The sequence below is a fragment of the Micromonospora pisi genome (assembly GCF_003633685.1).
GTDB classification, from domain to species: Bacteria; Actinomycetota; Actinomycetes; order Mycobacteriales; family Micromonosporaceae; genus Micromonospora_G; species Micromonospora_G pisi.
Map to the genome: position 1 here is coordinate 6554238 of NZ_RBKT01000001.1, position 224066 is coordinate 6778303.

Below are 224066 nucleotides of genomic sequence, written 5' to 3' on the forward strand. Positions count from 1 at the left end.
GCGACGACGACGCCCGTCTCCGGACCGGCCAGTTCGGCGAGGTCGGCCCAGGCCCGTTCGTCGGTCCAGTCCTCGACCGCCGAGAACGGTGACACCTCAGGCTGGAACCGGACGGCGCGACCGTGCGACTCGGCGAACCGGGCGTGCCGACCGGTCAGTGACTGCCATACCGGGTTGTCCGAGATCTCGTCTTCACCCGGCATCAGGGTCATCGTCGTCACTTCTCCCGATCGGGGCCGGTCCTCGCCGGGGCAAGGTTATCCGAGGCCCGTGACCTGGGCGTACGAGATTCCGGAGAGCTGGACCACAGCCGGGCACTCGTGACCGCCGGGACCGGGCCGCCCGCTCCGCCCGCTCCGCCCGCCTCCGCCCGCCTCCGGGCGCCGAGGCTGTCGACGGGCAGGCTCAAGTATTTATCAAGATCCGCGTCGAATGGTCGGCCGAGGCGGGTTTGGATCTAGGGTTTCCTAGGTTCGTACGGGAGCACCGCTCCACCGGCACAGGGAGGACAACGATGTCCACTAAGGATGGAGCGTCGACGGCGGGGTCGACGTCCGCGGAGCCGGACGCCGAGGTCGAGGTCGAGCAGGCGAGACCCGAGACCTCCCCGGCCTCCGGGCGCGCCCCGTCGATGCTCAGCGCCGGCAGGGGTGCGGGGCCGCACCAGAACTTCGCGATCGGGGTGTCCGGCCGGACCCGGCGCAGGCCGAGGGCCTGACCACCGCGTACCCGTTTCCGCCGTCAGCCCAGCCGTCTGACTCACTCCCGGATGGTCGATTTCAAAACCGACCACCGGCGGGCGTAACCGCTGCGCTCAGTGGGGGTTTCCACAGCAGAGTGTCACTAGACCCTCCGGCTTCCCCGCCCAGCATCGGGGTGGCCCCCGCCGACGACCAGAGGGAGAGCGCGATGGCCAACCGCGAACGCGAACCGGAGACGACGACGGATTCGGATACGCTGGCGACCGCACCTCGCGGGCTGACGCCTGACCTGCCCGTCGGGCCCGACGATCGCCATCGGGTCCGCAACCGTGGCCGGTTCGACACCCCGACGCCCCCCGAACCGCTTGAATTCTTCTCGATCGGGGTGTCCGGCCGGATCCGCCGCAACCCGACCGCCTGATGGACGAGCTGCCGATCGGGCGCCGGGTCGCCTACTGGCGCGGGCAGCGGAAGATGTCGCAGCAGGTCTTCGCCGACCGGATCGGCAGGTCGAAGAGCTGGGTCGACAAGATCGAGCGGGGCGACCGGCGGCTGGACAAGTTCTCGCTGCTCTACCAGATCGCCGTGGTGCTCCAGATCGACGTGGCGATGCTGCTCAACCATGACCCCGAGCGCCGGTCCAGCCCGACCGGCAGTTACGACCAGCGTGAGCTGGACGATCTCCGCGCGGCCCTGGACCGGTGCGCTCCCGCCGCCTACCTCGGCCGGGTCACCGGCCCTGCTCCGTCGCTGCCCGAGCTGGCCCGGTCGGTCAACCATGCCTGGCTGACCTACCAGTACGCGCGCTACGGCGTCCTCACCCGCGCGTTGCCGGGACTGCTGCGGGACACCCAGGCTGCGGACGCGTGCCACAGCGGGGACGCCGGTCGGCAGGCGGCGAGCCTGCTCGGGCAGGTGCTCCAGATCGCCTCGTCGGCGCTGCGCAAACTCGGCGACCACGAGTCGGCCCGGCTCGCCGCCGACCGGTCGATCGCGGTCGCACTGCGGGCCGAGGACGAACTCCTCGCCGGGGTGGCGACGAGCAGGATGGCGAACGCCCTGCTCGCCACCGGACGGGCGCGGGCGGCCTTCGAGGCGAACATGATCATGGCGCAGCGACTCGCCCCGCACGATCCGAGCGCCACCGACCCGGCCCGACTCTCCGTGTACGGGTCGACGCTGTTGCAGGCGGCGATGGCGGCGGCCCGGCTCGGGGACCACGACGGCGTACGTGAGCTGCTGCGCTCCGCCGAGGAGGCGGCGACCCACCTCGGCGCGGACCGCAACGAGTACTGGACCAGCTTCGGTCCGACCAACGTGGAGCTGCACCGGGCGGCGGCCGCGATCGAGTTGGGGGAGGGGCGGGAGGCGGTCGACATCCACGAGAACCGGCTCCACCACCGGCGCCTCGCCGGCCTGCTGCCGGAGCGCCGGGCACACCATCTGCTCGACATCGCCCGGGGATACCTCCTGGTCGGGGAGACCGGCTGTGCCGGTGACGCGCTGGTCGAGGCGGACCGGGTCGCACCCTGGGAGATCCGGGGCCGACCGGTGGCGCACGAGCTGATGGCGGACATCCTGCGGCGTACGAAGGGCACCGCCCCGGCGCTGGTCGCGGACCTCGCGACGCAGATGGGGGCCCGGGTGTGACCGGTACGGACGTGGGGGAGCGGAGAGCGGAACCTCCCGGGTAAGCCGCCGATTCCGCCTAATTGCCGCATACCATGACTCACAGATGTAGTCGGCTACCGGAGAACGATCACCCCAGGGCAGGCGGAACGGAGCGACGGAGGGGTGGACGATGCGTAGGCGCTCCCGGCTGATCCGCGACCTGCGGCGACCGAAGCAGATGACGTTCATCGAGCTCTTCTTCGACCTGGTCTACGTGTTCGTGCTGTTCCGGCTGAGCGAGTCGCTGGACGAACGGTTGACCTGGGTCGGCGCGTTCGAACAGTTGATCATGCTCATGGCGGCCTGGTGGCTCTGGGCGTACACCAATCTGTTGACCGACAGCCTGGACTCCCGGACGATCTGGCTCCAGTTGCTGGTCCTCGGATCCATGTACGGCGCCCTGCTGTTCTCGACCGCCATACCGGAGGCGTTCGAACAGCGCGGGCTGCTCTTCGCGCTCTCCTACATCTCGATCAACTTGGCTCGGAGCTGCTCGCTCGCGATCGCCCTACGGCACGACGAACTCGGCGTCAGGCCGTTGCGGGCCGCCTTCTGGTTCGCCGTCTCGGCGGGGCCCTGGTTGGCCGGCGCACTGTTCGAGGGAGACGCACGTCTGGTGCTCTGGGGGGTGGCCATCATGATCGACTATGTGTCCGCGCTCTCCGGCTGGCCCACTCCCGGACTCGGTCGGACCAAGCCACACGAGTTGAACCTCGCCAGCGGGCACTTCGCCGAACGCTACCGTCAATTCGTCATCATCGCGCTCGGTGCGACGGTGGCCCTCACCGGCAGCACCCTGCACGACAGCGACTTCAGTCCCCATCGGGGCGCCGCGTTCACGTTCTCGTTCCTGATCTCAGCAGGGCTCTTCTGGGTCTACTTCCATCGCGTTCGGGAGAAGCTGGGCCCGCTCTTCTCCGGTGCGCCAGATCCGCAGATTCGGACCCGGGAGGCGGGCCTGGCCCATCTGGTCATGGTGGCCGGCATCGTCGCCGCCAGCGCGTCCGTGCAGTTGGTGATCGCCGAGCCACGCGAACCGTGCCCAGCCCCCTGGGTCGCGCTATTTGTCGCCGGGCCGGCACTCTTCCTCACCGGACACGCGCTGCTCGCCCGTCAGCTCAGAGGGGTCGCCATCCCCCGGCTCATCGGCGCGGCGGTGCTCATCGCCGTCGCCCCGGCACTGGTCGGACAGTCCGCGTTGTTTGTCAACGGGATCACCCTCCTCGTGCTGGCCTGCGTCGTGGGCTGGGACCTCAGGTACGCGGGTATCAGGCCGGGAGAGCAGGCCCTGCCGCTCCGGTTCTGAACGCGGGCGCGGGCGTTCGACCGGACGTGGCCGGAAACCGGGGCGGCTCGTGTCGTGGAACCAGCCCCGGTCGGCCCGGGTCAGTGCTGCGCCGTGGAGTGGGTGAGCCACTCCTCGAAGTGGGTCGGGCCGAGGCGCGGGTGCTCGCCGGCCGGGGTGAGGGACCCGTCCTCGATCAGCGTGCCGAAGTAACGGGCATTGGGGTCGGTGGTGACCCGGCGGTTGTCGCCCTTGGCGGCCAGCACCTGGCGGGCGATGGCGTCGAGGTGCAGTGGTTCGGGCCCGGCGATCTCCACGGTCCCGTTCACCGGTGCGGCGACGGCGACGTCGGTGAGTGCGGCCGAAACGTCGGCGGCGGCGATCGGCTGCACCAGGGCGGAGGTGAGCCGGATCGTGTCGCCGTCGACGCTCGACTCGGCGATGGCACCGATGAATTCGAAGAACTGGGTCGCCCGCACGATCGTGTACGGGACCGTACCGGCCTTGATCAGTTCCTCCTGGGCGACCTTCGCCCGCAGGTAGCCGCTGTCGGGCAGGCCGTCGGCGCCGACGATCGAGAGCGCGACGTGGTGGCCCACCCCGGCGGCGGCTCCGGCGGCGAGCAGGTTGCGGGTCGAGGTCCGGAAGAACTCCAGCACCGCCGTGTCCTCGAACGAGGGGGAGTTCGCCACGTCGACCACCACCTCGGCGCCGTCGAAGGCTTCGGCGAGCCCTTCGCCGGTCAGGCTGTTGACGCCGGAGGAGGGGGACGCGGGTACCGCTTCGTGCCCCTGGGCCCGGAGGTTGCTCACGAGTCTGGTGCCGATGAGCCCGCTGCCGCCGATGACCACGATCTTCATGGTTGGCCTCTCTGGTTTGTCGTTTTCGTCGTCCGTCGTTCCTGGTGGGGTTCACCCGAGAAACTCGGACATCTCTTGTCCGAGATGTTACTCGGACAAAGCCTGTCCGAGTCAAGTAGGCTGGTGTGATGAAGATGTCCGGCGGTGTCGAGTGGGCGTTGCACTGCTGCGTGGTCCTGACCGCGGCCCGGCAACCCGTTCCGGCCGTACGCCTGGCCGAACTGCACGACGTCTCCGCCAGCTACCTGGCCAAGCAGCTACAGGGGCTTTCCCGCGCCGGACTGGTGCAATCCGTCCAGGGACAGTCCGGCGGATACCTGCTCACCCGCGCGCCCGAACTGATCACCGTGCTCGACGTGGTCGAAGCCGTTGACGGCCCCCGACCGGCGTTCGTCTGCACCGAGATCCGGCAACGCGGCCCGTTGGCGACCCCGGCCGAGTCCTGTCTCGTACCCTGTGCGATCTCCCGCGCGATGACCGCCGCCGACGCCGCCTGGCGGGCGGCGCTGCGGGCGGTCACCATCGCCGACCTCGCCCGCGACGTCACCTCGGACTACGGCCCCGACACCTTCGCCGGCATCCGTGGCTGGCTCGCGGCGGCGGACGGCCACGCCTGAGCGCGGACCCAGACCTGCGCCGGTTAGGAGGGGGCCCTTCCTATACCGAATGCGATAACAAGGGGCCCTTCCTTACTCGTGGGCGGAACGGGGGATGAGGAGGGCGGGCGAGGAGGTGAAGGTGGCGGGCTGGTCGCAGAGCCAGGCCAGTCGTTCGATCACCTTGGCCGGGTCGTCGAACGGGTCCAGTGCGCTGGCCTCGATCGGGTCCAACGGCGGCACGGTCACGTGCGAGATCAGCGGGTGCAGCGGGCGGAGATCCTCCTCGCCGGTGCCGATCAGGTCCTCGTGCAGCTTCTCGCCCGGTCGCAGTCCGGTGTAGACGATCTGGTGGGTTCCGGGGGCCTGCGCGGCGAGCTGCCGGGCGATGTCGTCGATGCGTACGGGGTTGCCCATGTCGAGCACCAACGCCTCCCCGTCCCGGCCGATCGCCGCCGCCTGGAGCACCAGATGCACCGCCTCCTGCACGGTCATCAGATAGCGGGTCACCTCCGGATGGGTGACGGTGATCGGCAGGCCGGCGTCGATCTGGGCCTGGAACGCGGTCACCACCGATCCCCGGCTGCTCAGTACGTTGCCGAAGCGCACGCTGAGGAAGGTGCCGTCGGTGGCGGCGGCGGTGTGCGCGGTCAGCCTTTCGGTGATCCGCTTCGAGTAACCGAGCACGCTGACCGGGTTCGCCGCCTTGTCGGTGGAGATGTTCACGAACTGGGCCACGTCCCGGCACGCGCTGAGGACCGCGAGGGTGCCCCAGACGTTGGTCTTGATCGCCTCGCCGGGGTGCCGTTGCAGCAGGGTGAGGTGCTTGAGCGCGGCGGCGTGGAAGACGATGTCCGGCTTCCGCTCGGCGACCACCCGGGCGATGCCCTCGGCGTCGCGCACGTCGGCGAGGATGAGTTCCGGCCCGTCGAGCAGGGCACGGCCGGTCAGTGACAGCTGGAGCGCGTGCAGGGCCGACTCGTCCCGGTCGAGCATCATCAGCTCGCCGGGGTTGGCCCGCATGATCTGCCGGCAGAGTTCGGAGCCGATCGAGCCGCCGGCCCCGGTGACCAGGACCCGCCGACCGGTCACCTCGGCGCCCCGGGTGCCGAGGTTCGCTACCGCGTGTGGGCGTCCCAACAGGTCGGTGATCTTCAGGTCGCGTACGTCGGCGACGCTGATCCGGTGGTCGACCAGCTCCCGTACCGGGGGGAGCACCTTGAACCCGGCACCTGCCTCCAGGGTGGCGGTGCGGACCTGCCGGATCAGCTCGGGTTCGGCGCTGGCGATGGCGAGGATCAGGGTGCTCGCCCCGGTCTGGTTGATCGCCGTCGCGATCTGCGGGCGTCCACCGAGCACCGGTACGCCGTCCAGGCGCAGGTGCCGCTTCTCCGGATCGTCGTCGAGGAGTCCGACCGGCAGGTATTTGCCGCGTGGGTCGCTGACCATGGCCTTGAGCAGGGACTGGCCGGCAGAGCCGAGCCCGAACAGCAGCACCGGCAGGGCGGAGCCGGTGCTCGGTCGCAGCGAGCGGCTGCGCCGGTGCCGGTGCACCGAACGGACGGCGAGCATCAGCAGCAGTGCGATCGCCCCGCCGACCGGCGGCGTACTGGCCGGGATGGGGTGGGTGGCCAGTGGCAGCACCCCGATCACGAGCAGCAGGGCGGTCCCCGCCATCGCGGCGGTCAGCGCCCGTGCCTCATGCAGGCTGCCCAGCGGATGCCGTCCCTGGTAGCGGCGGTGCACGATGGTCAACGCGGTGAAGACGGCGCTGGCGATCAGGCCGGCGACCAGCACCCGGGTCACCATCTGGGCGCTCATGGCGAACTCGAACCGGGTCCATGCGGCGGTGAGGAAGCCTCCGATCCAGGCGGCGGTGTCGACGGCGAGCAGGGCTGCCGTACGGCGGCGGGCGCCCGGTAGTCGGTGCACGGGTTGGGCGTGCGGCGTCGCGGGGAGTGCGGCGTTTGGCATGGGATGGCTCCCTGATCGGGTTTCTCGTCGGCGTGCCCCGGGGCTCCGGGCGGGCGTGGCTGCTGTCAGGTAAACAACACTTAGTCGCTCTTATCGCCTCAGGAGGGCTGTTTCACTTAATTTGCCCGCCCAGCCTTTTTGCGTGACCCCCCGCTGGCGCCGTCGTTGACGACAGAGGACCTGTTCCGGGATGGTGGCGAAGGGACGGCACGGACACGATGCACGTGGTGATCATGGCCGGTGGTAAAGGGGTCCGCCTGCGTCCGTTCACCACCTCGCTGCCGAAACCACTGGTGCCGATCGGGGACAGCCACGCGATTCTGGAGATCGTCCTGCACCAGTTGGCGAGCTGCGGCTTCCGTCACGTCACGCTCGCGATCAATCACCTGGGCGCGTTGATCCGGGCCTTCGTCGGTGACGGTTCCCGCTACGGCCTCGAGGTGGACTACGTGGAGGAACGGGTGCCACTCTCCACGGTCGGTCCCCTCTTCGGCCTTCGTGACCGGTTGCCCGAGCACTTCCTGGTGATGAACGGCGACATCCTCACCGACCTGAACTACGCCGACCTGCTGCTGGCGCACTGCGAGTCGGGTGCGCCGCTCACCGTGGCGACCTTCCGCCGGAACGTCAAAATCGACTTCGGGGTGCTGGTCACCCGAGGTGAACGGGTGGTCGCGTTCACCGAGAAACCCACCCTCGACTACGAGGTCAGCATGGGCGTCTACGGGCTCTCCAGGGACACCATCGCGCCGTACCCGGCCGGGCTCCCGTTCGGCTTCGACCAGCTCATGATCGATCTGCTCCGCCAGGGACGGCAGCCGGCCAACTACCCGTTCGACGGCTACTGGCTCGACATCGGCCGGCCCGAGGACTACGACGAGGCGAACCGGACCTTCGACCAACTCCGGCGGACCCTGCTCCCCACCGGGGTACGGGAGGCCGTGTGAGCCGGGTGCTGCTCTTCGGCGCGACCGGCTTCGTCGGCTCGCGGGTACGTGCCGTACTCGAACCGGACACCGAACTGGTCTGCCCACGGCGGGCCGCGTGCGACCTGCTCGACATCGGAGTGGCCGAACTGACCGAGCTGGTCCACGCGGCCCGGCCGGACGCGGTGGTCAACTGCACCGGTCAGCTCACCGGTGGCGGGTACGCGTTGGTCCGCGCGCACACCCTCGTCACCGCCAAACTGATCGAGGCGGTAACGGTCGGCGCGCCCGGGGCCCGGCTGGTCCGGCTCGGTTCGGCCGGCGAGTACGGTCCGGTCCCGTTCGGCACGCGGGTCGCCGAGGACGCACCCGCCGCCCCGGTCAGCGAGTACGGTCTCAGCCACCTCGCCGCCACCCGACTGGTGGAGCTGGCCCACTCGGCCGGGCGGCTCGACGCGGTGGTGCTGCGGGTGTTCAACCCGATCGGTCCCGGCCTCTCCGCGGAGAACGTCCTCGGCCGGACGGCGGCGCTGCTGCTCGCGGCGCGCGGCGGCGTACCCGAGATCGGGCTGGGGCCGCTGGGCGCGTACCGGGATTTCGTCGACGTCCGGGACGTGGCGCTCGCGGTCCGGGCCGTTCTGCGTGCGCCCGCCTCGCCGCACCTGGTCTTCAACATCTCCAGCGGCCACGCGGTCGCCACCCGGCACGCGGTACGGATGCTCGCCCGTACCGCCGGATTCACCGGCACCATCCGTGAGCAGGACCCCGACCCGGCGGCCGCCCGGACCGCCTCCGTGCCGTGGATGTGCGGGGACAACAGCCTGGCGCTGCGGGTCCTCGGCTGGAAGCCCGTGCACGACCTGCCCGACTCGATCCGGGGACTGTGGGAGGCGGCGGTCGAAGCCGGCCACGACCGGGCGGCGCTGCCGGTCGGGGCGACCGCCTGACCGGATCAGCAGCCGGGCCCACCTCGTTCCCGCCCTGTCCCCACGTCCTATCAAGGAGACCGGAGTTGTACCGGAAGATCGGAATCATCGGACTCGGCTACGTGGGCCTGACCCTGGCCGCCGCGCTCGCGCGCAAGGGGTACGAGGTGCACGGCGTGGACAGCTCCCCGGCCGTCCGGGACGCGTTGAACCAGGGGCGGGTACACCTCTTCGAACCCGGCATCGCGGAGGTCTTCGCCGAGAGCGTGGGCAGGTCGGTCTTTGTCGGCACCGAACTCCCGGCCGATGTGGAGGTGGCGGTCATCGCGGTCTCCACCCCGGTGGACGGCCGGACCCGGCAGCCGGACCTGACCAGTGTCGCCGCCGCAGCCGACCAGGTCGCGCAGTGGTGCGGCCCGGAGACGCTGGTGGTGGTCCGCAGTACGGTGCCGGTCGGCACCAGTCGTCGGGTGGTGTTGCCGTCGTTGGTCGCCGCGTGGGGTCGGGCCCGGCTGGTGATGGCACCGGAGCGGACCATCCAGGGGCAGGCGCTGCGCGAGCTGGTCGAGCTGCCGCAGGTGGTCGGCGGGCTGGACGCGGACAGCCGGCGGGCCGGGATCGAGTTCTTCGGCGGACTCGCCACCCAGGTCGTGCCGGTCTCCAGTTTGGAGGCGGCCGAGCTGGTGAAGCTCTCCAACAACTGCCACACCGACCTGATCTACTCGTTCGGCAACGAGGTGGCACTGATCGCCGAGCGGCACGGGCTGGACCCGTTGGAGGTGATCGGGGCGGCCAACCTCGACTACCCCCGGCCCGACCTGAGCCGCCCCGGCTACGTCGGCGGCGGGTGTCTCTCCAAGGACCCGTACCTCATGATCAACAGTGCCGGTGGCGAACCCGGACCGTTCCTGGTCGGCGCCGCCCGGCGGCTCAACGAGTACCTGCCCGTACACGTCGCCAACCGGGTGGTCGAGCTGCTCCGCCAGATCCGTGGCGGGACCGTCGGCCGCCGGCTCGCGGTGCTCGGCTGGGCGTACAAGGGCTGGCCGCCCACCGACGACATGCGTGGCACGCCGATCGCCACCATGATGCCGACCTTCCGGGCGGCCGGGCTGACCGTGGCCGGGCACGACCCGATGGTCTCCGACGAGGTGATCCACCGCTACGGCGGCGAACCGACCAGCGTCGACAAGGCGTTCGGTGATGCCGACGCGGTCCTGGTGATCAACGACCACCCGGACTACCGGTCCATCCAGCTCGACACCCTGCTCGCTGGCGGCGGCCCGAAACCGGCCCTGGTCTACGACTCGTGGCGGATTCTCGACGAGGCGACGATCACCGCCGCCGGCATCCGCTACGCCGGCCTCGGCTACCTGCCGATGCCCCGCGTCGACCAGGCCGCACCAGCGCAGCGCCGCGCGGCGGACGTGAACGGCTGATGCACGCACTGATCCTCGGCGGCGCCGGCTTCGTCGGTCTGCACCTGGCCGACCGGCTGGTCGCCGACGGGCATGCGGTGACCATCGTGGACGACTTCTCCCGGGGCCGCGACGACGAGCGGATCGCCGCACTGCGCGCCCACCCCGCCGTCGAGGTCCGTTCCGCCGACCTCACCAGCGCCGCGGCGTGGGCCGGGATACCCCGGGGGTACGACCAGATCTACCTGCTCGCCGCCGTCGTCGGCGTACGTAACGTCGAAGCCGACCCGACCCGGGTGCTCCGGGTCAACACGCTCACCGCCCTGCACCTGCTGGACTGGCTCATCCCCGGTGAGCGGATCTTCTTCAGTTCCACCAGCGAGGTGTACGCGGGCGGCGTCGACGCCGGCATCGTGTCCGTACCCACCGTCGAGGACGTGCCGGTGATGGTGGCCGACGTGACCGCACCCCGGTTCGCGTACGCGATCAGCAAACTGCTCGGTGAGGCGGCCCTTGTCCATGGCGCCCGGGCAAAGGAGTGCGGCGCCGTCGTCGGCCGCCTCCACAACGTCTACGGCGCCCGGATGGGCATCGACCACGTCATCCCGGAGATGATCCTGCGGGCGCTGCGCGGCGAGGACCCGTTCCGGGTCTGGGGCGCCGACCAGTACCGCGCCTTCTGCCACGTCGATGACGCGGTGGAGGCGATGCTGCGGCTGATGGCCTGCCCCGAGGCGGAAGGGGAGATCGTGCACATCGGCAACGACAGCGTCGAGACCAACATCGGTGACCTGGCCGGGCTCGTCCTCGGCCTGGCCGGGACGAAGCCGACCATCGAACGGCTCCCCGCTCCGCCCGGCTCGGTCACCCGACGCTGCCCCGACCTGGGCAAACTGCGTCGGCTGACCGGATTCGAGCCGACCGTCGCGCTTGCTGACGGCGTCCGCCGCACCTTCGACTGGTACCGAGGGTGGTGGGAGCGCGCCGGCAGCGGTGCCCAGAGCGTGCCCCGACAGCCGGCGCCCCAGGGCAGCCCGACCCACGCAACGAGAGATCGGACCAGACCACGATGGCGACCAGCCTGAAGAAGCGCCTCCTCGACACCCTGGACGAGCGGGTCGACCGGCGGGTCGTCGCCGGACTCGGTTCGCTCTTCCTCTCCGCCCGCTCCCAGTCACGCTGCCGGGTCCGTTACGCGCAGGGCCAGTGGGTGCACCGGTATCCGACCGGGATCGTGGTCAACACCACCCTCGGCGGGCTCTCCGCCCGTGCCCAGGACCAGGCGGCCCAGGATGTCTTCCTCTTCGGCTACCAGCCCCAACCCGGCGACACCATTTTCGACGTAGGAGCCGGCGTCGGCAGCGAGGTGCGGCTCTTCTCCCGCCTGGTCGGCGCCGCCGGGCGGGTGGTGAGCATCGAGGCGCACCCGCGTACGTTCGCCTGCCTGCGGCGTACGGTCGAACTGAACCGGCTGCCGAACGTGACCACTCTCGAGTGCGCGGTGGTCGGCGACCCCGGGCCGGTCTACCTCTCCGACGATCAGGTCGAGCACATCCGCAACGGTCTGACCACGGACGGGACCGAGGGTGTCGAGGTGCCCGGGCGCACCCTCGGCGAGATCATCTGGTCGCTCGGGGTGGACCGGATCGACCTGCTCAAGATGAACATCGAGGGCGCCGAGCTGCCGGTGCTGGAGAAGTCCTTCGACCAGCTCGCCATGGTGGAGAACCTTGTCGTCTCCTGCCACGACTTCCGCTCCGAGGGTCCGTACGCCGACGGCACTGACCGCCGGTGGCAACGGACCTTCGCCCCGGTCGCCGGCCTGCTCCGGGCCGCCGGTTACACCATCCGCACCCGCCCGGACGATCCGCGCCCCTGGGTCCGCTACCACCTCTACGCCTCCCGGCCGTAGCCCCGCCCCCACGGCTGGTCGGATCGCGGCTCTCAACGCACGGATCTGCCGATGAGAATGCGCCAGGGGATCGGCATTCCTGTCTACGAGTGTCCATTCCCGGGGCAGTCGGGTGGGGACGTTGTGTAGAGGCGCTTGATACTGGCAGGCGTGTGTATTCCTCTAGAAGTTGAGTGCATCGGCGATGACTGTGGCGGGTGCTCGTAAGAGAGTTGGCGCGACGCAGAGATGGGAGCACTGATGGGCAAGACGCCCGGTCGGTCAGTCCGAAGAACGACCATGTCTGCCGTACGATTCGTAGCCGTGTGCCTGCTGGAACGAGGATGAGTGATGCAGCGTGTGTTGTTGGTGCTGACCTCGCACGGTCAGCTCGGATCGACCGGTATCGCGACGGGGGTGGGTCTGCAAACGTTCGCCTCGCCGTACTACCTTCTGACTGAGGCTGGGATCGAAGTCCAGGTCGCGTCGCCGATGGGCGGGCAACCACCGGTCGATCCGTTGAGCTTCGGAGATGGTGTCGAGACCGCTGCGTTGCGCCGCCTGTCTGCTGACAGAGAGGCTCAGGGCCTTTTGGAACACACGATGGCGCTCGCCGCCGTCGATGGCGAGCGCTACGATGGCCTGTTCTTCGCGGGAGGCCATGGCGGGATGTGGGATCTTCCGGAGGACGAGAGTGCGGGACGCCTTATCGGCATCGCGCTAAGCGCCAATAAGCCCGTCGTCGCTGTATGCCATGGCGTCGCGGCTCTGTGTTCACCTGATCCAGTCACCGGACACACTTCATTGAAAGGCCGTCGAGTGACAGGACTGTCGAACCGCGAAGAAGTCTTGCTCGGCAGACATCAATCGGTCCCGTTCCTCTTGCAGGACCGATTGACATCTCTCGGAGCGGCTTTCGAGGAGGCTGCGGAATTTTCCTCTCATGTGGTCGTCGATAACCAATTGATCACTGGACAGAACATGAGATCGGCCGACCAGGCTTCACGCACGTTAATCGCGGCGCTGAGCCGTTCCTGATGATGTAGCGCGTAGCACCCGATTCGCGCGGGACTCGCAAGCAAGGGCCTGTCGGGTGCACGCTAATGCCGCCGACCGGGCGCCAACGCGACTCGGCGAGGCGCGGTGTGTTGAACGCTCGGTCGCGTAGACAAGCGTGCGCGATGACGGGTCGGCACCGTTCCTAGGTGGCCAGCCATTGAGCAGCGAGTTCGGTGATGATTGCGCCGCCTCGGTCGTTGAGGTGGATGTGGTCGACGAGCAGTTCGCGTCCGCCGTTGCGGGCGACCTCGTCCCAGCTTTGACCGAACAGGTAGTGCTGGGTCGCCGCGCCGAAGGCCAGCAGGAAGCTGAAGTCGTATGGTGCGGGGTCGCCGCCGCGTTGCCGGAGGAGGTCGGTTAGCTGCTCGTGTACGGGCAGGTAATCGACCTGGGCGCGGGTCGCGGTCTCTTTGATCACGGTGTTGTATGCGGTGGTTTTCTGATTGAGCTCGGCGTCCAGGTCCTCGCCTAGCGGCGGCAGGGACAGCAGCGCGATCCGGGCGGTGGTGCGGGACTTGACACGGTCGACGATCGCGCCGAGGTTGTCCCGGTACTGATCCAGCGGTACACCATCGCGCACGTCGTTGCCGCCGATCAGGATCGTGACCGCGGTGGGGCGGCACGCGACGATGTCGGTGTCGACCCGCTGGCGCAGGTCAGCACTGGTGTTGCCGTTTATGCCGGCGTTGACGAACTCGTACTCGCGGTATTCGGGCCGTTCGTGAAGTGCGCCCACCCAGTCGGCGCCGAGCGTGCCCTGGGTCGAGCTGGAGCCGGCCGCGACGACGGTGGGACGAGCGTCTGGCTTGCGGCCGTCGGCGCACGCTTCGGCTGGTGGATTGGCAGGCGGCCGGCCGAAGGTGAGGTATCCGACGGTGCCTGCGGCGCCGAGTACGCCGACGAGCAGCAGGCACGCGGCGATGATGATTCGTTTCTTCATGGTCAGTACCCCAGCGAGATGGTGTGGCCGGCGGTGGTCGGGTTGTCCAGTGCGGCGAGGACGGCGTGGGCGAGATCGACGCGGGCGATGGTGATGCCGCCGCGGACGTTGCGGTCGATGGCGGTGCGATAGGGGCGGTGCATGCCGTCGGTGAGGCGCGGCGGTCGCATGATCGTCCAGTCCAGGTCGCTGTCGCGGACGGCCTGCTCGGTGCGGGCGAAGTCGGCGAATCCCTCCCGGAGGTAGCGCCGCAGCATTGGCTTGACCACGGTGCGGGTGAACGGGCCGTCGCCGGCGTCGACGATGTGTCCGCTCGCGGTGACGACGATCAGGCGCCGGGTGCCCTCGGCGCGCATCGCGGTGATGATCGCGGAGGCGCCGTCGGTGCACACCGAGGCGTCCGTTCTGGTGCGCGGGCCCAGTGCTGACACCACCGCGTCCTGGCCGGTCACGACTGGCCGGATCGCGTCGGGGTTCATGGCGTCGGCGATCACCGGTTCGAGTTGTGGGTGGTCGATCTGCGGCAGGCGGGCCGGGTCGCGCACGACAGCGGTGACGTGATGGCCGGCGGCGAGCGCCTGGAGTACGACGTGTTGTCCGGTGCCGCCGGTGGCGCCAAAGACGGTGAGGCGCATGCATGCCCTCCAGGAGGTTAGTGATTACTAACCCCCATACTGGGCTAGTAATCACTAACCTGTCAACCGGTGAGACGAGGGGCGACATGAGCACCCGGGAACGGATCCTCGACGCGGCCGAGCAGATTCTGCGGACACGCGGAGTTGCGCTGGCCACGACAAAGGAGATCGCGCAGGCGTCGAAGGTCTCGGAGCCGACGCTCTACAAGTACTTCGACGACAAGGAGCGACTGCTGCTCGCCGTCCTCCGGGAGAGACTGCCCGGCCTGTCCCGGATCTCGGTCCGGCCAGGCGAGGGCGACGTCGAGGACAATCTCGCCGAACTCGCGCACGCAGTCTTGGACTTCTACCAGCAATCGATTCCCATGCTGGGCGCGCTCCTCGCCGACCAGCAGCGCATGGCAGCACACCGGGTGGCGATGAACCGGCACGGCGGTGGCCCAGACAAGGCCGTCGCCATCTTCGCCAACTACCTCCGGGCCGAGCAGGCCATCGAACGCATCAACCCCGACGCAGACCCCGACGCAACCGCGTCCTTACTGATCGGCGCATGCTTCCACGAGGCATTCCTGCGCTACTACTCCCACGGACCGGCCGCAGCCGCCGCCCCGCGCGCAGCCGCCGAGGCGTTGGCCCGGGCCGCTGTCCGCCCACTGCTGTAACCCCGCAAGCTCGGCTGCCGAGACGGGCGGGGCAGCGGCAGCAGTGCCACCAGCATCATCGGCCCAGCGAGCGGCATCAGATTTGGGCACACGGTACGGGGCGGGCCCGGCCGGGACGGCACGCGGCGGTGCCGGCCACGACCGGGACACGAGCGAGAAGACCCGTCGTGAGCCCTAGTAATAGCTGTCGATCGGCTGGCGCGCCTCGTCGAACAGCGCCGGCCCCTCGTACCGTACCGGGGGAAGCGGCGGGGTGGCCGGCTTGACCTCCTCGAACTGTTCGGCTGACAGGGCGTACACCACCCGGCCGAGGCCGGACCGGGCGATCGCGGTCGCACACATCAGGCAGGGCTGGCAACTGGTGAACATGGTGGTGGTGGCTGCCACGTCAGGGGCGAGTTCCCGAGCGGCCCATCGGGCTAGCTTCAGCTCCGGGTGGGCGGAGATGTCCGAGTCGGAGACCACCGTGTTGTGGTCCTCGATCAGGACGGCACCGTCCGCGTCGACCAGCAACGAGGCGAACGGCCGTTCGCCGGACGCCCCGGCCCGGTTCGCGAGTTCCACGGCACGGCGGAGGAACTTCTCGTCGTCGGGAGTCATCGGTCCTCCTGAGATTTGTGGTGTTCGGCGAGGGCCGCAAGAGTCTGCCAGGTGCGTTCGGGCTGGCGGATCTCGGTCGGGTCGCCGTTGAACGGGTCGAGCACCACCGTTTCGGCACCGAGCAGCCGGATCCGCTCGATGTCGGCGATGATCTGGTTGATGGTGCCGACACCGGCGAGCCGCTCTGGGTCGGTGACCGCCTCTAGGGTCTCCCGGAGCGCGATGCGCGGCATCAACGCGGGCACCGGACGGCCCAGTTCGTCGGCGGTGGCCTTCAGCCGCCCGACCGCCTTGGTCAGCCATCCGGGCGTGAACCGTAGCGGGTGCCAGGCGTCACCGTGCAGCACGGCGCGACGGATGCCGGCGTCGCTGTTGCCGCCGACCCAGATCGGGATCGCCGCCGTGTCGTAGTCGTCGGTGTTCCGCCAGGCGTCGCGTATCGCGTGGAGGTACTCATCGGTCAGCGCGCCGCGCCGCCGGAACGGCACGCCGAGCGCCTCGAACTCCTGCCGGGCCCAGCCGACACCGACGCCGAGGACGAGCCGGCCGCCGCTGAGCCGGTTGAGGTTCGCCGCCATCCGGGCGGTGAGCAGCGGGTGCCGGTACGGGACGATGAGCACTGTGGTGCCCAGCCGGACCCGGCGGGTCACCCCGGCCAGCCAGGACAGCGTGGTGAACGGCTCGTAGAACGGCGCCGGATACTGCTCGGCCACGTCCGGGGTCACCGCGATGTGGTCGGAGACCATCAGCAGGTCGAAGCCGAGACCCTCGATTGTCTGCGCCCACCGTCGCAGCATCTCCGGGTCGGTGCCCGGAGCGAAGTTCGGTACGTTCACGCCAAGCTGCACGGGTCCCAGGCTAGCCAGCGTGGGTCCGGCTTGTGAATGCCTCGTCGCATAGGACCCCACCGCCGCAATGCCAAGTGGGTCCAGCGCACCTAGCCGTTGTGGCGCAGCACGGCGAGGTACTCGTGGTGTTCGTGCAGCAGTTCGGCCAGCCCCGGCTGCGGCGTCGGTGTGAACGTACGGTCGCCGACCGTGATCGCGGTGAGCTGGAGTCCGGTGCCGGCGAGCAGCAGCATCAGGTCCGCCGGGGTGTAACAGCGCAGGAACTGGCTGATCGACTGGTGTGGGCTCGACGCCTCCCACCAGGTGTCGACCGCCACGCAGCTCACCGGGTCGAAGGTGGTCCGTTCGTGCAGCTCGTGGTCGTAGCCCCGCTCCGGGGCCGGCATCAGGTGCTCCTCGCCACCGTTCCAGCGGGCCCAGACGAAGGGGTTGCTGACGTCGATCAGGGCGGCGCCGCCCGGTCGCAGCCACTCGGTGGCGATCCGTTCCAGCAGGCGCCGCTGGTCGGCGTCCGAACCCACCCCGAACCCGTTCCAGTAGCAGACCACGTCGAACGGCCGGTCCAGTCGTACCGTGTAGAAGTCGTCCTTGATCACGCCCAACGCCCCCGGCGAGACGTCCCGGGCCAGCCCGTCGACAAAGTCGATCCGGTCACTGATCTCGATCGCGGTGACCATGTGTCCGGCCTGTGCCGTCGCGACCGCCGTCGCGCCGTAACCCGCGCCCAGCTCCAGCACCCGTTTCGGTGCCCCGCCGCAGTGGTCGTGCAGCAGCGACACCCGGTGGTGGTCGCGGTCGGTGAGCCGGGCCTCGGCCCGGCCCCACCACTGACCGGTACGGGAGTAGAAGTCCTCGACCCAGTACATCTCAGGCTCCCGTTCGGGTGGGGCGGCGCACCGCGCCGAGGGTGTCCAGATCGAGGAGGGCGTTCGAGGTGCGTTCGAGCATGCCGAAGTTGGTCGAGTCCGACTGGAATCTGGGCTGGATCGCGCTCCGCCCGGTCGAGAGCAACCAGCCGAAGTACGGCCAGAGCATCTGCTGCCGGTACGCCAACCAGGCGTCGTCGAAGTCCGGTGCGCTGCCGCCGGCCTCGGCCAACCGGCCCAGGTAGAAGCCGAGCAGGTCCCGTTCCCAGTCGCGCCGGTCGTCGACGGTCAGCCCGGTCGCGATCGTGTACGCGACGTCGTACGCCCAGTTGCCGCGCATGACGACCTGCCAGTCACCGAACCCCATCCGCCCCGCACCGGTCCGGTACGCGTTGCTGATGTGCGAGTCGCCGTGCAGCAACGTCAGCGGGCCCTCGGCGGCCAGCTCCAGGGATCGCCACAGCGCTTGGTACAGGTCGTCGTACAGCGGCACGACCCGATCGGGGATGACCGTCCTGGCCCTGAGCACGCCCACCCGGCCGCGCTTGCGGAGCTGGGCGAACCGGGCCAGGTTGCCGACGAACGTCTGCGGTGTCTTGTGCAGGAACGCGTGCCGGTCCAGCTCGGGGTCGGCCCAGTACCGTCCGTGCCAGGTCGCCATGCTGGCGAGCAGGTCCTCCATGTCGGCGCGGGAGATCGGTGTCTGCGGCGTACAGAAGGTCACCTGTCGGGTGGCGACGATGTCCTCCATCAGCGCGATCGAGCGGCCCGATCCGGCGTCGGCCGCGCCGTGGTAACCCTGCGGGGCCTCGATTTCCAGGTGTGGCCGCAGGTGCCGGTAGAAGCCCGGCTCGCCGGTGAGGACGTCGGCCATGCCGAGCAGCAGCCGCTGGGTCCAGCCGAGTGTGGTCTTGGCGAAGAGCGCCGTCGGCAGCCCCGCCTCCTGCCCGGCCCGGTTGTACGTCACCGTGGCCCGCCACCGGGTCGACGTGCCGCTGCTGACGTCGTGCAGCTCGTACGACTCGACCGCCGCGTCCGGGTGGGCGGTGCAGAGTACGGAGGTCAGCCACTCCCCGGTGACCTCGCTCGGCCGTACCGGTATGTCTGCCGGGGTGGTCGCCGGTCGGGGGGTGAGCCGTTCCCGGAGGACGTGTCCGCCGTACCGCGCCATCGTGCCCGCCACCGTCAGTCCCGGATTACCGGTACGCGTGCCACTGTCCAAATGACCGGTCTCCTCGATCGTGACCCCGTTCGGTAATCGATTATGTTCTATGCGCAGTATGCCCGATCGGACGGCCGTCGGAAATCAGGTTGTTCCGTCACCCTCGGGTTCGGCGGAACTGGGTCGTAGCCGGGCCTCGTCCGCGGCCTCTTCGAGACGTGCGGTGGCGTCGCTGTCGAGACCTCGCTCCGCCGCGGTCCAGGCGATCCAGGCGTCGGCCACCTCCGGGAGGATCTTCCCGACGTCCGGGTCGTCGATCTGGTCGGGGGAGAGGGTCGGCAGGCCGAGAACGGCTTCGATCCGGCGTGGGCCGAGGTGGAGGGGGTGGCAGGCCGCGTCTTCGATGAAGTGTGTGACGAGCAGGTCGACGGCCCGGCTCGTGGCGGGGTTCGCGGGGAGCCCGGACGCGGCCCCGGAGGCGAGGAAGTTCTGTTTCAGAAGCTCGATTTCCACAGTGGTGGGGAAAGGCTCCGGTGGCGCGGCGACATCGCTCAACGCGCGCGCCCGGGCCAGGGTCAGTGCGCGCATCTTCCGGTACGCCGCCGGCATTCCCCTGAGCCTGAACTGCCGGTCTTCGAGCAACTCGTCCGAGGTGGCGATGGCGTCCTCGATCAGCCGTCGGGCGTACGCCGGGTCGAGCGGTTCGTTGACGAAGTCCTCCCCGTCCTCGTGGGCGTCGCGCAGGAAGTCCAGCAGCATGTCCACGTCCATGTTGAGGGTGATCTCCCGGACCAGCCCGCCGCCGAGGGTGCGGTCGATCAGGGCCAGGATGGCGTGTGCGTCGTCTCCGTCGTAGGAGAAGGCGCAGAGCACGAGCGCGGTCTCGTTGAACTGGTCGTGCGCCCACCAGCAACCGTCGACCCGCACCCGGCCGATCGTGGACGCCCAGGGCGGGTCGGGTTGTCCTTCCTGCACGAGCAGGTCGGCGTTCGCCTGCGCGAGTTCGCGTTGGGTGTCGATCGTGCTCATCGCCTGGAAGCCCCGTAACGCCGCGAGGGCCGTGGGTGTCCGCCGTTTGCCCAGTTCGTGAATGACCTGGGCGTCGGCCTGCACCGCCTGGGCCAGGGGCCGCGCGAACCCCTCCGCGCTCTCGTGGGCGAGCAGTTGCGTCATTCCCTCCTCCACCGACCACGGCGAACTGTTCGCCTTGATGGAGAAGTTCCATTCGAAGAAGTTCGCGTCCGAGAAGACGCGATCGGCGCCTTGATCGCTGTCAGCCATTCGCTGATTGTCGCAGTCGGTCCGCCACGGTCAACATCTGTTTCCGTTCAGATTGATCGGCGGCGGTGTGTGCGTGTCGGCACCCAGCCGAGGAAGCGGGTGTGCAGGGCCTGGGGCTCGGGTGGGGGGTCCATGGCGTAGAGGTCGTCCAGGGCCTGGACGAACTGGGCGCCGAGATAGAGGTAGAGCGCGACCCGGCGGTGGCGGAATCCGTTCAGCATGTCGATCCGCGCCTGCCCGCAGGGCCACGGGTGCGCGTCGACCCGGCAGATCCAGAGGGGCCGCAGGGGCACGTGCGGGGGCATCTCGGGATGGGCGGCGGCGTCCTCCATCACTGGGCCCCGTCCCATTCGACCAGGCCGGGCACCTCCGGCAACTGGCGGGGCTGGTAGCCGGGCAGGGCGCGACGGTGTACGACGAACGGCATCTCGTCACCCTCGCGCTCGCCCGGCCGTAACTCGACGCCGCGCAGGGCGATCCAGTCACCGGCCCGGGTGTCGGCGTCGTCCGGCAGGTGTGTCACGCGCAGGTGAAGGTCACCCCGGCCGCCGGTGAGTTCGCCGCTGACGACACGGTGGTAGTCGAAGAATTCGGCGTTGACGATGTCGCCGACCTGGACCAGCGGCCTGGCGGGCATCACACCTCCTCAGTAGACGGACAGCGGGACAACTCCGAGCGGTTCCACTAATGACAGCTTGCAAGCACCCCACTAATCTGCGTAAGGCATCGATGTCGACCTGGGTAAAGACCGATCAAGTGGATCATTGCAGTGTCCATTCCCTGGAATTGCCGGGGAATTTGTGGCGAACCTCGGGAAGCTGTGGAGGAACTGTGGAAAACGAATCGACCGCCGATCTGATCCGGGCTCAGCTACGCCGGTTCCGGACCGCCGCCGGCCTGAGCCAGGAGGAGTTCGGCCGGCTGGTCCACTACTCGGGGTCGCAGGTTTCGGCCGTCGAGTTGGGGCAGCGCCCGCTCGACCGGCTCTTCCTCAGTCGGGCCGACGAGGTGCTGGGCACGGGTGGCCTGCTGATTGCCCTGCTCAAGCTGGCCGAGCGGGACGGGCTCCCGTCCTGGTTCCTGCCCTGGCTGGACGCCGAACGCAACGCGCGGCAGCTCCGGTGCTACCAGCCGAGTCTCGTGCCGGGCCTGCTCCAGACCGAGAACTACGCCCGTGTGGTGATCCGCTGCGACGACACGCTCAGCGACGAGCAGGTGGAGAAGCGCCTGGCCAATCGGATGGATCGACAGGCGATCTTCACCAAGCCCGACCCGCCGCACTTCCTGGCGGTCATCGACGAGATCGTCCTCCGCCGCGCCGACGAGGGTTTCCGGGGCATCATGACCGAGCAGATCGCCCGCCTGATCGAGTGCGCCGAGCGGCCGAACGTGAGCATCCACATCGTCCCGACCGAGGTCAGCATGCACGTCGGACTGACGGGTGCGTTCGTCCTCGCCCGTTCGGCGGACGGCGGCTGGGTCGGAAACCTGGAGAACCAGCTCGGCGGCACGGTGATCGAGAAGGATGACGACGTTGCTACGCTCCTGTCGAGGTGGGAGACCGTCCGGAACGAGGCGTTGTCCCGCCGGCAGTCAACCGATCTGATGAAGGAAGTTGTGACCTCATGGACCTGATCGGCGCCAAGTGGCGTAAGTCCACCCGCAGCGGTTCCGGCGGGGGCGACTGCGTGGAGGTGGCCGACAACCTCCCCGGCCGCGTCCTCGTTCGGGACACCAAGGACCGCGACGGCGGCACCCTGACCTTCGAGCCGGCCGCCTGGTCGGCGTTTGTCGGCTACGCGAAAAGCGTCGGCTGACCCCTCACCCCGATCGAGCACGTTCCTGGTCGACCGTCCGCCTGCGCGACGGTCCGCACCCCGCGTGACGCGCGGCGTGGTGTGAGCCCCACCGGCTCGCCCACGCCGCGCGGTTCATCCGGCAGTGGTGCCGGACGCGGCGGCGTACTGGTGCACGTACTCCCGGACCGGCGGCGAGAGGTCCTCGTCGGCGCGTTTCTGCCACACGACCTCGTACCAGGCGAGGTTTTCGATCCAGAACCGGGCGATGAACTCGTCGAAGCTCGCGGCGACCCGGATCAGGTCACCGGCGGCATCCTCCGGGGAGACCTCGTACGCGTCGTACTCCCCCGCGCCGCACAGGATCTCGTGGTCGCCGTCCGGCAACAGGTGCAGGTACCAGAACAGAACCCCCTGCTGGTCGTTGAGGAATCGCACCAGGTGCGCGCCCTCCCGGACCGGGCTCGGCACCCGTGGGAGTGTCGCTTCCCAGTAGCACGAGGTACAGCTCGGCACCGAGTCGCGCAGCACCGGATCGGACATGAAGGTGACGAACTGTTCCGGCAGCGCCGCGTCGGGGTCCGCCCGGAACGCCCCACCGTCCACCATCGTGATGTCGCCGTCCTTTCCCGGCGCCGCCGCCGCTTGTTTGACGAAGGGCACCAGCTCCCGCATCCAGCCGTGCAGGCCGCCGGGATGCGTCCGAGCCGAAGTGGACGGCGCCTCGTAGCCGCTGTCGCCGTCGAACTGGTACGTCGCCAAGGGGGCTTTCGGCAAACTGAACCTGCCCAGCCCGGTCGTCACCCATCCGCTTGTGATCATCATGGCGGGCACCCTATGGGCGTACTCCGACATTTCCGTCGGCATGCTTCTGACCTGCGGACCCCGCGCCCTTCGACGCGGCCGACTTCCTCCGAGCGCTCAGTCGAGCGGGCGGTTGTATTCGTGGAAGCCGACCACCTTGCCTACGTCTGCTACGGCCCACGCCGCACCCGGCTGGTCGACCTCGCCCGGGTCGCCGGGTCCCGGACCTCCTCTGCCGGGCGAAACGGTGTTGTCCAGCCGATTCGAGATTTCCTCAAGGTTCCCGACATTCGGGCCGTGTTCGATCGGGTCGCGTTCATCCGAGCATATGGACTCGGACATGAGCGTGTCACGAGCCGTTCACCGGGAGGACACCACCCATGACACAAGACCATCCCCCACGCCGTTGGCTACGGCGTACCGCCGTCTCGATGGCGACACTTCTCGTCGCGACCCTCGGGGTCACCGTCTCGGCGCCGGCCGCGCACGCAGCCACGATCGATGACTTCACCCTGTCCTGGACGTCCTACCCCGCAGCCGACGCGATTCCGATGGTCAAGGCGACCATGACCGCGGTCCTCCAGGACGGCAACCACACCGCGGCCTACCGGGGAAGCAGCTGCAGCAACGCATTGGGTCAGTCCACACCGATCGCCTGGTACTGCTTCGCGTCAACCGACAGCAGCAGCCTCCGTCCCGGCCCCGACCTGGACCCCACCGCATGGATCCCACAGGCGATCACCACCGTCTCCGACGCCCTCGGCGACGAGGAATGGAACGGACAACAGGGGCTGATCGTCGGCTGGTACCACGAGGGCTCCAGCGGGGCTCGGATATCAGTGATGAACACCGCCACGGACGCGTACCGGCACGTGCTGCTGGCAAATCCCTACTGGGACAGCGCGCTCGGCCGGTACAACTTCAGGGCACTCAACAACCTGCATGTCGGCGGCATGGTCTGGTACGGGGACTATCTCTACGTGGTGGACACGAACTGGGGAATCCGCGTCTTTGGCATGAAACACATCTACGACCTCGGTGCCTCGACCAACGGCACGACGACGTGCAGTGGCATCGGCTGGGTCGACACAGCCGACGCCGACGCCGCCCCAGACAGCTACTGCGCCTCCACCTACAAGTACGCGATGATGCAGATCGGATTCTGGCAGCGGCCGACGGCTAGCAACTCGGCGAACTTCTGCCTCAGCTCCGGAGCCGACCCTCGGTTCTCCTACATCAGCCTCGACCGGATGGCGGTCCCGGACCGGTTGATCGTGGGCGAGTACTGCCCCGCTGACGCGGCGGTCAACGGCCGGCTGGTGGCATACAACATGACCGACCACGTACCCACCAACGGCGTACCCGACGCGGCCTGGAACCTTCCAGTAAGCAACATCCAGGGCGCCGCCACCAACGGCATCAACTTCTACTTCAACCAGAGCGACGGCACTACCAGAAACGGCAACCTGTACAAGGCACTGCCCTCCGGTAGCACCCTCAATCTCAACGGCAGCCCGCGCAAAACCCCGATCGGCCCGGAGGACCTCTCCATCTGGCAGTCCAGCGGGCACCTCTGGTCGGTGACCGAGCACATCACCAGTGGATCGTCCCCCGGCCGAATGATCTACCTGATGCCGTCGATCTTCTGAAACAGGTACGGCCGGTGCCCCGTTCGGGGCACCGGCCGTACCTGGTGCCCGCGACTCTGGATACGGTGTTCGATCCCTGGCGATCTCGGCCCCGGTCGTCGCGTCGAACAGGCCTGACCGCAGGTACGACTTGCCACTGCGACGAACTGCGAGACTGCCGGCGGTCGTTCAGCCCCGGCACTTGCCGGATTTGACCTTGCGCCACTGGGCACGTTCGTTCGGTGGTGCCTACCTGAGCACGTTCACCCGTACGCCGACGCAGCTGCGGCGACGGCGTAAAAGGCCCGCGCCTGTACGACGGGACTCATCCCTCTTACCCTCGGCGAGGTCCGACGTCTCCTGGCACACCTGATCACCCGGGTTCGACTACTGGACCACACCTATCGATGGTCATCGTGGCGTTGTTGCCACCAATACCGAGCCAAAGTGAGCCGCTACCAGCGAAGACTCAAAATTCAGCAGGTACGGCTGGAGTACTAGCCGTCAAGAGATCACCGACCCGCGACCCTAGAGCGTCTTGTGGAAGATGACGAAGTCGCACGGCGTGGCGAGATACGGCACATGCGCCGGGTACGCCTCGTCGAGCTGGCCGACGCGGACCTCGCGATAGCCGATCCGGGTGTACCAGTGGCGCAGGAAGTCCTTCACCGGATCGGTCCAGGCCCGGGGCACGAGTAGTTCGAGTTGCATCCGGTCCAGTCCCCGGTCCCGCGCCCAGGCTTCGGCGAAGGTGACGAGGGCCCGGCCAATGCCCAGACCGCGGTGTTGCGGGCTGGCGACGAGCATGCCGAACTCGGCCTCCCCGCTGTGCAGGCGCTGAACCCGGACGGTGCCGACCAGTCGGCCGTCCAGTCGGGCCACGGCGAGCTGCCCGGCCCGGATCACGGCCGCTACTTCGTCGGCGCTGGTCCGTCTGGTGCCGTCGCGCCAGAGCCCCTTCTCGGCGTCGGCGTACGCCTTATTGACCAGGTCGGCGATCCGCGTCACGAACTCGGCGTTGTCGGCTTGGTCCAGGGGAACCAGGGATATCTCCACCGGTTGCCCCGGCTCGGCTTCCTGCATTGCTGCCTCCTTCGTCCGCAGGTGAACGATGTGCTCCGCCCCTGATCATGATCTGTCGGGCGGCGCCGGTACGCGAAGATGATCTAGGGGTTCGGTGCGAGCATCCGCTTGTTCGGACGTCGAACGAGCAGGATCGACAATCCGGTGACGACGAGCATCAACACCAGGTGGATGACAGTGACCGTGGTGAGCGCATTGGAGATTTCCGGGTGGCCTTGGTGACTTCCGAACGTCGCGAAGAACACCGAGCCGATGACGGCCACACCAGCCGCACTGGCGAACTGTTGCGCGGTGGACAGACTTCCGGCAGCGGCCCCGGCCGCCCGCCGGGGAACCTCGGCGAGCACTGATCCGACGAGGGCGGGAAACGCGAGCCCGGTACCGAGGCCAAGCATGACCATCTCGGGTATCAGTGCCCAGATCCCGATCGTGTTTCCCTCGACCCGGACAACGACGATGGTGGCCAGCAGTGCGAGTGCGGAGATGGCCGCACCGAGGGTAATCATGCGCGCGCCGTAGCGGGCGACCAGCGGTCGGGCCAGGATCGAGGTCACGCCGAACACGACGCCCATCGGCATGAACGCCATTCCGGCCGCCAACGCGGTGAGGCCCAGGCCGGACTGGACCACCAGGGTCAGCACGAAGAAGTAGCTGCCCCAGAAGCCGAGGAAGGCGACGTTGGTGAGCAGCCCGATCACGAATGGTCTGGTCCGGAACAGGGTCACGTCGAGCACCGGCTCCTCCCCACGGTCACCCAGCTTGCGCTCCCACGCGATGACCGCGGTCAGGGTGGGAACACTCGCCGCCATGGAGATCCAGGTCCAGGTCGGCCAACCCTGGGTGCGGCCGAGAACCAGTGGCACCAGCAGGAGCGCGAGGCCGACCGGAATGCCGAGGGCGCCGACCGGATCGAGACGCCGGGCCGCCAGTGGGGTGCGCGGCAGTGTACGCAGGGCGAAGGTGAGCGCGAGCAGACCGACCGGGACGTTGACCAGGAAGATGTTTCGCCAGCCCCAACCGAACAGGTTGGCATTGATCAGCACTCCACCCAGGACCTGGCCCGCGACACTGCCGATACCCATCGTCATGCCGAACCAGCCGAGCGCTCGGGTACGTTCCGCCGGCGGGAACGCCGCCGTGATCAGCGCCAGCACCTGCGGGACCATGATCGCGGCCGTGGCCCCCTGTAGTAGCCGTGCGCCGACTAATTGCATCGGACTCTGTGCCACCCCGCAGAGCAACGACGCGATGGTGAAGGCGACCATGCCGACCAGGAACAGTCGCCGGTATCCGAAGAGATCCCCCAGCCGGCCGCCGGTGACCATGCCGCTGGCGTAGGTGAACGCGTAACCGGCGACGATGAGTTCCAGCGCCGACTCGGTGGTGTGCAATTCGTGCTGCAACGGCGGGGCCGCTATGTTGACCGCAGAGAAGTCGAACAACCCCATAAAGATTGCGATGAGAATCACCGGCAGCATCCGCCACCGTTCCGGGTGGGCCGACAGCTCCGCCGGTACGGATGTTGGTACGGCCTGCCGGGCGCGCACATTGTTCGGCATTAGTTCTGTTGGGTCCGTTTCTCGGGCGAGGATGCCCGGACACCTCCGGTCGCGCTTTCTTCGCGGGAATCCCGCTCGGCACTGCGGGCAGCGCGCAGTGAGGAATCGGTGAGAATCGCGTTTGCGCAGTGGGATTCGGTCAGGGCGCTTCCGTGGCTTGTCGGGCAGCCCAAAGTTAGCGACTTCGTGGGTAGCCAGCCTGGCCCAGTCGTGGCTAGGACGGCGATCACACGGCCGGCGACGTACCTGGCGACGATGGCGGCTATCGGGCCGCGTGCGGGTCTCGCGCCATCACCGCTCGCCACGAGCGTTCAGAGGGTGAACCCGGCGGTGGCATGAGGACGACCACGGTCTGATCTTCGGCGTGCTTGACGGTCAGGCTCTCGACGATCAGCTCGATTGCGCCGGCCTCCGGATGTTGGAAATGCTTTATCGCCCGACTGCCGGTTGAGACCGTTTGTTCGGCCCATACCTTCCGGAAGAAGGCGCTGCTCGCGCCAAGTTCCTGGACGAGGCGCCGCACGTCCGGGTGGGCGAGCGCTCGACCGGCCCGGAGCCGCAACATGCCGATCATCTCCGCCGCGACCTCGGCCCACTCGTCGCCGTGCAGCCGCTCAGCATCCGGGTGGAACAGCATCCAGTGGATCGCGTTGCGTTCTGCCGCCGCGAGCGCGTCGAGATCCCCATACAGGCGACGGGCGGCGGCGTTGGTCGCCAGGACATCCAGGTTCGGTCCGAGTACGACGCCGGGCGTCGTACCGAGTGCATTGAGCAAGGCGATTGTCTCCGGTCGGACCCGCATATTTTGCGGAGCCGGGGACCGAATAGTGCCGGGGACCTTGGCCAGACGGTGAAGATATGCGCGTTCGGCGGGCGTCAGCAGCAGTGCGGTCGCGATCGACTCGAGTACGGCGTACGAGGCGGTGGCATGCCGCCCCTGCTCGAGCCGGGTGTAGTAGTCGACGCTGACACCGGCCAACCGGGCAAGTTCCTCACGCCGCAGCCCGCTGACCCGGCGCCGTCGGATGCTGGTGACGCCGACCTCTTCGGGGCCGACCGAAGCGCGGCGAGAACGGAGAAACTCACCCAACGGGCTGTTCTTCCGGTCCGGAGGACGCCCGTGCGAGTCCATGATCACCAGGCTAGCACCGAGATCTGCCGCCTCCGTCAACTCCGAGGGGCGCGGGCGGGCGGTGAGCGAATTCATCGAGCATAGGTTGGGGAATGCGCCGACAGTGCTATTCCGCCCTCGCGGGTGGAATTATGGCAGGCTGCTCCATGTTCGCCCGGCAGCGAATCATCGAACCGATGGTGACCAACAGTCCGTATGCGTGACCGGCAGGTGGCCCGCGCGCCCGCGTTGGCAACCGGTGGAATGAACGCGTGTGTCGAGCAGGGCACACGCCCAGTCCAGGGAGACCCTTATGGCTGATCAGTCGCCGCTTTCGGCAGACGAGTTACTGGACGTCGTGGACGAGAACGACACCGTGGTGGGACAGGCGACACGCAGTGAGGCGTACGCCCACAGACTGCGGCACCGCTGCGTGTTCGTGTTGGTGCGGGACGGTGCGGGACGGATCTTCGTGCACCGCCGTACCGCTCGGAAGCTCCTCTTCCCGTCGCTGTACGACATGTTCGTCGGTGGCGTGGTCGGCGCGGGCGAGTCGTACGACGAAGCGGCGTTACGCGAGGCCAAGGAGGAGTTGGGGGTGTCGGAACTGCCCATGCCCACGTCGCTGTTCACGTTTCTCTACGAGACACCGGACCACACCTGGTGGTCCTCCGTTTACGAAGTACGGTGCGAACTGCCGGTCGATCCACAGGCCGAGGAGATCGCCTGGCACACGTTCCTCGCCGAGGATGACCTCAAGCGGCGGCTCGTCGAGTGGACGTGGATGCCGGACAGCTTGGAGGCGTTTCACCGGCTACTCGGGTGAACATATCTCGTCAGAACAACCTCCAACCGGCGGTGGTGCCGGTGCCGAGAATGTGGCAGATGTCCTAGACGCAGGTCGAAGCTGAACTGGTGCCATCCGTCCGACGTCAGTCACGACATGATGCGACCACTTTCCAGCAGCGAACATGACGCCGCGCTCTCGTCCGGGATCGCCGTACTGGTCTTCCGGTGGAGCGAGAGCCCGGCTTGTCAGCAGTTTCAGCCGGAACTCGACAAGTTTGTAGCCCAGCACCCGGAGTGCCCGGTCTGGACGGTCGAAGCGGTGGAGCAGAAAGACCTGTCCGAACTGCATCACCTGCGGGCGCTGCCCAGCATCGTCGTCTACCGCGACGGCCTACCGGCCCGGCGCTTCGCGGGGTCGATGTCGGCCGACGACCTGGCGGCGTCGGTGGACGAGGTGTCTCAGGCCGACATGCAGGAGGAGTACAACGATTGGGTGCTCGAGATGATCGAGATGTTGGATACCGGTGAGGCCGGATCTCCGTTCGTGACAGCTCCCCAGCCCTGAGCCGGTCTTCGCCCCGGTCAACCGCGCTGGTCCGGGATTCCCCGGCCAGGCGGAGTGCCAGCGGAGGAGGCCCCCGGCATCGCGCGCCGGGGGCCTCTCTTGTGTGCGTGCGCCCTAAAAGGGTGTGGCGGGGGTCGGGCTGGCCACCTGAAGCGGGTCAGCAGCACCGAGTCCTCCATCGACCAGATCCCGGTTGCCGTGTTCGGCCCCATGATCGTGATCTCCGGCATGGCTCCCGAGTGGGCCGACGGTGCGGCGCCGGTGAGGTCGCGAATCGTGTACGCGAACTCCTTCGGCGACTTCCAGGTGATCCCGTCGGTCGTGAGCTTGGCATTGGGAGTGAAGATCGCAGCCAGCTCATCGTGCTTCTTCTCGTCCACCAGGCGGAAGTAGCGGGCCTTGAGCTGGTGGATCTCCTCAATGTCCTCCAAGCGCCCAGTCGGTCGAGTTCGCAACCCGTCGCCCTGCCACGGGTGGGCACTCATTCGGCATGAATGGTTCCTCCCGTGATACCTGGGCACATTGAAGTGCTCTCTTGTCGCCCGGGTCGGCTTTCCACACACTCAGTAGAGCAGTACGGAATTGATACCAGGTACGTGATGAGGACCACGAGAGGAACACGATCGTGCGAGCTGTTGGTCTGCGCGAGTTCGGCGGGCCGGAGGTGCTGCAGGTTATCGAACTGCCGGAACCGCATGCCGGTCCCGGCGAGGTTCGGGTACGCGTACACGCGGCCTCGGTGAATCCGTCGGACACCCTGTTGCGTGCCGGTGTCCACGCCGAGGCGCTGTCCGGGGTGCCGGGGCCCTACGTGCCCGGAATGGACGTCGCGGGTGTGGTCGACGAGATCGGCCCTGGGACGGTCACGGATCTGTCGGTCGGTGACCCGGTCATGGCGATGATCCTGCCGGTGACTCCGAAGCCCGACGGCTCGCTTGAGAACAGCGGTGGCGGTTACGTGGAGTACGTCGCGCTTCCCGTGAACTGGGTCGTCCGTGCGCCGGCCGGCGTGAGCCACGAGGCCGCGGCGACCCTGCCGATGAACGCGTTGACCGCACTGTTGGCTCTGGATCAGTTGGCTCTCGCGTCAGGTTCGACCCTGGCCGTGGTCGGGGCCGCCGGGACACTCGGTAGCTACCTGGTGCAGATGGCCAGTCACGCCGGACTGACCGTGGTTGCCGATGCCGCCCCGGCCGACGAGGCCCTGGTCCGCGAGTCCGGCGCGACCGACGTTGTGGCCCGGGGCTCCGATGTGGCGCAGCGTATCCGGGCCCGCTGGCCCGAGGGTGTGGACGCGGTCGCGGACGTGGCGCTGGTCGGGTCGCGGCTGCTCGACGCCATTAGGGACGGTGGCACGCTGGTCCCGTTCCGGCAGAGCGCCGAACCCGGCGGATATGAGGTCGGGAGCACCCGCGGGATCACGGTACGGATTCCGTTCGTGCCGGACTACGCCGGCCGGGCGGACAAGCTGGACGAGGTCCGCCGCCTGGCCGAGTCAGGTGTGCTCATCCCGAGGGTCGCGAAGGTCCTGCCCGCCGCCGAGGCGCCCGACGCGCATCGCCGCTTCGCGGCCGGCGGCGTACGCGGCCGGCTCGTGCTCACCTTCTGAACCAATCAGCAGAGAAATCAGAGATAAGGATTAATTGTGTCCCTGCGTTTCGCGGACAAGGTCATTATGGTCACCGGTGCCACCTCCGGCATGGGGCGGGCCGTCGCCGAGCGGGTCGCCGCCGAGGGCGCGAAGGTCGTCCTGGCGGCACGCGGTAAGGAAGCCGGCGACGCGTTTGTCGCCGAGTTGCGCTCCGCCGGCCGGGACGCGATTTTCGTGCCGACCGATGTGACGGTCGGGGCCGAGGTGGAGCAGTTGGTCCGGCAAGCGGTCGACCACTACGGCCGGCTCGACGGCGCGTTCAACAACGTGGGTGCGGCCACCGCGATCGGCCCGGTCGCCGAGATCGGCGAGGACGCGTGGGCTGCTGAGATGGCGCTCAACCTGAACAGTGTCTTCTTCGGGCTGAAGTACCAGATTCCCGCGCTTCAGGCGTCCGGCGGCGGCGCGATCGTGAACAACGCCTCCAACGTCGGTGTCACCGGTGCGGCCGGCATGGCCGCCTACAGCGCCGCCAAGCACGGCGTCATCGGGCTCACCCGGTCGGCGGCACTGGACGTGGCCGCGACGGGTGTGCGGATCAACGCGCTTGTCACCGGCGGCGTCGACACCCCGCTCCTGCGCGGCGCCATGGGCCCGAACCCGGAGGAGGCCATCCGTGTTGCCGGCGCCATGCACCCGGTGGGTCGGATCGGGCGCCCCGAAGAGGTCGCCGCGTTCGCGGCCTTCCTGTTGAGCGACGAAGCCCCGTTCATCATCGGAGCCGCACTCGCGATCGACGGTGGCCTGACCACCGCCTGACGACCCGGTCTCGGGCCTTCGGCGCATGCGACTTCCTGACCGCCGATGCCAGGCGCCGCACGCGCCGAAGGCTCTCCGACCCCGACCCCGACCCCGACCGCCAAGCCGCGCTGGCGGCTCGGTACGAGCCGGCCGTCACCTCGTCAGACCCGGATCGGTGGTGAGGTCGTCCCGTGTCGACGGGGAGCGATGTTGCCGACGAGTCGTGGGCGGAGTAGCCGCCAGGAGACGACCGAGAGCCCGGCGTACGTGAGCACGTAGGCGATCGCGGTGCCGTACCCGCCCCAGAGGGGGATCGCGGTGGCGAAGAGGACCAGCGCCATGACACCGCCCGCCGCGCCGAGCAGTCCGGCGGTGGTTGTCCAGCCGCCGCCGAGCAGGCCCTGGCTGGCGACCGCGAACGGGGCGAAGGTGATCTCGGCGAGGAGCAGGACCAGCAGCAGTGGGCGGGCGTCGGCGAACTCCGTACCGAAGATCGGGATGATCAGGAACCAGCCGCCGACCCCCACCAGCAGGCTCACCGCCGCCGCCGCGAGCAGTGCCGTGCGCCGGGTCCGGACCACCCTGGACACCCCGGCGCCGAGCGCGACGTCACGGTTGACGATCCAGCCCAGCGCGGCGGGCACCACTCGCGGACCCTCGCTCAGCGTGGCGGCGACCGAGTAGATGCCGACCGTGGCGGCGCCGGCCACCGCACCCAGCACGTACCGGTCGGCGCGCAGGGCCAGGGCCAGCCCCATCGTGAGACCGAGGGCGCGGCAGCCGTGGCGGAGCAGTTCGGCGAGTTCCCGACCGGCGGGCGAGGCGAGCGGGACCAGCCCGACCACGCGCAGCCGGGCGGCCTGTAGGGCGGCGATCGCGACCATGCCGGTGCCCTGGGCGAGCAGCAACGCCCACGCCGAGCGGTCGAGTGTGGCTCCGATGAGCACGCCGACCAGGCCACCGGCGGCGACCAGTGCGGCCCAGACACTGCCCGCACGGGAGCGGCCGGTCGCGCACCAGACGTCGGGGAGCTGGGTCAGGGCCACGTACCCGGTGGTGACCACCAGGACCGCGGCCAGGAACGGAGGCTCGCCCAGTCCGGTGTCGACCAGCGGGGCGGCGAGCCGGGAGAGCAGGATGGCGAGTCCGCCCCCGGTCACCACGGAGAGCATCGACCACCAGGTGTACGACGCGAGCAGGCGTGCCCCGGTCGCCGTGCCGCTGACGGCGGGCAGGCGCGAGCGGAGAGCGGAACCGGTGCCCAGACCGGCGAGGAGTCCGGCGATGCTGCCGGTGGTGATGCCGAGCAGCATCAATCCGCGTTGATGTGGCCCGAGGAGTGCGCTGGCCAGTAGGGCGCTGAGTCCGTAGCTGGCCGACTGGGCGAGGCTGGACCCGGTCAGGAAGGCCACCGGAGATCGCCGGCGAGCAGCCGCGACCTGCGTGCCCGTTCCCGCGTTCTCCATGCTGTACCGCCTTGTTCGGGCAGATTATTGAATCTGACCAGAATAGCCAAATCGCCCTCAACGCGCCGCTTCAACTGATACAAACCCTTTGGATACTTTCGGAGTGTTTGGGTCGGAGGCAGTGCCTGTGAACCGGATCTACCTTTCGCCGCCGGACGTCGGGCGGCTGGAAGAGACGTACCTGGTCCGGGCGCTCCGCTCCGGCTGGGTCGCGCCGCTCGGCCCCGAGGTGGACGCGTTCGAGCGCGAGGTGGCCGAACGGGTGGGCGTGGCCCACGCGGTCGCGGTCAGCTCCGGAACCGCCGCCCTGCACCTCGCGCTGCTCGCCCTCGGCGCCGGCCCCGGACAGGTCGTCGTCGTGCCGACCCTGACCTTCGTGGCCACCGCCAACGCGGTCGTCTACACCGGCGCCGAACCGGTCTTCGTCGACTGTGACCCGGCCACCGGCAACATCGACGTCGCTCTCCTGGCCGACCTGCTGCACCGGCTGCGGGTCGCCGGCCAGCGGGTCGCCGCGGTGGTGCCGGTGGACATGTTCGGCGCCTGCGCCGACTACGACGAGATCCTGCCGATCTGCGCCGCCGCCCGGGTGCCGGTGCTGGCCGACGCGGCCGAGTCACTCGGTTCGACCTACCGGGGGCGGCAGGCCGGGTCGTTCGGCCGGATCGCGGCACTGTCGTTCAACGGCAACAAGATCATCACCACCTCCGGCGGCGGCATGATCGTCTCCGACGACGCCGGGCTGATCGCCCACAGCCGCTACCTCGCCACCCAGGCCCGGCAACCCGTGCCGCACTACGAACACCTCGACGTCGGCTACAACTACCGCCTCAGCAACCTGCTCGCCGCCCTCGGCCGGGCCCAGCTCAGCCGCCTGGACGAGATGCTCGCCCGCCGCCGGGAACTGCGCGAACGCTACGCCAAACTCTTCGCCGCCGTGCCCGGCGTACGGCTGCTCGGAGACCCGGAGGAAGGCGGACCCGGCGGCGGACCCGACGTCGACGGTCTCTCCGCCGGGGTCCGGATCGCGCCCGACACCGCCGGAGCCCGAGGCTCCAACTGCTGGCTCACCACGATCGTCGTCGACCCGGAACAGGCCGGCTGGCGGGCGGGGGAGCTCGGCGCGCACCTCGCCGCCGACGACATCGAGACCCGACCCGTGTGGAAACCGATGCACCTCCAGCCGATCTTCAGTCAGTCGCGGGCGGTCCTCACCGGCGCCGCGCAACGACTCTTCGAAGAGGGACTCACCCTGCCCAGCGGCTCCGCCCTGGACGAGACCCAGACGGCCCGGGTCTTCCACGCCATCGAGCAGTTCCTGGCACAGCGGTGACCGAACAGTTGGCCGTGGTCGGAGCCGACAGCGCGGCGGCGCTGATCGACCCGGAATGCCCGGACGTCTACCACACCGCAGGCTACGGCCGGGCCGCCGCCAGCACCGAACCCGGCACCTGGCAGCTCGCCCACTCGACCCACCGGATCCTGGTGCCGTACGTGGTCCGCCGGCTCGACGACGGCACCGGGGCATCCGACGCGGTCAGCCCGTACGGCTACTCCGGAATCCACGTCGGCCCGGGCACCACACCCACCGAACTCGCCCGGTTCTGGGACCGGGCCGTCCACCACTGGCGCGACCAGGCCATGGTCACCCTCTTCCTCCGGTTCTCCCCACTGGACCCCCAGTCGGTCGACGCCGTACGCCACCTCGGCACGATCGACCTCACCCGCCGCGCGGACACCATCACCGTCCCGGTCGACCAGGGGAGCACGGCGATCTGGGCCGGGATGGAGGGTCGGTCCCGTACCGCGATCCGCAAGGCCCGCAACGCCGGCCTGGAGGGGGGCATCCGGGCCGCCGGCATCGACGACGTCGCCGCCGGGTCACCCTTCCGCAAGCTGTACGAGCAGACCATGGTCCGGGTCGGCAGCGCCCCCGGTTACCACTTCCCCGAGGTGTACTACCGGACGCTGGTGGACGGCCTCGGCAAGGCGCTGCTGATCGCCGAGGTACGCGACCCCGGCGGCACGGTGGTCGCCGCCGCGCTCGTCCTGCGCCACCGCGACCGGGCCCACTACCACCTGGCCGGCTCCGACCCCCGCAGCGTCCGGGAAGGCGCCAACAACCTGCTGCTCTGGACCATCCTGGAGTGGGCTGCGGAGAACGGCTGCGCGCTCGTCCACCTCGGCGGCGGGGTCCGCGCCGACGACGGGCTGTTCCAGTTCAAACGTTCCTTCGGTGGCATCCGGACGCCGTTCTGGACCGGGGCGGTGGTGCTCGACCCCGGACGTTACGCGGCCCTGCTCGGCACCCACGCCCGCAACCTCGGCCGGACCGTCGAAGAACTCCGCGAAACCGGGTACTTCCCGGGCTACCGGCTGGGGCGGGGCTGAGGCGATGACCGACCGACGTACCGACACCGACACCGACACCGACCCGTCGCCGGTCGCCTCCCGAGGGGAGTTCGCCTCCCGCTGGGAGGTCGGCTCCAGTTTCCCCCTCCACCAGGCCACCGGGGCGGACTGGACCGGCCCGCCACCACCGGCCACGCCCCCGTACGGCGAACTCTTCGGCTCGGGCCGGCAGGCGCTGCGCGCACTTGTCGAGTTCGGCCGGCGCGAGTACGGCTGGACCGCCCTGCACCTGCCCACGTACTACTGCGACGAGGTGGCCGACGCGGTCACCGACGTGCTGCCGGTCCTGCGCTACCCGGCCGGCCCGGACGGGGGAGAGCCGCCGGTCGTCGCGCCCACCGACGCGGCGGTGCTGGTCTCGTACTTCGGTGCGCCGCCGGTGGTGCCGGCACCGGCCGGGGCGACCCTGATCGTCGACGTCACCCACGACCCCCGGGCGCCGTGGCTGCCCTCGCTGCGGGCCGACTACGTCTTCGCCTCGCTGCGCAAGACGCTGCCGCTGCCCGACGGTGGGGCCCTCTGGTCGGACACCGGTCGGCCGCTGCCGTCCGCCGGTCCGCCGACCGCCCGCCACCTGGCCGTGGTCGACCGGGTGCTGGCCGCCATGTGCCTCAAGGCCGCCTACCTGGCCGGCGCACCGCTGGACAAGCAGCGCTACCTGGCCCGCTACGCGGCCGGCGAGGACCTGCTGCGCACCGCCGACGTCAGTGGCATCTCCGAGTTCTCCCGGCAGGCCCTGCACGCGCTCCCGGTCGACCGGCTCCGCCTGCGCCGGATCGAGAACGCCGCGCTGCTCGCCGCCGGTCTGTCCGGGCTGCCGGGGCTGACCGCCCGCGCGTACCCCCTCGGGGTCGTGCTGAAGTTCGGCTCGCACCGGTCCCGCGAGGCGGTACGGCACGGCCTGATCGAACGCTCCGTCTACCCGGCGGTGCTCTGGCGACTCGTCGAGCCGGACGAGAACGACGACCAGGTCCGCTACTCGCGTCGGATGCTCTTCCTGCACACCGACCACCGATGGAGCGGGTCGGACATGGCCCGGGTGGCGGAACTGGTGCGCGCACTGCACCCGGCCACCGCCGAGAGCGTGCCGGCCTCCGCCCCGACCGGACCGGTGTCGGTCCCGAGAGGAGAAACATGCTGACCGGCCGACTGGTCGGCCTGCGCCCGATGCAGGCCGACGACCTCGACTTCTTCGCCGACCTGGCCAACGCGCCGCAGGTTCGCAGCCACGTGGTGGGCTGGGACTGGCCGGTGGCGCGCGACGCGCAGCGGGACTGGTTCGCCAGCGCCTCCCGCGACCCACGCAACCGCCGGCTCACCGTCGTCGACCGGGCCAGCGGGAAACCGGTGGGCATGACCGGACTGTGGGAGATCGACTGGCACAACCAGTCCGCCCTCACCGCGGTCAAGCTCATGCCCGGTGCCACGCCCAAGGGCGCCGGCACCGACTCGATCATGCTGACCATGGCCTGGAGCTTCTACGAGGTCGGGCTCCGCCGCCTGCACAGCACCGTGCTCGACTTCAACGCGGCCAGCCTCGGCGCCTACGTACGCCGCTGCGGTTGGCAGATCGAGGGCCGGGACCGGGAGGCCGTCTTCCGTCGCGGCACCTGGCACGACCTGATCCGGGTGGCGATCCTGCGCCCCGAGTTCGACGCCGGACCGGACGCCGCCGAGTACGTCGAACGGGTCTGCGGCGCCACCCCCGCACCACCGATGCCGCCGAGCCAGGACCACCCGGCCCGGCACCTCGACCCCGCGCGGGCCTGACCGTGGAAGGACAGACAGTGGCAGGACTGCGAATAGCCATCCTGTTCAAACACCGGCAGAGCGGGCGGTGGATGCTGCCGCAGATCGAAGAACTCCGCCGCCGGGGACACCAGGTGATGGTGGTGCTGCCGCCGGGTCCGGGGCCGCTGCCCACGGAACTGAACCGGCGCGGCATCGACGTGGTCGAGTCCCCGTTCGACTTCCGTTTCCGGCCGAACCTCGCCACCCTGCGCGGCCTCTGGCACCTCCGCCGGCTCCTGCGCGACCTGCGCCTGGACATCCTGAAATACCACCTGTACGCCCCCGCCCTCGCCGCCCGGTTCACCTCGGTGGGCCTGCGGCTCGGCCGGGTGCACGTGGTCGTCGGACCGCTCTTCCTCGAATCCCGGCTCATCCGTACCGTCGAGCGCTGGCTCTGGCGCGCCGACGACGTGGTCATCTGCGGCACCGAGTACACCTCCCGCCAGTACGGCGCACTCGGGGCCCCGCCGGAACACCGCCCGGCCACCACCCCCGGGATCGACACCGGACACTTCAGCCGGCGCCGCTACGTCGCCGAGCAGCGGCATGTGGCGAACCGGCGTACCGGGGCGGAACGCGACCACGCGGTCGAGCCCGGGTCGGACGGGCCGACGGCGGAGGAACTGCGGGCCAAGATCCGGGCCGAGCTGGGGGTCGCCCAGGACGCATTCGTCGTGATCATGGTCGCCTACGTGTACGCGCCGAAACGGCTGACGTACAACGGACGCGGAATCAAGGGACACGACCTGCTGCTCCCCGCCTGGCAGTCCTTCCACGCCCGGCACCCCAACTCCCACCTGCTGCTGATCGGCGGCGGCTTCTCCCCGCCCGGCGAGACACACCGGCGGGACCTCGTCCGCCGCTTCGGTGTCGACACCGACCCGAGCGTGACCTGGCTGGAGTCGGTGACCGAGGTGCGCCCGTACTACAACGCGGCCGACCTGAGCGTCAGCCCGTCGCTGTCGGAGGGGCACGGCGCCCCGGTCGAGGCGGGCTCGATGGGGCTGCCGAGCATCGTCAGCGACGCCGGTGGACTGCCCGAGGTGGTCGACGAGGCCAGCGGCTGGGTCGTACCGGCCGGCGAGGTCGCGCCCCTGGAAGCCGCGCTGGTCGCCGCGTACCGGGAGTTCGAGGCGGGTGAGCTGACCCGGCGTGGCGACGCCGCCCGCGAACGGATGGTCAAGTTCTTCGACCACGGGCCGGCGGCCGAGAGGATCGCGGACATCGTGGAGCGGACCGCGGCCGGGGTGCGTACGCGATGAGGGTCGTGGTGACCACCGAGACCCGGTTCTCCCGTGCCCCGGACGGCTCGGTCTGGACCCAGGACGGCCCGGCGTACCCGTTCTTCAGCCGCTACCTCGCCGCCTTCGACACGGTCCGGGTGGTGGCCCGGCTCCGGCACGTCGACACGCCCGCGGGCAACGCCCACCGGGTCGACGGGCCCGGGGTCGAACTCTGGCCGCTGCCGCACTACGTCGGCCCCCGGCAGTACCTCGCGAGCTGGCGCTCCATCCGCCAGGCGGTACGCGCCGCGGCACAACCGGGCGACGCGGTGATCCTGCGCGTCCCGTCGCCGACCGGCGCGATGCTGGCCGGATGGCGGGAGCGGCAGCGGCTGCCGTACGCGATCGAGGTCGTCGGCGACCCGTACGACGTCTTCGCCCCCGGTGTGGTGGAGCACCCGCTGCGTCCGTTCCTGCGCCAGTGGGGCACCACCCGGCTGCGCCACCTGTGCCGCTCCGCCGGTGCGGTCGCGTACGTCACCGAACGCCACCTCCAGTCGCGTTACCCGAGCCGACCGGACGCGCTCAGCGTCGCCTACTCCAGCGTGGACCTGCCGGCGGAGGCGTTCGTCCCCGCGCCCCGGCGGGTCGACCGGGCGCCCCGGCCCGGCACACTGATCTCGATCGGTTCGCTCGACCAGCTCTACAAGGGCATCGACACCCTGATCGAGGCGCTGGCCCGGATCGCCGCCGACGGCGAGGCCCCCCGGCTGGTGCACCTCGGCGACGGGCGCTTCCGGCCGCAGCTGGAACGGCTCGTGGTCGAGGCGGGACTGGCCGACCGGGTCACCTTCGTCGGCACCGTCCCCGCCGGCCCGGCCGTACGTAAACACCTCGACGCCGCGGACCTGGTGGTGGTGCCGTCGCGTACCGAGGGGCTGCCCCGGGTGCTGATCGAGGCCATGGCGCGCGGTCTGCCCGCGCTCGGCTCCAACGTCGGTGGCATCCCGGAGCTGCTCGGCGCCGAGGACATGGTGCCGCCGAACGACCCGTTCGTGCTCGCCGCCGCGATCCGGCACTTCCTCGCCGACCCGGCCCGGCTCACCGCCGCCTCGGCCCGCAACCTGGCCCGGGCACAGGACTACTCGGTCGCCTCCCTGCGTCCGCGCCGCGACGACTTCTATCGCACCGTGCGGGACACCGCCACCCGTCGGGTACCGGCAGGCCGTCGCGCGTGACGGGTTCATCGACCCGACAGGGCGACGCCCGAGGCGACACCGGCGGGTCGATCGCCAGCCAGCGTGCGCGGCCGGCGGTGGAGCGGGCCGTCCGGGTGGTGCACGTGATCAGCTGGTTGGACCGGGGGCGGGCCGAGACGGTCTCGCTCGACGTGTGCCGCTCCATCCCGCCGACCGAGGTGGAACAGATCTTCCTCACCCTCAACGGGCAGGAGGGCGCCCTGGCCGAGGAGTTCCGGCACACCGGCGCCCAGGTGGAGCAGTGCCCGGCGGGTCCAGGACGTACGTTCGGGCCCCGGCTCTGGCGTCGGCTGCGTGAACTCCGCCCGGACGTGGTCGTCTCGCACGTCGGCCTGACCAGTGCGGTGATCCTCCTGGTGGCCCGGCTCGCCGGGGTGCCGGTGCGGATCGCCCGGATGTGGAACGAGGGCGACGGCCGCCCGGACAGCCGGCGCCGACGGCTGCGACGGTCGGTGCTGCGTTGGCTGCTGCGCAGGGTCGCCACCAGTGTGGTCGGGGTGACCGCCGCCGCGTTACGACTCGCCGGCCCGCCGCCCGGGGACGGCCGCTACCAGGTGCTCTACGGCAGTGTGAACCCGAGCCGGGTGGAGGGCTGGGAGCGGGCCGCCGCCCGGTCGCGCTGGCAGTTGCCGACCGACGTACCGGTGCTGGCGTACCTGGGGCGCTCGTCACCGGAGAAGAACCGTCCGTACCTGGTGCGGGTGCACCGTGCCGTCCGCGCCCGGTGGCCGGACGCGCGCCTGTTCGTGGTCGGCCCCGGTGGTGCCGACGACCTGGTGGGGGCACATCCGGAGATCGTCGACGACCCGCTGGTCGTGCTCGCCGGTGAGACTGACGAGATCGCCTCGGTGCTGGCCGCGATCGACGTGCTGCTGCTCCCCTCCCGCCGGGAAGAGTTGCCGGGGGTGGTGCTGGAGGCACTGGCCGCCGGGGTTCCGGTGGTCGCGACCGACCTGCCGTGTCTGCGCGAGGTCGAGCCCCAGGTACGCGGGCTCGTCCTGCTGCCGCTCGCCGACGGGCCGCACCGATGGGCAGAGGCGGTGGTGACGCAGATCCAGCTCGGCCCGGTCGCGCGCAACGAGATCCGGGACAGCCTGTACCGGTCGCCGTTCCTGTTGACGAGCGCGGTCGCACGCTGGCGGGAACTCTGGACGGTGGATGGGCGATGAGGGTGGAGCAGCCGAGTGTTGCCAGCCCGATCGCTGACCGACCCGGGTGGCGCCGGCCGGCTCAACGCAGCGCGGGCACCCGCCGATGGCGGGCCCCCTTCCGGGCCGGTGTGACCCTCGGCCGGGAGACCCTCCGGTAACGCTTGCGCAGGGTTCCGGACAGGTGCAGTCCGCCGTAGAGCACGGCGCCGTACACCAGGGTCTTCACCAGGGCGAAGCTCTCGCCCCGGAAGTTGTACATCCAGGTGATGGTGAAGAGCATGCTCGCGTAGAGGTAGAAGTCGCCCTGGTCCACCCGGCGGGCGAGCAACCGTTGCACGACGGTGAGCGCGACGAAGACCAGCGGGATGCCGGCCATGCCGAAGTTGAGGTACGCCTCGGCGGCCAGTGAGAAGCCGTAGCCGCCGGGGGAGCCGGGGGCGTAGAGGTCGACCAGCCATTGCGCGAGCGCGTACTGCTGGCCGATGGGCAGGACGCCGAGCAGGGCGTCCCAGTACGTCTCGCCGTACCGGTGCGGCATCTGGTCGGGTACCAGGTTCATCACGTACGTGTCCGGGAACGTGACGGTTCCCTCGTTCAGGAGGCGGGTGGTGCCCTCGCCGACCCCGGGGCTGCGGATGCTGGCCAGATAGGTGGCGACGACGATGCCGGTGCCACCGATCAGCGCCAGCCGCAGCGACATGGCCCGGCGTCGGAAGATCTGTACGTGCAGCAGGACGGCGAACAGCGCGAAGAGGAAGTCGCGCTCGTTGGTGACCAGGCAGTAGCCGACGTAACAGGCGATGTTCGTCGCGTAGGCGATGGTGCCGAGCCGGGTGGACCGGGCGGCGAAGTAGAGCGAACAGGCCATGGTCTGCAACAGCAGGTAGTCGTAGTGCCATGGCCCGGCGAGCGTGATCCGGTCGAGTTTGTTGCCGGCGAGCATCGCCGGTCCGTGCCACACCATGATCGCTAATGCGTAACCGGCCAGCCCCAGCAGCAGGGGGGCCACCAGGGGGAGGGGGTGTGCGGCGTCGTCGAGTCGGGTCCGGTCCAGCGCTCCCCGGCGGACCGGGAGGAGCACGCCCACCAGGAGCATGCCGAGCAGCCCCAGCAGCAGGCCGAACGAGGCGGCGCCGATCCGGTCGGTCACGATCCCGTAGTAGATGTCCCGCCCGAGGGCGTAGTTGACCGCCGGGCCGAGGCCGAAGAAGGCGAAGTAGCCGGCCAGGTACGGCAGCACGTCCCGGCGCCCGGACCGCAGCAGCAGCAGGATGGGCACCGCGATCGCGCCGACGACACTGATCCAGATCATCGTGGTGTTGTTCAGGTCCACGACCGTCCCCTCAGGGCTCGGCGCAGCATGAGCGCCTTGAGTGTGCCGTCTCCGGCGACCGTCAGTACGACGGTCCAGGCGGCTCCGTCGAGTCCATAGCGGGGGATGAGCAGGGCGCCGGCGAGCGCGGTGAGCAGCAGGGTGGCGACGCTCGCGGTGAACTGGTTGCCGAACCGGTGCAGCGCGGAGAGCGCGGTGCCCACGATGAAGACCGCTCCGCTGAGCGCGGCGACGACGGTGAGCAGGGTCAGCACCGAGGCGTGCCGGGCGTAGGGCGCCCCGTACACCAGGTTGAGGGCGGGCCGTCCGAGGATCGCGGCGGCGCCGACGGCGAGGGCGCCGAGCAGGAGCGTGACCAGGACGAGTCGGTTGATGAGCCGGGTGAGGGCGACGACCTGGTTGCTCGCGTAGAGCTGGGACATCCGGGGCAGCATGGTCTGGGCGACCGCCGCGAACACGGCGTTGGCGGCGAGGACGACGTATCCGATGGCGGCGAAGATGCCGAGCGCCGCCGTACCGAGTTGGTGCCCGACGAGGTAGCGGGGCAGGTTGACGGTGAACGAGGCGAGTCCGGAGGCGACGCCGAGCGGAAGCGCGAGCGTCGCCAGCGCGGCCAGCCGTCTGCTCGTCGCCGACCAGGTGTCGCCGGCAGGCTCCGGGCTGTCGACAGCAGGATCGGCGTCGTCGGGCGGGAGGGTACGTCGCAGCGACCGGGTGGTGACCACGCAGTAGACGACCGCGCCGAGGGCGGAGCCCGCGACCGAGCCCACCACCGCCCACGCCACGCTTCCGGTGAGCACGAGCAGGGTGGTCACCGCGAGCACGGTGGCGACCCCGTTCACGATCATCGAGAGGCTGATGCTCTTCATCCGGCCGTGGCGTTGGAAGAGTCCGAGGTAGATGTCGCCGACGCCGTCCAGCGCCTTCGCGATGCCGACCAGCAGCACGACGACGGCACCGGACGGGCCGACGAACGTGGCGACGACGGCGACCACCACCGTGGCGACGGTCATGCCGAGTAGGCGCAGCCGTAGGTAGTCGTCGAAGCTGAAGCGCGAGTGCGCGTCGGTCACCTGGACGGTCCGCAGGGCGAGTCCGGCGACGAGCGTGACCGGGGCCGCCACGGCGAGCCCGAGGGCGTACTGACCGATCATGGCCGGGTTTCCGTAGCGGGCCAGCACCACGATGACCAGCCACTGCGCCAGCGCGGCGACGAGGATGCCGAGCAGACTCCAGGTGATCTGGCCGACGACGCCGCCGATCCGGCGGGTGGCGGGGCTCCCGGCGGGTGCCGGGTCACCGGTGGGGGGTGCGGCTGTCGCCGCGTGACCGGGGAGGGTCATCCGGCGTGGACGCCGGTGGCCCAGATGGTCGCCGGCCAGGGCCAGCCTTGGGGCAGCAGCAGGTCGCTGCAGACGTTCCAGGTGCGGGCGGCCAACCGGTACGAGGTGCCGGAGAGGTCGCGCCGGACCCGGGAGTTCGGCATCGTCGGTCCACCGCTCACGCCGGTGCGGATGTCGACCAGCCCGGCCGTGGCGCACGCCGCGCGCAGCGACTCCTCCGACATCACCCTCAGGTTGTGGGTGGCAAGTGTGTCCGGACTGAACCGTCGCAGGAGCGCGACCAGCGCGGGGTGGGAGTAGTTCGGGACCGTCACCGCGACGACGCCGCCGGGCCGGAGGAACCGTCGATGGTGCGTGACGATCTCGGCCGGGTCGTCGAAGTGTTCCACCAGTCCGAATGAGACGACCAGGTCAACCGGCGGTAGTTCGGCCGTACGGACGTCGCCCAGGTGCAGGGTCGCGGGGATGCCGCCGGCCGCCAGCAGCCGTCGGGCGGTCTTCAGGCCCTCGGGTGCGAAGTCGATCCCGTGGTAGGTGTGGTTGGGCCGGAGCTGGTGCAGCAGCATCAGCATGCTGCCGGGAGCGCAGCCGAGTTCGAGCACGTCGACCGGCTGGCCAGGGGCGCGGCCGGTGCTGTCGAGCAGGTCCGACAGCAGCTGGTGCCAGGTGCGGGTCGCCCTCAGCCGTTGCTTGACCTGGCCGGTCATCCGGCTGGGCTGGGGCTGGGTCCACAACTGGTCCCATGATTCGGTGGAGGTCAACTCCGTGGATTTGGTCATCCCCGTCTCCTGATCCCGGCGGTAGAAACCGGCCCGGATATCTCGGATCCACTCTGGTCGGCCGGTTCGGTCCGCGCCGGCTCCCGTGCCCGTCGTGGTACGTCACGGGTACGGGAGTGGACTGGGAGAAACCGGACGGTGATCCTCGTCCCGGGTGGGACGCTGTTCGACCGAAGATCGACAAAGCGGACTCAACTCGCGAAAAGCACTCTACCAGCCGTTGAGTCGCAAAAAGCCGTTTGCTCTATTCGGCCGCGACAGCGGGCAGGACGATGCTGAAGGTCGTACCGACGCCGAGTTCACTGGCGACGGTGATGGTGCCGCCGTGGTCGGTGACGATCTGCCGGGTGATGGCGAGACCGAGTCCACTGCCACCGGTGCCGCGTCCCCGGGCCGAGTCCGCCCGCCAGAACCGGTCGAAGACGTGCGCAAGCGCGTCCGGAGCGATGCCGCAGCCGTCGTCGGAGACGCGGATCAACGCACCGGCACCCGCCCGCGACGCGTGCAGCGTGAGGTTGCCGCCAGCGGCGGTGGCCCGCAGTGCGTTCGTGATCAGATTTCCGACCACCTGACGCAACCGGTCCGGGTCCGCGTGCACGACCACCGGCTCGGCGACCACCCGGAGCGTTACCCCGGCCGCCTCGGCCAGCGCCCGGTGGGCGGTCTGGCAGGTCTCCAGCAACTCGGCCAGGTCGACGTGGACCCGGTGGTACGCCAACGTGCCCGCCTCGGCCAGGGCCAGTTCCTGCAGGTCGTCGACGATCCGTTGTTGCAGCACCGCCTCCTCGTGCAGGGAGGCGAACAGCTCCGGGTCCGGCTTGATCACCCCGTCCTTCAGCGCCTCCAGATAGCCGCGCAGATTCGCCAACGGACTGCGGAGCTCATGGGCGACGTCGGCCACCAGCCGGCGCTGCCGCTCCTCGCCGCGTTGCAGCGAGTCGGCCATCTGGTTGAACGAGCGTCCCAGTTTGGCCAGTTCGTCGCGGCCGCTCACCGGAACCCGCCCGGAGAGGTCGCCCCGGCCGAGCCGTTGCGCGGCGGCGGTGAGACGCCCGATCGGGCGGATCACCCGGTGGCTCAGCAGCGCCGTACAGAGGACCGCGATTCCCGCCACCCCGGCGACCCCGGCGAGCACCGGGCCGGTGGTCAGCACGGCCCCCGGATCGCTCTGCGCGCCGAGATAGAGCCGTACCGGCTGCGGCGCCACGTCGTTGATCTGGAGGTTGAACACCTGGGTCAGGCAGGCGATCGCCGCCTCCGAGACCGGAGTGGCGGTCGGCGAGACGCCGTTGCGGAGCCGCGGATCGGTGAAGTCCGCGCCGGGTTTGGCGACTGGTGCCCGCCCGGGTAGGACCGGCTGCGGCGGACCACCGTCCGGATTGTCGGCCCCGTCCGACGTGACGCAGCGGGTGGTCCGGTCGATGTCCGTGTTGACGTTCCGCCCCGCCTCGGCGGCGCTGGCCCGACAGTCGTCGAGGCTCTCCAGGTCCCCCTTCCCGATGTCCGGGCCGGGTTCGAAGGTCGGCACCCCGAGCGCACCGCCGGAACTGACCACGTCCAGCCCTCGCCGGGTCAGACAGGCGGCGAACAGCACGCCCGACCGGTAGCTTCCGATCGCCTTGACCGTGATTCCCGCCGGGTCGGACTCCGTACCGCCCAGGGAGAGCGTCGGCCTCGGATTGACCACCGCAGTGAGCGGGCCGAGTGGCCGGAAGGCGCGGCCCGGGTCGCGCACCGTGTCGGTGTCCACCAGCACCCCGAGGTCGCTCTCCAGGTGGATCCGTTGACCGGTGTCCTGGTGCAGCCGTATGACAAGATCGGCGACGCCTTCCCAGGTGCCCTGCCGGCTGCCGTACGCCTTCAGTTCGGAACTGATCATGTCGACCTGTTCCTGGCTGGCACTGGCCGAGGCGGCGAGCTGCTCCCGGGCCTGGCGCAGGGTCAGCCAGGCGGTCGCGCAGGTCGCGCTGAGCGCGACGAACATGACCAGCCCGAGCACCCGGAACCGGAAGCTCACAGCGAGCTGGTCGCCGGGACCGGCGGCGTCGGGGCGTCGGCCAGGCGGTAGCCGCGACCGAAGACGGTCTGCACGTAGCGGGGGTCGGCCGCGTCGGGTTCGATCTTGCGGCGCAGGTTCATCACGTGTACGTCGACCGTGCGTTCCAGCACGTAGTGGTCGAAACCAAAGGCCCGGTCGATGATCTGCGCCCGGGTGAACGCCCGCCCCGGTTCGCTGGCCAGCACCTCCAGGATGCCGAACTCCTTCGCGGTGAGGGTGATCGGCCGACCGGCGATCCGCACCTCGAACCGGCCCGCGTCGATCTCCAACTCGCCGACGGTGAGCACCGCCTGGTTGCCCGCGCTCACCACCCCGGCGCGGCGCAGCAGGGCCCGGACCCGCGCGGCCAGCTCCCGTGGGCTGTACGGCTTGGTCAGGTAGTCGTCCGCGCCGAGGTCGAGCCCGAGCAGGATGTCGTCCTCGGTGGTACGGGCGGTGAGCAGCAGGATCGGCAGGTCCGACTCCGCCCGCAGGACCCGACACACGTCGAGACCGTCGACGATCGGCATCATCACGTCGAGTACCACCAGATCGGGCCGACGGGCGCGGACCTGGTCCAGCGCGGCCCGCCCGTCACCGACCAGCAGGACGCTGTGGCCCTCCCGTTCGAGGTAGATCCGAACCAGATTCGCCTGCTTACGGTCGTCCTCGGCAACCAGGATCCGTGCGCCCATGACTCCTCATCCGTGAGACGGGTAGCGTTCGGACGGATTCAACCCGTCACCGGTGAAGGAGTCGTTAAGGCCACGTGCGGAAGCTGTATGGCGCCGGTCGTCCGGTTCGGCGTACCGCAAGGCAACGCCTTCTTCGTCGGTCCTTCACACCCGGCTCCCTACCGTATCCCCATGTTGGTACGAGAGCCACGCAGCGCCGTTGCACCCCACCTGACCAGTCGTGAAGAGCAGCGTTGGCGCGCGGCGCGACGCCGGATGCGGGAGACGCTGGCGCTGCGCCGGGCCGAGGCTGCGGCCGGCCGGGCCAGTGAGACGACCACGCCCGATGGTCACGCGTGACGGAATGCTCACCCTGAGTGAGAGATGATCGCCCCGGTCATGGCCAGTGCGGACCCGCGGCGAGCCGGCGGTCGAGCAGTTGGGCCAGCGGCATCGACTCGCCGTCCCGCCCACCCTCACCGACCACCAGCCGGGGCTCCTGCGGCGTGACGGTGACCCCGGTCAACCGCGCCCGCCAGCTTGCCGGCACGGTGAGCAGGTAGAACTCACCGGCGGTGCTGACCGCCCTGGTGCGGTTGACGTCGACGTACCAGCCGACCAGGCCGGTCCGGTAGCGGGCGCCACCGGGAGCGAGCGCGCTCAGCGGGGAGGGCGGCAGCTCACGCCGTTCGGCCTCCCGGACAAAACCGGCGACCAGCTCCCGCGCCTGCCCGGTCTCCCGGGCCCGGCGCTGGCGGTCCGCCTCGGCGCGTACCTCGACCGCGCGGCGGTGCTCCGCCCGCCAGGCGGCCTGCCCGTCGTCGACCATCAGCAGACCGTACGTCAGCGCTCCCAGTGGTGCCTCCCCGCCGCGACCGGTGGTGGTCGCGACGGGGAGGACCCGGCGTGCACGGGTCAGCGGCCGGAGCCGCCGAGGCCCTTGTCGAGCCCGGCGCGACGCAGGGCGTCGGCCATCGCACCGCTCGGCGCGGAGTTGCCACCGCCGCCACCGCCCCCGCCGCCGCCGCGACCCTGCCGGGACTGGCCACCGCCGCCCCGGGAACCACCCCGGTCGGCACCACCCCGGTCGGCACCGCCCCGGTCCCGGCGCTCGCCCGTCGGGCGTTCCCGACGGTCGCCACCGCCGGTACGCGGCGCAGCGGCGGTCGCCTCGTCCTCCAGCCGCAGGGTGAGCGAGATCCGCTTGCGTGGTACGTCCACGTCCAGCACCTTCACCCGGACCACGTCGCCCGACTTCACCACGTCCCGGGGGTCCTTCACGAAGGTGTTCGACATCGCCGACACGTGCACCAGTCCGTCCTGGTGCACCCCGATGTCGACGAAGGCGCCGAAGGCGGCGACGTTGGTGACCACGCCCTCCAGCAGCATGCCGGGGGTCAGGTCGCCGATCTTCTCGACGCCCTCGGCGAAGGTGGCGGTACGGAAGGCCGGGCGTGGGTCACGTCCCGGCTTCTCCAGCTCCCCGATGATGTCGGTGACGGTCGGCAGACCGAATGTCTCGTCGACGAAGTCGGTCGGCTTCAGCGCGCGCAGCAGCGCGCTCTTGCCGATCAGGGAGCCGATGTCCCCGCCGGTGCTGGCGAGGATGCGCCGGACCACCGGGTACGACTCCGGGTGGACCGCGGAGGCGTCCAGTGGGTCGTCGCCGTCCGGGATGCGGAGGAACCCGGCGCACTGTTCGAACGCCTTCGGCCCGAGCCGGGGGACCTCCTTCAGCGCCCGGCGGCTCCGGAACGGGCCGTGCGTGTCCCGGTGCAGCACGATGTTCTCGGCGAGCCCGGCACCGATCCCGGAGACCCGGGTGAGCAGCGGGGCCGAGGCGGTGTTCACGTCGACCCCGACACCGTTCACGCAGTCCTCGACCACCGCGTCCAGCGAACGGGAGAGCTTCACGTCGGAGAGGTCGTGCTGGTACTGGCCGACGCCGATCGAGCGCGGCTCGATCTTCACCAGTTCGGCCAGCGGGTCCTGGAGCCGGCGGGCGATCGAGACCGCGCCGCGCAGCGACACGTCCAGGCCGGGCAGCTCCTGCGACGCGTACGCCGAGGCGGAGTAGACCGAGGCGCCGGCCTCGGAGACCATCACCTTGGTCAGGTTCAGCCCCGGGTGCAGTTTGATCAGGTCGGCGGCGAGCTTGTCGGTCTCCCGTGAGGCGGTGCCGTTGCCGATCGCGACGAGGTCCACCGAGTGGGCCTTCGCCAGCCGGGCGAGGGTGTCGATGGACTGGTCCCACTGGCGGCGCGGCTCGTGCGGGTAGATCGTGTCGGTGGCGAGCACCTTGCCGGTCGCGTCGACCACGGCGACCTTCACGCCCGTACGCACGCCGGGGTCGAGACCCATCGTGGTCCGGCTGCCGGCCGGGGCGGCGAGCAGCAGGTCGCGCAGGTTGGTCGCGAAGACCCGGACGGACTCGTCCTCGGCCGCCTGCCAGAGCCGCATCCGCAGGTCCGCGCCGAGGTGGATCAGGATCCGGGTACGCCACGCCCAGCGCACCGTGTCGGTCAACCACCGGTCCGCCGGCCGGCCCCGGTCGGCGACCCCGAACCGGGCGGCGATCTCCAACTCGTACCGGGTCGGGCCGACCGGGGCGCTGTCGTCCTGCGGAACCTCCTCGGGGTCCATGCTCAGGTCGAGCACGCCCTCCTTCTCGCCCCGGAACATCGCCAGCACCCGGTGCGAGGCGACCCGGGTGTACGGCTCGGTGAAGTCGAAGTAGTCCGAGAACTTCGCCCCGGTCTCCTGCTGGCCGTCGCGTACCCGGGCGGTCAGCCGCCCCCGCGACCACATCTGCTCACGCAGCGACCCGATCAGGTCGGCGTCCTCGGCGAACCGCTCGACCAGGATCGCCCGTGCGCCGTCGAGTGCGGCGGTCGGATCCGCCACGCCCTTCTCGGCGTCGACGTAGGCGGTCGCGGTCGCCCGGGGATCGAGTCCCGGGTCGGCGAGAAGCTGGTCGGCGAGGGGTTCGAGGCCCGCCTCCCGGGCGATCTGCGCCCGGGTCCGCCGCTTGGGCTTGTACGGCAGGTAGATGTCCTCCAGCCGGGCCTTCGAGTCGGCCGCCAGCAGCGACGCCTCGAGCGCCTCGTCCAGCTTGCCCTGGCTGCGGATGGACTCCAGGATCGCCGCCCGGCGCTCCTCCAACTCCCGCAGGTAGCGCAGCCGTTCCTCGAGGGTGCGCAGTTGCGCGTCGTCGAGCATGCCGGTGACTTCCTTGCGGTAACGGGCGATGAAGGGCACGGTGGCCCCGCCGTCGAGCAGTTCGACGGCGGCCGTTACCTGCCGCTCGCGTACGCCGAGCTCCTCGGCGATCCGCTGATGAACAGACGTCGTCACGATCCTGGTCCGCCTTCTCCGGGTGGGTTACGTACGCATTGTGCCGCCCGGCACCCGTGTGGCGGTGTCGCGGGGGCGCGGAGATTCAGCGGCGGATGCTGAGGGTGGCGGCGGCGACCGTCGCGTCGACCGCGGCGAGCAGGTCGGCGAGGGCGGGTGGCAGCAGCCGGCGGGCGGCCGAGATCCGCTGCGCCACCGCGTGTTCGGGCAGGCCGAAGACCCGGATCAGACCGCTGGAGCGGACCAGTGCGGCGAGCGTCGCGTCTCGGATGTCGAGCGGCTGGTCGGAGCGTTCCAGCACGGCGGCGAGCCGCACCCGGGGCGCGGCGACCCGGTTCGGGTCCCGGCCGGGCCAGCGGACGGTCATCCGCAGGGTCAGGGTGCGCCGACTGTGCCGGCGCAGCGCGCCCGCGCTGACCAGCCGCAGGCCGACCTGTTCGTGCACCTGGGGGCGGATGAACTCCAGCCAGGCGCGGGCGTTGTGCCCGTCGCCCTGGCGGACGATCTCACCGAGGGTCCGGTCGGCGACCGGGTCCTGCCAGGCCCGGTTGTCGGCGACGAAGACGTCGCCCCGGGTGATGGTGATCCGTCCGGCCAGGGCCAGTTCGGCGAGGATCGCGCCGGCCAGCGCCGAGTCGAGCAGGTTCGCGGCAGCCAGTGGTTTGCCGTTGTAGTCGTCGTGTCCGATGAGGAAGAGTTCATCGGCGAGTCGTTCGGTATCGCCCAGGAACTTGTTCATGGCTCGTCTCCGGCCCCGCCCGGTACCGTCGTGACGCTTCGGTAGCTCCGCGTGTTGATGCAGGACGCTACGGCAAGGAATCACCGCGCTCAACCCGCTCGTGGTAGTTGCGTCGGGCAACGGACTCCCGGAGCGGGAACTGTCGGATGAACGTACAAACTTGTCGCCCGGCGGAAACGGCCATAACCTCTCCTGATTGTCGATCGACAATGTTTTGACCGGTCAGGAGCGACCGCACATGCCAACCGAGCCGCGCATCCCCGGCATCCCGTTGCGCCCCGGTCGGCTGGGAACCGGGCGGCTGGCGCTCTTCGCCATCGCGGCCGCCGCGCCGCTGACGGCGGTCGGTGGTGCCGTCCCGATCATGTACGCGGTCAGCGGCAACGCCGGAGCTGCGTTCTGTTTCCTGGTGCTGACGATCGTGCTGGCCGTGTTCGCCGTCGGTTACACCAGCATGAGCCGGTACGTGCCGAACCCGGGTGCTTTCTCCTCGTATATCGCCAAGGGACTCGGCCGGGCCGGGGCGGTTGCCGCCGCCTTTGTCGCGTTGCTCGCGTACAACGCGATCCAGATCGGTCTGTACGGACTGATCGGCGCGATTCTCGGCGAGTTCGTCGGCGAGGAATTCGCGCTGGAACTCGACTGGTGGATCTGGGCGCTGGTCGCCTGGGCGGTGGTGAGCGTGCTCGGCGTACTCCAGCGGGATCTTTCCGGGCGGGTGCTCGTCATTCTGCTGATCCTGGAATTGCTCGTCCTGGCGGCGCTCGTGGTGCTGGCCCTGGACAATCCGGCCGGGGGCCGGGTCAGTGTGACCGGCCTCGACCCCGGCAGCCTCTCGGCGACCGGCCTCGGCGCGGTCCTGGCCCTGGGCGCCGCCGCGTTCGTCGGCGTCGAGTCCGCCCCGGCCTACCGTTCGCAGGCGCGGAACCCGCGCCACACCGTGGCCCGCGCCAGCCACCTGGCGATCGTCGCCACCGGCGCCTGCTACGCCCTCTCCGCCTGGGCGTTGACCGTCGCCACCGGACCGGCGAACACCGCCACCGTGGCCGCTGTCGCCGGCCCGGGGCTGGTCGCCGACGTCCTTGCCCGGCATGGCGGGGCGACCCTGGCGGTCGTCGCCCAGGCCCTGCTCGCCACCGCCGTACTGGCCGCGCTGCTCGGCGGGCACAACGCGGTGACCCGGCAGCTCTACGGGCTGGGCTTCGAACGGGTGCTCCCCGGTCGGCTGGGTCGGGTCGGGGTCCGCCGGGGCGCACCGGTCGCCGCCTCGCTGGTGCAGACCGGACTGGCGTTGGCGGTGCTGGTCGGCTTTGCCGCCGCCGGCCGCGACCCGGTCACCGAACTGTTCACCTGGCTCACCGCGATGGGCGCGGTCGGCGTACTGCTGCTGCTGACCCTGACCTCGGTGGCCGTGCTGAACTTCTTCAACCACCGACCGGAGGTGGTCGAGGCACGGTGGCGGCGGCTGGTCGCGCCGACGCTCGCCACCATGGGGCTGAGCGTCGTCCTGGTCGTCCTGCTGGCCGACTTCGGCACCCTGCTCGCCCCCGGCGCCCCCGGCTACCTGCGCGGGCTCCTGCCGGGACTGCCCGGTCTGGTCGCCCTGGCGGGCCTGCTCTGGGGACTTGCCCTCCGGTCGTCGCAGCCGGAGGTCTACGCCCGGGTCGGCGGCGGGGCCCTCGAACCGGTTCCGGCGCCGCACCCCGTCGCCGTTCGGCGGGCCGGCACACCGGCCTGAGTCGGGCCTTGGTCGGGCCTGCGCACACCGGCCGGGTCCGGCTGGGCTAGCGTCGGATCATGGAGTCTTCGGCGGATCCGCGGGCCCGACGGCTCTTCGGGGGCCGCGCCAACGCCCTCGGCGACCTTGCCGACAGTCCGTTCCGGGCCGACCGGGACCGGATCGTCAGCTCGCCGTTTCTCGCCCGGCTCGGTGGCGTCACCCAGGTGATCAGTCCGGGCGGCTCCGGGCTGCTGGTGCACAACCGGTTGACGCACAGCCTCAAGGTCGCCCAGGTGGGGCGGGCGGTCGCGGAGCGGCTGGTCCGCGACGAGCGCTACCGCGACCTGCTCGCCCGGCTCGGTGGATGCGACCCCGACGTGGTCGAGGCCGCGGCGCTCGCCCACGATCTGGGCCACCCGCCCTTCGGGCACCTGGGCGAGCAGGTGCTCGACCGGATCGCCCGGCAACGGCTCGGCCTGGCCGACGGGTTCGAGGGCAACGCGCAGTCGTACCGGATCGTGACCAGCACCGAGATCCGGGGCACGGCCACCATCGGCCTGGACCTCACCGCGGCCGTCCGGGCCGCCATCCTGAAATACCCGTGGACCCGGTCCGGCTACCCGGACCCGCATCCCCGGCAGTTCGACCCGCCGCCGCGCGGGGCCAGCGCGCCGCCGGAGGACCCGACCAGCGGTTCGGCCAAGTTCGGCGCGTACAGCACCGAGGTCGAGGACCTGCGGCAGGCTCGGGCGCCGTTCGCCGGACGGATCGCCGACTGGCAGCAGACCGTCGAGGCGTCGATCATGGACACCGCCGACGACATCGCGTACGCGATCCACGACGTGGAGGATTTCCACCGGGTGGGGGTGCTGCGCCAGGGCGCGGTCGCCGCCGAACTGCTCGGCTGGCAGCGGGAGGCGGCCCAGTTCCGGTCGATGACCGACGCGACCCTCGAGCACGGGCTGCGCCGGCCCGGCGCCTCGATCGAGCGGCTGCGCCGGCAACTGCACCGCAAGGACGCCTGGATCAGCGACGACCAGGCGTTCGGTGCCGCGGTCGAGCACGTACGGCGGGAACTGGTCGACGGTCTGCTCGCCGCGCCCTTCGACGGCTCGATCGAGGCCGAGCAGGGGGTGTCCCGGTTCTCCGCCCGGTGGACCCGGCGGCTGGTGGACGCGATCACGGTGGTGGCCGACCCACCGGTGCGTTCCGGCCACGTGGTGCTCGCCCGGCCGCAGTGGCACGAGGTGCAGGTGCTCAAGTTCGTCCACCACCAGTTCGTGCTCGGCCGGCCCGACCTCGCGCTGCACCAGCGCGGGCAGGCGCGGGCGCTGGAGACGCTGGTGGAGGCGTTGCTCGACTGGATCCTCGACCCTCGGGAGGAGGCCCGGCTGCCCCGCCGGCTGCACGACCTGATCGAACTCGCCGAGGCCGAACTGCATCCACGCGTGCCCGACCGGGTCGCCAAGGCCCGGGGCCGGGCGATCATCGACTTCGTCGCCTCGCTGACCGACGGGCAGGCGGTGGCGTTGCTCGACGCCCTGTCCGGCCGCTCCGGTCAGCTCTGGACCGACGCGTTCGTGCTCTGAGCACCCGCCCGCACCCGGGCGGCAGCTCAGTTGATCTCCTGCCACCAGCCGTCGACGGGCGGCGGCAGGTCGACGACCACCCGTTCGCCGGGCCGGGGTACGGCCAGCCGGACGTCGCGGGCCTTCGCCTCCCGCCACAACCGGTCCACCGGGTCCGCCCAGGAGTGCACGGCGAGGTTGAACGTGGCCCAGTGCACCGGGATGAGCAACCCACCACGCAGGTCCAGGTGGGCGGTGACCGCCTCCTCCGGGAACATGTGGATCTCGGGCCAGGCCGGGGCGTACGCGCCGACCTGGATGAGCGTGACATCGAACGGGCCGAGCCGTCGGCCGATCTCGGCGTACCCGGAGAAGTAGCCGGAGTCGCCGGAATAGAAGACCCGGCGGTTCGCCCCGGTGATCACCCACGAACCCCAGAGGGTGCGGTTACGGGTGAAGGCCCGCCCGGAGAAGTGCTGGGCGGCGGTCGCGGTGAAGCGCAGACCGGCCAGGTCCACGCTCTCGGTCCAGTCCAGCTCGACGATCCGCTCCGCCGGTACGCCCCACCGGGCCAGGTGGGCGCCGACGCCGAGCGGGACCAGGAACGGCGCCGACTGGTCGCGCAGCAGCGCCCGTACGGTGCCCAGGTCCAGGTGGTCGTAGTGGTCGTGGGAGATGAGGATCGCATCGATCGGGGGCAGTTCCGCCAGCGGCACCGGGGGCGGGTGCAGGCGACGCGGCCCCACCAGCCGGGACGGGGAGCACCGTTCGCTCCACATCGGGTCGATCAGCACCCGCCGTCCCTCGATCTCCACCAGCACCGAGGCGTGGCCGTACCAGACGATGCCGAGTTCGTCGGCGGGAGCCGAGGCGGGCTCGGCCGGACCGGGGTCGACCAGCGGGACCGGTTCGGTGGGCCGACGCCGGTGCCCGCCGAAGAGGAACTGGAGCAGGACGTTGCGGCCGGTTTCGGCCATCATGGTCCGGGTGCTCGCCTGGTTGCGGAAGCTGTCGCCCTCGAACTGCGGTGAGGCCCGGAGCCGGGCGGCGCGGTCGCCGGTGGCACGGGCACCCAACGCCACCGGGATGTCCCGGACGGCCCAGGCTGCGGCGGCGAGGGCGGCCAGGGCGAGCGCCCCGCCGGCGCGCCTGCGCCAGCGGCGCCGGGACCGTGTGGCATCCGTTCGGCCCGATCCTGCCCGTCCAACCGTCACTCGCACATCCTCGTTGGTCACGTCCGGCACCCGTCGCCGGCATGCCACTGCTGAGCCCATGCTCCTGCCCGGGGTGGGACCCCGAGCAGGGCTTGATCATCCGATCGGCTGGTCAAGTCGAGTCGATCCTCCACCGTACCTAGGATGATCCGGTTGGTAGCGTGATGCGCCTGCTTGTCGGTCAGGCGTGACGGAAGGGTCCACGCGGGGGGCGATCTCGATGCGACGCGCGATCCCGTACGCCAGCGCCGCCCGCGAACCGACGCGGGCGGTCCGGGACTCGACCCGGCTCGCCCGGGACTCGCCGGCCGCTGCGCTGGCCGTCCTCGGTGCCGGGGTTGTCGCCGCCGCGCTCTACGTCGCCGATCTCGCCGACTGGCTCGGTACGCTCCTGCTCACCCTCGTCGGGGCCGGTACCGCGGTGGTGTTGCTGGTCGGACCACGTTGGCACCGGGCCGCCCCCCGGCACCCCTGGCATCTGCTCAGCGCGTCCACCGCCCTTTTCCTGGTCGGCACCCTGCTCCGCCCCTGGGCGTCGGAGCGGACCGGGCTGTCGGTGCTGAGCGCCGACCTGTTCACGGTGCCCGGCTACCTCATCATGATCATCGGTTTCGGTGGGCTGCTGCGTGCCCGGGGTGGGCTGCAACGGCACGCCCTGATCGACGGCCTGATCGTCGGTCTCGGCGCGGCGGTCGTCGCCGTGCTGCTGCTGGCCGTACCGGCCGCCTCGGTCCAGGGCCGGCCGGCGATGGTCTCCGCGCTGGCCGGAACGTACCCGATCTTCGACGTGGTGCTGCTGCTCCTGCTGGTCAACCTCGCGTTCACCACCGCCGCCCGCCGACCCAGCTTCTGGCTGCTGGTCGGCACGATGACGGCGCTGCTGGTCGGCGACCTGACGTACGCGATCGTCGGGCTGGTCGCCACCCTGCCCGGGGCGCCCCTGCTCGACCTGCCCTTCTTCCTCGCCTTCGCGATGGCCGGTGCCGCCGCCCTGCACCCGTCCGTGGTGTACCTCGGCCGGGCCACGCCGCCGCCGGTGCAGGCCTGGTCCTGGCCGAGGTTGCTGCTGATCTGCCCCGCCCTGGCGGCGCCGTTCGTGCTGATCGCGTTGCTGCACGAGCCGACGTTGGTCGAGCGGCTGGTGCCGGCGGTGGCGGGGGCGGTGATGGTGGCGCTGCTGCTGATCCGGGCGGTGTCGGCGGTGCAGGGCTACGCCACCGCCCAGCGCCGGTACGAGCACCACGCCACCCACGACCCGTTGACCGGCCTGCCCAACCGGCTCGCACTCGCCCGGAAGGTCAGCCGGCTGCTTGCCGGGACCCCGGCCGGTCGGGCCGGGATCTGGGTGTTCTTCCTCGACCTGGACGGCTTCAAGCTGGTCAACGACTCGTGGGGCCACGACACCGGCGACCAGCTCATCGTCGAGGTGGGGCGGCGGCTGAGGGCGCTGGTGCCGGCGGCGGCGACCGTGGCCCGGGTCGGTGGGGACGAGTTCGTGATCGTGCTCGGTGCCGCCCGGGAGGAGGCGACGGCGCTCGCCGAACGGATCCTGGCCTCGTTCGCCGTGCCGTTGCAGGTACGCGGCGTCGAGGTGGTGGTGAACACGTCGGTCGGGCTGGCCGGCTACAAGGCGGGTGCGCCGGGTGGGGAGCCGGGCCGGCCGGGTGACGAGGCGAGCCCGGGTGGGCTGCCCACCGCGGCCACCGCCGCCCAGCACGCGGCGGCGCCGGTGACCGCCGAGTCGTTGATGCGGGACGCGGACGTGGCGATGTACCACGCGAAGGCCGAGGGGCCGGGCAAGTGGGCGTTGTTCGACACCTCCATGCGCGACCGCGTACGCGACCGGGTCGAAATCGAGTTCGCCCTGCGGCACGCCCTGGTCAAGGAGCAGCTCCACCTGGTCTACCAGCCGATCGTCGAGTTGACCGGCGGACGACTGGTCGGCGCGGAGGCGCTGATCCGGTGGGACCACCCGGCGCGGGGCGCCGTCTCCCCGATCGACTTCATCTCCATCGCCGAGGACACCGGCCTGATCGCCGAGATCGGCGGCTGGGTGCTCGACGAGTCGCTGCGGCAGTTCGCCGACTGGCGGTCCGACGGTGTGGTGGACGACCGCTTCTGGCTCTCGGTCAACGTCTCGCCCCGGCAGTTGCGCGACCCGGCCCTGCCGGCGACCCTGGCCGAGGCGCTGCGCCGCTACGACCTGCCGGCCGAGGTGGTGGTGCTGGAGATAACCGAGTCGGTGATGGTCGACGCCTCCGTCGTCACCGAAGAGGTCCTGGGCGGTCTGCGCCGGATGGGCGTACGGGTGGTGGTCGACGATTTCGGCACCGGCTACTCGGCCCTGGGATACCTGCGGCGCCACCCGGTCACCGGGGTCAAGATCGACCGGGCGTTTGTCGACGGACTCGGTGGCAACTCGGAGGACGAGGAGATCGTCCGGGCGGTGGTGGCGATGAGCAGCGCGCTGCGGTTGAGCGTGGTCGCCGAGGGGGTCGAGACGCCGACCCAGCGGCAGGTGCTGGAGACGCTCGGCGTGCTGTACGGCCAGGGCCGGCTCTGGGACGGGCCGGTACGTCCCGAGGTCTTCGCCGAGCGCTGGTCCGGCCTGGCCGTCTGAGCCAAGCGCTGGTCCGGCCTGGCCGTCTGAGTCGAGCGCCGGCCCGGCCCGGCCGGACCAGCGCCCCGCTCAGTCGGTGCCGGGCTCGCCGCCGCGGCTGCTCGCCGCCTTGAGGTAGTCCCGGTTCAGCCGGCCGATGGTGCTCAGCGGGATCCCCTTCGGGCAGACCGCGGTGCACTCACCCATGTTCGTGCAGCCGCCGAACCCCTCCAGGTCCTGCTGGGCGACCATGTCGAGGACCCGGCCGGAGCGTTCCGGCTGGCCCTGGGGCAGCAGGCTCAGGTGCGTGACCTTGGCCGCGGTGAAGAGCATCGAGGAGCCGTTCGGGCAGGCCGCGACGCAGGCACCGCAGCCGATGCAGGCGGCCGACTCGAACGCCGCGTCCGCGTCCACCTTCGGCACCGGCTGGCTGTGCGCCTCCGGCGCGCTTCCGGTCGGCACCGAGATGTAACCACCGGCGGCGATGATCCGGTCGAACGCGCTGCGGTCCACGACCAGGTCCTTCATCACCGGGAAGGCCCGCGCCCGCCACGGTTCGATGTCGATGGTCTGGCCGTCGGAGAAGTGCCGCATGTGCAACTGGCAGATGGTGGTGGCCCGCTCCGGTCCGTGCGGTACGCCGTTGACGACCATGCCGCAGGCGCCGCAGATCCCCTCGCGGCAGTCGTGGTCGAACGCCACCGGCTCCGCGCCGTCGAGGGTCAGGCGCTCGTTGAGCACGTCGAGCATCTCCAGGAACGACATGTCCGGGGACACGTCGGAGACCTGGTAGGAGACCATCCGGCCGGGATCAGCCGGCCCGGACTGTCGCCAGATGCGCAGGGTCAGGTTCACTTGTAGCTCCGCTGGCTGGGGTGGACGTACTCGAAGTTGAGGTCTTCCTTGTGCAGCACCGGCGGCTGGTCGGCACCGGTGAACTCCCAGGCCGCGACGTAGCTGAAGTGGTCGTCGTCGCGCTGGGCCTCACCCTCCGGGGTCTGGCTCTCGGCCCGGAAGTGCCCGCCGCACGACTCGGTACGGTGCAGCGCGTCGACGCACATCAGCTCGGCCAGCTCGAAGAAGTCGGCGACCCGGCCGGCCTTTTCCAGCGACTGGTTGATGCCGTCCGCGTCGCCGGTGATCTTGACCCGGCGCCAGTACTGCTCGCGCAGGGCACGGATCTGCTCGATCGCCTTGCGCAGCCCGGCGTCGGTCCGTTCCATGCCGCAGTGCTCCCACATGATCTGACCCAGTTCGCGGTGGAACGAGTCGACCGTACGGTCGCCGTTGACCGCGAGCAGCCGGGCCAGCCGGTCCTCGACGTCGGCACGGGCGGCGACCACCTCGGGGTGGTTGTCGTCGATCGCCTCGAACGGGCCGGCGGAGAGGTAGTTGGCGATGGTGTTCGGCAGCACGAAGTAGCCGTCGGCCAGCCCCTGCATCAGCGCCGAGGCGCCGAGCCGGTTGGCGCCGTGGTCGGAGAAGTTCGCCTCACCGATGACGAACAGGCCGGGAATGGTGGCCTGGAGGTCGTAGTCGACCCAGAGCCCGCCCATGGTGTAGTGCACGGCGGGATAGATCCGCATCGGCACCTGGTACGGGTCCTCGCCGGTGATCCGCTCGTACATCTCGAAGAGGTTGCCGTACCGCTCCTGCACGGTGTGCCGGCCGAGCCGGTCGATCGCGTCGGCGAAGTCGAGGTAGACCCCGAGTCCGGTGGGTCCGACGCCGTGGCCGGAGTCGCAGACGTTCTTCGCCGCCCGGGAGGCGATGTCCCGGGGCACCAGGTTGCCGAAGGCCGGGTACATCCGCTCCAGGAAGTAGTCCCGCTCCTCCTCCGGGATGTCGGCGGGGTTGCGGTCGTCACGGGCCTGCTTCGGCACCCAGACCCGGCCGTCGTTGCGCAGCGACTCGCTCATCAGGGTCAGCTTCGACTGGTGGTCGCCGGAGACCGGGATGCAGGTCGGGTGGATCTGCGTGTAGCAGGGGTTGGCGAAGTACGCGCCCTTGCGGTGTGCCCGCCAGGTGGCCGTGACGTTGCAGCCCTTGGCGTTGGTGGAGAGGTAGAAGACGTTGCCGTACCCGCCGGAGGCGAGCACCACGGCGTCGGCGTACTCGGTGGTTATCTCGCCGGTGACCATGTCCCGGACCACGATTCCCCGGGCCCGGTCGTCGACCACGATGAGTTCCAGCATCTCGTGCCGGGTGTGCATCTCGACCCGGCCGAGCGCGATCTGCCGTTCCAGCGCCTGGTACGCCCCGAGCAGGAGTTGCTGACCCGTCTGGCCCCGGGCGTAGAAGGTCCGTTGCACCTGGGCGCCGCCGAACGAGCGGGTGTCGAGCAGTCCGCCGTACTCGCGGGCGAACGGTACGCCCTGGGCCACCGCCTGGTCGATGATGTTGACCGACACCTCGGCGAGGCGGTGCACGTTCGACTCGCGGGCACGGAAGTCGCCGCCCTTGACGGTGTCGTAGAACAACCGGTGTATGGAGTCGCCGTCGTTGCGGTAGTTCTTCGCCGCGTTGATGCCGCCCTGCGCGGCGATCGAGTGGGCCCGGCGCGGGCTGTCCTGGTAGCAGTAGGACTTCACCCGGTAGCCGAGTTCGGCGAGCGTGGCGGCGGCGGAGCCACCCGCGAGTCCGGTGCCGACCACCAGCACGGTGAGCTTGCGCCGGTTCGCCGGGTTGACCAGTTTGGCCTCGAAGCGGCGCCGTTCCCAGCGGGTCTCGATCGGCCCGTCCGGTGCCTTGGTGTCGGCGATCGGCTCGCCGATGCGGAACATATCCATGGTCATGACACCCATCCGGCTAGTACGGCGAAGGGAACCAGCAGGTAGCCGGCGCAGAGCACGACGGCGAAGACGAGTGCGGTGGCGCGGGCCCGGCGCTCGCCCTTTGGCGACTGCTGGCCGAGGCTGCGGAACGCGCTGAACATGCCGTGCCGCAGGTGGAAGCCGAGCGCGACGATGGCCAGGGTGTAGACCAGGGTCACGTACCAGCGTTCGGGGGCGAAGTCGGCGACCACGTTGGCGTGCGGCCGGCGCGGGTCGCCGATCGGGTTCAGCGTTCCGGTGGTCAGGTCGAGCAGGTGGTAGACCACGAAGAGCAGGATGATCACCCCGCCCCAGCGCATGGTCCGGGCGGCGTAACTGGCCTGTACGGGCTTGCGGTGGACGTACCGGACCGGGCGTGCCTTGCGGGCCGCCACGGCGAGGGCGGTCGCCGCCCAGATGTGCAGCACCAGGGCGAGAGTCAGGGCGCCACGCTGGAGCCAGAGGTACCAGACCTCGGGCAGCAGCGGCGTACCGATGGTCCGCAGCCAGTGCGCGTAGTGGTCGAAGGAGGCCGCGCCGAAGAAGATCTTGAGGTTGCCGAGCATGTGCGCGATGAGGAAGAGCACCAGGAGGATGCCCGTCACCGCCATCACTGCCTTCTTGCCGACCGTTGAGCGGACCGGCGACCGCGTCTCTACTGCCACCTGACCGACGCTAGGAGAGCTGTGATTAGTCGTCCAATGCATCAAAGGCGCAGTCTCGATAGCTGTAGGCTATGCAGGTGCAGCTCCACCAGTTGCGGTACTTCGTAGCGGTCGCCGAAAACCGGCATTTCACCCAAGCGGCCGATATTGTCGGCATCACCCAGCCGTCGTTGAGTAAGCAAATTCACGCTCTGGAAGTTGACCTTGGCGCCCCGCTCTTCGACCGGATCCGGGGAAACATCACCCTGACCGCCGCCGGGGAGGTCCTGCTGCCCCTGGCGAAACGGATCCTGGCCGACGTCGAGACGGCCCGGGGCGAGGTGCAGGAACTGGTCGGCGTACGCCGGGGACGGGTCCGGCTCGGCGCCACCCCGAGCCTGGTCACCTCGCTCGCCCCGCAGGTGCTGCGCCGGTTCCGCGACGCCCACCCCAACGTCGACCTCCAGGTCGAGGAGGGCGGCTCCCAGGACCTGGTCCGCGACCTGCTCCGGGGCGAACTCGACCTGGCACTGATCATCCAGCCGGCACCCGGCCCGGACCCCGCGCTACGGGTCGAGCCGATCCTGCGGGAGAGTCTGGTCGTCGCCTCGCTCGACCCGCTGCCGGCGACCACCCCGATGGGCACACTGCGCCTGGTCGACCTTCGTGATCAGCCGCTGGTGATGTTCCGTGAGGGCTACGACCTGCGTGACGTCACCCTCCAGGCGTGCCGGGACGCCGGCTTCGAACCCTCACTCGCGGTGGACGGTGGCGAGATGGACGCCGTACTCAGCTTCGTCGAGGTCGGGCTCGGCGTGGCGCTGGTGCCGGGCATCGTGGTCGCCCGCCGGCCCCGGATCCGGGTCACCCAGCTCGCCCCGCCCGGCGTACGACGCACCATCGCACTGGCCCGCCGCCGCGAAGCCGTACCGACGCACGCGGCGCGGGCACTGCGCGCGATCCTGCTCAACTACGTCCGTACCGCCGCCGAACAGGGCGCCCTCCCGCCCGGCGTCGAACCGTTGTAGGGGCGACGTCTGGTCAGAGCCGGACGTCGAGAAGAAGCGGTACCGGAATCTCGCCCTCGATCACCTCGGCCATGACCGCCTTGTGCTCGGCGTCGATCGGGAAAGGCGACTCCGCGAAGGCCCGCTTGGCCGCCTCGTAGTCGGCCGACTCCACTGCATAGACAAGGACCGGTCCGTCCTCGGTCGAGAGCAGGAAACCCTGCTCGTGGGCGACACCTTCGTTGTGGAAGGTCTCCCGGATCTCGTCTGCCCGACGCATGCCCTCGGCGAGCCAGTCCTTGAGCCGGTCCACCTTGTCCGGTCGTACCTTGAGCACCCTGATCTTGAGCATGAACATCTCACCTTGCTGTCGGCGATTGCCGGGCCTGGGCGTCGGCGCGAAGGCAACGCCTGGTCAGGGCCGTCCTGGGCGCCCTTAGATTATGTGAGCCATCTAAGGGTGTGAAGGTTCGTTCGCGAAGTGTGATGTGAGTTATGGCATCCGTGCCTTTGGTTTGTTGAGCCCGATGTGCCACGTCTGGCGGAAGCTCTGTATATAAGTTCCGCCAGGAATGCGTGCTGGGTACAGGAGAGGTGGTCGGGTACGGCGACGGCGTCACCGACCTGCGCCCCGGCGAGCGGGTGGCCGGGATGGTCCACTGGTACCAGAACCGGGGCACCGTCGGGACGTACGCCGAACTGGTCGCGGTCGACCGCGACGCGGTGGTCCCCATCCCCGACGACCTCGACCTGGTCGCCGCCGCGACCGTTGCGCTGAACGCGCTCACCGCGCGGCAGGCGCTGGAGCTGATGGAGCTGGCTCCCGGCTCCACCGTGCTGGTCAACGGGGTGAGCGGCGGGGTGGGCGGCTTCGCGGCCCAGCTCGCGGCGCGGGCCGGGCAGCAGGTGCTCGCGGTGGCGAGTCAGGGCGACGAGGAATGGGTGCGCGGTCTCGGCGTCGCCGAGGTGCTGCCCCGGACGCTTGACCTGGCCACGGTCGGGCCGGTCGACGCCGTGCTGGACGCCGTTCCGGTCGGTGCACCGGCCGCCGCCGCGGTCGCCGACGGGGGTGTGCTGGTGACGACCCGCCCGACGCCGCCGGTCGACCCGGCCCGTGGCGTACGGCAGCACGTCGTTCTGATCCAGCAGAATCAGCCGATGCTCGCCGAGCTGATGGCGGAGGTGGCCAAGGGCGAACTGCTGACCCGGGTCGCGGCGACGTTGCCGCTGGCCGAGGCGGCCGAGGCGCACCGCCGGGTCGAGGCCGGAGGCGTACGCGGCAAGATCGTCCTTCTCCCGTAGCCGCTCCGGACCTGCCGCGCCGACCGTTCCTGCCGCAATGGCCTCAACGAGGGCGTCGGCCATGGCTGGGCTGTGGCCTTCTGGTACCCCTGTAGGGGCACTGGAAAGCCACAGCCCAGCCACAGCGCGGGCTGGTCAGGTGACGGTGATGACGACCTGGGCCGAGGTGGTGGCCCCGGTGCTGTCGGTGACCGTCAGCCGCGCCGTGTACACCCCCCTGCGGGTGTACGTGTGACTGGTCGACGCGCTGTGCACGATCGCCGCGTTGTTGCCGAAGTCCCAGGAGTAGTCGGTGATGGTCCGCCCCGCCGGGACGACCGCGTTACTGGTGAAGGCGACACTTCGCGGTGCCGTCCCCGAGGTTGGCGTGGCGGTGATGCTCACCGTCGTACCGCTCTCCTGTTTGACCCCGGTCCCGTTGAACCGCAACCAGTCCACGGACATCAGGTCGGGCGTGCCGCCGACCTGTGCCGGGTTGACGAAGACAGCGTAGAGGGTGAAGGTGCCACCGGGGTTTGTCAGGTTCACCGTGGGTGAGATGACGTTGTCCCAGCCGCCGGTGCTCGGGATGGCGGCCGTGCCGAGCAGTTGCCCGGTCGGTGAGCCGGCCCGGAACTCGATGGTCCCGCCGGTGCTGCCGGAACTGGCGCCGACGGTGACCGAGCCGATCCCCTGGAGGTTGACCGGACCGTAGTTGACCCACTCGTTGTGGTCGATGTCGCCGAGTCGCTTGCCGGCGCGGGCGGTGGCCCGGTCCAGCACCTGCATGCCGGCGTGCGCCCCGTCGAAGTGCTCGGCCTCCTTGTTCTTCACCTGCAACTCGACCAGGGTCGAGCCGACCAGTGCCGGTACGCCACCGGTCGCGCCGCCGTCGGTGTACTGGGCGGTGAGCAGGGTGAAGAGGTTCTGGCCCGGGCCGTGCCCGTCACCGGCGCTGCTGTCGGTGACCGCGACCCCGGAGCAACCGGTGTAGTTGTCCAGCGGGTGGGCGTGTGAGTCGTGCCCGAGCTGGGTCTGCACGATCACCCGGGAGCAGTCGATCGTCGCCTCCTCCGGGTCGCTGACCGTCACCGTGTACGGCACCCGGTCGCCGAACTCGAAGAAGCCGCCGTTCGGCACGCTCAGGGTGACCACCGGCCGGGTGTTGCCGACGGTGATCTCGGTGGTCGCGACGGCGTTGGCGCCCCCGGTGCCGGTGACGGTCAGCCGGGCGGTGAACCGTCCCCGGTTGGGGTAGGTGTACGTCGGGTTCGTGGCGGTCGAGTCGGTGCTGCCGTTGCCGTCGAAGTCCCAGGCGTAGCTGATCGGCGCGCCGTCACCGGAGGCCGAGCCGGCGCTGGAGAAGTTGACGGTCAGCGGCGACGGCCCACTGTCCCGGTTGACGCTCACCTTCGCCACCGGCGGTCGGCCGCTGGCCACGTAGTCGATCCGGTAGATGCCGGCGCCTTCGTTGGTGCCGCCCCGGCCGCTGCCGGTGCCGGCGCCGAAGTCGATGACGTAGAGCGAGCCGTCGGGCCCGAACTCCGCCTCGAACGGCTGGATCCAGGAGAAGTCACCGAGTACGCCGTTGATCGACTGGAGGTCGCCGACGGCGGTCGGGCCGAACCGGGGGTTGGTGAAGCTCTGCGCGGTGCTGTGCGTGGAAATCGTCTTGAACCACTTGCGGGTCAGCTCGTAGACGATCCACTTGCCCTCGTAGTACTGGGGGAACTTGGTCAGCCGGGGGTTGGCCGGGTCGAAGTCGTACGAGGGCCCGCCCATGGGTCCACCACCGCCGGTGCCGACCTCGGGGAACTGTGCCGACGCCGAGTACGCGTACCAGACCAGGGCGGAGCGGGCGGCCGGCAGGTTCGTCAACCCGGTGTTGTTCGGCGAGTTGTTGACCAGCGCCCCGCAGTTGAACTTCGGCCCGGAGGTCGAGGTGGCGAAGTTGTAGTCGTTGAACGGGATGTTGTTGCCGACGCAGTACGGCCAGCCGTAGTTGCCGGCGCTGGTGATCCGGTTGAACTCGACCGTCCCCTCCGGACCCCGGTTCGGGTTCGCCGCGGTGGCGTCGGGTCCGTAGTCGGCGACCAGCACCGCGTTCGTGATCGGGTCGACGGTGATCCGGAACGGGTTGCGCATGCCCATCGCGTAGATCTCCGCGCGGGTCCGCGCGGTGCCCGGCGCGAACAGGTTGCCGCTCGGCACGGTGTAGGTGCCGTCGGCCTGCGGCTGGATCCGCAGGATCTTGCCCCGCAGGTCGTTGGTGTTTCCGGCGGTGGCCTGCGCGTCCCAGGCCCGTCGTCCGCTGCGCTCGTCGATCGGGGTGAAGCCGCTGGAGTCGAAGGGGTCGGTGTTGTCACCGATGGCCGCGTACAGGTTGCCCTGCCGGTCCATGGCGAGCGAGCCGCCCATGTGCGAGTTGGCCCGGCCCTCGCCCCGGTACGTCGGGATGGCCAGCAGCCGCTTCTCGCTGCTCAACGCGATCGAGTTGCCGGTGACCGTGAACCGGGAGAGGTTCAACTGGTTGAGTGTCTTGTCCGACCAGAGCAGGTAGATCCAGTTGTTGGTGGCGAAGTTGTTGTCCAGGGTCATGCCGATCAACCCGTCGGACTGGCTGGTCTGGGCGGCGGTGTAGGCGAAGTCGACAAGCGTGGTCACGCCGAGCGTGCTCTGGTCGATCACCTTCACCGCGCCGGTGCGCTGGATGTAGAAGACCCGCCGGTCCGCGGCCACGGCCAGTTCGAACGGGTCGGCCAGGTCGGCGCTGACCAGCGGTACGCGCTGGAAGTTGCTGCTCTTGGTGGCCCCGCAGTCGCCCGGTACGGCGCCGGCCGCCCATTCGATTCCGCCCCGCAGGTGACTGAGGAAGTGTGGCTCGCTGAAGGACGAGGAGGCGTGCCCACCGGCGGTGTACCAGGATCGACCACCGTCATAGTTCTGGCACCAGGAGTAGGCGTGGTCGACCCCTTCGTCCAGTCCGTTGATTCCGTCACGGACCTTGATCTGGGCGAGGGTGTGCACCTTGTTGGTCGGGTTGGTTCGCCAGTTGTACCACTCCTCGCTGCGTTCCCAGAGTTCCGGCAGGGTCTGGGTGGAGGGGTGGGCCTTGTCCAGCACCTTGATCCGGCCGGGGAAGACGCCGCCGGTGGAGCTGAAGTCGGGGTGGTAGTCGAAAATCGTGCCGACGAGTCCCTCGTACCAGGTCCAGTCGCGCTCACTCGCGGTTGCCGCGTGCAGGCCGACCCAGCCCCCGCCCTGTCGGATGAAGTTCTGGAACGCGGTCCGTTGGGCGGCGTTGAGCAGGTCGCCGGAGCCGGGGATGGAGTTGGTGTTGTTGAAGACCAGGGCGTCGAACCGGGCCAGGTTGGCGTCGGTGAACGCGGTCGCGTCGGTGGTCGCCTCGACCTCGAAGTCGTGGGTGAGGCCGAGTTGCTGGATCGCGGCGACGCCGGCCGGGATCGAGTCGTGGTAGAAGTTCGTGGTCTTCGAGAAGACCAGTACCCGGAACCGGGCCGCTGCCGATGCGGGGGCCGGGGTAATGGTCAGGACGAGGGCCGCGATCGCGAGTAGGGCGATCGGGATGGATCGTAAGCGTCTCATGCAGGCGCTCCCGGTAATAGGGACGGATAAATGGAAAGCGCTTTCCTGCCGCCGACGGATCAAGCCTACGTAACCAATCCGAAATGGTCAATGTGCAAAGCTCAGCGCCGGTGCGGTGACGTATTCGTGGATCGGTGAAAGAGCCGGAAAGCCTTTTCTGACGTACCGGTAATTGATCATGTTCTCCGGCGTCGCCGGCTCCCGTCGCCGGCCCGCGAACCGCGCCGGTCCGGCGACCGCCCCGGACCCGGCGAACCGGGTCAGATCCGGCGACCGCGCCAGACCTGGACGGCGGTGGCCACTGCCGCGATCGCCAGCCCGGTCACCGCGGCGACCGCCAGCCCGGCCGCGGTCATCGCGGTCGCCACCAGCCCCGCCGGCAACCAGGTCCAGACCGGCACCGGTCGGGCCGGACGCCCACGTCGACGCCGCCACGCCTCGGTCGCCATCGGCACGATCAACGGCGGCAGCGTCGCGGCCAGCACCGAGAGCCAGGGCAACAGCAGCCGATCGAAGCGCGCGGCGGCGAGCACCGCGCCGGGCACCGCGACAATGAGCATGCCGGCCGTCGGGGAGAGCGCCGGCCAGCCGCCACGCAGTGCCAGGGCCCCGGAGTACGTCGTGGTCAGCGCCGGCGCGAAGACCGCGGCGGTGACGAAGAGATTGCCGTACGCGGCGATGCCGGAGGTGCCACCGAGCACCGCCACCACATCCGTGGAGCCGGTACGCAGCCACACCCCAGCCCCGGCGATGCCGACCGCCACCGCCGGCGCCACCAGCAGCAGCACGCACCAGCCCAGATCGCGACGGCTGGCCAGGCCCCGGCTGAAGTCCGGTGCCCGCAACGCGAACACCGACACGTACCCGGCCATCGCCGCCACGTCGGCGGCCGTGCTCCAACCGCCCGCGTGCAGGGTGACCGGGGCGGTGGCGGGTCGCAGTCGGGCCACGCAGACCGCGACCAGGGCGAGGGCGGCGAGCGTGGTGCCGACCGCGATCCGGTTGCCGAGCCGGGGCGAGACGTACGAGACGGCGAGCACCGCCCCGGAGAGCAGCAGTGCGCCGACCGGGCCGGGCAGACCGGTGACCGTGGCGAACGACGCCCCGCCCAGTCCCACGTTGAAGCCGAACCAGCCGATCATCGCGATACCGAGCACCCCGCTCAGCACCGCCCGCCCGGCCGGTGGCAGGTACCGGGGCGCCACCTCGGTCAGCGTGCCGCCCTCGCCGTACGGCGGCCGTACGCCGAGCGCCCCCTGCCCGAAGAGGAGGAGCGCCATCAGCGCCGCCCCGCCGACGAACGCGAGTACGGGCACCGCCCCGTGGTGCCGGTCCGCCATCCCTGCCCCCAGGACGAGGGCGGCCGGTGCGGCGCCCAGGCCCAGCCAGGCCCCGGCGGCGGCAGTCCACCGCCGGGGCGCCTCGACGTCGGCGGACTGCCCGCCCAGCGGGGTGGTCAGTGGTTCGCCCCCGCCCCCAACAGCTCCCGGATCTCGGTCGCCAGGCGGTCGAAGCGGGGATCGGACATCACCTGCGCGTAGCCCCGTTCCGCCGGCAGGTCGACCGGCAGCGTACGGACGATCCGACCCGGTCGGGGGCTCATCACCTCGACCCGGGTGCCGAGGAAGACCGCCTCGGCGATCGAGTGGGTGACCAGCAGGATCGTGGTGCCGGTCTCCCGCCAGATCCGGTTCAGCTCGGTGTTGAGCTGTTCCCGGGTCAACGCGTCGAGCGCACCGAACGGCTCGTCCATCAGCAGCACCCGGGGTTGGTGCAGCAGCGCCCGGCACAGTGCCACCCGTTGCTGCATCCCACCGGAGAGCTCGTGCGGCAGGGCCTGCTCGAAGCCGGTCAGCCCGGTCAGTTCGATCAGTTCGTCCGCCCGGCGGGCGGCCAGCTTCCGGTCCAGCCCGCGCATCTCGGCCTGCAACAGGATGTTGCGGCGGGCGCCGCGCCACTCCAGCAGGGCGGCCCGCTGGAACACGAAGCCGATCTCCCGTTGCGGTCTGGTGACCGCCTGACCGAGCAGCGAGACCGTGCCGGCGGTCGGCCGGACCAGGCCGGCCACCACCTTGAGCAGGGTGGACTTGCCGCAGCCGGACGGGCCGACGATGGTGACGAACTCGCCCGGCTCGGCCCGCAGGGTCACGTCCTGCACGGCCGTGGTCCGCGACCGCTTGGACTGGAACCGTACGGTCAGGTTGGTCAGGTCGACCGCGGTGCCGGTGGTGGTGCTGGTCATCGCAGGACTCATCCCTGGTTGGTGTAGCCGCTGTCCCAGTACTTCTCCGGCCCGCCCGCGTCCTTGAGGTCGGCGTACCGGCTCATCAGGTCGATGGTCTCGGTCCACTTGGTCGGCGGGTTCACCCCGGGTGCCGCGCCGGGCGCCACGTCGAGCAGCGGTACGGCCAGCGTGAGCTGCTTGACCAGGACGTCCTTGGCCGGTTCGTTCTCGGCCAGTTCGGCCATCGCGTCGGTGGCCCCCGGGATGTCCTTCGCCGCGTCGGCCCAGGACTTCTGGGTGGCCCGGACGAACGCCTTGACCAGATCCGGGTCCTTGCTCAGGGTGGCGTCGTTGACCACGATCCCGGTGCCGAGCATGTTCATGCCCCAGTCGGCGTAGAGCAGGTAGTCGACCTTCTTGCCGGTCTTCGCCTCGATCGTCGGGGCCTGGTCGTGGAAGAAGCCCTGGATCGCGTCGACCCGTCCCTCGGCCAGCGCCGCGACCTTGCCGGCGGCGTCCAGGTTGACCACCTTGACGTCAGTCTCGGCCAGCCCGTTCGCCTTCAGCCAGGCCGGGAAGGTGGCGTAGATGGCGTCGCCGGGGGTGCCGCCGACGGTCTTGCCCTTCAGGTCGGCGGGCTTGCTGATGCCCTTGTCGGCGAGGAACTCGATCGAGGTCGGTCCCTTCTGGAGGAACACCCCGACGCTCTTCACCTTCATCCCGGTGGCGATCGCCTTGAGCATCGGCGGGGTGTCGGCCCAGCCGAAGTCCGTCTGCTGCTGGGCCACCGCCTGGATGGTCTTGCCCGAGCCGCCGCCGGGCTTGATCTCCAGCTCGATCCCCTCGGCCTCGTAGTAGCCCTTCTTCAGGCCGTAGTAGAACGGCGCGTGCTCGCCGTACGGCACCCAGTTCAGGGTCAGCGTGACCTGTTTGCGGCCATCGGCGGTGGTGGGTTGCTCGTCGGAGCCGCCGCAGGCGGCGACCGATCCGAGCAGGAGCAGGGCGGCGGCGGTGGACGCGAGACGTCTCATGGTGGTGCGCCTCCAGTGCGGTCGCGGGGACGGTGCGGTGGGGTGTGGCGGTACGTCCTTGCTCCGGACGGTTCAGGACGTGGTCAGCGGTACGCCGGACCGGCGGCTGGCGTGCCAGGGGATGAGCAGCGCCTCCGCCACCTCGACGACGACGAAGAGCACGATGCCGATCAGCGACATCAGGAACAGGTCGGCGAAGAGCAGTGCCGCGTCGAGGTTGCCGTTCGCCAGCAGCAGCACGTAGCCGAGGCCCTCGTCGGCGCCGACGAACTCACCGACCACGGCGCCGACCACGGCGAGCGTGACGGCCACCTTGAGCCCGGACATCAGGTGCGGCAGGGCGTTCGGGAAGCGGATCCGGCGGAACGTCTTCCACGGCCCCGCGCCCATGGTCGCGGCGAGGTCGATCAGCTCCGGGTCGGTCGAGCGCAGCCCGGCCACGCCGGAGATCACCACCGGGAAGAAGGCGATCAGCACGGCCAGCACGATCTTCGGGGTGAAGCCGACGCCGAACCAGACCACCAGCAGCGGGGCGATCGCGATCTTCGGGATGACCTGGGCGAAGAGCACGATCGGGTAGATCGCTTTCTCCATGGTGGGGGAGTAGGCGATCAGGATCGCCGTGCCGAGCCCGAGCAGGGCGGCCAGGACGAAACCGATGACCGTCTCGTAGAGCGTCACGTAGGTGTTGCGGAGCAGGAACGACCACTGGTCGACCATGGTGGTCCAGACCTGCCCGGGTGTCGGCACCAGGTAGTTGGGCACGTACTCGCGGGCCGCGACGAACCACCAGACGCTGACCAGCGCGGCGAGCAGCAACGCCGGCCGCCAGATCGCCTCGGCCAGTCGGGCGAGGCGGTTGCCGAGTCCGCGCCGGGCCGGGGGACCGAGCTGGTCCGGCGGCGTACGCGGGCCGGTCGCGTCGGCGTCCGGTGACCCGGCCGGTGGTGCCGCCGTGATCGGGGCGGCCAGGTCGACGCCGTCGTCGATGGTGCGGTCGGACACGGGCACTCCTCCTCGGTGGTCGGATGTCCCGTTGGGGTGGTGACGGTGGGGTGAACCGGGGCTGGCAAGCGCTTTCTCGGGACCCTAGAAGGAATCCTCTACTTTGGGCAAGGCCTTTCCCATAACGATCATCGATACCACCGATATCGATGGGCCGGCCGCCCGGGTTTACGAGCCGGTCGTCGCCGGCAGTCCCAGGGCGGCGAGCCGGGCTCCCACCTCTTCGGCATTCGGGTGCTCGAGCCGGGTCATGATGGTCAGCGCCTCGCGCAGCGCCGTACCGGCCGCCTCGATCTCACCCTGGGCGTGCCGGGTCTCGCCGACATGGACCAGGATCTCCGCCTCGTTGTGCTGGTCGCGGAAGCTCCGGACCAGCTCCAGCGCCCGCTGGTAACAACGGATCGCCTGGTCGTACTCGCCGAGATGGTGGTGGGCGTACCCGAGACTGTCCCAACCACCCGCCTCGGCGTGCGGGTCGCCGATCTCCTGGTTGAGCGCCACCGCCTGGGTGCAGTACGTCAACGCCGCCGGGTAGTCGTCCAGCATCACGTTCAGCCACCCCAGGTTGTTCAGCGTGACCGCCTCACCGGCCCGGTGGCCCGTCTCCCGGTAGAGCGCGAGTGCCCGCTCGTTGTGGCTGAGTCCGTCCCGCCACCGGTCCTGCTGGTTGCAGACCCAGCCGAGCCCCCGGTGGGTGTGCGCCTGGAGGGTGCGGTCACCGAGTTCCTCGTACAGGTCGAGGGCCTGACGCAGGTGGAGGTGACCGTCGTCGAGCCGCCCCATCTGGGTGTAGTCCAGGCCGAGGCTGCGGTAGCTGTGCGCCTGCCGGGTCCGGTCACCGAGGCGGTGCGCCGCCTTCAGGGCGGTCCGTTGGGTCGCCGCCCAGTCGTGCCAGTGTCCCTGGTCGTCCAGAAAGGACTCCAACCCTCGGGCCAGCTCCCAGGCGTGCCGGTCGAAGCCGACCGAGTCGGCCAGATCGACCGCGCCGAGCAGCACCATGTGCTCCTGGTTGAACCAGGAGAGTGCCTCGGCGCGGTTGCCCACCCGGGAGAGCGTGACCCCGGTCGGGATCGGGTCGGCCGGGCCGACCGGGTGCCGTTCCGGGTCGAGCAGGCCGCCCGCCGTCGCGGCGACCCGCGTGTAGTGCTCGAGCAGGCGGTGCAGGCCGGCCCGCCGGGCATCGGCCGGCTGGTCCTGCTCGGCCTGTTCCGCCGCGTACAGGCGGACCAGGTCGTGCAGCCGGTAGCGGCCGGGGGAGTCCTGGTGCACCAGGTGGGCCTCGTGCAACTCCTGCAACAGCGCCCTGGCCCGGCCGGCAGGTATCCCGGTCAGGCTGGCGACGGCCGGCAGGCTGATGTCCGGGCCGGGGGCGAGGCCGAGCAGCGTGAACACCGTCGCGGTCGCCGGATTTAACGCCCGGTACGAGGCGGCGAAGACGGTACGCAGGTCGGCGCTGAGGTCCCCGGTGGTCAGTACGTCCAGTCGGGTGGTCAGCTCGGCCAGTTCGTCGGCGAGCGCCTGGAGCGGGAACCCGGGATGCGTCGCCGCGCGGGCCGCCACGATGCCCAGCGCCAGCGGCAGCCCTGCGCACCGTTGCAGGATCGCGCTGACGCTTGCCGGCTCCGCCACCATCCTGGCCGGCCCGAGCAGTCGGGCCAGCAGTTCCTCCGACTCGTCGTCGCGCAGTACGTCCAGCGCCAGCGGCTGCGCGCCGTGCGTGGCGACCAGCCCGCCGAGCCGGCGGCGACTGGTCAGCAGCACCGTGCAGGTGGGACTTCCCGGCAGCAGCGGCAGCACCTGTGCGGTGTCATAGGCGTTGTCCAGGACGATCAGCAGCCGCCGGTCGGCGACCAGGCTCCGGTAGAGGCCGGCCTGCGCGTCCAGGTCCGCCGGCACCGACGACGGCGGTACGCCGAGCGCGTCGAGAAACCCCCGGACCGCGACGAGCGGTGACAGCGGTGTCGCCGACGGGTCGAAGCCGCGCAGGTTGACGTAGAGCTGACCGTCGGGGAACCGGTCGGAGTTGTCGTGGGCCCAGCGCAGGGCGAGCCAGGTCTTGCCGACCCCACCGGCGCCGCTGATGGCCACGATCGCGACCGAGTCGGCCGTACCGGCCCGGGTGTCGTACCTGCTGGTGAGCTCGGCCAGTTCGGACTCGCGGCCGGTGAACAGCGGCGGCGGCGTCGGCAGTTGCCGCAGCGTCGGACCGGGTGCGGTGGCGGCGGGGCTGACCCGTACCTCGATGGGGCTGCTGAGGGACGGGTCCGCGTTGAGGATGCGGAGCTGGAGATTCTGGAGGTCGGGACCCGGGTCCACGCCCATCGCGTCGACCAGTTGGTGCCGGACCCGTTGGAAGTGGCCGAGCGCCTCGGCCTGCCGGCCGCAACGGTAGAGGGCGAGCATGAGCTGACCGGCGAGACGTTCGTCCAACGGTTGCTCCCCGGCCCGCCGGGCCAGGTCGGGCAGCAGGGCCGCGTGCTCGCCGCAGCGCAGCGCCGTGTCGATCCGGTCGTGCTCCACCGCCAGCCGCTCCCGCTCCAGCGACTCGCGGAGGCTGTTGAACCACGGCGTGTCGAGCCCGGCGAACGGCTCACCCCGCCAGAGCGTGACCGCCTCGTCGAACCGGCGCAGGGCGTCGTCGTCCCGTTCGGCTCCGCGTGCCTGGGCCGCCAGGTGGCGGAACTGGTGCAGGTCCACGGTGAGCGGGTCGGCGGTCAGGAGGTAGCCCCCGGCGCGCCGGCCGAGGCTGACCCCCTCCGCGTCGGCCAGGCACCGGCGCAGCCGGGACAGGTAGCCGTAGACCACGTTCTGAGAGCGCTGGGGGCGCGAGTCGGCCCACACCCGGTCGAGCAACTGGTCGACGTGCACAACCTTGTTGACGTCGACGAGCAGTGCCGCGAGCACACTTCGCTGCCGGGAGTGCCCCAGGTCAATCGGTTTTCCGGCGAGATGCGCGTCGATATTCCCCAGTAGCCCGAACTCCACCGTCACCTCTGCCCCGCTCGTTCATCCGGCCGACCAGGCAATTCAAGCTTTACCGAAGGTTCACGCACAGTGTGGCATGTATGGCGGCGCCGACTCTGCGGCGCTGGTCGTGTGGTGGCTCGCCCCGACCGGCGGGAATCTGGGCGACGCGCCGGTGATCAGGACGACTCGCCGGTGGTCGGGAATGTGGGCTGCTGGCTGGCGGTTGTCGCCAGGCATGACAACCATCGGATTGATCGGTAGCGGACATATCGGCGGCACGGTGGCCCGGTTGGCGGTAGCCGCCGGCCACGACGTGGTGTTGAGTAACTCGCGTGGGCCGGAGACGCTCCAGGAACTCGTCGCCGAACTCGGCCCGGGCGCACGGGCGGGTACGCCGGACGAGGCGGCCCGGGCGGGCGACCTGGTGGTGGTGACGATCCCACTGAAGGCGTACCGGAGCGTGCCGGTCGAGCCGCTCGCCGGCAAGGTCGTCATCGACACGAACAACTACTACCCGGAGCGCGACGGGCAGTTCGCGGAGCTCGACGACGACTCGACCACCAGCAGTGAGCTGCTGCAACATCACCTGCCGACAAGCCGGGTGGTGAAGGCGTTCAACAACATCTACTTCGCGCACCTGCGGTCGCTGGCCCGCCCCAGCGGTGCGGCCGACCGGAGCGCGCTCGCGATCGCCGGGGACGATGCGGCGGCGAAGGCAACGGTGGTCGAGTTCCTCGACACGATCGGCTACGACGCCGTCGACGCCGGGTCGCTCGCCGAGGGCGGTCGCCGCTTCCAGCCGGGCACTCCCGCCTACGGCGGGATGTACGCCGCCAAGGACGGGAACTTCTGGGAGCTGCCGGGCGTTCCGTTCGACGCCGCCAGTCTGCGTGCCCTGCTCGGCTGATCCGGCGCGCGTCGTCGTGACGCACCGCGGGTCCGTCGCCCGCGCCATCCCTGGTGTTGATATGTGTGCCAGGAGGTGACGCACCATGATCGGTCCGTCGACGGCGGAGGTTTCCCGGCTCCGCGACGATCTTGATGATCTCAGCGCGGTGCACCGCAACGACGAACAGTGGCGGTGCGTGGACTGCCACGGCGAGTGGCCCTGTCCCGTGATCCGGCGCCGCCTGCTGGCGCTCTACCGGCGGGAGCCGCAGCGGCTCGTCACGTACCTGCGGCACTTCCGTGACCGGGCCCGCGCCGAGTTGCCCTCGGTGCCGACCAGGGAGCTGGACCTGCGCTTCTTCGGCTGGGTGCCGGTCGCGCCGACCGGCCGCCGGCGGCGACCGGCCTGAACGTGTGTTCCCACCCCGCTCCCCGGCAAGAGCGGGGTGGGAACCACACCCCTGGGCCTTGCGCGCACCGGACAGGTGTGTCAGTGCACCGGATAGGTGTTCAACAGCCCACACATGCCCTGCCGACCCTGTTCACGCGGTTGCGCGAACTCGTGCACCACGGCCTCCCCCAGATGCGACGCGTCGCCTCGGGCGAGGGCGTCGAGCTGGCGCCCGGTCTCCTCGGCCGCCCGCAGGGCGCCCCCACGCCAGCGTTGCCGCCAGGCGTCGAGGTGCGGCTGGACCAGGCGGACGGCGGCGGCGTGAAACTCCCGCAGCGGGTCCAGGTCGCCGCCGAGGGCGCTGTCGCGGAGTCGCTCGAAGCCGCGTACGGCGAGGTCCCGGCGGGCGTACGCGGCGGCCAGGTCGCCACCGGGAGCACCGCCGTTCGGCAGGGCCACCGAGGCGGCGTACCGGGCCGGGTCGGCGAGCACCTCCGGGGGCAGGGTCAGCACCGCGTCCCCCGCCTCGGGCAGGCCGCTGTTCTGCATCAGCACGACAATTTCCAGCCCGCCGTGGTTGACCAGGCGGTGGATCGTGCCCGGGGCGAACCAGACCACCGCACCGGGGCGCAGCGGCGTCTCCCGGTACCCGTCGAGGGCGAGGGTCTGGACCAGGCCGGCGCCGGCCTGCACCAGGTACGCCTCGGCGCAGCAGAGGTGCAGGTGTGGCGTACCGCCGACGGCACCGTCCGGCGCGACGGTGTCGTAGACGCCCAGCCGGGAGACGCCGACGCCACCGGGCAGGGGCAGGGGAGAAGGTGTGGATTGGCCGGTCATGCGGACCACCGTTCATGGGAAAGGGTTTTCCTGCGGCCCGCTTGACGCTAGTCTCCGGCGTTGACGACCGTCAACGCGTACGCCTGTCGGGGCTGGTCCGGACGGAGGCCGCCGATGACCACACTCGCCGACGTCGCCCGGCTCGCCGGGGTCTCCCCGGCGACCGTTTCCCGGATCGTGAGCCGTAGTCCTCGTCGGGTCGCGCCTGAGTTGCGGGAGCGGGTGTTGGCGGCGGTCGAGGAACTCCAGTACGTCCCGAACGCCCACGCCCAACTACTCGCCCGCAACCACCGCTCCGCCGTCGGCGTCATCGTCCACGACGTCTCCGACCCCTACTTCGCCGAAATCACCCGCGGCCTGCAACGCGTCGCCACCGAACACGGCCGACTCGTCATCATCTGCAACACCTACCGCGACCCCGACAAAGAACTCGAATACGTCGAACTCCTCCGCGCCCACCAAGCCGCCGCCATCATCCTCGCCGGCAGCGGCCACCACAACGAAACCTTCACCCACACCCTCGACGCCAAACTCCGCGTCTACCAAGCCACCGGCGGCCACATCGCCGTCATCGGCCGCCACGAACACACCGGCCACGCCGTCATCCCCGCCAACGAAACCGGCGGCTACCTCATCGGCACCGAACTCTACGCACTCGGCCACACCCACCTCGGCGTCATCGCCGGCCCCAAACACCTCACCACCACCACCGACCGCCTCACCGGCCTACGCCACGCCGCCCGCGACCACGGCCACAAACTCCCCACCCGCCACATCGCCTACGCCAACTTCGACCGCGACAGCGGCGCCACCGCCACCGCCCACCTCCTCGACACCCAACCCCACCTCACCGCCATCGCCGCCCTCAACGACACCATGGCCATCGGCGCCCTCGCCCTGCTGCGCACCCGAGGCATCAAAGTCCCCGAACAGATCAGCGTCACCGGCTTCGACGACATGCCCATCGCCCGCGACGTCACCCCCACCCTCACCACCGTCCGCCTCCCCCTCGCCGACATGGGCGCCCGCGCCATGACCCTCGCCCTCCAGGCACCGGGGACACATCAGGTCGAACAGGTGCCGGCGGAACTCATCCGCCGGCAGAGCGCCGCCGTGGCGCCGCCGCGTGTCGCCTGACAGCAGGGGTGGGTCAGTGGGGTTCGGACAGAAAGGCACTGACAGCGGCGGCGAACTGCACCTGAGCGTCGTGATGCACAACGTGACCGGCCGGCAGTTCGGCGAGACGGGCCTGCCCGGCGCGACGGGCGATCATCTCGCGAGCGTGGGCGGCCGCCAGTTCGTCGCTGCGCGTTCCACGGATCAGGAGGGTGGGGCAGCCCACCGATACCCAGTCCTTCCAGTGGTCACCGCTGACTGCTTTCTGGGATGCCACCGTGTCGTCGATGTCGAACGAGAAGCCCCAGCCGTCCTCCGACGGCCGGAAGGAACACTCCAGATAGGGAGCCGCCGCGCCCAGGGCCGAGGCCAGCGCATCGCGCGTCGGCGCGTGGCGGGGGAGGCTGGTGGTGAACGACCAGTCGGAGTCCACAATCGCGCCGATGTCCTCGACGATCAGCGCACAGACCTGGTCCGCGTGCCGGGCGGCGTACTGGTAGGCGTTCACCCCGCCGAGTGAGTGGCCCAGCACAGCCACGGGGCCGAATCCCAGATGCCGGTGGAAGGCGGCGACGTCGGCGACATAGCCGTCCCGTTCGTAGCTCTCGGCACGGTCCGACGCTCCATGCCCACGCTGATCGAGCGCGATCACCCGCCACCGAGGTGCCAACGCCTGCGCCAGCGGTGCGAATGCCGACGCTTCGTTGTAGTGCCCGTGCAGAGCCAGGAGCGGAGTACCCGAACCACCGAAGTCCAGATACGAAAGCCGCCGACCCCCGACCGCGAAGAAGTCACGCACGACCGGCATGTTGAACCTGCACCCTCAGCGTCCCTCGGCCAGGTCCATCGCCCGGTAGATCCGCTGCTCCGAGACCGGGTACGGGGTGCCGAGCGCCTGGGCGAAGATGTTGACCCGCAACTCCTCGATCAGCCACCGGATCTGCCGTACCGCCTCGTCGCCGCGACGGGCCGGGGGCAGGTTCGCCAGCATCTGGTCGTACTCCTGCTGCACCTGGACGATCCGGGCCAACTGGGTCCGGTCCCGCGCCGGGTCCTGCGGCAGCCGGTCCAGCCGCCGCTCGATCGCGGTCAGGTAGCGGGGCAGGTCGGCGAGGCGGGCGTACCCGGTCTCGGTGACAAAGCCCCGGTGCACCAACGCGGAGAGCTGCGCCCGGATGTCGGCCAGCGCGGCCACCAGGGTCAGGCTGGTGGTACGCCCCAGCCGCTGTTCCACCGCGTACGCCGTGCTCAGCACCCGCTGCACCCGGGCGACCACCTCGACCACCGTGTCGACCAGGTGCGCCCGGACATGGTCCCGCAGCGCGGCGAAGCCGGCGGCGTCCCAGGCCGGCCCGCCGGCATCGGCGATCAGTTTGTCGATCGCGGCGCCCGCCGCGTCGTCCAGCAGGTCGATCACGTTGCGGTGCGGGTTGCGGCTCAGCGCCAGCTTCGCTTCGTTGCTCAGCCGCCCCTGGAGGAACTTCACCGGTGAGGCGACGGTGAGCCGCAACAGTTTGCGGGTCCCGGCCCACATCGCCTGCTGCTGTTCCGATTCGGACTCGAAGACCCGTACGCCGACGCTCTCGCCCTCGTCGACCAGGGCCGGGTAGGCGGTCACCCGGTAACCGCCCCGGACCCGTTCGAGGGTGCGGGGCAGGGCGTCGATGCTCCACTCCCGCAGCCCGTGCCGTTCCAGTTCGGGAGCGGCGGCGGCCACCGTCTGGCGTACCTCGGTCTTGAGCTGACGTTGCAGCGCGGTCAGGTCCCGCCCCTGTGCGACCGGTTTGTTCTCCTCGTCCAGCACCCGGAAGTTGAGCCGTAGGTGGGCCGGGAGCTTCTCCAGATCCCATGACTCGCGGGGCACGGTCACCCCGGTCATCCGGCGCAGCTCCCGGGTGAGCGCGTCGATCAGCGGTTCCGGGCCGGGTTTGACGTTGGCGAGTACGGCCCGCGCGTAGTCGGGGACCGGTACGAAGTTGCGGCGTACGGCCTTCGGCAGTGACCGGATCAGCGCGATCACCACCTCCTCCCGCAGCCCGGGCACCTGCCAGTCGAAGCTCTCCGCCGGCACCTGGTTCAGCATCGGCAGTGGGATGTCGACGGTCACCCCGTCGGTGTTCGTCCCGGGTTCGAAGCGGTACGTGAGCGGCAGCGCCAGCCCTTCGGAGTGCCACGAGTCCGGGTAGTCGGATTCCTCGACCCCGCCGCGACCGGCGTTGATGAGCATCGTCCGGTCGAAGGTGAGCAGGTCCGGCTGGTCCCGCCGGGTTCGTTTCCACCAACTGTCGAAGTGCTGCCCGGAGACCACCTCGGCCGGGATGCGCTGCTGGTAGAAGTCGAACAGGGTCTCGTCGTCGACCAGGATGTCCCGCCGTCGTACCCGGTTCTCCAACTCCCCGACCTCGTCGAGCAGTTCCCGGTTTGCGTGGAAGAACCTGTGCGGGGTCTGCCAGTCCCCCTCCACCAGGGCGTGCCGGATGAAGAGTTCCCGGGACAGCTCCGGGTCGATCCGGCCGAAGTTGACCTTGCGGTTGGTGACCAGCGGGATGCCGTACAGGGTGACCTTCTCCTGGGCGACCACGGCGGCCTGCCGCTTCTCCCAGTGCGGTTCGCTGTAGGTACGTTTCACCAGGTGTCCGGCGAGCGCCTCGACCCACTCCGGCTCGACCTTCGCCACCACCCGGCCCCAGAGCCGGGAGGTCTCCACCAGTTCCGCCGCCATCACCCAGAGCGGGGGGCGGCGGGACAGGGCGGACCCGGGGAAGATGGCGAACTTGGCCCCCCGGGCACCGAGATACTCGCTGCCGCGCCCGCCGCTGCCCGCGGCTGCCGTCCCCTTCGCCGAACCCTGCAGGTCCTTGACCCCGACGTGGGAGAGGAGCCCGGCCAGCAGCGACTGGTGGATACGTCGGGGGTCGACTGCCGGCTCACCGTCGGCCACCGGTGCCGGGTCCGGCGTCGGCGCTGCCCCGGCAACGGCGGGCCGCTCGGGGCGGCCGCGGGTCGGGCGCTGTCCGCGCGGGTTGCCGCCGTCGAGGGTACGGGCCACCTGCCGGAGCTGGCTGAAGATGTCCTGCCACTCGCGTACCCGAAGGTAGTTGAGGAACTCGGCCTTGCACATCCGACGGAACGCGCTCGACGACAGTTCGGTCTGCTGTTCCCGCAGGTAACGCCAGAGGTTCAGCAGGGTGATGAAGTCCGACTCCGGGTCGGCGAAGCGGGCGTGGGCCTGGTCCGCCTGGGCCTGCTTCTCGACCGGTCGCTCACGTGGGTCCTGGATGGAGAGCGCGGCGGCGATGACCATGACATCGGTGGCGCAGCCGTTGGTCTCGCCCTCCAGCACCATCCGGGCCAGTCGCGGGTCCACCGGTAGCTGGGCCAGTTTGCGGCCGAGCGGGGTGAGCCGGCGGTTCAGGTCGGTCTGGGTCGGGTCGAGCGCACCCAGTTCGTGCAGCAGGTTGACGCCGTCGGCGATGTTGCGCCGGTCCGGCGGGTCGATGAACGGGAACGCGGCGATGTCGCCGAGCCCGATCGCGGTCATCTGGAGGATGACCGAGGCGAGGTTGGTCCGGAGGATCTCCGGCTCGGTGAACTCGGGCCGGCTGAGAAAGTCCGACTCGTCGTAGAGCCGGATGCAGATGCCGTCCGAGGTACGTCCGCAGCGGCCCTTGCGCTGATTCGCCGAGGCCTGCGAGACCGGCTCGATCGGCAGCCGCTGCACCTTGAGCCGGTGGCTGTACCGGGAGATGCGGGCCGTACCGGGGTCGATCACGTACTTGATGCCGGGGACGGTCAGCGAGGTCTCGGCCACGTTCGTGGCGAGCACCACCCGACGGTTGGAGTGTGACTGGAAGACCCGGTGCTGTTCGGCGGTGGAGAGCCGGGCGTAGAGCGGCAGGATCTCGGTGCCACGCAGCCTCGGTTTCTGCTGGACGAGTCGGGAGAGCGCGTCGGCGGTGTCCCGGATCTCCCGCTCGCCGCTGAGGAAGACCAGGATGTCGCCGGGCCCCTCGGCGGCGAGTTCCTCGACCGCGTCACCGATCGCCTGGACCTGGTCCCGTACGTTGTCGCCGTCGTCGGTCTCGTCGGCGACCTCGACCAGTGGCCGGTAGCGGACCTCGACCGGGTAGGTGCGCCCGGAGACCTCCACCACCGGCGGGCCGGCGACCCGTTCCGGCCCGCTGTCGGGTCCGGCGGTCCCGTGCACCTCCGGCTCGGCGGCCGGTTCACCGATGACTCCCGCCGCCAGCCCGCCGAAGTGGCGGGCGAAGCGGTGCGGGTCGATGGTGGCCGAGGTGATGATCACCTTGAGGTCGGGGCGGCGGGGCAGTAGCTGGCGGAGATAACCGAGGATGAAGTCGATGTTGAGGCTGCGCTCGTGCGCCTCGTCGATGATCAGCGTGTCGTACTGGCGCAGCATCCGGTCCTGCTGGAGTTCCGCGAGCAGGATGCCGTCGGTCATCAGCTTGATCAGGGTCTGGTCACCGACCTGGTCGGTGAAACGCACCTTGTAGCCCACCGCGCCGCCCAGTTCGGTGCCGAGCTCCTCCGCGATCCGGTCCGCGACCGTACGCGCGGCGAGCCGCCGGGGCTGCGTGTGCCCGATCAACCCCTGTACGCCGCGCCCCAGCTCCAGGCAGATCTTCGGCAGCTGGGTGGTCTTCCCGGAACCGGTCTCACCCGCGACGATCACCACCTGGTGGTCCCGGATCGCCGCCGCGATGTCGTCCCGCTTGTCGCTGACCGGCAGGCCGACCGGGTAGGTGATCACCGGCACGCCGGCCCGGCGCCGGGCCAGCCGCTCCTGCGCCGCCGTCAGGTCGGCGGTGATCTCCTCGGCGGCCTGCTCGCGCTTGCGCGGGTCACGGATCTTGCGTACGCCGTCGATCCGGCGCTGGATCCGGCGCTGGTCACGGAAGATCAGTTCGGGCAGGCGGGCCTGCGCCTCGCGGATCGGATCGGGCAGCGCGCGGGCGGATGGTGTTTGCATATCGTCGCCAAGGATAGGCAGCCTCGCGGGGAAGCGCCCGGGGTTATCCGCCTGTTCCCGTCCGGGCCCCGCCGGACGCGTCCGGGGCGTTCCTGCCGGCCACGCCCGAAGGCTCGACGGCTCAGGCCCGAGCGCCCGGCCAGCCGGAGGGGAGCGCGTACGAGTGCTCCTGCCGCCAGTCCGTCTCCGCCGCCATCACTTCCGCCAGCATCCGGCCGTTGAGCAGGTGTTCCAGCGCCCAGCCGGTGGTCGGATGGGCGACCAGCAGCACCCGGTGCCCGTCCCAGGCGGCGGCCAGGTCGGCCAGGAAGCCGGCCGTCTGGTCGACCACCTGCCGGTAGCTCTGCCCGTTCGGGAACGGCTCGTCGAGGTGCCGGGACGGGTGCGCGGCGACCTCGGTCAGTGGCGCGCCGTTGAGGTCGCCGAAGTCACACTCGCGCAGTCGGGTGTCCCGGTGGATCGGGATCCGGTATGCGCGGAAGGCCAGTTCCACGGTCTCCACCGCCCGGAACAGGTCGGAGCAGAAGATCGCCGAGAGCCGGTTGCCCCGGTGGCGTTCGCCGAGTTCCCGGGCGCACCGCCGGCCGTACGCGGAGAGTTCGCCGGGCAGCCAGCCGCTCGCCCGGCCGGCCTCGTCGTCGGTGGTCATCGCGTGCGTGCCGTAGATGATGTCGACAGCCATGCGGCCAGCCTGCCGGACCGTGGGGCGCGGCACCGGCGCTCCGCCGATCAGGCACCGGCGGACGGGGACGCGGTTGCGGTCTCGTCGCCCGTCCGCCCGCCCGTGGTGCGGGGTCAGGTGGTGCGGAGTCAGGTGCTGCGGAGTCAGCAGGGCGATTCGGAGAAGACCAGGTAGCCGGTGCGGCGTCCCCACATGTCGCGCTCTCCGGTGCAGCTTTCGGAGAGGGAGCCGACCAGGACCGTGTGGCTCGAGTCGGAGTAGAACTCGGTGTAGCAGTCGTGGTTCGCCTTGCAGGCGCGTGCCTGCGCGGGCGAGCCCGGCACGATCACAAACGCGGCGACGGCGATGGTGGCGGCGAGGAGTACGCGACGGATCATCGGTGGTCCTTCCTGGTCCCGGAGCGACTCGGCTCCGGCCCGCTGAGTCCCGGTCGGAACTCATGATCCAGATCATCCGCCGCCGTCGACGAGAAGACAAGACTTCTTCATCTTTGACTGAAATCCCTTGTGGAAGGCGACTTACAGATCAGTGCACAGTGGACTCTTCGGCTCGGAGTCGGGCCTTCCGTGACGATGATCGTCAATCGGATCGAGGGTCAGGCCGGGCCGGGATCGAGCAGCGACGACGGCAGCGGCACGCCCTCGAAACGGACATTGCCTACCGGTACCGCCCAGGTCGCCACCTCGACCGAGAGGAGACCGGCGCTCACCGCCGGATCGTTGTCGTAGAGCCGGACGGCTACCTCTGGTGCGGTCGCGAACACGCAGAGTTCGCCTTCGTCCGTACGGTCCGCGCCGACCAGTGGCCCCGCCGCGATCACGTGCCCCTGCTCGACCAGACCCGCCTGATGCGCCCGGTGGGCCTCCCACAACCGGTCCACGGCGGCCGCCGGCAGCTCCGGCGGCTGCGCCGGACGGCGTACCAGGGCCACGGTGTGGTGTTCGAGCTGCATGTCTCCAGGCTAGGTGCACCGGGGGCGCTGACGGTGAGATCGGTCATCTCTTATTAGGCCGGGGGCCGGTCAGATCCTAAGGTAAGGCGATCCTAAGCAGGGAGGTGAGAGCAGGTGCACGAGGTCGTCACACCACCGGGGGCGGCGGTAGCCCCGTCCCGCCGGTCCGGGCTGTCCCGGCTCACGGTCGTCGTCGGCGCGCTGGTCCTGCTCGGCCTGCTGCTCCTCGCCAGCCTGGCGCTCGGCAGCAAGCCCCTCGCGCCAGCGCAGGTATGGCACGCGCTGGTCGCCCCGGACGGCGGCGAGGCCAGCACCATCGTGCACGACCTGCGGGTGCCGCGTACGCTCCTCGGGCTGGTCGTCGGCGCGGCGCTGGCCGTCGCGGGCGTCCTGCTCCAGGCCCTCACCCGCAACCCGCTCGCCGAACCCCGCATCCTCGGCGTCAGCGCCGGTGCCTCGCTCGGCGTCGTCACCGCCATCGCCGCCTTCGGCGTCACCACCCTGACCGGGTACGTCTGGTTCGGCATCCTCGGCGCCATGCTCGCCGGGGTGCTCGTGTTCGGCATCGCCAGCCGCACCCGCGAAGGTGCCAGCCCGGTCACCCTCGCCCTCATCGGCGCCGCCCTGGACGCCAGCTTCGGAGCGGTCACGATCGGCCTGCTCACCGTCGACTCGTACACCTTCGAGGAGTACCGGTTCTGGGTGGTCGGCGGGCTGACCGGCCGGGGCGCGGCGGTCCCCGCCCAGGTCGCCCCGTTCATCCTCGTCGGCCTGCTGCTCGCCGCGATGGTCGCCCGGGGCCTCGACGCGCTGGCCCTCGGCGACGACGTCGCCCGGGGGCTGGGCAACCGGGTCGGGCTGATCCGGATCGGCGGGGGAGCGGCGGCCGTACTGCTCACCGGTGCCGGTGTCGCCGCGGCCGGTCCGATCGCCTTTGTCGGGCTCGCCGTCCCGCACCTGGCCCGCGCCCTGGTCGGCGCCGACCAGCGCTGGACACTCGCGGTCTCCGTACTGCTCGGGCCCGCGCTGCTGCTCGGCGCGGACATCGTCGGCCGGCTGATCACACCCGGCGAGGTACCCGCCGGCATCATCACCGCGTTGCTCGGCGCGCCCCTGCTCGCCTTCCTGGTCCGTCGCGCCCGGGTGGTGACCGCGTGAGCGCCCCCACCGCCCCGACGACCTCCGGCGGCGACCCCACCGCCACCGGCACCTCGAAGCCGGTCCAACGGGGTGCCGTCCGGCTCCGGGGGACCGACCCCGCCCTGCTGCCCGGCCGCCTCCTGCTGCGCGCCGGCCGGATCCGCCTGCTCGTACGGCGGCGTTCGATCCTGGTCGCGGTGATACTCCTGGTCCTGCTCGCCGGGGCGATGGTGCTGAGCCTCTCGCTCGGTACGCCCTACGTCGCCCCGGTCGACGTGCTGCACTCGCTGCGCAACCTGGGCGCCCCGGACGGCACCGGTACGCCGTACGACCTGGTGGTGAACAGGCTCAGGCTGCCCCGGGTGGTGCTCGCGGTGGCCGTCGGAGCGGCCTTCGGCATCGCCGGCACCCTGATCCAGAGCGTCGCCCGTAACCCGCTCGCCAGTCCCGACGTCATCGGCATCACCCAGGGCGCCGGTCTGGTCGCCACCGTCGCGCTGACCACCGGTGCCTCGGCCGCGATCCTCGCTCCGTCCGCGCTCGCCGGTGGGCTGCTCGCGGCGGCGGCGGTCTTCGTCCTCGGCGCCCGGCACGGGCTGGCCGCACAACGCTTCGTCCTGGCCGGCGTCGCGGTCGCCATCGCGCTGCGCGCGGTGACCGAGGTGGTCATGCTCTCGGCGGACCCGATCGACGGGCAGCGGGCGCAGATCTGGCTGGTCGGCACCCTCGCCGGAAAGGGCTGGACCGAGGCGAGGTGGATCGCGCTCACGCTGGTGGTGCTGCTGCCGGCGCTGCTCTGGGCCGGCTGGGCCCTGCACAGCAGCGCGCTGGACGACGACACCGCCAGAGGGCTCGGGCTGCGCCCCACCGCCCGGCGGGTCGGCCTGGCCGGCGTCGGGGTCATGGTCGCCGCGATGGTTACCGCGCAGGTCGGGGCGGTGGACTTCGTCGCCCTGGTCGCCCCGCAGGTGGCCCGGCGGCTGGTCCGCGCCGAGCGCCCCCCGCTGCTGTGCGCCGCCCTCGTCGGGGCCCTGCTGGTGGTCCTCGCCGACCTGGTCGGCCGGCGGCTGTTCGCCCCGACGCAACTGCCCGCGGGCGTACTCACCGCCGCCATCGGCGGGCCGTACCTGCTCTTCCTGCTCGTCCGTGGCCGCCGGAGGAACCTCTGATGCTCTCCACCCGTGAACTCGTCGCCGGGTACGACGAGCGGACCGTGCTCGACCGGCTCGACCTCGACCTGCCCGCCAACGCCTTCACCGTCATCGTCGGGCCGAACGCCTGCGGCAAGTCCACCCTGCTGCGCACCATGGCCCGGCTGCTCACCCCGCGCGCCGGCACCGTTCTGCTGGACGGTGCAGCGATCCGTGAGCTGCCGACCCGGGAGGTCGCCCGCCGGCTCGGCGTGCTGCCGCAGAGCCCGCTGGTGCCGGAGGGGGTCACCGTCGCCGACCTGGTCGGCCGGGGCCGCCAGCCGCACCAGAGCTGGTGGCGCCAGTGGTCGACGCAGGACGCCGAGGCGGTACGCGAGGCGATGCGCCTGGCCGCGGTCGACGAGCTGGCCGACCGCCCGGTGGACACCCTCTCCGGAGGTCAGCGGCAGCGGGTCTGGATCGCCATGACACTGGCCCAGCAGACCGAGGCGCTGCTGCTCGACGAGCCGACCACCTTCCTCGACCTGGCCCACCAGGTGGAGGTCCTGGACCTGCTGCACCAGCTCCGGGTCGAGCGCGGACGGACCGTGGTCGCGGTCCTGCACGACCTCAACCAGGCCGCCCGGTACGCCGACCACCTGGTCGCGATGCGGGCCGGCGCGGTCGTCGCCGCCGGCGCGCCCCGGGAGATCCTCACCGCGGAGCTGGTCCGGGACGTCTTCGGGCTCGACTGCGTGGTCGTGCCCTGCCCGGTGAGCGGGGCACCCCTGGTCGTACCCGCGCTCTCCACCCCGTCCCTGGCCGGTACCGCGACCGCCCCGGCGACCACCGCCCCGGCCTGACCTCGGGGCGCTGAGCGCCTGTGCCCTGACCGCCACAACGCCGTACGCACTGATGTCGCACGAAGTCCCTGAATCAATTCGAAAGGAACCTCCATGCGCCGTTCCGCCGCCACCCTCGCCGCGGTCGTCGCCCTCGGTGTCGGCCTGACCGGATGCGCCAAGAGCGACCCGGTGGCCGGCACCGACGAGGCACAGACGCACCCGGTCGTGCACGCGATGGGCACCACCCAGGTCCCGGTCCACCCGCAGCGGGTCGTGGTCCTCGACACCGACAAGATCGACAGCGCGTTGTCGTTGGGCATCGTGCCCGTCGGCGCCGCCACCGCCGGTGAGTCCGAGGGGCTGCCGACGTACCTCGGTGACAAGGTCGCCTCGATCAAGACCGTCGGCCTGCTCACCGAGCCCGACCTCGAGGCGATCACCGCGCTCAAGCCCGACCTGATCATGGGCAGCAAGTTCCGCCAGGAGAAGTTCTACGACGAGCTGAGCGCGATCGCCCCGACCGTCTTCACGGAGAAGGTGGGCATCACCTGGAAGGAGAACTTCCTCCTCGACGGTGCGGCCCTCGGCAAGGCGCAGGAGGCCAAGGACCTGCTGGCCGGCTACGAGAAGCGGGCCAAGGAGGTCGGCACCCAGATCGGTGACCCGGCGGCGAAGAAGATCTCCATCGTCCGGTTCCGGGCGACCGAGATCCGGGTGTACGGCCCGGAGTCGTTCTCCGGCATCGTCATGGGTGACATCGGCCTCGGTCGCCCCGAGCGGCAGCTGCTGGCCGACAAGGACGACAAGCGGTTCGACAAGGTCAGCCCGGAGCGGATGAGCGAGGTCGACGGCGACGTCATCTTCGTCTGCGCGTTCGGTGAGAAGGCCGTCGCGCAGCAGGCCCAGGTAACCGCCGGCAACCTCTGGAAGAACCTCTCCGCGGTGAAGGCCGGCAAGGCGTACACCGTCCCGGACGAGACCTGGATGACCGGCATCGGGGTCACCGCGGCCGGCAAGATCCTGGACGACGTGCAGAAGTACCTGACCACCGCCTGATCGCCGGGCCGCATCCCGTCGGGGGATGCGCTTCGGAACCATCCGCGCCACGGCCACGACGACCATCGTCGGCCGTGGCGCGGATCCGTTTTTCCGGGCGCTCCCGTCGCGCCGCGCCGTGCCGTGCCGTGATCTCTATTCGGTGACGAGCCGCAGGCCGAGGGCGATGAGCACGGCTCCGGAGAACTGGGTCAGCCGGCGGCGGACCACCGAACGGTCGAAGAGGCTCCTGGCCCGGCCGATGAACCAGATCACCCCGCTGAACCAGAGCGCGTCCATCACCGCCCAGAGCACCGCCAACAGGACCACGGTCGGCAGTACGGGCAGCCCACCGGGTACGAACTGCGGCAGGAACGACATGGCGAACACGGCGGCCTTGGGGTTGGTCAGGTTGGCGATCAGTCCGGTGCGGTAGGACCGCCAGCCGCTCGACCGGCCCGGGTCGGTGCCGCTGGGCGGGGCGAAGGTGGACTCGCCCCGCCGTACGGAGAGCAACGCCTGGACGCCGAGCCAGATGAGCACGCCCGCTCCGACGATCCGCATCGTGTCGTACGCCAACTGTGAGGCGGTGACGAGAGCGGTCAGTCCACAGGCTGCGGCGATCCCCCAGATCACCAGGGCGGTCTCGTTGCCGAGCATCGTCATGAAGGCGGACCGGCGGCCGTCCCCGACCGCCTGGCGGAAGATCACGGCCGCTCCCGGACCGGGAACCATGGCGAGCAGCAGGCAGGTTCCGAGAAACACCGCCAAGGTATTGATCATGCAGTCACTGTAGGAACTCTCCGTGACAGCGCGGTCGTCCGGGCGGTGTGATCCCTGACGCCGGGCCAACCGCGAGAAAGTGGCCCTCCGGTCGTGGAGGGCCACTTTCTCGGCGAGTCACGCGTGATCAGGTGGTGCGGAAGGGTCAGGCGGCGGTGGACCAGATGGTGCTGAACGCCGCCGCCTCACCGGCGAGCCAACGTTCGACCTGGTCGGCGCGGACGGCCGGGTCGCGGCGGTGGGTGACGCCCCGGCGCAGGTCGACCAGGACCGGTTCGGCGTGCGGCAGCACCTGGTCCATGTGCCGGGCCATCAGGTGCAGGGTGGCGAGCACCAGTTCGTCACTCGGCGGTGCCTCGTCGAAGTGCAACCGGACCGCCTCCGCGCGGCCGTCGGCGTGCCGCAGGCCGAACTGCGGGTTGATCTTCACCGGGAGCCCGCCGAGCAGCGCGAGCGCGTCGTGGGTCTGCGCCAGGTCGATCGAGCGGGGGTCGCCGAGCGACTCGATGTAGCTCAGCGCACCCGGCACCAGGGTCTGGTAGAGCGGGCGCCAGCGGGGCTTGACCAGGTCGGGCACCTGGCGCAGGTGAGTGCCCCCGGTGTGGAACGCCAGGTCCGCCTTGAGCGCCTTGACGAACTGGCCGTGCGGGTTGAAACCGGAGCGGCTGGCCCGCTGCTTGCGCAGCCCGCCGACGAAGGTCGCCTTCGCCGGACCGGTCCGGTCGACGTAGCGGGAGAAGGCGAGCAGGGTGGCGTAGGGCAGCACGGGAGCGGTCGATTGGGGGGCGGCGGGCTGGGTGGCGGCGGCGGGCGCGGTGGTGGCGAGTGACGTGCTGGACGCGTGCGCAGTCACGGCTGTCCTCCCAGGTCAGGAGCCGGATTAGTACACCTATTCTAATCGATCGGCGGCTCTGTGCCCAGCAGAAAACGGACGTACCTGTGGTCGTGTCCGCCCGACCTTCGCGGAGTTCGGACCTGCCTCGCGGGTGATCTTGCGGAGTCCGGATTCAGGTTGCGGATGGCCGACGGTCTTCTGCTGCCGGCTTGGGTTCAATCCGTTTCTCGTATGCGTCCCGGGCTCCGTCGGCCGATGTTGGTCAGCCTGTGGGCGTACCGGCCCGAGCATCCTGGACCGTCTTGCGTAGGACCCCGAGCGTCTCCGCCAGTCGGTCGAGGCCCGGCCCGGTCAGCGGGTCGGCCAGCCAGGTGCGCAGCCCGGCCTCGAAGGTCGGGGTGGCCTCGTCCAGGAGCCGGCGGCCCGCCTCGGTCAGCGCGAGCAGGGACGAGCGGCGGTTGGCCGGGTTCGGGCGTCGGCTTACCCAGCCCGCGGCCTCCAGGCGGTCGACGCCCTTGCTGATCGCGCCCACGGCGACCGCGACCTCGTGTGCGAGGTCGTTCACCCGGTAGTCGTCCCGGCTGCCGATCAGCCGCAGGAACTCGTACTGGCTCGTGGTGATGCCGTGCTCGGCGCGCAGCCGATCGCCGAGCACGTTGTACAGCCGGGTCTCATACCGGACGAGGTCGGCGAATACCTGTGCGAGATCGGTCACTGACTCTCCATCTTCCCTGGAAGGTTATTCCGTGGAATATACTTGACGATATGACCAAACAACAGCGCGAGGCCGTCGATGCTCGGCTCCGGTCCGCGACCTTCGATGGCAGCCGTCCCCTGGAGGAGCTTCGTACCGGGTTCGCCGCGATGATGGGTGCCGATGGCCCGCCACCGGCCGGCGTAAACCTGACCGATGGCTTCCTCGGCGGCCGCCCGGCCGTGGAGTTTGCGCCACTCGCCCCGTCGACCGGCGCGATGATCCTCTACTTCCACGGCGGATCCTGGGTGTTCGGCTCGCCCCTCACCGCCCAGCACCTAACGGCGGCGCTGGTCCGCCGCACCGGCGCGCGGGCAGTCTCGCTCGACTACCGGCTCGCCCCGGAGTACCCGTTCCCGGCCGCGATCGAGGACGGGGTGGCCGCCTATCGCGAGCTGCTGGAGAGCGGCGTCCCGGCGGAGCAGATCATCCTGGCAGGCGACTCGGCCGGCGGTGGGCTGAGCATCATCACCTTACTCGCGGCCCGGGACGAGGGCCTGCCGATGCCGGCCGCAGTGGTCGCCTTCTCACCGGGTCTGGACGCGAGCCGCAGCGGCGAAAGCATCACGACCAAGGCCGCCGTCGATCCGATCCTCACCCACTCGTCGCTGCAGGCGACGGGCGAGCTCCACCGGGCGGGCCAGGACCCGCACCAGCCATTGCTCAGCCCGGCACTGTATGCAGATCTGACCGGTCTGCCGCCCCTGCTGCTGCAGGTCGGCTCCAACGAGATGCTGCTGGACGACTCGACCCGGATGGCCACCCGCGCGGCAGCCGCCGGCGTCGACGTGATCCTCGACGTCACGGCCGACGTCCCACACGTCTTCCAGTCCTTCGAGGGGATCCTCGACGAGGCCGACGCAGCCCTCGACCGGGCGGGCCGCTTCGTCCTCGATCACTTGCCGGCCGTTACGCCCATCGGTTGACACCGAATCCGTCGAGGCGCTCAACTGCCAGTTAGGATCTGGCGAACCGGCACCCCGGACAAGAGGAGCCCGTCGTGATGCGCGCGACGACGTTCCTGCTGGAGTGCCTGCTTCGGGCTGGAATGCGGGACGTCGTCACAGTGGAGCCGGCGACGGGCGGGGTCGCGGCCCTTGCCGGCATAGCCATCCGCAGGGACGCTGCCGTCGGTGTTCGTCAAGGCCTTCGCTGACGCACCGGCCGACGATGTCTTCGTCGCGGAGACCGAAGGGCTGGCCGCCCTGCGAGAGCTCGGCGGCGTGGCGACACCCGAGGTGATCCTGGCGGACCGGGAACTGCTTGTGTTGTCGGTGCTGCGGCCGAGGCCGCACAACGAGATCTTCTGGGAGCGGTTCGCGCACGCGCTCGCCCGCATGCGCCTGAGCACGATCCATCCTCGCTTCGGATGGCACCGCGACGGGCCGGTGCCGGCAACAACCCACCGGGACCGGTCCGGGCGTGGTACGAAGTTTCGACGGGATTGTCCTACAAAACGGGGGGCCGGTGGCGCGATCGGGGTGGGTTCTGCGTAGCCGGGAGGGTCCCCGCCGGATCTCCTACCTGGAGCTCCTCTTCGACCTGGGCCTCATCGTCGCGCTCACCCGGCTGTCCGACCGGCTGACCGGCGACCTCGGCTGGAATCACGCGCTGGAGACCATGGTCCTGCTCGCCGCGATCTGGTGGGTCTGGACGGTCACCGCGTACACCACCGACTGGTACGACCCCGGAATGCCGATGGTCCAGTTGATCGTCCTCGGCGTGCTGTTCGGTGGGCTGTTGATGTCGCTGGCCATCAGCAGCGCGTTCGAGGGGGTCAACGGGATCGCCTTCGCCGGGGCGTACGTGGGCCTGCACCTCACTCGTGGCCTCATACTCATCACCGCCTTGCGCGGCCACGCGCTGCGGATGCGGTCGACGCGGGTGCTCATCTGGTTCTGCCTGACCGGCGTGCTGTGGCTGACCGGCGCGCTCCTGCCCAGTGCGGCCCGGTTGGTGCTCTGGGCGGTGGCGATCACGACGGACTTCGCGGTCGGCTTCTTCGGCTATCCCCTGCCCCGGCTCGGTCGGTCGAGCGCCGAGGAACACCGGGTGGGGGGCGAGCACCTGGCGGAACGCTACCGACAGATGTTCATCGTCACCCTGGGCGAGATCATCCTGGTCGGGGTGAGACCGTACGGAGACCCGCCGTTCGTGTCGCAGCGGACGGCGGGGGTGGTCCTGCTCTTTCTCACAACCGTGGCGCTGTGGCGAATCTACATTGTCTACGTCGCCGGCAACCTCGCCACCGGGATCGACAGGGCCGCCAACCCCGGTCGGATCGCGCTGGTAGCGGCGTACGCACACCTGGTCATGGTCGCCGGCGTGGTGCTGGTCGCCGCCGCCGGTGCCATAGTCGCCAGAAGCCCCGCTGACGAGAGCAGCCGCACGGAGCTGGCCGTCATGGTCGCTGGGCCGGTGGTGTTCCTCGTCGGACGCGCCGGGTACGCGTTGGTGGTGTTCCGGGCGATGCTGTGGCGGTTGCCGATCGGCGCGGTGGTCCTGTCGCTGGCGGGGCCGGCGATGCGCGGGCTGTCTCCACTCGCGGTCGCCGCCGCCTTGACCGTCGGGATGCTGGCGATCGCCTTCATCCCCCACTACGGAGAGCCGGTGTACCGCACCCGGTGGCGTATCCGCACCCGCTGGTGATCCGGCCACCCACCACCCGAAGATGATCAGACTCTGTCCGTCGACGAGTTCACGTACGACATCGAGGTGACCGTTGTGGCGGGAAATCTCTTCGATGAGGTGGAGGACCACCCACCGCAGGTCCACGTGGCGGCCGTCGCCGATAGGACGTTCGGCCGTTGAGTTCAGGTCGCGGTCGGCCACCAGGCGGCGATAGCGGGCGCTCTGTTCCTCGTACTCGGGGCCAGCACGGCCTGCAAGATCCGCCGGACAGACCCTGGCGAAAAACCTGAAGGTGGCGCCGTCCACCGTTGCCGGCACCGGTGGCGGCACCGTCCGGACATGGTTCGCACCTGGTTTCGTTACGGTGCCGGGGGCGCTGCGTATCGCTGCGGCCAGAACACCGTCCGGACCTGAGGTGCCGACAGGAGGCCAAGCCATGCCCGCCCGCCCGTCGTTTGTCGTAACCGGGGGCGCTCAGGGCGTCGGTCGGGCCATCGCGCAACGCCTGGCAGACGACGGCCACGCCGTCGTCCTCGATGTCGCCGACCGGCTCGACTGGCAGCACGAACGGGTCACGCTGGTCACCGGCGACGCTCGCGACCCGCAGACGGCCCAACGAGCCGCCGCGACCGCCGAGGCGAGTGGCCCGCTGCTCGGATGGGTCAACAACGCCGCGATCTTCCGTGACGCTGGCCTCGGTGATGCCCCGGCTGCCGAGATCCTGGACCTCGTCACCGCGAACCTGGCCCTGGCTCTCACCGGCTGCCACGCCGCGGTCAACCACTTCCTGCTGCATCGGCGGGCCGGCGCCATCGTCAACGTCTCCTCCCATCAGGCCCAGCGCCCTGTCCGTGGAGCCCTGCCCTACGCCACCGCGAAGGCGGCCGTCGAGGGCTTGACCCGCGCCGTGGCCGTCGACCATGGGCCGGCCGGCATCCGCGCCAACGCGGTCGCGCTCGGCTCGATCACCACAGCCCGGTTCGAGCAGTACCGGGCGGCGCATCCCGAGGTCGACGTCCAGATGGCCGCCCTGCATCCGCTGGGCAGGGTCGGCACCCCGAACGAGGTCGCGGAGACCGTCGCTTTCCTGCTGTCTCCCGCCGCGGGATTCATCAACGGTGTCGTCCTGCCTGTTGATGGAGGCCGAGCGGCCAACGGGTCCGATCCCGAAGCCGCCTGACCGGCGCCAATGCCCGCCCGTCAAGGCGAAGCGCCGTACGGCCACTCTTTCCGGTGGCTGCCGGCGGCTAGTGCGGGCCCACGTCGGTGATTCGGATGACCGCCGCGCCCGCCTCGTCCGAGGCGGCCAGGTCGACCTCCGCGCTGATTCCCCAGTCGTGGTCACCGTTCGGGTCGTCGAAGATCTGCCGGACCACCCAACGGTCCCGCTGCTGGTCGATCATCAGCAGCGCCGGACCCCGGGCCTCGGGACCGGTGCCGATGTCGTCGTACGACTCGAAGTACGGCTCCAGCGCGTCCGCCCAGTCGTCGGCGTTCCAGCCACCACCCTCGGCGTCCAGTTCGCCCAACTCGTCATAGCGGCGCAGGGCGGCCAGCTCCACCCGACGGAACATCGCGTTGCGGACCAGCACCCGGAACGCGCGCAGGTTGCCGGTGACCGCCGGTGGACGCAGGTCGATCACCGCCTCGGAGCCCTCCTCGGTCGGGTTGCGCAACCGCTCCCACTCGTCGATCAGGCTGGAGTCGACCTGGCGGACCAGTTCGCCCAACCACTCGATGAGGTCCACCAGTTCCTCGGTCTTGGCGTCTTCGGGCACGGTCTGCTTGACCGCCTTGAACGCGTCCGCGAGGTAGCGCAGCACCAGCCCCTCGGAGCGGGACAGCCCGTAGAAGGAGACGTACTCGACGAAGGTCATCGCCCGCTCGTACATGTCGCGGACCACCGACTTCGGCGCGAGCTCGTGATCGGCGACCCACGGGTGGCCCTGCCGGTACATCTCGTACGCGGCGTCGAGCAGCTCGACCAGCGGCTTCGGGTGGGTGACCTCGTTGAGCAGCTCCATCCGGGCTTCGTACTCGATGCCGTCGGCCTTCATCTGCGCGACCGCCTCGCCGCGCGCCTTGAACTGCTGGGCGGAGAGGATCTGGCGCGGGTCGTCCAGGGTGGACTCGATGACCGACAGCGCGTCGAGTGGGTACGTCGGCGACTCCGTGTCCAGCAGCTCGATCGCGGCCAGTGCGAACGGCGACAGCGGCTGGTTGAGCGCGAAGTCGAACTGGAGGTCGACGGTGAGTCGGACCCGTCGACCGGACGCGTCCGGCTCGTCGAGCTGCTCGACGACACCACCGGCGAGCAGCGCCCGGTAGATCGCGATCGCCCGGTGGATGTGCTTGCGCTGGGCCGCCCGGTCCTCGTGGTTGTCGGTGAGCAGGTGCCGCATCGCGGCGAACGCGTCGCCGGGGCGGCTGATCACGTTGAGCAGCATCGAGTGGCTGACCGTGAAGCTGGAGGTCAGGGTCTCCGGCTCGGCCTCGATCAACCGTTCGTACGTCGGCTGACCCCAGCCGATCGAGCCCTCCGGCGGCTTCTTGCGCACCACCTTGCGCCGCTTCTTCGGGTCGTCGCCGGCCTTGGCGAGGGCCTTCTCGTTCTCGATCACGTGTTCGGGAGCCTGCACCACCACCCGGCCGATGGTGTCGAAGCCGGCCCGCCCGGCCCGTCCGGCGATCTGGTGGAACTCGCGCGCCTTGAGCAGCCGGGTCCGTACGCCGTCGTACTTCGACAGGGCGGTGAAGAGCACGGTCCGGATCGGTACGTTGATCCCGACGCCGAGCGTGTCCGTACCGCAGATGACCTTGAGCAGGCCGGCCTGGGCGAGCGTCTCCACCAGGCGGCGGTACTTCGGCAACATGCCGGCGTGGTGTACGCCGATGCCGTGCCGGACCAGCCGGGAGAGGGTACGCCCGAAGCCGGCGGTGAAGCGGAAGTTGCCGATCGCGGCGGCGATGGCGTCCTTCTCGGCCCGGGTGGAGACGTTGATGCTCATCAGCGCCTGGGCGCGTTCCAGTGCGGCGGCCTGGGTGAAGTGCACGACGTAGACCGGCGCCTGGTGGGTGGTGAGCAGCTCTTCGAGCGTCTCGTGCAATGGCGTGGTCACGTACGAGAAGAGCAGTGGCACCGGCCGTTCGGCGTTCTTCACCACGGCGGTGGCGCGCCCGGTACGCCGGGTCAGGTCGTCGGTGAACCGGCTGACATCGCCCAGCGTGGCCGACATCAGCACGAACTGCGCCTGGGGCAGTTCGATCAGCGGCACCTGCCAGGCCCAGCCCCGGTCCGGTTCGGCGTAGAAGTGGAACTCGTCCATGATCACCAGGCCGACGTCGGCCTGCTCGCCGTCGCGCAGCGCGATGTTCGCCAGGATCTCCGCGGTGCAGCAGATGATCGGGGCGTCCTCGTTGACGCTCGCGTCGCCGGTCAGCATCCCCACGTTCTCCGCGCCGAAGATGTCGCAGAGGGCGAAGAACTTCTCCGACACCAGGGCCTTGATCGGGGCGGTGTAGAAGCTGACCCGGTCGCCGGCGAGGGCGGCGAAGTGGGCGCCCGTCGCCACCAGGCTCTTACCCGAGCCGGTGGGGGTGCTCAGGATGACGTTGGCGCCCGAGACGATCTCGATCAGCGCCTCTTCCTGGTGGGGGTAGAGGGTGAGCCCCTGATCCTTGGCCCAGTTGGCGAAGGCGTCGAAGAGCAGGTCTGGGTCGGCGCTGCCCGGCAGCTGGTCGGTGAGCGTCATGGCCGGTCAATCGTGCCTGGATCATCCCGCCAACGCCAATCCGTTCTGCCGGCACGCCGGGGCGGCCGGTCAGCGGCGGCGGAAGATCAGGTCGTGGATCGGGCGGCCGGCGGCGAGAGCACGCCGTTCGAACTTGGTCACCGGCCGGTGCTCGGGTCGGGGCGCGTACCCGGCGTACGCGTTGATCAGCATCGGGTCGCCGGTGAGTGTCTCGAGCATCTGCTGGGCGTACTCGGACCAGTCGGTGGCGCAGTGCAGCACCCCACCCGGCGTCAGCCGGGAGCGGAGCAGCTCGATGTGGCTGGGCTGGATCAGCCGGCGTTTGTGGTGCCGGGCCTTCGGCCACGGGTCCGGGAAGAAGACGTGGATCGCGTCGAGGCTCTCCTCGGGCAGGCACCGGAGCAGTTCGACCGCGTCCCCCCGGGCGACCCGTACGTTTGTCAGTTCCCGGCGTTCGGCGACCGCGAGCAGGTTGGCGATTCCCGGCGTGTGCACCTCAACCGCGAGATAGTCTCGGCCAGAGTCGGCGGCGGCCATCGCCACGGTGGCGTCGCCCATTCCGAAGCCGATCTCCAGCACCACCGGAGCCCGGCGACCGAACAGGGTGGCGAGTTCCACAGGCGTCTCGGGGGAGTCCGGAACGACCAGCCCGTAGCTGGGCCAGAGACGGTCCAGCGCGTCGAGGTGCCGTCCGCTGAGTCGGCCCCGGCGGGGATGGAAGGTGCGGATCCCGGTGGGGTGACGTGCGGACATGGCATCGGTCCGGAACTGGTCGGTGGAGGTCACAGGAACGTGAGCCTACGCGATCGGCTGAATCGAACGCGTGTGCTCGGCGTCACTGAATGAGAGAATTCCTTTCGTACGGCAGGCCAGGTGTCGCCCGCCCGGTGCTGCCCGAGGGTGCCGGGAGGGGTCATGAGGTCTCCGGATCGACGCGCTGGGGTCCTGCTCGCCGTCCTTGTCGCGGTCTCCGGTGTCCTCGTCACCCCGTCTGCGGCGTGGGCCGGGGACATCTACGTCCAGCTCAGCCCGAGCACCGTCGAGGCCGGCTACCTGGTCGGCATCCGGGCCAGTTGCAGCCAGAACACCGAGCCGGCGACGGTCGAGTCGGCTGCCTTCGGCACCGTCACGGCCCAGCCGCAGGACGGTTTCCTGACCGCGGCGGCACTGGTGCCGGAGGGCACCGATTCGGGCACGTACCGGGTGAAGCTCAACTGTCCGGACGGGCGCAACGCCTCGACCCAGTTGAACGTGGTGGCGGCGGGTCGACCCAAGCGCGGCCCGGCGACCGGTTTCGGCGGGGCGACCGGCCCGGACGCGGGTGATCTGCTGCTCGGTGGTGGGATCGCGGTGACGCTGGCCGGTGCCGTACTCGGGCTGATCGCGTTGCGCCGTCGTAACGGTCCGACGCCGGCCGGTGGCCGGCCCGCGTCCTGAGCGGCACGCCGATGGCCCGCCCGTCGTCCTCCGCTGGCCGCTCCGACGGGGCGTCCCGGCCGACTCCGGGCCCGCGACGCCCCGCCCCGACACCGTCCCGGCCGGCTCCGCGCCCGACGTCGAGACCACTTTTCCCGCCCGGTCCGCCTGGTTCGCCGGAATGGCCGGGTCCGGAGCGGGGCGCGCCCCGCTCGACGCCGCCGACCGGCGGCGGGCACCGTGCGGCGGGCGGCACCGGGGTACGGGCCCGCCCGGACCGGGCCCGTGGGACGTCACCGCTGCGCTGGCTCTGGCCGGAGCCGAGGAGGTACCCGCCGGCACCCCCACCCCGCCCCGGCCGTCGGGCTCCCCGTGGCCGGCGCCGTTGGATCGGGCCGCTCTCGGTGCTGCTGGTGATCCTCGGGGTCTTCGCCACCGGGGCGGGACTCGGACATTCCGGCAGCAGTCTCTGGGGCACCCTGGCCAGCCGCGCCGACCGGCCCCCACCGCATGACTTCCCGGTGATGGAGCCGAGCCGACCGGTCCGGGTGGAGATCGACTCGATCAGGGTGCGGGCGCCGGTGCACCAGGTCGGGCTCGCCGACGACGGTTCGATCGCCGTACCACCGCTGGAGAGGCACAACGAGACCGGCTGGTACGACCGGGGACCGACCCCGGGACAGTTCGGCCCGGCGATCATCGTCGGGCACGCGGACACCCGGGACGGTCCGTCGGTCTTCCACGATCTGTCCAAGCTCCGCCCCGGTGCGCGGATCGAGGTGACCCGGGAGGACCGTTCGGTGGCCATCTTCGAGGTCAACTCGGTCGAGCACTTCGACAAGGCGAAGCTCCCGGAGGAACGCCTCTACGGCTCGTACGAGCGCCCGGCGCTCCGCCTGATCACCTGCGGCGGGCAGTGGGTCGGCGGCAGCATCGGGTACGCGGACAACGTGGTCGCCTTCGCCTCGCTGGTCGACACCCGCGACCCCTGACGCTTACTGCCGGTCCGGCGGCATCCAGCACATGATCCGGTCGAAGATGGCGCGTACGTCGGGTGGTGGTCCGAGGGCGGAGTCGTAGACGTGCAGGTCGGAGATGGCGTCGACGAACTGTGTGCCGAGGTAGAGCATCAGTGCGATGCGTTGGTGGCGGAAGCTGACGGTGAGGTCGAGTCGGGCGTCGGCGCAGGGCCAGGGTTGGGCGCAGATCCGGCAGCACCAGACCGGGCGTAATGGGAGATGGAGTTGCCGGCTGGCGACCGGCTTCGGGTCGATCACCAGACCGGCCCTCGTGGCGTGGCCGGTTCCCGATCGAGCAGAACGCGGCGCCGGATCACGTATTCGGCCTCGGGCAGTTCGGGCTTGCCCATCGGCTTTTCGATGCCGCGCACGGTGATCCATTCGGTGTCATTCGCCCCCGCGTCCATCGGCAGGTGCGTGATCCGCAGGTGGAGATCATCCATGGCGTCCTGGTGGCCGGGCGCGTTGCCGCCCCGGTGATAGTCGTCCGCCTCGGCGTGGACGATGTCGCCGACGTTCAGCGGGAACGGCCGCCCGGTCATCCCCGGTATCCGTTTCGCCGGGCGATGTCATAACCGAGTCGTTGGCCGTACGTGATGAGGTGCTGCCGGTGCACGGCGGTCGGCTCGTCCGCCCAGGCCGGGGGAGCCGGCGGCGGCGGTGCCGGGGTTGCCGGGGGCGGGCTCGGCGTGAGCAGGCGCAGGATGAGGTCCCACCAGAACTGGACGACGAACATCGCACTCCTTCGGTGATTGGAATGCGGGGCCGTCCCGTTCGGGAAGGCGGGACGGCCCCGCGCGACTCCCGCCCGTCCTTGCCGGTGGATTCGAGCGGAAGTGCTTCCCCTCCACCCTGGACCGATGACCCCAAGTACCGGAATATTGGCAACCAGCAACAACACTGACGCCCCCGACGATCCCCCGGGAAGGACCGCGAATGTCGATTCAATACGGAGGCTTGGCAAGAATCCTCAAGTTTGCCCGCGCCAAGTCCGGGCTGACGCAGGATCAGCTCGCCGAACGGTTGAACGTGTCGACGTCGCTCATTGCCAAGATCGAAACAAATCGCGTGGTGCCGCAGTCCGACACGGCGCGAGCACTTGACGTCGTGTTCGACTCCGGGGAGTTGTTCCAGGAAATGTCCGCCGAGGCGCGGGCCTCCTCCGGCGGCTCGCAGTGGATCAGGCCGTGGCTGGACTACGAGGAGCACGCCACCATGGTCCGAAGCTTCGAGTTGGCGGTGGTCCCCGGCCTGCTCCAGACCGAGGCGTACGCCCGGGCCATCCTCCGCGACGCCGGAACGCGCGTGCCGGACCTGGACGTCGCGGTGGCGACGCGGATCGAGCGGGCCCGTGTGCTGCACCGGGGCGAGCAGGCGTGCCGGCTCTTCGCCGTGATCGACGAGGCGGTGCTGCGCCGCTCCGTGGGTGGGCCGAAGGTCATGGCCGACCAACTGCACGCGATCGTGCAGGCGTGCTCCCTGCCGACCGTCAGCGTCGCCGTGGTGCCGGCCTCGGCGGGCGCGTATTCCGGCCTCAACGGACCGCTGGCGCTCGCCAGCGTCGACGGCCGGACGGTCGGATTCCTGGACGACCCCCTGGACGGCCGGGTGGTCGAGGACCCGGAGCGGGTCAATGCCCTGGAAGAGGTCTGGGAGACCGTCCGCGAGTACGCTCTACCCGGACGCCCGTCCCTCGAACTGCTCATGGAGGCAGCGGAATCATGGAGCTGATCAATCTGCCGCGCTGGCGGAAGTCCTCCCGCAGCAACGGGCAGGGCGGCAACTGCGTCGAGGTGGCCGACAACCTCGCCGACCGCGTGCTGGTCCGCGACACGAAGAACCGCGACGGCGGCACGCTGACCTTCGCCCCCGAGGCGTGGCGCGCCTTCGTCGGCTTCGCCAAGCAGGGCTGACCAACCTTCGGCAACACCCCCGCACCTGCACAGGTGCGGGGGTGTTGCTGTGTCCGGAGCCGGGCGGCGTCGGGCTCACCCAACGGCGGCCGGTGCCGGGTCGCGGGCCCCTCGACCAGGCGGATGTCCTTCCGCGACCGGTCGAGGGCCCGCTCGGTGACCCGGCGTCTCCCTCACTCAGGCTGGCAGCAGGGTGAACCGTGCCGAGCTGCCGATGGCCGTCTGGTCAGCGATGAGCGGACCGGCGCCGGCGTTGGAGGAGCCCACGTACCGGCCGTTCACGGTCGCCCGCAGACTCACCGTGCCATCCGAGTTCTTCACCAGCGTGAACGTCTCCCAGCTCCCGACGGCCGCCCGATTGGCGATCAGGGGTCCGGCGCCGGCCTGTTCCGCGGACACGTACTGGTTGTTCACCCGCGCCCGCAGTGCCACGTTGCCGTTGCCGAGGTCCACCAGGCCGAAACGCTCCCACTCGCCGACCGCCCCGACGACCGTGACCAGGTTCCCCGCACCCGCGTCCGACGCGCTCACATACTTGCCGTTGACCACGGCCTGTAGCGCGACCGTGCTTTCCGACGGCGACGGCGACGGGGTGGGCGTCGGAGTGGCACTGCCGGTCAGGATCCGTAGGGCGTCGACCATCCCGAGCGCGGTGGAACTCTTGTTGACGATCCGGATCGTGTGTGTGCCGCTGGCCATCCCGTACCGGCTGAACACCACCTGTTGCACCTGGCGCGCGCCGGTGGCGTTCAGGTTGACGTTGGCCTGGAACACGTCATCGAGGTAGACGTCGACGTTGCCCATGTCGCCGTTGCGCTCGGAGATGTACTCCACACCGGTGCCCACGAACGTGTACTGCGCGACCGCACCGACGGCGAACGTGTGGTGAGTGTCGTCGTTGTAGTCACCGACTCCCCGATTGTTGGTGACAGCCCAATTGTTGTCGTAGGTGAGAAGAGTGTCGTTGACCATGGTGCTGGCCGCGTTGTCGGAGGTGCGCCCGTCGAGATAGTTGACCGTCTGGGTGACGGTCAGACCGACCAGGTGCTGCATGTCGACCCGGCTCCGCTCCTCGGCGATCACCTGCGCCAGCATGGTCTTGCCGGACTGGTTGGCGCTGATGATGAGCTGGTCGAACAGCTTGTTCACATCGTCGATCATCTTCTGGGTGAGGATGACCCGGTCAGCCGTGCCGGTCTTGATGGCGTCCAATACCGGTGCCATCGTCTGTACGGTCTGGACGAACTGAACCAGCAGGTCACCTTCCAGCGTCAGTACCGCATCGAGGTCCGGGCTGAAGACGTAGTAGAGCCTTTCGTAACGGCTCAGGGCCGGCGACGACCCGGACTCCATCACGTCCCGGACGTGCAGCAGTGCTGCGAGCACCTCGTCCTCAGCCGCGCCGTTCGGGTTCAGACCGGTCGCGTGCTCGGTGATCGCCGCCGCCGCCACGCAGCTGATGGTGGTGCCGCCGCCGGAGCAGCCCGCCGGAAAGGTTTCCTTCATGCCGTCCAGTACGCCGACCGTGTCCCAGGCCTGGGTGGTGGCCGCTACCTGCGAGGACGTTGCCCCGAACAATTCGGCGGCGGATTGGATCCAGCCGACGCGGGCGGAGGCGAAGTTCGCGAACGAGGGCGTGCGGTACGTGAGCGTGCGGTACGCGATCTTGGCAGCCTGGTCGGTGCCGACGGCGTTGGCCAGGTTGTAGAAGGCGTAGTTGGGGATGCCGCTGTTCGTGTGCACGCCGCCGTGATCGGAGCAGGTCAGAACGTACTTGCTCATGTTCGCCGGCTGGTTGTGCGAGGCCGGGTCCGCCATGCTGCGGATGGCGCCGACGATACTGTCACCGCCCATGATCCAGTCGTTGGCGCCCTTGACCGACTTCTCGACCATCTCACCGAAGATGTCCGAGTAGCTCTCGTTGAGCGCCCCGCTCTGGAATTCGTATTCCAGTCCCGAGCTGGTTTCCGTGATGCCGTGGGTGAGTTCGTGCGCGGTGACGTCCGTGGTGACCATGCCCGCGCCGAAGGTCATGGAACTGCCGTCCCAGAAGGCGTTCCGGTAGTTCACGCTGTAACGGACGTTCGCCTTGAGCGGCGAACCGACACCGTCGAGGCCGTCGCGGTTGAAGTTCTTGGCGAAGTATTCGTAGGTGGCGCCCAGCGCGTCGTAGGCGGCGTCCGCGTCGGCGATCCCGCTCGCTGCCTGACCCTCCACCCGTACGATCCGGCCCTGCTGGGTGGTGATCCCGGCCGAGTCGCGGATCTCCCGGTGCAGGCCGTTCTTGATCATCGACTGGGCCGCGACGATGTGGCGATCCCGCAAGGCGTCCACGAAGTACCTGTTCACCGTCTCGCCGGCGTTGCCCCGCAGCTCCACCTGCCAGGTCAGGAAGGCCAGGCTGCGCAGCCCTTCCTGCGGACGCCCCGCGTAGACGACCAGCTTCGGCTCACTGACCAGCTCCCCGTCGGGAAGCGCGTTCCGGGCGCTGCGGACCGCAGCCTCGCGGTTCACACTCGGCACCGTCGTATCGGGGAACACGATGTCCGGCCGGAGACCGTTGGCCACCGACGACACGGTGCTGCCGTCCTTGTCGATCTGCACCTGGACGCGGGCGCCGTACACCGCGACGCCACCGTGCTGCTGCTCGAACGAGACGTGCCGCATCCCGAGGTCGTCGCGTTCGTCGTGGCTCTGACGCAGCATCGTGGTCGGGTCGGCCACGCCGAACACCTTGGCGTTGGCGCGCAGCCAGCTCGGCAGATCCTTGCGCAGCGGGCTGCGCAGGGCCAACACCGACGGAGTGCCGGTGGCGGCATTCTGTGCGACGGCGAACCGGTCACCGGCCTCGACCCGCAGCGCGGACAGAGCCTGCTCGACACCCTCCGGACGGAACGGCCGCGCCGACGCGCCAGGCACGGGTGTGGCCGGGGCGGCTGCCGCCGCGTTCGACAGCAGCAGCGGCATAACGGCCAGCGAGGCGACCGCCACCATGCCGATCCGACGGCGACGGCCGGTGGCCGGCTGGTCGATCCGGGCGGCTGCCGGGGTACGGAACGCCACCAGCGCGCCGCCGACGAGCAGGGCACAGGCAGCCGACGCGATGCCGGCGAGCACGGCCGACACCGAGAGATCCACCAGGGAACCCGTGGTGGGTTGCACGCTGACGAGAACGGCGGCGCCGGTCAGCGCGCCGTAGCCAGCCGACGCGCCGGCCAGCAGCGACCAACGCGGGAGCGCGTACCGGCCTGAGGCGGAACGCGCCAGCGAGCCCAGCACCGCGCCACCGACGAGCGGCCCGGTCACCAGGAGCACCAGGGCGGAGCCGCTTCCGATGACGTCGGCCGCCGTCATGCGCCCGGAGATGTTCAGCACCACCGAATGCCACTCGATCGGCACACCGCTGGCGGCGGCCAGCGCGGCCAGGACGCCAGCCACGTCACGACCGAGGAGTTGGGCGGCGAAAGCGTCGAAGCCGCCGCTGCCGCCGACCGCCTTGAGCGCGAGCCAGGTGACCGCCAGCGCGATTGCCAAGCTGAGCAGGCCGGCACCACCAATGACTCCAAGTATTCGTCCGAATCGTCGGCCGAACACAGCGCGAATTGAATTCACGACACCTCCAGGGCAAGGGGAATCACCCGTCAAAAACCGCACGCGAATACCGGATCGAATCAACCGCTCCAGTCGTACGCCGTTGTTCTGTGGCGCCGGATGTGGTTACTGACAGGTAGCGTCATCGGGTGCTTGGGTTTCCGATGATCTAGGGAAAATGCGTGCGGATACTATGACTTCCCCAGCGTCCTGTCCAATGGCGCTTAATGAATGCGCGTCGTCGCGTTGTCGTGAAACCGCAGAGTGAACACTTCCCCTTTGTGACTCTGCTGGTCACGGCAGGTACAAGCAGCCCTGATATCGATGAGGGACGGAATTTGAGCGGGGCGGCAGTCGATCAAAGTCGATGCCCCACCGGCGATCCTCGCCAAGCCGCTTCACCCCACCCCACCCCACCCCACCCCACCCCACCCCACCCCACCCCGATCCCGCCCCCCGCCCCATCGCCTCGCCCCCCTCCCCTCGCCCCGTCGATCTAGGGCAAATCCGGGTACACGGAGATCACCTAGCGACGAATTGCCCTAGATCGACGAGGCGGTGCGGTGCGTGCGGGGCGGGGAGGGGAGGGGGGAGGGGGGAAGGGGGGGTCAGGTGAGGGGTACGACCTCGAACTCCAGGAGGTTCGCGCCGGTGGAGACCGGCTTGGGTCGTTCCCCGGAGGGGGTGCCGCCCTGGCCGTGCGCCTCGCGAGCCGGACCACTCGCCCACGCCTGGTACGCCTCTTCGCTCTCCCACTTCGTGTAGACGAAGTAGCGGGTCTCCCCGCCGACCGGGCGGAGCAACTCGAAGCCGAGGAACCCGGGCTGGTTGTCCACCGCGCCCTTACGGGCGGCGAAGCGCCGCTCCAGTTCCTCGCCAGCGCCCGGAGGGACCTCGATAGCGTTGATCTTCACGACTGCCATGGCACCAGCCTAGGCCGGGCCGCCCGGACCGTCCGTACGCCTCACGGCGTGTCCGCACACCATGACGAGTGCTGATCCGAGCCGGCTTGCGCCACGCGGGTGGTTGCGGCCCTGGCCGGTGGCGAATACCGCGGCCGGGCGGAGAGTTTCGCGGGTACGTCGACGACGGTCTCACCGTCGGCCACGAGGCGTTGGATCAGGCGCGTGGTGTTGTGCGTTCGGTGCCGCCGTGGACGTCGCGGTACCTCGACGGCGGAATCCCGTACCGCCTCAGGAATGCCAAGCGGAGCGTCTCGGCCGAGCCGAACCCGCAGCGGGCCGCCACGCTCGGCAGCGGCAGTGAGGTGGTGACGACGAGGTGCGCGGCTGCCGCTGTGCGGGCGTGTCGGACGAAACGACCGGGCGTCTGGCCGACGTGGGTCAGGAACTGTCGGGTCAGGTGTCGCGGGCTGACCCCGGCGACGCGGGCCAGCGCCGCCATGCTGACGTCGCCGTCCAGGTTCGCGTTGATGTGGTCGACCGTGCGCCGTACGACGTCGTGATCAGGTGGCGGCGCGGCCGTGAACATGCTCATCTGAGCCTGGTTGCCGGGGCGCTGGAGGTACGTAACCAGGTTGCGGGCGACCAGACGGGCGAGTTCGACGCCGTGATCCTCCTGGACGAACGCCAGCGCCAGATCCAGCGCGCTGGTGACGCCGGCTGCGGTGGAAATGTTCCCGTCCCGGATGTAGATCGGGTCGGGGTCGACTTCGATGTGGGGATACTGCGCGGCGAGCGCGTCGGCGAACCGCCAGTGGGTGGTCGCTCGCCTGTTGTCGAGCAGTCCGGCAGCGGCCAGGACGCTGGCACCAGTGCATACCGACGCTACCCGTCGGCTGACCCGGGCCAACCGCTGGACGTGGGCGATGACCAGCGGGTTCGTGGCAGCCCGAGCGTGACCGAGGCCGCCTGAGACGATCAACGTGTCGACTGGCCCGGTGAGCCGTTCAAGCGCCTGCCCGCTCTGCAACACCAGTCCGGGACCGCACGTGACCGGAAGCCGTCCCGGGCTGACCACCGTGACCCGGTACGGCGTTCGCAGATCGCCGATCCCGTTCGCCATGCCGAGAGTCGTTGTCACACAGGCAATGTCGAGTAGTTCGGCGTCGTCGTAGCCGACGATCGCGACAGGTCGTGCGTCCACAGTGGGAGCCTAGGCCCGACGGACCGGCATCCCACAGTTCCGGACCTGCCCCGGCGCAACAATGGTGCGACGCGCGGGACGCGGCAACGGTGTGGTCATGACAGAGAGATCCTCCACGCTCGACACGGTCACCGACCCGGATGGTGACACGGATGCGACCCGACCAGCCGGATGGCTGCGCGTGGCGTCGGCGCTGGCTCACCGGTGGCCGACCTGGCTGGCGCTTGCCTTCGCCGCCATCAACCTCGCCGACCTGGGCGACGGCCTCGAGTACACGTTACTGCTTGTCCTTCTCGCTGCTGTATATCTGATTGTCACGGTCCTCGACCGACCACGTGCCACGTGGCCGGTGCTGTATGCGTTGGTGGCCGCCGTTGTGTGCCTGCGCCTGCTCGACGTCGATCCAATGCCCGTACTGGTGGTCGTCGCGGTCGCGGTCGTGGCGGTGGGCCTGATCAAAGGCCGACTGCGCAGGCCCGGTCTGTACGCGCTACAGTCACCGGCCGCAATGGGGATCATCGCGCTCGGCCTGGCTGCCCTGTCCGTACCTGCCGACATCGGACGTTATCTCGTCGCCGCCGGTCTGCTGGGCCACGCCGTTTGGGATGCTATCCACTGGCATGCCAACAAGATCGTCAAACGGTCCTTCGCCGAGTGGTGCGGCGTGCTTGACCTCGTTCTCGGCCTAGGGATCCTGATCCTCGTCGGCTGAGCCGCCGCGGCCGTCGCAGGTACGTCTCCCACGGCGATGTCAGCCGCTGAGCAGCCAAACCGCGCACCTCGGTCGGGTGCACCCCCATGTCGAGATCGGTACGACTGATTTTGCTGAGCCGGACTGCCGCTAGCATCGTCGGCATGGCGACGCGGCTCGTTCAGATCAACATGAAGGCTCGGGACGACTCCGCGCTGGGCGGTTTCTGGGCGGCGGCGCTCGGCTGGGGTGTCTCCAGCGAGGGACCGGGCGTGACCAACCTCGAACCCGAGGGCTTCGTCTACCCCGACCCCGTCGCCGTCTGCCTCGACCTCGTTGTCTCCCCGGAACCCAAGACGGCGAAGAACCGCGTGCACGTCGACCTCGCCACCACCTCGGCGGTCCATCAGGCGGAGGTGGTGGCGCGCCTGAGAGATCTCGGCGCAACACCTGCCGACGTAGGCCAGGGCGACGTCCGATGGGCGGTCATGGTCGACCCGGAGGGCAACGAGTTCTGCGTGCTGGACCCCCGACCGCTCTACCGAGACACCGGACCGATCGCCGCGGTAGTGGTCGACTGCGCGGATCCGCGAGCCATGGCCCGCTTCTGGGGCAAGGCGATGGACTGGGCCCTGCACGAGGTGACCGATCACCAGGCGGTACTGCGTTCCGCCAAGGGCGTTGGCCCATATCTGGAGTTCATCCGTACACCCGACGTGAAGACCGGGTGGAACCGCGTCCATCTCGACGTCCGCCCGTACCCGGGTGACGACCTGGCGGCCGAGGCGGCCAGACTGCGGGCTCTCGGCGCCACCGTCATCGACCTGGGCCAAGACGACGTCCCGTGGACCGTCCTCGCCGACCCGGAGGGCAACGAGTTTTGCCTCCTCACCCCGGGCTGACCCTCGCCGCTCAGTTACCGCGCGAGGTGTCCGGCGTGCCGAGTCTGGGCTCCAGGACGACCACCGCGGTCTCGGACGGCCGCCGCGCCGCGTAGGCGTCCAGTTTGGTGTCGATTTCGCGCCAGCGGGCCCACAGCCGCATCCGTTCGTCGGCTGTTGCGGCGCGACCGCGCACCAACCGCCGCCCGTCGACCAGATCAACGGTGGAATCCGGGTGCGCCAGCAGGTTGAGCCACCAGGCGGGCTCACCCTCGCCCCACCCGTTCATCGCCAGCGATACCAGATTCGGACCGTCCTCCAAGTACGCGATGATGACGCTGTGCTGCCGGCCGGTGCGGCGCCCGGTGGTGGTCAGCCGCAGCGTCCCCCAGGCATTGGCGCGTGGCCGCCACAGTCCGACTCGGCCAGCAAAGACCCGGTACACGCCCCGATGCACCGACCAGGCCAAGCGAATGAACCATCTCGGCGGAAGGTGCGGTGGTTTCGCCTGGCGCTCGACCGACATGGCGACCTCCTGCACGCTCAACTGGCTGCGGACATAGACAGGACGCTAGTCCCTTCGGTAGGCGGCCGGTAGAGCCGAACGGCCCGCCGATGCGCGCTGCATCTCCTCCTCGTCGGCGTTGCGTCGGCGCAGCCAGTCGAGCAGAGCGTTCCCTTGTCGAAGAACTGAGCCGCTGCTCGCCGAGACGGCGTGGGGCATTCCACTTGTCGCCGCCGACCAGCCAGACCCTCCGGTGGTCATCGACACCGGGTCAGGATGGCGACCGTACCTTCATCGACTTTCCTTTGCCTGCGTCGACTTTGCGCTTACCGCCGCGATCGACCAGGAGGGCGCGGCAGTGAACGCGTGCGAGCTGCCACCGGACCAGGTGTCCTCGGTGATGGCGCGCTTTGACCGCGTACCGTTGCCGGATTCGCCTATGTGGATCGAGGCTGAGGACTCGCCCGTCCGTTGGTACCCGCGGCTTCACCGTTGCTCGGTATGCGGAACTGTCGACGAGCGGATGTCTCCACCGGTGCCGGTCCAAGGTTGGCGGACCGCTGGCGCTGGTTGGCGCGAGCCAGGATGACACGCGGGCGGACCCGCGCAGGTGCCGGCCGACCTCCGATCGCCAGGAGCAGCAAGTCGGGCCGCCGACAACTGACGACACGCCGCCCGGCTGAGCATGAAGTACAAATGAAACAGCTCGATGATTGACTTCGCACGGAAGATCTTGGCCGGTCTGCCCGACGTTGAAACCGGGTTGGATCGGGACAGCGAGAGGTCGAATTGTCGGTATCAGTGCTTGACCTGTCGGTACCAGCAAGGCCGATGCACAGCCGGATCGATCGTGGGGTCCGATTGACGCCGGAAGGGCGGCCTGCTGGCTGACCGGGCCGTCAAGATCGTGGGAGGGGAACGAGCGTGACACCGGTGGCCGCTGCCAAAGGACAGGTGACGGCTCACCGACGGTTCTGGCGCTCGACAGGAAGCTCACGCGAAGGCGACGAGGGTCGCTACGAGGAGGACTGAGCAATGACCAAAGGTATGGGCAGGGTGATCTGCGACATCACGATCTCGATCGACGGGTACTCGGCCGGGCTCAACCAGACCGAGGAACGCCCGTTCGGCGACGACGGCGGTGACGGCTCGGGCGACAAGCTGCACGCCTGGATGTTCGACACTCCGGAGGAGAACCGGGCCGAGGTCGACCAGTGGACCGCCGCCAAGGCATTCATCATGGGGCGCAACATGTTCGGCCCAGTGCGTGGCGAGTGGGATCGGCAGTGGAACGGCTGGTGGGGCGACAATCCGCCGTTCCACGCCCCGGTCTTCGTACTCACCCACCACGCGCGCGACGCGCAGCCAATGGACGGTGGCACCACGTACTACTTTGTCACCGACGGAATTGAGTCGGCACTGGCACAGGCACACGCTGCGGCCGGCGACGGCGATGTCGTGATCGCGGGCGGCGCGACCGCCATCAACCAGTACCTCGCCGCCGGCCTGATCGACGAGCTGCGGCTGCACATTGTGCCGCTCACGCTCGGCGCCGGCACGCGGCTGTTCGAGGGCGTCCCGCCGCTGAAACTGGAGCAGGTGAAGTCGCGGGCAGCGAGCCTGGTCACGCACGTGACCTACCGCGTGCTGGGCTGAGCCGGAGGGCGGTGTTGCGCGACGACCAGCGGGTTGCAATACCGCGCTTCGGGCTCGGACTGACACTGCTGACGCCGGGCTTGGCCATCGACCTTGCCGACGGCGGCGGCGCCGCGCGCGTCGTCTGTTCCTTCGCCGTCACCGGGCGGCGCACCGATGGCTGAACCGGTTCGCGGGCACGTATCACGTTCGGCACACTGGCGGTACCAGGTGACTCAGGTGGTGTTCGCGAGCGGCGAGGGGTTGAGTCTGGCAAAGCCTTCCTGCCGCTGATAGGGGAAGTACGGGTACGGCGCGGTGCGGGTGCTGGCAGTGTCGAGCCGGGCTGTCTGTTCGGGTGTGAGTGACCAGCCGACAGCGTCGATGTTCTGCCGCAGTTGTGCTTCGTTGCGGGCGCCGATAATGACGGTGGCTACCGTGGGTCGTCGTAGTAGCCAGTTGACCGCGATTTGTGGCACTGCTCGCCCGGTTTCCCGGGACAGGTCTTCGAGGACGTCTACGACGCGGAACAGGTGCTCGTCGTCGACCGGCGGGCCGTATGCGGCGGTGGCGTGCAGCCGGCTGGTGGCGGGTGGCGGTGTGTCGCGGCTGATCTTGCCGGTGAGTCGTCCCCAGCCGAGTGGGCTCCACACCACGGCTCCGACGCCTTGGTCGAGGCCCAGGGGCAGCAGTTCCCACTCGTAGTCCCGGCCGACGAGGGAGTAGTAGACCTGGTGTGCCACGTACCGGCTGCGGTGGTCCCGGTCGGCTGCGGCGAGGGACTTCATGAGTTGCCAGCCGGCGAAGTTGGAGACGCCGAGATAGCGGATCTTCCCGTCCCGTACCAGGTCGTCGAGTGTCGCTACGACCTCTTCGACGGGTGTTGCGGCGTCGAAGGCATGTAGCTGAAACAGGTCGATGTGGTCGGTGCCGAGTCGACGCAGGGCCGCCTCGACCGATCGAATGAGCCGCGCGCGTGAGGTTCCCGCGTCGTTGGGTCCGTCGCCGGTGGGCAGGCCACTCTTGGTCGAGATCATGACGGCGTCGCGTCGGCCTTTGATCGCTTGTCCCAGCACCTCCTCGGACGCGCCGTCGGAGTACACGTCCGCTGTGTCGAACATGCTTATCCCGGCGTCCAGACAGATGTCCACGAGGCGTCTTGCCTCGCGGGCGTCCGTGTTGCCCCAGGCGCCGAAAAGCGGTCCGGAGCCGCCGAAGGTGCCGGCGCCGAAGCTGAGGGCGGGCACGGTGAGTCCGGATGCCCCAAGTCGTCGGTACTCCACGATGACAGCCTTCCGTTAAGGGGACTACAGTTCCGTTAATGTGTGGGCTACGATAGCAGCCACCCGCAGTTAAGGGAACTGGAGACCCGTTATGGCCGTCGGTGTGATCCGACCCGGAGGGCGGACCGCCCGGGTCCGCGCCGCCGTACTACGAGCTGCCGGTGACGCACTCGTCGAGCACGGCTTCGACCGTCTCGACCTCGCGGACGTGGCGCGCCGCGCCGAGGTGGGCAAGACAACGGTCTACCGCCGCTGGGGTACGGCCGCCGGCCTCGTCGCCGACCTGCTGACGGACATGGCGGAGCAGTCGCTGCCGCGAGCCGACACTGGATCGCTGATCGGGGACCTGCGCGCCAATGCCCGGCTGGTGCAGCGCACCCTGGTCGACTCGCGTCAGGGTGCACTGTTCCGGGCGGTCATCGTCGCCGCGACCTGCGACTCCCGCGCCGCTGAGGCTCTCCATCGCTTCTACGCCGTCCGGATCGCCGAGTGGGTCCCCTGCGTGGAGCAGGCTGTGCGGCGGGGGGATCTGCCCTTGGGCACGGACGCGGCCGAGGTCATCCGTGCCGTCTCAGCACCGCTCTACTACCGTCTGCTCGTCAGCGGAGACCCCATCGACGAGGCCACGGCAGACCGGGCCGCCGAAGCGGCAGCGGCAGCCGCCCGCGCCGGCGTCCACGCGGCCAGCGGTCCCAACTGACGACACCGCCCATCCGGATCTGCCGCCGACCGTGCGCGCAGGCGGACGCCGAGCCGTCACGCTCGGTGGTCAGCGTCCCGTGACGCGGCATCCTGAACTGTCGATGAGCGTGCACCTGATCTTGCGCTCGGTCGCACAGGCCTCCGGAGTCGATGACAGTGCGCTGTGGACGCTCAGGCCGCACCGTGCAGGGCTTGGTGTAGATGGATGGCGTATGCCTTGGGGTGGGTGGTGTTGCCGTTGTGGCCGCCGGGGAACTCGGCCAGGTCGCTGTCGAGGAGTGCGGCGAGTTCTTGGGCGCATCGGTAGTCGAAGACGGTGCGTGGGGTGGTGCGCCCGGCGGCGGGGATGATGCGGATGTCGGTAAGTGCGGCGATGTCGGCGATGTCCAGGGTGTCTCGTGTGATCGCGGTGAAGTCGTGTCGGATGAAGGTGTCGAAGTTGGCGATCCGTTGGGGTGTCATGGGTTGCGGGGTCAGGTTGGACTCGGCGTCCTGGTTGGTGGGGTCGATGCCGAGGGCGGTGGCGATTTGTGGGAGGGCGGCGGGTAGCCCGCCGTCGCGGTAGAGGTGCTGCAGGTCGGCCAGTTCGTGTTCGTGGTGGGCGCGTTCGGCCGTGGGTAGCAGCCATGGGGCGACGGGTTCGTGTGCGATGAAGGTGCTGATCTGGCCTGAGTGGCGGACGGCGAGGTGGAGTCCGATGACGGCGCCGAGGCTGCAGCCGAGCATGAGGGCCGGCTTGTCGGTGAGAGCGGCGAGCAGGTGGTGCACGTCGTCGGCGTGCTCGGTCAAGGTGCCCGGCCGTGTCGGGTCGGTGAGGGTGCTGCGGGATAGTCCGCGGCGGTCGTAAGTGAGCACGGTGTAGTTGGCGGCGAGGTGGTGGACCAAGTCGGTGCTGCGGTTGGCGTCGCCTTCGCCACTCTGACTGATTAGCAGCAGGGGTCCGGTGCCGCGGACCTCGTAGTAGAGGGTGGCGCCGGGGACCGGCAGCGTGCCGGTCGTGGTGGTTTGAGTGCTGGTCATTGGGGCCTCCGCCATGGTCGTTGTGGTGACTTGACGATCACCATAACCCATCCGATTGGATGCATCTAGCCTGATGTATCTGGTTGGATGTATTGTTGGTCACGTGAACGGAATCGAGTTGTTCCTGCTGGGACGGACATTGATGAAGATCGGCGAGGAGGCCATCCCGACCGACGGGGTCGGTCAGTACTCCACCAGCCACCGGTCTGTGCTTATCGTCGCCAGCGATATCCGCGCGTACCCGGGCAGTTCGATCGGTGAGATCGCCGAGCGGACCGGGTTCCCGCAGAGCAAGGTGTCTGCCTGCGTTGCCCGGCTCCGTGAGGCCGGCGCGATCGACACTGAGGCTGACCCCACCGACCGCCGGCGGCTGCTGGTGCGGCCAGCGGCGCGAATCTCCGCCCGCGTCGATCGGGTCCGCTCGGCCCCGATCGAGGGCGCCCTCGCCGCGGCGCTGGGCACCGATGACCCACAGCGGATCGCTGAGGTGGCGGCCGCCTTGGACACGCTCGCCCGGCACCTCACACCTCAGGCGCTCGCCCGGCTCCGGACCACGTCCAACTCCTTGCCCAGCACCGGCTGACCGCCGCCACCACCCGTACGCGCCTGTGCGTGAGGCCGTACGCCGACAGGTCCGAGCGATCGGGCTCTGCCCAAGATCGAGTGCACGGATTTGCCGCCGTCCGTGCGCGCACGAGGGCGACGAGCCGTCACGCTCGGTGGTCGGCGTCCCGCCACGTGCGGCATACGGATTTGTCGATGAGCGGATGGTTCGTCGATACCGGCAGTGACATGATCAACCTATGGCGGACAACTTGTTTACGTCCGGGCTCTCCGCCTTTGACCAGCTTGGGCGAGGTTGTACATGTGACATACGGGGCCGACCCTGTTAATCCTCATCGCCGCCACGGTCTTCCTGGTCCGCCTCGCAAGACCCTGACCGCCTGCCTCGACCCCCAGGGAAGATAGTCGATGGGCTAGCTTCCCTAGCTAGCCGCGATCCGCCGGCCCTCCCGGCCGTCGGTAGATGTCCCCGAAGGTCGTCCTTGGCTGGGCGTCGAGGCGCGGCCGATCGGCAGTACATCGATCGTCAAGCTGAGCATAGGAGCAAAAGGGTGCACTTGAGGCAGACCATGATCCCCTCCATCGCGGTCGCGGTCGCGGTGGCCATGACAGTGGCGGGATGCGGAGGAGCCGCCGAGTCCGGCCCGGCGAGCGCTCCGAGCCAAAGCGCCAGCGCGGTCCCATCGACCCCGCCGCCCTCGGCACCCGCAGGGAACAAGCTTGGCGATGCGATTCCCTTTGACGAGAACACCTCGACCATCACGTTCTACGGTTACAAGCACAACGCCACGCAATTCGGAAAGCCATCAGACAGTGCCTATGTCTATGGCGCAATCGACCTCAAATACTGCCTCAAAAAACTGCCCAAGGGATACTCCGCTGTCTCGATTGGCACCTCAAACTGGGTATTGAAATTCGGGGACGTTTCAATCAAGAGCACTGGCCACGCTGGCGGCAACGGCATGAAGCCCGAGTATCCCGACCGGAAGGAAATCAAGGTCGGGACCTGCGTTCGTGGTTGGCTTGAGTTCAAGGTACCCAAGGACGGAAAGCCGACTGCAGTGGAATACACGCCAGCAGGGGCTCCCGAACCAATCACTTGGACTCCGTGACCTTACCGTTCCAGCACCTGCGGCTGAGAGCCGGCCGAGGCACCCGGCCCGACACGGGCGCGAATCATCGACCTGACCCGGACGACCCCACCTTGAGATTGTTTACTTGGGGCAGGCGTGTTCGTGTACAGTTATTGCGGTTGGGGCAGCAATAACTGTACACAAACCCCTTCGACTCGACGATCGGCAGCATCGCGTCGTCCTGCCGGACGTCGTCAATCCCAATGATGACGCGCTCCACCCAACGTCCCTCGATTGGCCCCTTGCCCTCCAGCTTCATGCCAAGTTCGACGAAAAACGAGATAACAGCGTCAAGGTCGTCGACAACGATGAGGACGTTGTCCATCCGCTGACTCGTCATGCCGGGCTTCCTTGGCGTTGTACGGCCACGGTGGCCGCATCCACTTTTGAGACGGAGCCGCCAAGCCATTCTCGGCATCCTTGCAACGTTTTCTTCGGGAACCTCTTGACGCGGCAGTGCCCGTCACACGCCGGTCGTACCGCTTCGGACGAAACACCGCAGGTCAGAGAGCCTTTCGCTACTTTGCGGGGCCAACACTGACGCTCAGCCGGGCCTTGAAGCCCATAAGTAGCAAACCTCGTCGGATCGTCGGTGTGTACCCATTTGCCGCCGACCGTGCGCGCAGGTAGAGGGCAAGCTGTCACGCTCGGTGTTCGGCGTCCCGTGGTGCCCGGCATCCTGAACTGTCAATGACAGTGCACCTGGTGGTCCCGGGCATATCGCTACCGTGCGCCGTACTGGCGGCGGCACTCTGCGGAAGCGGGAGCCGGGGGTTAGGTATGGAGCGCACGGCGGTAGATCCCCGGGCCTTCCTGCGTGAAGCCGATCTGTTCATAGGTACTGTTCGCCACCGGCAGCACCGGTTTGGACACGACCCGGATGGCAGGAGCACCGGCCACCACGGCTCGCCGTACTGCCTCCCGGATCAGCGTTAGGGCGACCGCTTGCCCGTCTTTGGTCTGTTCAGCGACAACATCATCGATACGGGCCTTCACTCCGCCGGGAGCCCGGTAAACCGCGAGCGTGAGTGTGCCGCGGATGCCCCCGTTACGTCGGCCCGCAAGAACCTCGACCGCCACCCCAACTACATCCTCGCCGCCTACATGGCCTCCGGAACGTAACGGCCTAACAAGCGGCTTCGCCGATGTGAGTGCGCCGAGTGTCTGTCGGAATCGATTGCGACACCCGCTTCGGCCGGTCGGCCGATATTTGCCTCGGGGTGTCTCGTCGGCTCTCGGCAGATCGCGCCATCGGCGCGGATTCTCCGTATGATCGGTGAGGTCGAGATCGAGGAGTGGAATTGTCTCGCGAAATAATTGACAACACCCTTGACCATTTCAAGAGGCACCCGCGTGACGATGTTGGTTCTCACGGTGCGCCGGCATCACCTCCGCGCCCGCTTCCGAACTCAATGCCTTCGCCATTGTTGTGGCCGCGTGCCCTTTGTTGGCGCTGCTGTTGTCGGTCGAACTGCTCAACCCTGCTTCGAAGCGGCATCGCCTCCAAGCTGCCACATTTCATAATTCCCACATTCTGCCGTGATCTCGGACGTCGCCTGAGCCGCGGAGAGGAAGTCGTCGACCAGCGGCGAGGCGCGCGATTCCGCTACAGCGAGGCACACCTGGTCGGGTGCCAGATCCAGGATGGGCACATAGCTGACCTCCGGATGCGAATAGAATACGGTCGCCGAACGGGCCAGGAACGAGATGCCCCGGCCGGCCGCGACATGCTCGAGCGTCTCGTCCACCCCGCGCACCCGGTATCCGGCGTCAGGGTGCGGGCGCTTGGTGGGCTGCGTGCTCGTGTCGGCATGCCAGAGCAGCGGCTCGCCGACCAGGTCGGCCTCGATGATCTGTTCCTTGCCGGCGAATCGGTGGCCGGCGGGAAGCACTGCTACCCGCGGCTCGGTGTACAGCGGGGTGACGCGCAGGCCGGCCTCGTCGATGGGCAGCCGCACATAGCCGACGTCGATGCGGCCGTCGAGCAGCATCGCGGCCTGGTCGTCTCCTTCGATCCGCCGCAGATCCACCAGTACGTCCGGGTGCTGGATGGCGAACTGCCGTACCGCTGGGGTGACCGCGATGCCCGCCCGGAAGCCGACCATCAGCCGCTGGCTGCCCTGCGCGGCCACGGTCACCCGGCGGCGGACCGCGTGCGCGGAGGCCAGCAGCGGGCCGGCGTCGGTCAGCAACTGCCGGCCGGCGTCGGTCAGCGCCACGCCGTGGCTGTCCCGGGTCAGTAGCGGAGCGCCGAGCTCCTTCTCCAGCGCGCGGATCTGCCGGCTGAGCACCGGCTGCGCGATGTGCAGCTCATCGGCGGCCCGGCCGAAGTGCAGCTTGTCGGCGACAGCGGCGAAGTAACGCAACTTGCGCAGGTCCAGATCCATGGAGCCTCCCGTTCCGGCGATACCTCCAGGGTATCGCAACGGCCGAAAGAGGTCTTGGACAACCGACTAGGGTCAATGGCACGCTCGATAAGTACTGATGGGCCGGAATTGAATTCCGTACGAGAAACATGACTCGGTACGGTTATGCGAATGGAGTCAGTCGTGGGAAAGCTCGATGGCAAGGTTGCGGTGATCACCGGTGCGACAAGTGGTATGGCGCTGGCCGGTGCGAAATTGTTTGTTGACGAAGGAGCTCACGTCTTCATCTCCGGCCGGCGGAAGGACGCGCTGGACGAAGCCGTCAAGCTGATCGGCCGGAATGTGACCGGCGTGCAGGCCGATTCGGCCCACCTCGATGATCTGGACCGTTTGTTCGAGACGGTCAAGCAGGAAAAAGGCGCGGTCGACGTGTTGTGGGCGAGCGCCGGGACGGGTGAGCAGGGCAGGCTCGGCGAGATCACCGAGGAGCAGTTCGATGCCGCGTTCTCGCTGAACGCGCGCGGCACGCTGTTCACGGTCCAGAAGGCGCTGCCGCTGTTCAACGATGGAGGCTCGATCCTCATGACCGGGTCGAACGCGTCGCTGCGGGGCTACCCCGATTGGAGTGTCTACGCAGCGAGCAAGGCCGTGCTGCCCGCCTACGCCCGGGTGTGGGTGGCAGAGCTGAGGGACCGGCGGATTCGGGTGAACGTGCTGACGCCCGGCCAGGTCGCCTCGCCGATGATGGAGCAGGTCATGGACGCGGAAATGAAGGCGCAGTTCGAGTCCGTGATCCCGCGGCGAGAGATGGGCCGCCCTGAGGAGATCGCGTCGGTCGCGTTGTTCCTAGCCTCGGACGACTCAAGCTACGTCAACGGCATGGAACTGGTCGCCGACGGCGGCACCACAGTGATCTGAGCCCGTTCGGCGAACCCTTCGACGCCCGGCCCAGCACGCCGGACCCCCGACCAACTGATTCATACACAACAAGGGAAACACACGTCATGACCACGATCAGCATCATCGGCTCAGGCAACATGGCCACCGCCATCGGCACCCGGGCGGCGCAGCACGGCCACACCATCGAGCTCATGAGCCGCAACACCGCCAAGGCTCAGGCGCTCGCCGACCAGATCGGCAACGGAGCCACCGTCGGCACGTTCGGCGCAAGGCCGGTGGGTGACATCGTCATCGTGGCCGTCCTGTACGCCGGCGCGGTCGACGTGGTCGAGCACTACGGCGATGCGCTGGCCGGCAAGGTCCTCGTCGACATCACCAACCCGTTCAACGCCGACGCAAGTGGCGTCGTGACGACCGCGGGCAACTCGGTGTCCCAGCAGATCGCCGCCGTCGCCCCCGAGGGCGCACAGGTCGTGAAAGCCTTCAACACGATCTTCGGCGGCGTCATCGCCGAGGACAAGCCCCTGGACGCGTTCTACGCCGGCGACAGCGCCGAGGCGAAGGCACGTGTCGCTGCCTTCCTGGAGAGCTTGGGCATGCGGGCCCTCGACGCAGGAGGGCTCGAGATGACCCACGTCCTCGAATGGGCCGGCATCCTCCTGGTGGGCCTGGCCCGCAGCGGCGCCGGCTTCCACATCGCCCTGGGCGCCGAGGTCCGCTGAAGCACGGTTACCGGATTACGCCAAACATCTCGCGACCGGGGAGGCATGGCGTCCCCATCCATCTTCGGAAAACAGGCACTTCATGAGCAGCATCAGCATCATCGGCCTGGGGACCATGGCCCGTGCCCTGGCCGCCCGGGTGCTCGCTGGTGGCCACGCCGTCGAGGTCGTCGGTCGCGACGCGGCCAAGGCCAAAGACCTGGCTGCCGCGCTCGGCGGCGGCGCCACGGCCGGGACATTCGGCACCGCCCCGGCCGGCGACATCGTCATCCTCGCCGTGCCGAACGCCAGCGCCGTGCCGGTCGTCGCCCAGTACGGGGACGCGCTGGCCGGCAAGATCATCATCGACATCACCAACCCCATGAAAGCCGACGCGAGCGGGCTGACCACCCCTGACGGCACTTCCGCCGCGCAGGAGATCACCAAGGCCGCCCCGGCGAGCGCGCACGTCGTGAAGGCGTTCAACACCGTCTTCGGCCACGTCCTGGCCCCGGGACGCCCATTGGACGTGCTCTTCGCCTGCGACGACGCGCGGGCCAAGGCGAGCGTATCGGCGTTCATCGAGAGCCTCGGTTTGCGCCCCCTGAATGCCGGAGGCCTGGAGATGGCGCGCTGGCTGGAAGGGACGGGCCTGCTAATGGTGAGCCTGGCCCGCCACGGCGTCGGGGACTTCAACTTCTCCCTCGGCGTCAACGTTCTGGTCTAAGCACACACCCACCACCACCTCTCGCGCCACATCACTCACTCGGAGCAGCAGAATGCGTGTTTTCGTCACTGGCGGGACCGGCCATTCCGGTTCGTACATCGTCCCCGAGCTCATCGCCGCTGGGCATGAGGTCACCGGCCTGGCCCGGTCGGACCCGGCCGCGGCGGCGCTGTCCGCGCTCGGCGCGAAGGTGCGCCGCGGCGACCTCCAGGACCTCGACGGGCTCAAGGAGGCGGCTGCGGACTCCGACGGCGTCATCCACGTCGCGCACCGGCAGGACCTGCTTTTCTCCGGCGGGATCCACGCCGTGGCCGCCGCCGAGCTCCCGATCATGCTCGCCTACGGCGAGGCACTGGCGGGAACCGGAAAGCCGCTGGTCGCGGCGGGGAGCATCGGCTCGCCCGGGCAGGGATTCCTGGGCCGGACGGCCACCGAGGAGGACCCGGCCCTTCCCAGCGGCGATGAGCACAAGGGCAGCCTGCGGGCTCGTAACGTCGTGGAGACCACCGTGATCGGCCTCGCCGAGCGGGGCGTGCGGTCTTCGGTCGTGCGGATCGCCAACATCGCGCACGACACGACCGATCGCGCCGGCTTCCTCCCGACACTGATCGCGCTCGCGAAGGAGAAGGGCTTCGTCGGCTACCCCGGAGACGGCACGAACCTGTGGAACGCCGTGCATGCCCGCGATGTCGCCTCCGTCTTCCGCCTGGCACTGGAGAAGGGCCCGGCCGGCAAATACTGGCACGCGGTCGACGACGGGGGCATCCCGTTTCGCGAGATCGCTGAGGCCATCGGCAGCCGTCTGGGCCTGCCCGCCGTGAGCGTTCCCGTGGACGAACTGGTGCTGCCGGGATACTTCGGGTTCCTCGCCAACATCGTCACGCAGAGCTACCCGGCGTCCAACCTCATCACTCGCCGGACCCTCGGCTGGGAACCCGCTCAGCCCCGCCTGCTCGCCGATCTGGACAACGGCCACTACTTCCCCGCCAGCTGACGACAAGGACCCCAATCGCAACGAGTCCGGCACATGACAAGGAGGGCGGCTCGGAATATGACCACTGTCGGATTCATCGGCAGCGGCGCCATCGGCAGCACCATCGCGCGGCTCGCCGTCGAGGCCGGGCATCAGGTCGTGCTCAGCAACTCACGCGGTCCTGAAACGCTCACGGACACGGTCACGGAACTAGGGCCGCGGGCGTCCGCTGCGACCAGCGGGCAGGCCGCGGCAGCCAGTGACATCGTCGTGGTCACGGTGCCAGTCAAGGCCTTCCCCGACCTGCCCGCCGCGCCGCTTGCCGGGAAAACGGTCATCGACACGTGTAACTACGGCCCCGAGCGTGACGGGCCCATCCCCGAGCTCGACGGCAAGTCGCTCAGCTCAAGCAAGCTGCTGCTGCGGTACCTCCCGGACGCCATGGTCGTGAAAGCGTTCAACAACATCTTCTTCAAGCACCTGCTGTCACTCGCCCGACCAACGTGGGCGGGCGACCGCTCGTACCTGCCGATCGCCGGGCGGGGCATAACGCAGTGGCTCGCCAAGTTCGCCCGAGTTTCCTACGAGAGTCTCAAGCAGCGGCATAGAGGTTTCCGTCTACGTCACGAGGCCATCGTTCGGTGCATCCAGCGCAGCCACTCCGCTCGGCGCGGGCAGCAGATGGCGTTGACCATCCGCGTCGGCCAGACCCGGGGCGAGCTGTCCGAAGATTGGCGGCTGGCCGGTATCCAGTTCAGCTCCCTTGGCAACAAACAACCGCGAACTCATTGGCCGACACCGGAGTCCTCTTCTGTCGCCGACCGTGCGCATCGGCGCCGGAGCGCCCATCACCCTTCGTGACCATCAGCGGTGATACGTCCCGACCCGAGTGCTTCCGGTCGTGTCGATGAGCGGACGTTGTCAGATCGTTTTTGAACCGCTCGCCGCGATCGATACAGGACTGCACCACGGAAGGTAGGACAGGGCCTAGCATTGCCTCCGTGGTCGAGGACTTCGCGGATCGACTCCTGCGTGACGTAGCCGGTCTCGACCCCTGCACAGCGATCGTCGAGGCCGGCGAGCATGATGTCGACGGGCTGACCGACTACAGCCCGGAGGGCTACCAGGCCCGCGCCGACCTCGCGGTCCGCGCCCTCCGCGAGCTCGAGATCCTGGGTGTTGCACTGCCGGCCGTGACCCCGCTGCACGCCCATCTCGCCGAACGGCTGCGTGCGCGTATCGCCTTCCATGACGCCGGGGAGGACCTGCGCGAACTGCACGCGGCGGCCACCGGTCCGCTCCAGCTCATCCGCCAGGCCGTCGAGGCCGCAGTACCCGGCCGCGGTGCCGAGGGCACGGCCTACGAGGAAAGCTGGGCTCGTGTCGGCGCGCGCCTGGCCGCGATCCCGGCGGCCCTGGATGGGTACGCCCGCAGCCTCCTGCTCGCCGCCGAGCGCGGACATTTGCCGGCGCGCCGCCAGGTCGAGCTCGTAACGCAGCGCTGCCGCAATTGGATCGACGACGATGTCGCTCTCGTGGATCGCTACGGCGAAGGGCGCCAGCGGGCGCCGTTGCAGGCGGCGGCGCAGGGCGCGCGGGAGGCGTACCAGAGGCTGGCCGGGATGCTGACCGCAGACCTGGCACCGCGGGCGCGCAGCGAGGAGGCTTTCGGGCCGCAGCGGTACGCACTCTGGGTTCGTACCTTCCTCGCGGCCGAGCCCGACCTGCGCGAGCTCTACGACTGGGGCTGGGAGGAGTTCACCGCGATCGAGGCGGAGCTGGTCGCGGAGGCGAGGGCCCTGGGCGGGAGCGTGCCCGAGGCGCTCGACCGGCTCGACAGCCCCGACGCACCTGGGACCCTGCACAGCAGGGAGGCGTTCGGGGCGTGGCTACAGGAGCTGCTGGAGGCCACCATCGAGCGGCTGCACGGCGTGCACTTCGACATCCCCGCACCGCTGCGGCGGATCGAGTCGCGGGTGACCACGTCGTCCGGCACCGCCTACACCGGGCCGTCTCGGGACCTGACGCGGCCGGGCCGGGTCTGGTGGTTCCTCCCCGAGGACGAGGCAAGCTTCCCCACCTGGTATGCCTACAGCACCGCGTACCACGAGGGCGTTCCCGGCCACCACCTCCACATCGGCTATGAGGTCTGTCGGGGAGGCCTTGGGCGGCGGCTGAACCTGCTCGGCGGGCTCTCCGGTAGCCAGGAGGGCTGGGCCTTGTACGCCGAGCGGTTCATGGACGAGCTCGGGCTCTATGAACAGCCGGGTGCGCGACTGGGGTATCTATTCATGCAGTTGCTGCGGGCGGCACGGGTCGTGCTCGACATTGGCCTGCACCTACGGCTGCCGATGCCGTCTGGCGACGGAGCGTTTTGGACGCCGGACGCGGCGCTGCAGTTACTGCGGGACCGCTGTCATCAGGGGCCCTACGCGTCCGCCGAGCTCGCGCGTTACCTGGGCCGGCCAGGGCAGGCGCTGGCTTACAAGGTAGGTGAGCGGGTGTGGTTGGCAGAGCGCTCGTCCTTCCCCGGCGACCGGCGAGCATTTCACCGTCGGGCGCTGGAACTTGGCTCGCTGGGACTGGGCCAGCTAACGGGGGCGTTGACCGGATGACCGCGCATCATTCATGCATGGTGTGAAGCAGGCCGGGCACCGCATCCGTAACTGGGTCTCGCTCAGCGGGCGACCGAGTGGCGTCAGGGCATATTCCACCCTCGGGGGTACTTCCGGGTGTGCGGACCTGGTCACCAACCCATCGCGGGTGAGTGCGCGCAGCGTACGTCACGGACGAGCTCGATCGTCTGTACGCAGTCCGGCGCGACCCCGCGCTGTGCGAGTTCGGCGCCAAGGGTGCTTGTCATGGCTCTTTGTTCCTCATCCGTCAGTAGCTGGCGGCCGTGGGGCTCGTTATCGCAGGAACGGATGCCACTCGCGGATCTGCGTGACCGAGACACCCGGAGTGGCGAAATAGGGATCGGCGGCGATAAGCGCCTCAAGGGCCTGCCGGTCGGTTACATCCACGACGATCATCGCCCCTCGATCGTCGGAGAAAGGGCCTGCCATGCGAACCGTTCCCGCGCCGTGGAGGTCAGCGAGCCGGCTGCGATGGGCGGCGCGCGCGGCGAGGCGTTCAGGGGCGTCGGTGAAGGTCAACTCTACGATCCACATGGTGGGCACGGTAGGCCGCCGTGACCGAGCGGGTCTGTATCACTTGATACATGACATCGTTGGGTTCCATCCCGGCATTGCGAACGCTGTCCGCGGATGTGCTGGAGACAGTCACGCGCGACAGCCGCCCGGCAAGGTTCGGCGCTGGGGCGATGATCCGGCCAGCCGGTGCGCGGGCGAACGCCGTCGTGCTGGTGCTGTCCGGCACGGTAGCGGCCGTCCACGCCGAGCGGTCCGGCCGTGAGGTGTGGCCTCAGCAGTGGGTCGGCCCAGCGATCGCGGACAAGCCTGCCGTACTGGATGGCGGTTCGGCGTCAACCGGGTTGCTGGCGGTTACGGTCGCTGCTGTGCGGCTGCTGCCCGCGACCGGGTTCCTGCGGTTGCTGCACGAACAGCATTCGGTACGTGAGCACGTGCTCCGACAACTCGCGCGCGACGTCATAGCCGGTCGACAGCGACTCGCGCAGGCCGTCACGTTGCCGGCGACCGCTCGGATCGCCGCGTGGCTGAATGCGCAGGACCCGGCTGCCCGAGTCGCCTGGCGAGGGTCGCAGGAGCAGTTGGCCCGGGTGCTGGGCCTGAGCCGGGTCACCGTCAACCGGGCGCTCGCACAGCTCACCGGTGTTGGCGCTGTCCGGCTGACCTCCCGGGGAATAGTCATTGCTGACCGGGAGCGTCTCGACAACCTGACGGCCGGTTCCTGACCAGCGGACAGTCCGAGTCACCGTGCCTGCGAGGTGGACGGCCCGGCCGGGGTGATTGCCATTGCGGAGGGCCGGCAGGGACTTGTGGTCAAGGCCGGCCCGTCCATCAAGCCGACCCGGCGCAGGAACGTGCCGGAATCGGTGCGTGCGGCGCGGGCTAGCTGACCCGGCGCTGGACGCGCCACAGGCCGACCGCCGCGAGTAGGGCGCTGACGCCGAGGTACAGCGCCAGTTCGATCCATTGGAATGGCCAGAATCGCCGGTTGGGTTGGTAGGCCAGGTCCACGTGGAGGCCGAGCTTGCCGAGACACACCGCGGTGTCACCGAACGTGCCGTTGGCGCCGGTTTTCGGGGCGTTGTTGAAACACTCGTTGAAGGCGGCGGCGGAGAGTTGCCGGCCGTCGGGTGTCCGGAGTTCGCTGGTGTCGGTGACCCAGGCGTCCGGTATCTCCAGCCCTCCGACGACCGGCCCGCCGGTGATGCTGCCCAGCGACCGGGCCTGGTTGATGGCGTCGACAGTCATCGGTACGGTGACCCGTTCGGCCGGCATGTAGTGCGGTCGCAGCAGGTTCGGTACGGCGAACTGCACCGCGATCACGGCCAGGAACACCAGCGCCATCGCCGGCAGGGTTCGGCGTACCAGCAGCCCGGTGACGGCGCCGAAGACGAAGCCGAAGGCGGCGTACCCGATGGGTGCGATATCCCGCGCGCCGAACAGGATCGCGTTGAACCGGTCGCCGTTCGCCTGGTCGACCGGGGACGCCGCCCAGGTCAAGAGGGCGCTGAGGGTACCGGCGACAGCCATGCTGGCAAGGCCGAGCACCGTCAACTTGACCGCGAGCCAGCGGCGGCGGGGCACGCTCTGGTTCCACACCAGTCGATGGGTGCCGTTCTCCAGTTCCCGGGCGACGAGGGGCGCGCCCCAGAACGCTCCGATGATCGCGGGTACCAGACCGAAGCCGGTGGCGAGGAACAGCATCGCCTGCGTGTACTGGCTCGGCAGTTGCGACGGGTCGCGTACAGCGCGGATTTCCCCGCCGAGGCGCAGCAGGTAGATGGTCGCCAGGACCAGCAGGATCGCTCCGACGAGCGCCTGGACGCGGAACTGGCGCAGACTCATTCTGATCATCGCGAAACCGCCGCATCCCCGCGCGACGCGGCGACCGTTCCGGCGGCCCGGGACATGTAGGCGAGGACCAGTTCCTCCAGGGTGACCGGCTCGGTGTCCGGAGCTGCCGTACGGTCCGGTGCCGCCGCCTCGCCCCGGACGACGGTGTGGCCGTGCTCCGCCCAGATGACCTCGACCCCGGCGGGCGTCCTGGCCGGGTCGCCGACGATCCGGTGGTGCGAGGCGAGCAGATCCGGCACCGGGCCGGCGACCTGGATGCGCGAGTCGCAGAGTACGACGAGGTAGTCGCAGACCTGCTCGACATCGCTCAACAGGTGCGAGGAGAGCACCGCGCTGGCGCCGAGTTCGCCCACGAACTCCACGAGACTGCGCATGAAGCCCTTACGGGCCAGGGGATCCAGTGCGGCGGCGGGCTCGTCGAAGATGAGCAGCTCGGGTCGCTTCGCGGCGGCGATGGCCATCGCGAGCTGCGCGCGTTGACCGCCGGAGAGCCGGCCCGCCTTCTGCGCGGGGTCCAGGCCGACCTCCGCGATCCGCCGCTTGGCCAGCGCCGCGTCCCAGGACGGGTTCAGCCACGCACCCATCTTCAGGTGGTCGGCGACGCTGAACGAGGCGTACACCGGGGTGTCCTGGGCAACGAAACCGACCCGGGCCAGGTGCGCCGCGTTCGCCGCCGGTCTGGACCCGAGGACCGACAACGTACCCGAGGTCGGTGCGATCAGCCCGCAGGCCAGTTGCAGGAGTGTGGATTTGCCGGCGCCGTTCGGGCCGACCAGCCCGACGACACGCCCGCGCGGGATCTTCAGGTCGCAGTCGGTCAGTGCGGTACGGCGGCCGTACCGTTTGGTCAGCCGCTCGGCGTGCAGAACGAGTGGTGTTCGCATGGGTTCATCCTGCGAACCGGCGGGCGGGCCGGGCATCGGTCCAAAGCAGGGGACGGTATGCGGACGACCCTACTTTTGGCCGGTTCGCGTTCGGCGACGATCTCCTAGCCTGCTCGGCATGGACACGACACACCGGACGGCGACGAACACCCTGATGGTGCGTGGGATCGTTCCGCACGGAGCCGGGCGGGCCTCGTAACTTGAACAGGATGAGCATCTGGGAGCGGCTGTTCGGGTTCGCGATGACGGCGGGGCTCGCCGGGGTCCTGCTCGCCGCGCTCGGCATCCAGGCGGTGGCGGTCTCCCAGTCGTGGGGTGCCCGGTACTGGCTCGCCGGTGGTGCGGCGGCCGTCGTGGTCTCCGCGCTCGCGCTGGTACGGCGGCGGCAGCGGGCGTGGGCGGCGGTCGCCGGTCTCGCAATCGCCGGCCTGGCCATCGTGGCGGCCCGGGTGTTCCAGCTCCCGACGGAGCCGGGACCGGCGCTGGCCCTGGCGCTGGCCGTCCTCGTCGGGTCGGCGGTACGCGTGCTGCCTCCCGTACCAGCCGGTCTGCTCGCCGCCGGAGGATTCGTGGTGGTCGGCGGCGCCTACCTCGCCGCCCGGCCGCACTCCTCCGGCGCCCCGGCGGCGGTGGTGATCAACGCGGTGGCCTGGTTCGGCGCGGTCGTGGTCGGGCTGGCACTGCGCCTGCTGGACCATCGGGCGGCGGCCACCGCTGCGAACGTACGCCAGGACGAGCGGTTGGAGCTGGCCCGGGAACTGCACGACGTGGTGGCCCACCACATCACCGGCATGCTGATTCAGGCGCAGGCCGCGCACGTCGTCGCGCGGAGAAACCCGGGGCAGGTGGGCGAGTCGCTGACCGGGATCGAGGCCGCCGGCACCGAGGCGCTGCGCGCGATGCGCCGCGTGGTCGGGCTGCTGCGTGACACCGAGGACGGGCCGCCCGCCTCGGCCGGCCCGGAGCAGCTCGGCGTGCTCATCGAGCGCTTCAACCGGCAGGGTCCGCCGGTGCGTCTGCGGATGCCCGAGGAGAGGACGGCCTGGCCGCCGGAGGTGAACAGCACCGTGTACCGGATCGTCCGGGAGGCCCTGACCAACGTGGCCCGTCACGCGCCGAACGCCGACAGTGTCACCGTCACCGTTGAGCAGAATCCCTCCGGCGTCAGCGTCGAGGTGGTCGACGACGCACCACCGGGTCCCGCCCGCGCCGGGCACCGGGGCGGGTACGGCCTCGTCGGCATGCGGGAACGCGTCGAAACCCTCGGCGGTACGCTGCACGCCGGCCCCCGCCCCGACGCCGGCTGGTCGGTCCTGGCCACCCTGCCCGTCCAGCCTGGATGGTCGCGATGACGATCCGCGTACTGCTCGCCGACGACCAGGTGATGATCCGCAGTGGCCTCAAGCTCATCCTCGAAGACCAGCCGGACATCCGCGTCGTCGCCGAGGCGTCGGACGGCGTCGACGCGATCGCAAAGGCCCGCCAGTTGCGCCCCGACGTCTGCCTGGTGGACATCCGGATGCCCCGGCTCGATGGCATCGAGGTGACCCGGGCACTGGCCGGGCCAGGCGTGCCCAACCCGCTGCGGGTCATCGTCGTCACGACATTCGATCACGACGAATACGTGTACGGGGCACTGCGCGGCGGTGCGACCGGCTTCATCCTCAAGGACGCCGGCCCGGCCCTGCTCGTCGAGGCCGTACGCGCCGCCCACAACGGTGACGCGCTCGTCTCCCCGTCGATCACGGTACGACTGCTACGTCACCTGACCGGGCCGGCACCACAACCCGGCAGGTCGCTGCCGTCGTTGTCGGACCGCGAGATCGAGGTGGTACGGGAGATCGCCCGTGGCCGTACCAACTCGGAGATCGGGGCCGAGCTGTTCATCTCCCTGAGTACGGTCAAAAGCCACCTGTCGACAATCCAGACCAAGCTCGGTCTCCGTAACCGTACCGAGATCGCCATCTGGGCCTACGAGAACCGGATCGTCGAGACCGCCTGAACGCCGTTGCTTCGGGACCGATACGAGGATGGCCGGACGATCTCCTGATCGTGTCGATCAGGTGGGATCGTCCGGCCGTCGCTCGTTTTGGCTACTGCAATCGCCCGTACGAACGTATCCGGGTCATGCTCTCTTTCTTCGAGGTCAGGCGATGCCGCCTCGACGTCGAACCAGCCGGTTACTGATCGCGAGGAATGCGATACCAAGGACGATCATGGTCAGGGCGACGGTGACATAGGTGGAATTCCGGCTTCCGGTGACGGGCAGAGTGCCTTTACGGACCGTGAGGGTTGCCGAGGCGGGAGAGCCCGGGCCGCTCTCGACCGAGGTGACCGGAAGCGTCGTATTGACCTTCGTTCCGGTGCTTGTAGCGGTGACGTTGACCGACACCGTGCAACTCCCGCCGGCCGGCAGGGTCGCGCCGAACAGGCTGATGCTGCTGCTACCGGGAGTCGCGACGATCGTGGCGGAGGCGCAGTTGGTCTGCGCGGCGCTGGGAGTGGAGACCACCAGTCCGGCAGGAAGGTTGTCGACGAAGCTGACGCCGGTCAGGGGCGTGCCCGGGTTGGGGTTGGTGAGGGTGAACCCCAGCGACGTGGTCCCGTCGACGGCGATGGTGCCGTCCGCGAAGGCTTTCGCGATTGTCGGTGCTGCGGCAGCCCTGACGGTGACGCTTGCCGCGGCGGGGATACCTGGGCCGCTCTCGTTCGAGTCCACCGGGCCGCTCGTGTTGACCTTCGTTCCGCTGGTTGTGCCGGTGACGTTGACCGAGAACGTGCAGGTCCCGCCGGCCGGCAGGGTCGCGCCGGTCAGGCTGATGCTGGTGCCGCCGGCGGTCGCGGTGATCGTGCCGCCACCACAGGAACCGGTCAGTCCGTTGGGAGTGGCGACCACCAGTCCGGCAGGAAGATTGTCGACGAAGCCGACGCCGGTCAGCGGTGTGCTCGGGTTGGGGTTGTTGATAGTGAAACTCAGCGACGTGGTCCCGTCGGCCGGGATGGTCGTGTTCCCGAAGGCCTTGGAGATCGTCGGTGGTGTGGCGGGCGCGACCGTGACGCTTGCCGAGGCGGTAGCGCCCGGGCCGCTCTCGTTCGAGTCCACCGGGCCGCTCGTGTTGACCTTTGTTCCGCTGGTTGTGCCGGTGACGTTGACGGAGAACGTGCAGGTCCCGCCGGCCGGCAGGGTCGCGCCGGTCAGGCTGATGTTGGTGCCGCCGGCGGTCGCGGTGATCGTGCCGCCGCCACAGGAACCGGTCAGTCCGTTGGGGGTGGAGACCACCAGTCCGGCGGGCAGCGCGTCGGTGAAGTTGACGCCGGTCAGGGGCGTGCCGGTGTTGGGGTTGGTGAGGGTGAAGCTCAGCGCCGTGGTCCCGTCGGCCGGGATGGTGGCGTCATCGAAAGCCTTGGAGATCGTCGGCGGTGCCACGACCTCGGCGCCAACCGCGACGCTTGCCGAGGCGGTAGCGCCCGGGCCGCTCTCGTTCGAGTCCACCGGGCCGCTCGTGTTGACCTTTGTTCCGCTGGTTGTGCCGGTGACGTTGACGGAGAACGTGCAGGTCCCGCCGGCCGGCAGGGTCGCGCCGGTCAGGCTGATGTTGGTGCCGCCGGCGGTCGCGGTGATCGTGCCGCCGCCACAGGAACCGGTCAGTCCGTTGGGGGTGGAGACCACCAGTCCGGCGGGCAGCGCGTCGGTGAAGTTGACGCCGGTCAGCGACGTACCCGCGTTGGGGTTGGTGAGGGTGAAGCTCAGCGCCGTGCTCCCGTTGAGCGGGATGGTGGCGTCATCGAAAGCCTTGGAAATCGTCGGCGGTGCGATGGATGCCGTGCAGAACGGTCGCGTGATGGTGTTGTGGATCAGTGTGACGGCGCCGTTTCGGGCCAGCACGCGTCCGGCAACGGTGGCTCCCTCTCCCAACGTCGCCGATTGCAACGCCAAGATGGTCCCGACGAAGACGCTTCGGGTGTTCAGCGTCGCCGAGCTGGTGACCTGCCAGAACACATTGCACGCCTGGGCGCCACGGATCAGGTTGATCCGACTGTCGGTCGCGGTGATCAGGTCGGATCCCACCTGGAAGATGAAGACCGAGTTGGGATCATTCGCCCCGTCCAGCGTGAGAGTGCCCGTCAGAGACATGGTGGCGGGCGACCTGTACGCCCCGGCAACCAGGGTTTGGCCGCCGAGGTCGGCGCTTACCGTGGCGGTCGTCGGCTCTGCTGCGGCGAAGTTGTACGCCGTGGTCAGAGCGGCCTGGGCCTGCATCGCTTCGGTGTCACCGACGTGTGTTTCGCCGTTCACCACCGGGGCGCCGGTGACGGAGGTGCCCGGCCAGACCCCCAGGTCCCCGTTGATGACCGACGGGCCGACGGGGGGTGGGACGTCGGTGACCGCCTGGCCAGCCAACACCCCGTAGGACTCGGCAACCCCCAACGGAACCGGGGCCTGGGCCCAGGCCGCTGGCATCCCAGCGATTCCAACCACGATCGTCGTAGCGGCGACGGCTCCCGCCATCGCCGCCGCGGTCGACCGACGGCGTACGCGGCACGCGCGAGCCAAGCGGATTAGCGACACGTACTTCCCCCACCTATCAAGACCCTGCCCCCCGGGCAAGATTCGGCATGCAAGTTTTGGACTGGCGCACCGTCACGTGGTCAAACGCCACAACGCCTCTCTCGGATCGTATCGTCACCAAAAGGGTGTATTGACGCTAAATGCCACAGACGGGCTATAGTGGGATGATGTACGGCGTGTCCACGCCCAGTTGCGTTCAGCGTGCTCGCGGGGAAGTCGACTACCGACGTCCCGGGGATCCTGACGCATGCTGCTCGGCACCGTCGCCCGCACTGGGGTGGCGGGTGGAGCCAAGGGGGTCCAGACCGAAGTGGCCGACGACGTCTCAGAGCACCGCGACGGCCGGGCCGGTGCCGGTGGCCGGGGCGGGGCCTGCCGCCGGTCCGGTGTCGACCACGATCGGGGCATGGTCGGAGGGGCCGGTGCCCTTGCGGGCCTCGCGGTCCACGTACGCCGAGGAGACGCTGTCGGCGAACCCGTCGGTGGCGTACACCAGGTCGATTCTCATGCCCTTGTTCTGGTGGAACATCCCGGCCCGGTAGTCCCAGTAGGTGTACGGGTGCGGTCCCTTCATCGGGGTGGGGACCACGTCGCGCAGGCCGAGTGCGCGTAGCTCGGCCAGGGCCTGCCGCTCGGCCGGGGTGACGTGGGTCGAGCCGACGAAGAGCGCCGGGTCCCAGACGTCGGCGTCGGTCGGGGCGACGTTGTAGTCCCCGCAGACCGTCAACGGCCGGTCGGGGCGCAGTTCGTCGGCGAGGGCGTCGCGGAGAGCCGCCAACCAGGAGAGCTTGTACGTGTAGTGCGGCGAGTCCGGGGTGCGCCCGTTCGGCACGTAGATCGACCAGACCCGTACGCCGGCGCAGGTGGCGGCGAGGGAACGGGCCTCCGGTTCGGGGAAGCCGGGTTCACCGGGGAACCCGACCACCACGTCGTCGAGGCCGACCCGGGAGAGGATCGCCACGCCGTTCCACCGGCCGTTGCTGTGGCTGGCCGCCAGGTAACCGAGCTCGCCGACCTCGGCCACCGGGAAGGCGCCGTCGGGGCACTTCGTCTCCTGGAGGCAGACGACGTCGGGGCGGGTGTCGTCGAGCCAGGCGAGCAACCGGGGGAGTCGGGCCTTCACCGAGTTGACATTCCAGGTAGCCAGGCGCATGTGCACAGCCTGCCGCATTCCGGGCCGGCATGCCTGTCGTGCCGCGCCAGCCTGAGCGCGCGGCCGTCGGTGCCTGTGGTGCCGGCCGTCCCGGGCCCCGGCCGGCGGCGATCACGCAGGTTGTCCTGGCCACCCGGCCGGCGGCGATCATCGTCGGCCGGCCGGGTTCCGGGGGGTCAGGCTCCGGGGGTGTCGCCGGGGCGGCCCTGCTGTTCGGCGAGGAACCGTTCCAGTTCGGCACCGAGTTCGTCGGCGGTGGGCAGCGATCCGGGTTGGCCGGTGAGCAGGTTGGGCCCGCCGCGTCCACGGGTGAAGGCGTCGTACTGCTCTTCCAGGGCGTGCACCAGCGCGCCGGCTTCGTCGGTCTGGGCTACCTGCCGGTCGATGTCGGTGCGGACCAGTTCAGCAGCGTTACGCAGCCCCTCGGTCGGCAGCAGCAGGCCGGTCGAGCGGGAGATGGAGCTGAGCAGGAGTTCGGCGGCGGCCGGGTACTCCGACTGCGAGACGTAGTGCGGCACGTGTACGGCGAACCCGACCGCGTCGCGCCCGATCTGGCCGAGCCGGTATTCGAGCAGGTGTCCGACGCCGGCGGGCACCTGCACCCGCTGTAGCCAGGGCTCGTGTCCGGTGATCAGCTCCGGCCGGGTGGCGTGCGCGGTGACTCCGGTCGGCCGGGTGTGCGGTACGGCCATCGGGATCGAGTTCAGTCCGACGGTCAGGCGTACGCCCAGCCGGGTGGCGAGTGCGATCACAGCGCTGGTGAACCGCTCCCACTGGAGGTCCGGCTCGGGGCCGGTGAGCAGCAGGAACGGCGTCTCGGCGTCGTCGTGCAGCAGGTGCAGTTCGAGCTTGGGTTCCTCGTACGACTCCCAGTGGTCCTCGACGAAGATCATCGTGGGTCGGCGGGAACGGTAGTCGAGCATCTGGTCGATGTCGAAGGTGGCGATCGGCCGACCTTCCAGCGTCGACAGGAGCTGCTCCCGGGCCAGCCGGGTCGCGTTGCCGGCGTCGACGAAGCCGGTCAGCGCCTGGATCAACACCGGCTGACCCAGCTCGGGCAGGTCGTCGGTGAGCTGGTAGAGCTCGTGCGGATCGAGCACCGGTAAGGACCTCCTCAACGGGATGCGCCTACGACAGACGTCACCTCGGTGTACGCAACGCTTCCGCCATCTTGGTGCATTCCGTTCGGCGACTCCGTCACCCCCCTTGAGCATGCCTCGCGATCGGGTGTTCTAGGTAGGCGTGCGGGGGCCCCGCCCATTCCTGTCAGGGGCTGGGCGGGGTGGGGGAGCCGGCTCGGCCACGCCGGGACCACCGGCACCGGCCAGGGAGTATGGCGTAATGGTTGGTCGGTGGTGAGCCGATCGTCCTAGGTCATCTCACCTGTTCAGTGGAGGTGGTGGCCGGATGCTCTCCGTGCTTGCCGCTTCGAAGGTAAATGACTGAATCATCCGTCAACAGGCTTATGCCTCGTATGCCGGTCTCGCGTGGCTTAGGGGGTCGCGCCCGCGCCTGTCGTACGCTGCCCGGTTGGCCGAGGGCCAAGTGTGGCGAGAGCCACGCCGTCACCCTCCGTAGTGGCGATTTTCCCTGCCTAGCCTCGTCGGATGCGTGACGACGACAGACCTGACACCAAGGACGACGCCGCAGGCACCACTGACCGAACGGACGAGGCGGTCTCCATCGAGCCGGCGAGTTGGGCCCGGCGCCGGATCTCCGAGGCCCGGACCTGGCTGGCCCGACGATGGTCCTCCGACAACTGGGCCCGGCTGACCGGGCAATGGAGTTCACTGGGCCGGACCCGCCCGGTTCCGCGTACGGTCGCGGTCGGGTTGCTCTGCGCGCTCGGCCTGCTCGCCTTCACCCAGGGGCGGATCGCCAGCGGGAACACGCCGGTCGAACGTGAGCCCGCCACAGCGGCGGCGCTCGTCGAGCGGGCCCAGGCCGAACGGGCCGCCTCCCGGTCGGAGAAGCGTGCCGTGCCGAGCCAGGAAGCGAGCGCGAACCCCGACGTACCAGCCGCCGCACCGGCCCCGGAGCAGCCGGCGCCGCCGCCCGCCCCGCCGGTCGACCCGGGCCCGGTGGCCGGGCTGAGCGGGGTGCAGATGGACAACGCCAAGGCGATCGTGCGTACCGGCCACGACATGGGCATGCCCCGGCGCGCCCTGATCATCGGGGTGGCCACCGCCATGCAGGAGAGCAACCTGCTGAACCTGGCCAACGACGCCCTGCCCGAGTCACTGAACCACCCGCACCAGGGCACCGGCTGGGACCACGATTCGGTCGGCCTGTTCCAGCAGCGTACGAGCAGCGGTTGGGGTCCGGTCGACAAGCTGATGGACCCGGCGTACGCCACCGCGCAGTTCTTCAACGCGCTGCGCCGCATTCCCGGCTGGCAGCAGATGGCCCTGACCGACGCGGCGCAGGCCGTGCAGGTCTCGGCGTTCCCCGGCTACTACGCCCAGCACGAGGGCGCGGCGACCGAGGTGGTCGACGCGATCATCCCGCCTAACCGGTGACCACGATCCGGTCCAGGTCCGCCGTCCGGTCCCGCCGGTTGCCGACCTCGACCGAGTTGGCGCCGGCCCGCAGCGACAGCTCGACCGAGACCGCGGCGACCGGACCGTCGTCGGAGCCGGTGTCGGCGAAGGAGACCGTCGTCGGCGTCCCGTTGACCGTGAGCGTGCCGGACCGGCGCTGGTCACTGACGTAGTAGAGGGTGACCGTGTACCGGCCGTCGTTCGGTACCACGAGCTCGGTGATCCGGACGATGTTGCCGGAGCCGCCGCCGATTCCGGTCACCACCGTGCCGCCCGAGGCGTCGGCGACCGACCGGGTCCTGGTCCGACCCCGACGATCCGCCGCCGGCCCCTCGGCCTCCACGGACGTGGTGAAGACCGGCGGCGGTGGGGGCGGCACCGGCAGTTGGTGAGGTTGGTTGACCGGGTCGGCCTGCTGCGGGGGCGGTGCGTCCGGCGTACCGGTGACCGCCGATGGGGAGGCCACCGCGCTGGTCGGCGCCGGGGTCGCGGACCGGGAGGTGCCACGGCTCGCCGCCGGGCCGGGGTCGGCGCTGGTCGAGCCGGTCGCCGCGGTCGTCGCCGCCGGATTCAGGCGCGGGTCCGCCGGTCGGGGCAGCCCCGGCGACGCCGGTTGGACCTGTTGCTCCGGGCCCGCCGGGTCCGCGCCCTGGCTGGCGAGCACGGGTACGCCGACCGCCGTCGCCACGGTGGCGACCGCGACCAGCACGGTGACCCGACGGCGTCGGCCACCCGCCCCACGGCGCGGCCCGGGGCGGGACGGCTCACGCTCTGTCGCACCCTGCGGCTCGGGATCGGTTGCCCGTACCACCGGAAGCAGTGCTGTCGCCGCCGCGTCCTCGGGTCGTACCGGTCGACGTCCGGTGGGCGGGAGCCATCCACCTATCCGCAGCGGTACGGGGCTCTCGTCACCTGTCCCGGCCAAAGTTGTTCCTCCCGTACGCCTTCCGGACCTTTCACCGCCCGACGACGCTACCGCAGTCGGGTCGGCGGCAAGACCGGCCGTACGGCCAGCTCGGGTGATCAACGACGTTTGATCAAGTCGACCACTGTGGAAGGACTCCCCGTTCGATCCGGTGTGCCGCTCGACCAGGGTGGGTACAACTGAGGGACGACGAGAGGGGTACACGATGTCATCACTGGTGCGGCGGGTCAGAGCCTTCCTCCAGTCGCCCCGTGGGCGGCAGTTGGTCGACCGGGGTCGGCGTGAGCTGGCCAAGCCGAGCAACCAGCAGCGGTTGCGCCAACTCCTGTCCCGGTTCAACGGCCGGCGCCGCTGACCGAGCCGCCGGGCGTTGCACCGGGCGCCCGGCGCCGGCCGCTCCTCCCACCGATGTCCGCCAGCGACCATTCCGGAGTTCCCGTGACCGACTCAGACCAGGCCGGTACCCGGCCCGCCGCAGCCGCCGCAGCCGCCCCGGCCGACGCCCTGGCCGAGGCCATGATTCGTGACAACCTCGACCCGCGCGCCGAGGGGCACCCGGCGCAGGAGCCGACCGCGGCACCACCGGCCGGACTCTGGGACCGGATGCGCGCCGACCCGCAGTACGCGCCGGAACACCTGGCCCTGGAGGCGGTCCGCCGGCTCGGCCCGGAGGCCCGGGAATGGGCCGAGTCCGCCCGCGCCGCCCACCCCGGCCTCGACCGCGACGGCCTGGCCCAGCTCGCGACGAGGAAATTCGTCACCCGTGCCCGGCTCTCCGGTGCGGTCTCCGGGGCCGCCGGGCTGCCCGGTGCGGTGATCGACGTCGGGGTGCTCGCCTGGACCCAGGCCCGGATGGTGCTGCACATCGCCGCCGCGTACGGGCTCGACCCGCAGCATCCGGACCGGGCCACCGATCTGCTGGTGTTGCAGAAGGTGCACAAGGCGAGCGAGGCGGCACGGCTCGCGCTCGGTGTCGCCGCTGGCCGGGAACGGGCCGGGGCACTTTTCCGGGGGTCCCAGACCCCGCTGCGTCAGGCGGTCCTGCGGCTGAGCGTACGGCTGGCGAAGATGGCCGGCGTACGGGCCGCGAAGCGGGTCTTTGCCAAGATCGTGCCGGGCGCGGCGATCATCCTCGGCACCTGGGCGAACTCGTCCGCCACCACCGACCTGGCTCGCCGGACCACCGCCCTGTACGGGCAACGCGCGATCACCGCCCCGCCGCAGCCCTAGCCCCGATCCGTGGATCCGCGTCAGGATGTTCCTCTGACCTGCCGTGCTGACGGTTGTCGAGCCGCTGGGCCACCTTCCGCAGCAGAAGTCCGGCCATGACCAGGCTGGGCAGGATCAGAGCGATGTGGTTCGCCCCGTCGGCGAAGTCCCCGCGCACCGTGTAGGTGGCGAGCGACACGCTGTATACCGCCGTTGCCCAGCCGTACGCGAAGATCATTCCGGGTACCGCGAACCGACCCGGCAACAGCACCGAGACCAGCACGAGAACCGTCAGGGCCAGATCGGGTACGAGAAAGGCGTTGCCGGACCGGATCGCATCCGAGGTCACGAAGTAGTGGACCATCACCAGGGTGAGCGCCGCGCCCACACCCCGCGCGATCGTCGTGCTGCTCTTGAATGTCGACATGCTGACGGGCACCGTCTGCTCCCTCGTGTCTCGTGCCGGTTGGTTCACGGCAGAGTCTGCGCCGGCCCAACCAGCACCAGAAGCGAGCCAGCACCCATAGCCCACCGGGCTGACCGCACCGGCCGGGTGCGGCTAGCCGCACCCGGCGGTCCCGGGCCTCAGGCGTTGAGGTAGCGCAGAACGGCGAGGACCCGCCGATGGTCGGCCGGACCGGCTGGCAGTCCGAGCTTGACGAAGATCGCCGTGCAGTGTTTTTCCACCGTCCGCTCCGCGATCCCGAGCCGCTGCGCGATGGCCTGGTTCGTCCGGCCCGCCGCCATCAGGGCGAGCACATCGCGCTCCCGGTCGCTGAGGGTTCGCAGCGGATCATCGGCGAGTTGGTCACGCCGGGCGACGAGCTGGCCGATGACGATCGGGTCGAAGGCCGACCCACCCGTGCCGACCTGCCGGACCGCCGCCGCGAACTCGGCCACATCGGAGACCCGGTCCTTGAGCAGGTATCCGACCCCGTGGGCGCCCTCGTCCAGTAGTTCGACCGTGTAGCTGACCCGAACGTACTGGGAGAGCACGAGCACGCCGGTGTCCGGATGGCGGCGGCGGATCTCGCAGGCCGCGCGTAGCCCCTCGTCGGTGCGGGTCGGTGGCAGCCGGATGTCGATGGTGGCGACATCGGGCCGGTGCCGGGCCACTTCGGCCAGCAGGCGCTCGGCGTTGTCCACCTGGGACACGACGTCGAAGCCGGCCTCGGCGAGCAGCCGGGCAAGGCCCTCCCGCAGAAGGGTGCTGTCCTCGGCGATGACTACTCGCACGGCAGCTCCGCCCGGATTCGGGTGCCGCCACCGGCCGGGCTGTGCACCTTCAGCGTTCCGTCGGTGGCCGCTACCCGCTCGCCGAGCCCGCACAACCCCGTACCCCGGGCCGGGTCGGCGCCGCCGCGGCCGTCGTCGCGGACCTCGACCGTCAGGCGCCCGATGCCGTGCACGATCCGGACTTCGGCCCGCTGTGCGTTTGCGTGCTTGGTGACGTTGGCGAGCGCCTCGGCGACGACGAAGTAGGCCGTCGTCTCGACCTCGGCCGGCAACGGCGCGGCACAGTCGAGCGTGAGCCGCAGCGGCACCGGCGCCAGTGCGGCCAGCTCCCGCACCGCGCCAGCGAGTCCGCGCTCGGTCAGCATGGGTGGGTGGATGCCCTGGGCCACAGCCCGCAGCTCGTCGAGCAGGGCCAGCGTGCTGCTCTTGGCCTCGCCGATCAGCGCCCGGGCGCGATCGGAACCGTCCGTCAGGGTCGCCTCGGCCAGCCCGAGCGTGATCGGGATCGCCAGCAGTCGTTGCTGTATGCCGTCGTGCAGGTCGCGGGCCAGTCGCCGCCGCTCTGTGTCGGCCGTCCGGACGACCTGGCGACGGGACTCGGCGAGCTGGTGCAGCCGTACCCGCAGCTCCGCGGTGAGCCGCTCGTTGGTCAGGGCCAGGGCGGCTGCCGCGCAGGTCGCCTCAACCAGATCCGGAGCGTCGAGCAGCGCCGGATCATGGACGAGCAACGCCAGCGGGTCACCGTCGCGGTCGATCCGGGTCGCGGCCCGATCGGCACCGTCCGGCTGTCGGATCTGCTCGCCATCGAGGTCGACGTACGACTCCGATTCGGCAACCCAGTAGCCGATCCGTAGGCTCGGGTCGTGTAGGGCCTTGGCCAGTGCCGGCTGGATGCCAACTGGGGGCGCGGCGTCGCGCAGGTGGACAACCAGCTCCGCCACGGCGCCCCGGTCGAACCGGCGCTGCAGCAGACTGGTCAGGTACGCCAGCGGGATCGCGGCCATGGCCAGGTGCAGCACCGGCAGCAGCGGTCGTACCGCCACCCCCGCGATCACCGCTGGCTTGAGCACGATGAACGCGACCGTCGCCACGAGTGCGATGCTCAGGACGGGCCCGAGCAGGTGGCGCTGGGCGAGCGTGCTCCGGCGCCAGCGGAGCAGTTGTAGGCCGAGCACCGCCAGACCGGTCAGCGTCGTCAGGAGCGTCATCAGCACCCGTACTGCCTGGTTCGGCGCCGAGCCGGTGAGGCGCAGCAGCCCGACGGTGGCAACGGACGCGTAGGCCAGCCCGATCACGAGCCGCGGTACTGCGCTGCGGAGCCGCCCGGTCGGGAAGGCCACCACCAGATGCGCCACGACCGCGGCCCAGCCGCCGGCCAGCACGGTACGGACCATCGTCGGCGCCGCCGGCACGAGCTTGTCGATCGACCACAGTACAGCGACGCCGATCAGCAACGACCCGACCGGATTCCGGGGGCGCACCCGAACCGCGACCGCCCCAGCGGCGAGGAAGCTCACGGCGACGGCTACGGCCGTCGCGTAGGCGGCAGGCTCGGGCACATCCCCACCCTATTACTCCAGCCGCACCTGTTGGCTTCGGAGTTTTCGCTGGTAGTGGCGTCACATTTGCTCCGTGCTGCTGTCCGGTGTCCTAAATAGAGGATTTGTTTGCCCGGACCTGAGCCCTGGACACGGCCAGGTGGGAGCAGGGAGAGCCGGCACTCGCGGCGTTCGATGACATCGACGGCTGGTCGATCCGCAGCGGACGCGCTGCGGTTCAGCCCAACGAACCAGCCGCCCTCGGTCGTAGCTCAGCCAGCGTCATCCGGTGAAGCCGGACGAGCCCCAGGTCACCTCGGCGAGCTTGCCCTGGCCGTCCACATCCGGGTGGAAGTAGTCCAGCCGGTTCAGCATGTCCAGGCTGAACCGCACCCGGTGCACCGCGCCGCCGTCGTACCGGCAACGGGACCCGTACGCCCGGCACGCGGCGGCGAGTTCCTTGTTGTACGCGCCGATCCGGGCCCGGAAGATCGACCGCCGGTTGGCGTCGGCGGCGGCGGTCGACGTCGGGTTCGCCAGCAGGGCGGGGCAGATCCCCCGGTTCCAGGCCCGGACCACCTCCGCCTCCGGGTGGCCGATCTCCCAGAGCCGGTACAGGTCGGGGATGCTGACCACCAGCACCCGCGCCTTCGGCCGGCCCTTCTTGAGCACGCCCAGGGCGCGGTCGAGTTCGGCCCGGAAGGCGGTCACCTCGGTCATGTCCTCGATCCGGCTCCGACAGGCGTCGTTCGCCCCGATCAACACCGTGACGTAGTCCGCCTTGTCGGCGACCGCTGCCGTGGCCTGATCCGTCAGCTGCCGCGCGCGGGCCCCGGTCGAGGCGTGGTTGTGCCCGTTGCCACGGATCGCCGGGTTGGCCTCCAGCAGCCGGCGGTAGTGGCTGTCGACCCGCAGACCGTCCCCGGTCGACCAGGAGTTGCGCTGACAGTTGCTCAGCACGATGCAGGTGCCGAATCCGGTGGTGATCGAGTCGCCGAGGGCGGCCATCGCGGAGGGCAGGTCCGGCCGGGCGGAGGTGGAGGGCCGGGGCGGTGCGGCACTGGGCTGTCCGATCCCGCCACCTCCGCTCTCGCAGGCCAGCGCGGCGAGCGCGAGCAGGGCGACGACGGCGGTGGTGGTCCAGCGACGAGGCACTCGTCCCCCCGTTTCTCAGCGGAATGCACGGGTGCGGTAACTCTACGCTGATGCCGTCTTGGTCGGAACAGTGCTTCCGTGCCACTCCGGAGCCGGCCCGCGTCGCTCGGCGTCGTCCGGCGGCAGGGCGGTCAGCGGGCGCGCTCCTGGACCGTGCCGCCGGTCACCGACACGAACCCCGTCGGCCGGATCGTGATGACGACCCGTACGTCGGCGTCGGTGATCGGGTAGACGTTGTCGTACCGCTCCTGGAGGGACCGGTAGAACGAGCCCTTCTCGTCGTCGGGGTCGATGCTCTCCACGACACCACGGACCTCCAGGAAGCGGTATTCGTCCTCCGGGTCGGCGATGGAGAGCGCGACCCGGGGCTCGTGTTGCAGGTTGCGGAACTTCTGCCGCCCGCTGGTGTGGGTCATCCGGATCCGCTGGCCGTCCCAGACGAACCACATCACGCTGCTCTGTGGTGAACCGTCCGGGCGGATCGTAGCGAGATGACTGAAAAGTGGGCGTTCGAGTAGGTCGACGTGGGTTTCTGGAATCACGGCATTGATCGTCACGATCCCGTTCTACCCCGAGCAGGAGATCGGGACAACCGGAACGGCGGTGCAGGGGCGGGCCCGGCAGGTTAGCCGACCCAACAGCCGGGTAGTTCGACCAGATGGCCGGAAAAGCACAGCCCTCCCGGGCGAAAGGGACGGTAGGCCACCCGTACAGCGCGCTCAACCTCCGGCTGGTACTAGCCTCATTCGGGTTGGTGATCTCCGTGGGACTGGGGGTGCTGGTGGCGCTCACCGGGCACTGGGTGCCCGCGGTGATCCTCTTCGTGCTCGCCGCCGTGGCCGTCGTCGACCTGGTGATCATCACGCGCCGCCGCGCCGCTCGCCGCCGCGAGGAACCACCGGGCACGCACCACTCGCTCTTCGAGTAAGCAAGGGGTACGACATGTCGATCGCCACCATCAATCCGGCCACCGGACAGTTGCTCAAGACCTACGACCCGATGTCGCCGGAACAGGTCGACGCGGCGATCGGACGGGCCGACGAGGCGTTCCGTACGCTGCGCCGCACCACCTTCGCCGAACGCGCCCGGTGGATGAACGCCGCCGCCGACCTGCTGCTACGGGACTGCGACGAACTCGCCCGGCTGATGACCATCGAGATGGGCAAGACCTTCGCCTCGGCCCGGGCCGAGGTGGCCAAGTGCGCCGCCGCCTGCCGCTTCTACGCCACCCACGCCGAGGGCTTCCTCGCCGACGAGCCGGCCGACGCGAAGGCGGTCGGCGCCACCCGGGCCTTCACCCGCTACCAACCACTCGGTGCGGTGCTGGCGGTGATGCCGTGGAACTTTCCGCTCTGGCAGGTGATGCGGTTCGCCGCCCCGGCCCTGATGGCCGGCAACGTCGGCCTGCTCAAGCACGCGTCGAACGTCCCGCAGAGCGCGCTCTACCTGGGCGAACTGTTCGCCCGCGCGGGTTTTCCGGCCGGCGCGTTCCAGAGCCTGCTGGTCGGCGCCGAGGTGGTCGAACGGGTGCTGGCCGACCCGCGGGTCCGGGCCGCCACGCTCACCGGCAGTGAGCGGGCCGGCCGGGCGGTGGCCCGGATCGCCGGTCAGGAAATCAAGAAGACGGTACTGGAACTGGGGGGCAGCGACCCGTTCGTGGTGATGCCCTCGGCGGACATCGAACGGGCCGCCGAGGTCGCCACCACCGCCCGCTGCCAGAACAACGGCCAGTCCTGCATCGCCGCCAAACGCTTCATCGTCCACACCGACGTCTTCGACGTGTTCGCCGAGGCATTCGCCTCCCGGATGGACGCGCTGACGGTGGGCGACCCGATGGACCCGGCCACCGACATCGGCCCGCTCGCCACCGAGCAGGGCCGGATCGACATCGAGGAGCAGGTGGACGACGCGGTCCGCAAGGGGGCCCGGGTGCTCTGCGGCGGGCAGCGTCCGGACGGCGACGGGTGGTACTACCCGCCGACCGTGATCACCGACCTCAACCCGACCATGCGGATCTGGTCGGAGGAGGTGTTCGGCCCGGTGGCCGGCCTGTTCCGGGTCGACTCGTACGAGCAGGCGATCGAGCTGGCGAACGGGACCAACTTCGGCCTGGGCTCGAACGCCTGGACCCGGGACCCGGCCGAGCAGGAGCGCTTCGCCACCGACCTCGACGCCGGTAGCGTCTTCATCAACGGGATGACCACCTCCTATCCCGAACTGCCCTTCGGTGGTGTGAAGAACTCCGGGTACGGTCGCGAACTCTCCGCGTACGGCATCCGGGAGTTCTGCAACACCAAGACCGTCTGGATGGGGGAGGGCCTGGCGACCGGCGGCGCCGGCGCACACAGCGAGTAGCACCCCTGGTGTCCGGTTCGCCGAGCCGACAAAAGCGCCCGGTGGGCGGGTTGGTCCGGGGAGTGCGGGGAAGGCGACAAGCTGGGGCCGAACACGACGGCACCCGGAAGGAGCCCCGCGATGAGTCACAGCGGAAAGAACAAGACCCCGAAGGAATCGGCGCGCAGCGGCCGCCATGCCGGCAGCGGCGCCCGAGGCCGGCAGGGGGAGACGGTCGAGCGGTCCGAGAAGCAACGGCACCAGCGGGCCGCGACCGGTACGTCGTCGTCCGAGCGTGACTACGGCCGTTCCAAGGTCGGGCCGGAGGGTCGAACGCACACCCAGGGCACGGGCTGACCGCTCCGCCCGCTCCCGGCGGCGCAGGTGTTCGGGCCGGGAGCGGGCGCCCCTAGGCTGTGCCGCATGGAGCCACTCTTCGAGGTCGTGCTGTTCCTGGCGATCGCGACGCTGGGAGCCGCCCTGGCGCGTCGATTCGGCCTGCTCGCACCGATTGTGCTGCTTGTCGTCGGGGTGGTGCTTTCGTTCGTACCCGGCTTCCCGCTGGTGCGCCTGGACCCCGAACTGGTGCTGGTCGGCATACTTCCCCCGCTGCTGTACGTCGCCGCGATCCAGACCTCCGTGCCGGCGTTCAGGTACAACCTCCGGCCGATCCTGCTGCTCGCCGTCGGCCTGGTGCTCTTCACCGCGGTTCTGGTCGGCTTCGTCGTGCACGCGGTGCTGCCGGACGTACCGTTGGCGATCTGCCTCGCCTTCGGCGCGGTGGTCGCGCCGCCGGACGCGGTCGCCGCCACCGCGGTCGCGCGCCGGATCGGTCTACCACGACGGGTGGTGACCATTCTGGAGGGTGAGAGCCTGGTCAACGACGCGACCGCGCTGGTGTTGCTGCGGGTGGCCACCCTCGCGGCGGTCGGCAGCGGGCTCGACGCCTGGGGTGTCGCGGGTCAGGTGCTGATCACGGCCGGCGGCGGGCTGCTGATCGGTGTGATCGGCGCGGTGGTCATCGGTTTCCTGCACAAGAGGATCAAGGACCCGCTGCTCGACAACACGCTGTCGCTGCTCACGCCCTTCGTGGTGGTCTTCGCCGCCGAGGAGTTGCACGCCTCCGGGGTGGTGGCCGTGGTGGTGGTCGGGCTCGCGCTCGGCCACAAGCTGCCGGTGCTGCTCTCCGCCGGCTCCCGGTTGCAGACCATGGCGTTCTGGCGGCTGGCCACGTTCCTGCTGGAAGGACTGGTCTTCCTGTTGGTCGGGCTCCAGTTGCGGGACCTGCTGACCCGGCTGGACACCGAAATCGGCACGATGGTGCTGGTCACCGTCGCCGTACTGGTCACCGTCTTCCTCACCCGGTTCCTCTGGATCTTCCCGGCCAGCCTGCTCGTCCGGCTGGTGCCACGGGTCCGCGAGCGGGGTACGGCACTGCCGGCACGGGTGTCGGCGATCATCTCCTGGGCCGGAATGCGGGGCGTGGTCACCCTGGGTGCGGCGCTCGCGCTGCCGCTACCCGGCGACGGGCTGGCGTACCCCCGCGACCTCTTCGTCTGGCTCGCCTTCGCGGTGATCGTGGTCACCCTCGGGCTCCAGGGCGCCACCCTGCCGATGGTGGCCCGGCGGCTGCGCCTCTCACCCGACGACCCGGTCAAGGACGCGCTCGCCGAGGCGGCGGTCCAGCAGCAGGCGGGCCGGGCCGCCCGGGAACGGCTCGAGGCGGCGGCCGACGGCGCCCCACCAGCGGTGGTGGAGCGACTCCGGTCAGTGGTCGAGGAGCGCGGCAACAGCGCCTGGGAGCGGCTGGGGGGCGACGCGCGGGAGACCCCGTCGCAGGCGTACGGTCGGCTGCGGCAGGAGATGATCGACGCCGAGCGCGAGGTGTTCCGGGTCGCCCGTGACGAGGGGCGGATCACCGAGGAGGTGCTCGTGCGGGCGTACCGGGATCTGGATCTGGAAGAGTCGTTGTTGTGGCGGGAGGGACAGCGATGAGCTGCGAACATCTGGCCGGGGCCGGTCAACCGGAACCGCAGAGCACCGAGGGGTGCCAGGACTGTCTGGAGAGCGGTCACGACGACTGGGTGCACCTGCGGCTCTGCCTGGACTGTGGCCGGGTGAGCTGCTGCGACTCGTCGCCGCGCCGGCACGCCACCGCCCACTCCCACAGCACCGGACACCCGGTGATCCAGTCGTTCCAGCCCGGCGAGTCCTGGCGTTGGTGCTACACCGACGAGCAGGTCGGCTGAGGGCTCACTCCCCGAGGGGGCGCAGCCGCAGCACATCGTCGTCGACCGCGACCAGGTGGAAGACGGTGCTGCCCCGGCCGGCCGGCCCGGTCAGCCGTAACCGGTCGTCGGCGTCCGTACGCCACTCGCCTGGTCGCCGGCCCGGTGCGTCGGCCGGCCCCGGCTGGTAGTCGACGAAGGTGCCGTCCGGCCGGAACTCGATCCCGTCCCGACCCCGCGCAGGTGGGAGCGGCCGGTCGGCGGGACGGTAGACCCGTACCCCCGCGTCGTCCTCTTCACGTACGTGCACCCAGCGGCGGAAGAGCGCCTCCGGCGGCTGGTCCGGCGCCGGCCCGGTCATCGGGTCAGGGTGGCGCCGGCGGCCAGGGCGGCCCGTGGACCGGCCAGGGTGGCGGCCATCCGCGCGGCCTGTCCGGCGGTGAACATCACCATCGCATCGTCGTCGGTGTAATCCATGAAGTTCATGAACATGTCCCCATCGGGCCCGTTGTCGCAGCTCACCGTCGGAAAAGTGGGCCGGCCGTAGTTCGGACCGGCCTGGTTCGGGGTGTCGGCGACGAAGTCGTCGCCCCCGCAGCCGTCCCCGTCGTCGCCCCAGATGTGCCGCAGGTTGAGCCAGTGCCCGACCTCGTGGGTGCAGGTCCGGCCGCCGTCGAAGGGCGCGACGGCGGTGCCGTTGGTGCCGAGGGCGGAGTGCAGCAGTACGACCCCGTCGGTCGTCGCCGGACCGCCGGGAAACTGGGCGTAGCCGAGCACCCCGCCGGCCAGTTGGCAGACCCACATGTTCAGGTACCGGTCGGCCGGCCACGGGTCGGCACCGCCGGTGGCGACCGCCTTGACCGCGTCGTCCTCCGGGGAGAACGCCGCCACCTCGGTCCGGGTACGGGTGATGCCGCTGGTCGGTGCGCCGGCCGGATCGGTGTCGGCGAGGAAGAACTCCACCCGGGCGTCCGCCGCCACCGCCCGCCACACCTCGGGTACGGCCGAGATGTCCTCGTTGAGCCGCCGGAAGTCGGCGTTGAGCACGGCGAGCTGGCTGTGGATCTGCTCGTCGCCGACGTTCTGCGCCTCGTCGCGCCAGAGCACGTGCGCCACCACCGGGATCCGTACCACCTGGTCGAGTCGGGAACGTCCGCGCCGGCACTGGTGGAAGGTGAAGTTCTCGATCTCGGCGGCGGTGCTGGCGTACTCCTCCCGCGTGTCCAGCAGCCGGCGGTGCACCGGCATGGTCCCGCACCAGTTCCGCAACACCGCCCCGTCCCTCGTCACCGTCATGTCCCGAGTGTGGACCCGTTACCGGTTTCCGGGTACCGATTCCCGTCTGTTTCGGCTGTCCAGGCGTCGGGGCCTGCCGGTGGACGTACGCACGGGGAGCCGGCCGGACAACCCGGCCGGCCCCCCGTGTCGCGCGTCGGGTCGTGGTGTCAGCCCGCGACGGACTGGTTGTAGTCGTTGATCGGGCCGACCAGGGCCTTCTCCTGGTCCTGGAGCGCCGTCTTCGGGTCGGTGCCGCTGAGCACGGCGGCCTGCATCGCCTGTTCGGCCGCCTTGCGGGCCTGTGGCATGGCGCCGAGCAGGCAGCCCTGGGTCGCCTTGGTCACCTCGGTGTTCTGGAGCTGGGTGATGGCGGTCTGGAACTGCGGGCGGGCGGCCACCCACTGCTTGTCGAGGTCGGTCTCGAGCGCGCCCTTGCTGATCGGGAAGTAGCCGGTGGTGGTGTGCCAGGTGGCCTGCGAGTCCTTGTCCGACAGGAAGTTGACGAACTCCCAGGAGGCGCGCTTGTGCGCGTCGTCCTTGTCCTTGCCCACGACCCAGAGCGAGGCGCCGCCGATGATCGGGCCGCCGTTGTCGGTCGCGTTGATCTTCGGGTAGTTGCCGGTGGCGATCTCGAACTTGCCCTCGGTGCTCTTCAGGAAGCCGCTCACCGAGCCGGTCGACTCCAGGGTCATCGCGACCTTGCCGGAGGTGAAGGTGTTGTCGGCGGTGGTGGTGTTGCTGTCCAGCTTCGGGGCCAGCCCCTCGTCGACCATCTTCTTCCACCACTGCAGGAGCTTGACGTGGTCGTCGGTGGCGAGGTTGAGCTTGGTGCCCCGGCCGTCGCGGCCGTTGCCCTGGTCGCAGTACTCCTGGTTGCCCACGGCGGTGAACTGCTCCATGAACCAGCCGTAGAGCGCGGCGCCGAAGCCGTACTGGCTGACGTTTCCGCTGGCGTCCTTGACGGTCAGCTTCCGGGCCGCCTCGGTGATCTCGTCCAGGGTCTTCGGCGGGTTGGCCGGGTCGAGGCCGGCCTTGGTGAAGGCGGTCTTGTTGATGTACAGCAGCGGCATCGAGGTGTTGAACGGCATCGAGTACAGCTTGTTGTCCACCGAGTAGTAGCCGGCGATGTTCGGCTGGATGTCGGAGGCGTCGGTCTTGTCGACGTCCAGGAACGACTGCACCGGCACGGTCGACTTCGAGTCGATCATGAATCGGGTGCCGATGTCGTAGACCTGGACCACGTCCGGGGCCTGACCGCTGTTCAGAGCCGCCTTGTACGCCGACAGCGTGTCGTCGTACGTGTTCTTGAACTGGAGGTTGACCTTGACCCGGCCCTTGTTCTTCGTGTTGAACTGGTCCGTCAGGGCCTGTAGCGCCTCGCCGTTCTTGCCGGTCATGGCGTGCCAGAAGTCGATCGAGACCTCGCCCTTGCCGTCCAGCGCGCTGGCCGCCGGTGCGGCGTCCCCAGCGGCGGCGGGGGCTGGGTTGTTCGCGGTCGCCGAGCTGCACCCGGCAACCGTGGTGGCCGCGGCGGTGGCGAGCGAGAGCCCGACCACCAGGCGACGCAGAGTGGTACGCACGTTGTTTCCTCTCGTGTGGGTCATGACGAAGAGCCCGCTACTTGACGGCGCCGGCGGTGAATCCCCGGACCAGCCAGCGCTGGCCGAAGATGACCAGCAGCAGGGTGGGCACCAGCGTGATGGTGATGCCCGCGAGCAGCACCGCTGGACTGCCGCCCTCGTTGTCCTTCAACGCGAAGACGGCGGTCTGGAGGGTGTTCAGGGAGTTGTTGCTGGAAGAGATGATCAAGGGCCAGAAGTACATGTTCCAGCCCTGTAGGAACGACCAGACCGCGATCGCGGTGATCGCCGGCCGGGTGCCCGGCAGCAGGATGGTGAAGAGGAAACGCAGGTGTCCGCAGCCGTCGATCACCGCCGCCTCCCGCAGTTCGCGGGGGAACTGGAGGAACGCCTGACGGAGCAGGAACACCCCGAACCCGTTGGCCAGGAACGGCAACACCAGGCTGAGCCGGCTGTCGTTGATCCCGAGCGACCGGATGAAGAGCGCGTTCGGCACCACGATCGACTCGTACGGCACCATGATCGTGCCGAGGAAGACCCAGAACAGCGGCCGGCGCAGCGGCGTACGCATGAACACCAGCGCGTACGCGGCCAGGCACGAGGTGACCACGTGACCGGCCATGATGACCAGACCGACGAAGAGTGAGTTGGCGAAGGCCGGTGCCAACGGCACGACCGGCTGGTTCCACGCCTTGACGTAGCTCTCCACGGTCCAGTGCCCGCTGAACAACTGCGGTGGCTGGTGCAGCAGCGCGCTGGACGGGAGGAACCCGCCGAGTACGGTCAGCAGCACCGGGAAGAGCAGCAGCACGGCCGCGATCACGAGCCACAGGTAGGTGAGAATGGTCGGGGCGGTCCCCGGCCTGGTCGCTCGACCGGTCACCGGTAATGCACCCGCCTCTCCAGGACACCGAACTGGACGGTGGCGATCAGTACGCCCACCACCAGCAGGACCAGGCCCTGCGCGCTGGCCAGCCCGAAGTTGCTGTTGTTGTTGTGGAACGCGTTGTCGAAGATCGAATAGACCAGCGTCCGGGTCTGCCCGTTCGGGCCGCCGTCGGTGATGATCTGCACCTGGCCGAGCGCCTGGAGTGCGCTCAGGGTGGTCGTCACGACGGCGAAGAAGAGGCTCGGTGAGGTCATCGGCAGCACGATGCTGAAGAACTGCCGCAGCCCGCCCGCCCCGTCGATCCGGGCCGCCTCCAGGATCTCCTCGTCCACCCCGGCCAGTCCGGCGCTGATCACCAGCAGGTTGAAGCCGGAGACCATCCAGACCGTCACCCCGGCGACCGTGATCATGGCCCAGGTGGGGTCGGTGGTCCAGTCCGGCGCCGGGATGCCGACCAGGCCGAGTGCCCAGTTCACCGGGGAGATGCCGGGGTTGAGCATGATCAGCCAGACCACGCTGGCGGCCGACGCGGAGTAGGCGAAGGGAAGCGCGAAGGCGGTGCGGAAGATCTTCATACCGGGCAGTCGCTGGGTCAGCGGTGCCGCGATCGCCAGTGGCAGCAGCACGCCCGGTACCACCACCAGCAGCACGAAGACGAAGGTCTGCCCGAGCAGACCGCCGAACGTCGGAGTGAAGAGTTCGGCGAAGTGTGCCAAGCCGACCGACCGGGTCGGGTTGCCGAGGATGTCGTTGCCCCGGGTGGAGAGGTACACCGCCTGGAACAGCGGGAAGATCACGAAGACCCCGAGTCCGGCCAGGCCGGGAACCAGGAAGAGCAGGGCGAGTACCGCCTCGCGGGGGTTGCGGCCCCGGCCGCTCGCGGCGGGCTTGGGGGAGCTGCCAGCCGACACCGCGTCTGGCGGTTTCCTGCTGGTCACGGTTGGTGCGGTCACGAACGGTGAGCCTGCAACGGCCGGGCGTCCGGCCGGGGGAGTCGCGCTGGCGGGAAGGTTGCCGATTGTGGTCAACCGGGTGACGTAACCCAACGGATAGTAGTGATCGCTCCGTGGTTCTTTGGGTGACTACTCCCAGCTCAAAGCCGCCTCAATGCCACCTGTGGACCTTCTGAGGTCACGTATAGTGACTCGTTTATTGATCACAATAGGTGAGGGTGGCCGAATAGGTGAGGGTGGCCGACCGCCATCTTGCCGATGATGGCGGTCGGCCACCGTGGCCGGCCCTACGCCGAAGGCCCGCCGCTAGGTGCAGGCCACCCCGTTGACCGTGAACAGGCCGGGAGTCGGGTTGGCACCGCCGGTGGGCGTGGTGGCGTTCAGGCCGAAGGTGGCGCTGCCGCCGGGGGCGATCCGTCCGTTGTAGGTCTCGTTCCGGGCCGTGACCGTTGCGCCGGACTGCGTCGCCCGGGTCATCCACGCCTCCCGCAGCCGCTGGTCACCGGTGAAGGCGAAACCCGCCGTCCAACCGTTGATCGCGGTGGTGCCGGTGTTGGTGATGGTCACCTGCGCGGTGAAACCACCCCCGCCCTGCCAGGCGCCGTAGTTGACGTAACCGACCCGGCAGTTCGACGCCGGGGGCGCGGTGGCGGCGCCCTGGTCGGCGAGGAACGAGGCGATCCAGGCGAGCGCCGAGTTCCAGTTGATCGCCACCTCGTTGGTCGCGTACGAGGCGATGTCGTCGACGTAGCAGAACATCGGGGCACAACCGGCGAGCAGGTTCGCCGCGAACGGATCGTCCAGACTGGCGTTCGCGCCACCGGCGATCGAGCCGGCCGGCGGATTCGGCGAGGACGGGTCGTACTGGTTGCCGAAGATCCGGCTGTGCTGGTTGCGGGACGCCTGCTCGCCCCAGCCGGTCACGTACGACTGGTTCAGCGCGTTGCGGCCGAAGATGTAGTCCATCCCCTGCACCGCGCCGTCACGGTAACGGGCGTTCCGGGTCAGGTCGTACGCCGTGGCGAGCACCACCGCGTTGTTGATGATGTTGCTGTTGGCGCCCCAGAAGTAGCTGCCCGGCCCGCCCGGCATCGGCAGCCCGTACGCCTGGCCGGCGAGGGTGGTGAGGTAACCGTCGGCGGCGCTGACCACCGAGGCCCGGATCCGGTCCCGCTCCTGCGGCGGCAGCCCACTCGGTACGGTCGCCAGGTCGAGCCGGCCGAGCGCCGCCGTGCTGCCCCAACCGAAACCGTTCGGGTCGAAGACGTTGCCGGTGTGGTGCGGTGAGGCGGTCAGGTCGGCCAGGTAGGCCGCCGCGCCGGTGCTCAGGTACAGCTCGGCCGCGGCCCAGTAGAACTCGTCGCTGACGTCGCCGTCGCTGTACGCCCCACCGCCGTTGCCGTCCGTCGGGCTGGCGTGGACGGCGGGGTTGGCCTTCGCCGCCGCGTACGCGGTCCGGGCGGCGGTGCCGCACCGGGTGGCGAACGCCGGGTCGTACGGCGCGTAGAGCCGGGCGCACTGGGCGGCGGTCGCGGCCAGGTTGAGCGTCGCGGCGGTCGACGGCGGGTGCAGTTCCCGCAACTGCGGGTCGTCCTCGGGGGCGAGCGGCAGCCCGGTCCAGTTCTGGTCGTGCAGCTTGTGGTGGGCCATGCCGGCCTTCGGTTTGCCCGCCGGCACCTGCATGCGGAGCAGGAACTCCAGCTCCCAGCGGGCCTCGTCGAGGATGTCGGGCACGCTGTTGCCGCGTTCGGGCACCCGCAGGGTGTTGTCGCCGAGTCCGGCGCCGAGGCCGGCGGTGGGTGCGGTCTTGGTCCGCTCGAAGGCGTTCAGGAGCTGGTAGGTGGCGATGCCGCCGTTGACCACGTACTTGCCGTGGTCGCCCGCGTCGTACCAGCCGCCCCGGGCGTCCAGCCGGTAGTCACAGACACCGGGCTGGCAGGGCACGTCGGTGTCGCCCTGGTTCGGCGCCACACCGAGGTGACCGGCGGGGCGGGCGTACTCCTCGCCGACCAGGGCGCCGTCGATGGCGATGCCGCTGCGCTGGATGTAGAAGAACTGGAGCGAGTCGGAGCGGAGCTGCTGGTAGATGGCACCGGAGATGTCGAACGGGTGGCTGGTTTCGCCGTCCGCCACCAGCGTGTAGCCGGTGCCGACGGTCCGGTAGCCGGTGAAGTCGACACTCTGCACCCGCTGCCCGGAGGCGGCGTCGGTCCCGCGCGGGGTGGCGAGCCCCTGGGCGACCACCGCGCCGGTGGCGGACTTGAGCTGCCAGGGCAGCGGGTCAGTCGCCGGACTGACGATGGTGGCGTTCTTCGGGCCGCCGGGCAGGTAGCCGATCTGGTTCACCCGTACCCGGGGGCCGGTGTCCGGCACGTACGGCGGCTCCTCCTCGCCGCCGCGCAGGGAGACGTTGTCCAGGCAGAAGGTGTAACCGGTGGTGTTGCCGCCGACCTGGAAGGCGACCTGGCCCAGCTCGGTGTCGGCGGTGGCGGTGAAGGTCCGGGTGATTCGCTGCGGGTCCGCGCCGAGTGGCACGTCCGCCACGAAGAACGAGGTGTACGGTTCCGCGCCGAGCTGCACCGCCGCGCGGACCGTCGCGCCGGGCGTGGCGGAGGCATCGAAGGCGAGGGTGTACGTGGACCCGGCGATCAGTGGCACGTCGTTCTGCCCCACTCCGCCGTCCCATGGGTTGGCGAGCCCGCCGGGTACGACCGAGCAGAGCCGTCCGTCCTGTACCCCTGTGCTGGTGGTGCCGTACGAGTACCAGCCGTCGGTGCCGTTGGCGAAGTCGCCGTTGGCGAGTTGCTCCGGTCCGGCCGGGTCGTCCGGCGGTTCGGTGGAGCCGTCGCTGGTCAGCGACACGTCGTCGAGACAGAAGGTGTACGGCTGGGCGCTGCCGCCGAGTTGGAAGGTGAGGGTGCCGTCGGTGGCGTCGAGGGTGCCGGTGAACTCGTAGGAGAGGTTCTGGGTGGTCGGGGTGAGCGACAGGTCCCGGGCCAGCACCGTGGTGTACGGCGCCTCGTTGAGCTGCACGTTGGCCTTCACGGTGACCTCGGCGCTGGTCGAGGCGCGCAGCGTGAGCGCGTAACCGGCGCCGTCGGTCAGCGGGATGCCGTTGTGTCCGAGGCTGGCGTCCCAGGGGTTGGCCAGCCCGCCGGGAACCTCGGCGCAGAGCCGGCCGTCGACCACGGCGAGACTGAGGTTGTCCGTGGCCCACCAGGGGGCGGTGCCGCTGTCGAAGGTGCCGTTGACGATGTGTTCGGTGGGCGCGGCCTGTGCGGGGCTCGGCGCCGGTCCGATGAGGCTGACGGCGACGGCGGCCACGGCGAGGAGTGCGACGGCCCGCCGGTGGCGTCGGGGTCGGGTCACGGGGCTTCCTTCCGGTGGGGTGCGTGCCCGCGGTGACGCCGACTCGGCCGGTCCCGCGGCAAGGACATCGAGAGCCATGGTTGGGAGCGCTCCCAGTACAGCAGCGATGTTGCCAGGCCGTTTCCGGGCTGTCAATCAGTGATCCTGAATGTATCGGGTTGCCCCTTCGGGTGACGCGCTCCGCGACCATCGGTGGCACGATCGGCTAGCCGACAGCGGACGCGAGGCGTGACGGCTGTCCGGGCGCCGGCCAATGGGCCAAAATGGATGGTTCCGACCATGATGATCGGGGGACAGGGTGACCGAGGCGGATGCGGGTGCCCGGCGCGCGTCGGTGGCCCGTGGGGCACGGCTGGTGGCCGTGCTCCTGAGCATCGTGGTGGCCGTGGCCGCGATCATCGTCACCGTGGTGCTCACCGGTCCGCCGTCGGAGCAGGACCTGCTCCGCGACGCGGGTGTGATCGGCAAGCGGCAACTGCTGATCGGCGTCAAGGACGACCAGCCGGGCATAGCCCTGCTCGACCGGGACACCGGCACCTTCTCCGGTTTCGACATCGACATCGCCTGGATGATCGCCGCCGACCTCGGCTTCCGACGCGACGACGTACGGTTCCTCGCCATCGAGAGCGAGGACCGGGCCAAGATGCAGGCGCGTACGGACGAGGGACAGTTCGTCACCGTCGACCTGGTGATCGCCTCGTACAGCATCACCGACGAACGGGAACAGCTCACCGGGGTGAGCTTCTCCGCGCCGTACCTGACCACCGAGCAGTCGGTCATCACCCGCCGGGACTACGCCGGGCCGGTCGACACCCTGGTCGATCTCCGGGGCAAGCGGGTGTGCAGCCTCTCCACCGCCACCTCCGAGTCGCCCGCCGCCCGCGCCGGAGTCGAGCTGATCAGCAAGAAACGGATCAGTGAATGCGTCGACGCGCTGCTCAAGGGGGACGTGGAGGCGGTCACCACGGACGCGGCCATCCTGGCCGGCTTTGTCGCCCAGCATCCGGAGCAGCTCTCGCACCATGACATCGGGCTGGACCCGTCCGAGAAGTACGGCGTCAACACCGGCGACAACGAGGCCCTGCGGGACCTGGTGAACCTGTCGCTGTACGACTCGCTCAACGATCCGCAGGATCACCGCTGGGAGGACGCGTACGACAAGCACCTGCGTCCGGAGCAGCCGGTCAACCTGCCCCAACAGGTCGCGGTCGACCGGCAGCCGACGGTGGAGAAGGTGGAGGTACGGCGGTGGCCCTGGGAGACGGCGGCGATCGGCGCGCGGGCGGTACCGGCGAACCGGCCGTAGGCGATGCCGGTGATCCGGTTGTGGGTGGTGCCGGCGACCGTTCGGCGAGCGCCCGCCAGGCCCAGCACTGGCTGCTCACCGTTGTCCCGGCGTTTCCGTTGCTCCTGCTGGTGTTACGGCTCTGGCACCTGAGCCGGCAGGACCTTTCCACGATGCTGCTCCTGGTCCAGTACGTGAGCCCGCTCGGTCTGCTCAGCGCGTTGCTCATCACGCTGGTCTGGGTGCTGCCGCTGGCCGTCCTGGTGGTGGCCGCACTGGGCACCCTGCTCTGGGTCAGCGCCCCGGACCGGTTCGATCCGGAACGTTCCCTGCTGGCCCGCACCACCGTCCGGATACCCGACTGGGTCGTCATGGCGGCGGTGCTGCTGGCCCTGCTCACCTGGCAGCTCAGGTTCCTGCCCAGTCTGCTGATGCTGGCCCTGTCCATCCTGGGCCTGCGCACCCGACGCCGGTACGCCGACGACCGTCTCCGGGTGCGTCTGGTCTGCGTCGTGCTGCCGATCTGCGTGGCGTTGCTGGCAGGGTTCTGGCTGGCCCCGGCGGTGATCGACGCGGTGCGGGCCGGCGAGCTGGTCACGGTGGCGCTGCTCGGCGTACCGCTGCTGCTGGCCGTCTTCCTGACCGGCCCGATCCCGCGTCGGGTCGCCCCGCCGTTGACCCGCTGGGTGCTGATCGCGGCGGCGCTCACCGCGCCGTTCGTGCTCGGTGCGATCTTCCTGCGGGCGCCGATCCTGCCGACCGTGGCGGTGGAGCTCCTCCCGGTCGGGGCGGCCGAGGGCGACCAGCCGGACACGGTGCTGATCGGTCGGGTGATCACGGTGGACGACCGCAACACCACCCTGCTGGACAGGCGGGGTCTGGTGCGCTTCGTCCGCAACGATCAGGTGTGGTCGCAGACGCTCTGTCCCGAGCTTGAACAGGTGCCGTACAGCGTCGTACGGGTGCGGGGCTGGCACGTGGAGGAGACCGCGCTGGAGTGGGCGATTCCGCGCCGTACGCCGGTCGACGCCGATCCGCGTTGCGCCGGCCGATTGGCCGAAATCCAGACCAACCCACACCAATCCGTAACTCGATAACTACACAAGGTTAATTCGTGGTGTTTGTGGTTCGCTCACGGAGATCTACTAGAGACACGGTGCCCCCTCGCCTGGCAGGCTGCCTGCCATGACCCTCAAGCTGCGTGCCGCGGCGGTGACCGATCGTGGCCTGATCCGGAGCGGAAACCAAGATTCCGTGCACACCGGTTCCTGGCTCGTCGCCGTCGCCGACGGCATGGGCGGCATGGCCGCTGGGGACCTGGCCAGCCGCATCGCGATCGAGACGATCGCCCCGCTCGACCAGCCGACCCCGGACGAGGACCTGGTGGCGGTGCTGCGTGACGCGCTCGCCGAGGCAAGTGCCCGGATCCGTGCCGCGGTCGAGGCCGAGCCGACCCGGCAGGGCATGGGCACCACCCTCACCGCCCTGCTCTTCTCCGCCGCCGGCACCGGCCTCGCCCTGGCCCACATCGGCGACTCCCGGGCCTACCTGCTCCGCGACGGCATGTTCACCCAGGTCACCCGTGACGACACCTTCGTACAGCTACTGGTCGACCAGGGCGTGATCGACGCCGAGCAGGCACGTAGTCACCCCCGGCGGGCAGTGGTCACCCAGGCCCTCCAGGGCGAACCGGCGAATCCGGCGTACGCCACCGCCACTCCGGTGGCGGGGGACCGGTGGCTGCTCTGCTCCGACGGGCTCTCCAACGTCGTCCGCTCCGACTCGCTGGCCGAGGCGCTCCACTCCTACCCGGACCGCGACGCCTGCGCCAAGCGACTGGTCGACCTGGCCCTGCGGGCCGGTGGGCCGGACAACATCACCGTCGTGGTGGCCGACGTCGTCGACGAAGACGACCGCTGACCCGGTTCACGGGATCAGGACCGGGGCGGCTTGACCCGCCCGCTCGGCTTGGCCGTACGCGGATCGTCCGGCCAGGGGTGGCGCGGGTAGCGGCCGCGCAGCTCGCTGCGTACCCGGAGATAGCCGGTCTGCCAGAACGACGTCAGGTCACTGGTGACCGCCACCGGCCGGCCCGCCGGGGAGAGCAGTTGCAACCGCACCGGCACCCGACCGTCGGCCAGTCGGGGCACATCCGGCCAGCCGAAGATCTCCTGCAACTTCACCGCCAGTGCGGGTGCGCCCGGATCGGTGTAGTCCACCCGGATCCGCGAACCGCTCGGCACGGCCAACCGTTCGGGCGCCAACTCGTCCAGCCGCGCCGCCTGCGCCCGCGGAACCAGCCGGCGTAGCGCCGAGGCCACGTTGACCCGGTGCAGGTCGGCCCGGCGACGGGCACCGGCCAGCTCCGGCGCGAGCCACTGTGGGGCGGCGGCCAGCAGCGACGCGTCGTCCACCAGCGGCCACTCGTCGCCGAACGCGTGCCGGCAGAAGGCCAGCCGCAACCGGGTCGACTCCGCCTCAGCGGTCCAGTTGAGCAGGTCGAGCCCGACCTTGCGCAGACCGTCGAGCAGGGCGGCGGTGAGCTGCTCCTGATCCGGTTGCAGCAACGGACGTTCGGTCAGGACCAGCGCGCCGAGCCGCTCCACGTCCCGGGCGAGCACGTCGTCACCGGACCACACCACCTCCCGGTCGTGCCGCAGCGTCGGCGCACCCGCCTCCCGGGCGGTCGCCTCGTCGATCACCGCGGCGAGGCGGATCTGCGCGCCGCGCCGGCCCGGGGCGCGGTCCGCGACCGCCACCGCGAGCCAGCGCGAGCCGGTCAGCGGCGAGCCGGCCGCCAGGTCCGCCGCGGTCCCGCCCGCCATCAGGTACGTGGTGCCGCTCCGTTGCCGTACCCGGGCCAGCCGTTCCGGGTAGGCGAGTCCGACCAGCAGCCCGGCGGCGAGGTCGTCGGTGAGCCGACCCCCGTCGCCTCCCGACCCGCCGGTGCCGGCGGTGCCGTTTCCGTCCGCGGTGGCCGCGTCGCGGAGCCGCTTCACCTCGGCCCGCCACCGGGCGGTGACGGCCGGGTCCGTACCCCCGCGCAGCCGCCGCCAGACCGCGGCCAGATCGTCGTCGCGCCCCACCACGGAGTCCTCGGACAGCAGCGCCACCACCTCGGCGGCCCGCTGCGCGCCGAGGAGGTCGGTCCCGTCCAGCAGCGCGCGGGCCAGGCGCGGATGGGCGCCCACCGAGGCGATCACCCGTCCCCGCCCGGTGACCCGCCCGTCCCCGTCCACCGCGCCGAGCGCGGCGAGGGTGGTGCGGGCGACCTGCATGGCGGCGGCCGGCGGGGGATCGGGCAAGGTGAGCCCGGCCCCGTCCGGCTGCCCCCAGCACGCCAGTTGCAGGGCGAACGCGGTCAGGTCGGCGGTGGCTATCTCCGGTTCCGGTTGCGCCGGCAACCGCTCGTGGGTCGCCTCCAGCCAGCACCGGTAGACCCGGCCAGGTGCCTCGCGGCCGGCCCGGCCGGCCCGCTGGGTGGCCGCCGCCCGTGAGACCGGGACGGTGACCAGGGCACCGAGGCCCCGGGCCAGGTCGGTGCGGGCCACCCGGCTCAGCCCGGCGTCGACCACCACCCGTACGCCCGGCACGGTCAGGCTGGTTTCCGCGACGGTGGTGGCGAGCACCACCCGGCGCCGGGCTCCCGGGCGCAACGCCGCATCCTGGTCCGCGCCCGACTGGCGGCCGTGCAACGGCAGCAGGTCGACCTCACCACGTGACCCGGAGAGCCGGCTGGTCACACCGGCGATCTCCCCCGCACCGGGCAGGAAGACCAGCACGTCGCCGTCGGCCTCGTGCAGCGCCCGGCGTACGGTCGCCGCCACGTGGTCCAGCAGGCGCGGGTCGACCCGCAGCCCGTGCGGCGGGTCCACCGGCCGGGTCGGCGGCGCCCAGACCACCTCGACCGGGTGCAACGCGGACGACGCCTCGATCACCGGCGCCGGGCGGGTGCCGGCGGTGCCGAGTACGGCGGCCAACCGCTCCGCCTCGGCGGTCGCCGACATCGCCAGCAGCCACAGTTCGGGGCGGAGGGTGGCGCGTACCTCGACCGCGAAGGCGAGCGCGAGATCGGAGTCGAGATGGCGCTCGTGCGCCTCGTCGAGCAGGACCGCACTGACCCCGGCCAGCTCCGGGTCACGCTGGAGTCGCTGCACCAGCAGCCCGGTGGTGACCACCTCGATCCGGGTTCGTGGGCCGACCCTCCGCTCACCGCGTACGGCGAAGCCGACCGTCGCACCGACCTTCTCCCCGAGGAGCGAGGCCATCCGTCGTGCGGCCGCCCGGGCGGCGATCCGACGCGGCTGGGCGACCACGATCCGGCCCTCGAGGGTCTCGGCCAGGGCCAGTGGGACCAGGGTGGTCTTGCCCGTACCCGGCGGTGCGACCAGCACCGCCGCACCGTCGTCGTGGAGCGCGGCGAGCAGCGCCGGCAGCACATGGCGGACGGGCAGGTCGAATGTGGCGGCCTCGGGTAGCACCGGGCCAGTGTCGCACCGGCGCCCGGCCGGAGCCGGTGCGGCTGGTCGATCGGGGCGGAGCAGGCCGCCCGGGGCGGTCAGTCCGACGGGGTGAACGAGCCTTCCCCGGCCCCGGTGACGAATGCGTTCCACCCGGCGGTGCCGAACACCAGCACCGGACCCGGGCGGTCCTTGGTGTCCCGCACCGCCACCGCGCCGTCGAGGATGGCCACCTCGACACAGTTGCCGTTGCCGCTGCTGCGGCGGCTGGTACGCCACGTGGCCTGAGTCAGGTCGAGTCCCGTCATTGGCACCCCTCGTCTCTCCCCCGATGAGCCACCGGATCGGTCACAGATAGTTACGAGAAGCCTCCCGGATCCGGGTCTTCGACTCCGCCGGAGTGAGCGCCATCCGGCACAGCTTCTCGTGCAGAAGGGTATACCCGAGCACATGATCGGCTTCCTCCAGAGCCAGCCCCATCGTGAGGTTTTCCAGGTAAACCACGGATGCGTCGGCGGCCTCGGCGAAGCCGAGGATGACGTACGGGGTGGTCATCGCCGGGTGCCCGCCAGCGGAGAAGGGAAGTACCTGAATCGTTACGTTCGGTAACTCGCTGAGATTGACCATGTGGGCCAGTTGGTGGCCCATCACCGTCGCCCCACCGACCGGCCGGAGCAGCACCGCCTCGTTGAGAACCACCGACAGTCCGACCGGCGGGTCGCGGTGCAGTACCTCCTGACGTTTCAGCCGAGCGTCGACCTTGCGGTCCACTCCGGCATCGCCGGCGGTGAGCAGGTAGATGGCGCGGGCGTACTCCTCGGTCTGGAGCAGTCCCGGTACGGACTCGGCCTCGTACGTCCGCAGCGAGGCCGCCTCGGCCTCCAGCCCGACGTAGAACTCGAACCAGTCCGGCAGCACGTCGCTGTAGCTCTGCCACCAACCGCGCTGCTGCGCGCCCCGGGCGATCTCGATCAGCGCCTCGGCCGCCTCGCCGGTCACCTGGTAGAGCGCCAGGGCGGCGCGTACGTCCCGGGGCTTGATGCCGATCTGCGCGTTTTCGATCCGGGACAGGTTGCTCTTGGACATGTCCAGTTGGCGTGCGGCCTGGTCGAGGGTCATCCCGCCCCGCTCGCGCAGTTGACGGAGTTCCCGGGCGATACGGCGACGGCGGACGGTTGGGCTGGCGGTCACCGGGCGAGTCTCGCACGGCTGGAGCCGCAGGCCGGGTGCCCGGTCGTGAAACCGATTGAATCCGGGAGTTGCATTGCATCAGTGGCACGGTGCATCCTTTTCCCGGCGTCGATCAAATACATGTCCTTCCGGTGTGGACAGTCCACATGCGGCAGACGGGCCCAAGGGGAGAGTCGTGCTACTCGCGGACGAGTTCTTCCTGATCGCGCACGACGACGCCAAGGGCAGGCCCCGGCTGCACGCGTCCGCGACCGGACTGGGGCTCGCCGCCGGGCTCCTCGGCGAGCTGCTGCTGGCCCGCCGAATCGTGATCGGCGGGGGCACGGTGACCGTGGTCGACCGGCGACCACCGGACGACGCCCTGTCGCACACCGTGCTGGACCAGTTGGTGGGGGAGCCGGAGCACCGGTCCATCCGTACCTGGCTGATGTTCTTCGGCAACAGCGCGGTCGACTCGGTCGGCGAACGGCTCGCCCGAGCCGGCACCGTACGCCGGGAGGAAACCCGACGCATGTTGCGCACCACGGTCACCTACCGCCCGGTGGACATTAACGCGGCGGCCTGGCCGGTCACCCGGTTGCGGGCGTCGCTCGGCCGGGCCGAACCCCCGTCGACGGCGGACGTGCTGCTGCTCGCCCTGCTCACCGCGACAAACCTGCTGCGTGAGGTGCTCTGGGGCACCGATCCCGGAGTGCAGCAGCGGCTCAACCAACTGATAGACGGGCTGCCGCCGCCGCTGAGCGAGTTGGCCCGGCATACCGAGGCGGCCGTCGGTGCCGCCATCCTCGCTGGCCGCCCCTAACCAGCCGCACGTAAGGAAGGGCCCCTTGTTATCGGATTTTGTATAGGAAGGGGCCCTTCCTAACACCGGAATCTGACCGGCCAGCGCGGTCCGGCCACCCTGGTTCTCCTCACCCCTGGAGCAGATTGATGGCCCCTCCCTCCGCACCACCCAGACCGAGCAATGTCTCCTCCGCGCTGGCCAGTGGCCGGCTCGGCATTCCTTCCGTGGTTTTCTTCGTGCTGTCGGCCGCGGCACCGTTGACCGTGGTGGCCGGCGTGGTCACCACCGGGTTCGCGGTGACCGGGGTGACCGGGATTCCGTTGGCCTTCCTGCTCATCGGTGCGGTGCTGGCGCTCTTCTCGGTCGGCTACGTCGCGATGGCCCGACACACCGCCAACGCGGGGGCGTTCTACGCGTACGTGACCCGTGGGCTCGGCCGGCCGGCCGGGGTCGGCGCGGCCTGGGTGGCGCTGATCGCGTACAACGCGCTCCAGGTCGGGCTCTACGGCGCGGTCGGCGCGGCGGCGGCTCCCGTACTCGAACAGTTTTTCGGCCTGCACGACCCGAGCTGGTGGGTGATCGCTCTGGTCGCCTGGGCGGTGGTCGCCGGGCTCGGGGTGCTGCGGGTGGACATCAACGGCATGGTGCTCGCCGTGCTGCTGCTCGCCGAGATCGCCATCATCGTCGCCTTCGACCTGGCCGACCTGCTCAGCCCGGCCGGCGGGCGGATGAGCTTCGAGACGCTCGCCCCGGAGAACCTGTTCGTGCCCGGCGTCGGGGCGATCCTGGTGCTGGCGGCGACGGGTTTCACCGGGTTCGAGTCGGCGGTGGTGTTCAGCGAGGAGAGCAAGGACCCGAAGCGGACCGTACCGGTCGCCACCTATCTCTCGGTGGCCATCATCGCCGGGCTCTACGCGCTCAGCGCCTGGGCGATGACGGTCGCCACCGGCCCCGACAAGATCGTCGAGGCGTCCCGGACCGAGCAGGTCGGGCTCATCTTCGTGCTCGCCGACGGCAACCTCGGTGGCAGCTTCGTCAGCATCGGGCAGGTGCTCTTCCTGACCTCGGTACTGGCCGCGATGATTTCGTTCCACAACACCACCGCGCGGTACACCTTCGCGCTCGGGCGGGAGCGTGTCCTGCCCGCGATCTTCGGCCGGACCGCGCCGCGTACCGGGGCGCCACGGGCGGCCTCCATCGCGCAGAGCGTCTTCGGTCTGGTTGTCATCGCGGTGTACGCGGCAGCCGGTTGGGATCCGCTGGTGCAGCTCTTCTACTGGGGCGGTACCACCGGCGGGTTCGGTGTCCTGCTCCTGATCACCGCCACGTCGGTCGCGGTGATCGCCTTCTTCGCCCGCAACCCGTCCGGGGAGAGCGCCTGGCACCGGGTGGTCGCCCCAGGGCTCGCCACCGTCATCCTGGCGACCATCGTCTTCATCGCCCTGGACAACTTCGCCATCCTGCTCGGCGTCGCCCCCGACTCCGTACTGCGTTGGGCGTTGCCGGCGGTCTATCCGGTCGCCGCGGTGCTCGGCGTCGTCTGGGCCCTGCTGCTCCGGTCCCGCAGGCCGGAGGTCTACGAGACCATCGGGCTCGGCCCGGAGAGCGTGACGGCGGGGCTGACCGCGTCGGCCGCCGCCGCCCGCCAGCCGGTCGCCCCGGAGGTACGGCGGTGACCGCCCCGGTGATCGAACGGGCCGAGCCGGCGGACGCGCGGGTGCTCGGTGAGCTGATCGCGGAGGCGTTCCAGTCGCTCGCCGCCTGCCGGTGGCTGGTGCCGGACCCGGTGAGCCGGCGCCGGATCCTCTCCGACGACTTCCACATCCTGGTCGAGTACGCACTCGAGTGGGGACTGGTGGAGACCACCGCCGACCGCCGGGCGGTCGCGGTCTGGCTGCCCGCCGTCGGTGACCCGCTGCCACCCCCGGCCGACTACGACAAGCGCCTGGTCGCCGCGTGTGGCGAGTGGACGGAGCGGTTCCGGCTGCTCGACGAGCTGTTCGAGGCGAACCATCCGCACGAGGCCCATCACCACCTCGCCTTCCTCGCCGTCGGTCCGGAGCGTCAGAACAACGGGATCGGTTCGGCGTTGCTGCGGCACCGGCACGCGTTCCTGGACGCACAGGGGCTGCCGGCGTACCTGGACGCGAGCAGCACTGACAGCCGGGACCTCTACGCCCGGCACGGTTACCGGGCCGCTGAGCCGTTCCGGCTGCCGGACGGCACCCCGTTCTGGCCCATGTGGCGCCCGGCGGGCGGGTGAGCGACCGATCGGTCAGCCGGCGGCTCTAAGGTTGGTCGTGTCTGCGTAGGACTGGAGCAGCCCAGAGGCCATGTGAGGACTCCAGGGGGTTGCAGTCCTACGCAGGTACTGCAACCAAAAGTGCAACCATCAGGCGGGCCGCGACAGGCCACGAAAACGGGAATGCCCGACCGGGTAGAGGGCCAGTCCGGCCCGGTCAGGCATTCCCTAGGTCCCCAGTATTACAGGGCAGACCAGCAGATTAACAAGATCGGCGATCTTGTAGGGGTCTCGCCGGTGGCTATTACGCGAACGTCAACAGCGTTCGGTCGAGCGCGGTAACGCTCACGGTTCGGCCACCGATCTCCACGACCTGCACATACCCGCCCGGGTCGATGCCGTGATCGGTCTGCTCCTCGGGCGTAGCCGGCCGGCCGTACGCTGTCGCCCCACGGGGCACCCGGACTCGGATCCGCTCCACCGGCCCGCGCACCAGCCACCCGTACCCGCTGCGCACCTCGACCAGGCCCTCATCACGGAGCAGACGCAGAGCAGACCGCACCGTGTCTCGACCGACCCCATGTGTCTGGCGTATGGCCAGCTCAGACGGCAGGCGCGCACCGGCCGGCAACGTCGCCACAGTGGCGCGGAGCAGGTCGGCAAGCTGCCGATACACGGGCGTGTGGGACCGAGGGTCGATCACCTGGCGGACGCTACGAGCCGCTGCCCGGCTAGGGACCTGGCCGCCTACCCGGCTAGCCGGCCACCTAGCTGATCATGTCGGTTCGCCATGCACTCGCCTGCGGAGCGCGAGCTGCTCTCGTACGTCGTCCGGGTGGCACTCGCGGTATCGGCCTCGGCCGGGGCGGTAGCGGAACCGCATCTCCGGTGGCTCGGCGTTGAGCATTCGTACGACGGTGCTCCGGTCGACGCCGAGCAAGGTCGCGACTTCGCCGGGCAGCAGCCACTCATCCGCCGCGAGGCGTTCTTCTATTTCTGTTGCCGTGGCCATCGTGGTGATCGTAGCGGGCGTGGCGGGTGTAGCCGAGGGTGCCACTGACCAACCTCCCCCCGTAGTGACTGCGGCAAGTGTGGCAAGTGTGGCACACTCATCGGCATGCGTCCGATGACCTACCCCCCGCCGTAGCGGATCTCGTGCCACGCGCACGCGCGCTCGCTGACGAACTCGGCGAGACTCCCTCCCGGAACCGGCTGATGCGTGAACTCAAGGTCGGTGCACCAAAGGCTCAGGAACTGCGCGGCGCGCTCGTCCAGGCGGCTGCCCGCGCCGGCCGTTCGAGCCGCCGCCCCCGCCCTGGAGCGCTCCGCCGTGCCGCCGGGCAGTGGCCGCTGACCCGCCTGCCGAACCGGGTCCCGACCGAGCCTGACGACCCCCGGAACACCCGATTTGGATCCGGTGACCGTCGAGGTATCGCCGCTGGTCATGGCACCCGGACACCCGGTCGAGCCCACCTCGCCGCCGGCAGCCGCGGCCCCGGAACCGCCGCCGGCGGCGACCAAGACCGTGGTGGTGTGGCCGATCATCCTGCTGGCCATGCCGGCGTTCGTCGCCATCTGGTCCGGATGGGTCGAACTCGGCGGACTCACCGGATTCGGCGTGGTCCACCCACTCCCCGGCATTTGGGACTCGCTGAGCCTGAACACCGCGATCACCCTGCCGGTCGGCATGGAGGCATACGCCGGGTACGCGATGTACGTATGGCTCAGCGGTCGGGCGTCGACCCGAGCCCGGACGTTCGCGGCCTGGTCCGCGGTGATCTCGCTACTGGTCGGTGCCGCTGGGCAGATCGCGTATCACCTGATGGTGGCGGCCGGCATGACGTCGGCCCCATGGCAGATCACAACGGTGGTTGCCTGTATTCCGGTGGCCACGTTCGGACTCGGCTGCACCCTGGCCCACCTCGTTCGTGAGAAGTAGCCGGCGGTCCCGCAAACCCGAGCACATCTATTGATGCTGACGAGTTCACTGACGCAAACTCAGCCACACCCGTTCTCCACCCCGATGATGGGAGTCATCATGACGCTACGGTTTCTTGGCAAAGACCCGGAGAGCCCGAACAACGGGTCCCCGACCGTGTACCACGACGAGGAGCGCGACACGTACGTCGTCCAGGGCTGGCGGGTCATCGACCCCGACCGCCTGGCCCAGTTGGACACTCCAGCCCACGAAACCGTGGTTGAGATTCCTCGCCGCATGATGCAGTTCTTCCCGGAGGTGAACGGTGCCGAGCTTTGACGAACTCCTGCGCGACTGCAAGCGGTCCGCGGTGCACCTGGAGATGCGCGACAGCTACATGCAGGACGACCCGATGCTGACCGCCTGGCGAGCCGGGCACCGCGACGATCCGGCGGACCGGGAATCGTGGTGGCGTCCGTGGCTGGACCTGATGGCGGACACCACCGGGCGGGGCGTGAAGGTTCGGCGAGCTCGGATCGTCTCCGAGCCGGTCAGCGAGTACATCCGGTTCGAGCACGACATCACGTTCACGAATCTGGCGGCCGGCGAGCAGGTGCGATGGCTGCCCCGACGTCAGGCCACCGACCTGGCGTTGCCCGGTAACGACTTCTGGCTGTTCGATGACGAGCTGGTACTGGTCAACCACTTCGACGGAGACGGGAACTGGTCCCCGGAGCCGATGGAGCTGACTTCGGAGCCGGACGTCGTGAAGCTGTGCGCGACGGCGTTCGAGGCGGTGTGGGAGCGGGCCACGCCCCACGAGGACTACCGGCCGATCTGACCCGTGCCAGCCCAGCCATCGTCCAGCGCCCAGCAGCTCATCGAGGCACTCGGCGCCCGCCTGCGGGAACTACGCCTCGATGCCGGGCTATCCGGGCGTGACCTGGCTGGGCTGGCCGGGTGGCACTCATCGAAAATCAGCAAGATCGAGCACGGAAAGCAGACCCCCTCGGCCGATGACCTCCGGGCCTGGTGCCGGCACTGCGGCGCGGACGACCAGGCAACCGACCTGGTGGCCTCGCTGCGGGCGGCCGAGGGAATGTTCGTGGAGTGGCGAAGGATGGAACGGGCCGGGCTTCGGCTGGCCCAGGAGTCTGTGGTGCCGTTGTGGGAACGGACGCAGCGATACCGGATCTACTCGTCCTGGATCGTCCCCGGTCCGCTCCAGACCCGCGCATACATCACGGCAGCGCTGTCCTCGATCATGGTGCGTAGAGACCTGCCCGACGACATTGAGGCCGCAGTGCAGGTGCGCGTCGACAAGCAGCGCGTCGTCCACGAGGGAGACCGACGGTTCGCCTGCCTATTGGAGGAGAGCGTTCTCCGTACGCCGTTGGGCGGGCCCGACGCGATGGCCGGACAGCTCGGACACCTACTGGCGGTAGGGTCGCTGCCGTCGGTGTCCCTCGGCATCATCCCGCACGGCGTCGACCGTTTTGCCTGCTGGCCGAGTGAAAGCTTCATCATGTTCGATGACGCCGAGGTGGCGGTTGAACTGGTGTCGGGGCACCTCACGGTCACCCAACCGCGCGAGGTAGCGATGTACGCGGATACGTTCAGCAGGCTGGCGTCCCTGGCCGTGCACGGCGCGGCGGCACGCGCGCTGATTACGTCCGCGATCGACGCATTGGACGCCCGCCGAGCAATCTGAAGCAACTTCGTTGAGGCTCGGTCAGCGTCGCCCCTACCGTCGGTTACGGCGCGGCGACGGGCACACACCCAGTTCCGCCATTTGGTGGCCCCACAAGTGGGCCCGCTCGCCGCGCCCCCGATCGCACCGGTGACGGCCGGTGCTCTGGAGTACGGGGACATGGTCGGCCGGCCCGCTCGCCCTCGTCCCCGTACTCCACCTGACACGGAGGTGGGCCCGATGAACAGCACACGACGTAAGTGGTTCCTAAACCCTGACGACCCGGCGCCGGTCGAGCAGTCGGTGCCGGCCCCCGCTCCCGCGCCGCCGCCGATGGACGGGTCGCGCCGGGAGCTGGTGACGCTGACGGTCGCTGCGGCGACGATCGGCGGGGCCCGCCGGTACGGCGCCGGGACCGGGCCGGCCCGGCGCAACGGCGGGCGGTGGCCGGCATGACGCCGGAAGAGACGGTGCGGGAGGCGCTGCGGATCAAGTCGCAGCACGCCGACGGCGGTACGTGCCCGCAGTGCGGGCCGGACGGGTGCCTGGAGTTGCTGCGGATTCAGGGCCTGATCAAGCCGGGTGAGTTGTGATGGCCGTCGTGCTGCGGGGCGTGGAGTTGCGCGGCCTGGTCGTGGAGCTGGAGCCGGGCGAGTGGTACTACGCCACCGACGGGCCCGACACCGACCCGGCGGCAACCGCCCGGACCATCGTTCTCGGTGACGTCGACCGCATCCAGCTACGCCTGCGCGGCGACCACCAGGAGATGTGGGTGGGAGCGCACAAGCCGACCTGCGGGCAGCGCCCGGACCACCGCGCGTGCATCGCCGAGTACATCGCCCTGACGGCGGTCGAGCGGGCCGTGGCCAAGCGGGACGGTGCACGGTGACGGCGATGGATGACGGCTACACCCCACAGGCGATGTGGTGGTCGGTCGGCATGACGCTCACCGGGCACGCCGGTGGCCGCCGGTGCCCGCAGTGCCGCCCGGACGGGTGCGCCCAACTCGCGTGGGCGATCCGGCAGCGGGAGGCCGGTCGCCCTCTCTCGCCGGTGCCGGTGCTGTTGGCTGGTGCACGGCCGTGACCGAGGCGTCCTCGGCGTTGACGAAGGTCACCGTCAATCTCATCCCGCGCGGGGTCGACGCCCTGGAGCGGGCCTGCGCGCGGACCCGGGACACGAAGACGGACACGATCAACCGGGCCATCGTCGTCCACGCCCTCGTCCTGGAGCTGGTCGAGCGCGGCGGCGGGCACCTCACCGTGCGGCACCCCAACGGCAGCATCGAGCGGGTACACCTGCTCTGACCTTCCTACCGTACTGCACCCAAAGGCAATGATCTTTGTCGATGTCCAATCAAAGACATGTACGAGTAATTCGGCGAATCGTCCGGCAACCTGGGACCGGCGGCGCACCCCAGCGCCGCACGATGATCGGGGAATCCATGCGACTCCGCACAACCCTCGGCGGCTTCCTCCTAGCCGTTGGTACCCTACTGGCGCTCATCCCAGCGACCACGGCGAGTGCTGCACCCGGCGCCGGTATCGCAGCCACGCCGACATGCGTCCAGGTCCGCTACTTCTACCAGGGAGCCGACGTACCGGCGGTCAGCCGCACCGGGAGCGTCAACTGCAACATGGTGCGAGGCAACGTCAGTCCGGCCGTTGAGCAACTCCAGTTGTCTCTGAATCGCTGTAGCCCCGATTCGCTGCGGCGCGCGGGCGTGTACCCGCTGTCGCTTGACGGCAATTTCGGCGGTAATACCGAGAAGGGCCTGCGGTACGCGCAGGCTGATCACGGTACCGGCGCGGACGGTGTTTACGGTCCGGCCACCCGGAAGGCGATTTCGCATTTTGATTCCAACGGTGAGGGCTGCTTGCGGGTGACGTAACCAGCCTTTGCCTGGTGCCGCTACTGGCAACAACCAGGACTGGTGCACGAAAAAAGGCGGCCCCACCCTCCGGGAGGAAGGTGGGGCCGCTTCGCGTTTGGTCGGCGCCGGCCCGGTGGCTACCGGGAGCGCCGCGCCGTCGATGCTACCGGCGTAGCAGGTGGGCGACCGTTGCCGGGGCGTACACCCGCAGCCGGATCAGCCACGCCACGGCGACCGGGCCGCCGATGAGGACCAGGCCGAGGATGGCCTTGATCTGCGCCTCGGTGAGGTCGACGCCGAACGATACAAGCAGGGTGAGTAGTGCGCCCACGGCAGCCGACGCGGCACCGACGGACAGCGCCGGCTCCTTGCTGCCCGGGTCGGGGATGGTGGGGGTGGGCTCGGTCATTTCATCGCCTCTCAGTGATTGCGGCTTCGATCCGCTGCACCTCATCGCGCAGAGATCCGCCGGAGTTGGGGTGCAGCTCGTGTTCCACTCGGGTGAGCCGGGCATCCACACACGGCCATGCCCGCCGCCATGCTCACCAAGCTGCACCAAGCACGCCCGGTTGTGTCCACAACGGTGGGGCGGCGGCCTCCAGGAGGTCGACGTCAAGTCGGAGAAGGGGGACCGCGATCTCCCGCTGTTCCCCATCCTCGTGGAGCTGCTTCGCCGACGCCGGGAGCGGCAACAGGTCCAGTTCGCGACCCTCGATCTTGACTGGACGCCAGAGGTGCACGTGTTCACCGACGAACTCGGCCAGCCGGTCGATCCAAAGCGGGATCACGCCGCGTGGGAAGAGCTACTGGTGGCGGCCGGTGTTGAGGACTCGCGGCTACACGCGGCGCGGCACAGCGCTGGAACCATGATGATCGCTACCGGCACCGACATCCGGATCGTCCAGGAGCTGCTGGGTCACGCCCGGGTCACAACGACCGAGGGCTACACGGACGTGGCCATGGCGGTGAAGCGGCAGGCGGTGGAGCGGGCCGTGGCGGCGATGATGGATGGGCAGCTCGCGGCGCTACTGCAACCAAATGGTGCAACCATTCGACCGCCTGGGTGATCCACTAAGCAGGGCCCGGCGGCGATCGGGGCTGGTGGGAGGCAGTGTGTACGCCCCCTCACCCTGTCACCGATCGGTCAGCCGGCGGATGACCGATCGGTGACAACGTGCGGGGCCGGGCCACTCGTGGCCCGGCCCCGCACGTCCGGCGACGTACGCCGGAACCTCCCCCAAGTATCAGTAGGTCTCGCTGAGCTGTCCGCGCAGCTTGGTCAGCGCGCGGGCGAGCAGCCGGGAGACGTGCATCTGGGATACGCCGATCTGCTCGGCGATCTGGGACTGGGTCAGGTTGCCGTAGAACCGCAGGGTGAGGATCTTCTGCTCGCGCTCGTCCAGGGTGGCGAGCGCCGGTCCGAGGGCGACCCGGAGTTCGGCGAGTTCGAACTCGGCGTCCTCGCCGCCGAGCATGTCACCGAGCTCGGTGGCGCGTTCGCCGTCGCCGGTCGGGGTGGAGAGGGAGACCGCGTTGTACGCCCGCGCGCCCTCGAGCCCTTCGAGGACCTCTTCCTCGGTGACCTTGAGGTGGGCCGAGATGTCGGCGACGGTCGGCGAGCGGCCGAGGGTCTGGAGCAGGGTGCTGTTCGCCTCGGAGATGCTGAGCCGCAGTTCCTGGAGCCGTCGGGGCACCCGTACGTCCCAGGTGCGGTCCCGGAAGTGGCGCTTGAGTTCCCCGATGATGGTCGGGATGGCGTAACCGGCGAAGTCCACGCCCCGGCTCGGGTCGTACTTGTCGACCGCCTTGATCAGTCCGACGGCGGCGGTCTGAGCCAGGTCGTCGGTGGGTTCGCCCCGGCCGCCGTAGCGGTGGGCGAGGTGGTTGGCCAGCGGCAGCCAGGCCTCGATCGCCCGGTCGCGGAGTGCCGGTCGCGACGGGTGATGGGCCGGCAGCGCGGCCATCGCCAGCAGGAGGTCGGTGGCCGAGTCGGTCAACGCGTTCGGATCGAGCTTCGGTGCCGTCTTGACGGCGGCGGCTGTGACGGTGTCCTGCTCTTTGGTGGTTGGCGCGGTCATGGTGGTCCTCCCTGCACCTCGTCCGCGGACAAGACAAGTTCAAGCGTTTCGCTGTCAGTCGTTGGTCTCACGGTCAGCTGTTCGGTTCGTGCTCAGCTGTTGGCTTTGCTGGGCTGTTCAGTTGGCACTCAGCTCTTCGGTTTCGCTAAGAGCCGTTCAGTGCAGCCACCATAACCTGTTTAGTCAGCGCGAAGCTAGCCGAAAGTATGATGTATATAGTTCTCATATTATGCTTAACGGTAATATCGGACAGATCTTTTGGGTCCGACTAATCTTCTGAGCGTGGGATGTGAGCGGAGACACGCATCGGGGTCGGTCGCCGCGTTGGTCCTCGCCGCCGGCGCCGGGCGGCGCTACGGCGGCCCCAAGGCGCTGATCCCACTCGACGGGCGGCTGCTCGTCGAACGCGCGGTCACGACGGCGCGCGACGGTGGTTGTGATCCCGTGCTCGCCGTGCTCGGTGCCGGAGCCGCCACCGTACGGGCCGCGGCGGACCTCACCGGGGCGGTGCCGGTCGACAACCCCGACTGGGCCACCGGACTCGGCTCCTCGCTCCGCGCCGGCCTCGCCGCCCTGGGCGACAGCACGGTGGTGGCCGCGCTCGTCCTCCTGGTCGACATGCCCGGCATCACCGCCGAGGCGGTCCACCGCCTGGCCGACCTGGCCACTCCGGAGAGCCTCGCCGTCGCCGGTTACCAGGACCGGCGCGGCCACCCGGTCCTGCTCGGCCGGACCCACTGGGCCGGGGTCGCCGACGTCGCGGTCGGCGAGCTGGGCGCCCGCGCGTACCTGCGGGAACACGCCCACCAGTTGCGGGTGGTGGACTGCGCCGACATCGCCGACGACGCCGACCTCGACACCCCCACCGACCTGGCCCGGTTCCCGGGGGCACCACGCGTGCGCCCGCCCGTACAACCGACGGAGGCCGGTGGGACGGCCGGCGGTGGGCGGGCGTCGTCGTCCACGCGGCGGACGAGCACATCGGCGTACGGTGACTGAGCGGCCACACTGGTGCCATGCGTGAGGTGATGGACGACCTGATGCGCTGGTGGCGTGCGGACGCCCCGGTCGGGATGGCCACCGTCACCGCCACCTGGCGCAGTGCCCCCCGTCAACCCGGCGCGACCATGCTCGTCGGTCCGGACGGCACCGCGGTCGGCAGCGTTTCCGGCGGCTGCGTCGAGGCCGCCGTCTACGACCTGTGCCAGGAGGTGGTGGCCGCCGGTGTACCCCGGGCGCAGCGCTACGGGGTGCACGACGACGACGCGTACGCCGTGGGCCTGACCTGCGGCGGCAGCATCGAGGTCTTTGTCGAACGGGTGGACCGTGACACCTTCCCCGACCTCGCCGAGGTGGCCTCGGCGATCGCCGGGCGGAGCCCGGTAGCGGTGCTCACCTGCGTGGCGGGGCCACCCGAACGGGTGGGCCGGCGGATGGTGCTCTGGCCCGACCGGCGCAGTGGCTCCCTCGGCTCCGGTCGGCTCGACGACGCGGCCACCGACGACGGGCGCGGACTGCTCGCCGCCGGGCGTACCGGCCTGCTGCACTACGGTACGGACGGGGAACGCCGGGGCAGTGGGCTGACGCTGCTGCTCAACGCGTACGCCCCACCGGCTCGGATGATCGTCTTCGGGGCGATCGACTTCGCCGCGGCGGTGGCCCGGGTCGGCGCCTTCCTCGGCTACCGGGTGACCGTCTGCGACGCCCGCCCGGTCTTCGCCACCGCCCGTAGGTTCCCGGACGCAGACGAGGTTGTTGTCGACTGGCCGCACCGCTACCTGGCCGCCGAGGCGCGCGCGGGGCACCTGGACGAACGGACCGTGGTCTGCGTACTCACCCACGATCCGAAGTTCGACGTGCCGGTGCTGCGGGTCGCACTGGACCTGCCACTGGCGTACGTCGGCGCGATGGGTTCCCGACGGACCCACGACGACCGGCTGGTCCGGCTCCGGGAGGAGGGTGTCCCGGAGGCGGCGCTGCGCCGGCTCGCCTCGCCGATCGGGCTCGACCTCGGCGCGCGTACGCCGGAGGAGACCGCCGTCAGCATCGCCGCCGAGATCGTCGCCACCCGTTGGGGCGGCAACGGCGCCCCACTCTCCCGCCTCGACGGCCGCATCCACACCCACCACCGCACTGCCCCGGAGTAAGGAAGGGCCCCTTGTTAACGCTATGCGTTAACAAGGGGCCCTTCCTTACTCCTCAGCGGGGGAGGCGGAGGGCGAGGAAGAAGTCGACCCGGTCCTCGAAACGGGACAGGTCCCGCCCGGTGAGTTGTTCGATCCGGCCGATCCGGTAGCGCAACGTGTTGACGTGCAGGTGCAGCAGGGCGGCACAGCGGGTCCAGGATCCGCCGCAGGCGAGAAAGGAGTCCAGCGTACGGAGCAGGTTCGCGTTGTGCGTCCGGTCGTACGCGAGCAGCGGGGCGAGCAGCCGGCGTTGGAACGCCCGCCGGGTGTCGGCCGGCACCCCGGCCAGCAGGAGCAGGTGCGAGGCGAGTTCGTCGGCGCCGACCACACTGGTCCGTTCACCCCGTGCGACAGCCGTACGCAGGGCGTGCCGGGCCTCCTCGACCGCACCGCCGAGCGCACCTGGTCCGGCCGCCGGGCCGCTCACCCCGACCGCGAGCCGCCCACCGCCCAGCCCGGGCGCGTACGCGGCCACGCCGGTGCGGATCGCCTCCACCGCGTACGGGGCCTGCGCCGGTGTGACGGCGAGGACGGCGAGGATGGTGTCCGGGAGTCCGGCGTCGGTCACCGCGACCCGTTCGGTGGCCGGTTCGACCAGTTCGGCGCAGATGGTGACGGCCAGCTCCGGGGGCGTACGCAGGCCGGTCAGGTTGGCGGCGAGCACCAGGAAGGTCCCGTCCGGCGGCAGCCCGCAGGAGAGCAACCGGCCCCGCAGGTCGACCTGTTCGGTTCCGGTCAGGGCGGCGCCGAGCTGGTCGGCGAGCCGCCGTTCGATCCGTAGCGCCTCGTCCACCTGGGACCGTTCCAGCGCCACCAGACTGGTCAGTTCGGCCGCCGCGTCGGCCAGCCCGCCCTCCTGCGACGGGAACGGGTCGCGCCCGGGGGCGGCGCAGGCGAGCAGCCAGGAGGCGAGCCGGTGCTCCGGACGTCCGGGTACGCCGGAGACGACGACCCGGCGACCCTCCACTGTGGCGTGCGCCGGTAACCGTCCGGCGCCGAGGAAGGCGTGGGCGAGGGTGGCCCGGTCGGTGGCGGCGAGCGCGGTGGTGCCGGCGACCTGGCGGCCGGTCGGCGTCAGCACCCAGCAGTCGACGCCCAGTTCGGCGGCGGCCGCCGGGAGCAGGTCGACCAGCCGTGCCCCGGCGGCCATCGCGGCGACCAGACCCCGGTGCCGTCCGAGTACGGTGGCGAGCCCGGTGGCCCGCTGCGCCCAGAGCGACGGGTTCACCTCGTCGACGATGTCCCGGAACGACACCTCGATCGGCACCTCGAACAGTGGCATCCGGTGCCGTCGGCACGCGTCGACCAGGTCGTCCGGCACCGAGCCGAAGACCGCGTCACCGGCGCCGATCGCGGTCACCGACGCCTCGGCGCAGGCCGCGACGAAGGTTTCCGAGTCACTGGCGTCGCGTCGCCAGACCAGACCGGTCAGCACGATCTCGCCGCCGGAGAGGTAGCGCCGGGGGTCGGGCAGGTCGGTCACGTAGACCCGGCTGACGGGTCGTTCCAGCGCCTCCGCCCCGGTCAGCAGGGTGAGCCGCAGCCGTGGCCGGTGCAGCGCCTCGCGTAGCAGCATCGCGGTTCCTTCCGGTCGCGCCACGGGGAGATGGCTCGGGTTTGGAGGAAGCTACGGAAACGATACGGGTCACTCGTTTCGAATTGGGTGTCGCTGCCGGTTCAACCCGCGCTGACTGACTGTTGTACTTCTCCCAACCGCGGGGAGGTGGCGACCATCAGCGCTTCCGGCCACACCTTGGACAGTTTCAACACCGCGCCGCCCGACCGGGCCGCACGCGACCTGCTCGCCTGCTGCGCCGTACCGGCGTGGGCGTCGGCTCTGGTCGACCGACGTCCGTACCCGGACCTGGGTGTGCTGCTCGCCGTCGCGGACGCCGCGTTGGCGGCGCTGAGCTGGGAAGAAGTCGCGTCGGCGCTCGCCGCCCATCCGCGTATCGGCGAGCGGCCGGCCGGCGCGGACCGGGAGTCGGCCTGGTCCCGACGGGAGCAGGCCGGCGTCGCCGACGCCGACACCCGGACCAGGGCCGAACTGGCGGTCGCGAACCGGGAGTACGAGGCCCGCTTCGGTCACCTCTTCCTGATCTTCGCCAGTGGTCGGACCGATACCGAACTGCTCGCCGCGGCCCGGCGACGGTTGCGCAACGACGACGAGACCGAACGGCGGGTGGTCCACCAGGAGTTGCGGCGGATCGCCCGGCTCCGCCTCGAACGACTCCTCACCGACGACCCGGCCGAGTCGCCGGTGCGGGGCGCGGTCGACCCGGGTGGGCTGCGCGGAGCGGGAGGGCCGGGCCATGGGTGAACGGTTCGCGCAGGTCTCCACCCATGTGCTGGACACCGGACGGGGCATCCCGGCGGCCGGTGTGCACGTACGCCTCGAGCGCCACGACTCCGGTGGCTGGTCACTGGTGGCGCAGGGGCGTACCGACACCGACGGGCGGCTGCGCGACTGGGTGCCGCTGCACGCCTGCCAGGCCGGCGGCTACCGGCTGGTCTTCTTCGTCGACACGTACTTCGACGGCGACACCTTCTTCCCGGAGATCACCGTCGCTTTCCGGTTGACCGACCCGGATCAGCGGTACCACGTACCACTGCTGCTCGGCCGGCACGCCTACACCACCTATCGAGGGAGCTGAGCGATGTCGATCGTGCTCGGGGCCAACCAGTACGGCAAGGCCGAGGTACGTCTGGTCCGGGTGCTCCGGCACGGCGGCCGGCACGAACTGTGCGACCTCAACGTGACCGTGACCCTTGCCGGTGACCTCGCCGCGACCCATTTGACCGGCGACAACGCCCAGGTGCTGCCGACCGACTCGCAGAAGAACACCGTCTACGCCTTTGCCCGCTCGCACGGCGTCGACCAGATCGAGGACTTCGCCCTGCTGCTGGCCCGGCATTTCGTCACCGCCCAGCCGGCGATCAGCCGGGCCCGGGTGCGGATCGAGGAGTACGGCTGGCAGCGGCTCGGGCCGCACTCGTTCCAGCGGTCCGGTGGTGAGGTCCGCACCGCCACCGCCACCTGCGTCGACTCCGAATTCGACGCCGACTCCGACGCCGACGCCGGGCTGGTCGAGGTGGAGGCGGGTCTGACCGGGCTGGTGCTGCTCAACTCCACCGACTCGGAGTTCACCGGCTACGTCAAGGACCCGTACACGACGTTGCCGGAGACCACCGACCGGATCCTCGCCACCGCCGTCGACGCCCGCTGGCGTTACCAGGACACCGGTGTGGACTGGGCCGGCTCGTACGCGGGGGCGCGGGCCGCGCTGGTCGACGCGTTTGTCGGGACGTACAGCCTGTCGTTGCAGCAGACCCTCTACGCGATGGGTCACCGGGTGCTGGCCGAGCGACCGGAGATCACCGAGGTACGGCTCTCCCTGCCGAACCGGCACCACCTGCTGGTCGACCTGGCGCCGTTCGGTCTGGAGAACCCGGGCGAGGTCTTCGTCGCCACCGACCGCCCGTACGGGCTGATCGAGGCGACCATCTCCCGGGCCGGGGACGGGGTGGGGTGATGGAGTTCCTGGCGCCGGCGAACTGGTCCGAAGCACTGGCGGCCAAGGCGGCGTATCCGGAGGCGCTGCCGATCGCCGGTGGCACCGATGTGATGGTGGAGCTGAACTTCGACCGGCGCCGACCGGTGGCCCTGCTCGACCTGGGCCGGGTGGCCGAGCTGACCGAGTGGGGTGGGGACGGCGGACTGATCCGGGTCGGGGCCGGGGTCACCTACCGGCGGATCATCACCGAACTCGGCGCCCGGTTGCCCGGCCTGGCGCTGGCCGCCCGTACCGTCGGCTCGCCACAGATCCGCAACCGGGGCACCGTCGGCGGCAACCTCGGCTCCGCCTCACCGGCCGGGGACGCCCACCCGCCGCTGCTCGCCAGCGGCGCGCTGGTCGAGCTCGGTTCCGTACGCGGCACCCGCCGGATTCCGGTGACGGAGTTCTTCACCGGACCGAAGCGCAGCGTACGGGCCCCCGACGAGCTGATCGCGGCGATCCTGGTGCCACCGGCCGGGGGCCCGCAGCAGTTCGCGAAGGTCGGCACCCGCAACGCGATGGTGATCGCGGTCTGCTCGTTCGCCCTCTCCCTGGAGCCGGTGGCCCGGCGGGTCGGCACCGGCATCGGTTCGGCCGGGCCGAGGCCGCTGACCGCCGGACCGGCCGAGGAACTGCTCGCCGCCGAACTGTCCTGGGAGGACGCCGGGGCGCTGCCGGAGTCGCTCTCCCGTCGCTTCGGTGACCTGGTCGCGGCGGCGGCGACCCCGATCGACGACGTACGCGGCACCGCCGCCTACCGCCGGCACGCGCTTGCCGTACTGGCCCGTCGAACACTGCACTGGGCCTGGCGGGATCATCGCGAAGGGGGCCGACGATGAGGGTCAGCTGCCGGGTCAACGGCGAGCCGCGCACCGCCGACGACGTCTGGGCCGGCGAGAGCCTGCTCTACCTGCTCCGGGAACGACTCGGCCTCGCCGGGGCCAAGAACGCTTGCGAGCAGGGCGAATGTGGTTCCTGCACGGTCTATCTGGACGGTGTGCCGGTCTGCGCGTGCCTGGTCGCGGCGGGACAGGCGCAGGACCGCGAGGTGCGTACGGTGGAGGGGTTGACCGGCCCGGACGGCGCGCTCGACCGGGTCCAACGCGCCTTTGTCGCGGCCGGCGCCGTCCAGTGCGGGTTCTGCACGCCGGGTCTGATGGTGGCGGTGCACGACCTGCTCGCCCGCGACCCGGCCCCGGTCGACCAGGACATCCGGGAGGCGTTGGCCGGCAACCTGTGCCGGTGCACCGGTTACGAGCACATCATGGCGGCGGTACGGCTGGCCGCCGCCACCCCCGCGTCGACGCCCACCGGACCGGAGGGTCACGATGATCATCATTGAGGGTTGTGCGGTGGCCACCGTCGACGCCGACGGGACCGAGTACCGCGACGGACACGTCGTTGTCGACCAGGGGCGGATCGTCGCCGTCGGCTCCGGCCACGCCGGCCGCCACCACCGCTCGGTACGCCGGGTCGACGGCACCGGATGCCTGGTCACGCCCGGCCTGGTCAACACCCATCACCACCTCTACCAGTGGGCGACCCGGGGACTGGCTCAGGAGGAGGAACTCTTCGGCTGGCTCCGGGCGCTCTATCCGGTCTGGGCCGGTCTGGACGCCGAGGTGGTCGCCGCGACCACCGCCGCCGGACTCGGCTGGCTCGCCCGCTCCGGCTGCACCACCAGCACCGACCACCTCTACGTCCATCCCCGGGGCGCGGGCGACCTGATGGCGGCGCAGGTTGCGGCGGCGGCCGAGATCGGGCTGCGGTTCCACCCCACCCGCGGCTCGATGGACCTCGGCCGTTCCGCCGGTGGTCTGCCGCCGGACGAGATCGTCGAGGAGACCGAGACCGCGCTGGCCGCCACCGAGGAGGCGATCGACCGCTTCCACGACCCGGCCGACGACGCCATGCTCCGGATCGCCGTCGCACCCTGCTCGCCCTTCTCGGTCAGCCCGAAACTGATGACCGAGGCCGCCGCCCTGGCCCGGCGTCGGGGCGTACGGCTGCACACCCACCTCGCCGAGACGATCGACGAGGAGCACTACTGCCGCGAGACGTACGGCTGCACCCCGGTCGAGTACGCCGAACGACTCGGCTGGCTCGGCGACGACGTCTGGCTGGCGCACGCCGTCCACCTCGACGACCACGCGGTGGCCCGGCTCGCCGCGACCGGTACCTCGGTGGCGCACTGTCCCAGCTCGAACGCCCGGCTCGGGGCCGGCACCGCCCGGGTCCGGGACCTGCTCGACGCCGGTGTCCCGGTCGGACTCGGGGTCGACGGGCCGGCCTCGCAGGAAACGAACCAGCTCGACGCCGAACTGCGTCAGGCGCTCTACGCCGCCCGGCTCCGGGGCGGCCCGGCCGCGCTCACCGCCCGGCAGGCGCTCGCGCTCGGCACCATCGGCGGTGCCCGCTGCCTCGGCCGGGCCGGCGAGATCGGCTCGATCGAGCCCGGCAAGCTCGCCGACATCGCCCTGTGGCGGCTCGACGGGCTCGGCCACACCGGCATCGAGGACCCGGTCGCCGCCCTGGTGCTCGGCCCGCCCGCACCGCTGGAACTGCTGCTGGTCGGGGGCTCACCGGTGGTCGAGCGGGGCGAGTTGCGTACCGCCGACGAACACGACCTGGTACGGCGTACCCGACGGGCGCACCGGACCCTGATCCGGAAGGCACGCGGATGACCAGAGCGATCGGTGCCCCATCCGTGTCCACAGTGGTCGAAGGGGGCGTCGGGCAGAGCCCGCGTCGGCCGGACGGGCGGTTGAAGGTGACCGGGGAGTTCGCCTTCTCCTCCGACCTCTGGGCCGACGACATGCTCTGGGGCGCCACCCTGCGCAGCCCGTACCCCCGGGCCCGGCTGCGCGGCCTGGACCTCAGCGCGGCGTTGGCGCTGCCCGGGGTGCACGCCGTGCTCACCGCGGACGACGTGCCCGGGGCGAAGTGCTACGGCCTGGACGTGGCCGACCAGCCGGTGCTGGCCTGGGAGGAGGTGCGCTACCAGGGCGAGGCGATCGCCATCGTCGCCGCCGACCACCCGGAGACGGCTCGGCGGGCGGTGGCCCGGATCGTGGTCGACTACGAGGTGCTCGACCCGGTCGCCGACCCGGAGGCGGCGCTCGCCGCCGGCCAACTGGTACGGCACGTGCCGGTGCGCCGGGGCGACCCGGCGGCGACGGCGGAGGTGGTGGTCACCGGCGAGTACCGGGTCGGCATGCAGGACCAGGCGTTCCTCGGCCCGGAGTCGGGACTCGCCGTGCCGGCCGAGGACGGCGGCGTCGACCTCTACATCGCCACCCAGTGGCTGCACGTCGACCAGGCCCAGGTCGCCGCCGCCCTGGGCCTCGCGCCGGACCTGGTACGGCTGAGCCTGGCCGGGGTCGGTGGCGCGTTCGGCGCCCGCGAGGACCTCTCCATGCAGGTGCACGCGAGCATGCTGGCGTTGCGTACCCGCCGGCCGGTGAAGATGGTCTACTCCCGCGAGGAGTCGTTCTTCGGCCACGTGCACCGGCACCCGGCGACACTCCGGTACGAACACGGCGCCACCCGCGACGGCCGACTCGTCTACGTCCGGGCCCGGATCCTGCTCGACGGGGGTGCGTACACCTCCAGCACCCCGGCGGTGGTGGCGAACGCGGCCACCCTCGGCATCGGCCCCTACCAGGTGCCGAACGTGACCATGGACGCGTACGGGGTGTGGACCAACAACCCGCCGTGTGGGGCGATGCGTGGCTTCGGCGCGGTGCAGGCGTGTTTCGCGTACGAGTCGCAGATGGACGCCCTCGCCGCCGCGTGCGGCCTCGACCCGGTCGAACTGCGTACCCGAAACGCCCTGGCCGAGGGGGCGACCATGCCGACCGGGCAGCTCGTCGACGGGCCGGCACCGGTGGCCCGGCTGCTCGCCCTGGTCCGGGACCGTCCGGCGGCGCCACCCGCCGCCGCCGACCCGCGTGAACGACCGGGCGGGGTCGCCAACACCACCCGGGGCGAGGGGGTGGTCCGAGGTGTCGGCTACGCCATCGGGATTAAGAACGTCTGCTTCTCCGAGGGCTTCGACGACTACGCCACCGCCCGGGTCCGACTGGAGCTGATCAACGGCGAGCCCGCGGTGCTGGTGCACACCGCCGCCGCCGAGGTCGGCCAGGGGCTGGTCACCGTACAGGCGCAGATCGCCCGCACCGAACTCGGCGTGGCACGGGTCACCGTCGCCACCGCCGACACTTCGGTCGGCAGCGCCGGGTCGTCGTCGGCGTCGCGGCAGACGTACATGACCGGGGGCGCGGTGCGCGCCGCCTGCCAGGCGGTACGGGCGAAGCTGCTGGCCCGCGCCGCCGACCGGGCCGCCGGGGCCGAGGTACGGCTGTTCGACGGCCGGATCGTCACCGAGGCCGGGGTGGTCGTCGCCGACCTGGCCGACCTCGTCGGCGACGAGCCGCTGGAGGAGACCGTCCAGTGGCGACACCGGCCCACCCATCCACTGGATCCCCGGACCGGTCAGGGCGACGCCCACGTGCAGTACGCCTTCGCCGCCCACCGGGCCACGGTCGACGTGGACACCGAACTCGGCCTGGTCCGGGTGGTCGAGATCGCCACCGCGCAGGATGTCGGCCGGGCGGTCAACCCGCAGGCGGTGCTCGGGCAGATCCACGGCGGCACCATCCAGGGGCTCGGGCTGGCGGTGATGGAGGAGATCCAGGTGGTGGACGGGCTGATCCGCAACCCGTCCTTCACCGACTATCTGATTCCGACCATCCTCGACTCGCCCCCGATGCCGGTCGACGTGCTGGAGTTGGCCGACCCGCACTCGCCGTACGGGCTGCGCGGGGTGGGGGAGCCGCCGACCATCTCGTCCACCCCGGCGGTGGTCGCCGCCATCCGCGCCGCCACCAACCGCCCCCTCCGTACCATCCCCATCCGCCCCCACCACATCGTCTACGGGTAAGGAAGGGCCCCTTGTTATCGCTTTTTGCATAGGAAGGGCCCCTTCCTAACACCGCCGGGAAAAAATCTTGAAGATTCTGTACGAGGATGTCGAGAAGGCGGCGCCTGCTTCTACCTGACCATGAGAGCGCCGGTGATGGGCGCGGGTTTCGAGGAGCAGAACGTGAAGTACATGTTGCTGATGCAGTTCAGTGCCGCCACGGCCGACTTCCCGTCGATCGACACCTGGTCTCCGCAGGAGATCCAGGCGCACATCGGGTTCATGCGGGACTCGAACGCCAAGCTCGCCGCCGACGGTGAGATGGTCGACGGGCAGGGCCTGGCCGGCGCGGATCAGGCCAGGATCGTACGGGCCGGTGTCGGCGGGGCGCCCGTCGTCACCGAGGGTCCCTTCGCCGAGACGAAGGAGTTCCTCGCCGGCTACTGGATCGTCGACTGCGAGACCCCGGAGCGGGCGGTCGAGATCGCCGCGCACCTGTCGACCGCGCCGGGTCCCGGCGGACACCCGCTGAACATGCCGATCGAGGTACGCCCGATCATGTCCGCGCCGCCGCAGGAGCTGTGACCAGCTGAACGACATTCGACCCGTCGAGGACCTGCTGCGCGAGCTGGCGCCGCAGGTCCTCGGCGTACTCACCCGCCGGTTCGGCGACTTCGCCACCGCCGAGGACGCGGTGCAGGAGGCGTTGCTGGCGGCGGCGACCCAGTGGCCGCAGCAGGGTCTGCCGGAGAACCCGCGAGGTTGGTTGATCCAGGTCGGGTACCGCCGGATGATCGAGTTGGTCCGTAGCGAGCAGGCGCGGCGCAAGCGGGAGGATCTCGCCGCACGGCGCGAGCCGGACGACACGCGGTCCGCGCCGGCCGCCGATCTCGAGATCGCGACGGACCGGGACGACACGCTGATCCTGCTCTTCCTCTGCTGCCATCCCGCGCTCTCACCGGCCTCGGCGATCTCGCTCACCCTGCGCGCCGTCGGTGGCCTGACCACGGCCGAGATCGCCCGCGCCTTCATGGTGCCGGAGGCGACGATGGCGCAGCGGATCAGTCGGGCCAAGCAGCGGATCAAGACCTCCGGGATCCCGTTCCGGATGCCGGACCCGCGCGACCGTTCGGGGCGTCTCGACGCGGTGCTGCACGTCCTCTATCTGATCTTCAACGAGGGACACACCAGCAGCGGCGGTCCCGCGCTGCGACGGGTCGAGCTGTCCGGCGAGGCGATCCGGTTGGCCCGGGCCGCGCATGCCCTGCTGCCCGGTGACAGCGAGGTCGCCGGGTTACTCGCGTTGATGATCCTCACCGAGGCGCGCAGCCCGGCACGTACCGGGCCGGGCGGCGAGCTGATCTCCCTGGCGGAGCAGGATCGCAGCCGCTGGGACGCGGCGGCGATCGCCGAGGGGGTCGACCTGATCACCCGGACGTTGCCGGTCGGCCCGGTCGGTCCGTACCAGATCCAGGCCGCCATCGCCGCCCTGCACGACGAGGCGCCGACCGCCGAGAAGACCGACTGGCCGCAGATCCTCGCCCTGTACGAGGTGCTGGAACATCACTCCGCCAGCCCCGTCGTCTCCCTCAACCGGGCGGTCGCCACCGCGATGGTGCACGGCCCGGCCGCCGGCCTCGACGCGCTCGCGGCGCTGGACGGCGACCCGCGCATGTCCGGAAACCACCGCCTGTACGCGGCCCGGGCGCACCTGTACGAGATGCTCGGCGACCGGCAGACAGCGGTGGAGAACTACCGTGCTGCCGCCGGCCGGACCACCAGCCTCCCTGAGCAGCACTACCTCCGGCTGCGGGCGGCCCGGCTCGCCGTTGTTGATCCGGCGGGGCCGGTACCGGAGCGCCGGTGACCGACGCGCGGGGTGCGTACCGTCGGAGCGGCGGTGGAGGTCCGGCCGTAGTCGCGCGCGGCGGCGGCCACCGACTCGTCGGCGTCCCGCTCAAGGGCCTGCCGGATGTGTGGCGGAATGAGGTCTGATGTCGCCATTGCCAGCCGGACCTGCGCGGAACGGTCGTCGACCAGCGATTCCAGATCCGCCTCGTCCAGTTCGAGGGTGCTCACGAGTGCCGCGCGGACGTCGACCGCAGAGTCCCGGGAGAGCCGGGAGCGCTGCTCGGCCGTGGTCCGCGCGTTGCGGGCGAGCCCCTTGCGCACCCGTACGGTGCGGTCGGCCATCAGGGCGGTGATCACGTCCGGGTCGTGGGTGTGGGTGGCGAGTCGTTCCCGTACCTCGGGTGACACGTCGTCGACGAGGATGGCGGCGAGCTCCGGTTCCAGGGTGCGCACCTCCGCGAGGAGGCCACGGAGTTCCTTGTCCGGCGCCTTCGCCATCACCTCTCGGACCGACTCGTCGCAGGCCGGGTTGCCGGCGACCGCCCAGCGGACCCACCGGTCGGCGTCCTTCACCAGGCGCAGCAGGTTGCCGACCGACGCCGACGTGTTCCGCGCCACCGCCTCGCGGACGTGACGATCATGGTCTCGGGCGAGCGGTCGCAGTGCCTGCGCGGGTGCGTCGGTCCGCGCCGCGACCGCCTTGCGGACCAGCGGCGACGGGTCGGAGGCCAGATCGTAGAGCCTCATCTGCGGTGTCGCGGGGTTGTTCGCGAGGGCGAGCCGCGCGTCGACGCTCCCACCGGTGGTGGTGCCTGACCCACTGTGACGGTCAGATCCGTCGACGTCCTGCTGCTGTCCCATGCCGCCAATCATGTCATGGGCTTTCCGGGGGGCCCGGAGACCAACACCGCCGGGGGCTCAGGTCGGTACGGGGTACGACCGACCTGAGCCCGATGGAGCTACTCGTTACGGGCTGTCTCGGGACCGGTGATCCGCCGCAGCAGCGGCATGGTCGAGGCGATGATCGCGAGCGAGGCGGCGAGGCCGGCGACCACGATCAGGTAGTAGCTGATCCCCGGTGCCCGCAGCGAGTAGTGCATCTGCGAGGTGAGGAACAGGTGGGCGGCGAGGAACCCGGTCCCGGTCGCCAGCGCGGCGACGACCAGGAGCGGGACGGTGCTCTCCAGCGCCACCACCCGGCGGAGTACGCCGAGCGGGACGCCGGTCAGGCGCAGCATGCTGAACGGGCGCTTGCGGTCGGTCAGGCCGCCGACCACGGCGACCGCCAGGCTGCACCCGGCGATGGGCAGGCTGGCGAGGATCACCACGTTCGCGAGCTGCTGCCACTGGACCAGGGTCCGGGTGAAGTCCGCTTCGAACTCGCCTGCGGTGGCGGGGAAACGGCCCTGCGGGATGGCGGTCGCGAGAGCCGTCCGCGCCCGTTCGATCGCCGCTGCCGTGCCGTCGGTCTGGGCGACGATCGACACCACCGGAAGCTGTCGCAGGCTCTCGGCGGAGACGGCTGCGGCTGGCCAGACCATGGGGTCCTGCGACATGTCACGGGGGGCGATGAGATCCGGATAGACCCCGGCCACCTCCGTGCCGGCCGGGCAGCCACCGAAGGTCGCGAGGCGGGCGAGTTCGGCGCAGGAGATCAGGGCCGGCATCGATCGGTCGCCGGCGGAGGCCAGGCCGAGGTCGGGGCTCTCGTGGACCAGGGTGGCATCGCGGACGCCGGGGATCGCGCGCAGTTCGGCCAGGGCCGCGTCTACCTGCGGTTCGGGTTGGCCGGCGACCCGTTCCTCCGGCCAGAACGTCTTGGCCAGCGAGGAGCTGAAGGTCGATCCGGCGCGTGGTGCGCCGCGTTCGGCGACGATCGTGGTGATCACGCCGGTGGCCACACTGGTGACGAAGAGCGCGAGCATGAGCCCGCTGACCGCCCGGAAGCCGGCCTGCGGGTTGTCCGCGAGTCGCCGTCCGGCGATCAGGGTCGCGGGTCGGGTCGCCCGGCCCGCCATCACCCGGGAGCCGAGCATGGTCAACCAGGGTCCGGCGACGACCAGCCCCACCATGATCAGCAGGATCCCGGACAGGTACGCCGCGCTCTGGCCGTTGGTGGTCGCGGGGCGGCGACCGACGAAGAAGACGAGTTCGGCGATCCCGAGCGCGAGCGGGATCAACCGCCACGCCCGGGGCGGGCTCGGGGTGACCCGTCGGCTCACGCCGAGCGGGGAGATGCGTACCCGGCGCAGCGCGAGCCGCGCCGTGACCACCGCCGCGACCGGCACCCCGAGCGCCACCAGCAGCACGTCGACCACGCCGAGCGACAGGTCGTCCGGAAAGAACGGCGTTCCGGTGAAGGGGATCTCGGCGAGGGCCGGGCGGAACAGGAGGAACAGTCCGAAGCCGACGACGGTTCCGGCGACCGCGGCGACCGCCGATTCGACTGCGGCGATCATCGAGATCTGCCGGGGTGTCGCACCGACCAGGCGCATCGCGGCGAACCGCTGCTCCCGGCGGGCCGCGGACAGTCGGGTCGCGGTGCCGATGAACATGAGCACCGGGAAGAGCAACCCGGCCGCCACCACGGAGAGCAGCAGTGTCATCCCGGCTCCGCGTACGCCGAGCGAGCATCCGGCACAGTCCGAGTCGGCGGACATGATGCTGGTGACCTGTTCGGCGCCGGGATGTTTCGACAGCTCGTCGGGACCGTGGCCGACGATGACGAGCAGCGAGTCGGGCGACGGTAGCGCCGACGGTCCGATCGTGCCGATCTGCCGGCCCGGGAAGCGGTTGCCGAGTTCGGCGGCCGGGGTGGCGCGCAGCAGTGCGCTCAGCGCCGGTGAGGCGTAGAACTCTCCCGGGCCGGGCAGCCGGGGCAGGCCCGGCGGGATCGGTGCCCGGGGACCGGTGGCGGCAACGTCGACCCGGCCGATGTTCTCGCCGTGGAAGTAGTCGTTTCTGAGCAGCCACCAGAGCGGGTCCACCGAGGACGCGTCGGCGCTCGCCACTTCGGAGTTGCCGGTGCTCAGCCAGGCGTACCGGCTGTTCTGGCTGCCGACCCCGTTGACGCCCGCCACGGTGGCCAGGAGCAGGCCGACGCCGAACGCCACGGCGACCGTGATGATGGTCAGTCGTACGGCTGCTTCGCGCCCGCTGGCCAGGGCGAGTCGGAGACCGAGGCGGATCACGAGGGCACCCGGTCCGGTACGAGCGACGTCACTTTCCCGTCGCGGACCATGATGTGCCGGTCGGCGGAGGCGGCCACTCGGGCCTCGTGGGTGACGATGACGACGGTGGTGCCCTGCTCGCGGGCTGCCGCGACGAGCAGCTCCATCACCTGTTCGCCGGTGAGGGTGTCCAGCGAGCCGGTCGGCTCGTCGGCGAACAGGATCTTCGGCCGGGCGACCAGACCACGGGCCAGTGCGACCCGTTGTGCCTGACCGCCGGAGAGTTCACCCGACCTGCGCCGTTCCAGTCCGTCGAGCCCGAGCCGTTCGAACCAGAGTCGGGCCTCGCGCAGCGCGTCGTTGCGTCGGGTGCCGGCGAGCAGCAGTGGCAGCGCCACGTTCTCCTCGGCGGTCAGTTCGGGTACGAGTTGGCCGAACTGGAACACGAAGCCGAAGTGGTCCCGGCGCAGGGTGCTGCGTTCGGTCTCGGTTCTGGTGTCGACCCGGCTGCCGTCGAAGTGGATCTCCCCGGAGTCGGGCACCAGGATTCCGGCCAGGCAGTGCAGCAGGGTCGACTTTCCCGACCCGCTGGGACCCATGATGGCGATGATCTCGCCAGCGTCGACCGCGACGTTGGCGCCGCGCAGCGCCGGCGTCTGGCCGAACGACAGGACGACCTCGCGTGCCTCGATGATGTGCTGCTCGTTGCCGGTTCCGGTGGTCATGGGCGCACCGCCGCCGCCAGTGCGTCCAGCCGGGCGATGGTGGTGTCGATCCATCGCAGGTCGGCTTCCAGGTGGAACATGCCGTGGTCGGCCAGGAGCGCGTCGACCAGGCTGCCGGTGCGTTTGATCTCGGTCAGCTCCCGCATCCGCCGCAGGTGGGCGTCGCGTTGCGTGTCGAGGTACGCCTCGGCGTTGCGGCCGAGCATGAGGGCCAGTACGACCTTGGCCATCAGCACGGTCTGCAGGTGTGGCTCGGCGTCGACCGGTTCGGTCAGCCATGACTCGACCTCGGTGGCGCCGACCTCGGTGATGATGTACCGCTTGCGTTCCCCGCCGACGCCCGGCTCGACCTCGCTGATCACCACCTTGCCGTCCCGGGCGAGGCGGCTGAGGGTCGAGTAGACCTGGCCGAACGGCAGTGGCTTGCCCCGGCCGAAGTAGGTGTCGTAGTCGCGCTTGAGGTCGTAGCCGTGGCTGGGCTCGCGTTCGAGCAGGCCAAGGAGGGTCATCGGAACGCTCATGGTGGAGACCATACACCGGGTATATACACCGCGTATATATACCCGGGTGCTAAGCCTCTGGGGTGAGGTCGGGTGGCGCCGTACACCGGGGTTCTGAGGCGAAAAAGGGTTCGACCCGTCTCCTGTGGAGGGCTACCGTTCGACTGCCTGGTCCGACGAGCGAGGAGGCGATCACCATGAGCCACGACTATGACGCCGAGGCGTCCTTTTGAGCCGACCAGCAAGCGCCGCAGGGGGTTCCCTCTAGCGAGTCGCAGGTCAAACGGGGGCACCGGGTCGTCGGTGTCGACAAGGAACTGGTCGAGAAGCTAGGCGGCAAGGACCCCTGCCCGTGCGGTTCCGGGCGTCGGTTTCGGCCGCTGCTGCCGTGCCGGTGGGCGGTTTGACGACACCAACGCCCACTACTACCGGCGGGACTGAAAACCCGGGGGTGCCGCTGTTCGCGGCGCCCCCGGTCTTCGTCTGGCCGCCCGACGCGACGATCCGTCGGCACCCTACCCGATCCGGGAAGTGCAGGTCAGGGCCGGTCGAGGCGTTCTAGAGTCAGGTGCGGCCGGGGTGCCCGGGGATGAACCTCCGCCGAGACTCGCGTACCTGCCCGCAGAGGAATGGCGACCATGAGCACCATCACCGCGAAAGACGGCACCGAGATCTACTACAAGGACTGGGGTACGGGTCCGGTCGTCACCTTCTCGCACGGCTGGCCACTCAGCGCGGACGCCTGGGACGGTCAGATGCTCTTTCTGGTGCAGAACGGGTTCCGAGTGGTCGCCCACGACAGACGAGGTCACGGGCGGTCGAGCCAGGCGTCCAATGGCAACGACATGGACGGGTACGCGGACGACCTCGCCGCCGTGATCGAGACCCTCGACCTGCACGACGCCGCCCTCGTCGGCCGCTCCACCGGGGGCGGGGAGGTGGCCCGTTACATCGGTCGGCACGGCACCGGCCGGGTCGCGAAGGCAGTGCTGATCTCCGCTGTGCCGCCGCTGATGCTGCAGACCGCGGAGAACCCGGAAGGGCTGCCGATCAGCGTCTTCGACGAACTGCGTGCCGGTCTGGTCAAGGACCGGTCGCAGTTCTACAAGGACCTGGCCCTGATGTTCTATGGTGCCAACCGCAAGGGTGCCCAGGTCTCCCAGGGAGTGCTGGACCAGTTCTGGCTCTGGAGCATGCAGTCGGGGCTGAAGAACGCGTACGAGAGCATCAAGGCTTTCTCCGAGACGGACTTCACCGAGGATCTGAAGAAGTTCGACGTACCGACCCTCGTCATGCACGGCGAGGACGACCAGATCGTGCCGGTCAAGGACGCGGCGCCGAAGTCGGCCCAGCTCATCGCGGGCGCTCAGGAGATCTACTACCCGGGTGCGCCGCACGGCATGACCGCCACGCTCCAGGACCAGGTGAACGGCGACCTGCTGGCGTTCCTCCGCAGCTGAACGTAGCTGACCCTGCCGACATCCTCGATAGGCTGTCCGGGTGCGTCTTGTGATCATGGCGGACACCCACGTGCCGAAACGGGCCCGCGACCTGCCGGCCGAACTGTGGGCCCGGGTCGACGCCGCCGACCTGGTCTTCCATGCCGGTGACTGGGTGGACGAGCCGCTGCTCGACGCCCTCGAGGCGCGCAGCGCCCGACTGGTCGGCGTGTACGGCAACAACGACGGGCCGGGGTTGCGTGCACGCCTACCGGAGGTCGCCAGAATCGAGCTGGACGGGTTGCGGGTGGCCGTCGTACACGAGACCGGCCCGGCGGTCGGACGGGAACGGCGCTGCGCCGACCGGTTCGGTGACACCGACCTACTGATCTTCGGCCACTCGCACATCCCGTGGGACAGCGTGGCGCCGGGCGGACTCCGACTGCTGAACCCCGGCTCGCCGACCGACCGCCGTCGCCAGCCGCACGCCACCTACCTCACCGCGCGGGTCACCGACGGTCGACTCACCGCAGTCACCCTGCACCCGCTGCCGCCCCGGTGATCACACGATCGGGAGGTCTGCCGAGTGGGGGTCCGGCAACGGCGAGGACGGCGCTGTCTCTGCCATGATGGTGCCTTGTGACTCTCTCTGATCTTGCCCAGCGGGTCGATGCCGTCGCCCGCCTGACCGGCCGGTTCGTGCTCCGCGCCGGCCGCGTCGCCGACGAGTACTTCGACAAGTACCGCTTCGAGGCTGACCCGCTCCTGCTCGACGCCCTCGCCGCCGAGATGGCCGCGCTCGTGCCGTCCGACACCGAGGTGCTCGCCGGACTGGAACTCGGCGGCATTCCCGTGGTCACCGCGCTCGGCCGGCACACCGGACTGCCCTGCGCGTTCGTCCGCAAGACCGCGAAGGAGTACGGCACCGCCCGGCTGGCCGAGGGGGCCGACGTCGCCGGTGCCCGGGTGCTGATCGTCGAGGACGTGGTCACCTCCGGCGGTCAGATCGCCATCTCCACCGGCCAGCTCCGCGAACTGGGCGCGAAGATCGAGCACGCGCTCTGCGTCATCGACCGGCAGGAGGGCGGCGCCGAGGCCCTGGCCCGGGACGGGATCGCGCTGCGTTCGCTGCTCACCCGCGCCGACCTGGACCAGGCCGCCGCCGCCCGCTGACCGCAGACTGCCGGCGTCACCGGGTACGCGGTGACGCCGGCAGCCGGCCGGCCGGGTAGTCCGCGAGGGGTGGGAACTCAGGCGGCGTACGGGGTGTGCTCGATTGGGACGGTCTCCTCGGCGGGGACCGGTCCGGGCGGGGTGCCGTCACCGAACGGCCGGCCGCCGAGCGCCTCCCGACCGTGCGGGTCGAGCCAGCCCCGCAGGTCCGGACCGGACGGGACGATGCCGGTCGGGTTGATGTCCTTGTGCACCTCGTAGTAGTGGCGCTTGATCTGGTCGAAGTCGACAGTGTCGCCGAAGCCGGGGGTCTGGAACAGGTCGCGGGCGTACGCCCAGAGCACCGGCATCTCGGTGAGTTTCTGCCGGTTGCACTTGAAGTGGCCGTGGTAGACCGGGTCGAACCGGACCAGTGTCGTGAAGAGCCGGACGTCGGCCTCGGTGATCGTGTCACCGACCAGGTAACGCTGGTTGGCGAGCCGGTTGGAGAGCCAGTCGAGCCGGTCGAACAGCCGCTCGTACGCCCGCTCGTACGCCTCCTGTGAACCGGCGAAACCGCAGCGGTAGACGCCGTTGTTCACGTCCTTGAACACCACCCGGTTCACCTCGTCGATCTCGTCGCGCAGCTCCTCCGGGTAGAGCCGCGGAGCGCCCGCCCGGTGGTACGCGGCCCACTCGGTGGAGAGGTCCAGCGACATCTGGGCGTAGTCGTTGGTGACCACCTGCCCGGTGGGCACGTCGACGATCGCCGGTACGGTGATGCCCCGCTCGTAACCGGGGAACCGGGCGAAGTACGCGTCCTGCAACCGTTCGATGCCGAGCACCGGGTCCCGCCCGCCGGGATCGAGGTCGAAGGTCCAGCTCCGTACGTCGTGCGTCGGCCCGGCCAGGGCCATCGACAGCACGTCCTCGAGCCCCAGCAGACGGCGTACGACGATCATCCGGCTCGCCCAGGGGCAGGCCCGAGCGACCGCGAGCCGGTACCGGCCCGGCTCCACCGGGTAGCCGTCCCGGCCGTCGGCGGTGATCCGGGTGGCGATGTAGCGCTGGTCACGGGTGAACTCCCCGCCGGGGTTCACGTACGTGCCACCTTCTTCGTTCGACATGCCGTCATCGTTGCGCATTTCCGGTCCCGGGTCGCGGCTTTGTGGCCGCCGGAACGGGGACAGCCCTGCTCATCGGCGGGTCCGGAGCGGTCGGCGTCGATCACGTCGATCGAACGATTTACCTGGATGACGCTCACGACTGCTGACTGACCCGATGCGAACGGCTACGGTGGGCATCAGGATCCACTGCACCGGGTGACTCCGGGACGGAGGCTGCCGACCATGTCCCACCACGATTCCGGGCCCGACCACCACGGACGGCCGGGGCGATGAGTCGTCTCGACCCGGCAATCCACACCGAGCTGGACACCCGGCTCGGGCCGGTCGACGCGGAGCTGACCCGGCGCTATCCGGGGCCGGCACCGGGCCGGCAGCCGGTGCACACCGTCTACCTGCCGGCCGACCGGATGCACCCGGGAGTGGTACGCGAGTGGGGTGCGGCGGCCATCGGCGTGCTCGCGGCGCACCCGCCGGCGCCGTACGGACCGGAGCTGCACGACCGGGTGATGCGCAAACTCGACCGGGAACCGATCGAGGACCTGCGGATCGACTTCGAGGACGGCTACGGCACCCCCGCCGACGAGGTCGAGGACGCGGTGGCGCGCTCGGCGGCGACGGCGTTGCGCAAGGCCGGCCCGCTGCCCTTCTCCGGACTGCGGATCAAGAGCTTGGAGGGGCCGACCCGACGCCGCGCCGTACGCACCCTGGACATCTTCCTCGAGGCGCTGGACGGGGCACCGCCGGACGGATTCGTGGTGACCCTGCCGAAGGTGAGCAGCCCCGTACAGGTGGAGGCGATGGTCCTGCTCTGCGAGCGGCTGGAGGCGGCGTACGGGCTGCCCGCCCGGGGGCTGCGGTTCGAGGTGCAGGTGGAGACGCCGCCGGCCGTACTCGGCGCGGACGGCACCGCCACCGTCGCCCGCATGATCGGGGCGGCTCAGGGACGCTGCACCGCCCTGCACTACGGCACCTACGACTACAGCGCGGCGATCGGGGTCGCGGCGGCCGAGCAGAGCATGGCGCATCCGGTGGCGGACTTCGCCAAGGCGGTGATGCAGGTGGTCGCCGCCGGCACCGGGGTACGCCTCTCCGACGGCTCCACCAACGTGCTGCCGGTCGGTTCCCCGACCGAGGTACGGGCAGGTTGGGAGCTGCACGCCGCACTCGTCCGCCGATCCCTGGCACAGGGCATTTACCAGGGTTGGGACATGCACCCGGCGCAGTTGCCGACCCGGTACGCGGCCACGTACGGCTTCTTCCGGGACGGCCGGGTCGCGGCGGCCGGGCGGCTGCGGGCGTACCTGGAGCGGCGCTCGACCGGGGTGCTGGACGAGCCGGCGACCGCGCGGGCACTGGCCGGGTTCCTGCTGCGTGGACTGGACTGCGGCGCGCTCGACCCCGGCGAGGCCGGGTTCGACCGGGCCGAACTGGCGGCGCTGTAGACCACCGCCGGCGTCGGGCATTCCGGGACGACGCCGGCGGCGCGTCAGCGTACGCCGCAAGCGGTACGACCAGCGGGAAGGTGATGGCATGAGTGGCGAACGGTACGACGGTGGTTACGATCTGGTGCTCCGCTCGCGTCGGGTGGTGACGCCGCAGGGGGAGCGCCCAGCAGCGGTCTGCCTGCGCGACGGGCGGATCGCCGCGGTGCAGGACTACCACGCGGTGGCCGGGGACGACCTCGGTGAGCTGGCCCTGCTACCCGGCCTGGTCGACACCCACGTGCACGTGAACGAGCCGGGTCGTACCGACTGGGAGGGTTTTCCCACCGCCACCCGGGCCGCCCTGGCCGGTGGTGTCACCAGCATCGTGGACATGCCGCTCAACTCGTTGCCGCCGACCGTCACCGCGGACGCGCTGCGCGCCAAGCGTCGCTCCGCCGCCGGCCGGTGCCACGTCGACGTCGGTTTCTGGGGCGGTGCGGTGCCGGGAAACCTGGCCGACCTGCCGGCGTTACACGCCGCCGGGGTGCTCGGCTTCAAGGTCTTCCTGGCCGATTCGGGTGTGCCGGAGTTCCCGCCGCTGGACCCGGTCGGCTTCGGCCAGGCACTGGAGACAGTGGACGCTCTCTTTGTGGTGCACGCCGAGGACCCGGCGTCGCTCCTACCGGCGCCGACCTCGGGGCGGTACGCGGATTTCGTCGCCTCACGTCCGCCGGAGGCCGAGACCCGGGCGGTCGCCACGGTGCTCGCCGCCGCGCGCCGGACCGGGGCGCGGGTGCACATCCTGCACCTGAGCAGCGCGCAGGTGCTGCCCCTGATCGCGCAGGCACGTCGGGACGGGGTCCGGGTGACGGTCGAGACCTGCCCGCACTACCTGGCGCTGACCTCGGAGGAGGTGCCTGACGGCGGGACCGAGTTCAAGTGCTGCCCACCGATCCGGGACGCCGGGAACCGGGACGCGCTCTGGGGCGGGTTGGCCGACGGGCTCGTCGACTGTGTCGTCTCCGACCACTCGCCCTGCCCACCGGCGTTGAAGAACTTCGACCGGGGCGACTTCGCCTCCGCGTGGGGCGGCGTCGCGTCGCTGCAACTGGGGCTGCCGGTGGTCTGGACCGAGGCCCGCGCGCGTGGGCACAGCCTGGCCGACGTGGTGCGCTGGATGGCGGGGCGGCCGGCGCAGATCGCCGGGCTGCCGGCGAAGGGCCGGATCGAGCCCGGAGCCGATGCCGACCTGGTGGCGTTCGCCCCGGAGGGCCGGTTCACGGTCGAGCCGGGGCTGCTCCGGCACCGTCACCCGATCACCCCGTACGCCGGGCGCAAGCTCTTCGGCGAGGTGCGCGCGACCTGGCTGCGCGGCGACCCGGTCCGGCCGGACGAGCCGCCCCGAGGGCGGTTCCTGCGCCGGGGACCGGTCTGATGGCCGACTTCACCGAACTGCCCGACCTCGCCTCCCGACTGCTCGGCGGATCGGTGGTCGACGCCAACGACGAGTTCTTCGCCGCCCGGGACAACCTGGTCAACACCGGTCCACCGACGTTCACCCCGCAGACCTTCGGGGCCAAGGGCCAGGTGTACGACGGCTGGGAGACCCGTCGCCGCAGGGAACCCGGATCAGATCACGCGGTGGTCCGGCTCGGCGCGGCCGGTGTCATCTCCGGGGTGGTGGTGGACACCTCCTTCTTCACCGGCAACTTCCCGCCGTACGTCTCGGTGCAGGCGTGCGGCCTGGAGGGCTACCCGGGCGCGGACGAACTGGCCGCAGCGGACTGGATCTCGATCGTGCCCCGCTCGGCGGTGCACGGCGACACCGCGAACGCCTTCCCGGTACGGGACCCGCGGCGGTTCACCCATGTGCGGCTCACCATCCACCCGGACGGCGGGGTGGCCCGGTTGCGGGTGCACGGGAGCGTCGTACCGGATCCGCGGCTCTTTCCCGACGGTTCGGTCGATCTCGCGGCGCTGGAGTACGGCGGCCGGGTGACCGACTGCAGCAACCGGTTCTACGGTTCCCCGGACCAGCTCATCGCCCCCGGCCTGGCCCGGGTGATGGGGGAGGGGTGGGAGACGGCCCGGCGGCGTGATCCGGGCAACGACTGGGTACGCGTCCGCCTCGCGGCCCCCGGCCGGGTCCGCCTGGTCGAGCTCGACACCAGTCATTTCAAGGGCAACGCGCCCGCTGCCGCGTCGCTGCGGGGGGTCGACGCCCGGTCGGCCGATCCCGCCGACGAGCGGGCCTGGTTCGAGCTGCTGCCCCGGGTCCGGCTGCAACCCGACACCCGGCACCGGTTTCCGCTGCCCGAGGTACGTCCGGCGACCGACGTCCGGCTGGACGTCTTCCCCGACGGTGGGTTGGCCCGGTTGCGGCTGCCCGGCCGGGTCGCGCCGGACGAGTTGGCGACGTTGCGGCAGCGCTGGTGGGATCTGTTGCCACCGGCGCAGCGACGACAGGTCGAGCGGTCGGCGGCGGCGGGGCGGTCCCCGGACACACCGTGGCGGGGGCCGCTCCCACCCGCCGGCCCCGCCTGAGTACGGCGGTCAGCTCAGTGGTCCCTCGCCGCCCGGGTAGGCGAACGACGCCCGGGGCGAGTAGAAGCCCCAGGTGATTTCCAGCGGGTTCGCCGGGCGCAGCGCGTAGGTCGAGTGCTCCGGTTCGAGGAACTCCAGTGACTCGATCTCGAACGGGTCGACCGGCTCGGCCACGAACGGGTAGATGCCGCTGACCTTCCTGCGTCCGACCTTGGTGATGTAGCGCAGTTGGCCCTGGTTGATCGCGTCGCCGGTGCGGCCGACCCGGGCCGTGGTCCGGATCACCGGTACGCCGTCGGCCTCGGTGGTGGCGACCAGTCGCCGGCCCCTGACCTCGATCGTGGTGCTGCCGACGCTGGCCGGCGCGCCGCGCTCGGCGGCGTACTCGCGGACCACCGGGCTGGAGTTGAGGTAGTGGGTCCACCAGCGGCCCGGGGTGACTCCGTCGGGGGCGTCCAGGTCGGCCAGGTCAGGTCCCAGGTAGGTCAGCGAGTAGGCGCCGAAGCCGGAGGTCTGGCCGGCGTCGTCGACCACGTACTGGTTCATGAAGACCTGCCGGTTGGCGGCCGGCTTCAGCCCCTTCGGTACCAGAGCCGCGACCGCGTCCGGGTCCGCCGGCAACCAGCCGAAGTAGATCATCCGGCTGTTCACGACAAGCTGTGGCGCGACGAGACTGGTCACCTTTGGTGCCTCCGTTACCGGTGAACATGGGGTAGTCGCGACGCTACGGCCCGTCCAAATTGGAGGCAAGGACAGATAGTTGACAGCTGAACTATTCGGAAAATTCGGTCAGCTGTGCGGGGGCTCCGCTCAGCACATCCGTCCCATCGGCACCGCCACCGCACACTGATCCGAACATCAGGGTTGTTACCGGTACGGATCAGGCACGCCCTGCACACCTCGAGTGGCCACGTACGAAGAACTCGGAAATTCGTCCCTCGTCCGGGTTTCCATGCCCTCGGAACGGCTAATCCGATCCCAGGTTGTCGTCGCTGTGCCTGGAGGGCCCCCTCCCGGCCGCCAGCAAGGCAGCCGACGGATCGACCGGACCCCTGTGGTCCACGCCGACCCGTCGCACGCCGGCGCACCGCCCCCGTATCCGCAAGGACCCGGTGAGCCCGGTACGCCGGCGTGCCCAGACCGTCCGATCGAGACAGGGACAGGGGAGGACAGCATGGCAAGCGAGGTTGTCGACAGCCAGCCGGACCAGCCCGAGCAGGCGGTCGAGGGTGAACGCGGAGCGCTGGTCGCGGTGCTGTTGATGGTGGTGCTCGGTGTGGCGGGAATCTTCGCCGTCTCCGCCTGAGAGCGAAGGAAGGGCCCCTTGTTATCGCTTCCGGTAGTACTAGGGGCCCTTCCTAACGCAGCGTCGGGCTGACTCAGTTGGTGTGCGGCAGGCGGGCGGCGGGGATCACGCCGAGGCGGCCGGCCTGGTAGTCCTCGAACGCCTTGGCCAGTTCGTCGCGGGTGTTCATCACGAACGGGCCGTACTGTGCCACCGGCTCACGGATCGGCTGACCGCCCATGATGTACAGATCGAGCACCGGGGTGTGTGAGTCCTGGGACGCGTCCGCGCCGAACCGCAGCGCCTCGCCGGGACCGTGTACCGCGAGCTGACCGGTGTGCACCGGCCGGCGTTCGGCTCCGACCGTGCCACGCCCGCCGAGTACGTAGACCAGGGCGTTGAAGTCGGACCGCCAGGGCAGGTCGACGCTCGCGCCGGGCTGGACCGTGACGTGCGTGATGGTGATCGGCGTGTGGGTCGAACCGGGTCCCTGGTGCCCGTCGACCTCACCGGCGATGACCCGCAGCAGCGCGCCACCGTCCGGGCTGGTGAGCAGGGACGACTCCTTGCCCCGGATGTCCTGGTAGCGCGGCGTGCTCATTTTCGCCACCCGGGGCAGGTTGACCCAGAGCTGGAGGCCGTGGAACAGACCGCCACTCACCACCAGGTGCTCCGGCGGCGCCTCGATGTGCAGCAGACCACTTCCAGCCGTCATCCACTGGGTGTCGCCGTCGGTGATGGTGCCTCCGCCCCCGTTCGAGTCCTGGTGGTCGAAGACGCCGTCGATGATGTACGTGACGGTCTCGAACCCCCGGTGCGGGTGCCACGGGGTTCCTTTCGGCTCGCCCGGCGCGTAGTCGACCTCACCCATCTGGTCCAGGTGGATGAACGGGTCGAGTTCGGTCATCGGCACCCCGGCGAAGGCCCGGCGGACCGGGAAGCCCTCTCCCTCGAAGCCGCTCGGTGCGGTGACGACCCGGGTTACCTTTCGGTATTCGGTGGTCTGTTCGTCCAGTCGCGGCAGGCGCGGCAGGACCAGGACGTTCTCCACGGTGATCGCGGGCATCGTCGTACTCCTAGCTGGTGGTGGGGTTGGCGGAGGAAGGTCGGGTGGGGGCGAGCCGTTCGCCGAGCCGTTCGAAGACCCGGGTCAGGGTGCCGAGTTCGGCTTCGCTCAGGTCGTCCATCAGGTGCTCGCGTACCGACGCGGCGTGCTGTGGCGCGGCCCGCTGGAGGGTGAGCAGGCCGGCGGCGGTGAGCACGGCCTCGCTGCCACGCCGGTCGTCCGGGCACGGCTGCCGGGTGACCAGGCCGCGTTTCTCCATCGAGGAGATCTGGTAGGTCAGCCGGCTCGGTGAGAAGACCAGTCGGCCGGCCAGCTCACCCATCCGGAGTCGTTGGCCGGGGGCTTCCGAGAGCAGGACCAGCACCTGGTAGTCGCCGAGGTTCAGGTCGCTCGCCGCGCGCAGCTCGTCCTCCAACTGGTTGAACAGCCGTTGGCTGGACTCGATGTAGGCGCGCCAGCAGGCGAGCTGAGCGCTGTTCAAGCTCTGGGTCACGTTCGATAACCTAGCACTCTTTCAAATTAGAAACAAACATCTCGCTGAGGTCCGCACAGACGCTGCCAGCTCGCAAAGAGCTGTCGTACGGGTTTGAAGCGACCGTTCCCAGGGGAGGTCCCGGACGAAAAGTGCGCACGGTCACCGGTCCGGGATGCGAGACTGCACGACCGTGGAACCTCTGGAGATCTCCGTACCCGGCCTACTGCTGCGCTCCTGGGAGCTGACCGACGCGGCCGAGGTGATGGCGGCGATGCGTGAACCGGCGATCGCCCAGTGGAATTCGACGCCGAGCGCGGCGGTCGGCATGGAGGGCGCGCGTGAGTGGGTTCGCCGACGGGCCGACTGGTCCAGCGGGGACCACGCCTCGTTCGCCCTGGCCGATCCCTCCACCCGGGCGCTGCTCGGCTCGATCTCGCTGCACCGGATCTATGACGGCGACGCCTCGATCGGGTACTGGACGGTCGCCCCGGCGCGGGGTCGGGGCCTCGCCACCTTGGCGGTCGCGACCGTGACCGGCTGGGCGTTCCAGCGGCTGAACCTGCACCGGATCGAGTTGTGTCACGCGGTGGTCAACCGGGGGTCCTGCCGGGTCGCCGAGAAAACGGGGTACGCGCTGGAGGGGACCCTGCGCGAGTCCCACCGGTACGGCGACAAGCAGCGGTATGACGAGCATCTCCACGCTCGGCTGGCTACCGACGAGTGACCGACCGGGGCTCCCGCGACCGCGCTAGCCTGGGCCGGGTGGACGAACTTGAGCTGAGTGACTGGCGTGAGAAGGTGGCCCGGCTCTACCTGTCGGACCTGGACCTGGCCGGCTTCCGTGCTGCCCGCGACGAACTCTTCGCCCGGCACCCGCAGTCGCCGATCCCCGCCGGGCGGCGGCCCGCCTTCACCGGTGTGCGCTACTTCCCGGAGAACCCGGAGGCGATCGTCGAGGTGCCCCTCCGTCCCGCCGAGGGGCAGTTGCGGATCGACACCGGCGGGCCGGACGGGGTGGTGACGTACCGCCGGGTCGGGGTGGCGCAGACGCCGTGGGGTCCGCTGACCCTCTGGTGGATCGAGGCGTACGGCGGCGGCCTGTTCCTGCCGTTCCGTGACGGCACCTGCGGCCCGGAGTCGTACGGCGGGGGGCGCTATCTCACCGACACGGTGAAGGGCACCTTCGGGCGGGGCGTCACGGTGCTGGCCGAGGATCGGATCCGTCTCGACTTCAACTACGGCTACAACCCGTCGTGCGCGTACGACGACCGCTGGGCATGCCCACTCGCGCCGGCCGAGAACACGGTCAGCGCCGAGATCAGAGCAGGGGAACTCAGGTACGAGTAGGGTTCACCCGGAGGCGGTACGGGTAGCTTCCACCATGACCAGCGCCTGGCACGGGTCCCACCGCTCGCCCGCTGGTCCGGGGCGGGTTGGCAGGTCGCTGGACCGGGTCCGCGAACGGTTGGGCGATGCCCTGCGTCGACGGGTGCAGGACCTTCGGGACACCTCTCTGATCGCCGTACAGGCCGCTGTGGCGGCCGGGCTGGCGTGGCTGTTCACCCATGACCTGATGGGCAACCCCGTCCCGGTCTTCGCGCCGGTCACGGCGATCAGCACGCTCGCCGTCTCGTTGAACGGCCGGGTTCGCCGTACGTTCGAACTGCTCATCGGGATCGCCATCGGTGTTGCCGTGGGAGATCTGCTGGTGCAGGGGATCGGCGTCGGTTCCGCCCAGATCGCCTTGATCGTCGCACTCGCCATCCTCTTCGCCACGCTGCTCGGCGGCGGCGTCGCGGTGCTGACCCAGGCGGCCTCCACGGCGGTGTTGCTGGTCGCCTTCCAGCCGCAGATGACCGATCCGGTCGTTCCCCGCTTCATGGAGGCGTTGATCGGTGGCGGCACCGGGCTGGTCGTGGCCACGCTGTTGATACCGCTCAACCCCATGCGGGCGGTGGACCGGGCGGCGAAGGCGGTGTTCGAGGCGGTGACCGGCGAGTTGCTCGAATCCGCGGCGGCGATGGCCGACCGCGACCCGGTCCGGGCCGGTGCCGCGTTGGACCGGTTGTCCCGGGTCAGGGGGTACCTGAGTGACCTCGAGGACGCGCTGCGCAGCGGGCGGGAAACCGTGCGGTTCGCGCCGTTGCGGTGGCGCCAGCGGCGGGCGATCCTGCGCTACAGCGCCAGCCTGCCGTACATCGACAAGACCGTTCACGACACCGGAACCCTGGTGCGGCGGACAGTCGCCGCGATCGAGGAGGGGGAGCGGCTGCCGGAAGGGCTGGCGGTGGCCGTACGGCACCTCGGCGACGCCGCCGGGCTGCTCCGCGAGGAGCTCAGGGAAGGGCTGAAGCCGGAGGGCGCCCGGGAACTGGCACTGCTCGCGGTGACCGCCGCCAGCGAGGCGTACGCGGAAGGGGTCGGATTTTCCGGCAGTGTCATCGTGGCCCAGGTGGGGGTGGCCGCCACCGACGTCCTCCTGGCGGCCGGAACCACGCCGGAAGACGAGACGAAACGCCTCATCCGGCACGCGGCTGCCCGGGACCAGCGTCCGGAGCAGCCCTGATCTGCGGCCGTTACACAGCCGGGGGGACGACGTGACGAGGAACCCCGTCCGGGCGGACGGGGTTCCTCGTTCGGCACCGCGTCAGTGGGCGCCGGCTGGTTGCCAGTTCATTCGGCTCAGCAGGTTCCGGGCCTGGTCGGCGAGATCGGCGTCGACGGTCACCGCGTACTCGCGCGCCCGTAGTGTGGCCGCCGAGGTGAAGTCTCGTCGACCGCCTGTGCTGGCGTGGGCGATGGCACCGAAGATGGCACCCCAGGCGGCACCGATCAGCAGACCGGCGACGATCACCGCCCACCAGTTGCCGACGGTGAAGATGCCGAACAACAGGCCGATGAAGAGTCCGAACCAGGCGCCGGTGGCGAGACCCGCCAACGCCGCCCGTGCCGTCGTCAACCGCCCCAGCACCGTTTCCACCAGCGCCAGGTTGGTCCCGACGATGGCCGTACGTTCGACCGGGAACCGGTTGTCGGCGAGGAAGTCGACGGCCTGCTGTGCCCCGGAGTAGTCCGGGTAGGACGCCATGGTCACGGTTGTCCGATTGGCTTCCGGCCCGCCGTCACCCGGCATCGAGATCCCGCCGCTCGGACCCATCGGCAGGGAGTTGCCGCCGAACGGCAGGCCCGGCACCACCGCTCGCCCGCTCGGGTTCAAGGGTGTGGTCATCAGCTGCCTCCTTCGTCAACGATGTGGGTTCCCGCCCGGCTGCGGCGCTAACCCGTGGTCGCCGCCGGGTGGGGGAGACGGAAGGGCCCCGCTGCCCGGTTCTGCCAGCGGGGCCCGGTTACCTACCGGAAGGGTCAACTGGTGCAGGCCGCCCCGTTGAGGGTGTAGGCGGTCGGTGCGGCCAGGGTCCCGCTGTACGTGCCCTGGAAGCCGATGCTGGTGGTGGCGCCGGCCGCCAGGTTGCCGTTCCAGGCCGCGTTCCGGACGGTGAGCTGGCTGCCGGACTGGCTCCAGGTGCCGTTCCACCCGTTGCTCAGACGCACCGTGGAACCGACCGTGAAGGTGAGGGTCCAGCTGCTGACCGCCGCACTGCCGTTGGTCAGCCGTAGGTCGGCGGTGAACCCGCCGGTCCACTGGTTCGGGGTGTAGACGACAGTGCAACCGCCGGCCGGCGGGGTGGTGGGCGGGGGAGTCGTGGGCGGCGGGGTGGTGGGCGGGGGAGTGGTGGGCGGCGGGGTGGTCGCCGGCGGTGTGGTGGTCGGCGGCGGACCGGCCGCGACCGCCAGGTCGTACGCCCGCTGCGGCACGAACTGCCCGGCACCGGCGATGCAGCCGTCGGCCTCGCCCGGCAGCTTCACCCAGAGGTAGGCGTCGACGGCCGCGTCACCGGTGTTGGTGGTGCTGGGGGTGCCGATCGCCCGTCCCGGTGGGTCGCACCACTCGGCACCGGCCGGGCCGTTGCCGTTGCGGCTGGTGTCCACGACGATCTTCAGTCGGGAGATCCCGGTGGCGGCGATGACGTTCTTGCCGTACGTGACCGACTCGGCGGTGGTCCGGTAGTTGGAGACGTTGAGCGAGATGCCGTCGGCGCTGTTGGCGATGTCGGCCGCGACCAGGCGGGAGGCCATCTCGGCCGGGGCGAGCCAGGCCGAGTGGGCCGCGTCGAAATAGACCTTGGCCTGGGCCGAGGCGGCCTTGAGCTTCTTGCCGGCGTACGCCATCGAGGCCCTGGTCTCGGCCTGCTGGCTGGCGTTCTGGCAGCTGCTCATCTGGGCCAGCACGTCCGGTTCGAGCACGATGCTGGCCGGGCGCCCGGCCAGGCCGGCGGCGACCTCGTCGACCCACTGGCGGTAGGCGGTGTGGTTCGGGGCGCCGCCGCTGCTGGCGCCACTGCAGTCCCGGTTCGGAATGTTGTAGACGACCAGGATCGGGATCTTCCCCGCCGTGGCGGCGGCGCCGACGAAGGCGTCCACCTGCGACCGTACGGTGGTCGGGTTGTAGGCGGCGAACCAGCGACCCTGCGGCACGCTGGCGATCCGGTCCCGGATGACGGCGGCGCGGGAGTCGCCGGGGTTGGCGGCGGCCCAGGTGGCGGCGTTGGTGGCCGGGTCGACGTAGAACGCCGAGTCGGCGGCAGCGGCGGGGTGCGGCCGCAGCAGGTCGAGTCCGAGCACGGAGGCGACGGCGAGCGCCACGGCGGCGGTGGCGCTGGCCCCGGCCGTGGTGACCGCGGATCGTCTGCGCATGTGTGTTCCTTTCCGAAGGTGGGGTGGGTTCGGATCCGAACAAAAGATCGAGATATATAGATGGAAGCGCTCCCATAGATATCGACCACCGTACCGGCGGTGTTGCTGTCGTGTGAAGACCCTGTGTCGGCTCAAAGTGACATACCTGGATGTTCTCGTCGCCTTATCCGCATGCACGCCCTCCGCGTTTGTCGACTTCTGTCGATGGGGCGCCAACTTTTGGTTACGGGACGGAAACTTCTGGGCTATCGCAGTGAAAGACGCTAATGTCTGCTCCACTGCGGTGTCTCCTCCGGTCGGCGGGAGCGGCACCGAGATCCCCCCTCGTAACGTGGAGGACTCGTGCGACGCATCCCCCGCCGACCATTCGTCGGCGCCATGACCCTGCTCACCGTGCTCGGCCTGGGCGGTTGGGCCGCCCCGGCCGGTGCCGCGCCACCCGCCCCCGCCGCCGCCCCGGTCGTCGCGGCGGCGCCGCCGGCCACCTCGGCCTTCGAAAAGGTCAAACTCGACGGTGGCCTCTCCATGGGCGAACCCATCGAACTCTCCGTGCTCCCCGACGGCAAGGTGCTCTACATCAACCGGGGCACCACCGCCGGCGGCGGTCAGGTGCGGCTCTACAACCCCACCACCCGGGTCACCACCGTCGCCCTGACCGTGCAGCTCGACGCCCGGTTCGAGGATGGCCTGATCGGCATCACCCTGCACCCCAACTTCGCCAGCAACCGGTGGGTCTACCTCTTCTACTCGCCGAAGGTGACCCCGCTGGTCAACCGGATCTCCCGGTTCACCTTCAACACCAGCGCAGGCGTGCTCGACCCGGCCAGCGAGGACATGCTGATCGAGTGGCCGACCGAGCGAAACCTCTGCTGCCACTCGGCCGGCTCGATGAGCTGGGACAGCGCCGGCAATCTCTACTTCGCCGTCGGCGACAACACCAACTCCGGTGGCGACAGCGCCGGCATGGCGCCGATCGACGAACGGACCACCCGCGACCCCCAGTACGACGCGCAGCGCACCAGCGGCAACGCCAACGACCTGCGCGGCAAAATCAACCGCATCCACCCGGAGAACAACGGCACGTACACCATCCCGAGTGGCAACCTCTTCCCCGCCGGCACCGCCGGCACCCGCCCCGAGGTGTACGTGATGGGGGTACGCAACCCGTACCGGGTCTGGGTCGACAAACGGGCCGGCAACACCCTCTACTGGGGCGAGGTCGGCCCCGACGCCGGTGCCACCATCGCGAACCGGGGTCCCGCCGCCTACGACGAGTTCAACCGCGCCACCGCTCCCGGCAACTACGGCTGGCCGTACTGCGGTGGGCCGAACGTCGCCTACAACGACTGGGACTTCGCCGCGAACGCGCCCCGGAGCTGGTTTCCCTGCGGTGGCGCCACCGGTCCGGTGAACAACTCCCCACGCAACACCGGCATCCAGCAACTGCCGCCGACGAAACCCGCTCTGGTCTGGGAACAGCACGGCGGCAGCCGGGAGTGGCCGGCACTGGACAACCCCGGCGGCTGCGGCTCGCCGAACCACACCGAGGTCTACCACTACGACCCGAACCTGGTCTCGGACGTGAAGTGGCCGCAGTACTACGACAACAAGCTGCTCATCTCCGAGTACTGCCGCAACTGGATCAAGGAGGTCCAGTTCAACAACGGCAACCCCGCCACCGGTACGCCGACCCTCATCGAGCCCGTACTCGCAGGCATGAACCTGGTCCACCCGATCGACCTGGAGTTCGGCCCGGACGGCTCGCTCTACCTGCTGGAATACGGCAGCGGCTACTTCTCCGGTGCGGCCGACGCCGGGCTGTACAAAATCAACTACGTGCAGGGCGGCCGCTCCCCGATCGCCCAGGCGAGCGTCAACCGGGACAACGGGCCCGCGCCACTCGCGGTCACCTTCTCCAGCGCCGGCAGCTCCGACCCGGACGGCGACCCGCTGACGTACGCCTGGGACTTCGACAACAACGGCAGCACCGACTCCACCGCGGCGAACCCGTCGTACACGTACACCACGAACGGTGACAAGCAGGCCCGGCTGACGGTCAGCGACGGCACCGGCCGCTCCGCCACCACACTGGTGCCGATCGTCGTCGGCAACAGCCGACCCAGCGTGACCATCTCGGCGATCCCGGCCGGCGGCATGTTCGACTGGGGCCAGGACTTCACCGTCACCGCGACGGCGACCGACCCGCAGGAAGGGTCGATCGACTGCTCCCGGGTGATCGTCCGGGTTGCCCTCGGTCACCAGGACCACGCCCACGAGGAGGGGGAGGGGACCGGGTGCGGCGCCACCTTCAACACCGGCCCGGTGCACGCCGGCCCCGACTCGGTGCTCTTCTTCGTGGTCCGGGCCACCTACACCGACCAGGGCGCGACCGGATCGGTGCCGCTGACCGGGGAGCAGACCATCACGCTCTGGCCCAAGCAGTGGCAGGCCGAGCACTTCGTACAACTGGGCGGCCCGCAGGTGATCGACCAGGTCGCGGCCGAGGGTGGCAAGCGACTCGGTGACATCCAGAGTGGTGAGTGGGTCAAGCACCATGCGGTGAGCCTCAAGGGCATCAACTCCGTGAAGGCCCGGGTCAGCAACGGCAGCAGCGGTGGGGCCAGCGGCACGATCTCCTTCCGGTACGACTCGACCACCGGCCCCGAGGTCGCCCGGGTCACCGTGCCGAACACCGGCGGCTGGGACAACTACACCGAGGTCACCGCGACGGTGAACCGCCCCGACGACGGGACGCACGATCTGTTCCTGGTCTTCACCGGGGGTGGCGGGGCAATCCTGGACCTGGACAGCTACACCTTCGTCGGTCCGGGCATCGGCACGGGCGGACCCAGCACGCCGAGGACCGGCGAGGTCAAGGCCCTCGGCAAGTGCGCCGAGATCAACGCCAGCGGCACCGCCGACGGCACCCGGATCCAGATCTGGGACTGCATCGGCGCGGCCAACCAACGCTGGACGGTCGGCACCGACGGCACCATCCGGGGCCTCGGCAAGTGCCTGGACGTCGCGGCCAGCGGCCTGACCAACGGGACGAAGATCCACCTCTGGACCTGCAACGGCACCGGCGCCCAGCAGTGGACCGTCCAGGCCGACGGCAGCCTGCGTAACCCGCAGTCCGGGCGCTGCCTGGACATCCCCGGCTCCAGCACCACCAACGGCACCCAGTTGCAGATCTACGACTGCAACGGCAGCGGCGCGCAGCGCTGGACCCTGCCCTGACCTGAGCCGCCCCGCCCCGCCCTGACCCGCCCTGACCCGCCCTGACCTGCCCTGACCTGAGCCGCCCCGGTTCGCCCTGACGGTCAGGGTTCCGACCAGCACCTGTTGCCGCCGGGCTGGTGTCCGTCACCCACGGACACGGACACCAGCCCGGCACCCCGCCACGACCCGGTCAGCCGACCGACACCACCGGCTCGTGCCGTACCGGGAAGTTGACCGAGTTGGCGATGAAGCACCGCCGGTGCGCCTCCGGGTGCAGTGCCACCGCCCGCTCGACCTGATCCGCCGCCGCCACCGTGACCCGGGGGCGGAGCACCACCTCGGTGAAGTGCCCGCCACCACCGGCGGTACGGGTCAGCACCCCCTCCGGTTGGTCGGCGTAGCCGGTGGCCACCACCCCGGCCGTCGCACAGAGGTGCAGGTACGCCAGCAGATGGCACTGGGAGAGCGCGGCGACCAGCAACTGCTCGGGATTCCACCGCCCGGACTCGCCCCGGAACGCGGGATCGGCCGAGCCGAGCAGCGGCGGCAACCCGGGGCCGGTCACCTCGTGCGCCCGACTGAACGCCCGGTAGTCGCTCGTGCCACTGCCCCGATCACCGGTCCAGGTGAGGGAGAGCGCATAACGATGAGACGTTTTCGGCACGGTCACTCCTGGTGGAAAAGACGGCTATCCGATCACGGTGTGCCGGATCGGATCACCCCGCGTATGGTGCCAACGAAGGTGCGGACAACGGGGGGTGTGCCTTGCGCCGGTGGTGCGACGGATGACCATTGTGCCGCGTGCCGTGTCCCGGTCCGGCGCCCTGCGCCACGAAGCCCTGTTCTACCACGGTCACGACGACTACCGGGCGGGACTGTACGCCTTCATCGCGGGCGGGGTCACCCGCGCCGAACCGGTTCTGGTCGTCGTTCCCCGACCCCGGATCGACCTGCTGCGCGACGAGATCGACACGGTTTCCGACGGAGAGGTCGAGGTGCGTTTCCTCGACATGGGCATCGCCGGACGCAACCCGTCGTGGATCATCCCGGGCATTCTCCACGCCTTCGTCGCCGAGCACCCCGCCACCCGGGTACGGATCGTCGTCGAACCGATCTGGCCCGAGCGGCGCGCGCTCGCGTACCCACGTTGTGTGCAGCACGAGGCACTGGTCAACCTGGCCCTGGCCGACCAGCCCGCGAGCATCCTCTGCCCGTACGACGCGGTCGGGCTCGACGCCGACGTGATCGCGGACGCGGCCAGCACCCACCCGGTGCTGATCCGGGCCGGGGTACGTCAGTCCAGCGCCGGCTACGGCAGCCCGGAGGCGGTGGTCGACGCGTTCAACCTGCCGCTGCCCGAGCCGGCGCTGACCCCGTCCACGCTGCTCTTCGACCGGGCCGGGATGGCCGGCATGCGGGCGCTGGTGACCGCGCTCGCCACCGAGGCCGGGCTCGCCTCCGACCGGGTCGCCGACCTGCGCCTGGCCACGAACGAGATCGCCACCAACGCCGTCGTGCACGGCGGCGAACCGGCGGTGCTGCGGGTCTGGGCCGAGCCGAGTGGGATGGTCAGCGAGGTGATCGGCACGAGTGTGCTGACCGACCGACTGGCCGGCCGGCTCCCGGCCTCGCCCACCAGTGAGCAGGGGCGCGGTCTGCTGCTGGTCAATCACCTCTGCGACCTGGTCGACGTGCACACCACCGACGAGTCGACCACCGTACGCCTGCACATGGACTGGTGACCGGGGCGTCCGGCATCGGCTAGGCGAGCGCGGCGACCGGGGAGTCGGCCAGCCCGGCGAGCAGCGCGGCGGGGTCGTCGAAGACGGCCGCCGCACCCGCCCCGGCGAGTTCGCTGCGCCCGGTGCCGCCGCAGGTCAAGCCGATGCAGGGGATGTCCAGGTGACCGGCGGCGGCGACGTCCCAGACCGAGTCACCGACGAACACGACCCGCTCCCGGTCCAGACCGGCCCGGTCCAGGGCGGTCGCCAGCAGGTCCGCTCCCGGCGGCAGGTCCGCCCCGGCCGAGGTGATGCCCCCGATCACGTCGTCGGCGAGGAGCGCGGCACGCAGCGCCGACAGCTCCCGCTCGTCAGCGGAGGTCACCAGGACCACCGCCAGTCCCCGTGCCGCGCACGCCCGCAGCAGGGCAGCCGCGCCGGGCAGCGGCCGCAGCCGGTCCCGGAACTCGGCGAAGAGGCTGTCGTGCCCGTACCGGATCCGCTCGTCCGCGTCCCGGTCCCGTTCCGGTCCGAGCAGGTGCTCCAGCAGCCGTTGCGGGCCCATGCCGAGGGCGCGGTGGATCGCCGCCATCGGAATCTCCTGCTCAGCCTGGCGCAGCGCCTCCCACCAGCTCACGGTGTGCAGGTACGCGGTGTCGACGAGCGTGCCGTCCACGTCGAACAAGACCCCGGCGGGCCTGTCGATCTCCATGCCGCCCCCTACCCGTTACCGCGCGGGCCACCCTCCGGTATGAGTATCTCGAACCAGACGGTCGAACCACGTACGGTCGGGTCGGTCCCCCATGCGTCGCTGAGCTGCTCGATCAGCCCGAGACCCCGTCCGCGACTGCTGAGGGTGTCGGCCCGGGTCGGGGTCACGGTGCCCCGGGTGCCCTGGTCGGCGACGGAGACGAGCAGCCGTTCCGGGCTGAGGTCGATCTCCACCTGGGCCGCTGTGCCCGCGTGCAGCAACGCGTTGGTGGTCAGCTCGCTGGTGCAGAGCACCGCCGCCCCGATCACCGACTCCGGCACCTGCCAGGAGGTCAGCTGGGCGGTGAGCCACTGCCGTACCCGCCCGGGTGCGGTCGGCTCGGCCGGCATCTCCAGCGACGCCGAGCGGCTGGGGGTCAACGCGTGCTCCACCGCCAGCACCGCGGCGTCGTCCTCGGTCGGTCCCGCGACGGCCCGGCTCGCCACCGCGCAGAGCGTACGGGGATCGCCGCTGCTCGCCCCGGCGATGGCCTCGGCGAGCGCGGCGAATCCGGCGCTGAGGCTCTGCTGCCGCCGTTCCACCACGCCGTCGCTGAACAGCAGCAGCGTGTCGCCGGGCACGAACGGCACCGTGCTGGTCGGGCGGTTGCCGCCGAGTCCCAGCGGGGCACCGGGGGGTACGTCGAGGTAGCGGGCGGTGGGCGGGACGCCGGCCGGTGCCTGGCGCAGCAGCGGAGCCGGGTGCCCGGCGCTGGCGAGCGTCATCAGCCCGGCGCCGGGTTCGACCACCCCGTAGACGACCGTCACGAACAGCTCGTCCCGGCGGGCTTCCGTACCGAGGCTCCCGACCAGGCGGTCCAGGCCGGAGAGGACGGCGGCCGGATCGGGGTTGCTGAGCGCCAGCGCCCGCAGCGCCGCCCGGACCTGGCCCATCAGTGCGGCGGCGTGCACATCGTGCCCGGCCACGTCACCGAGGACCACGGCGAGCCGACCGGGGGAGAGCGGGAAGGCGTCGTAGAAGTCGCCGCCAGCGGCGTTGCCATCCACCCCGGCGTCGTACCGGGCGGCAAGCCGCAGTCGGGGCAGGTCCGGCAACTGTTCCGGCAGCATGCTGCGTTGCAGCAGTTGGGCGGTGCCGTGCTGGTTCTCGAACCGGCGGGCCCGCTCGGCGGCCTGCGCCACCAGCTCCGCCGCGGCGGTGAGCAGGGCGCGCTCGGCCGGCGACCACGGGTGCGCGGCGCAATAGCCGATCGCGAGGGCGCCGCCCAGCGAGGGCGTACGCAGCGGCAGTACGGCCAGCGCCCGGATCTTCTCGTCGTGCCGGTCGATCGCGGTCGACAGCAGCGGTCGTCCGTCGGCCCAGAAACGGGGGGTGGCGGAGGCGGCGGCGACCACCAGTGGGGCGGCGGAATCGGCGGCGAAGCTGCGCCACAGCGGCGGCAGCCGTTCGTCCGCCTCGTCCAGCAGTTCGCCCCGGATCCGCCGTACGCCCCGCCAGTCGGCGCCGTCGTCGACGGCGATCCCGACCTGGTCGGCGTCGAACGACTCCAGGGCGTAACGCAGGGCCGACCGGGCCACGTCGTCGAGGGTGAGGGTGCCGGAGAGGGCGACTGCCAGCTCGCTCAGGCGCTGCAGGCGCCGGGTCACCTGGGTGGTCTCGACGATCACCATCAACAGGCCGATGATCTGCCCATGCTGGTCCCGGACCGGCGAGTAGCCACGGGTCAACACCACGTGGTCCACCTGGTCCGAACCGCGTCCCCGGTCGACCGGCAGCACACCCTCCCGCTCCAGGTAGGGGATGCCGGTGCGGTAGACCTTTTCGATCTCCTCGCCGACCCCGGCCAGTTCCCACACCTGGGCGAAGACCTCGGCGGCGGGGCGGCCGAACGCGGCCGGGTGCAGGTCCCTGATCAGCTCGGCGAAGCCGTCGTTGTAGATCAGGGCGAGTTCGTCACCGAACGCGAGCGCCATCGGCACCGGCGCGGAGAGGACGAGGTCGACCACCGAACGCAGCGCCGGCTCCCACTCCTCCGCCGGGCCGAGCGGTGTCTGCGCCCAGGTCGTCTCCGTTGGCGGGCCAGCCGAGGGCTCGCCGGCCCCGGCAGCCGCCTCGGACCCTGCCGCGCTGCCCGGTGTCGGCGACGGACCGGGCCAACGGGAGGGGGGAGCGGGAACCCGCCCGACCGAGCCTGGCATGCGAGCAGCCTAGCCGGCCCTGCCAGGCACGCCGCCGATCGACCGTTCCGGGAGTTGGTCGCGGCGTCGCCCGACAGCTGACGACCGGCGGCCAAGGGTGTGGGTCGGGGGTACGGAATGAACCAGGGCGGTCCGGGTACGCGGGCGGCGGTAGTCCAGGTGACAGGAGGGACACCATGCCCGCGATCCTCGCGCTCCGGCGGGGCGACGTCGGGGTCCAGTTCGCCGAGGCGTGGGATTCGGTGCTGGTCTTCGTGCCCCGGCTGATCGGCTGCGTCGGCATCCTCATGCTGGGCTGGCTCCTGGCCCGGTTCGTGCTGCGGATGGCGCTGCGCCTCCTCGACCGGTTCGGCTTCGACCAGATCGTGCAACGTGGTGGCCTCGGGCGGCTGGTCGCCCGGACCCGGTACCGGCCGGCGGCCGTACTCGCCCGACTCGGCTACTACCTGATCCTGCTCTTCGCGCTGCAACTCGGTCTGGCGATCTGGGGGCCCAACCCGGCCCATGACCTGGTCACCGCCGTGGTGGAGTGGCTGCCACGGGCGTTCGTGGCCCTGGTCGTGGTCGCCGTGTCGGTGGTGATCGCCAACGCGGTGCACGATCTGGTCAGTGACACCGTCGGCGCGGTCTCGTACGGCCGTCCGTTCGCCGACGTGGTCTCGCTGCTGGTCGTCGGGCTCGGCGTGATCGCCGCGTTCGTCCAGACCGGGGTCGCGTCCGGGGTGACCGGGCCGGTGCTCGTCACGCTGCTCGCCACCGTGGGCGGGATCCTGGTCGTCGGGATCGGTGGGGGACTGGTCAAGCCGATGCAGGAGCGGTGGGAACGCTGGTTGAGCCGCCTGGCCAGTGAGTCCCGGCTGCGCCGGGCGAACCGTGAGACCTATCCCCGGCCCGGGGATCCGGGGCCGTTCGGCCAGCCCGCCGTACCCGCCCGTGCGGCGGTGCCGCTCTTTCCCGACCCGCCCCTGGCCGAGATGCCGACCTCCCCGGCCCCGGACGGTCTCGCCGGCTTCGACCCGGTACCGGTGCCGGTACCCCAGGGTCTGATCGGGGACGATCCGGCGAGGGTGAACGCACTCGCCTCCTACGACCCCGGTACGGACGCGACCGCCGCTGACTATCAGCTCGTCGCCGGGTACGGGTCGGAGGCCGGCGGGCTGGCCGGGACGTACGAGCCGGCGCCGGAGGGGCTCTCCACCACCCTCCAGAGCGGTCCGGACGGGTTCTCCACCCTGCAGACCGGTCCGGACGGGTTCTCCACCTTGCAGACCGGTCCGGACGGGTTCTCCACCCTGCAGACCGGTTCGGACGGCGCGACCGCGTACCGACCGGCACCGGGGGCGCAGGAGTCGGGCGGCTATCCGTCCGATCTGCTGACGCCGGCTCCGGAGCGGCCGGTGACCGGTGACGACGACGGGACCCGGTAGCGACTGCGGCAGGGCCGGGGCCCGTGGTGGGGGTTGGCGCCGGGCCGGTCGGACTATTCGGCGGTGCTGGTCTCCGCCGGCTGCCGGCGCATCGCGTCGTCGGCCAGTATTGCGGTGGCCACCATCAGCGCGACCACGATGCTGAACAGCCACGAGGCGTCGGGGAGCAGTTGGGCGGCGACGGGTGCCTGAAGCGCGGTCAGCAGAAAGCCGAACCATGCCCAGCGGCGTTGACGCGCGGAGAGAAAACCGGAGCCCTGATGCATCTGACGAAGTCTGCCTGGCGGATCCGCCTCCGCCGTCACCCGATCGGCCGATTCTGACTGACCTGTCCGGTTTAGAGGCGTCCGGCCCTGCGATGCCGGGAAGCGGCAATCCTCCGATTCCCCTGGCGTTAGGAAGGGCCCCTTCCTATACAAAATGCGATAACAAGGGGCCCTTCCTTACCCCCGGGCGATCCGGAAAGATCGCCCATTGTGTCGACCACCCCGCGCCCCGCCCTGCTGCTCCTCGCCTACCTCGCGTTTGTCAGTCTCGGTCTCCCCGATGGCCTGCTCGGCGTCGGCTGGCCGTCGATCCGCGCGGACTTCGGCGTGCCGACCGAGTCGGTGGGACTCCTGCTCACCGCCGGTACGGTCGGCTACCTCACCTCCAGCGTGGCGGCCGGCTTCACCCTGGCCCGGGTCGGTGTCGGCTGGTTGCTCGCCAGCAGCACCGTGCTGGCGAGTCTCGCCCTCAGCGGGTACGCCGGGGCGCCGATGCTCCCCCTGATGGTCGGCGCCGCGCTGCTGCTCGGGCTCGGCTCGGGTGCGGTCGACTCGGGCCTGAACGCGTACGCGGCGAGCGCCTTCGGCCCTCGGCACATGAACTGGCTGCACGCCTTCTTCGGACTCGGCGTGGCGATCGGACCACTGATCATGACGACGGTGATCGGTGCCGGCCTCTCCTGGCGCTGGGGTTACGGCATCGTCGCCTCGGCCCAGGTCCTGCTCGCCCTCGCGTTCGTGCTCACCGTACGGGCGTGGGCCGACCGGCGGACCGAGCTGCCGGCGGCGGACGGCGCCTCCGGGCCGGCTCACCCGGTACGGGTCCGGATCGGTGCCACCCTCAGCCTGCCGGCGGTCTGGACCGGGGCGGTCGCGTTCGCCGTCTACGTGGCTGTGGAGGTCGGGGCCGGGCTCTGGGCCTTCCTGCTGTTGACCGAGGGGCGGGGGCTCAGCGAGGCGGTCGCCGGGATCTGTGTCTCGCTCTACTGGGGCAGTCTCTTTGTCGGCCGGGTGGTGCAGGGACTGGTGGCCGAGCGTCTGGGCAGCGGCCAGGTGCTGCGGGGCAGCCTGATCGGCATGGCCGTGGGCGCCGCGCTGGTGGCCGTACCGGGCCCGGCCGGGCTGGCGGTCGTCGGGCTGGCCATCATCGGTTTCGCCGCCGCGCCGGTCTTCCCGTTGCTCACCCTCACCACCGCCGAGCGGGTCGGGCCGGTGCACGCGGACCGGGCGATCGGCCTCCAGATCGGTGCGGCCGGCCTCGGTGGGGCGCTGCTACCGGCGGGCATCGGGGTGCTGCTCAGTCGGGTCACCGTCGAGGCGCTCGGGCCGTCCCTGCTGGTCCTCTCGCTGGTCCTGCTCGGTCTCTACCATGCCTCGACCCGCCCTCGGGTCCCGGAACCGGCCGTCTGACCGCACCCCTGCCCGCCCGACCGGAGAGCCACGCCCGACCGAGCGGCGACGGAGCCCCACGGCTCAGCTGGGGCCGTTACGACCCGTGGTGGAGGGACGGTACGCCCGGTCCGGGTCGGTCATCTCACCCTCGTCGGCGCGGGATGACGGGTGCCCGTCGGCTGCTTCCGCGCCGTGACCGTACGCCGACTCCGCGCCCGCGTCGTTGCCGGTCATGTCGTCCACCTGGCCGTCCGGCGTTGACGCGCCCATCGCGCGTTCCAGCTCGGACAGGGGGATGCGTTCTTCGTCGCGCCAGACGGAACTGTCGTTGTCGGTCATACCTTGGCCGTACCCGGGTGCCCGGGGGGCAAACCGACGGTGCCCGCCGGGGGAGTCCCCGGCGGGCACCGTGACGACACTGGCCGTGGTTACGGCTGCGGCCGGTCCACCTTGCCGCGCCAGGCGCCGGTCTCGACGCCGCCGCGTGACTCGATGAAGTTCTTGAACCGCTCCAGGTCGCCCTTGATCCGGCGGTCGACCATGCCGAGCTTGTCAGCGGCCTTCTCGGTCACCCCCTGCGGCTCGAAGTCGAGCTGGAGGGTGACCCGGGTGTGCCGGTCGTCGAGTCGGTGGAACGTGACCACCCCGGCCTGGTTCGTGCCGTTGGTGGTGGTCCAGGCGACTCGTTCGTCGGGTAGCTGTTCGGTGATCCGGGCGTCGAACTCGCGCTCGACCCCGCTGATCCCGACCTTCCAGTGGGTCATCGTGTCGGAGATCTGTCTGACCTCCTCGACTCCCTCCATGAAGCGGGGGAAGTCCTCGAACTGGGTCCACTGGTCGTACGCGGTCCGTACGGGGACGGCCACGTCCACGGATTCGGTTACCGCACTCATTGGAGATCCTTCCTGCTCTGCCGGTGTCCGCGCTCGCCTGACGTGTGGCGGTTCACCAGCGCTGCGTCTCGTTCGCGTGCCCGAGCACCGCCCATACCTCGGATACCGTGCGGAACTCGGTGTCCGGCGGGAGCCGGTTCAACTGGGCCAGCACCTCGTCCGGCGCCTCGTTCTCCTCGGCGCTCCGGAGCAGTGTCGCCCGGTCCCCGGGGAGCGCCGACAGGCTGATGAAACGGCCGAGCCGGCTACGTTCCTCGACCTCGACCGAGGTCATCCCCTGCGGCGCGCCCGAGCGGGTGTCGGCGCTCGGCGCTCTGGTCGACGCCGGCTGGTCCTCGCCAGCCGGCTCCGGTTCACGCCACTCCTCGGCTCGGGAGCCGGCGGCGTTGTTCACCGTGCTGGCTACCTCCCGGCTCATCTCGTCGTCTAGCCGCGGTCCGTGTTTGCTGTTGCCCCGGTCCATGTCCTATGCGCTACCCCGGCGCCCCAGCGGTAAACCGAAACCCCAACGGATCGGCTCCGACCTGGGGAAATGTGTTTACCCGTACGGGGCGCGGGAAGGAAGAGGGTTGGCCTCCGAACCGTGGGGGCCGTGCCGAAACCGAGGAGGATGACGATGCCGGGACGTGAGGTGCTTCCCAGTACGTTGCAACGCTCGCCGGACAAGGCTCAGGACACCTGGGTGAAAACCCATGATTCAGCGGTGGAGACGTACGGCGAGGGCGAACGTGCGCACCGGACCGCGTACGCGGCGGTCAAGCACTCGTTCGAGAAGGTCGGCGACCACTGGGAGCAGAAGGGGCGCAAGGGCCCCAGCGACGAGCAGGCGGCCGGTGGTGGTCCGGCTCGACGGGCACCGACCGCCGGTGGGGTCGATGCCAACGCGTCGAAGGAGCACCTGATGGAGGTGGCGAAGAAGCTGGAGGTCCGGGGTCGTTCCCGGATGAACAAGTCTGAGCTGGTCGGTGCGATCCAGAAGGCGAACAACCGGGCGACGGCAAAGGCCCGGGGCCGCTAGTTCGTGGCCGCTGGCCCGGGCGCCGATTCCGGGTGGCGGGCCGGCCGGGTCACCAGCGTCCGGCCGGTCCGCCCGGAGCGGCGATGTGCACGACCTTCGTCACCGTCAGTTCGTCGAGCAGTTCGGGGCCGTACCCGAAGCCCTGGCCGCTGCCACGGCGTGGGTGGGCCGCCCCGCCGGGCGCCCCGCCGAAGACGTTGTTGATCTTGACTGTGCCGACCGGCAGCTCGCGCCACGCCTGCTGGGCGTGGCTCATCGACCCGGTGAGAACGGTCGCACAGAGCCCGTACGGGGACTGCGCGGCCCGGGACAGTGCCTCGTCGAAGGAGTCGACCACCAGCACCGGCGCGACCGGACCGAACGTCTCCTCGCGCATCACCGCCATCTGGTCCGTGCAGTCGACCAGCACCGTCGGCGGGTAGAAGGCACCCGGCCCGTCCGGCACGACGCCGCCGGTGAGCACCCGGGCCCCGTCGGCGACCGCGGCCCGTACCTGGGAGTCGACCAGGAGCCGCTGTCGGCGGTCGACCAACGGTCCGATCTCGGTCCGCTCGTCCCGGCCGGGGCCGATCCGCAGCGCCTCGGCCTGCCGGGCGAGCGCCGCGACGAAGGCGTCCGCCACCGGACGAAGTACGTAGATCCGTTCGACCGCGACGCAGAGCTGACCGGAGTTGGTGAACGCCCCCAGTGCGGCCTGTTCAGCGGCCCAGACCGGGTCGATCCCGTCGTCGACGATCAGTGCGTCGCTGCCCCCGTTCTCCAGCAGGGCCTTCGCGCCGCTGACGGCGCAGGCGGCGGCGATCGACCGACCGGTCGCCGACGAGCCGACATGGGCGACCACGTCTACCTCCGCCGAGGCCAGTGCCGCACCCACCCTGGCACCCCCCGTGAGCAGCGAAAACACGCCCGCCGGCAGGTGTGCGGCGAAGAGTCGGGCGAGGAGCCAGCCGCTGACCGGGCTCCGTTCGCTCGGCTTGTAGATCACCGTGTTGCCGGTGACGAGCGCGGCCCCGAGCAGTCCGCAGGAGACCGCCACCGGGTCGTTCCACGGGGTCAGCGCCGCGACCACACCCCGTGGCTGCACCGCCATCAGGTCGATTGCCTCGGGGTTGCCGGCGAGCGCCCGGCCCCGGTGGATCGGGCCCAGTTCGGCGTACTGCCGCAGGGTGCCGACCGCGGCCTCGACGCCGCCCCGGGCCAGGCCGATCGGCCGGCCCATCTCGGCGGTCTGGGCCTCGGCGAGCTGTTCGGCGGAGGATTCGAGCAGGTCCGCCACCCGGTGCAGGGCGGCGCCCCGGGCTGCCGCCGGGGTGGACGACCATTCGGCCGTCGCGACCCGGCTGGCCTTCACCGCCGCCGCGACCTCGGCTTCGGTCGCCTCCGGCACCCGGGTCACCTCGGCGTTGTCGGCCGGGTCGAGTACCACCAGCGCGCCGTCGTCGGGGCCCCTGCCCCAGACGCCGTCGATGAGTTGCTGTACCTCGTACATGGCGCGCTGGATGCCCCGGTCTGACCGCGACAAACGCCGTTTCGCCTGGTTGGTGGCGCGGTGAGGGTGCGCGGCAGCCAGCCCCACAGGGGTGTGCCCGGCGCCCAGCGGCAGCGGGCACGTGCGGGCAGGCCCCGCCCCGGGGTCACCGGGGGCAGGCTCCTGCCCGTGCGTCGACCGGATCCCGTCGGAAGGCTACGGCGCGATGTTGCGGTGGCGGGTACGGAGCCGGAACGGCATCAGCGCGCTCTCGATCTTCGTCGCGGTGGTCATCTTCGAGACACCGTCGCGGCGCTCTTCGAACCGGATCGGCACCTCGACGATGGTCTGCCCGAGCTTGGTCGCCAGGTAGTGCATCTCGACCTGGAAGCTGTAGCCGTTGGACTGCACCCGCTCCAGGCCGATCTCCCGCAGCGCGTCCGCCCGCCAGATCTTGAAGCCGGCGGTGAGGTCGCGGATCCGCACCTGCAACAGCGTGTGCACGTAGAGGTTCGCCCATCCGCTGAGCGCACGGCGGTAGAGCGGCCACGCCTCGTCGAGTTGTCCACCAGGCACGTAGCGTGACCCGATCACCACACCCGCCTGAGTGGAGAGGAGCGCGCCGAGCATGCCGGGCAACGCCTCCGGCGGGTGCGACAGGTCGGCGTCCATCTGGGCCACGAACCGCGCGCCACCGTCGAGCGCCCGACCGATCCCGTCGACGTACGCCCGTCCGAGGCCCTCCTTGCCGGGCCGGTGGACCACCTGGATCCGGTCGGGATGTTCGGCGGAAAGCTTGTCCGCCACGTCGCCGGTCCCGTCCGGGGAGTTGTCGTCGGCGATCAGGATGCTCATGCCGGGCAGCGGGAGCGCTAGCAGCCGTTCGACCAACGTCGGCAGGTTGTTCGCCTCGTTGTAGGTCGGGACGACGACAGTCAGCCGCTCATCACGCCAGGGGGATGGCAACTGGACGGGCTCGATCATTACAGACATCCTCGTTCTGCCGACAGCGGTCAGGGAGAGGGTAATCACCCAGCCACCCCGGCGCGACCACCGGGCTAACCACGTACATCCTGTTTACACCCTTCTGTAGCGCGATCGCCGGTCGCGACACTGGGTGATCCAGGCGTAGCCGCGAGCCGAACAACCGCCTCCGCCCGGTCGGATCCGTCACGCGGACTCGACGTCCTGGTGACAATGAGTCGCGATCCGTGACCGGTACGCAGTTCGCCCCTCCTGTTCAACGCGCCGTCGGTGAATCGGCCACGATCCGGTTAGCGCGGCACTGTCGCGGGTACCGGTGCGGAGCGCGTAGTGGGCGAGAAGCAGTCGCGCGCCAGGCCGCAGCAGCCGCCGTCGGGCGGGGCTGGGCGGTCCGGTGGACGGGCGGAAATGATGTTTACTCCTTCTGCCCGAGGGAACCCGCCCCCCGTGCGAAACGATCAGGTCGACCCGCATCAGCGCAGGTCAGGCGGCACGATCGCCGGCCTCGCGCAGGGGCGACCTGAGCCGGGTGAAGCAGCCTTGCCACCGGTGCTGTTCGAGGCGGTCCTGTTCGACCGGGACGGCACACTGGTGCACGACGTCCCGTACAACGGAGACCCGACCCTGGTACGCCCGGTGGCGGGCGCCCGGGAGGCACTCGACCGGTTGCGCGCCGCAGGACTGCGCCTCGGCGTGGTGACCAACCAGTCGGGGCTCGCCCGGGGCCGGTTCAGCCGCAGCGACCTGGACCGGGTCAACGCCCGGGTGGAGGAACTGCTCGGGCCGTTCGACAGCTGGCAGATCTGCCCGCACGCCGAGCCCGGTCCCGGCGTTGCCGGATGTCGCTGCCGCAAGCCCTCGCCCGGAATGGTCGCCGACGCCGCCCGTGCGCTCGGCACGACACCCGACCGTTGCGTCCTGGTAGGAGACATCGGTGCGGACATGATCGCGGCCGGCGCCGCCGGCGCGGCCGGGATTCTCGTTCCCACAGCGCAGACCAGGCCCGAGGAGGTCGCCGCCGCACCCGCGGTCGCCGGCGACCTACCGGGGGCCGTCGACCTGATCCTGCGCCGCCAGAGACTCGTCGCCGGTGGCGACGGGCGGGCGGAGATCGGTACGGCTGCCGCCCCGGCTTCGGGCGTCCACCGTGGGCGCCCGCGTTGTGTCCTGGTGGCCCGCCCGGACTCGGCCGGCGACGTACTGGTCACCGGGCCGGCGATCCGGGCGGTGGCGGCCGGTGCCGACCGGGTCGTGATGCTCTGCGGCCCCCGGGGGAGGGCGGCGGCCGAACTGCTGCCCGGCATCGACGAGCTGATCGAGTGGCCGCTGCCGTGGATCGACCCGCAACCGACCCCCGTCGACCGGGCCGAGGTGGACCGGCTGACCGCCCGGCTGGCCGAGGTCGGCGCGGACGAAGCCGTACTTTTCACCTCCTTTCACCAGTCGGCTCTGCCGTTGGCGTTGGTGTTGCGGATGGCCGGCGTCGACCGGATCTCGGCGATCAGCGACGACTACCCGGGCTCGTTGCTGGACGTACGACACCGGGTGCCGTTGGGCATCCCGGAGACCGAACGCGCGCTCTCACTCGCCGCCGCGGCCGGGTTTCCCCTGCCCCCCGACGACGATCCGACCCTGCGACTGCGGGCCGAGTGCCTGGATCCGTTGCCGGGTGACGGGGCCCTCGCCGAACCCGGCTACGTCGTCGTGCATCCCGGTTCGTCGGTCGCCGCGCGGGCCTGCCCACCCGAACTCTGCGCCCGGATCGTCGCCGCGCTGGCCGAGGCCGGACATCGGGTCGTGGTCACCGGCGGGCCCGACGAGGGGGCACTGAGCGCCCGCGTCGCCGGGCGGGCCGGCGTCGACCTGGGCGGTCAGACGTCACTGACCAGCCTCGCCGCGATCATCGCCCGCGCCGGGTGCCTGGTGGTCGGCAACACCGGGCCCGCGCATCTCGCCGCAGCCCTGGGCACGCCCGTGATCAGCCTCTTCGCGCCCACCGTCTCCTTCGGACAGTGGGGCCCGTACCGGGTGCCGACGGTACGCCTCGGTGACGCCGCCGCCGGCTGCCGGCACACCCGGGCGACCTCCTGTCCGGTGCCCGGACACCCGTGCCTCTCCTCCGTCGAGCCGGAGAGCGTGGTGGCGGCGGTCCGCCTCCTCCACACCGGAGGGGACCCGGTTCCGATCTTCGGAGCCGTACCCGCCCGGGTCTACGGCGGCGCCGCATGAACATCCTGCTCTGGCACGTACACGGGTCCTGGACCACCTCGTTCGTCCACGGCAAGCACCGCTACCTGGTGCCGGTCACCCCGGACCGGGGTCCGTACGGGCTCGGGCGGGCGCGCACCTATCCCTGGCCGGACACGGTGGAGGAGGTCACCCCGCAGGAGTTGGCCGACGCCGACGTGGACCTGGTGATCCTCCAGCGGCCGGAGGAGTTCGAACTCGCCGGCACCTGGTTGCGGCGGCGGATCGGAAGCGACGTACCGGCGATCTTCGTCGAGCACAACACGCCCAAGGAGGGCGCGGTGCCGAACAGCCGGCACCCGATGGCCGACCGGGACGACCTGCTCATCGCCCACGTCACCCACTTCAACTCGCTCTTCTGGGACACCGGCGGGACCCGGACCACAGTGGTCGAGCACGGCATCGTCGACCCGGTCGCCAGCTACACCGGGGAACTCGATCGACTCGCGGTGGTGATCAACGAACCGGTACGCCGGGGCCGGGTCACCGGCACCGACCTGTTGCCGCTCTTCGCCGAGGTGGCACCGCTCGACGTCTTCGGCCTGGGCGTGTCCGGACTCGGGGACCACCTCGGACTCCCGGCCGACCGGCTGACCACCCACGACGACCTGCCGCAGAGCCGGATGCAGGCCGAACTCGGACGCCGCCGGGCCTACCTGCACCTGTGCCGGTGGACGTCGCTCGGCCTGAGCCTGATCGAGGCGATGGCGATCGGCATGCCGGTGGTCGTCCTGGCCACCACCGAGGCGGTGGCGGCGGTGCCACCCGAGGCGGGAGTGCTCTCCACCCGGGTCGACACCCTGCTGGCGGCGGCGACCCGCCTGATCGACGAGCCCGTGGCGGCACGCCAGCTCGGCGCCCGGGCCCGGGAAACCGCCCGGACCCGGTACGGCCTGGACCGCTTCCTCACCGACTGGGACCGGTTGCTGGAGGAGGAGCTATGCGGATCGCGATGATCTCGGAGCACGCCAGTCCGCTCGCCACGCTGGGCGGGGAGGACGCCGGTGGGCAGAACACGCATGTCGCGGAGCTCTCCGCCGCACTCGCCACGGCAGGGCACGACGTTCGGGTCTACACCCGACGGGACAGTACCGACCTGCCCGACATGGTGCAGATGCGGGACGGGGTGGCGGTGATGCACGTACCGGCCGGCCCGCCCGAACCGATCCCCAAGGACGTGCTGCTGCCGTACATGAAGGAGTTCAGCCGCTGGCTCGCCGCCCAGTGGCGGCGCGACGACTGGGTGCCGGACGTCGCCCACGCCCACTTCTGGATGAGCGGTCTCGCCGCGATCACCGCCGGCCGGCAGACCGGGGTGCCGGTGGTGCAGACGTACCACGCGCTCGGCACGGTCAAGCGCCGGCACCAGGGGGCGGCGGACACCAGCCCGGCCCGGCGGATCGGCTACGAACGGGCGCTGGGGCGCGCGATGGACCGGGTGATCGCGCAGAGCCAGGACGAGGTACGTGAACTGGTCCGGATGGGCGTACCCCAGGACCGGATGGTGGTCGTGCCCTCCGGGGTCAACGTGGAGAACTTCTCCCCGGCCGGCGAGGTCGCCGAGCGGGAGACCGGCCGGCCCCGGGTGCTCACCGTCGGCCGGCTGGTCGAGCGGAAGGGCTTCCAGGACGTGATCCGGGCGATGCGGGCGGTCCCGGACGCCGAGTGTGTGATCGTCGGCGGGCCGCCGGAGGAGCTGCTCGGCGAGGACCCGCAGGCCCGTCGCCTGCGTGCGCTGGCCCGCTCCTGTGGCCTCGCCGACCGGGTAAGGCTGGTCGGTGCGGTACCCCGCGAGGAGATGCCCCGTTGGTACCGGTCGGCGG

The 224066-nt window shown here is 70.3% G+C and carries 223 protein-coding genes and 2 pseudogenes (2 of these 225 cut by a window edge); 118 read left to right on the plus strand and 107 right to left on the minus strand.

The genetic code is table 11. The annotated features are described in order from the left end of the window. Positions 1-203, minus strand: partial view of a GNAT family N-acetyltransferase gene (locus tag BDK92_RS28190; protein ID WP_342775856.1) — the start only. It extends 493 nt beyond the left edge of the window; only the first 203 of its 696 coding nucleotides appear in the window; its start codon is at positions 201-203; the stop codon falls past the left edge of the window. 311 nt (positions 204-514) lie between these two features. Between BDK92_RS28190 and BDK92_RS28195 the strand changes: the two genes are divergently transcribed. The 4 genes from BDK92_RS28195 to BDK92_RS28210 all read left to right on the plus strand — a co-directional run bounded on the left by BDK92_RS28195 (position 515) and on the right by BDK92_RS28210 (position 3678). Further along, a complete protein-coding gene (locus BDK92_RS28195) occupies positions 515-718 on the plus strand; it encodes a hypothetical protein (RefSeq protein ID WP_121159414.1) in 204 nt (67 codons plus the stop codon). A 191-nt stretch (positions 719-909) separates the two neighbouring features. Further along, positions 910-1122: a hypothetical protein gene (locus BDK92_RS28200; protein WP_147457138.1), complete on the plus strand. Its 213-nt coding sequence runs from the start codon at positions 910-912 to the stop codon at positions 1120-1122. Further along, positions 1122-2351, plus strand: coding sequence for a helix-turn-helix domain-containing protein (locus BDK92_RS28205; protein ID WP_121159416.1), 1230 nt, complete (start codon positions 1122-1124; stop codon positions 2349-2351). Before BDK92_RS28200 ends, BDK92_RS28205 begins: the two co-directional genes overlap by 1 nt. A gap of 151 nt (positions 2352-2502) precedes the next feature. Beyond that, entirely contained in the window at positions 2503-3678 is a 1176-nt protein-coding gene (locus tag BDK92_RS28210) for a low temperature requirement protein A (RefSeq protein ID WP_121159417.1), read from the plus strand. 80 nt (positions 3679-3758) lie between these two features. On the opposite strand, the gene BDK92_RS28215 is transcribed toward BDK92_RS28210, so the two are convergent. Further along, positions 3759-4517 (minus strand): SDR family oxidoreductase, encoded by a 759-nt coding sequence (locus tag BDK92_RS28215; RefSeq protein ID WP_121159418.1) that lies wholly within the window; start codon positions 4515-4517, stop codon positions 3759-3761. 128 nt (positions 4518-4645) lie between these two features. Between BDK92_RS28215 and BDK92_RS28220 the strand changes: the two genes are divergently transcribed. Then, complete coding sequence (locus BDK92_RS28220) at positions 4646-5134, plus strand: RrF2 family transcriptional regulator (protein WP_211349393.1); 489 nt, start codon at positions 4646-4648, stop codon at positions 5132-5134. Positions 5135-5206: 72 nt separating this feature from the next. On the opposite strand, the gene BDK92_RS28225 is transcribed toward BDK92_RS28220, so the two are convergent. Continuing rightward, positions 5207-7087, minus strand: a complete 1881-nt coding sequence (locus BDK92_RS28225; RefSeq protein WP_121159419.1) for a polysaccharide biosynthesis protein — start codon at positions 7085-7087, stop codon at positions 5207-5209. Between the two features lie 233 nt (positions 7088-7320). Here BDK92_RS28225 and BDK92_RS28230 point away from each other — a divergent pair, with 233 nt between their 5' ends. From BDK92_RS28230 to BDK92_RS28255, 6 genes are all read left to right on the plus strand, one after another. After that, complete coding sequence (locus BDK92_RS28230; protein ID WP_246017287.1) at positions 7321-8034, plus strand: sugar phosphate nucleotidyltransferase; 714 nt, start codon at positions 7321-7323, stop codon at positions 8032-8034. Further along, positions 8031-8960: an NAD-dependent epimerase/dehydratase family protein gene (locus BDK92_RS28235; RefSeq protein WP_246017288.1), complete on the plus strand. Its 930-nt coding sequence runs from the start codon at positions 8031-8033 to the stop codon at positions 8958-8960. The genes BDK92_RS28230 and BDK92_RS28235 overlap by 4 nt, the downstream gene beginning before the upstream one ends. A 65-nt stretch (positions 8961-9025) precedes the next feature. Beyond that, positions 9026-10378 carry a nucleotide sugar dehydrogenase gene (locus BDK92_RS28240; RefSeq protein WP_246017289.1) on the plus strand — a complete coding sequence of 451 codons (1353 nt, stop codon included), beginning with the start codon at positions 9026-9028 and terminating at the stop codon, positions 10376-10378. Then, on the plus strand, positions 10378-11442 hold the full coding sequence (locus BDK92_RS28245; protein ID WP_121159422.1) for an NAD-dependent epimerase/dehydratase family protein: 1065 nt from the start codon (positions 10378-10380) through the stop codon (positions 11440-11442). The genes BDK92_RS28240 and BDK92_RS28245 overlap by 1 nt, the downstream gene beginning before the upstream one ends. Further along, positions 11427-12269: an FkbM family methyltransferase gene (locus BDK92_RS28250; protein ID WP_121159423.1), complete on the plus strand. Its 843-nt coding sequence runs from the start codon at positions 11427-11429 to the stop codon at positions 12267-12269. Before BDK92_RS28245 ends, BDK92_RS28250 begins: the two co-directional genes overlap by 16 nt. A 330-nt stretch (positions 12270-12599) precedes the next feature. Continuing rightward, positions 12600-13286: a type 1 glutamine amidotransferase domain-containing protein gene (locus BDK92_RS28255; protein WP_147457139.1), complete on the plus strand. Its 687-nt coding sequence runs from the start codon at positions 12600-12602 to the stop codon at positions 13284-13286. A gap of 163 nt (positions 13287-13449) precedes the next feature. Here BDK92_RS28255 and BDK92_RS28260 read toward each other — a convergent pair whose 3' ends face one another. Together BDK92_RS28260 and BDK92_RS28265 are read right to left on the minus strand one after the other, a co-directional pair. Beyond that, a complete protein-coding gene (locus tag BDK92_RS28260) occupies positions 13450-14247 on the minus strand; it encodes an SGNH/GDSL hydrolase family protein (protein WP_121159425.1) in 798 nt (265 codons plus the stop codon). Between the two features lie 2 nt (positions 14248-14249). Then, the gene (locus BDK92_RS28265) at positions 14250-14882 is read right to left on the minus strand and encodes an NAD(P)-dependent oxidoreductase (RefSeq protein ID WP_121159426.1); all 633 of its coding nucleotides are present in this window, start codon (positions 14880-14882) and stop codon (positions 14250-14252) included. Between the two features lie 86 nt (positions 14883-14968). On the opposite strand from BDK92_RS28265, the gene BDK92_RS28270 reads away from it, so the two are divergent. After that, positions 14969-15544: a TetR/AcrR family transcriptional regulator gene (locus BDK92_RS28270; protein ID WP_121159427.1), complete on the plus strand. Its 576-nt coding sequence runs from the start codon at positions 14969-14971 to the stop codon at positions 15542-15544. Between the two features lie 174 nt (positions 15545-15718). Here BDK92_RS28270 and BDK92_RS28275 read toward each other — a convergent pair whose 3' ends face one another. The 7 genes from BDK92_RS28275 to BDK92_RS28305 all read right to left on the minus strand — a co-directional run bounded on the left by BDK92_RS28275 (position 15719) and on the right by BDK92_RS28305 (position 20938). Then, positions 15719-16144: a nucleoside deaminase gene (locus BDK92_RS28275; RefSeq protein WP_121159428.1), complete on the minus strand. Its 426-nt coding sequence runs from the start codon at positions 16142-16144 to the stop codon at positions 15719-15721. After that, a complete protein-coding gene (locus BDK92_RS28280; RefSeq protein ID WP_121159429.1) occupies positions 16141-16992 on the minus strand; it encodes an LLM class flavin-dependent oxidoreductase in 852 nt (283 codons plus the stop codon). Before BDK92_RS28280 ends, BDK92_RS28275 begins: the two co-directional genes overlap by 4 nt. Positions 16993-17081: 89 nt before the next feature. Next, positions 17082-17858, minus strand: a complete 777-nt coding sequence (locus BDK92_RS28285; protein ID WP_121159430.1) for a class I SAM-dependent methyltransferase — start codon at positions 17856-17858, stop codon at positions 17082-17084. Between the two features lies 1 nt (position 17859). After that, positions 17860-19080 carry an aminoglycoside phosphotransferase family protein gene (locus BDK92_RS28290; RefSeq protein WP_211349394.1) on the minus strand — a complete coding sequence of 407 codons (1221 nt, stop codon included), beginning with the start codon at positions 19078-19080 and terminating at the stop codon, positions 17860-17862. Positions 19081-19164: 84 nt separating this feature from the next. Beyond that, complete coding sequence (locus BDK92_RS28295) at positions 19165-20301, minus strand: hypothetical protein (protein WP_121159432.1); 1137 nt, start codon at positions 20299-20301, stop codon at positions 19165-19167. A gap of 47 nt (positions 20302-20348) precedes the next feature. Then, positions 20349-20633 carry a hypothetical protein gene (locus tag BDK92_RS28300; RefSeq protein WP_246017290.1) on the minus strand — a complete coding sequence of 95 codons (285 nt, stop codon included), beginning with the start codon at positions 20631-20633 and terminating at the stop codon, positions 20349-20351. Continuing rightward, on the minus strand, positions 20633-20938 hold the full coding sequence (locus BDK92_RS28305; protein ID WP_121159433.1) for a hypothetical protein: 306 nt from the start codon (positions 20936-20938) through the stop codon (positions 20633-20635). Before BDK92_RS28305 ends, BDK92_RS28300 begins: the two co-directional genes overlap by 1 nt. Before the next feature lie 194 nt (positions 20939-21132). Between BDK92_RS28305 and BDK92_RS28310 the strand changes: the two genes are divergently transcribed. Continuing rightward, positions 21133-21936, plus strand: coding sequence for a helix-turn-helix domain-containing protein (locus BDK92_RS28310; RefSeq protein WP_121159434.1), 804 nt, complete (start codon positions 21133-21135; stop codon positions 21934-21936). Next, a complete protein-coding gene (locus BDK92_RS28315; RefSeq protein ID WP_121159435.1) occupies positions 21927-22118 on the plus strand; it encodes a DUF397 domain-containing protein in 192 nt (63 codons plus the stop codon). Before BDK92_RS28310 ends, BDK92_RS28315 begins: the two co-directional genes overlap by 10 nt. A 114-nt stretch (positions 22119-22232) precedes the next feature. Here the strand turns inward: BDK92_RS28315 and BDK92_RS28320 are convergent, their stop codons facing one another. Continuing rightward, complete coding sequence (locus BDK92_RS28320) at positions 22233-22922, minus strand: hypothetical protein (protein ID WP_121159436.1); 690 nt, start codon at positions 22920-22922, stop codon at positions 22233-22235. A 359-nt stretch (positions 22923-23281) separates the two neighbouring features. Here BDK92_RS28320 and BDK92_RS28330 point away from each other — a divergent pair, with 359 nt between their 5' ends. Beyond that, positions 23282-24550: a hypothetical protein gene (locus BDK92_RS28330; RefSeq protein WP_147457140.1), complete on the plus strand. Its 1269-nt coding sequence runs from the start codon at positions 23282-23284 to the stop codon at positions 24548-24550. A 507-nt stretch (positions 24551-25057) separates the two neighbouring features. On the opposite strand, the gene BDK92_RS28335 is transcribed toward BDK92_RS28330, so the two are convergent. From BDK92_RS28335 to BDK92_RS28345, 3 genes are all read right to left on the minus strand, one after another. Beyond that, on the minus strand, positions 25058-25612 hold the full coding sequence (locus BDK92_RS28335; protein WP_121159439.1) for a GNAT family N-acetyltransferase: 555 nt from the start codon (positions 25610-25612) through the stop codon (positions 25058-25060). 83 nt (positions 25613-25695) lie between these two features. Next, positions 25696-27081 carry an MFS transporter gene (locus BDK92_RS28340; protein WP_211349396.1) on the minus strand — a complete coding sequence of 462 codons (1386 nt, stop codon included), beginning with the start codon at positions 27079-27081 and terminating at the stop codon, positions 25696-25698. Positions 27082-27433: 352 nt separating this feature from the next. After that, on the minus strand, positions 27434-28378 hold the full coding sequence (locus BDK92_RS28345; RefSeq protein ID WP_121159440.1) for a helix-turn-helix transcriptional regulator: 945 nt from the start codon (positions 28376-28378) through the stop codon (positions 27434-27436). A gap of 217 nt (positions 28379-28595) precedes the next feature. Between BDK92_RS28345 and BDK92_RS28350 the strand changes: the two genes are divergently transcribed. Next, positions 28596-29108: an NUDIX hydrolase gene (locus tag BDK92_RS28350; protein ID WP_121159441.1), complete on the plus strand. Its 513-nt coding sequence runs from the start codon at positions 28596-28598 to the stop codon at positions 29106-29108. A gap of 117 nt (positions 29109-29225) precedes the next feature. Further along, a complete protein-coding gene (locus BDK92_RS28355; protein WP_121159442.1) occupies positions 29226-29636 on the plus strand; it encodes a thioredoxin family protein in 411 nt (136 codons plus the stop codon). A 17-nt stretch (positions 29637-29653) separates the two neighbouring features. Here the strand turns inward: BDK92_RS28355 and BDK92_RS28360 are convergent, their stop codons facing one another. After that, the gene (locus BDK92_RS28360; protein WP_170208713.1) at positions 29654-30067 is read right to left on the minus strand and encodes a nuclear transport factor 2 family protein; all 414 of its coding nucleotides are present in this window, start codon (positions 30065-30067) and stop codon (positions 29654-29656) included. A 194-nt stretch (positions 30068-30261) separates the two neighbouring features. Between BDK92_RS28360 and BDK92_RS28365 the strand changes: the two genes are divergently transcribed. Both BDK92_RS28365 and BDK92_RS28370 read left to right on the plus strand, forming a co-directional pair. Further along, positions 30262-31245, plus strand: coding sequence for an NADP-dependent oxidoreductase (locus BDK92_RS28365; RefSeq protein ID WP_121159444.1), 984 nt, complete (start codon positions 30262-30264; stop codon positions 31243-31245). A 36-nt stretch (positions 31246-31281) separates the two neighbouring features. Further along, positions 31282-32046 (plus strand): SDR family oxidoreductase, encoded by a 765-nt coding sequence (locus BDK92_RS28370; RefSeq protein ID WP_121159445.1) that lies wholly within the window; start codon positions 31282-31284, stop codon positions 32044-32046. A gap of 143 nt (positions 32047-32189) precedes the next feature. On the opposite strand, the gene BDK92_RS28375 is transcribed toward BDK92_RS28370, so the two are convergent. After that, positions 32190-33494 carry a lipopolysaccharide biosynthesis protein gene (locus BDK92_RS28375; protein WP_121159446.1) on the minus strand — a complete coding sequence of 435 codons (1305 nt, stop codon included), beginning with the start codon at positions 33492-33494 and terminating at the stop codon, positions 32190-32192. Between the two features lie 136 nt (positions 33495-33630). Between BDK92_RS28375 and BDK92_RS28380 the strand changes: the two genes are divergently transcribed. Genes BDK92_RS28380 through BDK92_RS28405 form a run of 7 tightly spaced genes read left to right on the plus strand, consistent with a single transcriptional unit; the run spans position 33631 to position 41348 of the window. Continuing rightward, positions 33631-34827: an aminotransferase class I/II-fold pyridoxal phosphate-dependent enzyme gene (locus BDK92_RS28380; protein WP_121162660.1), complete on the plus strand. Its 1197-nt coding sequence runs from the start codon at positions 33631-33633 to the stop codon at positions 34825-34827. Then, on the plus strand, positions 34824-35885 hold the full coding sequence (locus BDK92_RS28385) for a lipid II:glycine glycyltransferase FemX (protein WP_121159447.1): 1062 nt from the start codon (positions 34824-34826) through the stop codon (positions 35883-35885). Before BDK92_RS28380 ends, BDK92_RS28385 begins: the two co-directional genes overlap by 4 nt. Positions 35886-35889: 4 nt before the next feature. Beyond that, positions 35890-37047 (plus strand): aspartate aminotransferase family protein, encoded by a 1158-nt coding sequence (locus BDK92_RS39195; protein WP_170208714.1) that lies wholly within the window; start codon positions 35890-35892, stop codon positions 37045-37047. Then, entirely contained in the window at positions 37041-37676 is a 636-nt protein-coding gene (locus tag BDK92_RS28390) for a GNAT family N-acetyltransferase (protein ID WP_170208715.1), read from the plus strand. The genes BDK92_RS39195 and BDK92_RS28390 overlap by 7 nt, the downstream gene beginning before the upstream one ends. Positions 37677-37693: 17 nt before the next feature. Continuing rightward, entirely contained in the window at positions 37694-38959 is a 1266-nt protein-coding gene (locus BDK92_RS28395) for a glycosyltransferase family 4 protein (protein WP_246017291.1), read from the plus strand. Next, complete coding sequence (locus tag BDK92_RS28400; protein WP_121159450.1) at positions 38956-40158, plus strand: glycosyltransferase; 1203 nt, start codon at positions 38956-38958, stop codon at positions 40156-40158. Before BDK92_RS28395 ends, BDK92_RS28400 begins: the two co-directional genes overlap by 4 nt. Continuing rightward, positions 40155-41348, plus strand: coding sequence for a glycosyltransferase family 4 protein (locus BDK92_RS28405; protein WP_121159451.1), 1194 nt, complete (start codon positions 40155-40157; stop codon positions 41346-41348). The genes BDK92_RS28400 and BDK92_RS28405 overlap by 4 nt, the downstream gene beginning before the upstream one ends. Before the next feature lie 61 nt (positions 41349-41409). On the opposite strand, the gene wzy is transcribed toward BDK92_RS28405, so the two are convergent. From wzy to BDK92_RS28430, 5 genes are all read right to left on the minus strand, one after another. Then, on the minus strand, positions 41410-42663 hold the full coding sequence (gene wzy / locus BDK92_RS28410; protein WP_121159452.1) for an O-antigen polysaccharide polymerase Wzy: 1254 nt from the start codon (positions 42661-42663) through the stop codon (positions 41410-41412). After that, positions 42654-44006, minus strand: coding sequence for a lipopolysaccharide biosynthesis protein (locus BDK92_RS28415; RefSeq protein WP_121159453.1), 1353 nt, complete (start codon positions 44004-44006; stop codon positions 42654-42656). Before BDK92_RS28415 ends, wzy begins: the two co-directional genes overlap by 10 nt. Continuing rightward, entirely contained in the window at positions 44003-44785 is a 783-nt protein-coding gene (locus BDK92_RS28420) for a class I SAM-dependent methyltransferase (RefSeq protein WP_121159454.1), read from the minus strand. Before BDK92_RS28420 ends, BDK92_RS28415 begins: the two co-directional genes overlap by 4 nt. Before the next feature lie 244 nt (positions 44786-45029). Then, the gene (locus BDK92_RS28425; RefSeq protein ID WP_246017292.1) at positions 45030-46802 is read right to left on the minus strand and encodes a sensor histidine kinase; all 1773 of its coding nucleotides are present in this window, start codon (positions 46800-46802) and stop codon (positions 45030-45032) included. Then, complete coding sequence (locus tag BDK92_RS28430; protein ID WP_121159455.1) at positions 46799-47518, minus strand: response regulator transcription factor; 720 nt, start codon at positions 47516-47518, stop codon at positions 46799-46801. The genes BDK92_RS28425 and BDK92_RS28430 overlap by 4 nt, the downstream gene beginning before the upstream one ends. Before the next feature lie 171 nt (positions 47519-47689). On the opposite strand from BDK92_RS28430, the gene BDK92_RS39200 reads away from it, so the two are divergent. Continuing rightward, positions 47690-47857 (plus strand): hypothetical protein, encoded by a 168-nt coding sequence (locus tag BDK92_RS39200; protein WP_170208716.1) that lies wholly within the window; start codon positions 47690-47692, stop codon positions 47855-47857. A 37-nt stretch (positions 47858-47894) separates the two neighbouring features. Here the strand turns inward: BDK92_RS39200 and BDK92_RS28435 are convergent, their stop codons facing one another. From BDK92_RS28435 to BDK92_RS28445, 3 genes are all read right to left on the minus strand, one after another. Beyond that, complete coding sequence (locus tag BDK92_RS28435) at positions 47895-48326, minus strand: hypothetical protein (protein WP_121159456.1); 432 nt, start codon at positions 48324-48326, stop codon at positions 47895-47897. Positions 48327-48412: 86 nt separating this feature from the next. Beyond that, positions 48413-50851: a Tex family protein gene (locus BDK92_RS28440; RefSeq protein WP_121159457.1), complete on the minus strand. Its 2439-nt coding sequence runs from the start codon at positions 50849-50851 to the stop codon at positions 48413-48415. Between the two features lie 85 nt (positions 50852-50936). Further along, positions 50937-51590, minus strand: a complete 654-nt coding sequence (locus tag BDK92_RS28445) for a GOLPH3/VPS74 family protein (protein WP_121159458.1) — start codon at positions 51588-51590, stop codon at positions 50937-50939. A gap of 238 nt (positions 51591-51828) precedes the next feature. Here BDK92_RS28445 and BDK92_RS28450 point away from each other — a divergent pair, with 238 nt between their 5' ends. Both BDK92_RS28450 and BDK92_RS28455 read left to right on the plus strand, forming a co-directional pair. After that, complete coding sequence (locus BDK92_RS28450; RefSeq protein ID WP_121159459.1) at positions 51829-53328, plus strand: APC family permease; 1500 nt, start codon at positions 51829-51831, stop codon at positions 53326-53328. A gap of 59 nt (positions 53329-53387) precedes the next feature. Beyond that, on the plus strand, positions 53388-54899 hold the full coding sequence (locus tag BDK92_RS28455; protein WP_121159460.1) for a deoxyguanosinetriphosphate triphosphohydrolase family protein: 1512 nt from the start codon (positions 53388-53390) through the stop codon (positions 54897-54899). 26 nt (positions 54900-54925) lie between these two features. Here BDK92_RS28455 and BDK92_RS28460 read toward each other — a convergent pair whose 3' ends face one another. Beyond that, positions 54926-56005: an MBL fold metallo-hydrolase gene (locus BDK92_RS28460; RefSeq protein ID WP_246017582.1), complete on the minus strand. Its 1080-nt coding sequence runs from the start codon at positions 56003-56005 to the stop codon at positions 54926-54928. A gap of 307 nt (positions 56006-56312) precedes the next feature. On the opposite strand from BDK92_RS28460, the gene BDK92_RS28465 reads away from it, so the two are divergent. After that, on the plus strand, positions 56313-58712 hold the full coding sequence (locus tag BDK92_RS28465; protein WP_147457141.1) for a putative bifunctional diguanylate cyclase/phosphodiesterase: 2400 nt from the start codon (positions 56313-56315) through the stop codon (positions 58710-58712). Between the two features lie 69 nt (positions 58713-58781). On the opposite strand, the gene BDK92_RS28470 is transcribed toward BDK92_RS28465, so the two are convergent. The 3 genes from BDK92_RS28470 to BDK92_RS28480 are packed head-to-tail and all read right to left on the minus strand — an operon-like array spanning position 58782 to position 62169. Beyond that, positions 58782-59546 (minus strand): succinate dehydrogenase/fumarate reductase iron-sulfur subunit, encoded by a 765-nt coding sequence (locus tag BDK92_RS28470; protein WP_121159463.1) that lies wholly within the window; start codon positions 59544-59546, stop codon positions 58782-58784. Continuing rightward, positions 59543-61480, minus strand: coding sequence for a fumarate reductase/succinate dehydrogenase flavoprotein subunit (locus BDK92_RS28475; protein WP_121159464.1), 1938 nt, complete (start codon positions 61478-61480; stop codon positions 59543-59545). Before BDK92_RS28475 ends, BDK92_RS28470 begins: the two co-directional genes overlap by 4 nt. 2 nt (positions 61481-61482) lie before the next feature. Further along, entirely contained in the window at positions 61483-62169 is a 687-nt protein-coding gene (locus BDK92_RS28480; RefSeq protein ID WP_281278651.1) for a succinate dehydrogenase cytochrome b subunit, read from the minus strand. Positions 62170-62240: 71 nt separating this feature from the next. Here BDK92_RS28480 and BDK92_RS28485 point away from each other — a divergent pair, with 71 nt between their 5' ends. Beyond that, the gene (locus tag BDK92_RS28485) at positions 62241-63176 is read left to right on the plus strand and encodes a LysR family transcriptional regulator (RefSeq protein WP_121159466.1); all 936 of its coding nucleotides are present in this window, start codon (positions 62241-62243) and stop codon (positions 63174-63176) included. A 13-nt stretch (positions 63177-63189) separates the two neighbouring features. On the opposite strand, the gene BDK92_RS28490 is transcribed toward BDK92_RS28485, so the two are convergent. Then, positions 63190-63507: a DUF6176 family protein gene (locus tag BDK92_RS28490; RefSeq protein ID WP_211349397.1), complete on the minus strand. Its 318-nt coding sequence runs from the start codon at positions 63505-63507 to the stop codon at positions 63190-63192. Between the two features lie 224 nt (positions 63508-63731). Between BDK92_RS28490 and BDK92_RS28495 the strand changes: the two genes are divergently transcribed. Next, positions 63732-64457, plus strand: coding sequence for a zinc-binding dehydrogenase (locus BDK92_RS28495; RefSeq protein WP_246017293.1), 726 nt, complete (start codon positions 63732-63734; stop codon positions 64455-64457). A gap of 135 nt (positions 64458-64592) precedes the next feature. Here BDK92_RS28495 and BDK92_RS28500 read toward each other — a convergent pair whose 3' ends face one another. The 6 genes from BDK92_RS28500 to BDK92_RS28525 all read right to left on the minus strand — a co-directional run bounded on the left by BDK92_RS28500 (position 64593) and on the right by BDK92_RS28525 (position 75293). Further along, positions 64593-68042: a ThuA domain-containing protein gene (locus BDK92_RS28500; protein ID WP_121159468.1), complete on the minus strand. Its 3450-nt coding sequence runs from the start codon at positions 68040-68042 to the stop codon at positions 64593-64595. 260 nt (positions 68043-68302) lie between these two features. Further along, entirely contained in the window at positions 68303-69382 is a 1080-nt protein-coding gene (locus tag BDK92_RS28505) for a purine-cytosine permease family protein (protein WP_121159469.1), read from the minus strand. Positions 69383-69498: 116 nt separating this feature from the next. Then, a complete protein-coding gene (locus BDK92_RS28510) occupies positions 69499-70284 on the minus strand; it encodes an ABC transporter ATP-binding protein (protein WP_121159470.1) in 786 nt (261 codons plus the stop codon). Between the two features lie 8 nt (positions 70285-70292). Then, the gene (locus BDK92_RS28515; protein ID WP_121159471.1) at positions 70293-71297 is read right to left on the minus strand and encodes an ABC transporter substrate-binding protein; all 1005 of its coding nucleotides are present in this window, start codon (positions 71295-71297) and stop codon (positions 70293-70295) included. Positions 71298-71369: 72 nt separating this feature from the next. After that, a complete protein-coding gene (locus BDK92_RS28520; protein WP_246017294.1) occupies positions 71370-72302 on the minus strand; it encodes an ABC transporter permease in 933 nt (310 codons plus the stop codon). A 168-nt stretch (positions 72303-72470) separates the two neighbouring features. After that, positions 72471-75293: an AfsR/SARP family transcriptional regulator gene (locus BDK92_RS28525; protein WP_211349399.1), complete on the minus strand. Its 2823-nt coding sequence runs from the start codon at positions 75291-75293 to the stop codon at positions 72471-72473. A gap of 211 nt (positions 75294-75504) precedes the next feature. Between BDK92_RS28525 and BDK92_RS28530 the strand changes: the two genes are divergently transcribed. Further along, entirely contained in the window at positions 75505-76176 is a 672-nt protein-coding gene (locus tag BDK92_RS28530) for an NADPH-dependent F420 reductase (RefSeq protein WP_121159472.1), read from the plus strand. Positions 76177-76261: 85 nt separating this feature from the next. After that, positions 76262-76567 (plus strand): flavin reductase, encoded by a 306-nt coding sequence (locus BDK92_RS28535; protein WP_121159473.1) that lies wholly within the window; start codon positions 76262-76264, stop codon positions 76565-76567. 80 nt (positions 76568-76647) lie between these two features. Here the strand turns inward: BDK92_RS28535 and BDK92_RS28540 are convergent, their stop codons facing one another. Then, positions 76648-77385: a cupin domain-containing protein gene (locus BDK92_RS28540; protein WP_121159474.1), complete on the minus strand. Its 738-nt coding sequence runs from the start codon at positions 77383-77385 to the stop codon at positions 76648-76650. A gap of 114 nt (positions 77386-77499) precedes the next feature. Here BDK92_RS28540 and BDK92_RS28545 point away from each other — a divergent pair, with 114 nt between their 5' ends. Further along, positions 77500-78522: a LacI family DNA-binding transcriptional regulator gene (locus BDK92_RS28545; RefSeq protein ID WP_121159475.1), complete on the plus strand. Its 1023-nt coding sequence runs from the start codon at positions 77500-77502 to the stop codon at positions 78520-78522. A gap of 13 nt (positions 78523-78535) precedes the next feature. On the opposite strand, the gene BDK92_RS28550 is transcribed toward BDK92_RS28545, so the two are convergent. The 5 genes from BDK92_RS28550 to BDK92_RS28570 form a co-directional block, all read right to left on the minus strand. Continuing rightward, positions 78536-79300 (minus strand): alpha/beta fold hydrolase, encoded by a 765-nt coding sequence (locus tag BDK92_RS28550; RefSeq protein WP_211349400.1) that lies wholly within the window; start codon positions 79298-79300, stop codon positions 78536-78538. A gap of 24 nt (positions 79301-79324) precedes the next feature. Further along, entirely contained in the window at positions 79325-83491 is a 4167-nt protein-coding gene (gene hrpA, locus BDK92_RS28555; RefSeq protein WP_121159477.1) for an ATP-dependent RNA helicase HrpA, read from the minus strand. Positions 83492-83612: 121 nt separating this feature from the next. Then, the gene (locus BDK92_RS28560; protein ID WP_121159478.1) at positions 83613-84173 is read right to left on the minus strand and encodes a histidine phosphatase family protein; all 561 of its coding nucleotides are present in this window, start codon (positions 84171-84173) and stop codon (positions 83613-83615) included. A 143-nt stretch (positions 84174-84316) separates the two neighbouring features. Continuing rightward, positions 84317-84550, minus strand: coding sequence for a DUF6289 family protein (locus BDK92_RS28565; protein WP_121159479.1), 234 nt, complete (start codon positions 84548-84550; stop codon positions 84317-84319). Between the two features lie 218 nt (positions 84551-84768). Continuing rightward, positions 84769-85125 carry a YciI family protein gene (locus BDK92_RS28570; RefSeq protein WP_121159480.1) on the minus strand — a complete coding sequence of 119 codons (357 nt, stop codon included), beginning with the start codon at positions 85123-85125 and terminating at the stop codon, positions 84769-84771. A 114-nt stretch (positions 85126-85239) separates the two neighbouring features. On the opposite strand from BDK92_RS28570, the gene BDK92_RS28575 reads away from it, so the two are divergent. From BDK92_RS28575 to BDK92_RS28590, 4 genes are all read left to right on the plus strand, one after another. Then, positions 85240-86283, plus strand: a complete 1044-nt coding sequence (locus BDK92_RS28575; RefSeq protein ID WP_121159481.1) for a FecCD family ABC transporter permease — start codon at positions 85240-85242, stop codon at positions 86281-86283. Continuing rightward, positions 86280-87434, plus strand: coding sequence for a FecCD family ABC transporter permease (locus tag BDK92_RS28580; RefSeq protein WP_246017295.1), 1155 nt, complete (start codon positions 86280-86282; stop codon positions 87432-87434). Before BDK92_RS28575 ends, BDK92_RS28580 begins: the two co-directional genes overlap by 4 nt. Then, the gene (locus tag BDK92_RS28585; protein WP_121159482.1) at positions 87434-88258 is read left to right on the plus strand and encodes an ABC transporter ATP-binding protein; all 825 of its coding nucleotides are present in this window, start codon (positions 87434-87436) and stop codon (positions 88256-88258) included. The genes BDK92_RS28580 and BDK92_RS28585 overlap by 1 nt, the downstream gene beginning before the upstream one ends. A 93-nt stretch (positions 88259-88351) precedes the next feature. Then, a complete protein-coding gene (locus BDK92_RS28590) occupies positions 88352-89296 on the plus strand; it encodes an ABC transporter substrate-binding protein (RefSeq protein WP_121159483.1) in 945 nt (314 codons plus the stop codon). A 135-nt stretch (positions 89297-89431) separates the two neighbouring features. Here BDK92_RS28590 and BDK92_RS28595 read toward each other — a convergent pair whose 3' ends face one another. From BDK92_RS28595 to BDK92_RS28605, 3 genes are all read right to left on the minus strand, one after another. Next, on the minus strand, positions 89432-90058 hold the full coding sequence (locus BDK92_RS28595; protein WP_121159484.1) for a LysE family translocator: 627 nt from the start codon (positions 90056-90058) through the stop codon (positions 89432-89434). Between the two features lie 145 nt (positions 90059-90203). Then, complete coding sequence (locus BDK92_RS28600; protein WP_121159485.1) at positions 90204-90824, minus strand: hypothetical protein; 621 nt, start codon at positions 90822-90824, stop codon at positions 90204-90206. A 331-nt stretch (positions 90825-91155) separates the two neighbouring features. Beyond that, positions 91156-91608 carry a MarR family winged helix-turn-helix transcriptional regulator gene (locus tag BDK92_RS28605; protein ID WP_121159486.1) on the minus strand — a complete coding sequence of 151 codons (453 nt, stop codon included), beginning with the start codon at positions 91606-91608 and terminating at the stop codon, positions 91156-91158. Between BDK92_RS28605 and BDK92_RS28610 the strand changes: the two genes are divergently transcribed. The 3 genes from BDK92_RS28610 to BDK92_RS28620 all read left to right on the plus strand — a co-directional run bounded on the left by BDK92_RS28610 (position 91593) and on the right by BDK92_RS28620 (position 94296). Beyond that, a complete protein-coding gene (locus BDK92_RS28610; RefSeq protein ID WP_246017296.1) occupies positions 91593-92573 on the plus strand; it encodes an alpha/beta hydrolase in 981 nt (326 codons plus the stop codon). The two genes, BDK92_RS28605 and BDK92_RS28610, sit on opposite strands and share 16 nt — an antisense overlap. A 207-nt stretch (positions 92574-92780) precedes the next feature. Then, the gene (locus tag BDK92_RS28615) at positions 92781-93143 is read left to right on the plus strand and encodes a fructosamine kinase family protein (protein ID WP_246017297.1); all 363 of its coding nucleotides are present in this window, start codon (positions 92781-92783) and stop codon (positions 93141-93143) included. Then, positions 93115-94296, plus strand: a complete 1182-nt coding sequence (locus tag BDK92_RS28620) for a low temperature requirement protein A (RefSeq protein ID WP_170208718.1) — start codon at positions 93115-93117, stop codon at positions 94294-94296. Before BDK92_RS28615 ends, BDK92_RS28620 begins: the two co-directional genes overlap by 29 nt. A 48-nt stretch (positions 94297-94344) precedes the next feature. On the opposite strand, the pseudogene BDK92_RS39770 reads toward BDK92_RS28620, so the two are convergent. Further along, positions 94345-94716: pseudogene (locus BDK92_RS39770) on the minus strand (mycothiol transferase); the annotation flags it as partial. On the opposite strand from BDK92_RS39770, the gene BDK92_RS28630 reads away from it, so the two are divergent. Next, positions 94715-95458 carry an SDR family NAD(P)-dependent oxidoreductase gene (locus BDK92_RS28630; protein WP_121159489.1) on the plus strand — a complete coding sequence of 248 codons (744 nt, stop codon included), beginning with the start codon at positions 94715-94717 and terminating at the stop codon, positions 95456-95458. The pseudogene BDK92_RS39770 and the gene BDK92_RS28630 overlap by 2 nt on opposite strands. 67 nt (positions 95459-95525) lie before the next feature. On the opposite strand, the gene BDK92_RS28635 is transcribed toward BDK92_RS28630, so the two are convergent. Beyond that, positions 95526-98030: a DEAD/DEAH box helicase gene (locus tag BDK92_RS28635; protein WP_121159490.1), complete on the minus strand. Its 2505-nt coding sequence runs from the start codon at positions 98028-98030 to the stop codon at positions 95526-95528. 69 nt (positions 98031-98099) lie between these two features. Next, positions 98100-98783 carry a tRNA (guanosine(46)-N7)-methyltransferase TrmB gene (trmB, locus tag BDK92_RS28640; protein ID WP_121162666.1) on the minus strand — a complete coding sequence of 228 codons (684 nt, stop codon included), beginning with the start codon at positions 98781-98783 and terminating at the stop codon, positions 98100-98102. A gap of 162 nt (positions 98784-98945) precedes the next feature. Here trmB and BDK92_RS28645 point away from each other — a divergent pair, with 162 nt between their 5' ends. Next, complete coding sequence (locus BDK92_RS28645) at positions 98946-99467, plus strand: hypothetical protein (protein ID WP_246017298.1); 522 nt, start codon at positions 98946-98948, stop codon at positions 99465-99467. A gap of 368 nt (positions 99468-99835) precedes the next feature. Beyond that, positions 99836-100438: a class F sortase gene (locus BDK92_RS40470; protein WP_425462321.1), complete on the plus strand. Its 603-nt coding sequence runs from the start codon at positions 99836-99838 to the stop codon at positions 100436-100438. Between the two features lie 3 nt (positions 100439-100441). Here BDK92_RS40470 and BDK92_RS28655 read toward each other — a convergent pair whose 3' ends face one another. The 3 genes from BDK92_RS28655 to BDK92_RS28665 are packed head-to-tail and all read right to left on the minus strand — an operon-like array spanning position 100442 to position 101201. Beyond that, positions 100442-100723 (minus strand): hypothetical protein, encoded by a 282-nt coding sequence (locus BDK92_RS28655; RefSeq protein ID WP_246017300.1) that lies wholly within the window; start codon positions 100721-100723, stop codon positions 100442-100444. Continuing rightward, positions 100720-101007 (minus strand): hypothetical protein, encoded by a 288-nt coding sequence (locus BDK92_RS28660; protein WP_121159492.1) that lies wholly within the window; start codon positions 101005-101007, stop codon positions 100720-100722. Before BDK92_RS28660 ends, BDK92_RS28655 begins: the two co-directional genes overlap by 4 nt. Next, positions 101004-101201: a hypothetical protein gene (locus BDK92_RS28665; protein ID WP_121159493.1), complete on the minus strand. Its 198-nt coding sequence runs from the start codon at positions 101199-101201 to the stop codon at positions 101004-101006. Before BDK92_RS28665 ends, BDK92_RS28660 begins: the two co-directional genes overlap by 4 nt. 221 nt (positions 101202-101422) lie before the next feature. Here BDK92_RS28665 and BDK92_RS28670 point away from each other — a divergent pair, with 221 nt between their 5' ends. Both BDK92_RS28670 and BDK92_RS28675 read left to right on the plus strand, forming a co-directional pair. Then, positions 101423-102196, plus strand: coding sequence for a helix-turn-helix domain-containing protein (locus tag BDK92_RS28670; RefSeq protein ID WP_170208719.1), 774 nt, complete (start codon positions 101423-101425; stop codon positions 102194-102196). Next, the gene (locus tag BDK92_RS28675) at positions 102187-102378 is read left to right on the plus strand and encodes a DUF397 domain-containing protein (protein ID WP_425462267.1); all 192 of its coding nucleotides are present in this window, start codon (positions 102187-102189) and stop codon (positions 102376-102378) included. The genes BDK92_RS28670 and BDK92_RS28675 overlap by 10 nt, the downstream gene beginning before the upstream one ends. A 177-nt stretch (positions 102379-102555) precedes the next feature. On the opposite strand, the gene BDK92_RS28680 is transcribed toward BDK92_RS28675, so the two are convergent. From BDK92_RS28680 to BDK92_RS28690, 3 genes are all read right to left on the minus strand, one after another. After that, positions 102556-105912, minus strand: coding sequence for a M4 family metallopeptidase (locus BDK92_RS28680; RefSeq protein ID WP_121159495.1), 3357 nt, complete (start codon positions 105910-105912; stop codon positions 102556-102558). 665 nt (positions 105913-106577) lie between these two features. Next, positions 106578-106892, minus strand: coding sequence for an antibiotic biosynthesis monooxygenase family protein (locus BDK92_RS28685; protein WP_121159496.1), 315 nt, complete (start codon positions 106890-106892; stop codon positions 106578-106580). Between the two features lie 196 nt (positions 106893-107088). Next, entirely contained in the window at positions 107089-108075 is a 987-nt protein-coding gene (locus BDK92_RS28690) for a GlxA family transcriptional regulator (protein WP_246017301.1), read from the minus strand. Positions 108076-108172: 97 nt separating this feature from the next. Here BDK92_RS28690 and BDK92_RS28695 point away from each other — a divergent pair, with 97 nt between their 5' ends. Next, the gene (locus BDK92_RS28695) at positions 108173-108787 is read left to right on the plus strand and encodes a hypothetical protein (protein ID WP_147457142.1); all 615 of its coding nucleotides are present in this window, start codon (positions 108173-108175) and stop codon (positions 108785-108787) included. Between the two features lie 143 nt (positions 108788-108930). Further along, a complete protein-coding gene (locus BDK92_RS28700; protein ID WP_121159498.1) occupies positions 108931-109668 on the plus strand; it encodes a VOC family protein in 738 nt (245 codons plus the stop codon). 10 nt (positions 109669-109678) lie between these two features. Here BDK92_RS28700 and BDK92_RS28705 read toward each other — a convergent pair whose 3' ends face one another. Then, entirely contained in the window at positions 109679-110173 is a 495-nt protein-coding gene (locus tag BDK92_RS28705; protein WP_121162671.1) for a nitroreductase/quinone reductase family protein, read from the minus strand. A gap of 1014 nt (positions 110174-111187) precedes the next feature. Here BDK92_RS28705 and BDK92_RS28710 point away from each other — a divergent pair. Both BDK92_RS28710 and BDK92_RS39205 read left to right on the plus strand, forming a co-directional pair. After that, entirely contained in the window at positions 111188-111808 is a 621-nt protein-coding gene (locus BDK92_RS28710) for a dihydrofolate reductase family protein (RefSeq protein WP_121159499.1), read from the plus strand. A gap of 11 nt (positions 111809-111819) precedes the next feature. After that, entirely contained in the window at positions 111820-111972 is a 153-nt protein-coding gene (locus BDK92_RS39205; RefSeq protein ID WP_170208720.1) for a hypothetical protein, read from the plus strand. A gap of 51 nt (positions 111973-112023) precedes the next feature. On the opposite strand, the gene BDK92_RS28715 is transcribed toward BDK92_RS39205, so the two are convergent. Next, entirely contained in the window at positions 112024-113070 is a 1047-nt protein-coding gene (locus BDK92_RS28715; protein WP_121159500.1) for an aldo/keto reductase, read from the minus strand. Between the two features lie 103 nt (positions 113071-113173). Between BDK92_RS28715 and BDK92_RS28720 the strand changes: the two genes are divergently transcribed. Next, positions 113174-113770 (plus strand): TetR/AcrR family transcriptional regulator, encoded by a 597-nt coding sequence (locus BDK92_RS28720; RefSeq protein ID WP_246017302.1) that lies wholly within the window; start codon positions 113174-113176, stop codon positions 113768-113770. A gap of 173 nt (positions 113771-113943) precedes the next feature. On the opposite strand, the gene BDK92_RS28725 is transcribed toward BDK92_RS28720, so the two are convergent. After that, positions 113944-114792, minus strand: a complete 849-nt coding sequence (locus BDK92_RS28725; protein WP_121159502.1) for an alpha/beta fold hydrolase — start codon at positions 114790-114792, stop codon at positions 113944-113946. Between the two features lie 103 nt (positions 114793-114895). Here BDK92_RS28725 and BDK92_RS28730 point away from each other — a divergent pair, with 103 nt between their 5' ends. Continuing rightward, positions 114896-115375: a MarR family winged helix-turn-helix transcriptional regulator gene (locus BDK92_RS28730; protein WP_211349401.1), complete on the plus strand. Its 480-nt coding sequence runs from the start codon at positions 114896-114898 to the stop codon at positions 115373-115375. Between the two features lie 532 nt (positions 115376-115907). Next, complete coding sequence (locus tag BDK92_RS38555; protein WP_147457143.1) at positions 115908-116468, plus strand: DUF4352 domain-containing protein; 561 nt, start codon at positions 115908-115910, stop codon at positions 116466-116468. 64 nt (positions 116469-116532) lie between these two features. On the opposite strand, the gene BDK92_RS40475 is transcribed toward BDK92_RS38555, so the two are convergent. From BDK92_RS40475 to BDK92_RS28745, 3 genes are all read right to left on the minus strand, one after another. Then, on the minus strand, positions 116533-116829 hold the full coding sequence (locus BDK92_RS40475; RefSeq protein ID WP_246017303.1) for a VOC family protein: 297 nt from the start codon (positions 116827-116829) through the stop codon (positions 116533-116535). Between the two features lie 434 nt (positions 116830-117263). After that, positions 117264-117569, minus strand: a complete 306-nt coding sequence (locus BDK92_RS39210) for a hypothetical protein (protein WP_170208721.1) — start codon at positions 117567-117569, stop codon at positions 117264-117266. Between the two features lie 395 nt (positions 117570-117964). Next, positions 117965-118876 carry a LysR family transcriptional regulator gene (locus tag BDK92_RS28745; protein WP_121159504.1) on the minus strand — a complete coding sequence of 304 codons (912 nt, stop codon included), beginning with the start codon at positions 118874-118876 and terminating at the stop codon, positions 117965-117967. Between the two features lie 162 nt (positions 118877-119038). Here BDK92_RS28745 and BDK92_RS28750 point away from each other — a divergent pair, with 162 nt between their 5' ends. The 6 genes from BDK92_RS28750 (at position 119039) to BDK92_RS28775 (ending at position 124771) form a co-directional block, all read left to right on the plus strand. Continuing rightward, a complete protein-coding gene (locus tag BDK92_RS28750; protein ID WP_121162673.1) occupies positions 119039-119773 on the plus strand; it encodes an SDR family NAD(P)-dependent oxidoreductase in 735 nt (244 codons plus the stop codon). Between the two features lie 86 nt (positions 119774-119859). After that, positions 119860-120477 (plus strand): NADPH-dependent F420 reductase, encoded by a 618-nt coding sequence (locus tag BDK92_RS28755; protein WP_121159505.1) that lies wholly within the window; start codon positions 119860-119862, stop codon positions 120475-120477. A gap of 82 nt (positions 120478-120559) precedes the next feature. Next, on the plus strand, positions 120560-121183 hold the full coding sequence (locus tag BDK92_RS28760; protein WP_121159506.1) for an NADPH-dependent F420 reductase: 624 nt from the start codon (positions 120560-120562) through the stop codon (positions 121181-121183). A gap of 52 nt (positions 121184-121235) precedes the next feature. Further along, positions 121236-122177, plus strand: coding sequence for an SDR family oxidoreductase (locus tag BDK92_RS28765; RefSeq protein ID WP_121159507.1), 942 nt, complete (start codon positions 121236-121238; stop codon positions 122175-122177). Positions 122178-122234: 57 nt separating this feature from the next. Then, complete coding sequence (locus tag BDK92_RS39775; RefSeq protein WP_211349402.1) at positions 122235-123017, plus strand: NADPH-dependent F420 reductase; 783 nt, start codon at positions 122235-122237, stop codon at positions 123015-123017. A gap of 140 nt (positions 123018-123157) precedes the next feature. Further along, on the plus strand, positions 123158-124771 hold the full coding sequence (locus BDK92_RS28775; RefSeq protein ID WP_121159508.1) for a DUF885 domain-containing protein: 1614 nt from the start codon (positions 123158-123160) through the stop codon (positions 124769-124771). Here the strand turns inward: BDK92_RS28775 and BDK92_RS41270 are convergent. Together BDK92_RS41270 and BDK92_RS28785 are read right to left on the minus strand one after the other, a co-directional pair. Continuing rightward, the gene (locus tag BDK92_RS41270; protein ID WP_425462268.1) at positions 124748-124906 is read right to left on the minus strand and encodes a winged helix-turn-helix transcriptional regulator; all 159 of its coding nucleotides are present in this window, start codon (positions 124904-124906) and stop codon (positions 124748-124750) included. The two genes, BDK92_RS28775 and BDK92_RS41270, sit on opposite strands and share 24 nt — an antisense overlap. A gap of 159 nt (positions 124907-125065) precedes the next feature. Beyond that, complete coding sequence (locus BDK92_RS28785; protein ID WP_121162674.1) at positions 125066-125326, minus strand: YciI family protein; 261 nt, start codon at positions 125324-125326, stop codon at positions 125066-125068. 152 nt (positions 125327-125478) lie between these two features. Between BDK92_RS28785 and BDK92_RS28790 the strand changes: the two genes are divergently transcribed. Further along, the gene (locus BDK92_RS28790; protein ID WP_170208722.1) at positions 125479-126030 is read left to right on the plus strand and encodes a Crp/Fnr family transcriptional regulator; all 552 of its coding nucleotides are present in this window, start codon (positions 125479-125481) and stop codon (positions 126028-126030) included. 157 nt (positions 126031-126187) lie between these two features. On the opposite strand, the gene BDK92_RS28795 is transcribed toward BDK92_RS28790, so the two are convergent. Together BDK92_RS28795 and BDK92_RS28800 are read right to left on the minus strand one after the other, a co-directional pair. Continuing rightward, complete coding sequence (locus tag BDK92_RS28795) at positions 126188-127159, minus strand: ABC transporter permease subunit (protein WP_121159511.1); 972 nt, start codon at positions 127157-127159, stop codon at positions 126188-126190. Then, complete coding sequence (locus tag BDK92_RS28800) at positions 127156-128043, minus strand: ABC transporter ATP-binding protein (RefSeq protein ID WP_121159512.1); 888 nt, start codon at positions 128041-128043, stop codon at positions 127156-127158. The genes BDK92_RS28795 and BDK92_RS28800 overlap by 4 nt, the downstream gene beginning before the upstream one ends. A gap of 209 nt (positions 128044-128252) precedes the next feature. On the opposite strand from BDK92_RS28800, the gene BDK92_RS28805 reads away from it, so the two are divergent. Next, complete coding sequence (locus BDK92_RS28805; protein ID WP_121162675.1) at positions 128253-129395, plus strand: sensor histidine kinase; 1143 nt, start codon at positions 128253-128255, stop codon at positions 129393-129395. Beyond that, positions 129392-130045 (plus strand): response regulator, encoded by a 654-nt coding sequence (locus BDK92_RS28810; protein ID WP_121162676.1) that lies wholly within the window; start codon positions 129392-129394, stop codon positions 130043-130045. Before BDK92_RS28805 ends, BDK92_RS28810 begins: the two co-directional genes overlap by 4 nt. 144 nt (positions 130046-130189) lie before the next feature. Here the strand turns inward: BDK92_RS28810 and BDK92_RS28815 are convergent, their stop codons facing one another. The 3 genes from BDK92_RS28815 to BDK92_RS28825 form a co-directional block, all read right to left on the minus strand. Further along, complete coding sequence (locus BDK92_RS28815; protein ID WP_211349403.1) at positions 130190-132505, minus strand: ice-binding family protein; 2316 nt, start codon at positions 132503-132505, stop codon at positions 130190-130192. Between the two features lie 433 nt (positions 132506-132938). After that, positions 132939-133766 (minus strand): exodeoxyribonuclease III, encoded by an 828-nt coding sequence (locus BDK92_RS28820; protein WP_121162677.1) that lies wholly within the window; start codon positions 133764-133766, stop codon positions 132939-132941. A gap of 176 nt (positions 133767-133942) precedes the next feature. After that, positions 133943-134866 (minus strand): proteasome assembly chaperone family protein, encoded by a 924-nt coding sequence (locus tag BDK92_RS28825; protein ID WP_121159514.1) that lies wholly within the window; start codon positions 134864-134866, stop codon positions 133943-133945. 507 nt (positions 134867-135373) lie between these two features. Here BDK92_RS28825 and BDK92_RS28830 point away from each other — a divergent pair. Next, positions 135374-136285 carry a peptidase M23 gene (locus tag BDK92_RS28830; protein WP_121159515.1) on the plus strand — a complete coding sequence of 304 codons (912 nt, stop codon included), beginning with the start codon at positions 135374-135376 and terminating at the stop codon, positions 136283-136285. Here BDK92_RS28830 and BDK92_RS28835 read toward each other — a convergent pair. Next, the gene (locus BDK92_RS28835) at positions 136275-137231 is read right to left on the minus strand and encodes a carbohydrate-binding protein (RefSeq protein ID WP_147457144.1); all 957 of its coding nucleotides are present in this window, start codon (positions 137229-137231) and stop codon (positions 136275-136277) included. The two genes, BDK92_RS28830 and BDK92_RS28835, sit on opposite strands and share 11 nt — an antisense overlap. Positions 137232-137436: 205 nt before the next feature. On the opposite strand from BDK92_RS28835, the gene BDK92_RS39215 reads away from it, so the two are divergent. Together BDK92_RS39215 and BDK92_RS28840 are read left to right on the plus strand one after the other, a co-directional pair. Continuing rightward, positions 137437-137586, plus strand: a complete 150-nt coding sequence (locus tag BDK92_RS39215; protein ID WP_170208723.1) for a hypothetical protein — start codon at positions 137437-137439, stop codon at positions 137584-137586. A 161-nt stretch (positions 137587-137747) separates the two neighbouring features. Then, on the plus strand, positions 137748-138461 hold the full coding sequence (locus BDK92_RS28840) for an EcsC family protein (protein ID WP_121162678.1): 714 nt from the start codon (positions 137748-137750) through the stop codon (positions 138459-138461). On the opposite strand, the gene BDK92_RS28845 is transcribed toward BDK92_RS28840, so the two are convergent. From BDK92_RS28845 to BDK92_RS28865, 5 genes are all read right to left on the minus strand, one after another. Then, positions 138439-138867, minus strand: coding sequence for a hypothetical protein (locus BDK92_RS28845; protein WP_121159517.1), 429 nt, complete (start codon positions 138865-138867; stop codon positions 138439-138441). The two genes, BDK92_RS28840 and BDK92_RS28845, sit on opposite strands and share 23 nt — an antisense overlap. A 158-nt stretch (positions 138868-139025) precedes the next feature. Beyond that, entirely contained in the window at positions 139026-139676 is a 651-nt protein-coding gene (locus tag BDK92_RS28850) for a response regulator transcription factor (RefSeq protein ID WP_121159518.1), read from the minus strand. Beyond that, a complete protein-coding gene (locus tag BDK92_RS28855; protein WP_147457145.1) occupies positions 139667-141235 on the minus strand; it encodes a sensor histidine kinase in 1569 nt (522 codons plus the stop codon). Before BDK92_RS28855 ends, BDK92_RS28850 begins: the two co-directional genes overlap by 10 nt. A 261-nt stretch (positions 141236-141496) precedes the next feature. After that, entirely contained in the window at positions 141497-142369 is an 873-nt protein-coding gene (locus BDK92_RS28860; RefSeq protein ID WP_121159520.1) for a GDSL-type esterase/lipase family protein, read from the minus strand. A gap of 131 nt (positions 142370-142500) precedes the next feature. Beyond that, positions 142501-142911, minus strand: coding sequence for a PPOX class F420-dependent oxidoreductase (locus BDK92_RS28865; RefSeq protein ID WP_211349404.1), 411 nt, complete (start codon positions 142909-142911; stop codon positions 142501-142503). Positions 142912-143027: 116 nt separating this feature from the next. Between BDK92_RS28865 and BDK92_RS40880 the strand changes: the two genes are divergently transcribed. From BDK92_RS40880 to BDK92_RS28890, 5 genes are all read left to right on the plus strand, one after another. Further along, positions 143028-143297: a DUF6343 family protein gene (locus BDK92_RS40880; RefSeq protein WP_121159521.1), complete on the plus strand. Its 270-nt coding sequence runs from the start codon at positions 143028-143030 to the stop codon at positions 143295-143297. A 14-nt stretch (positions 143298-143311) separates the two neighbouring features. Continuing rightward, the gene (locus BDK92_RS28875) at positions 143312-144724 is read left to right on the plus strand and encodes an NADP-dependent succinic semialdehyde dehydrogenase (RefSeq protein WP_121159522.1); all 1413 of its coding nucleotides are present in this window, start codon (positions 143312-143314) and stop codon (positions 144722-144724) included. 120 nt (positions 144725-144844) lie between these two features. After that, positions 144845-145060, plus strand: a complete 216-nt coding sequence (locus BDK92_RS28880; RefSeq protein ID WP_121159523.1) for a hypothetical protein — start codon at positions 144845-144847, stop codon at positions 145058-145060. A gap of 66 nt (positions 145061-145126) precedes the next feature. Then, entirely contained in the window at positions 145127-146698 is a 1572-nt protein-coding gene (locus BDK92_RS28885) for a Na+/H+ antiporter (RefSeq protein WP_121159524.1), read from the plus strand. Then, on the plus strand, positions 146695-146952 hold the full coding sequence (locus tag BDK92_RS28890) for a UBP-type zinc finger domain-containing protein (protein ID WP_121159525.1): 258 nt from the start codon (positions 146695-146697) through the stop codon (positions 146950-146952). The genes BDK92_RS28885 and BDK92_RS28890 overlap by 4 nt, the downstream gene beginning before the upstream one ends. A gap of 4 nt (positions 146953-146956) precedes the next feature. Here the strand turns inward: BDK92_RS28890 and BDK92_RS28895 are convergent, their stop codons facing one another. The 6 genes from BDK92_RS28895 to BDK92_RS28920 all read right to left on the minus strand — a co-directional run bounded on the left by BDK92_RS28895 (position 146957) and on the right by BDK92_RS28920 (position 155000). Then, positions 146957-147292, minus strand: a complete 336-nt coding sequence (locus tag BDK92_RS28895; protein ID WP_121159526.1) for a hypothetical protein — start codon at positions 147290-147292, stop codon at positions 146957-146959. Continuing rightward, complete coding sequence (locus BDK92_RS28900; protein WP_211349405.1) at positions 147289-148227, minus strand: zinc metalloprotease; 939 nt, start codon at positions 148225-148227, stop codon at positions 147289-147291. The genes BDK92_RS28895 and BDK92_RS28900 overlap by 4 nt, the downstream gene beginning before the upstream one ends. A gap of 149 nt (positions 148228-148376) precedes the next feature. After that, positions 148377-149789, minus strand: a complete 1413-nt coding sequence (locus BDK92_RS28905) for an ABC transporter substrate-binding protein (protein WP_170208724.1) — start codon at positions 149787-149789, stop codon at positions 148377-148379. Positions 149790-149826: 37 nt separating this feature from the next. Further along, the gene (locus BDK92_RS28910; protein ID WP_121159528.1) at positions 149827-150672 is read right to left on the minus strand and encodes a carbohydrate ABC transporter permease; all 846 of its coding nucleotides are present in this window, start codon (positions 150670-150672) and stop codon (positions 149827-149829) included. Next, positions 150669-151631, minus strand: coding sequence for a carbohydrate ABC transporter permease (locus BDK92_RS28915; RefSeq protein ID WP_211349406.1), 963 nt, complete (start codon positions 151629-151631; stop codon positions 150669-150671). The genes BDK92_RS28910 and BDK92_RS28915 overlap by 4 nt, the downstream gene beginning before the upstream one ends. 306 nt (positions 151632-151937) lie before the next feature. After that, positions 151938-155000: a glycoside hydrolase family 9 protein gene (locus BDK92_RS28920; protein ID WP_246017304.1), complete on the minus strand. Its 3063-nt coding sequence runs from the start codon at positions 154998-155000 to the stop codon at positions 151938-151940. Between the two features lie 298 nt (positions 155001-155298). Between BDK92_RS28920 and BDK92_RS28925 the strand changes: the two genes are divergently transcribed. From BDK92_RS28925 to BDK92_RS28935, 3 genes are all read left to right on the plus strand, one after another. Beyond that, entirely contained in the window at positions 155299-156306 is a 1008-nt protein-coding gene (locus BDK92_RS28925) for a transporter substrate-binding domain-containing protein (protein ID WP_121159531.1), read from the plus strand. Next, positions 156249-157382 carry a hypothetical protein gene (locus BDK92_RS28930; RefSeq protein ID WP_246017305.1) on the plus strand — a complete coding sequence of 378 codons (1134 nt, stop codon included), beginning with the start codon at positions 156249-156251 and terminating at the stop codon, positions 157380-157382. The genes BDK92_RS28925 and BDK92_RS28930 overlap by 58 nt, the downstream gene beginning before the upstream one ends. Positions 157383-157470: 88 nt before the next feature. Then, entirely contained in the window at positions 157471-158205 is a 735-nt protein-coding gene (locus BDK92_RS28935) for a PP2C family protein-serine/threonine phosphatase (RefSeq protein WP_121159532.1), read from the plus strand. 14 nt (positions 158206-158219) lie between these two features. Here the strand turns inward: BDK92_RS28935 and hrpB are convergent, their stop codons facing one another. The 3 genes from hrpB to BDK92_RS28950 form a co-directional block, all read right to left on the minus strand. Continuing rightward, positions 158220-160766: an ATP-dependent helicase HrpB gene (hrpB, locus tag BDK92_RS28940; RefSeq protein WP_121159534.1), complete on the minus strand. Its 2547-nt coding sequence runs from the start codon at positions 160764-160766 to the stop codon at positions 158220-158222. 77 nt (positions 160767-160843) lie between these two features. Next, the gene (locus BDK92_RS28945) at positions 160844-161053 is read right to left on the minus strand and encodes a DUF397 domain-containing protein (RefSeq protein ID WP_121159535.1); all 210 of its coding nucleotides are present in this window, start codon (positions 161051-161053) and stop codon (positions 160844-160846) included. A gap of 40 nt (positions 161054-161093) precedes the next feature. Further along, positions 161094-161936: a helix-turn-helix domain-containing protein gene (locus BDK92_RS28950; protein ID WP_121159537.1), complete on the minus strand. Its 843-nt coding sequence runs from the start codon at positions 161934-161936 to the stop codon at positions 161094-161096. A 175-nt stretch (positions 161937-162111) separates the two neighbouring features. On the opposite strand from BDK92_RS28950, the gene BDK92_RS28955 reads away from it, so the two are divergent. The 3 genes from BDK92_RS28955 to BDK92_RS28965 all read left to right on the plus strand — a co-directional run bounded on the left by BDK92_RS28955 (position 162112) and on the right by BDK92_RS28965 (position 164983). Further along, positions 162112-162738, plus strand: a complete 627-nt coding sequence (locus BDK92_RS28955) for a GOLPH3/VPS74 family protein (RefSeq protein WP_121159538.1) — start codon at positions 162112-162114, stop codon at positions 162736-162738. A 128-nt stretch (positions 162739-162866) separates the two neighbouring features. Continuing rightward, on the plus strand, positions 162867-164396 hold the full coding sequence (locus BDK92_RS28960; protein WP_121159539.1) for an APC family permease: 1530 nt from the start codon (positions 162867-162869) through the stop codon (positions 164394-164396). Then, on the plus strand, positions 164393-164983 hold the full coding sequence (locus BDK92_RS28965; protein WP_121159540.1) for a GNAT family N-acetyltransferase: 591 nt from the start codon (positions 164393-164395) through the stop codon (positions 164981-164983). Before BDK92_RS28960 ends, BDK92_RS28965 begins: the two co-directional genes overlap by 4 nt. A 283-nt stretch (positions 164984-165266) precedes the next feature. Here the strand turns inward: BDK92_RS28965 and BDK92_RS28970 are convergent, their stop codons facing one another. Together BDK92_RS28970 and BDK92_RS38560 are read right to left on the minus strand one after the other, a co-directional pair. Continuing rightward, complete coding sequence (locus BDK92_RS28970; protein WP_121159542.1) at positions 165267-165665, minus strand: winged helix-turn-helix domain-containing protein; 399 nt, start codon at positions 165663-165665, stop codon at positions 165267-165269. Positions 165666-165737: 72 nt separating this feature from the next. Beyond that, positions 165738-165974 carry a hypothetical protein gene (locus tag BDK92_RS38560; RefSeq protein WP_147457146.1) on the minus strand — a complete coding sequence of 79 codons (237 nt, stop codon included), beginning with the start codon at positions 165972-165974 and terminating at the stop codon, positions 165738-165740. Between the two features lie 86 nt (positions 165975-166060). Here BDK92_RS38560 and BDK92_RS28975 point away from each other — a divergent pair. The 10 genes and pseudogenes from BDK92_RS28975 to BDK92_RS29010 all read left to right on the plus strand — a co-directional run bounded on the left by BDK92_RS28975 (position 166061) and on the right by BDK92_RS29010 (position 170461). Beyond that, positions 166061-166901: pseudogene (locus BDK92_RS28975) on the plus strand (ABC transporter permease). Positions 166902-167000: 99 nt separating this feature from the next. Next, on the plus strand, positions 167001-167219 hold the full coding sequence (locus BDK92_RS28980; RefSeq protein ID WP_121162683.1) for a hypothetical protein: 219 nt from the start codon (positions 167001-167003) through the stop codon (positions 167217-167219). Next, the gene (locus BDK92_RS28985) at positions 167206-167721 is read left to right on the plus strand and encodes a DUF6879 family protein (RefSeq protein WP_121159544.1); all 516 of its coding nucleotides are present in this window, start codon (positions 167206-167208) and stop codon (positions 167719-167721) included. Before BDK92_RS28980 ends, BDK92_RS28985 begins: the two co-directional genes overlap by 14 nt. A gap of 3 nt (positions 167722-167724) precedes the next feature. Then, entirely contained in the window at positions 167725-168591 is an 867-nt protein-coding gene (locus tag BDK92_RS28990) for a helix-turn-helix domain-containing protein (RefSeq protein ID WP_121159545.1), read from the plus strand. Positions 168592-168810: 219 nt separating this feature from the next. Further along, positions 168811-169026, plus strand: a complete 216-nt coding sequence (locus BDK92_RS38565; protein ID WP_147457147.1) for a hypothetical protein — start codon at positions 168811-168813, stop codon at positions 169024-169026. Further along, entirely contained in the window at positions 169023-169163 is a 141-nt protein-coding gene (locus BDK92_RS39220; RefSeq protein WP_170208725.1) for a hypothetical protein, read from the plus strand. Before BDK92_RS38565 ends, BDK92_RS39220 begins: the two co-directional genes overlap by 4 nt. After that, complete coding sequence (locus tag BDK92_RS28995; protein ID WP_121159547.1) at positions 169163-169459, plus strand: hypothetical protein; 297 nt, start codon at positions 169163-169165, stop codon at positions 169457-169459. Before BDK92_RS39220 ends, BDK92_RS28995 begins: the two co-directional genes overlap by 1 nt. A gap of 5 nt (positions 169460-169464) precedes the next feature. Continuing rightward, positions 169465-169656, plus strand: a complete 192-nt coding sequence (locus tag BDK92_RS29000) for a hypothetical protein (RefSeq protein WP_121159549.1) — start codon at positions 169465-169467, stop codon at positions 169654-169656. Further along, a complete protein-coding gene (locus BDK92_RS29005) occupies positions 169653-169877 on the plus strand; it encodes a hypothetical protein (protein ID WP_121159550.1) in 225 nt (74 codons plus the stop codon). Before BDK92_RS29000 ends, BDK92_RS29005 begins: the two co-directional genes overlap by 4 nt. A 122-nt stretch (positions 169878-169999) precedes the next feature. Then, positions 170000-170461, plus strand: a complete 462-nt coding sequence (locus BDK92_RS29010; protein WP_170208726.1) for a peptidoglycan-binding domain-containing protein — start codon at positions 170000-170002, stop codon at positions 170459-170461. 145 nt (positions 170462-170606) lie between these two features. Here the strand turns inward: BDK92_RS29010 and BDK92_RS29015 are convergent, their stop codons facing one another. Continuing rightward, positions 170607-170852 (minus strand): hypothetical protein, encoded by a 246-nt coding sequence (locus BDK92_RS29015; RefSeq protein ID WP_121159553.1) that lies wholly within the window; start codon positions 170850-170852, stop codon positions 170607-170609. Between the two features lie 70 nt (positions 170853-170922). On the opposite strand from BDK92_RS29015, the gene BDK92_RS29020 reads away from it, so the two are divergent. Continuing rightward, entirely contained in the window at positions 170923-171510 is a 588-nt protein-coding gene (locus BDK92_RS29020) for a tyrosine-type recombinase/integrase (RefSeq protein WP_211349407.1), read from the plus strand. A gap of 177 nt (positions 171511-171687) precedes the next feature. Here BDK92_RS29020 and BDK92_RS29025 read toward each other — a convergent pair whose 3' ends face one another. Next, the gene (locus BDK92_RS29025; protein ID WP_121159555.1) at positions 171688-172521 is read right to left on the minus strand and encodes a SigB/SigF/SigG family RNA polymerase sigma factor; all 834 of its coding nucleotides are present in this window, start codon (positions 172519-172521) and stop codon (positions 171688-171690) included. Positions 172522-172803: 282 nt separating this feature from the next. On the opposite strand from BDK92_RS29025, the gene BDK92_RS29030 reads away from it, so the two are divergent. Both BDK92_RS29030 and BDK92_RS29035 read left to right on the plus strand, forming a co-directional pair. Then, positions 172804-173520 (plus strand): nucleotidyltransferase family protein, encoded by a 717-nt coding sequence (locus BDK92_RS29030; RefSeq protein ID WP_342775858.1) that lies wholly within the window; start codon positions 172804-172806, stop codon positions 173518-173520. Positions 173521-173537: 17 nt separating this feature from the next. Then, positions 173538-174668 carry an XdhC family protein gene (locus BDK92_RS29035; RefSeq protein ID WP_121159558.1) on the plus strand — a complete coding sequence of 377 codons (1131 nt, stop codon included), beginning with the start codon at positions 173538-173540 and terminating at the stop codon, positions 174666-174668. A gap of 52 nt (positions 174669-174720) precedes the next feature. Here the strand turns inward: BDK92_RS29035 and BDK92_RS29040 are convergent, their stop codons facing one another. After that, positions 174721-176283 carry a PucR family transcriptional regulator gene (locus BDK92_RS29040; RefSeq protein ID WP_121162684.1) on the minus strand — a complete coding sequence of 521 codons (1563 nt, stop codon included), beginning with the start codon at positions 176281-176283 and terminating at the stop codon, positions 174721-174723. Between the two features lie 147 nt (positions 176284-176430). Here BDK92_RS29040 and uraD point away from each other — a divergent pair, with 147 nt between their 5' ends. The 9 genes from uraD to BDK92_RS29085 all read left to right on the plus strand — a co-directional run bounded on the left by uraD (position 176431) and on the right by BDK92_RS29085 (position 185052). Beyond that, entirely contained in the window at positions 176431-177027 is a 597-nt protein-coding gene (gene uraD, locus BDK92_RS29045; protein WP_246017306.1) for a 2-oxo-4-hydroxy-4-carboxy-5-ureidoimidazoline decarboxylase, read from the plus strand. Further along, positions 177020-177361, plus strand: a complete 342-nt coding sequence (gene uraH / locus BDK92_RS29050) for a hydroxyisourate hydrolase (protein WP_121162685.1) — start codon at positions 177020-177022, stop codon at positions 177359-177361. Before uraD ends, uraH begins: the two co-directional genes overlap by 8 nt. Before the next feature lie 3 nt (positions 177362-177364). Continuing rightward, a complete protein-coding gene (gene pucL / locus BDK92_RS29055) occupies positions 177365-178240 on the plus strand; it encodes a factor-independent urate hydroxylase (RefSeq protein ID WP_211349408.1) in 876 nt (291 codons plus the stop codon). Further along, entirely contained in the window at positions 178240-179103 is an 864-nt protein-coding gene (locus BDK92_RS29060) for an FAD binding domain-containing protein (RefSeq protein WP_121162687.1), read from the plus strand. The genes pucL and BDK92_RS29060 overlap by 1 nt, the downstream gene beginning before the upstream one ends. Beyond that, entirely contained in the window at positions 179100-179606 is a 507-nt protein-coding gene (locus BDK92_RS29065; RefSeq protein ID WP_121159562.1) for a (2Fe-2S)-binding protein, read from the plus strand. Before BDK92_RS29060 ends, BDK92_RS29065 begins: the two co-directional genes overlap by 4 nt. Beyond that, positions 179593-180948 (plus strand): 8-oxoguanine deaminase, encoded by a 1356-nt coding sequence (locus BDK92_RS29070; RefSeq protein ID WP_121159563.1) that lies wholly within the window; start codon positions 179593-179595, stop codon positions 180946-180948. The genes BDK92_RS29065 and BDK92_RS29070 overlap by 14 nt, the downstream gene beginning before the upstream one ends. Then, positions 180945-183206 carry a xanthine dehydrogenase subunit D gene (pucD, locus tag BDK92_RS29075; RefSeq protein WP_121159565.1) on the plus strand — a complete coding sequence of 754 codons (2262 nt, stop codon included), beginning with the start codon at positions 180945-180947 and terminating at the stop codon, positions 183204-183206. The genes BDK92_RS29070 and pucD overlap by 4 nt, the downstream gene beginning before the upstream one ends. Before the next feature lie 120 nt (positions 183207-183326). Further along, complete coding sequence (locus BDK92_RS29080; protein ID WP_246017307.1) at positions 183327-183770, plus strand: YciI family protein; 444 nt, start codon at positions 183327-183329, stop codon at positions 183768-183770. A gap of 4 nt (positions 183771-183774) precedes the next feature. After that, positions 183775-185052 (plus strand): RNA polymerase sigma factor, encoded by a 1278-nt coding sequence (locus tag BDK92_RS29085; protein WP_121159566.1) that lies wholly within the window; start codon positions 183775-183777, stop codon positions 185050-185052. Here the strand turns inward: BDK92_RS29085 and BDK92_RS29090 are convergent. The 4 genes from BDK92_RS29090 to BDK92_RS29105 form a co-directional block, all read right to left on the minus strand. After that, positions 184983-185897, minus strand: coding sequence for a hypothetical protein (locus BDK92_RS29090; protein ID WP_121159567.1), 915 nt, complete (start codon positions 185895-185897; stop codon positions 184983-184985). The genes BDK92_RS29085 and BDK92_RS29090 overlap by 70 nt on opposite strands. 98 nt (positions 185898-185995) lie before the next feature. Further along, positions 185996-188227 carry an FtsX-like permease family protein gene (locus BDK92_RS29095; protein WP_121159569.1) on the minus strand — a complete coding sequence of 744 codons (2232 nt, stop codon included), beginning with the start codon at positions 188225-188227 and terminating at the stop codon, positions 185996-185998. Beyond that, complete coding sequence (locus tag BDK92_RS29100; RefSeq protein WP_121159570.1) at positions 188224-188931, minus strand: ABC transporter ATP-binding protein; 708 nt, start codon at positions 188929-188931, stop codon at positions 188224-188226. Before BDK92_RS29100 ends, BDK92_RS29095 begins: the two co-directional genes overlap by 4 nt. After that, positions 188928-189452: a PadR family transcriptional regulator gene (locus BDK92_RS29105; protein WP_121162689.1), complete on the minus strand. Its 525-nt coding sequence runs from the start codon at positions 189450-189452 to the stop codon at positions 188928-188930. Before BDK92_RS29105 ends, BDK92_RS29100 begins: the two co-directional genes overlap by 4 nt. A 296-nt stretch (positions 189453-189748) precedes the next feature. On the opposite strand from BDK92_RS29105, the gene BDK92_RS41275 reads away from it, so the two are divergent. From BDK92_RS41275 to pyrE, 4 genes are all read left to right on the plus strand, one after another. Then, the gene (locus tag BDK92_RS41275; protein WP_211349681.1) at positions 189749-189838 is read left to right on the plus strand and encodes an SEC-C metal-binding domain-containing protein; all 90 of its coding nucleotides are present in this window, start codon (positions 189749-189751) and stop codon (positions 189836-189838) included. Positions 189839-190069: 231 nt separating this feature from the next. Further along, complete coding sequence (locus BDK92_RS29115; protein WP_121162690.1) at positions 190070-190891, plus strand: alpha/beta fold hydrolase; 822 nt, start codon at positions 190070-190072, stop codon at positions 190889-190891. Between the two features lie 40 nt (positions 190892-190931). Beyond that, positions 190932-191432, plus strand: coding sequence for a metallophosphoesterase family protein (locus BDK92_RS29120; protein ID WP_121159571.1), 501 nt, complete (start codon positions 190932-190934; stop codon positions 191430-191432). 77 nt (positions 191433-191509) lie between these two features. Next, on the plus strand, positions 191510-192043 hold the full coding sequence (gene pyrE, locus BDK92_RS29125) for an orotate phosphoribosyltransferase (RefSeq protein WP_121159573.1): 534 nt from the start codon (positions 191510-191512) through the stop codon (positions 192041-192043). Positions 192044-192120: 77 nt separating this feature from the next. Here pyrE and BDK92_RS29130 read toward each other — a convergent pair whose 3' ends face one another. Continuing rightward, entirely contained in the window at positions 192121-193149 is a 1029-nt protein-coding gene (locus BDK92_RS29130) for a glutathione S-transferase family protein (RefSeq protein ID WP_425462270.1), read from the minus strand. Between the two features lie 269 nt (positions 193150-193418). On the opposite strand from BDK92_RS29130, the gene BDK92_RS29135 reads away from it, so the two are divergent. From BDK92_RS29135 to alc, 3 genes are all read left to right on the plus strand, one after another. Beyond that, a complete protein-coding gene (locus BDK92_RS29135; RefSeq protein ID WP_121159576.1) occupies positions 193419-194591 on the plus strand; it encodes a DUF6986 family protein in 1173 nt (390 codons plus the stop codon). Positions 194592-194679: 88 nt separating this feature from the next. Next, positions 194680-196008 (plus strand): allantoinase AllB, encoded by a 1329-nt coding sequence (gene allB, locus BDK92_RS29140; protein ID WP_121159577.1) that lies wholly within the window; start codon positions 194680-194682, stop codon positions 196006-196008. Beyond that, complete coding sequence (gene alc / locus BDK92_RS29145; RefSeq protein ID WP_121159578.1) at positions 196008-197117, plus strand: allantoicase; 1110 nt, start codon at positions 196008-196010, stop codon at positions 197115-197117. The genes allB and alc overlap by 1 nt, the downstream gene beginning before the upstream one ends. 9 nt (positions 197118-197126) lie before the next feature. Here the strand turns inward: alc and BDK92_RS29150 are convergent, their stop codons facing one another. Further along, a complete protein-coding gene (locus BDK92_RS29150; RefSeq protein WP_246017308.1) occupies positions 197127-197798 on the minus strand; it encodes an acetoacetate decarboxylase family protein in 672 nt (223 codons plus the stop codon). A 493-nt stretch (positions 197799-198291) separates the two neighbouring features. Here BDK92_RS29150 and BDK92_RS40885 point away from each other — a divergent pair, with 493 nt between their 5' ends. Further along, the gene (locus BDK92_RS40885; protein ID WP_281278654.1) at positions 198292-198423 is read left to right on the plus strand and encodes a hypothetical protein; all 132 of its coding nucleotides are present in this window, start codon (positions 198292-198294) and stop codon (positions 198421-198423) included. Between the two features lie 73 nt (positions 198424-198496). Here BDK92_RS40885 and BDK92_RS29155 read toward each other — a convergent pair whose 3' ends face one another. Further along, entirely contained in the window at positions 198497-199468 is a 972-nt protein-coding gene (locus BDK92_RS29155) for a pirin family protein (protein WP_121159579.1), read from the minus strand. A gap of 10 nt (positions 199469-199478) precedes the next feature. Then, positions 199479-199961, minus strand: a complete 483-nt coding sequence (locus BDK92_RS29160) for a MarR family winged helix-turn-helix transcriptional regulator (protein WP_121159581.1) — start codon at positions 199959-199961, stop codon at positions 199479-199481. 172 nt (positions 199962-200133) lie between these two features. On the opposite strand from BDK92_RS29160, the gene BDK92_RS29165 reads away from it, so the two are divergent. From BDK92_RS29165 to BDK92_RS29175, 3 genes are read left to right on the plus strand one after another with little or no spacing between them, the layout of a single operon-like run. Then, entirely contained in the window at positions 200134-200667 is a 534-nt protein-coding gene (locus tag BDK92_RS29165) for a GNAT family N-acetyltransferase (RefSeq protein WP_121162692.1), read from the plus strand. Positions 200668-200705: 38 nt separating this feature from the next. Then, positions 200706-201290 (plus strand): DUF1684 domain-containing protein, encoded by a 585-nt coding sequence (locus BDK92_RS29170; RefSeq protein ID WP_121162693.1) that lies wholly within the window; start codon positions 200706-200708, stop codon positions 201288-201290. Positions 201291-201324: 34 nt separating this feature from the next. Continuing rightward, complete coding sequence (locus BDK92_RS29175; protein WP_121159583.1) at positions 201325-202509, plus strand: FUSC family protein; 1185 nt, start codon at positions 201325-201327, stop codon at positions 202507-202509. Between the two features lie 81 nt (positions 202510-202590). Here BDK92_RS29175 and BDK92_RS29180 read toward each other — a convergent pair whose 3' ends face one another. Together BDK92_RS29180 and BDK92_RS29185 are read right to left on the minus strand one after the other, a co-directional pair. Further along, complete coding sequence (locus BDK92_RS29180; protein ID WP_121159584.1) at positions 202591-203172, minus strand: YflT domain-containing protein; 582 nt, start codon at positions 203170-203172, stop codon at positions 202591-202593. 134 nt (positions 203173-203306) lie between these two features. After that, complete coding sequence (locus BDK92_RS29185) at positions 203307-204698, minus strand: glycoside hydrolase family 6 protein (RefSeq protein WP_121159585.1); 1392 nt, start codon at positions 204696-204698, stop codon at positions 203307-203309. A gap of 342 nt (positions 204699-205040) precedes the next feature. On the opposite strand from BDK92_RS29185, the gene BDK92_RS29190 reads away from it, so the two are divergent. Then, positions 205041-207935, plus strand: coding sequence for an RICIN domain-containing protein (locus BDK92_RS29190; protein ID WP_147457148.1), 2895 nt, complete (start codon positions 205041-205043; stop codon positions 207933-207935). Between the two features lie 172 nt (positions 207936-208107). Here the strand turns inward: BDK92_RS29190 and BDK92_RS29195 are convergent, their stop codons facing one another. Continuing rightward, complete coding sequence (locus BDK92_RS29195) at positions 208108-208581, minus strand: OsmC family protein (protein WP_121162694.1); 474 nt, start codon at positions 208579-208581, stop codon at positions 208108-208110. Between the two features lie 121 nt (positions 208582-208702). Between BDK92_RS29195 and BDK92_RS29200 the strand changes: the two genes are divergently transcribed. Beyond that, positions 208703-209659, plus strand: coding sequence for a sensor histidine kinase (locus tag BDK92_RS29200; RefSeq protein ID WP_121162695.1), 957 nt, complete (start codon positions 208703-208705; stop codon positions 209657-209659). Between the two features lie 19 nt (positions 209660-209678). Here the strand turns inward: BDK92_RS29200 and BDK92_RS29205 are convergent, their stop codons facing one another. Both BDK92_RS29205 and BDK92_RS29210 read right to left on the minus strand, forming a co-directional pair. Continuing rightward, positions 209679-210350 (minus strand): HAD family hydrolase, encoded by a 672-nt coding sequence (locus BDK92_RS29205; protein WP_121159588.1) that lies wholly within the window; start codon positions 210348-210350, stop codon positions 209679-209681. Between the two features lie 8 nt (positions 210351-210358). Continuing rightward, positions 210359-212548 (minus strand): ATP-binding SpoIIE family protein phosphatase, encoded by a 2190-nt coding sequence (locus tag BDK92_RS29210; RefSeq protein ID WP_121159590.1) that lies wholly within the window; start codon positions 212546-212548, stop codon positions 210359-210361. Positions 212549-212724: 176 nt separating this feature from the next. Here BDK92_RS29210 and BDK92_RS29215 point away from each other — a divergent pair, with 176 nt between their 5' ends. Next, positions 212725-213975 (plus strand): mechanosensitive ion channel family protein, encoded by a 1251-nt coding sequence (locus tag BDK92_RS29215; protein ID WP_121159591.1) that lies wholly within the window; start codon positions 212725-212727, stop codon positions 213973-213975. A gap of 53 nt (positions 213976-214028) precedes the next feature. Here the strand turns inward: BDK92_RS29215 and BDK92_RS29220 are convergent, their stop codons facing one another. After that, entirely contained in the window at positions 214029-214241 is a 213-nt protein-coding gene (locus BDK92_RS29220) for a hypothetical protein (RefSeq protein WP_121159593.1), read from the minus strand. Positions 214242-214451: 210 nt separating this feature from the next. On the opposite strand from BDK92_RS29220, the gene BDK92_RS29225 reads away from it, so the two are divergent. Further along, complete coding sequence (locus BDK92_RS29225; RefSeq protein ID WP_121159594.1) at positions 214452-215651, plus strand: MFS transporter; 1200 nt, start codon at positions 214452-214454, stop codon at positions 215649-215651. A 63-nt stretch (positions 215652-215714) separates the two neighbouring features. On the opposite strand, the gene BDK92_RS29230 is transcribed toward BDK92_RS29225, so the two are convergent. The 3 genes from BDK92_RS29230 to BDK92_RS29240 form a co-directional block, all read right to left on the minus strand. Continuing rightward, positions 215715-215972, minus strand: coding sequence for a hypothetical protein (locus tag BDK92_RS29230; RefSeq protein WP_121159596.1), 258 nt, complete (start codon positions 215970-215972; stop codon positions 215715-215717). An 89-nt stretch (positions 215973-216061) separates the two neighbouring features. Beyond that, on the minus strand, positions 216062-216526 hold the full coding sequence (locus BDK92_RS29235; protein WP_121159597.1) for an SRPBCC family protein: 465 nt from the start codon (positions 216524-216526) through the stop codon (positions 216062-216064). A 52-nt stretch (positions 216527-216578) separates the two neighbouring features. Beyond that, on the minus strand, positions 216579-216989 hold the full coding sequence (locus tag BDK92_RS29240; protein ID WP_121159599.1) for a DUF2795 domain-containing protein: 411 nt from the start codon (positions 216987-216989) through the stop codon (positions 216579-216581). Positions 216990-217142: 153 nt separating this feature from the next. Here BDK92_RS29240 and BDK92_RS29245 point away from each other — a divergent pair, with 153 nt between their 5' ends. Next, a complete protein-coding gene (locus tag BDK92_RS29245; protein ID WP_121162696.1) occupies positions 217143-217544 on the plus strand; it encodes a ChaB family protein in 402 nt (133 codons plus the stop codon). 49 nt (positions 217545-217593) lie between these two features. Here the strand turns inward: BDK92_RS29245 and BDK92_RS29250 are convergent, their stop codons facing one another. Beyond that, on the minus strand, positions 217594-219033 hold the full coding sequence (locus tag BDK92_RS29250) for an aldehyde dehydrogenase family protein (RefSeq protein ID WP_121159600.1): 1440 nt from the start codon (positions 219031-219033) through the stop codon (positions 217594-217596). Between the two features lie 195 nt (positions 219034-219228). After that, a complete protein-coding gene (locus tag BDK92_RS29255; RefSeq protein ID WP_121159602.1) occupies positions 219229-219996 on the minus strand; it encodes a polyprenol monophosphomannose synthase in 768 nt (255 codons plus the stop codon). 411 nt (positions 219997-220407) lie between these two features. Between BDK92_RS29255 and BDK92_RS29260 the strand changes: the two genes are divergently transcribed. The 3 genes in view from BDK92_RS29260 to BDK92_RS29270 are tightly spaced (each overlapping or abutting the next) and all read left to right on the plus strand, a layout consistent with a single transcriptional unit that may run on beyond the window. After that, on the plus strand, positions 220408-222225 hold the full coding sequence (locus tag BDK92_RS29260) for an HAD-IIIA family hydrolase (RefSeq protein ID WP_121162697.1): 1818 nt from the start codon (positions 220408-220410) through the stop codon (positions 222223-222225). Beyond that, entirely contained in the window at positions 222222-223199 is a 978-nt protein-coding gene (locus BDK92_RS29265; RefSeq protein WP_121159603.1) for a glycosyltransferase, read from the plus strand. The genes BDK92_RS29260 and BDK92_RS29265 overlap by 4 nt, the downstream gene beginning before the upstream one ends. After that, on the plus strand, positions 223184-224066 hold the 5' portion of the coding sequence (locus BDK92_RS29270; RefSeq protein ID WP_121159605.1) for a glycosyltransferase. Its footprint extends 335 nt past the window's final position; only the first 883 of its 1218 coding nucleotides appear in the window; it begins with the start codon at positions 223184-223186; its stop codon lies off the right edge, out of view. Before BDK92_RS29265 ends, BDK92_RS29270 begins: the two co-directional genes overlap by 16 nt.

What these genes read in the sequence shown, in the direction of transcription:
- BDK92_RS28195 (WP_121159414.1), top strand. Translation starts at nt 515, where the DNA reads ATGTCCACTAAGGATGGAGCGTCGACGGCGGGGTCGACGTCCGCGGAG.
- BDK92_RS28200 (WP_147457138.1), top strand. Translation starts at nt 910, where the DNA reads ATGGCCAACCGCGAACGCGAACCGGAGACGACGACGGATTCGGATACG.
- BDK92_RS28205 (WP_121159416.1), top strand. Translation starts at nt 1,122, where the DNA reads ATGGACGAGCTGCCGATCGGGCGCCGGGTCGCCTACTGGCGCGGGCAG.
- BDK92_RS28210 (WP_121159417.1), top strand. Translation starts at nt 2,503, where the DNA reads ATGCGTAGGCGCTCCCGGCTGATCCGCGACCTGCGGCGACCGAAGCAG.
- BDK92_RS28215 (WP_121159418.1), bottom strand. Translation starts at nt 4,517, where the DNA reads ATGAAGATCGTGGTCATCGGCGGCAGCGGGCTCATCGGCACCAGACTC.
- BDK92_RS28220 (WP_211349393.1), top strand. Translation starts at nt 4,646, where the DNA reads ATGAAGATGTCCGGCGGTGTCGAGTGGGCGTTGCACTGCTGCGTGGTC.
- BDK92_RS28225 (WP_121159419.1), bottom strand. Translation starts at nt 7,087, where the DNA reads ATGCCAAACGCCGCACTCCCCGCGACGCCGCACGCCCAACCCGTGCAC.
- BDK92_RS28230 (WP_246017287.1), top strand. Translation starts at nt 7,321, where the DNA reads ATGGCCGGTGGTAAAGGGGTCCGCCTGCGTCCGTTCACCACCTCGCTG.
- BDK92_RS28245 (WP_121159422.1), top strand. Translation starts at nt 10,378, where the DNA reads ATGCACGCACTGATCCTCGGCGGCGCCGGCTTCGTCGGTCTGCACCTG.
- BDK92_RS28250 (WP_121159423.1), top strand. Translation starts at nt 11,427, where the DNA reads ATGGCGACCAGCCTGAAGAAGCGCCTCCTCGACACCCTGGACGAGCGG.
- BDK92_RS28255 (WP_147457139.1), top strand. Translation starts at nt 12,600, where the DNA reads ATGCAGCGTGTGTTGTTGGTGCTGACCTCGCACGGTCAGCTCGGATCG.
- BDK92_RS28260 (WP_121159425.1), bottom strand. Translation starts at nt 14,247, where the DNA reads ATGAAGAAACGAATCATCATCGCCGCGTGCCTGCTGCTCGTCGGCGTA.
- BDK92_RS28265 (WP_121159426.1), bottom strand. Translation starts at nt 14,882, where the DNA reads ATGCGCCTCACCGTCTTTGGCGCCACCGGCGGCACCGGACAACACGTC.
- BDK92_RS28270 (WP_121159427.1), top strand. Translation starts at nt 14,969, where the DNA reads ATGAGCACCCGGGAACGGATCCTCGACGCGGCCGAGCAGATTCTGCGG.
- BDK92_RS28275 (WP_121159428.1), bottom strand. Translation starts at nt 16,144, where the DNA reads ATGACTCCCGACGACGAGAAGTTCCTCCGCCGTGCCGTGGAACTCGCG.
- BDK92_RS28285 (WP_121159430.1), bottom strand. Translation starts at nt 17,858, where the DNA reads ATGTACTGGGTCGAGGACTTCTACTCCCGTACCGGTCAGTGGTGGGGC.
- BDK92_RS28295 (WP_121159432.1), bottom strand. Translation starts at nt 20,301, where the DNA reads ATGGCTGACAGCGATCAAGGCGCCGATCGCGTCTTCTCGGACGCGAAC.
- BDK92_RS28300 (WP_246017290.1), bottom strand. Translation starts at nt 20,633, where the DNA reads ATGGAGGACGCCGCCGCCCATCCCGAGATGCCCCCGCACGTGCCCCTG.
- BDK92_RS28305 (WP_121159433.1), bottom strand. Translation starts at nt 20,938, where the DNA reads ATGCCCGCCAGGCCGCTGGTCCAGGTCGGCGACATCGTCAACGCCGAA.
- BDK92_RS28315 (WP_121159435.1), top strand. Translation starts at nt 21,927, where the DNA reads ATGGACCTGATCGGCGCCAAGTGGCGTAAGTCCACCCGCAGCGGTTCC.
- BDK92_RS28320 (WP_121159436.1), bottom strand. Translation starts at nt 22,922, where the DNA reads ATGATGATCACAAGCGGATGGGTGACGACCGGGCTGGGCAGGTTCAGT.
- BDK92_RS28330 (WP_147457140.1), top strand. Translation starts at nt 23,282, where the DNA reads ATGACACAAGACCATCCCCCACGCCGTTGGCTACGGCGTACCGCCGTC.
- BDK92_RS28335 (WP_121159439.1), bottom strand. Translation starts at nt 25,612, where the DNA reads ATGCAGGAAGCCGAGCCGGGGCAACCGGTGGAGATATCCCTGGTTCCC.
- BDK92_RS28345 (WP_121159440.1), bottom strand. Translation starts at nt 28,378, where the DNA reads ATGAATTCGCTCACCGCCCGCCCGCGCCCCTCGGAGTTGACGGAGGCG.
- BDK92_RS28350 (WP_121159441.1), top strand. Translation starts at nt 28,596, where the DNA reads ATGGCTGATCAGTCGCCGCTTTCGGCAGACGAGTTACTGGACGTCGTG.
- BDK92_RS28355 (WP_121159442.1), top strand. Translation starts at nt 29,226, where the DNA reads ATGATGCGACCACTTTCCAGCAGCGAACATGACGCCGCGCTCTCGTCC.
- BDK92_RS28375 (WP_121159446.1), bottom strand. Translation starts at nt 33,494, where the DNA reads ATGGAGAACGCGGGAACGGGCACGCAGGTCGCGGCTGCTCGCCGGCGA.
- BDK92_RS39195 (WP_170208714.1), top strand. Translation starts at nt 35,890, where the DNA reads ATGACCGACCGACGTACCGACACCGACACCGACACCGACCCGTCGCCG.
- BDK92_RS28390 (WP_170208715.1), top strand. Translation starts at nt 37,041, where the DNA reads ATGCTGACCGGCCGACTGGTCGGCCTGCGCCCGATGCAGGCCGACGAC.
- BDK92_RS28400 (WP_121159450.1), top strand. Translation starts at nt 38,956, where the DNA reads ATGAGGGTCGTGGTGACCACCGAGACCCGGTTCTCCCGTGCCCCGGAC.
- BDK92_RS28415 (WP_121159453.1), bottom strand. Translation starts at nt 44,006, where the DNA reads ATGACCCTCCCCGGTCACGCGGCGACAGCCGCACCCCCCACCGGTGAC.
- BDK92_RS28420 (WP_121159454.1), bottom strand. Translation starts at nt 44,785, where the DNA reads ATGACCAAATCCACGGAGTTGACCTCCACCGAATCATGGGACCAGTTG.
- BDK92_RS28430 (WP_121159455.1), bottom strand. Translation starts at nt 47,518, where the DNA reads ATGGGCGCACGGATCCTGGTTGCCGAGGACGACCGTAAGCAGGCGAAT.
- BDK92_RS39200 (WP_170208716.1), top strand. Translation starts at nt 47,690, where the DNA reads ATGTTGGTACGAGAGCCACGCAGCGCCGTTGCACCCCACCTGACCAGT.
- BDK92_RS28435 (WP_121159456.1), bottom strand. Translation starts at nt 48,326, where the DNA reads ATGGTCGACGACGGGCAGGCCGCCTGGCGGGCGGAGCACCGCCGCGCG.
- BDK92_RS28445 (WP_121159458.1), bottom strand. Translation starts at nt 51,590, where the DNA reads ATGAACAAGTTCCTGGGCGATACCGAACGACTCGCCGATGAACTCTTC.
- BDK92_RS28450 (WP_121159459.1), top strand. Translation starts at nt 51,829, where the DNA reads ATGCCAACCGAGCCGCGCATCCCCGGCATCCCGTTGCGCCCCGGTCGG.
- BDK92_RS28455 (WP_121159460.1), top strand. Translation starts at nt 53,388, where the DNA reads ATGGAGTCTTCGGCGGATCCGCGGGCCCGACGGCTCTTCGGGGGCCGC.
- BDK92_RS28465 (WP_147457141.1), top strand. Translation starts at nt 56,313, where the DNA reads ATGCGACGCGCGATCCCGTACGCCAGCGCCGCCCGCGAACCGACGCGG.
- BDK92_RS28475 (WP_121159464.1), bottom strand. Translation starts at nt 61,480, where the DNA reads ATGGATATGTTCCGCATCGGCGAGCCGATCGCCGACACCAAGGCACCG.
- BDK92_RS28485 (WP_121159466.1), top strand. Translation starts at nt 62,241, where the DNA reads ATGCAGGTGCAGCTCCACCAGTTGCGGTACTTCGTAGCGGTCGCCGAA.
- BDK92_RS28490 (WP_211349397.1), bottom strand. Translation starts at nt 63,507, where the DNA reads ATGCTCAAGATCAGGGTGCTCAAGGTACGACCGGACAAGGTGGACCGG.
- BDK92_RS28500 (WP_121159468.1), bottom strand. Translation starts at nt 68,042, where the DNA reads ATGAGACGCTTACGATCCATCCCGATCGCCCTACTCGCGATCGCGGCC.
- BDK92_RS28505 (WP_121159469.1), bottom strand. Translation starts at nt 69,382, where the DNA reads ATGGCGGACCGGCACCACGGGGCGGTGCCCGTACTCGCGTTCGTCGGC.
- BDK92_RS28510 (WP_121159470.1), bottom strand. Translation starts at nt 70,284, where the DNA reads ATGACCAGCACCACCACCGGCACCGCGGTCGACCTGACCAACCTGACC.
- BDK92_RS28515 (WP_121159471.1), bottom strand. Translation starts at nt 71,297, where the DNA reads ATGAGACGTCTCGCGTCCACCGCCGCCGCCCTGCTCCTGCTCGGATCG.
- BDK92_RS28530 (WP_121159472.1), top strand. Translation starts at nt 75,505, where the DNA reads ATGACAACCATCGGATTGATCGGTAGCGGACATATCGGCGGCACGGTG.
- BDK92_RS28535 (WP_121159473.1), top strand. Translation starts at nt 76,262, where the DNA reads ATGATCGGTCCGTCGACGGCGGAGGTTTCCCGGCTCCGCGACGATCTT.
- BDK92_RS28540 (WP_121159474.1), bottom strand. Translation starts at nt 77,385, where the DNA reads ATGACCGGCCAATCCACACCTTCTCCCCTGCCCCTGCCCGGTGGCGTC.
- BDK92_RS28545 (WP_121159475.1), top strand. Translation starts at nt 77,500, where the DNA reads ATGACCACACTCGCCGACGTCGCCCGGCTCGCCGGGGTCTCCCCGGCG.
- hrpA (WP_121159477.1), bottom strand. Translation starts at nt 83,491, where the DNA reads ATGCAAACACCATCCGCCCGCGCGCTGCCCGATCCGATCCGCGAGGCG.
- BDK92_RS28560 (WP_121159478.1), bottom strand. Translation starts at nt 84,173, where the DNA reads ATGGCTGTCGACATCATCTACGGCACGCACGCGATGACCACCGACGAC.
- BDK92_RS28565 (WP_121159479.1), bottom strand. Translation starts at nt 84,550, where the DNA reads ATGATCCGTCGCGTACTCCTCGCCGCCACCATCGCCGTCGCCGCGTTT.
- BDK92_RS28570 (WP_121159480.1), bottom strand. Translation starts at nt 85,125, where the DNA reads ATGCAGCTCGAACACCACACCGTGGCCCTGGTACGCCGTCCGGCGCAG.
- BDK92_RS28585 (WP_121159482.1), top strand. Translation starts at nt 87,434, where the DNA reads ATGCTCTCCACCCGTGAACTCGTCGCCGGGTACGACGAGCGGACCGTG.
- BDK92_RS28590 (WP_121159483.1), top strand. Translation starts at nt 88,352, where the DNA reads ATGCGCCGTTCCGCCGCCACCCTCGCCGCGGTCGTCGCCCTCGGTGTC.
- BDK92_RS28595 (WP_121159484.1), bottom strand. Translation starts at nt 90,058, where the DNA reads ATGATCAATACCTTGGCGGTGTTTCTCGGAACCTGCCTGCTGCTCGCC.
- BDK92_RS28630 (WP_121159489.1), top strand. Translation starts at nt 94,715, where the DNA reads ATGCCCGCCCGCCCGTCGTTTGTCGTAACCGGGGGCGCTCAGGGCGTC.
- BDK92_RS28635 (WP_121159490.1), bottom strand. Translation starts at nt 98,030, where the DNA reads ATGACGCTCACCGACCAGCTGCCGGGCAGCGCCGACCCAGACCTGCTC.
- trmB (WP_121162666.1), bottom strand. Translation starts at nt 98,783, where the DNA reads ATGTCCGCACGTCACCCCACCGGGATCCGCACCTTCCATCCCCGCCGG.
- BDK92_RS28645 (WP_246017298.1), top strand. Translation starts at nt 98,946, where the DNA reads ATGAGGTCTCCGGATCGACGCGCTGGGGTCCTGCTCGCCGTCCTTGTC.
- BDK92_RS28660 (WP_121159492.1), bottom strand. Translation starts at nt 101,007, where the DNA reads ATGACCGGGCGGCCGTTCCCGCTGAACGTCGGCGACATCGTCCACGCC.
- BDK92_RS28665 (WP_121159493.1), bottom strand. Translation starts at nt 101,201, where the DNA reads ATGTTCGTCGTCCAGTTCTGGTGGGACCTCATCCTGCGCCTGCTCACG.
- BDK92_RS28675 (WP_425462267.1), top strand. Translation starts at nt 102,187, where the DNA reads ATGGAGCTGATCAATCTGCCGCGCTGGCGGAAGTCCTCCCGCAGCAAC.
- BDK92_RS28685 (WP_121159496.1), bottom strand. Translation starts at nt 106,892, where the DNA reads ATGGCAGTCGTGAAGATCAACGCTATCGAGGTCCCTCCGGGCGCTGGC.
- BDK92_RS28695 (WP_147457142.1), top strand. Translation starts at nt 108,173, where the DNA reads ATGACAGAGAGATCCTCCACGCTCGACACGGTCACCGACCCGGATGGT.
- BDK92_RS28700 (WP_121159498.1), top strand. Translation starts at nt 108,931, where the DNA reads ATGGCGACGCGGCTCGTTCAGATCAACATGAAGGCTCGGGACGACTCC.
- BDK92_RS28705 (WP_121162671.1), bottom strand. Translation starts at nt 110,173, where the DNA reads ATGTCGGTCGAGCGCCAGGCGAAACCACCGCACCTTCCGCCGAGATGG.
- BDK92_RS28710 (WP_121159499.1), top strand. Translation starts at nt 111,188, where the DNA reads ATGACCAAAGGTATGGGCAGGGTGATCTGCGACATCACGATCTCGATC.
- BDK92_RS28725 (WP_121159502.1), bottom strand. Translation starts at nt 114,792, where the DNA reads ATGACCAGCACTCAAACCACCACGACCGGCACGCTGCCGGTCCCCGGC.
- BDK92_RS40475 (WP_246017303.1), bottom strand. Translation starts at nt 116,829, where the DNA reads ATGACGAGTCAGCGGATGGACAACGTCCTCATCGTTGTCGACGACCTT.
- BDK92_RS28745 (WP_121159504.1), bottom strand. Translation starts at nt 118,876, where the DNA reads ATGGATCTGGACCTGCGCAAGTTGCGTTACTTCGCCGCTGTCGCCGAC.
- BDK92_RS28755 (WP_121159505.1), top strand. Translation starts at nt 119,860, where the DNA reads ATGACCACGATCAGCATCATCGGCTCAGGCAACATGGCCACCGCCATC.
- BDK92_RS28760 (WP_121159506.1), top strand. Translation starts at nt 120,560, where the DNA reads ATGAGCAGCATCAGCATCATCGGCCTGGGGACCATGGCCCGTGCCCTG.
- BDK92_RS28765 (WP_121159507.1), top strand. Translation starts at nt 121,236, where the DNA reads ATGCGTGTTTTCGTCACTGGCGGGACCGGCCATTCCGGTTCGTACATC.
- BDK92_RS39775 (WP_211349402.1), top strand. Translation starts at nt 122,235, where the DNA reads ATGACCACTGTCGGATTCATCGGCAGCGGCGCCATCGGCAGCACCATC.
- BDK92_RS28785 (WP_121162674.1), bottom strand. Translation starts at nt 125,326, where the DNA reads ATGTGGATCGTAGAGTTGACCTTCACCGACGCCCCTGAACGCCTCGCC.
- BDK92_RS28790 (WP_170208722.1), top strand. Translation starts at nt 125,479, where the DNA reads ATGATCCGGCCAGCCGGTGCGCGGGCGAACGCCGTCGTGCTGGTGCTG.
- BDK92_RS28795 (WP_121159511.1), bottom strand. Translation starts at nt 127,159, where the DNA reads ATGATCAGAATGAGTCTGCGCCAGTTCCGCGTCCAGGCGCTCGTCGGA.
- BDK92_RS28800 (WP_121159512.1), bottom strand. Translation starts at nt 128,043, where the DNA reads ATGCGAACACCACTCGTTCTGCACGCCGAGCGGCTGACCAAACGGTAC.
- BDK92_RS28805 (WP_121162675.1), top strand. Translation starts at nt 128,253, where the DNA reads ATGAGCATCTGGGAGCGGCTGTTCGGGTTCGCGATGACGGCGGGGCTC.
- BDK92_RS28810 (WP_121162676.1), top strand. Translation starts at nt 129,392, where the DNA reads ATGACGATCCGCGTACTGCTCGCCGACGACCAGGTGATGATCCGCAGT.
- BDK92_RS28815 (WP_211349403.1), bottom strand. Translation starts at nt 132,505, where the DNA reads ATGCCAGCGGCCTGGGCCCAGGCCCCGGTTCCGTTGGGGGTTGCCGAG.
- BDK92_RS28820 (WP_121162677.1), bottom strand. Translation starts at nt 133,766, where the DNA reads ATGCGCCTGGCTACCTGGAATGTCAACTCGGTGAAGGCCCGACTCCCC.
- BDK92_RS28830 (WP_121159515.1), top strand. Translation starts at nt 135,374, where the DNA reads ATGCGTGACGACGACAGACCTGACACCAAGGACGACGCCGCAGGCACC.
- BDK92_RS39215 (WP_170208723.1), top strand. Translation starts at nt 137,437, where the DNA reads ATGTCATCACTGGTGCGGCGGGTCAGAGCCTTCCTCCAGTCGCCCCGT.
- BDK92_RS28840 (WP_121162678.1), top strand. Translation starts at nt 137,748, where the DNA reads ATGATTCGTGACAACCTCGACCCGCGCGCCGAGGGGCACCCGGCGCAG.
- BDK92_RS28845 (WP_121159517.1), bottom strand. Translation starts at nt 138,867, where the DNA reads ATGTCGACATTCAAGAGCAGCACGACGATCGCGCGGGGTGTGGGCGCG.
- BDK92_RS40880 (WP_121159521.1), top strand. Translation starts at nt 143,028, where the DNA reads ATGGCCGGAAAAGCACAGCCCTCCCGGGCGAAAGGGACGGTAGGCCAC.
- BDK92_RS28875 (WP_121159522.1), top strand. Translation starts at nt 143,312, where the DNA reads ATGTCGATCGCCACCATCAATCCGGCCACCGGACAGTTGCTCAAGACC.
- BDK92_RS28880 (WP_121159523.1), top strand. Translation starts at nt 144,845, where the DNA reads ATGAGTCACAGCGGAAAGAACAAGACCCCGAAGGAATCGGCGCGCAGC.
- BDK92_RS28885 (WP_121159524.1), top strand. Translation starts at nt 145,127, where the DNA reads ATGGAGCCACTCTTCGAGGTCGTGCTGTTCCTGGCGATCGCGACGCTG.
- BDK92_RS28890 (WP_121159525.1), top strand. Translation starts at nt 146,695, where the DNA reads ATGAGCTGCGAACATCTGGCCGGGGCCGGTCAACCGGAACCGCAGAGC.
- BDK92_RS28895 (WP_121159526.1), bottom strand. Translation starts at nt 147,292, where the DNA reads ATGACCGGGCCGGCGCCGGACCAGCCGCCGGAGGCGCTCTTCCGCCGC.
- BDK92_RS28900 (WP_211349405.1), bottom strand. Translation starts at nt 148,227, where the DNA reads ATGACGGTGACGAGGGACGGGGCGGTGTTGCGGAACTGGTGCGGGACC.
- BDK92_RS28935 (WP_121159532.1), top strand. Translation starts at nt 157,471, where the DNA reads ATGACCCTCAAGCTGCGTGCCGCGGCGGTGACCGATCGTGGCCTGATC.
- BDK92_RS28945 (WP_121159535.1), bottom strand. Translation starts at nt 161,053, where the DNA reads ATGACGGGACTCGACCTGACTCAGGCCACGTGGCGTACCAGCCGCCGC.
- BDK92_RS28960 (WP_121159539.1), top strand. Translation starts at nt 162,867, where the DNA reads ATGGCCCCTCCCTCCGCACCACCCAGACCGAGCAATGTCTCCTCCGCG.
- BDK92_RS38560 (WP_147457146.1), bottom strand. Translation starts at nt 165,974, where the DNA reads ATGGCCACGGCAACAGAAATAGAAGAACGCCTCGCGGCGGATGAGTGG.
- BDK92_RS28980 (WP_121162683.1), top strand. Translation starts at nt 167,001, where the DNA reads ATGACGCTACGGTTTCTTGGCAAAGACCCGGAGAGCCCGAACAACGGG.
- BDK92_RS38565 (WP_147457147.1), top strand. Translation starts at nt 168,811, where the DNA reads ATGAACAGCACACGACGTAAGTGGTTCCTAAACCCTGACGACCCGGCG.
- BDK92_RS39220 (WP_170208725.1), top strand. Translation starts at nt 169,023, where the DNA reads ATGACGCCGGAAGAGACGGTGCGGGAGGCGCTGCGGATCAAGTCGCAG.
- BDK92_RS28995 (WP_121159547.1), top strand. Translation starts at nt 169,163, where the DNA reads ATGGCCGTCGTGCTGCGGGGCGTGGAGTTGCGCGGCCTGGTCGTGGAG.
- BDK92_RS29000 (WP_121159549.1), top strand. Translation starts at nt 169,465, where the DNA reads ATGGATGACGGCTACACCCCACAGGCGATGTGGTGGTCGGTCGGCATG.
- BDK92_RS29010 (WP_170208726.1), top strand. Translation starts at nt 170,000, where the DNA reads ATGATCGGGGAATCCATGCGACTCCGCACAACCCTCGGCGGCTTCCTC.
- BDK92_RS29015 (WP_121159553.1), bottom strand. Translation starts at nt 170,852, where the DNA reads ATGACCGAGCCCACCCCCACCATCCCCGACCCGGGCAGCAAGGAGCCG.
- BDK92_RS29025 (WP_121159555.1), bottom strand. Translation starts at nt 172,521, where the DNA reads ATGACCGCGCCAACCACCAAAGAGCAGGACACCGTCACAGCCGCCGCC.
- BDK92_RS29035 (WP_121159558.1), top strand. Translation starts at nt 173,538, where the DNA reads ATGCGTGAGGTGATGGACGACCTGATGCGCTGGTGGCGTGCGGACGCC.
- BDK92_RS29040 (WP_121162684.1), bottom strand. Translation starts at nt 176,283, where the DNA reads ATGCTGCTACGCGAGGCGCTGCACCGGCCACGGCTGCGGCTCACCCTG.
- uraH (WP_121162685.1), top strand. Translation starts at nt 177,020, where the DNA reads ATGGGTGAACGGTTCGCGCAGGTCTCCACCCATGTGCTGGACACCGGA.
- pucL (WP_211349408.1), top strand. Translation starts at nt 177,365, where the DNA reads ATGTCGATCGTGCTCGGGGCCAACCAGTACGGCAAGGCCGAGGTACGT.
- BDK92_RS29060 (WP_121162687.1), top strand. Translation starts at nt 178,240, where the DNA reads ATGGAGTTCCTGGCGCCGGCGAACTGGTCCGAAGCACTGGCGGCCAAG.
- BDK92_RS29065 (WP_121159562.1), top strand. Translation starts at nt 179,100, where the DNA reads ATGAGGGTCAGCTGCCGGGTCAACGGCGAGCCGCGCACCGCCGACGAC.
- BDK92_RS29070 (WP_121159563.1), top strand. Translation starts at nt 179,593, where the DNA reads ATGATCATCATTGAGGGTTGTGCGGTGGCCACCGTCGACGCCGACGGG.
- pucD (WP_121159565.1), top strand. Translation starts at nt 180,945, where the DNA reads ATGACCAGAGCGATCGGTGCCCCATCCGTGTCCACAGTGGTCGAAGGG.
- BDK92_RS29080 (WP_246017307.1), top strand. Translation starts at nt 183,327, where the DNA reads ATGAGAGCGCCGGTGATGGGCGCGGGTTTCGAGGAGCAGAACGTGAAG.
- BDK92_RS29090 (WP_121159567.1), bottom strand. Translation starts at nt 185,897, where the DNA reads ATGGGACAGCAGCAGGACGTCGACGGATCTGACCGTCACAGTGGGTCA.
- BDK92_RS29100 (WP_121159570.1), bottom strand. Translation starts at nt 188,931, where the DNA reads ATGACCACCGGAACCGGCAACGAGCAGCACATCATCGAGGCACGCGAG.
- BDK92_RS29105 (WP_121162689.1), bottom strand. Translation starts at nt 189,452, where the DNA reads ATGAGCGTTCCGATGACCCTCCTTGGCCTGCTCGAACGCGAGCCCAGC.
- BDK92_RS29115 (WP_121162690.1), top strand. Translation starts at nt 190,070, where the DNA reads ATGAGCACCATCACCGCGAAAGACGGCACCGAGATCTACTACAAGGAC.
- BDK92_RS29130 (WP_425462270.1), bottom strand. Translation starts at nt 193,149, where the DNA reads ATGTCGAACGAAGAAGGTGGCACGTACGTGAACCCCGGCGGGGAGTTC.
- BDK92_RS29135 (WP_121159576.1), top strand. Translation starts at nt 193,419, where the DNA reads ATGAGTCGTCTCGACCCGGCAATCCACACCGAGCTGGACACCCGGCTC.
- allB (WP_121159577.1), top strand. Translation starts at nt 194,680, where the DNA reads ATGAGTGGCGAACGGTACGACGGTGGTTACGATCTGGTGCTCCGCTCG.
- alc (WP_121159578.1), top strand. Translation starts at nt 196,008, where the DNA reads ATGGCCGACTTCACCGAACTGCCCGACCTCGCCTCCCGACTGCTCGGC.
- BDK92_RS40885 (WP_281278654.1), top strand. Translation starts at nt 198,292, where the DNA reads ATGGCAAGCGAGGTTGTCGACAGCCAGCCGGACCAGCCCGAGCAGGCG.
- BDK92_RS29155 (WP_121159579.1), bottom strand. Translation starts at nt 199,468, where the DNA reads ATGCCCGCGATCACCGTGGAGAACGTCCTGGTCCTGCCGCGCCTGCCG.
- BDK92_RS29175 (WP_121159583.1), top strand. Translation starts at nt 201,325, where the DNA reads ATGACCAGCGCCTGGCACGGGTCCCACCGCTCGCCCGCTGGTCCGGGG.
- BDK92_RS29180 (WP_121159584.1), bottom strand. Translation starts at nt 203,172, where the DNA reads ATGACCACACCCTTGAACCCGAGCGGGCGAGCGGTGGTGCCGGGCCTG.
- BDK92_RS29185 (WP_121159585.1), bottom strand. Translation starts at nt 204,698, where the DNA reads ATGCGCAGACGATCCGCGGTCACCACGGCCGGGGCCAGCGCCACCGCC.
- BDK92_RS29200 (WP_121162695.1), top strand. Translation starts at nt 208,703, where the DNA reads ATGACCATTGTGCCGCGTGCCGTGTCCCGGTCCGGCGCCCTGCGCCAC.
- BDK92_RS29205 (WP_121159588.1), bottom strand. Translation starts at nt 210,350, where the DNA reads ATGGAGATCGACAGGCCCGCCGGGGTCTTGTTCGACGTGGACGGCACG.
- BDK92_RS29210 (WP_121159590.1), bottom strand. Translation starts at nt 212,548, where the DNA reads ATGCCAGGCTCGGTCGGGCGGGTTCCCGCTCCCCCCTCCCGTTGGCCC.
- BDK92_RS29215 (WP_121159591.1), top strand. Translation starts at nt 212,725, where the DNA reads ATGCCCGCGATCCTCGCGCTCCGGCGGGGCGACGTCGGGGTCCAGTTC.
- BDK92_RS29220 (WP_121159593.1), bottom strand. Translation starts at nt 214,241, where the DNA reads ATGCATCAGGGCTCCGGTTTTCTCTCCGCGCGTCAACGCCGCTGGGCA.
- BDK92_RS29230 (WP_121159596.1), bottom strand. Translation starts at nt 215,972, where the DNA reads ATGACCGACAACGACAGTTCCGTCTGGCGCGACGAAGAACGCATCCCC.
- BDK92_RS29235 (WP_121159597.1), bottom strand. Translation starts at nt 216,526, where the DNA reads ATGAGTGCGGTAACCGAATCCGTGGACGTGGCCGTCCCCGTACGGACC.
- BDK92_RS29240 (WP_121159599.1), bottom strand. Translation starts at nt 216,989, where the DNA reads ATGGACCGGGGCAACAGCAAACACGGACCGCGGCTAGACGACGAGATG.
- BDK92_RS29245 (WP_121162696.1), top strand. Translation starts at nt 217,143, where the DNA reads ATGCCGGGACGTGAGGTGCTTCCCAGTACGTTGCAACGCTCGCCGGAC.
- BDK92_RS29250 (WP_121159600.1), bottom strand. Translation starts at nt 219,033, where the DNA reads ATGTACGAGGTACAGCAACTCATCGACGGCGTCTGGGGCAGGGGCCCC.
- BDK92_RS29255 (WP_121159602.1), bottom strand. Translation starts at nt 219,996, where the DNA reads ATGATCGAGCCCGTCCAGTTGCCATCCCCCTGGCGTGATGAGCGGCTG.
- BDK92_RS29260 (WP_121162697.1), top strand. Translation starts at nt 220,408, where the DNA reads ATGTTTACTCCTTCTGCCCGAGGGAACCCGCCCCCCGTGCGAAACGAT.
- BDK92_RS29265 (WP_121159603.1), top strand. Translation starts at nt 222,222, where the DNA reads ATGAACATCCTGCTCTGGCACGTACACGGGTCCTGGACCACCTCGTTC.